General features: G+C 52.4%; 217 protein-coding genes, 2 tRNA genes, 5 pseudogenes and 1 other annotated feature (2 of these 225 running past the window's edge). Of the genes and pseudogenes, 107 read left to right on the forward strand and 117 right to left on the reverse strand.

The window, feature by feature from the left end; genetic code table 11:
• Positions 1-2,334, forward strand: partial view of an ATP-dependent Clp protease ATP-binding subunit gene (locus tag RHP47_RS00550; protein ID WP_149817189.1) — the 3' portion only. 141 nt of this gene lie to the left of the window's left edge; only the last 2,334 of its 2,475 coding nucleotides appear in the window; the start codon falls outside the window, past its left edge; it ends in the stop codon at positions 2,332-2,334.
• Between the two features lie 14 nt (positions 2,335-2,348).
• The gene (locus RHP47_RS00555; protein ID WP_286626131.1) at positions 2,349-4,070 is read left to right on the forward strand and encodes a transglutaminase domain-containing protein; all 1,722 of its coding nucleotides are present in this window, start codon (positions 2,349-2,351) and stop codon (positions 4,068-4,070) included.
• Between the two features lie 6 nt (positions 4,071-4,076).
• Here the strand turns inward: RHP47_RS00555 and RHP47_RS00560 are convergent, their stop codons facing one another.
• Positions 4,077-4,232 carry a hypothetical protein gene (locus RHP47_RS00560; protein ID WP_149817193.1) on the reverse strand — a complete coding sequence of 52 codons (156 nt, stop codon included), beginning with the start codon at positions 4,230-4,232 and terminating at the stop codon, positions 4,077-4,079.
• A 10-nt stretch (positions 4,233-4,242) separates the two neighbouring features.
• Positions 4,243-6,054 (reverse strand): translation elongation factor 4, encoded by a 1,812-nt coding sequence (gene lepA, locus RHP47_RS00565; protein ID WP_310840764.1) that lies wholly within the window; start codon positions 6,052-6,054, stop codon positions 4,243-4,245.
• A gap of 103 nt (positions 6,055-6,157) precedes the next feature.
• Between lepA and RHP47_RS00570 the strand changes: the two genes are divergently transcribed.
• A tRNA-Pro gene (locus RHP47_RS00570) sits at positions 6,158-6,231 on the forward strand.
• Between the two features lie 87 nt (positions 6,232-6,318).
• The gene (locus RHP47_RS00575) at positions 6,319-7,680 is read left to right on the forward strand and encodes a TrkH family potassium uptake protein (protein WP_315863449.1); all 1,362 of its coding nucleotides are present in this window, start codon (positions 6,319-6,321) and stop codon (positions 7,678-7,680) included.
• Here the strand turns inward: RHP47_RS00575 and RHP47_RS00580 are convergent.
• Both RHP47_RS00580 and RHP47_RS00585 read right to left on the reverse strand, forming a co-directional pair.
• On the reverse strand, positions 7,677-8,753 hold the full coding sequence (locus RHP47_RS00580; protein WP_310840767.1) for an isocitrate/isopropylmalate dehydrogenase family protein: 1,077 nt from the start codon (positions 8,751-8,753) through the stop codon (positions 7,677-7,679). The two genes, RHP47_RS00575 and RHP47_RS00580, sit on opposite strands and share 4 nt — an antisense overlap.
• 199 nt (positions 8,754-8,952) lie before the next feature.
• Positions 8,953-9,252 (reverse strand): 30S ribosomal protein PSRP-3, encoded by a 300-nt coding sequence (locus tag RHP47_RS00585; RefSeq protein WP_149817201.1) that lies wholly within the window; start codon positions 9,250-9,252, stop codon positions 8,953-8,955.
• Between the two features lie 91 nt (positions 9,253-9,343).
• Between RHP47_RS00585 and RHP47_RS00590 the strand changes: the two genes are divergently transcribed.
• Entirely contained in the window at positions 9,344-10,141 is a 798-nt protein-coding gene (locus tag RHP47_RS00590; protein WP_310840768.1) for a TIGR01548 family HAD-type hydrolase, read from the forward strand.
• On the opposite strand, the gene rnhA is transcribed toward RHP47_RS00590, so the two are convergent.
• From rnhA to secE, 7 genes are all read right to left on the reverse strand, one after another.
• The gene (gene rnhA / locus RHP47_RS00595) at positions 10,074-10,553 is read right to left on the reverse strand and encodes a ribonuclease HI (RefSeq protein WP_149817203.1); all 480 of its coding nucleotides are present in this window, start codon (positions 10,551-10,553) and stop codon (positions 10,074-10,076) included. The two genes, RHP47_RS00590 and rnhA, sit on opposite strands and share 68 nt — an antisense overlap.
• Before the next feature lie 80 nt (positions 10,554-10,633).
• Positions 10,634-11,032: a 50S ribosomal protein L7/L12 gene (gene rplL / locus RHP47_RS00600; protein ID WP_149817205.1), complete on the reverse strand. Its 399-nt coding sequence runs from the start codon at positions 11,030-11,032 to the stop codon at positions 10,634-10,636.
• Between the two features lie 75 nt (positions 11,033-11,107).
• Positions 11,108-11,635, reverse strand: coding sequence for a 50S ribosomal protein L10 (gene rplJ, locus RHP47_RS00605; protein WP_149817208.1), 528 nt, complete (start codon positions 11,633-11,635; stop codon positions 11,108-11,110).
• A gap of 18 nt (positions 11,636-11,653) precedes the next feature.
• Positions 11,654-11,786 (reverse strand) — a sequence feature (ribosomal protein L10 leader region).
• A gap of 27 nt (positions 11,787-11,813) precedes the next feature.
• Entirely contained in the window at positions 11,814-12,530 is a 717-nt protein-coding gene (gene rplA / locus RHP47_RS00610; protein ID WP_190278287.1) for a 50S ribosomal protein L1, read from the reverse strand.
• Between the two features lie 84 nt (positions 12,531-12,614).
• Positions 12,615-13,040 carry a 50S ribosomal protein L11 gene (gene rplK, locus RHP47_RS00615; protein ID WP_149817213.1) on the reverse strand — a complete coding sequence of 142 codons (426 nt, stop codon included), beginning with the start codon at positions 13,038-13,040 and terminating at the stop codon, positions 12,615-12,617.
• A 14-nt stretch (positions 13,041-13,054) separates the two neighbouring features.
• Positions 13,055-13,738, reverse strand: a complete 684-nt coding sequence (gene nusG / locus RHP47_RS00620) for a transcription termination/antitermination protein NusG (RefSeq protein ID WP_149817215.1) — start codon at positions 13,736-13,738, stop codon at positions 13,055-13,057.
• Positions 13,739-13,768: 30 nt separating this feature from the next.
• Entirely contained in the window at positions 13,769-13,984 is a 216-nt protein-coding gene (gene secE / locus RHP47_RS00625) for a preprotein translocase subunit SecE (protein WP_149817217.1), read from the reverse strand.
• A gap of 95 nt (positions 13,985-14,079) precedes the next feature.
• Here secE and RHP47_RS00630 point away from each other — a divergent pair, with 95 nt between their 5' ends.
• Positions 14,080-14,961 (forward strand): alpha/beta hydrolase, encoded by an 882-nt coding sequence (locus tag RHP47_RS00630; RefSeq protein ID WP_310840769.1) that lies wholly within the window; start codon positions 14,080-14,082, stop codon positions 14,959-14,961.
• A gap of 6 nt (positions 14,962-14,967) precedes the next feature.
• Here the strand turns inward: RHP47_RS00630 and RHP47_RS00635 are convergent, their stop codons facing one another.
• Positions 14,968-15,762 carry a hypothetical protein gene (locus RHP47_RS00635; RefSeq protein ID WP_310840770.1) on the reverse strand — a complete coding sequence of 265 codons (795 nt, stop codon included), beginning with the start codon at positions 15,760-15,762 and terminating at the stop codon, positions 14,968-14,970.
• Between the two features lie 134 nt (positions 15,763-15,896).
• On the opposite strand from RHP47_RS00635, the gene RHP47_RS00640 reads away from it, so the two are divergent.
• Complete coding sequence (locus RHP47_RS00640) at positions 15,897-18,947, forward strand: glycoside hydrolase family 38 C-terminal domain-containing protein (RefSeq protein ID WP_310840771.1); 3,051 nt, start codon at positions 15,897-15,899, stop codon at positions 18,945-18,947.
• A 154-nt stretch (positions 18,948-19,101) separates the two neighbouring features.
• Here the strand turns inward: RHP47_RS00640 and RHP47_RS00645 are convergent.
• From RHP47_RS00645 to RHP47_RS13080, 3 genes and pseudogenes are all read right to left on the reverse strand, one after another.
• Positions 19,102-19,209: pseudogene (locus RHP47_RS00645) on the reverse strand (IS630 family transposase); the annotation flags it as partial.
• Between the two features lie 231 nt (positions 19,210-19,440).
• Positions 19,441-19,578, reverse strand: a complete 138-nt coding sequence (locus RHP47_RS00650) for a hypothetical protein (RefSeq protein ID WP_310840773.1) — start codon at positions 19,576-19,578, stop codon at positions 19,441-19,443.
• Positions 19,579-19,627: 49 nt separating this feature from the next.
• Positions 19,628-19,699, reverse strand: coding sequence for a helix-turn-helix domain-containing protein (locus RHP47_RS13080; protein WP_399381601.1), 72 nt, complete (start codon positions 19,697-19,699; stop codon positions 19,628-19,630).
• 194 nt (positions 19,700-19,893) lie between these two features.
• Between RHP47_RS13080 and RHP47_RS00655 the strand changes: the two genes are divergently transcribed.
• Complete coding sequence (locus RHP47_RS00655; RefSeq protein WP_310840774.1) at positions 19,894-20,343, forward strand: methyltransferase domain-containing protein; 450 nt, start codon at positions 19,894-19,896, stop codon at positions 20,341-20,343.
• 14 nt (positions 20,344-20,357) lie between these two features.
• On the opposite strand, the gene RHP47_RS00660 is transcribed toward RHP47_RS00655, so the two are convergent.
• Genes RHP47_RS00660 through RHP47_RS00705 form a run of 10 tightly spaced genes read right to left on the reverse strand, consistent with a single transcriptional unit; the run spans position 20,358 to position 30,649 of the window.
• Positions 20,358-21,182, reverse strand: a complete 825-nt coding sequence (locus tag RHP47_RS00660; protein WP_310840776.1) for an amidohydrolase family protein — start codon at positions 21,180-21,182, stop codon at positions 20,358-20,360.
• A 31-nt stretch (positions 21,183-21,213) separates the two neighbouring features.
• Complete coding sequence (locus tag RHP47_RS00665) at positions 21,214-21,876, reverse strand: class I SAM-dependent methyltransferase (protein ID WP_310840778.1); 663 nt, start codon at positions 21,874-21,876, stop codon at positions 21,214-21,216.
• Complete coding sequence (locus RHP47_RS00670) at positions 21,863-22,582, reverse strand: RraA family protein (RefSeq protein WP_310840779.1); 720 nt, start codon at positions 22,580-22,582, stop codon at positions 21,863-21,865. The genes RHP47_RS00665 and RHP47_RS00670 overlap by 14 nt, the downstream gene beginning before the upstream one ends.
• Entirely contained in the window at positions 22,575-23,765 is a 1,191-nt protein-coding gene (locus RHP47_RS00675) for an ATP-grasp domain-containing protein (RefSeq protein ID WP_310840780.1), read from the reverse strand. The genes RHP47_RS00670 and RHP47_RS00675 overlap by 8 nt, the downstream gene beginning before the upstream one ends.
• Positions 23,762-24,799, reverse strand: a complete 1,038-nt coding sequence (locus RHP47_RS00680; RefSeq protein ID WP_310840782.1) for an N-acetylneuraminate synthase family protein — start codon at positions 24,797-24,799, stop codon at positions 23,762-23,764. Before RHP47_RS00680 ends, RHP47_RS00675 begins: the two co-directional genes overlap by 4 nt.
• On the reverse strand, positions 24,790-25,521 hold the full coding sequence (locus RHP47_RS00685) for a PIG-L family deacetylase (RefSeq protein ID WP_310840784.1): 732 nt from the start codon (positions 25,519-25,521) through the stop codon (positions 24,790-24,792). The genes RHP47_RS00680 and RHP47_RS00685 overlap by 10 nt, the downstream gene beginning before the upstream one ends.
• Entirely contained in the window at positions 25,518-27,053 is a 1,536-nt protein-coding gene (gene pseG, locus RHP47_RS00690) for a UDP-2,4-diacetamido-2,4,6-trideoxy-beta-L-altropyranose hydrolase (RefSeq protein ID WP_310840785.1), read from the reverse strand. The genes RHP47_RS00685 and pseG overlap by 4 nt, the downstream gene beginning before the upstream one ends.
• Before the next feature lie 16 nt (positions 27,054-27,069).
• Positions 27,070-29,091 carry an aminotransferase class III-fold pyridoxal phosphate-dependent enzyme gene (locus RHP47_RS00695; protein WP_310840786.1) on the reverse strand — a complete coding sequence of 674 codons (2,022 nt, stop codon included), beginning with the start codon at positions 29,089-29,091 and terminating at the stop codon, positions 27,070-27,072.
• Complete coding sequence (locus RHP47_RS00700; protein ID WP_310840787.1) at positions 29,088-29,963, reverse strand: aldo/keto reductase; 876 nt, start codon at positions 29,961-29,963, stop codon at positions 29,088-29,090. Before RHP47_RS00700 ends, RHP47_RS00695 begins: the two co-directional genes overlap by 4 nt.
• Positions 29,960-30,649, reverse strand: coding sequence for a class I SAM-dependent methyltransferase (locus RHP47_RS00705; protein ID WP_310840789.1), 690 nt, complete (start codon positions 30,647-30,649; stop codon positions 29,960-29,962). The genes RHP47_RS00700 and RHP47_RS00705 overlap by 4 nt, the downstream gene beginning before the upstream one ends.
• A gap of 53 nt (positions 30,650-30,702) precedes the next feature.
• On the opposite strand from RHP47_RS00705, the pseudogene RHP47_RS00710 reads away from it, so the two are divergent.
• The 4 genes and pseudogenes from RHP47_RS00710 to RHP47_RS00720 all read left to right on the forward strand — a co-directional run bounded on the left by RHP47_RS00710 (position 30,703) and on the right by RHP47_RS00720 (position 34,228).
• Positions 30,703-31,334 (forward strand): annotated as a pseudogene (locus RHP47_RS00710) (histone deacetylase family protein).
• A 94-nt stretch (positions 31,335-31,428) separates the two neighbouring features.
• Positions 31,429-32,991: a hypothetical protein gene (locus tag RHP47_RS00715; protein ID WP_310840791.1), complete on the forward strand. Its 1,563-nt coding sequence runs from the start codon at positions 31,429-31,431 to the stop codon at positions 32,989-32,991.
• Positions 32,992-33,021: 30 nt separating this feature from the next.
• Positions 33,022-33,258 carry a DUF29 family protein gene (locus tag RHP47_RS13085; RefSeq protein WP_206200631.1) on the forward strand — a complete coding sequence of 79 codons (237 nt, stop codon included), beginning with the start codon at positions 33,022-33,024 and terminating at the stop codon, positions 33,256-33,258.
• A 10-nt stretch (positions 33,259-33,268) separates the two neighbouring features.
• A complete protein-coding gene (locus RHP47_RS00720; protein WP_310840792.1) occupies positions 33,269-34,228 on the forward strand; it encodes a histone deacetylase in 960 nt (319 codons plus the stop codon).
• On the opposite strand, the gene RHP47_RS00725 is transcribed toward RHP47_RS00720, so the two are convergent.
• The 5 genes from RHP47_RS00725 to RHP47_RS00745 form a co-directional block, all read right to left on the reverse strand.
• Positions 34,158-35,429, reverse strand: a complete 1,272-nt coding sequence (locus tag RHP47_RS00725; protein WP_310840794.1) for a glycosyltransferase family 4 protein — start codon at positions 35,427-35,429, stop codon at positions 34,158-34,160. The two genes, RHP47_RS00720 and RHP47_RS00725, sit on opposite strands and share 71 nt — an antisense overlap.
• Complete coding sequence (locus tag RHP47_RS00730) at positions 35,426-36,370, reverse strand: class I SAM-dependent methyltransferase (protein WP_310840795.1); 945 nt, start codon at positions 36,368-36,370, stop codon at positions 35,426-35,428. The genes RHP47_RS00725 and RHP47_RS00730 overlap by 4 nt, the downstream gene beginning before the upstream one ends.
• Positions 36,371-36,509: 139 nt before the next feature.
• A complete protein-coding gene (locus tag RHP47_RS00735) occupies positions 36,510-37,427 on the reverse strand; it encodes a glycosyltransferase family A protein (RefSeq protein WP_310840796.1) in 918 nt (305 codons plus the stop codon).
• Entirely contained in the window at positions 37,417-38,502 is a 1,086-nt protein-coding gene (locus RHP47_RS00740; protein ID WP_310840797.1) for a glycosyltransferase, read from the reverse strand. Before RHP47_RS00740 ends, RHP47_RS00735 begins: the two co-directional genes overlap by 11 nt.
• 7 nt (positions 38,503-38,509) lie before the next feature.
• The gene (locus RHP47_RS00745; RefSeq protein WP_310840798.1) at positions 38,510-39,577 is read right to left on the reverse strand and encodes a hypothetical protein; all 1,068 of its coding nucleotides are present in this window, start codon (positions 39,575-39,577) and stop codon (positions 38,510-38,512) included.
• 146 nt (positions 39,578-39,723) lie between these two features.
• Between RHP47_RS00745 and pseB the strand changes: the two genes are divergently transcribed.
• The 3 genes and pseudogenes from pseB to RHP47_RS00760 all read left to right on the forward strand — a co-directional run bounded on the left by pseB (position 39,724) and on the right by RHP47_RS00760 (position 42,658).
• Entirely contained in the window at positions 39,724-40,752 is a 1,029-nt protein-coding gene (gene pseB, locus RHP47_RS00750) for a UDP-N-acetylglucosamine 4,6-dehydratase (inverting) (protein WP_286668845.1), read from the forward strand.
• On the forward strand, positions 40,753-41,916 hold the full coding sequence (gene pseC / locus RHP47_RS00755) for a UDP-4-amino-4,6-dideoxy-N-acetyl-beta-L-altrosamine transaminase (RefSeq protein WP_302679689.1): 1,164 nt from the start codon (positions 40,753-40,755) through the stop codon (positions 41,914-41,916). It begins immediately after the preceding gene.
• Between the two features lie 59 nt (positions 41,917-41,975).
• Positions 41,976-42,658, forward strand: a pseudogene (locus tag RHP47_RS00760) (PD-(D/E)XK nuclease family protein).
• A gap of 13 nt (positions 42,659-42,671) precedes the next feature.
• On the opposite strand, the gene yidD reads toward RHP47_RS00760, so the two are convergent.
• Together yidD and cobM are read right to left on the reverse strand one after the other, a co-directional pair.
• Positions 42,672-42,932, reverse strand: coding sequence for a membrane protein insertion efficiency factor YidD (yidD, locus tag RHP47_RS00770; RefSeq protein WP_310840799.1), 261 nt, complete (start codon positions 42,930-42,932; stop codon positions 42,672-42,674).
• Positions 42,933-42,968: 36 nt separating this feature from the next.
• A complete protein-coding gene (cobM, locus tag RHP47_RS00775) occupies positions 42,969-43,754 on the reverse strand; it encodes a precorrin-4 C(11)-methyltransferase (RefSeq protein ID WP_310840800.1) in 786 nt (261 codons plus the stop codon).
• 97 nt (positions 43,755-43,851) lie between these two features.
• Between cobM and RHP47_RS00780 the strand changes: the two genes are divergently transcribed.
• Together RHP47_RS00780 and RHP47_RS00785 are read left to right on the forward strand one after the other, a co-directional pair.
• Entirely contained in the window at positions 43,852-44,451 is a 600-nt protein-coding gene (locus RHP47_RS00780) for a DJ-1/PfpI family protein (protein ID WP_286626171.1), read from the forward strand.
• A gap of 12 nt (positions 44,452-44,463) precedes the next feature.
• Positions 44,464-45,042: a hypothetical protein gene (locus tag RHP47_RS00785; RefSeq protein ID WP_286626172.1), complete on the forward strand. Its 579-nt coding sequence runs from the start codon at positions 44,464-44,466 to the stop codon at positions 45,040-45,042.
• Between the two features lie 34 nt (positions 45,043-45,076).
• Here RHP47_RS00785 and RHP47_RS00790 read toward each other — a convergent pair whose 3' ends face one another.
• Positions 45,077-46,678 carry a hypothetical protein gene (locus RHP47_RS00790; RefSeq protein ID WP_310840801.1) on the reverse strand — a complete coding sequence of 534 codons (1,602 nt, stop codon included), beginning with the start codon at positions 46,676-46,678 and terminating at the stop codon, positions 45,077-45,079.
• 413 nt (positions 46,679-47,091) lie between these two features.
• Here RHP47_RS00790 and RHP47_RS00795 point away from each other — a divergent pair, with 413 nt between their 5' ends.
• Positions 47,092-48,918, forward strand: coding sequence for an ABC transporter ATP-binding protein (locus RHP47_RS00795; RefSeq protein ID WP_310840803.1), 1,827 nt, complete (start codon positions 47,092-47,094; stop codon positions 48,916-48,918).
• Here the strand turns inward: RHP47_RS00795 and RHP47_RS00800 are convergent.
• Positions 48,890-50,053, reverse strand: a complete 1,164-nt coding sequence (locus RHP47_RS00800) for an MFS transporter (RefSeq protein ID WP_149817262.1) — start codon at positions 50,051-50,053, stop codon at positions 48,890-48,892. The two genes, RHP47_RS00795 and RHP47_RS00800, sit on opposite strands and share 29 nt — an antisense overlap.
• 66 nt (positions 50,054-50,119) lie before the next feature.
• On the opposite strand from RHP47_RS00800, the gene RHP47_RS00805 reads away from it, so the two are divergent.
• The 4 genes from RHP47_RS00805 (at position 50,120) to RHP47_RS00820 (ending at position 54,116) form a co-directional block, all read left to right on the forward strand.
• On the forward strand, positions 50,120-51,103 hold the full coding sequence (locus tag RHP47_RS00805; RefSeq protein ID WP_286626178.1) for an AEC family transporter: 984 nt from the start codon (positions 50,120-50,122) through the stop codon (positions 51,101-51,103).
• An 83-nt stretch (positions 51,104-51,186) separates the two neighbouring features.
• Positions 51,187-52,551 carry a type IV pilus twitching motility protein PilT gene (locus tag RHP47_RS00810; RefSeq protein ID WP_310840805.1) on the forward strand — a complete coding sequence of 455 codons (1,365 nt, stop codon included), beginning with the start codon at positions 51,187-51,189 and terminating at the stop codon, positions 52,549-52,551.
• Between the two features lie 4 nt (positions 52,552-52,555).
• Positions 52,556-53,284: a circadian clock KaiB family protein gene (locus tag RHP47_RS00815; RefSeq protein WP_190278139.1), complete on the forward strand. Its 729-nt coding sequence runs from the start codon at positions 52,556-52,558 to the stop codon at positions 53,282-53,284.
• A gap of 4 nt (positions 53,285-53,288) precedes the next feature.
• Positions 53,289-54,116 carry an FAD-binding domain-containing protein gene (locus tag RHP47_RS00820; RefSeq protein WP_310840806.1) on the forward strand — a complete coding sequence of 276 codons (828 nt, stop codon included), beginning with the start codon at positions 53,289-53,291 and terminating at the stop codon, positions 54,114-54,116.
• Positions 54,117-54,118: 2 nt separating this feature from the next.
• Here RHP47_RS00820 and RHP47_RS00825 read toward each other — a convergent pair whose 3' ends face one another.
• The 5 genes from RHP47_RS00825 to RHP47_RS00845 form a co-directional block, all read right to left on the reverse strand.
• Positions 54,119-54,556: an ATP-binding protein gene (locus RHP47_RS00825; protein ID WP_149817272.1), complete on the reverse strand. Its 438-nt coding sequence runs from the start codon at positions 54,554-54,556 to the stop codon at positions 54,119-54,121.
• Positions 54,557-54,790: 234 nt separating this feature from the next.
• Positions 54,791-55,735 carry a branched-chain amino acid ABC transporter permease gene (locus RHP47_RS00830; protein ID WP_310840807.1) on the reverse strand — a complete coding sequence of 315 codons (945 nt, stop codon included), beginning with the start codon at positions 55,733-55,735 and terminating at the stop codon, positions 54,791-54,793.
• Between the two features lie 8 nt (positions 55,736-55,743).
• The gene (locus RHP47_RS00835; protein WP_310840809.1) at positions 55,744-56,040 is read right to left on the reverse strand and encodes a hypothetical protein; all 297 of its coding nucleotides are present in this window, start codon (positions 56,038-56,040) and stop codon (positions 55,744-55,746) included.
• A 14-nt stretch (positions 56,041-56,054) separates the two neighbouring features.
• Positions 56,055-57,296, reverse strand: a complete 1,242-nt coding sequence (locus RHP47_RS00840) for a hypothetical protein (RefSeq protein ID WP_149817278.1) — start codon at positions 57,294-57,296, stop codon at positions 56,055-56,057.
• A gap of 48 nt (positions 57,297-57,344) precedes the next feature.
• Positions 57,345-57,953: a hypothetical protein gene (locus tag RHP47_RS00845; RefSeq protein ID WP_149817280.1), complete on the reverse strand. Its 609-nt coding sequence runs from the start codon at positions 57,951-57,953 to the stop codon at positions 57,345-57,347.
• A 174-nt stretch (positions 57,954-58,127) separates the two neighbouring features.
• Between RHP47_RS00845 and RHP47_RS00850 the strand changes: the two genes are divergently transcribed.
• The 6 genes from RHP47_RS00850 to RHP47_RS00875 all read left to right on the forward strand — a co-directional run bounded on the left by RHP47_RS00850 (position 58,128) and on the right by RHP47_RS00875 (position 66,790).
• Positions 58,128-59,138 carry an isochorismatase gene (locus tag RHP47_RS00850; protein WP_286668853.1) on the forward strand — a complete coding sequence of 337 codons (1,011 nt, stop codon included), beginning with the start codon at positions 58,128-58,130 and terminating at the stop codon, positions 59,136-59,138.
• 77 nt (positions 59,139-59,215) lie between these two features.
• Positions 59,216-60,262, forward strand: coding sequence for a class 1 fructose-bisphosphatase (fbp, locus tag RHP47_RS00855; protein WP_310840812.1), 1,047 nt, complete (start codon positions 59,216-59,218; stop codon positions 60,260-60,262).
• Positions 60,263-60,265: 3 nt separating this feature from the next.
• The gene (zwf, locus tag RHP47_RS00860; protein ID WP_149817286.1) at positions 60,266-61,795 is read left to right on the forward strand and encodes a glucose-6-phosphate dehydrogenase; all 1,530 of its coding nucleotides are present in this window, start codon (positions 60,266-60,268) and stop codon (positions 61,793-61,795) included.
• Between the two features lie 66 nt (positions 61,796-61,861).
• Entirely contained in the window at positions 61,862-63,196 is a 1,335-nt protein-coding gene (gene opcA / locus RHP47_RS00865; protein ID WP_149817288.1) for a glucose-6-phosphate dehydrogenase assembly protein OpcA, read from the forward strand.
• A gap of 11 nt (positions 63,197-63,207) precedes the next feature.
• Positions 63,208-65,457, forward strand: coding sequence for a cation:proton antiporter (locus RHP47_RS00870; RefSeq protein WP_310840815.1), 2,250 nt, complete (start codon positions 63,208-63,210; stop codon positions 65,455-65,457).
• A 361-nt stretch (positions 65,458-65,818) separates the two neighbouring features.
• Positions 65,819-66,790: a hypothetical protein gene (locus RHP47_RS00875; RefSeq protein ID WP_310840816.1), complete on the forward strand. Its 972-nt coding sequence runs from the start codon at positions 65,819-65,821 to the stop codon at positions 66,788-66,790.
• A 145-nt stretch (positions 66,791-66,935) separates the two neighbouring features.
• On the opposite strand, the gene RHP47_RS00880 is transcribed toward RHP47_RS00875, so the two are convergent.
• The 4 genes from RHP47_RS00880 to RHP47_RS00895 all read right to left on the reverse strand — a co-directional run bounded on the left by RHP47_RS00880 (position 66,936) and on the right by RHP47_RS00895 (position 70,936).
• Positions 66,936-67,979, reverse strand: a complete 1,044-nt coding sequence (locus tag RHP47_RS00880) for an EcsC family protein (RefSeq protein ID WP_310840817.1) — start codon at positions 67,977-67,979, stop codon at positions 66,936-66,938.
• 17 nt (positions 67,980-67,996) lie between these two features.
• Positions 67,997-68,569, reverse strand: a complete 573-nt coding sequence (locus tag RHP47_RS00885) for a Uma2 family endonuclease (protein WP_149817296.1) — start codon at positions 68,567-68,569, stop codon at positions 67,997-67,999.
• A 134-nt stretch (positions 68,570-68,703) separates the two neighbouring features.
• Positions 68,704-70,617: a tRNA uridine-5-carboxymethylaminomethyl(34) synthesis enzyme MnmG gene (gene mnmG / locus RHP47_RS00890; protein WP_310840818.1), complete on the reverse strand. Its 1,914-nt coding sequence runs from the start codon at positions 70,615-70,617 to the stop codon at positions 68,704-68,706.
• A gap of 28 nt (positions 70,618-70,645) precedes the next feature.
• Positions 70,646-70,936, reverse strand: coding sequence for a YggT family protein (locus RHP47_RS00895; protein ID WP_149817300.1), 291 nt, complete (start codon positions 70,934-70,936; stop codon positions 70,646-70,648).
• A 292-nt stretch (positions 70,937-71,228) separates the two neighbouring features.
• On the opposite strand from RHP47_RS00895, the gene RHP47_RS00900 reads away from it, so the two are divergent.
• Positions 71,229-72,041, forward strand: coding sequence for a hypothetical protein (locus RHP47_RS00900; protein ID WP_310840820.1), 813 nt, complete (start codon positions 71,229-71,231; stop codon positions 72,039-72,041).
• 69 nt (positions 72,042-72,110) lie between these two features.
• Here the strand turns inward: RHP47_RS00900 and RHP47_RS00905 are convergent.
• The 5 genes and pseudogenes from RHP47_RS00905 to RHP47_RS00925 all read right to left on the reverse strand — a co-directional run.
• A pseudogene (locus RHP47_RS00905) lies at positions 72,111-72,449 on the reverse strand (BsaWI family type II restriction enzyme); the annotation flags it as partial.
• Between the two features lie 48 nt (positions 72,450-72,497).
• Positions 72,498-73,460, reverse strand: coding sequence for an IS4 family transposase (locus RHP47_RS00910; protein ID WP_310840823.1), 963 nt, complete (start codon positions 73,458-73,460; stop codon positions 72,498-72,500).
• A 93-nt stretch (positions 73,461-73,553) separates the two neighbouring features.
• A pseudogene (gene dcm, locus RHP47_RS00915) lies at positions 73,554-73,874 on the reverse strand (DNA (cytosine-5-)-methyltransferase); the annotation flags it as partial.
• Positions 73,875-73,915: 41 nt separating this feature from the next.
• On the reverse strand, positions 73,916-74,548 hold the full coding sequence (ruvA, locus tag RHP47_RS00920; protein ID WP_310840826.1) for a Holliday junction branch migration protein RuvA: 633 nt from the start codon (positions 74,546-74,548) through the stop codon (positions 73,916-73,918).
• 40 nt (positions 74,549-74,588) lie between these two features.
• Positions 74,589-74,660: transfer RNA gene (locus RHP47_RS00925), tRNA-Thr, on the reverse strand.
• Between the two features lie 142 nt (positions 74,661-74,802).
• On the opposite strand from RHP47_RS00925, the gene RHP47_RS00930 reads away from it, so the two are divergent.
• The 3 genes from RHP47_RS00930 to RHP47_RS00940 are packed head-to-tail and all read left to right on the forward strand — an operon-like array spanning position 74,803 to position 77,984.
• Entirely contained in the window at positions 74,803-76,146 is a 1,344-nt protein-coding gene (locus RHP47_RS00930; protein WP_149817309.1) for an adenylosuccinate synthase, read from the forward strand.
• A gap of 14 nt (positions 76,147-76,160) precedes the next feature.
• Positions 76,161-76,466: a 50S ribosomal protein L25 gene (gene rplY / locus RHP47_RS00935; RefSeq protein ID WP_310840828.1), complete on the forward strand. Its 306-nt coding sequence runs from the start codon at positions 76,161-76,163 to the stop codon at positions 76,464-76,466.
• 51 nt (positions 76,467-76,517) lie between these two features.
• The gene (locus tag RHP47_RS00940) at positions 76,518-77,984 is read left to right on the forward strand and encodes a TldD/PmbA family protein (RefSeq protein WP_310840830.1); all 1,467 of its coding nucleotides are present in this window, start codon (positions 76,518-76,520) and stop codon (positions 77,982-77,984) included.
• 234 nt (positions 77,985-78,218) lie between these two features.
• On the opposite strand, the gene ftsH4 is transcribed toward RHP47_RS00940, so the two are convergent.
• The gene (ftsH4, locus tag RHP47_RS00945; protein ID WP_149817316.1) at positions 78,219-80,078 is read right to left on the reverse strand and encodes an ATP-dependent zinc metalloprotease FtsH4; all 1,860 of its coding nucleotides are present in this window, start codon (positions 80,076-80,078) and stop codon (positions 78,219-78,221) included.
• 187 nt (positions 80,079-80,265) lie between these two features.
• On the opposite strand from ftsH4, the gene prfB reads away from it, so the two are divergent.
• Positions 80,266-81,379, forward strand: a protein-coding gene (gene prfB, locus RHP47_RS00950) for a peptide chain release factor 2 (protein WP_286668856.1) whose coding sequence is annotated in 2 segments (ribosomal slippage) — positions 80,266-80,340 and positions 80,342-81,379 — 1,113 coding nt in all. Because the reading frame shifts where the segments join, the coding sequence is not laid out codon by codon here.
• A gap of 55 nt (positions 81,380-81,434) precedes the next feature.
• On the opposite strand, the gene atpC is transcribed toward prfB, so the two are convergent.
• The 3 genes from atpC to RHP47_RS00965 form a co-directional block, all read right to left on the reverse strand.
• On the reverse strand, positions 81,435-81,851 hold the full coding sequence (gene atpC / locus RHP47_RS00955) for an ATP synthase F1 subunit epsilon (RefSeq protein ID WP_149817321.1): 417 nt from the start codon (positions 81,849-81,851) through the stop codon (positions 81,435-81,437).
• 67 nt (positions 81,852-81,918) lie between these two features.
• On the reverse strand, positions 81,919-83,367 hold the full coding sequence (gene atpD, locus RHP47_RS00960; protein ID WP_149817323.1) for a F0F1 ATP synthase subunit beta: 1,449 nt from the start codon (positions 83,365-83,367) through the stop codon (positions 81,919-81,921).
• Positions 83,368-83,595: 228 nt separating this feature from the next.
• Entirely contained in the window at positions 83,596-83,790 is a 195-nt protein-coding gene (locus RHP47_RS00965; RefSeq protein ID WP_149817325.1) for a DUF2862 domain-containing protein, read from the reverse strand.
• A gap of 72 nt (positions 83,791-83,862) precedes the next feature.
• Here RHP47_RS00965 and RHP47_RS00970 point away from each other — a divergent pair, with 72 nt between their 5' ends.
• The 6 genes from RHP47_RS00970 to RHP47_RS00995 all read left to right on the forward strand — a co-directional run bounded on the left by RHP47_RS00970 (position 83,863) and on the right by RHP47_RS00995 (position 91,101).
• On the forward strand, positions 83,863-84,894 hold the full coding sequence (locus RHP47_RS00970) for a D-alanine--D-alanine ligase family protein (protein ID WP_286649768.1): 1,032 nt from the start codon (positions 83,863-83,865) through the stop codon (positions 84,892-84,894).
• Between the two features lie 106 nt (positions 84,895-85,000).
• A complete protein-coding gene (locus tag RHP47_RS00975; protein WP_206201259.1) occupies positions 85,001-85,534 on the forward strand; it encodes a 4Fe-4S binding protein in 534 nt (177 codons plus the stop codon).
• A 48-nt stretch (positions 85,535-85,582) separates the two neighbouring features.
• Positions 85,583-86,077 (forward strand): isoprenylcysteine carboxylmethyltransferase family protein, encoded by a 495-nt coding sequence (locus RHP47_RS00980; protein WP_149817331.1) that lies wholly within the window; start codon positions 85,583-85,585, stop codon positions 86,075-86,077.
• Between the two features lie 89 nt (positions 86,078-86,166).
• Positions 86,167-88,890 carry a CBS domain-containing protein gene (locus RHP47_RS00985; RefSeq protein WP_310840831.1) on the forward strand — a complete coding sequence of 908 codons (2,724 nt, stop codon included), beginning with the start codon at positions 86,167-86,169 and terminating at the stop codon, positions 88,888-88,890.
• On the forward strand, positions 88,887-89,822 hold the full coding sequence (locus RHP47_RS00990) for a DNA polymerase III subunit delta' (protein WP_286668857.1): 936 nt from the start codon (positions 88,887-88,889) through the stop codon (positions 89,820-89,822). The genes RHP47_RS00985 and RHP47_RS00990 overlap by 4 nt, the downstream gene beginning before the upstream one ends.
• A gap of 37 nt (positions 89,823-89,859) precedes the next feature.
• Complete coding sequence (locus tag RHP47_RS00995; protein WP_310840832.1) at positions 89,860-91,101, forward strand: efflux RND transporter periplasmic adaptor subunit; 1,242 nt, start codon at positions 89,860-89,862, stop codon at positions 91,099-91,101.
• 8 nt (positions 91,102-91,109) lie between these two features.
• On the opposite strand, the gene RHP47_RS01000 is transcribed toward RHP47_RS00995, so the two are convergent.
• Entirely contained in the window at positions 91,110-92,618 is a 1,509-nt protein-coding gene (locus tag RHP47_RS01000) for a pyruvate kinase (RefSeq protein ID WP_149817339.1), read from the reverse strand.
• Between the two features lie 376 nt (positions 92,619-92,994).
• On the opposite strand from RHP47_RS01000, the gene RHP47_RS01005 reads away from it, so the two are divergent.
• The 6 genes from RHP47_RS01005 (at position 92,995) to RHP47_RS01030 (ending at position 98,619) form a co-directional block, all read left to right on the forward strand.
• Positions 92,995-93,327: a hypothetical protein gene (locus RHP47_RS01005; protein ID WP_149817341.1), complete on the forward strand. Its 333-nt coding sequence runs from the start codon at positions 92,995-92,997 to the stop codon at positions 93,325-93,327.
• Between the two features lie 53 nt (positions 93,328-93,380).
• Positions 93,381-93,728: a hypothetical protein gene (locus tag RHP47_RS01010; protein WP_149821575.1), complete on the forward strand. Its 348-nt coding sequence runs from the start codon at positions 93,381-93,383 to the stop codon at positions 93,726-93,728.
• A gap of 65 nt (positions 93,729-93,793) precedes the next feature.
• The gene (locus RHP47_RS01015) at positions 93,794-94,864 is read left to right on the forward strand and encodes a Fe(3+) ABC transporter substrate-binding protein (protein WP_286626213.1); all 1,071 of its coding nucleotides are present in this window, start codon (positions 93,794-93,796) and stop codon (positions 94,862-94,864) included.
• 38 nt (positions 94,865-94,902) lie between these two features.
• Positions 94,903-95,898 (forward strand): adenosylcobinamide-phosphate synthase CbiB, encoded by a 996-nt coding sequence (cbiB, locus tag RHP47_RS01020; RefSeq protein ID WP_310840833.1) that lies wholly within the window; start codon positions 94,903-94,905, stop codon positions 95,896-95,898.
• A 524-nt stretch (positions 95,899-96,422) separates the two neighbouring features.
• Positions 96,423-97,268, forward strand: a complete 846-nt coding sequence (locus tag RHP47_RS01025) for an EAL domain-containing protein (RefSeq protein ID WP_310840834.1) — start codon at positions 96,423-96,425, stop codon at positions 97,266-97,268.
• Positions 97,269-97,434: 166 nt separating this feature from the next.
• Positions 97,435-98,619: a hypothetical protein gene (locus RHP47_RS01030; protein ID WP_149817350.1), complete on the forward strand. Its 1,185-nt coding sequence runs from the start codon at positions 97,435-97,437 to the stop codon at positions 98,617-98,619.
• A 13-nt stretch (positions 98,620-98,632) separates the two neighbouring features.
• On the opposite strand, the gene RHP47_RS01035 is transcribed toward RHP47_RS01030, so the two are convergent.
• Positions 98,633-99,370 carry a 7-carboxy-7-deazaguanine synthase QueE gene (locus tag RHP47_RS01035; protein ID WP_190278288.1) on the reverse strand — a complete coding sequence of 246 codons (738 nt, stop codon included), beginning with the start codon at positions 99,368-99,370 and terminating at the stop codon, positions 98,633-98,635.
• A 156-nt stretch (positions 99,371-99,526) separates the two neighbouring features.
• On the opposite strand from RHP47_RS01035, the gene RHP47_RS01040 reads away from it, so the two are divergent.
• The 3 genes from RHP47_RS01040 to coaE all read left to right on the forward strand — a co-directional run bounded on the left by RHP47_RS01040 (position 99,527) and on the right by coaE (position 101,717).
• On the forward strand, positions 99,527-100,450 hold the full coding sequence (locus tag RHP47_RS01040) for a DUF928 domain-containing protein (protein WP_149817355.1): 924 nt from the start codon (positions 99,527-99,529) through the stop codon (positions 100,448-100,450).
• A 99-nt stretch (positions 100,451-100,549) separates the two neighbouring features.
• A complete protein-coding gene (locus RHP47_RS01045) occupies positions 100,550-101,113 on the forward strand; it encodes an FxLYD domain-containing protein (protein ID WP_286626217.1) in 564 nt (187 codons plus the stop codon).
• Positions 101,106-101,717, forward strand: a complete 612-nt coding sequence (gene coaE / locus RHP47_RS01050; RefSeq protein WP_286668861.1) for a dephospho-CoA kinase — start codon at positions 101,106-101,108, stop codon at positions 101,715-101,717. The genes RHP47_RS01045 and coaE overlap by 8 nt, the downstream gene beginning before the upstream one ends.
• Here the strand turns inward: coaE and RHP47_RS01055 are convergent.
• Positions 101,688-103,880, reverse strand: coding sequence for an ATP-binding protein (locus tag RHP47_RS01055; RefSeq protein ID WP_286668862.1), 2,193 nt, complete (start codon positions 103,878-103,880; stop codon positions 101,688-101,690). The genes coaE and RHP47_RS01055 overlap by 30 nt on opposite strands.
• A gap of 158 nt (positions 103,881-104,038) precedes the next feature.
• Between RHP47_RS01055 and cobN the strand changes: the two genes are divergently transcribed.
• Positions 104,039-107,716 (forward strand): cobaltochelatase subunit CobN, encoded by a 3,678-nt coding sequence (cobN, locus tag RHP47_RS01060; protein ID WP_310840836.1) that lies wholly within the window; start codon positions 104,039-104,041, stop codon positions 107,714-107,716.
• A 10-nt stretch (positions 107,717-107,726) separates the two neighbouring features.
• Here the strand turns inward: cobN and RHP47_RS01065 are convergent, their stop codons facing one another.
• A complete protein-coding gene (locus RHP47_RS01065; protein WP_149821576.1) occupies positions 107,727-108,269 on the reverse strand; it encodes a biotin transporter BioY in 543 nt (180 codons plus the stop codon).
• A 74-nt stretch (positions 108,270-108,343) separates the two neighbouring features.
• Positions 108,344-108,718, reverse strand: a complete 375-nt coding sequence (locus tag RHP47_RS01070; protein ID WP_149817367.1) for an FHA domain-containing protein — start codon at positions 108,716-108,718, stop codon at positions 108,344-108,346.
• A 355-nt stretch (positions 108,719-109,073) separates the two neighbouring features.
• On the opposite strand from RHP47_RS01070, the gene RHP47_RS01075 reads away from it, so the two are divergent.
• The 11 genes from RHP47_RS01075 to RHP47_RS01125 all read left to right on the forward strand — a co-directional run bounded on the left by RHP47_RS01075 (position 109,074) and on the right by RHP47_RS01125 (position 120,400).
• Complete coding sequence (locus RHP47_RS01075) at positions 109,074-110,402, forward strand: HlyD family secretion protein (protein ID WP_286626223.1); 1,329 nt, start codon at positions 109,074-109,076, stop codon at positions 110,400-110,402.
• A 163-nt stretch (positions 110,403-110,565) separates the two neighbouring features.
• Positions 110,566-112,401 carry an NAD(P)H-quinone oxidoreductase subunit F gene (locus RHP47_RS01080; protein ID WP_310840837.1) on the forward strand — a complete coding sequence of 612 codons (1,836 nt, stop codon included), beginning with the start codon at positions 110,566-110,568 and terminating at the stop codon, positions 112,399-112,401.
• A 26-nt stretch (positions 112,402-112,427) separates the two neighbouring features.
• Positions 112,428-113,903 carry an NADH-quinone oxidoreductase subunit M gene (locus RHP47_RS01085; protein ID WP_149817371.1) on the forward strand — a complete coding sequence of 492 codons (1,476 nt, stop codon included), beginning with the start codon at positions 112,428-112,430 and terminating at the stop codon, positions 113,901-113,903.
• A 15-nt stretch (positions 113,904-113,918) separates the two neighbouring features.
• Complete coding sequence (locus tag RHP47_RS01090) at positions 113,919-115,232, forward strand: CO2 hydration protein (protein ID WP_286626225.1); 1,314 nt, start codon at positions 113,919-113,921, stop codon at positions 115,230-115,232.
• Between the two features lie 96 nt (positions 115,233-115,328).
• Positions 115,329-115,592, forward strand: a complete 264-nt coding sequence (gene grxC, locus RHP47_RS01095) for a glutaredoxin 3 (protein WP_149817375.1) — start codon at positions 115,329-115,331, stop codon at positions 115,590-115,592.
• Between the two features lie 10 nt (positions 115,593-115,602).
• Entirely contained in the window at positions 115,603-116,559 is a 957-nt protein-coding gene (gshB, locus tag RHP47_RS01100; protein ID WP_149817377.1) for a glutathione synthase, read from the forward strand.
• Between the two features lie 67 nt (positions 116,560-116,626).
• Positions 116,627-117,640 (forward strand): DNA methyltransferase, encoded by a 1,014-nt coding sequence (locus RHP47_RS01105; RefSeq protein WP_149817379.1) that lies wholly within the window; start codon positions 116,627-116,629, stop codon positions 117,638-117,640.
• Between the two features lie 6 nt (positions 117,641-117,646).
• Positions 117,647-117,919 carry a hypothetical protein gene (locus RHP47_RS01110; RefSeq protein ID WP_310840838.1) on the forward strand — a complete coding sequence of 91 codons (273 nt, stop codon included), beginning with the start codon at positions 117,647-117,649 and terminating at the stop codon, positions 117,917-117,919.
• Positions 117,865-118,311, forward strand: coding sequence for a hypothetical protein (locus RHP47_RS01115; protein ID WP_286668865.1), 447 nt, complete (start codon positions 117,865-117,867; stop codon positions 118,309-118,311). Before RHP47_RS01110 ends, RHP47_RS01115 begins: the two co-directional genes overlap by 55 nt.
• A gap of 144 nt (positions 118,312-118,455) precedes the next feature.
• Positions 118,456-119,859 carry a 3-isopropylmalate dehydratase large subunit gene (gene leuC / locus RHP47_RS01120; RefSeq protein ID WP_286626228.1) on the forward strand — a complete coding sequence of 468 codons (1,404 nt, stop codon included), beginning with the start codon at positions 118,456-118,458 and terminating at the stop codon, positions 119,857-119,859.
• 139 nt (positions 119,860-119,998) lie between these two features.
• Positions 119,999-120,400 carry a hypothetical protein gene (locus RHP47_RS01125; protein ID WP_149817386.1) on the forward strand — a complete coding sequence of 134 codons (402 nt, stop codon included), beginning with the start codon at positions 119,999-120,001 and terminating at the stop codon, positions 120,398-120,400.
• 5 nt (positions 120,401-120,405) lie between these two features.
• Here RHP47_RS01125 and RHP47_RS01130 read toward each other — a convergent pair whose 3' ends face one another.
• From RHP47_RS01130 to RHP47_RS01145, 4 genes are read right to left on the reverse strand one after another with little or no spacing between them, the layout of a single operon-like run.
• Complete coding sequence (locus tag RHP47_RS01130) at positions 120,406-121,107, reverse strand: MgtC/SapB family protein (protein ID WP_206201285.1); 702 nt, start codon at positions 121,105-121,107, stop codon at positions 120,406-120,408.
• A 3-nt stretch (positions 121,108-121,110) separates the two neighbouring features.
• Entirely contained in the window at positions 121,111-122,487 is a 1,377-nt protein-coding gene (gene mgtE / locus RHP47_RS01135) for a magnesium transporter (protein WP_310840840.1), read from the reverse strand.
• A 13-nt stretch (positions 122,488-122,500) separates the two neighbouring features.
• Positions 122,501-122,761: a hypothetical protein gene (locus tag RHP47_RS01140; protein ID WP_149817392.1), complete on the reverse strand. Its 261-nt coding sequence runs from the start codon at positions 122,759-122,761 to the stop codon at positions 122,501-122,503.
• Between the two features lie 44 nt (positions 122,762-122,805).
• On the reverse strand, positions 122,806-122,961 hold the full coding sequence (locus tag RHP47_RS01145) for a hypothetical protein (protein WP_310840841.1): 156 nt from the start codon (positions 122,959-122,961) through the stop codon (positions 122,806-122,808).
• A gap of 712 nt (positions 122,962-123,673) precedes the next feature.
• On the opposite strand from RHP47_RS01145, the gene RHP47_RS01150 reads away from it, so the two are divergent.
• Positions 123,674-127,396, forward strand: a complete 3,723-nt coding sequence (locus RHP47_RS01150; RefSeq protein ID WP_310840842.1) for an EAL domain-containing protein — start codon at positions 123,674-123,676, stop codon at positions 127,394-127,396.
• On the opposite strand, the gene RHP47_RS01155 is transcribed toward RHP47_RS01150, so the two are convergent.
• From RHP47_RS01155 to RHP47_RS01175, 5 genes are all read right to left on the reverse strand, one after another.
• Positions 127,393-127,842, reverse strand: coding sequence for a hypothetical protein (locus RHP47_RS01155; RefSeq protein ID WP_149817396.1), 450 nt, complete (start codon positions 127,840-127,842; stop codon positions 127,393-127,395). The genes RHP47_RS01150 and RHP47_RS01155 overlap by 4 nt on opposite strands.
• Positions 127,843-127,851: 9 nt before the next feature.
• Positions 127,852-129,021 (reverse strand): cysteine desulfurase family protein, encoded by a 1,170-nt coding sequence (locus RHP47_RS01160; protein WP_310840843.1) that lies wholly within the window; start codon positions 129,019-129,021, stop codon positions 127,852-127,854.
• Between the two features lie 54 nt (positions 129,022-129,075).
• Positions 129,076-129,306 (reverse strand): hypothetical protein, encoded by a 231-nt coding sequence (locus RHP47_RS01165; protein ID WP_149817400.1) that lies wholly within the window; start codon positions 129,304-129,306, stop codon positions 129,076-129,078.
• A 135-nt stretch (positions 129,307-129,441) separates the two neighbouring features.
• Complete coding sequence (locus tag RHP47_RS01170) at positions 129,442-130,647, reverse strand: ribonuclease Z (RefSeq protein WP_310840845.1); 1,206 nt, start codon at positions 130,645-130,647, stop codon at positions 129,442-129,444.
• A 2-nt stretch (positions 130,648-130,649) separates the two neighbouring features.
• A complete protein-coding gene (locus RHP47_RS01175) occupies positions 130,650-131,297 on the reverse strand; it encodes a DUF3386 domain-containing protein (protein ID WP_286649779.1) in 648 nt (215 codons plus the stop codon).
• Between the two features lie 163 nt (positions 131,298-131,460).
• Here RHP47_RS01175 and RHP47_RS01180 point away from each other — a divergent pair, with 163 nt between their 5' ends.
• Positions 131,461-131,994 (forward strand): P-loop NTPase family protein, encoded by a 534-nt coding sequence (locus tag RHP47_RS01180; protein WP_286626237.1) that lies wholly within the window; start codon positions 131,461-131,463, stop codon positions 131,992-131,994.
• Between the two features lie 9 nt (positions 131,995-132,003).
• Here the strand turns inward: RHP47_RS01180 and RHP47_RS01185 are convergent, their stop codons facing one another.
• The 6 genes from RHP47_RS01185 to RHP47_RS01210 form a co-directional block, all read right to left on the reverse strand.
• Entirely contained in the window at positions 132,004-132,870 is an 867-nt protein-coding gene (locus RHP47_RS01185; RefSeq protein WP_310840847.1) for an alpha/beta fold hydrolase, read from the reverse strand.
• Between the two features lie 173 nt (positions 132,871-133,043).
• Positions 133,044-133,241, reverse strand: coding sequence for a hypothetical protein (locus RHP47_RS01190; RefSeq protein ID WP_149817410.1), 198 nt, complete (start codon positions 133,239-133,241; stop codon positions 133,044-133,046).
• A 120-nt stretch (positions 133,242-133,361) separates the two neighbouring features.
• On the reverse strand, positions 133,362-134,174 hold the full coding sequence (locus RHP47_RS01195) for a carbon-nitrogen hydrolase family protein (protein WP_149817412.1): 813 nt from the start codon (positions 134,172-134,174) through the stop codon (positions 133,362-133,364).
• Positions 134,175-134,234: 60 nt separating this feature from the next.
• Complete coding sequence (locus tag RHP47_RS01200) at positions 134,235-134,432, reverse strand: hypothetical protein (RefSeq protein WP_149817414.1); 198 nt, start codon at positions 134,430-134,432, stop codon at positions 134,235-134,237.
• A gap of 444 nt (positions 134,433-134,876) precedes the next feature.
• Positions 134,877-135,941 (reverse strand): tRNA preQ1(34) S-adenosylmethionine ribosyltransferase-isomerase QueA, encoded by a 1,065-nt coding sequence (queA, locus tag RHP47_RS01205; RefSeq protein ID WP_310840848.1) that lies wholly within the window; start codon positions 135,939-135,941, stop codon positions 134,877-134,879.
• Positions 135,941-137,728 carry a serine/threonine-protein phosphatase gene (locus tag RHP47_RS01210; protein ID WP_310840849.1) on the reverse strand — a complete coding sequence of 596 codons (1,788 nt, stop codon included), beginning with the start codon at positions 137,726-137,728 and terminating at the stop codon, positions 135,941-135,943. Before RHP47_RS01210 ends, queA begins: the two co-directional genes overlap by 1 nt.
• 534 nt (positions 137,729-138,262) lie before the next feature.
• Between RHP47_RS01210 and RHP47_RS01215 the strand changes: the two genes are divergently transcribed.
• Positions 138,263-140,581 (forward strand): diguanylate cyclase domain-containing protein, encoded by a 2,319-nt coding sequence (locus RHP47_RS01215; protein ID WP_310840851.1) that lies wholly within the window; start codon positions 138,263-138,265, stop codon positions 140,579-140,581.
• Here the strand turns inward: RHP47_RS01215 and RHP47_RS01220 are convergent.
• The gene (locus RHP47_RS01220; RefSeq protein WP_310840852.1) at positions 140,576-141,838 is read right to left on the reverse strand and encodes a PAS domain-containing sensor histidine kinase; all 1,263 of its coding nucleotides are present in this window, start codon (positions 141,836-141,838) and stop codon (positions 140,576-140,578) included. The two genes, RHP47_RS01215 and RHP47_RS01220, sit on opposite strands and share 6 nt — an antisense overlap.
• Before the next feature lie 57 nt (positions 141,839-141,895).
• Here RHP47_RS01220 and RHP47_RS01225 point away from each other — a divergent pair, with 57 nt between their 5' ends.
• From RHP47_RS01225 to RHP47_RS01240, 4 genes are read left to right on the forward strand one after another with little or no spacing between them, the layout of a single operon-like run.
• Complete coding sequence (locus RHP47_RS01225; protein ID WP_310840853.1) at positions 141,896-143,626, forward strand: ABC transporter ATP-binding protein; 1,731 nt, start codon at positions 141,896-141,898, stop codon at positions 143,624-143,626.
• Positions 143,627-144,487 (forward strand): 3'(2'),5'-bisphosphate nucleotidase CysQ, encoded by an 861-nt coding sequence (locus RHP47_RS01230; RefSeq protein ID WP_286626248.1) that lies wholly within the window; start codon positions 143,627-143,629, stop codon positions 144,485-144,487. It begins immediately after the preceding gene.
• 28 nt (positions 144,488-144,515) lie between these two features.
• A complete protein-coding gene (ftsY, locus tag RHP47_RS01235; RefSeq protein WP_310840854.1) occupies positions 144,516-145,895 on the forward strand; it encodes a signal recognition particle-docking protein FtsY in 1,380 nt (459 codons plus the stop codon).
• Positions 145,892-147,091 carry an LL-diaminopimelate aminotransferase gene (locus tag RHP47_RS01240; protein ID WP_286626252.1) on the forward strand — a complete coding sequence of 400 codons (1,200 nt, stop codon included), beginning with the start codon at positions 145,892-145,894 and terminating at the stop codon, positions 147,089-147,091. The genes ftsY and RHP47_RS01240 overlap by 4 nt, the downstream gene beginning before the upstream one ends.
• On the opposite strand, the gene RHP47_RS01245 is transcribed toward RHP47_RS01240, so the two are convergent.
• Genes RHP47_RS01245 through RHP47_RS01260 form a run of 4 tightly spaced genes read right to left on the reverse strand, consistent with a single transcriptional unit; the run spans position 147,078 to position 150,824 of the window.
• On the reverse strand, positions 147,078-147,239 hold the full coding sequence (locus RHP47_RS01245) for a hypothetical protein (protein ID WP_190278145.1): 162 nt from the start codon (positions 147,237-147,239) through the stop codon (positions 147,078-147,080). The genes RHP47_RS01240 and RHP47_RS01245 overlap by 14 nt on opposite strands.
• Before the next feature lie 11 nt (positions 147,240-147,250).
• Positions 147,251-147,955 (reverse strand): 3-oxoacyl-ACP reductase FabG, encoded by a 705-nt coding sequence (gene fabG, locus RHP47_RS01250; RefSeq protein ID WP_310840856.1) that lies wholly within the window; start codon positions 147,953-147,955, stop codon positions 147,251-147,253.
• Complete coding sequence (locus RHP47_RS01255; RefSeq protein ID WP_310840857.1) at positions 147,952-148,674, reverse strand: D-alanyl-D-alanine carboxypeptidase family protein; 723 nt, start codon at positions 148,672-148,674, stop codon at positions 147,952-147,954. The genes fabG and RHP47_RS01255 overlap by 4 nt, the downstream gene beginning before the upstream one ends.
• A gap of 41 nt (positions 148,675-148,715) precedes the next feature.
• Complete coding sequence (locus RHP47_RS01260; protein ID WP_310840858.1) at positions 148,716-150,824, reverse strand: transglycosylase SLT domain-containing protein; 2,109 nt, start codon at positions 150,822-150,824, stop codon at positions 148,716-148,718.
• Positions 150,825-151,061: 237 nt separating this feature from the next.
• Here RHP47_RS01260 and RHP47_RS01265 point away from each other — a divergent pair, with 237 nt between their 5' ends.
• From RHP47_RS01265 to mreD, 5 genes are all read left to right on the forward strand, one after another.
• Positions 151,062-151,376, forward strand: coding sequence for a hypothetical protein (locus RHP47_RS01265; RefSeq protein WP_286626259.1), 315 nt, complete (start codon positions 151,062-151,064; stop codon positions 151,374-151,376).
• Positions 151,373-151,732 carry a YtxH domain-containing protein gene (locus RHP47_RS01270; RefSeq protein WP_190278147.1) on the forward strand — a complete coding sequence of 120 codons (360 nt, stop codon included), beginning with the start codon at positions 151,373-151,375 and terminating at the stop codon, positions 151,730-151,732. Before RHP47_RS01265 ends, RHP47_RS01270 begins: the two co-directional genes overlap by 4 nt.
• A 188-nt stretch (positions 151,733-151,920) precedes the next feature.
• Positions 151,921-152,961 carry a rod shape-determining protein gene (locus tag RHP47_RS01275; RefSeq protein ID WP_149817440.1) on the forward strand — a complete coding sequence of 347 codons (1,041 nt, stop codon included), beginning with the start codon at positions 151,921-151,923 and terminating at the stop codon, positions 152,959-152,961.
• Positions 152,962-152,973: 12 nt separating this feature from the next.
• Positions 152,974-153,738: a rod shape-determining protein MreC gene (gene mreC / locus RHP47_RS01280; RefSeq protein ID WP_149817442.1), complete on the forward strand. Its 765-nt coding sequence runs from the start codon at positions 152,974-152,976 to the stop codon at positions 153,736-153,738.
• A complete protein-coding gene (gene mreD, locus RHP47_RS01285; protein WP_286626262.1) occupies positions 153,704-154,231 on the forward strand; it encodes a rod shape-determining protein MreD in 528 nt (175 codons plus the stop codon). The genes mreC and mreD overlap by 35 nt, the downstream gene beginning before the upstream one ends.
• A 76-nt stretch (positions 154,232-154,307) precedes the next feature.
• Here the strand turns inward: mreD and RHP47_RS01290 are convergent, their stop codons facing one another.
• Positions 154,308-154,832 carry an alpha/beta hydrolase gene (locus RHP47_RS01290; protein WP_286626263.1) on the reverse strand — a complete coding sequence of 175 codons (525 nt, stop codon included), beginning with the start codon at positions 154,830-154,832 and terminating at the stop codon, positions 154,308-154,310.
• Between the two features lie 129 nt (positions 154,833-154,961).
• Between RHP47_RS01290 and rlmD the strand changes: the two genes are divergently transcribed.
• Positions 154,962-156,311 carry a 23S rRNA (uracil(1939)-C(5))-methyltransferase RlmD gene (rlmD, locus tag RHP47_RS01295; RefSeq protein ID WP_310840859.1) on the forward strand — a complete coding sequence of 450 codons (1,350 nt, stop codon included), beginning with the start codon at positions 154,962-154,964 and terminating at the stop codon, positions 156,309-156,311.
• Here the strand turns inward: rlmD and RHP47_RS01300 are convergent.
• From RHP47_RS01300 to RHP47_RS01325, 6 genes are all read right to left on the reverse strand, one after another.
• Positions 156,294-156,956, reverse strand: a complete 663-nt coding sequence (locus RHP47_RS01300) for a hypothetical protein (protein WP_310840861.1) — start codon at positions 156,954-156,956, stop codon at positions 156,294-156,296. The two genes, rlmD and RHP47_RS01300, sit on opposite strands and share 18 nt — an antisense overlap.
• Positions 156,957-156,977: 21 nt before the next feature.
• Complete coding sequence (locus RHP47_RS01305; RefSeq protein WP_149817453.1) at positions 156,978-158,936, reverse strand: ribulose bisphosphate carboxylase small subunit; 1,959 nt, start codon at positions 158,934-158,936, stop codon at positions 156,978-156,980.
• 18 nt (positions 158,937-158,954) lie between these two features.
• Positions 158,955-159,254 carry a EutN/CcmL family microcompartment protein gene (locus RHP47_RS01310; protein WP_149817455.1) on the reverse strand — a complete coding sequence of 100 codons (300 nt, stop codon included), beginning with the start codon at positions 159,252-159,254 and terminating at the stop codon, positions 158,955-158,957.
• Positions 159,254-159,595: a carbon dioxide-concentrating mechanism protein CcmK gene (locus RHP47_RS01315; RefSeq protein WP_011056790.1), complete on the reverse strand. Its 342-nt coding sequence runs from the start codon at positions 159,593-159,595 to the stop codon at positions 159,254-159,256. Before RHP47_RS01315 ends, RHP47_RS01310 begins: the two co-directional genes overlap by 1 nt.
• A 96-nt stretch (positions 159,596-159,691) precedes the next feature.
• Positions 159,692-160,000: a carbon dioxide-concentrating mechanism protein CcmK gene (locus tag RHP47_RS01320; RefSeq protein ID WP_011056791.1), complete on the reverse strand. Its 309-nt coding sequence runs from the start codon at positions 159,998-160,000 to the stop codon at positions 159,692-159,694.
• Positions 160,001-160,409: 409 nt separating this feature from the next.
• Positions 160,410-162,608 (reverse strand): argonaute PAZ domain-containing protein, encoded by a 2,199-nt coding sequence (locus tag RHP47_RS01325; protein ID WP_310840862.1) that lies wholly within the window; start codon positions 162,606-162,608, stop codon positions 160,410-160,412.
• Between the two features lie 101 nt (positions 162,609-162,709).
• Between RHP47_RS01325 and RHP47_RS01330 the strand changes: the two genes are divergently transcribed.
• Positions 162,710-163,840: a hypothetical protein gene (locus RHP47_RS01330; protein ID WP_310840864.1), complete on the forward strand. Its 1,131-nt coding sequence runs from the start codon at positions 162,710-162,712 to the stop codon at positions 163,838-163,840.
• On the opposite strand, the gene RHP47_RS01335 is transcribed toward RHP47_RS01330, so the two are convergent.
• Entirely contained in the window at positions 163,776-165,710 is a 1,935-nt protein-coding gene (locus tag RHP47_RS01335) for an AarF/ABC1/UbiB kinase family protein (RefSeq protein ID WP_286626271.1), read from the reverse strand. The two genes, RHP47_RS01330 and RHP47_RS01335, sit on opposite strands and share 65 nt — an antisense overlap.
• Before the next feature lie 62 nt (positions 165,711-165,772).
• Here RHP47_RS01335 and rfbD point away from each other — a divergent pair, with 62 nt between their 5' ends.
• Entirely contained in the window at positions 165,773-166,666 is an 894-nt protein-coding gene (gene rfbD, locus RHP47_RS01340; protein WP_302679719.1) for a dTDP-4-dehydrorhamnose reductase, read from the forward strand.
• Here rfbD and mfd read toward each other — a convergent pair.
• Positions 166,663-170,091 (reverse strand): transcription-repair coupling factor, encoded by a 3,429-nt coding sequence (gene mfd / locus RHP47_RS01345; protein WP_286649787.1) that lies wholly within the window; start codon positions 170,089-170,091, stop codon positions 166,663-166,665. The genes rfbD and mfd overlap by 4 nt on opposite strands.
• Positions 170,092-170,403: 312 nt before the next feature.
• Between mfd and tatC the strand changes: the two genes are divergently transcribed.
• Positions 170,404-171,222: a twin-arginine translocase subunit TatC gene (tatC, locus tag RHP47_RS01350; protein WP_149817467.1), complete on the forward strand. Its 819-nt coding sequence runs from the start codon at positions 170,404-170,406 to the stop codon at positions 171,220-171,222.
• A 195-nt stretch (positions 171,223-171,417) separates the two neighbouring features.
• Positions 171,418-171,753: a carbon dioxide-concentrating mechanism protein CcmK gene (locus tag RHP47_RS01355; RefSeq protein ID WP_024125880.1), complete on the forward strand. Its 336-nt coding sequence runs from the start codon at positions 171,418-171,420 to the stop codon at positions 171,751-171,753.
• A 143-nt stretch (positions 171,754-171,896) separates the two neighbouring features.
• Here the strand turns inward: RHP47_RS01355 and RHP47_RS01360 are convergent, their stop codons facing one another.
• From RHP47_RS01360 to RHP47_RS01375, 4 genes are all read right to left on the reverse strand, one after another.
• Positions 171,897-172,100, reverse strand: coding sequence for a phycobilisome linker polypeptide (locus tag RHP47_RS01360; RefSeq protein ID WP_011056799.1), 204 nt, complete (start codon positions 172,098-172,100; stop codon positions 171,897-171,899).
• A 142-nt stretch (positions 172,101-172,242) separates the two neighbouring features.
• Positions 172,243-172,728, reverse strand: a complete 486-nt coding sequence (gene apcB / locus RHP47_RS01365; protein WP_149817471.1) for an allophycocyanin subunit beta — start codon at positions 172,726-172,728, stop codon at positions 172,243-172,245.
• Between the two features lie 59 nt (positions 172,729-172,787).
• Positions 172,788-173,273 carry an allophycocyanin subunit alpha gene (gene apcA, locus RHP47_RS01370; RefSeq protein ID WP_149817474.1) on the reverse strand — a complete coding sequence of 162 codons (486 nt, stop codon included), beginning with the start codon at positions 173,271-173,273 and terminating at the stop codon, positions 172,788-172,790.
• Positions 173,274-173,502: 229 nt separating this feature from the next.
• Entirely contained in the window at positions 173,503-173,823 is a 321-nt protein-coding gene (locus tag RHP47_RS01375; RefSeq protein WP_149817476.1) for a DUF3067 family protein, read from the reverse strand.
• Between the two features lie 114 nt (positions 173,824-173,937).
• Between RHP47_RS01375 and petC the strand changes: the two genes are divergently transcribed.
• From petC to RHP47_RS01425, 10 genes are all read left to right on the forward strand, one after another.
• Complete coding sequence (gene petC, locus RHP47_RS01380) at positions 173,938-174,480, forward strand: cytochrome b6-f complex iron-sulfur subunit (RefSeq protein WP_149817478.1); 543 nt, start codon at positions 173,938-173,940, stop codon at positions 174,478-174,480.
• Between the two features lie 19 nt (positions 174,481-174,499).
• Positions 174,500-175,435, forward strand: coding sequence for a cytochrome f (gene petA, locus RHP47_RS01385; RefSeq protein WP_149817480.1), 936 nt, complete (start codon positions 174,500-174,502; stop codon positions 175,433-175,435).
• Between the two features lie 22 nt (positions 175,436-175,457).
• The gene (mnmE, locus tag RHP47_RS01390) at positions 175,458-176,867 is read left to right on the forward strand and encodes a tRNA uridine-5-carboxymethylaminomethyl(34) synthesis GTPase MnmE (RefSeq protein ID WP_302679720.1); all 1,410 of its coding nucleotides are present in this window, start codon (positions 175,458-175,460) and stop codon (positions 176,865-176,867) included.
• Positions 176,868-176,870: 3 nt separating this feature from the next.
• Positions 176,871-178,607, forward strand: a complete 1,737-nt coding sequence (locus tag RHP47_RS01395; protein WP_286626276.1) for an ABC transporter ATP-binding protein — start codon at positions 176,871-176,873, stop codon at positions 178,605-178,607.
• A 118-nt stretch (positions 178,608-178,725) separates the two neighbouring features.
• Positions 178,726-179,490, forward strand: coding sequence for a MinD/ParA family protein (locus RHP47_RS01400; RefSeq protein ID WP_149817487.1), 765 nt, complete (start codon positions 178,726-178,728; stop codon positions 179,488-179,490).
• 93 nt (positions 179,491-179,583) lie between these two features.
• On the forward strand, positions 179,584-179,901 hold the full coding sequence (locus RHP47_RS01405; RefSeq protein WP_286626277.1) for a hypothetical protein: 318 nt from the start codon (positions 179,584-179,586) through the stop codon (positions 179,899-179,901).
• A 129-nt stretch (positions 179,902-180,030) separates the two neighbouring features.
• Positions 180,031-180,729, forward strand: coding sequence for a triose-phosphate isomerase (gene tpiA, locus RHP47_RS01410; protein ID WP_399375232.1), 699 nt, complete (start codon positions 180,031-180,033; stop codon positions 180,727-180,729).
• Between the two features lie 270 nt (positions 180,730-180,999).
• Positions 181,000-181,596: a tetratricopeptide repeat protein gene (locus tag RHP47_RS01415; RefSeq protein WP_310840866.1), complete on the forward strand. Its 597-nt coding sequence runs from the start codon at positions 181,000-181,002 to the stop codon at positions 181,594-181,596.
• A gap of 69 nt (positions 181,597-181,665) precedes the next feature.
• Complete coding sequence (locus tag RHP47_RS01420; RefSeq protein WP_149817491.1) at positions 181,666-181,920, forward strand: hypothetical protein; 255 nt, start codon at positions 181,666-181,668, stop codon at positions 181,918-181,920.
• Between the two features lie 5 nt (positions 181,921-181,925).
• Positions 181,926-183,098 carry a murein transglycosylase A gene (locus RHP47_RS01425; protein WP_149817493.1) on the forward strand — a complete coding sequence of 391 codons (1,173 nt, stop codon included), beginning with the start codon at positions 181,926-181,928 and terminating at the stop codon, positions 183,096-183,098.
• Here RHP47_RS01425 and RHP47_RS01430 read toward each other — a convergent pair whose 3' ends face one another.
• From RHP47_RS01430 to RHP47_RS01440, 3 genes are read right to left on the reverse strand one after another with little or no spacing between them, the layout of a single operon-like run.
• Positions 183,099-184,148 carry a zinc-binding dehydrogenase gene (locus RHP47_RS01430; protein ID WP_190278151.1) on the reverse strand — a complete coding sequence of 350 codons (1,050 nt, stop codon included), beginning with the start codon at positions 184,146-184,148 and terminating at the stop codon, positions 183,099-183,101.
• A 13-nt stretch (positions 184,149-184,161) separates the two neighbouring features.
• The gene (gene mraY, locus RHP47_RS01435; protein ID WP_310840867.1) at positions 184,162-185,280 is read right to left on the reverse strand and encodes a phospho-N-acetylmuramoyl-pentapeptide-transferase; all 1,119 of its coding nucleotides are present in this window, start codon (positions 185,278-185,280) and stop codon (positions 184,162-184,164) included.
• Positions 185,281-185,326: 46 nt separating this feature from the next.
• The gene (locus RHP47_RS01440; protein WP_149817500.1) at positions 185,327-185,572 is read right to left on the reverse strand and encodes a DUF3134 domain-containing protein; all 246 of its coding nucleotides are present in this window, start codon (positions 185,570-185,572) and stop codon (positions 185,327-185,329) included.
• A gap of 178 nt (positions 185,573-185,750) precedes the next feature.
• Here RHP47_RS01440 and RHP47_RS01445 point away from each other — a divergent pair, with 178 nt between their 5' ends.
• Positions 185,751-186,074 (forward strand): hypothetical protein, encoded by a 324-nt coding sequence (locus RHP47_RS01445; protein WP_149817502.1) that lies wholly within the window; start codon positions 185,751-185,753, stop codon positions 186,072-186,074.
• 34 nt (positions 186,075-186,108) lie between these two features.
• On the opposite strand, the gene metK is transcribed toward RHP47_RS01445, so the two are convergent.
• Positions 186,109-187,359 carry a methionine adenosyltransferase gene (metK, locus tag RHP47_RS01450; protein ID WP_149817504.1) on the reverse strand — a complete coding sequence of 417 codons (1,251 nt, stop codon included), beginning with the start codon at positions 187,357-187,359 and terminating at the stop codon, positions 186,109-186,111.
• Positions 187,360-187,543: 184 nt separating this feature from the next.
• On the opposite strand from metK, the gene RHP47_RS01455 reads away from it, so the two are divergent.
• Entirely contained in the window at positions 187,544-188,443 is a 900-nt protein-coding gene (locus tag RHP47_RS01455) for a CoB--CoM heterodisulfide reductase iron-sulfur subunit B family protein (protein ID WP_310840868.1), read from the forward strand.
• On the opposite strand, the gene RHP47_RS01460 is transcribed toward RHP47_RS01455, so the two are convergent.
• Entirely contained in the window at positions 188,440-188,997 is a 558-nt protein-coding gene (locus RHP47_RS01460; protein WP_286626284.1) for a 5-formyltetrahydrofolate cyclo-ligase, read from the reverse strand. The genes RHP47_RS01455 and RHP47_RS01460 overlap by 4 nt on opposite strands.
• A 69-nt stretch (positions 188,998-189,066) precedes the next feature.
• On the opposite strand from RHP47_RS01460, the gene ureA reads away from it, so the two are divergent.
• The 4 genes from ureA (at position 189,067) to RHP47_RS01480 (ending at position 193,629) form a co-directional block, all read left to right on the forward strand.
• Positions 189,067-189,369 carry an urease subunit gamma gene (ureA, locus tag RHP47_RS01465; RefSeq protein ID WP_149817510.1) on the forward strand — a complete coding sequence of 101 codons (303 nt, stop codon included), beginning with the start codon at positions 189,067-189,069 and terminating at the stop codon, positions 189,367-189,369.
• Positions 189,370-189,542: 173 nt separating this feature from the next.
• Complete coding sequence (thrC, locus tag RHP47_RS01470) at positions 189,543-190,841, forward strand: threonine synthase (protein WP_310840869.1); 1,299 nt, start codon at positions 189,543-189,545, stop codon at positions 190,839-190,841.
• A gap of 50 nt (positions 190,842-190,891) precedes the next feature.
• Positions 190,892-191,167 (forward strand): MoaD/ThiS family protein, encoded by a 276-nt coding sequence (locus RHP47_RS01475; protein ID WP_149817514.1) that lies wholly within the window; start codon positions 190,892-190,894, stop codon positions 191,165-191,167.
• Between the two features lie 221 nt (positions 191,168-191,388).
• Complete coding sequence (locus tag RHP47_RS01480) at positions 191,389-193,629, forward strand: DUF3488 and DUF4129 domain-containing transglutaminase family protein (RefSeq protein WP_310840870.1); 2,241 nt, start codon at positions 191,389-191,391, stop codon at positions 193,627-193,629.
• Here the strand turns inward: RHP47_RS01480 and RHP47_RS01485 are convergent.
• Complete coding sequence (locus RHP47_RS01485; RefSeq protein ID WP_149817518.1) at positions 193,626-194,966, reverse strand: hemolysin family protein; 1,341 nt, start codon at positions 194,964-194,966, stop codon at positions 193,626-193,628. The genes RHP47_RS01480 and RHP47_RS01485 overlap by 4 nt on opposite strands.
• A gap of 306 nt (positions 194,967-195,272) precedes the next feature.
• Here RHP47_RS01485 and RHP47_RS01490 point away from each other — a divergent pair, with 306 nt between their 5' ends.
• On the forward strand, positions 195,273-196,325 hold the full coding sequence (locus RHP47_RS01490; RefSeq protein WP_302679727.1) for a TrkA family potassium uptake protein: 1,053 nt from the start codon (positions 195,273-195,275) through the stop codon (positions 196,323-196,325).
• On the opposite strand, the gene RHP47_RS01495 is transcribed toward RHP47_RS01490, so the two are convergent.
• From RHP47_RS01495 to RHP47_RS01550, 12 genes are all read right to left on the reverse strand, one after another.
• A complete protein-coding gene (locus RHP47_RS01495) occupies positions 196,307-197,485 on the reverse strand; it encodes a glycosyltransferase (protein ID WP_310840871.1) in 1,179 nt (392 codons plus the stop codon). The genes RHP47_RS01490 and RHP47_RS01495 overlap by 19 nt on opposite strands.
• Positions 197,485-198,531 carry a small ribosomal subunit biogenesis GTPase RsgA gene (gene rsgA / locus RHP47_RS01500; protein ID WP_310840872.1) on the reverse strand — a complete coding sequence of 349 codons (1,047 nt, stop codon included), beginning with the start codon at positions 198,529-198,531 and terminating at the stop codon, positions 197,485-197,487. Before rsgA ends, RHP47_RS01495 begins: the two co-directional genes overlap by 1 nt.
• Positions 198,528-198,749, reverse strand: a complete 222-nt coding sequence (locus RHP47_RS01505) for a sulfurtransferase TusA family protein (RefSeq protein WP_149817527.1) — start codon at positions 198,747-198,749, stop codon at positions 198,528-198,530. The genes rsgA and RHP47_RS01505 overlap by 4 nt, the downstream gene beginning before the upstream one ends.
• A gap of 24 nt (positions 198,750-198,773) precedes the next feature.
• Entirely contained in the window at positions 198,774-199,625 is an 852-nt protein-coding gene (locus tag RHP47_RS01510) for an alpha/beta fold hydrolase (protein ID WP_310840874.1), read from the reverse strand.
• A 37-nt stretch (positions 199,626-199,662) separates the two neighbouring features.
• Positions 199,663-201,918 carry a formate C-acetyltransferase gene (gene pflB / locus RHP47_RS01515; RefSeq protein ID WP_310840876.1) on the reverse strand — a complete coding sequence of 752 codons (2,256 nt, stop codon included), beginning with the start codon at positions 201,916-201,918 and terminating at the stop codon, positions 199,663-199,665.
• Positions 201,919-202,191: 273 nt separating this feature from the next.
• Positions 202,192-203,229 (reverse strand): tRNA dihydrouridine synthase DusB, encoded by a 1,038-nt coding sequence (dusB, locus tag RHP47_RS01520; protein WP_286668877.1) that lies wholly within the window; start codon positions 203,227-203,229, stop codon positions 202,192-202,194.
• 15 nt (positions 203,230-203,244) lie between these two features.
• Positions 203,245-204,207 carry a glycosyltransferase family 2 protein gene (locus RHP47_RS01525; protein WP_310840878.1) on the reverse strand — a complete coding sequence of 321 codons (963 nt, stop codon included), beginning with the start codon at positions 204,205-204,207 and terminating at the stop codon, positions 203,245-203,247.
• 34 nt (positions 204,208-204,241) lie between these two features.
• The gene (locus RHP47_RS01530) at positions 204,242-205,132 is read right to left on the reverse strand and encodes a glycosyltransferase (protein WP_310841383.1); all 891 of its coding nucleotides are present in this window, start codon (positions 205,130-205,132) and stop codon (positions 204,242-204,244) included.
• Positions 205,133-205,151: 19 nt separating this feature from the next.
• Positions 205,152-206,033, reverse strand: a complete 882-nt coding sequence (locus RHP47_RS01535; RefSeq protein ID WP_310840879.1) for an alpha-1,2-fucosyltransferase — start codon at positions 206,031-206,033, stop codon at positions 205,152-205,154.
• Positions 206,033-207,112 carry a glycosyltransferase family 10 domain-containing protein gene (locus tag RHP47_RS01540; protein ID WP_149817541.1) on the reverse strand — a complete coding sequence of 360 codons (1,080 nt, stop codon included), beginning with the start codon at positions 207,110-207,112 and terminating at the stop codon, positions 206,033-206,035. The genes RHP47_RS01535 and RHP47_RS01540 overlap by 1 nt, the downstream gene beginning before the upstream one ends.
• Complete coding sequence (locus tag RHP47_RS01545; RefSeq protein WP_286649797.1) at positions 207,082-207,738, reverse strand: FkbM family methyltransferase; 657 nt, start codon at positions 207,736-207,738, stop codon at positions 207,082-207,084. The genes RHP47_RS01540 and RHP47_RS01545 overlap by 31 nt, the downstream gene beginning before the upstream one ends.
• Before the next feature lie 75 nt (positions 207,739-207,813).
• Positions 207,814-208,557 (reverse strand): TIGR00297 family protein, encoded by a 744-nt coding sequence (locus RHP47_RS01550; RefSeq protein WP_226971982.1) that lies wholly within the window; start codon positions 208,555-208,557, stop codon positions 207,814-207,816.
• A 69-nt stretch (positions 208,558-208,626) separates the two neighbouring features.
• Here RHP47_RS01550 and RHP47_RS01555 point away from each other — a divergent pair, with 69 nt between their 5' ends.
• Positions 208,627-209,469: a metal ABC transporter permease gene (locus RHP47_RS01555; RefSeq protein ID WP_286626304.1), complete on the forward strand. Its 843-nt coding sequence runs from the start codon at positions 208,627-208,629 to the stop codon at positions 209,467-209,469.
• A 94-nt stretch (positions 209,470-209,563) separates the two neighbouring features.
• Complete coding sequence (ftsZ, locus tag RHP47_RS01560; protein WP_310438397.1) at positions 209,564-210,805, forward strand: cell division protein FtsZ; 1,242 nt, start codon at positions 209,564-209,566, stop codon at positions 210,803-210,805.
• A gap of 42 nt (positions 210,806-210,847) precedes the next feature.
• On the opposite strand, the gene RHP47_RS01565 is transcribed toward ftsZ, so the two are convergent.
• Both RHP47_RS01565 and RHP47_RS01570 read right to left on the reverse strand, forming a co-directional pair.
• The gene (locus tag RHP47_RS01565) at positions 210,848-211,714 is read right to left on the reverse strand and encodes an SDR family oxidoreductase (RefSeq protein WP_149817549.1); all 867 of its coding nucleotides are present in this window, start codon (positions 211,712-211,714) and stop codon (positions 210,848-210,850) included.
• A gap of 6 nt (positions 211,715-211,720) precedes the next feature.
• Positions 211,721-212,554 (reverse strand): fatty acid desaturase, encoded by an 834-nt coding sequence (locus RHP47_RS01570; protein ID WP_190278153.1) that lies wholly within the window; start codon positions 212,552-212,554, stop codon positions 211,721-211,723.
• A gap of 319 nt (positions 212,555-212,873) precedes the next feature.
• On the opposite strand from RHP47_RS01570, the gene RHP47_RS01575 reads away from it, so the two are divergent.
• Complete coding sequence (locus tag RHP47_RS01575) at positions 212,874-213,071, forward strand: DUF2949 domain-containing protein (protein ID WP_190278154.1); 198 nt, start codon at positions 212,874-212,876, stop codon at positions 213,069-213,071.
• 29 nt (positions 213,072-213,100) lie between these two features.
• Here RHP47_RS01575 and RHP47_RS01580 read toward each other — a convergent pair whose 3' ends face one another.
• Positions 213,101-213,556: a hypothetical protein gene (locus RHP47_RS01580; RefSeq protein WP_149817555.1), complete on the reverse strand. Its 456-nt coding sequence runs from the start codon at positions 213,554-213,556 to the stop codon at positions 213,101-213,103.
• A 328-nt stretch (positions 213,557-213,884) separates the two neighbouring features.
• On the opposite strand from RHP47_RS01580, the gene RHP47_RS01585 reads away from it, so the two are divergent.
• The gene (locus tag RHP47_RS01585; RefSeq protein ID WP_149817557.1) at positions 213,885-214,229 is read left to right on the forward strand and encodes a carboxymuconolactone decarboxylase family protein; all 345 of its coding nucleotides are present in this window, start codon (positions 213,885-213,887) and stop codon (positions 214,227-214,229) included.
• 10 nt (positions 214,230-214,239) lie between these two features.
• Here RHP47_RS01585 and RHP47_RS01590 read toward each other — a convergent pair whose 3' ends face one another.
• On the reverse strand, positions 214,240-215,592 hold the full coding sequence (locus RHP47_RS01590) for an AAA-associated domain-containing protein (RefSeq protein ID WP_149817559.1): 1,353 nt from the start codon (positions 215,590-215,592) through the stop codon (positions 214,240-214,242).
• Between the two features lie 187 nt (positions 215,593-215,779).
• Between RHP47_RS01590 and RHP47_RS01595 the strand changes: the two genes are divergently transcribed.
• The 5 genes from RHP47_RS01595 to msrA all read left to right on the forward strand — a co-directional run bounded on the left by RHP47_RS01595 (position 215,780) and on the right by msrA (position 220,094).
• Positions 215,780-216,133 (forward strand): hypothetical protein, encoded by a 354-nt coding sequence (locus RHP47_RS01595; RefSeq protein ID WP_310840882.1) that lies wholly within the window; start codon positions 215,780-215,782, stop codon positions 216,131-216,133.
• A gap of 106 nt (positions 216,134-216,239) precedes the next feature.
• Positions 216,240-216,716 (forward strand): DUF2214 family protein, encoded by a 477-nt coding sequence (locus tag RHP47_RS01600; protein WP_190278294.1) that lies wholly within the window; start codon positions 216,240-216,242, stop codon positions 216,714-216,716.
• A gap of 60 nt (positions 216,717-216,776) precedes the next feature.
• Positions 216,777-218,747 carry an acetate--CoA ligase gene (acs, locus tag RHP47_RS01605; protein ID WP_310840884.1) on the forward strand — a complete coding sequence of 657 codons (1,971 nt, stop codon included), beginning with the start codon at positions 216,777-216,779 and terminating at the stop codon, positions 218,745-218,747.
• Between the two features lie 37 nt (positions 218,748-218,784).
• On the forward strand, positions 218,785-219,354 hold the full coding sequence (locus tag RHP47_RS01610) for a DUF4340 domain-containing protein (protein ID WP_310840885.1): 570 nt from the start codon (positions 218,785-218,787) through the stop codon (positions 219,352-219,354).
• Positions 219,355-219,434: 80 nt separating this feature from the next.
• Positions 219,435-220,094 carry a peptide-methionine (S)-S-oxide reductase MsrA gene (gene msrA, locus RHP47_RS01615; RefSeq protein ID WP_149817567.1) on the forward strand — a complete coding sequence of 220 codons (660 nt, stop codon included), beginning with the start codon at positions 219,435-219,437 and terminating at the stop codon, positions 220,092-220,094.
• Here msrA and RHP47_RS01620 read toward each other — a convergent pair.
• Genes RHP47_RS01620 through RHP47_RS01630 form a run of 3 tightly spaced genes read right to left on the reverse strand, consistent with a single transcriptional unit; the run spans position 220,091 to position 221,788 of the window.
• Positions 220,091-220,639 carry a pentapeptide repeat-containing protein gene (locus RHP47_RS01620; protein WP_286649799.1) on the reverse strand — a complete coding sequence of 183 codons (549 nt, stop codon included), beginning with the start codon at positions 220,637-220,639 and terminating at the stop codon, positions 220,091-220,093. The genes msrA and RHP47_RS01620 overlap by 4 nt on opposite strands.
• A gap of 43 nt (positions 220,640-220,682) precedes the next feature.
• Positions 220,683-221,240, reverse strand: a complete 558-nt coding sequence (locus RHP47_RS01625; protein WP_149817571.1) for a DUF4126 domain-containing protein — start codon at positions 221,238-221,240, stop codon at positions 220,683-220,685.
• The gene (locus RHP47_RS01630) at positions 221,234-221,788 is read right to left on the reverse strand and encodes a shikimate kinase (RefSeq protein ID WP_149817573.1); all 555 of its coding nucleotides are present in this window, start codon (positions 221,786-221,788) and stop codon (positions 221,234-221,236) included. The genes RHP47_RS01625 and RHP47_RS01630 overlap by 7 nt, the downstream gene beginning before the upstream one ends.
• A gap of 69 nt (positions 221,789-221,857) precedes the next feature.
• Here RHP47_RS01630 and RHP47_RS01635 point away from each other — a divergent pair, with 69 nt between their 5' ends.
• From RHP47_RS01635 to RHP47_RS01645, 3 genes are read left to right on the forward strand one after another with little or no spacing between them, the layout of a single operon-like run.
• A complete protein-coding gene (locus RHP47_RS01635) occupies positions 221,858-222,502 on the forward strand; it encodes a DnaJ domain-containing protein (RefSeq protein ID WP_310840886.1) in 645 nt (214 codons plus the stop codon).
• Between the two features lie 49 nt (positions 222,503-222,551).
• Entirely contained in the window at positions 222,552-223,070 is a 519-nt protein-coding gene (gene ilvN, locus RHP47_RS01640; RefSeq protein WP_149817577.1) for an acetolactate synthase small subunit, read from the forward strand.
• Positions 223,071-224,276, forward strand: coding sequence for an ABC transporter substrate-binding protein (locus RHP47_RS01645; protein ID WP_149817580.1), 1,206 nt, complete (start codon positions 223,071-223,073; stop codon positions 224,274-224,276).
• On the opposite strand, the gene der is transcribed toward RHP47_RS01645, so the two are convergent.
• The gene (gene der, locus RHP47_RS01650) at positions 224,273-225,622 is read right to left on the reverse strand and encodes a ribosome biogenesis GTPase Der (protein ID WP_310840887.1); all 1,350 of its coding nucleotides are present in this window, start codon (positions 225,620-225,622) and stop codon (positions 224,273-224,275) included. The two genes, RHP47_RS01645 and der, sit on opposite strands and share 4 nt — an antisense overlap.
• A 43-nt stretch (positions 225,623-225,665) precedes the next feature.
• On the reverse strand, positions 225,666-225,779 hold the full coding sequence (petG, locus tag RHP47_RS01655) for a cytochrome b6-f complex subunit V (protein ID WP_149817584.1): 114 nt from the start codon (positions 225,777-225,779) through the stop codon (positions 225,666-225,668).
• Between the two features lie 119 nt (positions 225,780-225,898).
• On the opposite strand from petG, the gene RHP47_RS01660 reads away from it, so the two are divergent.
• On the forward strand, positions 225,899-227,808 hold the 5' portion of the coding sequence (locus RHP47_RS01660; protein WP_302679738.1) for a response regulator. 1,186 nt of this gene lie beyond the right edge of the window; 1,910 of the gene's 3,096 nt are visible here — the first part of the coding sequence; its start codon is at positions 225,899-225,901; the stop codon falls past the right edge of the window.

Genomic DNA, 227,808 nt, shown 5'->3' on the forward strand with positions numbered 1-227,808 from the left:
GTGCTACGTTCCATGGGCGTGAACCTCAAGGATGCCCGCATCGAAGTGGAAAAAATTATTGGCCGTGGGTCTGGTTTTGTGGCGGTGGAGATTCCCTTTACCCCCCGTGCCAAGCGAGTGTTGGAACTCTCCCTCGAAGAAGCCCGCCAACTGGGACACAACTATATTGGTACTGAGCACCTTCTTTTGGGTCTGATTCGCGAAGGGGAAGGGGTAGCAGCACGGGTTCTTGAAAATCTCGGCGTTGATCTGTCGAAAGTGCGCACTCAAGTGATTCGTATGCTGGGTGAAACCGCAGAAGTGGCTGCCGGTGCCAGCCAAGGGCGCACCAAAACACCGACACTGGACGAATTTGGTGCCAACCTCACCCAGATGGCCATTGATGGCAAGCTAGATCCCGTGGTGGGTCGGCAAAAAGAAATTGAGCGGGTGATTCAAATCCTCGGCCGCCGCACCAAAAATAACCCTGTGCTGATCGGTGAACCGGGGGTAGGTAAAACCGCTATTGCTGAAGGCCTTGCCCAACGCATTGCCAATAAAGATGTCCCCGATATTCTAGAAGACAAGCGGGTGGTCACCCTCGATATTGGCCTGTTGGTGGCGGGCACGAAGTACCGAGGTGAGTTTGAAGAGCGGCTGAAGAAGATCATGGATGAGATCCGCCAAGCCGGTAACGTGATCTTGGTGATTGACGAGGTACACACGTTGATTGGGGCTGGGGCTGCTGAGGGTGCCATTGATGCGGCGAATATCCTCAAACCCGCCTTGGCTCGTGGTGAGTTGCAGTGCATTGGTGCCACCACGTTGGATGAGTACCGCAAACACATTGAGCGAGATGCCGCCTTGGAGCGCCGCTTCCAACCGGTGATGGTGGGTGAACCCTCCGTTGAGGAAACCATTGAGATCCTCTACGGCCTGCGGGAACGCTACGAGAAGCACCACAAGCTGAAAATTTCCGATGAAGCCCTTGAGGCGGCAGCGAAGCTGTCTGATCGCTACATTAGCGATCGCTATCTGCCCGACAAAGCCATTGACCTCATTGACGAAGCCGGCTCACGGGTGCGCCTGATTAACTCGCAACTACCGCCTGCGGCCAAGGAACTGGATCGCGAATTGCGGCAAGTGCTCAAAGAAAAAGACGATGCCGTGCGTGCCCAAAACTTTGACAAAGCGGGTGAGTTGCGCGATCGCGAGATGGAACTGAAAGCGCAAATCCGTGCCATTGCCCAGCAGAAAAAATCCGAAAGCGCCAATGGTGAAGAGGAAACCCCCGTCGTTACCGAAGAGGACATTGCCCACATTGTTGCCTCTTGGACGGGTGTGCCTGTCAGCAAGCTCACCGAAAGCGAATCGGAAAAACTGCTGCACATGGAGGAGACCCTGCACCAGCGGGTCATTGGCCAAGATGAAGCGGTGAAAGCCATCTCCCGTGCCATTCGCCGTGCCCGTGTCGGTCTAAAAAATCCCAACCGTCCCATTGCTAGCTTTATCTTCTCTGGGCCAACCGGTGTGGGTAAAACCGAGCTAACGAAAGCCTTGGCCGCCTACTTCTTTGGTTCTGAAGAGGCGATGATCCGCCTGGATATGTCCGAGTACATGGAGCGGCATACCGTCTCCAAGCTCATTGGTTCGCCCCCCGGCTATGTCGGCTACAACGAGGGCGGTCAACTGACCGAAGCCGTGCGGCGGCGTCCCTACACGGTGGTGCTCTTTGACGAAATCGAGAAAGCCCATCCCGATGTCTTTAACCTGCTGCTGCAAATCCTTGAGGATGGTCGCCTCACTGACTCTAAGGGGCGTACCGTTGACTTCAAGAACACCCTCTTGATCATGACCTCGAACATTGGCTCGAAGGTGATTGAGAAAGGCGCTGGCGGTCTTGGCTTTGAGTTTGGCACTGAGGATGCTGCTGAATCGCAATACAATCGCATTCGCTCCTTGGTGAATGAGGAACTGAAGCAGTACTTCCGTCCAGAGTTCCTCAACCGCGTGGATGAGATTATTGTCTTCCGCCAGCTGACCAAAGACGAGGTCAAGCAAATTGCCGACATCCTCTTGAAGGAGGTCTTCTCACGCCTGACCGAGAAAGGAATCACCCTAGAAGTGACGGATCGCTTCAAGGAGCGACTCATTGAAGAAGGCTACAATCCCAGCTACGGTGCGCGACCCCTGCGGCGAGCCATTATGCGCCTCCTAGAGGATACCTTGGCTGAGGAAATGCTCTCTGGCCGCATTCGTGAAGGGGATACTGCCCTCATTGATGTGGATGAATCGGGTCAAGTGAAGATCCAAGCTCAACCTCGGCGTGAGCTACTGCCCCAAGCGGTTGAGTAGGGTATTGACTTCCTATGCCAGACACACCGCAAGAGGTTTATGGGGACTCCCTCAGCTCCCGAGCGCTGGATCACGACTGGCGCACCATTTATCCCTTGGGTGCTTACCAAATCCACGGTCTGGCATGGGTCGATCCCCAAGCCCTGTGGCTACGTCAATTGCCCCGTTTGCCCTTTTGCCAAGCAACCCTTGGCGCCAGTTTTTTGGCCTTGGATCGGGTGCGGGGCTTTATTTTGCTCATCAATGGCGAAAATGACCACAGTGAGATTCTCAATCCCTACGATCTAGAGGCATTTCTCGATGCCGATGGCCTCTGTCTCCATCGCGAAACCCTCTGGTTTTGCCGGGACACATGGCTCTATCGCTGTCATCTGCCTGACTGGCATGTAGAAAAGGTGCTGGAGTGCCGCTATCCCATTTACGGTGTGGCGGTGGATGACACAGGCATCTATGTGGCCTGTCAAAAATCGGGTTACATCCACTGTTTTGATGAAACAGGTCGAGAGCAGTATCGCCTCAGCGCGCCGGGCATTGGCTGTGAAAATTTAGCCCTCAAGGATGGCTATCTGTGGGTGAGCGATCGCCTAGAGCAATCTATCTATTGTCTCGATCGCCAGAGTGGCCGTGTTGAATGGGTGGCCTTGACGCCCTTTGCCCAGCCAACGGCGTTTACCTTTGATGCAACGGGGCGACTGTGGGTGGCCTATGGCGGTGAAGAACCCTATTTGCGGGATAACCCCAACAACCGCGAAGCCCCCCTCGAAATTGATCATCGCGATATTTGCCTGATTCATCCTCTGCTCTATCAGACCCACAAAGAGCAGTATTACACGGTCTCCAATGGCTATCTGATTGAGATGGCCTACGTGGAGGAAATGTCTCCCCTCGATGCGCTGCACCTAGATAACCTAGAGTGGCGAATTGCTCTGCCCGCCAATTCCCTGCGCCAAAAATTGCTGCGGGTTGAACCCGTCGGTACCCCCTTTCGCTTGGAAACCGTGGGTGATCAGCAGGTGGCGGTGTTTGATTTTCCTGAAGTGCGTCCCTACGAAGCCCGTCTTTTTGGTTGGCGTGCTTGGCTAGAAGTGAGAGGTATCAAGTACCATCTCAGCTTTGACGACATTGATGAGACGCTACCGCTGCCGCCAGAATTTGCAGCACAGTATCTAGTGGATAACGATGAGTTGGCGATGGATCAACCCATTGTCCAGGAGGTGGCACGGCAAGCTGTGGGCACAGAGACCAATATCCTGCGCAAGATGCTCAAGATTCGTAACTATGTGTACGATCGCCTGAGCTATGCCATGCGACCCACGATTGAAACGCCCGATTTGGTTTTGAAACGGGGAACGGGGTCCTGTGGTGAGTACGTGGGGGTGCTCCTTGCCTTGGCGCGATTAAATGGCATTGCCTGCCGTACGGTGGGTCGCTACAAATGTCCCCCCCATCCCCAAAAGCGGGGCATTCCCCTTCAACCCACCTATAACCACGTTTGGTTGGAGTTTTATGTGCCGGGGGTTGGCTGGTTGCCCATGGAGTCCAATCCCGATGATGTCGTAGAGCGCGGCCCTTATCCAACGCGGTTCTTTATGGCACTGCCTTGGTACCACGTGGAAGCGGGTAAAGGGATTCGCTTTGAGAGCACGAATTATCGCGATCGCGGGCTACGCCTTGGAGATTTAGCCCTCAATCATGTGCGCTTTACCATTCATGGTGAGCTGCCCCCAATTGCCTAAATAGTTCTAAAACAGGAGCACTCGCAGTAATCCCAAAGGAGCCGGCTGCCAATCGCCGCGCCAATCCAAAAGCTGTACTAACACCAAGTAGCCAATTCCCAATAACAGGGAAATGACACCGGTGACGATCGCCACCCATTTGCCCGATGACCGTTGAGACACCCTGAGCCTCCTATTCATTCTTGAGTCGCAATACCGCCATAAAGGCCTCTTGGGGGACATCCACCCGCCCGATCGCCTTCATCCGTTTTTTACCCGCTTTTTGTTTTTCGAGGAGCTTGCGTTTACGGGTCACATCGCCGCCGTAGCACTTGGCCAAGACATCTTTGCGTAAGGCGGGAATACTTTCACTGGCAATCACCCGTGAGCCAATGGCCGCTTGAATGGGAATTTTGAACTGGTGGCGTGGGATCAAATCCTTGAGTTTGCTGACAAGGGCACGTCCCACATAGTAGGCCTTATCGCGGTGAACAATCGCTGCCAAGGAATCCACCGGGTCGTTATTGATCAGGATATCCAGTTTCACCAGATCATTAGGACGGTAGCCAATCAGGTGGTATTCCATACTGGCATAGCCGCGGGATCGCGACTTCATTTCATCGAAAAAGTCCGTCACAACTTCCGCCAAGGGCATTTCATAGACCAATGTGGTGCGCCCTTGGGTGAGGTAGCGCATATCCTTAAAGATACCCCGCCGCGACTGCGCCAATTCCATCAGCGTTCCCACATAGGTTTCGGGGGTAATCATTTCCAGTTGAACGTAGGGTTCCTCAATTTTTTCGCGGTATTGGGGTTCCGGTAGCAGGCTGGGGTTATCAATCGTCAGCACTTCCCCTTTGATGGTGGTGACGCGATAGACCACCGAAGGGGCGGTAATGATTAAGTCCAGATTGTATTCCCGCTCTAGCCGCTCTTGGATAATTTCCATGTGCAGCAGCCCCAAAAAACCACAGCGGAACCCAAAGCCCATGGCACTGGAGGTTTCCGGCTCGTAGTGGAGCGAAGCATCGTTGAGCTTCAATTTTTCAAGGGCTTCCCGCAGATCCTCAAACTGATCGGCATCCGTGGGAAAAAGACCACAAAAGACCATCGGTTTGGCCTCAGTGTAACCCGGAAGAGGTTCCTTGGCTGGGTTTTGTGCCAATGTAATCGTGTCGCCGACACGGGCATCGCCAACGGCTTTAATGGCGGCTGCGAGGTAGCCCACTTCCCCAGCATGGAGACTGTCCACGGGTTTTTGGTTGGGCGCGAGAACGCCGAGTTCATCAATTTCGTACTCTTTGCCAGAGGCCATCAAGCGAATGCGATCGCCCTTGCGCACCACACCATCCATGACCCGAAAATAGACAATCACCCCTCGGTAGGCATCGTAGTAGCTATCAAAAATCAATGCCCGTAGGGGTTGATCTACCGTATCGCGGGGGGGTGGCACCAAATGCACAATGGATTCCAGAATTTCCTCAATGCCAATTCCCTCCTTGGCAGACGCTAGAACCGCTTGGGAGCAGTCGAGGCCAATAATCTCTTCAATTTCTGCCTTCACGCGATCGGGCTCAGCGCCGGGTAGATCAATTTTGTTGAGAACCGGAATAATCTCTAAATTATGCTCCAATGCCAGATAGACATTGGCCAGCGTTTGCGCTTCTACCCCTTGGGAGGCATCCACAACGAGGAGTGCCCCTTCACAGGCAGCCAGCGATCGCGACACCTCATAGGAAAAATCCACGTGGCCGGGGGTGTCAATCAAATTCAAAATATACGTTTCGCCATCGCGACTGGTGTAGGTCATGCGGGCCGCTTGCAGCTTAATCGTAATTCCCCGCTCCCGCTCCAGCTCCATATTGTCAAGAAACTGTTCCTTCATTTCACGGGGATCCACCGTGCCTGTAAATTGCAGCAGGCGATCGGCAAGGGTCGATTTGCCGTGATCAATGTGGGCAATGATCGAGAAATTGCGAATGTGGGAAACGGGGACGTCGGTCATACCAGCGAGGGCAACCTTAACAAAATGAAAAACTCCTTTCTTGATTCTAAGCGTCCCTGTCCGATTGTGCTGAGAATTCGGTGGTAGGATAGAAATTAACTGCCGGGATGTAGCGCAGCTTGGTAGCGCATCTGCTTTGGGAGCAGAGGGTCGCAGGTTCAAATCCTGTCATCCCGATTCGGAACCGTAAACCTAGAACGATTGTTGCCCATACAATCCTGCGGTAGATTAGCCTCAGGCCTTTTGGATACGTATTCATTGATGCTGACGGTTCCACGGACAATTTGCCTTGGATTTTTGGCGGTGATTACGCTGGGGACGCTGCTGTTGTGGCTGCCTTGGTCCACTAGTAATGGGGAATGGAACCCCTTTATCGTTGCGCTATTTACCGCAACATCGGCCGTTTGTGTGACCGGCCACATTATTGTCGATACGGGAACCCACTTTTCTCCCTTTGGTCAACTGGTGATTCTGCTGTTGATCCAGGTGGGTGGTCTGGGGTACATGACGGCGACCACCTTTTTGATTATTTTGCTGGGACGCAAGTTTAACCTGCGGCAGAAGATAGCGGTACAGCAAGCCTTGGATCGGCGGGGCATACAGGGGGCACGGCAATTGGTGCGCTCGATTTTGGGTCTCACGTTTCTCTTTGAACTGACGGGTGCCTTGTTGCTGTGGCTGATTTTTCGCCAAGACTTTAGTGATCCACGGGCACTGTGGCTGGCGGTGTTTCACAGTATCAGTGCTTGGAATAATGCCGGGTTTAGTCTGTTTAGTGACAGCTTGATGGGGTATCAAACCTCTGTGCCCCTGAATTTCGTGATTTCACTGCTGATTATTTTTGGCGGCATTGGCTATGAGGTGATCTTTGAGTTTTATCTTTGGCTGCGGGAGCATCTGCGTCACTGGGGTAAACCCGCCTATCTAATCCGCAAGGCGAGCCAGATGACGTTTAGCCTCAATTTCAAAATTGTGACGAGTACAACGGCGATTCTCCTCATCTTGGGAACGGCGATGCTGTTTGCGACGGAGATGCGATCGCCAGAACGATTTGGTCTTTTTTCCTTTGATCAGAAGCTCCTCTTGGCCTGGTTTCAGTCGGTGACAGCGCGGACGGCGGGCTTTAATACCGTCAACATTGGTGAATTCAATAATGGCGGGCTATTTATTATGATTGCCCTGATGTTTATTGGCGGTAGCCCCGGTGGGACGGCAGGGGGTATTAAAACAACGACGTTGCGGATTTTAGCAGGGATTACCAAGTCAGCTCTGCAAGGGAAAGAGGTGGTGCTGCTCTACCGCCGTCAGGTGCCCCCCTCGCTGATCATGAAAGCGGTCGCTGTCGCCTTTGGCTCAATGTTTACAGTGCTGGTTTCCACTACCCTCATCGCGATCGCTGACCCCGAAGAGAATTTCATTAATATTCTCTTTGAAACTGTTTCTGCCTTTGCCACCGTTGGTCTCTCCACCGGCATTACCAGTGGGCTAACCGTCTTTTCCAAGCTGGTCTTGATTGTAACGATGTATGCTGGACGGGTGGGTATCCTGCTGCTGATGGCGGCAATTATCGGTGACCCCCAGCCTTCTAGCGTCCAATATCCTGAGGAAAACCTGCTGGTGGGTTAGGGGGCGGCGTACTCGGCAATGGCGGCAGCCATCTCTTGGGTACCCACGGGTTCTTTGCCCGGCGCAGCCAAATCATAGGTGACAAACCGCCCCTCAGCAATGACTTTTTCCACAGCCGCTTGCAGACGCCGTGCCGCTTCCATTTCACCCAAGTGTTGCAACATCAACACACCAGAGAGAATCAATGCCGTAGGATTGGCTTTATTTTGGCCAGCATATTTAGGTGCTGAACCATGAATCGCCTCAAAAACGGCATATTCATCGCCAATGTTTGCCCCCGGTGCCACTCCTAGACCCCCAATCATCCCGGCACAAAGGTCGGAAAGAATATCACCGTAGAGGTTGGGCATCACCATCACATCATAGAGTTCAGGCTTCTGCATCAACTGCATGCACATGTTATCGACGATGCGATCTTCAAAGGCAATGTCGGGGTAACGGGTAGCAATTTCGCGGGCACGTTCAAGGAAGAGGCCATCGGTAAATTTCATGATGTTGGCTTTGTGAACGGCAGTCACTTTCTGGCGATGGTTGGCCTTGGCATATTTGAAGGCAAACTCAACAATGCGATCGCTCCCCAGCACAGAAATCGGCTTGACACCAATGGCAGCATCCTCACGGATCGGCTTACCCGCTAGATCACTCAAAAAGGCACGGGCTTTGGCCGCCTCGGGACTGGTGTATTCAAACTCAATCCCGGCATAGAGGTCTTCGGTATTCTCGCGAACAATGACAAGGTCAATGTTTTGAAAATAGCTTTTCACCCCAACAATGGATTTAGCCGGCCGTAGGTTCGCATAGAGATTGAGCCGCTTGCGGATCTCGACATTCACAGAACGAAAGCCCGTACCTACGGGGGTGGTAATCGGCCCTTTGATGGCAGTTTTCGTGCTTTTGATCGCATCGAGAACGTGTTCGGGCAAGGGGGTACCGTAGCGTTCCATCATGTCCACACCGGCATCCACCACCACCCAATCAATTTTGACGCCCGTAGCATCAATGGCAGTGCGAGTGGCAGCGGCAACCTCAGGACCAATACCGTCGCCGCGAATTAAGGTAACAGCGTGGGACACGAGTTCTCTCTCCCTATGCAGAACTGAAAGACAAAGGTATTAGGAGGGTAGGATGCCGCTAAATGAGCTTCACCGTACGTAGCGTGTGAAACAAAATTGTCGCCAAGGCGATCGCGCCCGCAACAATGACAAAGTACAAAACAATTCCCATCATGTTTCTCCTCAACAGGTAGTGATTTACCTCGGGATTCAGAATACCCTAGGCTGTGCCTACAAAACTAACATCACTAAAGCGCTTTTGTGCCTCGCTGACGGGACGATTTTTGCCTTCCTCTTGCCAGTAGTTAATGATTTCGGTGGCACGGTTGAGGAGTTCAATCCGCTCGGCTTCCGTAATCCAAGATTTCTTCTCTAACTCCGCCTTCAGGAGTTCCCAAGCATCGGTGCGCGGCCAAAAGAAGTAGGAGGTGAGGGGGCTTGTCCCTTTGCCAACAATTTGATCGACAGCGATCGCCACGTCTTTTTCTAACCAAAGTACTCTCAGGGTAAAGCGGGACAATTCTAACCTCCTAAAACTCGTTTTTCACAAAAAGCCATCCTTTATAATAACCAATCAGGCCAACTGCATACAAGTTTCTGGAGAGCTACGGTTGAGTACCCCCTGCGCCTGTGTCTTTTTTGATATTGATGGGGTGATTCGCGATGTCAGTCGTTCCTATCGCCGTGCCCTAGCGGATACCGTCGAGCATTTTACGGGGGGTGCCTATCGTCCCAGTCAAAAGGAAATTGACAACCTCAAGGCGGAAGGCTGCTGGAATAACGACTGGGAAGGGTCGCGTGAACTCATTTATCGCTACTTTGAACGCCAAGGGAAACCCCGCTGCCAAGTGCCCTTGGACTATGAACGCCTAGTGATCTTTTTTGAGGAGCGCTATAGTGGCGAAAATTGGTGCGGCTATATTCAAGATGAGCCACTGCTGGTGGATGTTGCCTATTTTCAGGCTCTTGATCAGGCACAAATCCGCTGGGGGTTTGTCAGTGGTGCGACGCGGGACTCGGCAGAATATGTTCTGAAACACCGCTTGGGTCTCGATCAGCCCCTTTTGATCGCCATGGAAGATGCCCCCGGCAAACCCGACCCCACAGGACTCCGCATGGCCTACCGTCAGGCCGCGGCTCAGGAAAACATTCCTGCCTTTTATGTGGGGGATACAGTGGCGGATATGCAGACCGTTGTCAATGCCCGCAAAGAACAAGCAACAACGCCGTGGATTGCCTTAGGGGTGATTCCTCCCCATGTCCAGCCCGAAGATCGGCAACGCTATGGCGATCGCTTGCGCTCAGCGGGAGCCAGTGCAGTTTTTGAACACACGCGCGACATTACCCCAGCGATGGTGGCAGCGTTCTTAGGGCAATTGGCTGCCCACGACTCAAACTGCGGGCAATAAGATCACAGCGTTCATTGCCGACATCGCCACTATGGCCACGCACATGGTGCCACTGGACTAAGGGATCATTGAGGGCATCTAGCTCCTGCCACAGGTCTTGGTTGAGAACAGGCTTTTTGGCGGCTGTTTTCCAGCCCCGCCGTTTCCAGTTGTGGATCCACTCCGTAATTCCCTTGAGGACATATTCGCTGTCGGTGTAAAGGGCGATCGCGCTCCCCGGAGCCAGTTGGCGCCATGCCTTGAGGGCTGCAATGGCCGCCTGCAATTCCATGCGATTATTTGTGGTCGCGGGGTGATGTCCCCCCAGTTCCTGCACAGAGCCGTCGGTAAAGTAAATGACCACGCCCCAGCCCCCCGGTCCCGGATTGCCTTCGCAGGCACCATCGGTATAAATGGCACGAATCTCGGTCATGAGTCTCTATGCCCTCCAAAGGTTGCAAATAAAAAAGGGGGGGCCACAAGACCACCCCCGAAACAAATGGATACCAAAGACTACTTGATGCTGACTTTGGCGCCGGCTTCCTCGAGTTCTTTCTTAGCGGCTTCGGCGTCTTCTTTGGTGGCACCTTCTTTCACGGGTTTGGGCGTGGATTCCACCACTTCCTTGGCTTCCTTGAGACCCAAGCCGGTCAAAGAGCGCACCACTTTGAGCACGGCAATCTTCTTGTCGGCGGGGACTTCTTCGAGAATGACATCGAAGGCGGTTTTCTCTTCGACTTCTTCTGCGGGAGCAGCAGCACCACCACCCACAGGAGCGGCGACCATCATGCCACCGACCGGCGCAGCGGCACTGACACCAAAGGCCTCTTCAATTTGCTTGACCAGCTCAGCGGCTTCCAGCAGGGTCAAGGATTTCAACTTTTCGAGAATTTCATCGGTTGCAGCAGACATTGTCAACTCCTATCGTTTCAAGGTTAGAAAACAAGAACAGGTGGCTTCCCAAGGGAAACCGAAAACAGGATCGATCTATGCCGCACCTTTGTCGGCGATCGCCTGGGTTGCCCGCGCCAAGGAAGCAGGAACCTCCTTGATGCCAATGGCAATCTTCGCTGTGACGGCATTGAGGGCACCAGCAATCTGCGCCATGAGTTGTTCTTTTGAGGGCAGATCACCAATGGCCTTCACTTGCGCTTCATCAAGGGCCCGTCCCTCCATGACCCCACCGCGTAGGGTGGTTTTTTTCGTGGCCTTTTGGAATTCTTGGTAGGCCTTGATCGTGCCGCCAATGTCATCCTTGACCAAGAGGAACGCCGAAGGTCCTTTGAGGAATTGGGTCATGGGTTGCCAAGTGTCACTTTCTTTAACCGCCAATTCCATCAGCGTATTTTTAGTGACCTTGCAACTGGCATTACACTTGCGCAAGCGTTGCCGCAAATCCTTCATCTCAGCATCGGTGAGACCTTGGTAGTCAATCACCAGTGCCATTTGTGACTCGCTCAGGCGTTCCTTTAGCTCCGCCACAATTTCTTTTTTGTTTGCTAGCGTGCGTCCCACGCGCATCACCTCCTGTAGTCAGTGCAAGAAAAACCCCAGCAGTGGTGCCGGGGCGATCGCCCAATCCCAACGGATGGACTTCGCAAACCTCGGCAGGAAGATTATGTCTGAGCCAGACCCCTGCGGTCTTCGGTTTCAGTCTTGAGTTGTCCAGTATTGGGCAATAGGCAAGTCCTCCTTAGGCGGCTTCGGCCAGTTTTAGCTCCCGCAGGGCGTTGATGTCCACTTGAATGCTCGGCCCCATCGTTGCGGCCACATAGACACTGCGCCAGTAGCGACCCTTGGCACCACTCGGGCGGTTGCGGTCAATACTCTCTTGTAGTGCCTTGAGGTTGACGAGCAAGTCTTCGGCGCTGAAGCTAGCTTTGCCAAAGAGCACATGGACAATCCCGGTGCGATCGGCGCGGAATTCCACCTTCCCCGCTTTGAACTCCTGAATGGCTTGGGGCAAGTCAAAGGTCACTGTACCGGCTTTGGGCGACGGCATTAGCCCCCGCGGACCCAAAATCCGACCCACTTTGGCTACTTGGGGCATCATATCGGGGGTGGCAATGAGGAGATCAAAGTCCATCCGCCCCTTTTGAATTTCGTCAATGAGTTCCTCTGAACCCACAACATCGGCACCGGCGGCACTGGCTTCAGTCACTTTTTCACCCCGGGCAATGACCGCCACGCGAATCGTTTGACCGGTGCCTTTGGGGAGCGCCACAGTGGTTCGCAATTGTTGGTCGGTATATTTGGGATCAATGCCCAAGCGGATGTGGGCTTCTGCCGATTCAGGAAATTTGGCTGTGGCCGTTTCCTTCAGCAGTTGCAAGGCCTCAAGGGGAGCGTAGGGACGATCCTCCACCTTGGCATAGAGTTCACGCAGTCGTCGCGAGAGTTTACGCATCAGAATTTACCTCCACGGGGTACTAACGAAACGCAGTTTCTCCCCCAACACAACAACGGACTCAACAGGAACACACGAAGGAAAGCTTTAGTCAGCAATGGTCACGCCCATATTGCGAGCAGTACCTTCGATAATCCGCATGGCCGCTTCAATATCGTTGGCATTGAGATCCGGCATTTTCTTCTCAGCAATTTCCCGCAGTTGGGCACGGGTGATGCTGCCCACTTTTTTCTTGTTGGGTTCGCCGGAGCCTTTTTCAATGCCCGCAGCTTTTTGAATCAGCACGGAAGCGGGCGGCGTTTTCAGAACAAAGGTGAAACTGCGATCTTCATAGACCGAAATTTCAACGGGAACCACCATCCCCACTTGATCGGCGGTGCGAGCATTGTACTCTTTGCAGAACATCATGATGTTCACACCGTGCTGACCAAGGGCCGGACCAATGGGGGGAGCAGGGTTGGCTTTACCCGCTTGAATGGCAAGTTTGATAACTGCGACGACCTTTTTCGCCATAGTGAGTTAGCGTCCTAATCTACTTTTTCCACTTGAGTCACTTCGAGTTCGACCGGCGTTTCGCGGCCAAAAATCGAGAGTAATGCTTTCAGTTTGCTGCGCTCAGCACTGACTTCAATCACCTCTCCCTCAAAGTCCTTAAAGGGACCATTGAGAACTTTGATCTTATCACCACTATTGAGATCAATGCGGTGAACCGGTTCTTGTTCTTGGGCTTTGCGGAAGATGCGATCCACTTCGGCCGGACTCAGGGGCATGGGCTTGACGTGACCGCGGCCGCGGCCTGTACTGCGGCGTTGCTCGGCACCCACAAAGTTAATCACATTGGGGGTGTTTTTAATCACCTGCCAAGCTTCATCATCAATTTGCCATTCACCTGTTTCGGGGGACTGCTGTGCCCGCACTTGGACAAGAACGTAACCCGGAAAAACTTTTTCCTCAATGGTTTGCCGCGAGCCATCTTTTTTAATTTTGATGACGGGGGTTTGGGGAATTTCAATGCGAAAGATGCGATCGGCCACATCCAGCGTATGGAGCCGCTGCTCGATGGTGCTTTTCACTTTTTTTTCGCAGCCAGAGGCCACCTGCACGGCATACCAAAACCGTTTGACCTTACCCGCTTGATCCCCTTCGGCCACTTCAACGGTGTCGTCAAGAGGATCGTTCAGATCAGAATGATCAGTAAATTCACTCACCATAGGCGCGTACTCGTAGGAATCTTTGGCTGTCTAGAAAATCAGTGTGGCCAGCCAACGAAAGAGTTCATCCACTAGGTAGATGACCGCAGCGGAAAGGGAAACGATGAGAATGACTGCCGCAGATTCGCCAATCAGACGCTGGCGATCAGGCCACACCACTTTGCTGAGTTCTTCCTTGGTTTCGCGGAAAAACTCGGTTAGATTAAAGCCACTAGTGGGCTTTTCGCCTTCGGTACTCTTGGTCACGGCGGCACTCCTTAGGGCGGGGGCAGCCCGTTGCTACCCGTTTAATTCAGCGCGATTTATTATCATAGCAGGTTTCTTCTTTTTAGGAAATCCCGATGTTTGATTGCTTGCAATCGCGCACCCTCACGACCGCCATGGGGGAGGTGGCCTACGTTACAAATGAGTTCAGCACTACGCCCTATGCCCGCCCGCCCCTGTTTTTTTGGCATGGCTTTGGGGGCGGCTCTAGTCGCTATGAATGGTCAGCGGTTTACCCAGCCTTTGCGGCGGCGTATCCCCTTTTTGCGTTGGATTTGCCCGGTTGGGGAGTCTCTGAGCATCGCGATCAATCCTATACGGTGGCGGCTTATGTGGATCACTTGCTGGAGTGCCTTGGCCAATTGACGGCAGAACCAGCAGTGGTAATCACGTCGTCACTGACGGCAGCCTTTGCTATTCAAGGGGCGATCGCCCATCCCCAACGCTTCCGTGGCCTGATTCTCACCTGCCCAACAGGGTTGAGTGATTTTGGTCAAGATTACCGCCAGACCCCCCTTGCCCAGATTGCCCGCCAGCCCTATGTGGATATCGCCTTTTATCGCCTCGGCGTGGCCAATGTCCTGAGTGTGCAGTCCTTTATGGCCAATCAACAGTTTGCTCGACCTAGCCGCATCAGCCCGGAAATGATTGCCACCTATACCGAAGTAGCGCAGTCGGCGGGGGCAGAATTTGCCGCGTTGGCCTTTGTGCGGGGTGATCTCTGCTGCGATCTCAGTCGCTTTTTACCCCATTTGACGGTGCCGACCTATATCGTTTGGGGAGAGCAGGCAAAACTCCCTCCTGTGGCCGTGGGTCAACGCTTGGCACAGTTAAACCCCGAGGCGATTCGTGCTTTTGATGTGATGCCAGGGGTGGGACTAACGCCGCAGTTGGAGTGCCCTGCGGTGATGATTGGCTGGATTGATCGCTACCTTGGCCAGTTGCTGGCCTCCCCCTGAGGTGATCTAACGCTGGGCATTGGCAGTGGCGGGTAGGGTTGTGCCATAGACACGGGGGCGATCGCCCTGGGCCAATTGGGTGCTGCCTTGAGTATCCACTGCCCAAATTGTGGCTTTGGGGTTCCCCATGGTTTGGGTTTGAAAGAGCACCCGCTGCGGATCCGTTGTGCTCCAGCCCAAAAGGGTGGCAAAGTCGTATTCATCAGCGGTGGGATAAACCGTGGCCACATGACCCACCCCCGCCTGCCAAATCCACGCGCCATCGCTAATTAAATCAGTGGCAAACAAGCCGCTAAGCTGGCGCACCAAGAGACGATTGCCCGTTTCTGACCAGCCAACTGGAACCAGTACTGCAATCAGACCTTGACCTTGGGGCACCTCTGCCAAAAATTCAGGCGGCATTTCCTTGAGGCTTTCAATGCGCTGCTGACTGCCGCTCTGGCGATCGCGAATTTCCAAAACACTCACCAGTTGTTGCCGATGGGCTTCTGGATGGGCCGTGAAGTAGAGGGTGGCCTGTGCCACATAGCGGCCATCGGGAGAGAGATATTGGGGCGTCTGCTGAGTCAAGCGGAGAGATTTCTTAGCCTTTAGAGCAGCGGCGTGGCCGTCGTCAATCCATTTCCAAGGGAGGGGGAAAGGACTCTGAAGCGGATCCGTGACTACTGTTTCTACGGGTTGATCGGGGGCTGAGGGTCGCTGGGCTTGGGCAGGCGTTACTGGGGCGATCGCAAGGGCTGTCAATATCCCACAGACTGAGGAGATCAAAAAGCCCCGCCACGGCGCAAATCGGGTTACCATGAGGTCACTCCTCTGAAATAAAGTTTGCTTATTTTATTGACAGTTTGGTTAAACGAATGATGACGGCTCCTCACACCTCCAGCATAGCAATTGGCCTAGGCCGATCGCAGGAAAATTAACGAAGTTTTATGCTCTTGACAAAATTAGTTAAAAAATCTCGTGACTATTTGCAGTCATTGGCAGTCATTGAGATTCATTCCCAGTGGTTTCCCCTCAGTTCCCCCTCGCTCAAAGATGCGGCGACGACCCCCTATGCAGTGAATGCTAAAGGGCATTTGGCGTGGCCCAAGGGTCGGCACTCCCTCTGGTTGGGGCAGCGAATCACGGTACCCGCGACGGTTCAAGGCTATAGTGTGGCGGGTTTAACTCTACACCTTGATCTCACGTGGTGGGCGGATCAGGCAACGGTGTATGTCAATGGTCAGGCGGTGCATCAGGGGGATTTATTTGATCATTCGGTGAGTCTGTGCCTAGGGGAGGCAGTGACCCCCGGCCAAGCATGGGAGGTGGTGTTGCATCTTGTGAGTCCCGGCCACGATGACGGTGCTTTGGTGAGATCAGGCCTGCGGTTTGAATTGCCAACGGGAGTGAATCCGGACTTTGTTGCCACTGAGTTGGACATTTTGGCGATCTTTGGTGAAACCCTCAACCTGCAACCCCTTGAACCCCTGCTGAAGGACGTTTTAGAAAGTCATGGACAGCGCCCCATCTTAGATCCGTTGCTGGCGGAGATCCACGAGAAAATGCAGGCGATCGCCACCCCCTTGCGGGACTTCACCATGCACCTGTGTGGCCATGCCCATCTGGACTTGGCGTGGCTTTGGCCGATCGCCGAAACCTGGCAAGTGGCACAGTCCACTTTTCGATCCGTCTTGCAGCTAAAGGAACGCTATCCCGAACTCACCTTTACCCACTCCACTCCCGCCCTCTATGCCTATTTGCAGACCCATGCCCCAGAACTTTTTGGGCGGATTCAGGAAGCCGTGGCAGCGGGTTGGTGGGATGTGGCGGCAGGTCTTTGGGTAGAACCGGAACTCAATCTCATTCATGCTGAGTCCATTGCCCGTCAGATTCTCTATGGGCAGCAGTACGTGCAGCAGGCCTTTGGTGGCATTAGCCCCATTGCTTGGTTGCCCGATACCTTTGGCTTTCCAGAACGGCTCCCCAGTTTCTTGGCTCAGGGGGGCATTCGCTACTTTGTCACCCAAAAATTGCGCTGGAATGACACCACACGCTTTCCCCACGGTTGGTTTGTCTGGCGGGATGTGGCGGGGGCGGCGGTGAATGCCCTGATGTCAGCACCCATTGGCGAGGGGATTGCTCCCGTGAAAATGGCTGCCTATGCCCAAGAGTGGTGGCAACAAACGGGAGCGCGGCGCAGTCTCTGGCTCCCTGGTGTCGGCGATCATGGCGGTGGACCAACGGCAGACATGTTAGAACGGGTGCGACGCTGGCAACAACTGGGGGGCATTGGTCCGCAGTGGCGGTGGACAACGGTGCGGCAGTATCTGGAACAATTAACCCAAGAAACACCCCCCACAACCGTCTGGCAAGGGGAACTCTACTTGGAATTCCATCGCGGCTGCTACACCAGCCATGGCGATCAAAAGGCCGCCCACGATCGCGCCCAACGCCAACTGCAAGAGGCGGAACGCTGGTGTGCCCTCGCGGCAATCACAACTTCTTTTTCCTACCCCAGAGAAGAACTCAAAGCCTGTTGGCAACAACTTCTCTTTAATCAGTTTCATGATATTCTCCCCGGCTCCTCGATTCCAGAGGTTTATGCGGAGGTGAACCCAACATGGCAGCAACTCCTGACAACAACAGAAACGTTACTGGGTGCGGCGCAAACGGCTCTGTGTGCGTCTATAGACTACGGCGACCCCCCCGTGGCAGGGGCAATGCCTGTGGTTATTTTCAATAGTGGGGTGGGCGATCGCGCCGGGGTTGTCCACATTGACTTGGCACAGCTCCCTGAGGAGGTTTCCTCTTGGCGGGTTTATTGTCCACGGGGCGACTACGATTTACCAGCGCAGTTGAATGCTCCCCAAGGTTGCTTGACGTTTCGTACCCCTGAGGTGCCGGGAATTGGCTACACACTGCTGTGGCTCTGCCCGCGATCGCGCCCTGATACGCTACCAACCCCACCCTTGGGCTATGTCTTAGAAAATAACTATCTCCACGTTGAAATTGATCCGGCAACAGGGGAAATCACCAATCTGTATGACAAGTTGAATCATCGTCCCTGCTTGGGCGATCGCGGTAATCAACTGCAATTTTTCCGTGATCAGGGGCAATACTGGGATGCTTGGAACATTGACCCCAACTATGGGCAGCAGCGACTGCCGGGGGCGACCCTAGAGGCCATTGAATGGGTGACGTGGCATCAACTGGAGCAGCGACTACGGGTCAGATGGCGCTTTCAGTCCTCGCGGATGCAGCAGGAGTATGTGTTGCAGTATCAAACCCCGTGGCTGCGCATTGATACGGTGATTGACTGGCAGGAGGAACATATTCTCCTCAAGGCGGCTTTTCCCTTGGCAATCAGGGCTGAGCAGATCACCTGTGAAACTCCCGGCGGCGTTACGCTGCGCCCGACCCTTCCCAATCCCCACCTCAGCGCCCATGAGCAAACAAAATGGGAGGTGCCCTTTTTAACGTGGGTGGATCTGAGTACCCCAGAGTATGGGGTGAGTCTTTTCAGCGACTGCAAGCATGGCCTTGATGCCCAAGCGAATCAACTGCGATTAACCCTGTTGCGATCGCCCACTTGGCCAGATCCGACGAGCGATCGCCGCCACCACCGCTTTAGTTATGGCGTGTTTCCCCACAGTGGCTCATGGCAAGCGGCTGCTGTCTCCCAATGGGCGGCTCAGTTTAATCATCCCCTCCGCAGCGCGATCGCCCCTGTCAACTTGTCAGGCACCTTACCCCCCCACGCTCACCTGCTCCATTGGTCGGATGCCCACATTCAATGTTTGGCCCTGAAACAAGCGGAGGATGGACAGGGTTGGCAATTGCGAGTCGCTGAAGTGGTTGGTGAAGGGGGCACCTTGGAGCTGCACTCAACGTTTATTCCATGGCAAGTCAAAGAGCAGCAAACGCTCCTAGAGACGCCCGCAGGGGACACAGACTCAGTAACCCTCAGCCCGTGGCAAATTCAAGCCTTTCGGCTGCACCCTTGACCTGCAATTGCGCCTTGAGGATTCTTGGCGATTCTGAGACAAATCTCGCTTAGCCAAGCAAATTGATCCCTCACTGCATGGCAGTTCACTACCCATACTCTATTGATGAGTGCTCATTTTTTGCCTTATAGCTATTCCAATAAAGAATGAGACATTATCCAGCACAATAATTGCGAATCACCTCATCAATAGAACTGTTTGACCCTGCATACATCCGCGCTCGCTTCAGCGCACTAAAGTCGTGCTCAATCACATTCAAATCACAAACCCTACCGCATTCAAATATCTGCAAAACAGCATTGGGGCGATGAAGTCTTTCTGGTGTCTATACCGTCCTGCTACTAATACCAATTCAATTTGAAGATAGGGTTAATAAAGGCTGTGTAATGAATGACCAGCCCGTCAAAGAACGAATCACCCCCGCCGTCAGTTGTGACAATACAGCTTGCAGCTTTTGACGCAGGGCTTCCAGCGTCTCGAAGGACTGCCATGCTCATGCTGCTCGCAGATGTTGCCACAACCGCTCAATGGGATTGACCTCGGGGGCAAACACAGGCACGACATTGCCCACAATGCGATGCACCGTCGGGTAGGCGACCTCAAGCTGATGCTCCTGTCGCAGCCACTGCACAATGGCCTTGTAACTGTGGGGTCTTGTAGGCGTTCCTGCAACTGTGCCATCACTGCTGGAGTCCTCCTTGGCGATAGGCGTTCAGCCAGCGAGTAATGGTGGACTCGTTGCAATGGAGCAATTGGGCAATTTGTGGACGGCTAATGTTACAAAGAGCTGGTATAATCTACAGCATACAGCAATCTTTCTGTCATCTATCATCTAAAGAACCATATTATTTGCTTATTATGGCCAATACTACAACAGATAGTACAAACTCAGCCAATATGCTCCCATGAAACAGCCGTACCCCGCTCAATAGCCTGATTCACTCGCTTGCCTAGCAGTACCTCTGACGCTATTACTTGTTGGACGGTTATAGAACACCTTTTTGATGCGGAAAACTTCTTGAGGCGTTGCCATGAATCACTAACAAGCAATGGTATTTTATTGCTTGAATTTCCCACAGTTGACTCTCTGGCTTGTGAGTTACTGGGCTCTAACTTTTTTTGGGTAATGCCTCCATATCATTTAGTACTCTATAGTCTTGAAGGTGGAAGATATCTGCTAGAAAGATGTGGCTTCACTATACTATTCACCCACCACATGCCTAAGAATTGGTACTTCTCTGCTTCTGTTGCACGTAAGCTTGGAATAAGTCTAGAAGCCATAAGCGAAAGCATAGAATTGCAAAGTTTACTTAAAGAAATTGATGCTATATTTGACTTTATTGCTCTTAAACAGAAAAAATCATCATCGGTTCAAATCATAGCTCGTAAAGTATAACAATGTAATATCACCTATTTAAGCAGATTAACAATTCTTGTAGCATTGTTGTAGTAAACATTTTCCTTCTCTAGCTTACTAAAACCCGCCTTATTCATAACTATTTCAAGCATTGATGTAGCATCTTCTATACTTACATAAGGAAAATCACTTGCAAAAATAATACGCTCCGAACCAACTTTTTTGTACATAAAAGCAAAAAAATCTTCCCAAGGAGAACCCGCAAGATAGTTCAAAGAAAAAGAAGTCTCTAGGTAAATATTTGGACAGTAATCAGCAAGTACTAATACTTCTCTAAGTCTTACTCCGCCACTATGAAGTAAAATTATAGGTACATTTTTAACATAGTCACAAATACGCGCAGCTAACTTCAGGTTATCGAAATCAAAAAGCTTAGTTGTGCCATAGCTAGTATCAATACAGATGTAAAATCCCATTTCAGATGCTCGTTTTGCAATCGCAACCACATCAGTAAATAAAGCTTCTGAAATTTTTTGGGTATAGCAATGAAACTTAATTCCTTTGACGCCAAATTGCTTAAGACTATCAAGATAACAAAAAGCTAGCGCCTTACTTATTGGAGTTGTTGCCGTAATAGAAGCTAGGTTAGGACATACATTGTATAAACTTTTAAGGAATTCTTGAATTCCATTTGTCATGAAGAAGTAATCGTTTAGGATCATCAAGTTAATTGAAGTTGCACTTGCTAGACTTGGCTTGTAGCTGTCAAGAGTGGCTAAAACTGACTCTGGAGTTACCTCCGTTTCTGAAAAATGAATCGAATGTAGATTATGCTGTAAGGAGACAGCGTGAACATTAAAATCAAAAATTTTACTCATACTTATTTATCGTAAGGGTGTATAGCAATTGCTATTTTAGTAAAGCAACCATAAACTCTTTTTGAGGTATACAAGGATAGTCATGCGCTAAAATAAAATTTTGCATATATGTGGATACTAACTGAATTACTTCAGAAGGATCGTGATAAAAAACGTTGGCTTCAGGAGGATAAGAAGGATCAAGATTCGAAGAAAGAAAGTCAACAATACACATATGTCTACATAGAAGAAAAGCTTTGCTTATCATGAATTTAGTAAATTGAATGTTTTTTTCTTTACTACCTAAATTCCAGTTTAACAACCCTAACATAATGGAAACATCAGCTATTGGTTGAGAATTTATCGGTAAAGTGATGATATCGCATACTTCAAATTTACTTTTGCTGTTACTGTGTCTAGACTGAGCTTCTGCAATAAAGTAATCAACAGTATCCCATCCTATGTAATAGCTATAACTGATTAGACGGTTATCCAAAAAGTCGAGAAAGTCACCAAAGCCACATCCAATATCTAATACTTGTTTTCCATTGAGATTAGCTATTTTAGTAACCTTTTCAAATCTAGTAATTTGATGATCTGTGGAATCCCAGCCCAAAGTAAGAGGTGAGTAGCCGTGCGTTTTGTACCTAGTAGAATACCGCTCTCGAACATCCTTCGATATTTGTTCTAAGTTTAATAAACTATTCTGATTCATCGGGCATAACCTCCTTTAGTTTTGCTTGCAAGTTTGCAGGGAGGACGAGTGGGTTATTCATATATGATTTTCTACAAATCGTTTCATAAGTTGACCATTTTAGAGTATCTATACAGTAAAACCATATGTCTTCTTGCAGTTCAACGAATTGAAGCCTCTGTTTTAGACTTTCATTGATCTTCTCCTTTTCTATCAAAACAACGCCTGAATCATCTGCCACAATAATAGCATTTTCAAACCTAGCTCTTGATTGATTTACTTGCTCATTGACATAGTCATTTGGCTCTGGTAGGCTGTTTGAGCAACCGATTGGAGTAGTACCAAAAGACCAAATTGGATATCTTTCCTTTAACAAGGAATGAACATCGCGAACTAAGCCACCCACTATGATAGCTTTACACCGTTTGTAGAGAAGCAAGTATTTAGCAACTAATTCTCCGAAGAGAGCCTTGCCTTCACAGTTAAAGCCTTCGATATATACAATCGATCCTTCTGGTACATTTTCTATTTGTTGATGTAAATGATAGTTTGAGTTTGAATGGGTATATACATAGCTAACTAAGCCCACTTTATGATAGCCATATACTAGAGGGCGAAAATTATTAAGAACTCCTGCCTTATTCAGAGCATCAGAAACTTGGCTGGTCGATATTCTGTTTCTTTCAATAATGTTTATTACTTCTAGTACGACAGAAGAATCATTCATAGTCTATACTTATACCTCTATGTAGTGTTTCGATGAAGATGTTTTCGTTTTCTGATTCATCAAGTTGGATTATAGCAAAGCCATGCCTATGAGCATCGCTTTTGACAGGGGAAACTACTTGTGATGGTTTTACAAACAACTTTAACTTGACTAATCTAGGATCATTAACCACCTTAGGATCGATTCTAATATCCTTTATCACTCCTAAGGGAAAAGAAAAAAAATAAAGTATAACCTTTTTTGCACCATGAGGATAATAATCAACTAGGTTACTATTTTGTGTTTGTCCCAAACAATCATTAATGTAAACACTGGGTAAATCAATTCCAGTTAATAAAGGTACAATCAATGAAGATGTATAAACTCCTCCACCTCGGTTAGCCATTTCTATAAGATAGATATTATCATATTTGTCAATAATATACTCAGCATGAGTCATTCCAAAATCGAATCCTAATGTCTGGGCAACCAGCGAGTTATATCTAGAAATTTCTTTACAAACGTTAATTTTTGAAGAGTACTTTATAATATTTGCTACGCACTGATTCTCTTTGTAATGAGATTTTACAGCTACTGCTAATGATGTAGGATGACCGTTAAAGCAGTAACCATCAACAGTGTATTCTTGCCCTTCAATATATTGCTCAATCAAAACAAGTCTCGAGTGAGACATCATAAGTGATTTATAGAATAGCTCTTTCATCTGACTTTCATTTTCAACCTTGAATACACCAAAAGATCCTCTATTATCTATAGGCTTTAGTACTAGAGGATAAAGGATTTCTTTTGATGCATAAAGTGCTTCCTCATATGTAGAAGCGAGACGAAACTGCGGTACTTTTAGTCCGCTGTCTTGGGCTTTACGTCTTTGGTAGTATTTATTTGTTGCAACTTGAGCTTGATGTAGTTTAGGTCCGGGAATCGAAAGAAGTTCAGATAAAAAAGCTTGTGCAAAATAAGAGTAATCACATGCATCTGATACAACAGCATTTATAGCATTCTTCGTTGCAAACTCGCTTATTCTGTATAAATCTCTTATGTCACCGATACAGACATCTTCGTAAGCAAAGTCAGCTTCGTAATCATTACTGAAGTGATAACCGTATATCTTATGACCCTGATTTGCAAGTCTTGCCAAGAGAGGCTTTTGTTCCCAGCCTAAATTGATAAATAGAATATTCATTCTCTAAAACCTCCTTCTAAACTTTGTAGCATTGGGAATTCAAGAAGGCTCTCAGATTCTATATCGCACCGTGCAACAAAATTCTCTATAATTATCGGCTCTAGAGAACAATCTATACCTCCTGTAGCCCTCTTATAACTGAAATCGGAATGTAAAAAAATGTCTCCCTTTTTCTTTGGTTTATTAAGTACTAACTTATACCTGACTTTATCTAAGAAATCTATTTCTTCATTCTCAAGATATGTTCTTGGATTGCTTTGGGATGCAATTTCTATATCTCTTATTGATTTTGTCATATTTAAAAATTCATTTGGAGTCAGTGAAACGCAAGCATCAGGTGTGCTGATTTTCTTATCTAAAATAAAATGCTTCTCAATAGCTTTGGCTCCCATAGCTACTGCTGCAAGTGATATGTGTATTCCTTGAGTATGATCAGAAAACCCAACAAATGCATTAAACATTTTTTCATAAATCTTTATTCTTCCTAAATTAACTAACTTTGCAGGGGTAGGATAAATAGTATTGCAGTGCAATATGATATACCTGTTGTGAAACTGAGTTATTATATTAACAGCTCTTTGCACTTCAGAATAAGTAGCAAGTCCAGTCGAAAAAAGTATTGGCTTTCCTGTTTGAGCGACCTTTTTAATCAATTGAGGAAAGCAAGCAACTTGAGGTGATGCTATTTTGTATAAATTTACGTTTTTCTTTTCAAGAAAGTCAACAGCACTCAAGTAAGTAGGAGCCGTAAATATGTCTATCCCTAGAGTATCACTAAATTTCTTAATTTCTTCAAAAAAGTTGTTAGATATGTCTATAAGCTTGTGTAGAGCAATTATTTCCTGACTCGGACAATGATAAACATGTTCTAAACTTAAGGTCTGAAACTTTACAGCATCTGCACCACTTTCTTTGGCGGCATGAATAGTTTCCTTGGCAATATCAATACTCTGACAATGATTAGAGCCAATTTCAGCTACAATGAATACCTTACTCTGACTTTCCTTGTTATCATTAAATAGGTTTAAAGCCATTTAACCATCCTCCCAATCTGAAATGCTTCTGCACTAAAAAGACCCACAGATGAGCCACGAATATAGGCTAGGTACTTTACCACATCTATAGAGCGATAGTGAGGATATTGACGCATCTCTTTAGAATACACATCCAATGCTCTCACTTTAAGGTCAAGTGCATTTTCAGTATCATTCACTTTCTCGGATAAATTCACAAAGTACTGCGGAATAAAAGTATTAAAAGCCGTTGGTGTATTCCATCCAGTGGCAGAGGGTACCTCAAAAAACAGAATCTGCTTTACTGAACTACTAGGCAAGGGGCGTACTGCTGTCATAACTGCTTCATGGGTAATACGGTGATCAATATTGAGATCGCCGTAGTGATGAGTATAGATTATTTCTGGGCGAATGTCATCTATTACTCCCTCAATCACTTTCACAACATCCAGCAAGTCTACGCTGTCCATCCGATTGTCAGGAAAGCCACCAAAGCGCACATCCCTACACCCGACCACTTCCCCAGCCCTTCGTGCTGTTTCCTTCAGTTGCCCCAGTTCCTCCTCCCATTCTTGAATATCTCGCTTGACACTTCGACTAGTTAGGCCTTCGGCCAAGATTAGAGTAGTTACTTTATCCCCGTGGGCAGCATGTAAAGCTATCGTGCCACCACAGCCAAGAATTTCATCATCAGGATGGGCAGCGACGACTAATACCGATCTGTCTCTAAAATAACTAGTCATTTTTCAGTGTTTGTAATTATTTTTTCAAAAGAGAAGTAGCTAGATTGCTCGATCACATTTTGCTTTATAGCATAGCCACTCTTTTGGAAACAAACTAGCGAAGCAGTGTTCTTTTCCTTTACCTCAGCTGAAATTCTTAAAGGACAACCAAGTTCTTTCAACAAATACTGTTCACCTAGTTCTAAGAGTTTCGAACCGATACCGAAACCTCTGAGTGCACTGGTAATGCTGTAATCTATCAACCATTTTTCATTAAAGAAGTCATATCTTATTTGTCCAATAGGTATATCGTTATACATCAGGATGTATATCTTGACCTTGCCACTGTTTAATTTGTTGTTAAACCATTTGTTATGTTGATTTAGAGTAATAAACCCTTGGTTCCACGAATTTTGACGAACAGTAATATCATTTGCCCAGTAGAACAAATTAATCAAATCATTTTGACTGGCAGGTCTTAACCATAACTGCTTCTGATCAATCAACTGAGTCATCTTCAATACGGCTTTTTTGCTACCTTTGCCATCGGTAATTAAGACATTTGTGACCACTGGCTTAGTATCTAAATCACTGGAATTCAAATGTTTCTTAATCAACTCTCCTAATTTAGAGATATCAAAAATCACAACATCGAAACCATCAGCATGCAAAGCCTCACAGAACTCTACTTGATTATCAGAGGTCACTACAACAATTCCCGTCAAACCAAGACACATTCGCTCCCATGTAATAGAACCTCCAGACCCCAAGTACCATGAGCATCTTAACATGATCTCCGGCATCTCATCGGTTTGAATATGCAACTGTCCTTCAGGGAAATACTGCATTTGCGATTCCACTTCCGCACGGTGAGGATTGGCTCCACCAATCACCACTTCAGGGGCAAAGTCGCCTATTTCCCGCAGGATGCGCAGAGCTTGGGTTGTGTAGTTCTGGGGATCCATCCCGCCAAAAAAGACCATTACCTTACGCGGATCAAACGGTGGGCGTCCTTGACGCTCCAATTTTTCGCGGGCAGCGATGAACTCTGGTCTGAGGAGAGCGTACTCAGGCCCTAGCAGCTGGCAACAGTGCGGAGGAACTAAGCCGACGTAGCGATCCCAGCGGTGCGTATAGTTTTGATCCAGCAAGACATCACAATCATGGGAACGGTTGGCAAGGTCATCAATGACAAAAATCTGCTTGACGACTGGACGCAACTGCTGCTCCCACGCCTTGTCAATGCCGTAGTGATCGACCACCAGCCAGTCAGGGGTTGCCTCTAGACTTTCGATAATTTGCTTGGTTTGGACTGCATCCACTTCTTGAGGGACGCCTAGGTCAGCGGCTGTTGTGGGTTCAGCTCCCCTTGGCAGCTCATAGACCCTAAAGCCCTTTTTCTGCACAAGGGCGATGATATTGTTTGGATGGTTGCGACAAATGAAAATACAGGTTGCCCCTTGCTCATGCAGCGCTGTTGCCAGTGTCATACACCGCATGATGTGCCCAGTGCCAATGTGGGTTGCCGAGTCGGCGCGGAAAACAATGAGCATTTCCTAGCCATCCTCCCTAGTTGAGTCTCCGCATCTCTGCATGGCAGATTGATCCTTTTAGCAGGGTCTTGACATCTCGACCCTCTTCACACGCTTTGATCAGACCAAAGACTTCATCTAGAGCTTGACCATAGCCCTGAACAATCTCTGGTGTATGTTCTGTGCAAACATATACGGCGTTGGTTGCCAAATAGCCTCGTGCCAGCATCTCTTGAGTAATGAGGGTTTTATACGCTAGGTTGTTGGTTGTGTTCTCAAACTGAAAGCGAATCAAAGCAGGAATTCCAGAGAGTCTCAGAGCCAGTTGATGCTTGACAGCCAGTTGTTGCCAAAGCTCAGCGATATTCCGACCGGTCTGGGTGATTTGTTCCCAAGAATGGGTTTTCTCCATCACTTCAAGGGTTTTTAGGCCAGCTGTCGGTCCAATGCGTTCCGTCCAAAAGGTGCTGCTGATAAACGTCGACTGAGCGGCAGCCATGACTTCCCTACGGCCAATGACTGCGGTAATCGCGTAACCGTTGCCCAGGGCTTTGCCAAAAATGGCCATATCTGGCTCAACACCATAAATTTTGTGCAAGCCGCCAAATGCCTGCCGAAAACCGGAGGTACACTCGTCAAAAATTAAAACGATTCCTCTATCAGTTGCTAGTTTTCTGACTTTTGCCAAAAAACCATCTTTGGGGGGCTCGTTGCGCTGCACCTCCATTTTGATAACGCCAATGTCATACTGATTCACCAAGGCTTCCAGTTCATCAAACTGGTTATAGTGAAAAGGAAAGACAGTTCCCTTTAATCCTGAGGGAATGCCCTTTGGCTCTAGCCCTGGGAGTAAATGCATGGCTAAGGTTTCCTTATCGCCAAGATTGGCGGCTAAGTACCAGTCGTGCCAGCCATGGTACCCACAGATGGCCACCGAATCCTTGCCTGTGGCTGCCCTAGCAATACGAATGGCGATCGCGTTCGCTTCACCCCCCGTTCGGGCAAACCGCACCATATCAGCCCAGGGATGTAGCTCAATGAGTTTTTCAGCAAGATAGACTTCTTCTGGACAGTTGAGGGTCGATAGATTGCCGTTGGCAATAACTTGCTGAACCGCTTCATCCACTTCTGGGTGACCGTAGCCTAGGGTATTGGTGCCAATTCCCATCATTGACATATCAATATATTCATGGCCATCTAAATCCCAGATGCGGCACCCCTTAGCTTTACTAAAATAGCTGGGCCAATACTCTGGCAGAAACATTTCAGCGCGCTTGGAAAGGAGCATACTGCCCCCAGGGATGACGCGTTTGGCTCGTTTCCACAACTTTTGGCCGGTTCCTAAGATGGCTCCCTCGTTTCTGCCAATATCCTGATTCAGACTAAAAACTGCGGGGTGCTCCTGCTGCATTTGCCAAATTTCCCGCCAAGAGAAGTCAATTCGAGGGGCAAAGTGTTCAATCGCCTGCCGAACAACTTGGTAGTCTTCCGGTTCATCAACCGTCCAGCGACAAGTGGACAAGTCAATGGGTGGTTCTAAAAACCTGAGCTGAAATTTACCACTGTTCCTAATGTAAGGAGAGACATGCTCACGATCGAAGGGTGAGCAAGCTTCTTGCCACGCTGTTTCTAAGGCCTGAAACGTAAATACTTCTACATCTAGACCATCGGCAAAGCGAGTGCTAGTTGCACAATAGTCGGCACCAGAGCTTTGAAATAATTCGATAACTTGGTCAACAATTTCGGGATCAATCAATGGGCAGTCAGCTGTTATGCGGATAACAGTTTTAGCACCATACTTTTTAGCGACTTGATAATATCTATCTAAAACATCCTTTTCACTGCCCTGTTCACAACAGAACCCTAGCCCCTGCACATAATCTACAATTTTCTGATTTTCTGGTTGAGAACCAGTGGCCACAACAATTTGGTCTACTAACCTAGCATTTCGCAGTCGCTGAAGCAAAAAATAAATCAGGGGCTTACCGTCTGCTTTGAGCACCACCTTGTTGGGTAAGCGGGTTGACCCCATGCGTGCCTGCACAATTGCAATTTTCATAGCTGCTCCCAGCGACTAGGATGGATCAAGTCTAGATCATCACTACATAGATAACTAGGCCAAGGGGGAAGATCGGTGGTCATTGCTTCTAAGATAGCTTGCAGTTGGCTGCAATTTTCAACACCGACGAGGATCCGGTCTAGTCCCTCGTGATGGAAGGCAGCACCTAGGCAGGCTTGCAAGGGTGTGACCTTTACGGTAGCCAGCCATGTTGCTAAGTTCTGCCATAGCTCAGACCAACGGGAGAACTTCTGGGGACGCTTTTCAGCGGGCATGAGGAGCAATCCCTGTAGAAAAACAGAGCGCGCATGCACTTCAACACCATTGCTTTTTAGACGAGCCAGCCAACCCGATTTCACCAGCCGCTGGTCTAGACCATTAAAGGGAGCTTGAACAAGATCAGGTCTAAAGTTGGGATACAGTTGCTCTAATTCTTGCGGTGAATAAATGGAAAAACCAATCTTGTCAACCCAGCCAGCTGTTTTCAATTCTAGGAGTGCATTGTACAACTCCTTTCCCTCTGGCCTAAGGAGATCCAAGGGGTGATGCAATAATAGCCCGTAGAGCTTGTCTAGCTTAAGACGCTGCAATGATTTCCTGCAGTTGTCCTGAACCCATTGCTGAACATTAAGTAAGTGAGAGGGTAATCTGGGAAGTTTAGTGACAACATTCCAGCTCTGGACACCAATGTCCCCTAGCCTTGCTTCACTGTCACCGTAGGCTATGGCCGTATCAAGGGTATCTATGCCCACCCTTTGAGCCTGTTGCAAAATGGCTTTTGCTTCTTCAAGGGTGACTTGACCTTGCTGGTTGGCAATTCCATAGGCAAGACCAAATTGAACGGTCCCAAGGGCAAGTCGTTGAGTATTCATTCAGATTTGCGAAAATAGCGACCCTGCAGATCTTTTCTTAGAATACTTGTTACCCACTGACGATCATAGGGGTCGGCTAGATCACTACTGCTGTGGTCAACAAGTGTTTCCGAAAAGCGATAAATCAAGTGATAAATGCCAAGTTGGCGAAAAATTTCAGCATAGTCCTGCTTGTAGGTGTATAAGCCAGACCGATGTTTGTAGGCATTTGCTCGTAAAAAGGGAGAATCAAAATCTGAGATCACTAAGTAGCCACCATCCTTGAGGGCTAAATCCACATTAGCAACCGCACGGCTGAGAAGGGAGCGATCGACCAAGCAGAATACCCCTCCAATAACTACAATCGTTGCTTCTTGCCAAGGTAATCCTTGGGCTTGGGTGATACTGCCCTGAGTAAACTCTAAGTGGGGAAAAGCTTTTTTGCCTGCGGCAATGGCTTTGCCTGAAGGTTCCACAACTCGGCAGTGCCACTGTGGGTATTGTCTTCTAAATCCTTCAGCAACCCTGCCTGAACTGCCACCAACATCAATGAGTATTCCCTGCGCTGGCAATGTCAGGTGTGATAGAGCCCTTAAAATCCTGTCGTTGGGAGGGGCAGGTTCAGTGGCACCTGCTGCATTGCGCTCATACCATGCGTCGGCTTCTTGATTGACAAAAATCGTATCTTGTTGATTGAGAGAGGTCATATGAGATTAAGGATGATGAATAACCCTACGCTTTAGGATACTGATTTTTATGCATGGACACAACAGCAGTGCCAACTCCTGTCTTTATCTATAGCGATCGCTTCCTCGAACACCGCTGCCGCCAGTTTCACTTTGAGCGACCCGAACGGTTAGTGGCCATCCGTCAGCACTTACAGGCAGCATTTCCAGCAGCAGAATGGCGTGAACCTACACCTGTCGGAGAAGGATTAACTCCTTGGTTGGAAAAGGTACATAGTCGGGTGTATTTAGACCAATTAACGCGGATTGCAGCAGCAGGGGGCGGCTGGCTAGATCCCGATACCTACCTCAATGACCAGAGCGATCGCGTGGCACGATTAGCAGTACAGGCGTGGCTCGATAGTGTAGATTTGGCGGTGCAGCGGCAGCAACCGATTTTTGTTTTGGCACGCCCCCCCGGCCACCATGCGTTGCGGGAGCGGGGAATCGCACCCAAGCATTAGTTCAGAACAATCCCCAGATTGCCTACTGTTCGCTCCATGAGTTTCCTGCCTATCCCTATACAGGAGAGGGGAGCGATCGGGGGCACCACAACAACGTCCTTAATCTGCCTCTGCCCAGTGGCTCAACCGGGGCAACCTACCGAAGAGCTTTCCAAGCGGACAACAATGAGTATTTCCGGGTATTTCCTAACCATCCTCCCTAGTTGAGTCTTCGCGTTTTCCTATGGCAAACTGGTCTTGACTCCTTAGTCTTTTCATTATAGAATTAAGAAATTTAGTAAATATTGGGAAACTGAAATGGCAACTCCATACAGGGCGATCGTTTTACAGCAACCCTACTTTGCCAAGATGCTATCAACTGCTATTGACCTAGAATTTTGCTTGTGTATTTACCAATTTAGTTCATTTAAGTATCACAGAAAGAATAAAGAATTTTCAAATGTAAACTTTACTATAGAAATCATGGATCATGATGATCTTCGGGACTGTATTTACAATCAAAAATTGCTTGCTAGTATACCTCCAGTAGATAGATACATTTTAAATTCAATGGAAATGTACACGTCAGAGATAGTATCTATTATTCATAGAGCTACTCACTTGCCATATACACAAGCTAGAGACCAATACTATCAACACTTAAAATTTTGGTTATGGTACTTAAGGGATAGAAAAATTAATCTCTTTTTTGGAGCTGTACCCCATATGGTTTACGACTCATTTATTTATTACCTTTGCAAGCTAATGTCTATAAAAACTATCCTTATTCACCCCCTAGGAATCTCGGGGTCGTACACCCTAATGAGTGACTGGAGAATTCCAGATCCTAGGGTAGATACCTTGTGCCAAAAGTACATCAATGATCCTGATTCTGTGGACATAAGTCACTGGTCGCCACAGTTTGCTGAGTTTATAAGTAACCAGAAATTACAAGTGCATCCTCCTTACATAAAGCAGACTTTTGATCAGCTAGGTAAAAATAAAATATTGGCATACTTAATGGCTATTAATACCAAGTCTATCAATCCTAATTCAATTAGAAGTAAAATGTTAAAATACTTGATGACTATTAGTATTAAATTGATTAGAATTTTAAGAAAAATAGCTAAGATTTTAAAAATAGCTAGAGCTTTAAAATTGCTTCATAAACCAGTACATAGATTTGGCAACCTATACTTTGATCTTTATTACGAAAGTTTGTGTACAATCACAAATAACAGCTGCTTAGATAACGAGCCGTATATTTATGTTCCTCTACATTATCAACCCGAATGTTCCACACTTCCAATGGGCGAGTTTTTTGAGAACCAAAAAATCATGATAGAATGGCTGTCTCACTCAAGACCAGAGGATGTATGGTTATATGTGAGGGAGCACCCAGCTCAGACATACGACCTAAACACCAGTAGATATAGGGAGCCAAGTTTCTACAGCGATATCTTGAGAATCCCTAGAGTAAGGTTAGTTTCTCGTCGCTGTTCTTCTTTTGATTTAATCAAGAATAGTCTTTGTGTTGCGACTATTACTGGAACCGTTACTTTGGAGTCGTTATATCAAGAGAAACCAGTTTTATTTTTTGGCTATCATGTTTATCAGTATGCTCCTGGAGTCTTTCCAATACGTGATTTGAGTGATTGCTCTAACGCTTTGAAAAAAATATGCAACCAAGAATTCGATCTAACAAGAGAAAAGTTTCTTCTTTACTTAAAAGCTTTAGAGAAAAACTGCATAATGAATATAAGCGAAAATAATTGGCATGAGCTAGATAATTGGTATGAGCTAGGAAGAGCAAACGATGAGACTGAAAAGAAATTCTTGGATTCTTTTTTAGAGTTTCTAAATTTTCTAGATTGCTCTTGAGTTTAGTCCTCTTCGACAGCTAGGGTGTTAGTGGCTTCTGGAGACACTACCAATATTCAGCGGCATTTGCGCTGGAGCCCTAGTCTGCAGAGCTTGGGAGCTGAAGCCTTAAGTGATGGCCTCGAAAGGGTGGTGGTAGATTTAACTTTGCGAGAAACGTTGCTGTCTCTGCGAGTCTTTCCCGACGTCTATCCCTACACGTTGGAGCAGGTACTCAATCCAACGTTTCTTTGTGATACAAGTGGCGATTGCAACAACCTAGCCTGACCAAGCGCCTATGTTTTCCCCTGTCTTTATCTATAGCGATCGCTTCCTCGAACACCGCTGCCGCCAGTTTCACTTTGAGCGACCCGAACGGTTAGTGGCCATCCGTCAGCACTTACAGGCAGCATTTCCAGCAGCAGAATGGCGTGAACCTACACCTGTCGGAGAAGGATTAACTCCTTGGTTGGAAAAGGTACATAGTCGGGTGTATTTAGACCAATTAACGCGGATTGCAGCAGCAGGGGGCGGCTGGCTAGATCCCGATACCTACCTCAATGACCAGAGCGATCGCGTGGCACGATTAGCAGTACAGGCGTGGCTCGATAGTGTAGATTTGGCGGTGCAGCGGCAGCAACCGATTTTTGTTTTGGCACGCCCCCCCGGCCACCATGCGTTGCGGGAGCGGGGAATGGGCTTTTGCCTACTAGCGAATGCAGCCATTGCTGCCCACTATGCCCTCAGTCTGCCAAGGATAAGACGAGTCGCAATTCTCGATTGGGATGTCCACCACGGCAATGGTACCCAAGCACTGGTTCAAGACCATCCTCAGATTGCCTATTGTTCGCTCCATGAGTTTCCTGCCTATCCCTATACGGGGGATGGGGGCGATCGCGGCCCCTACAATAACGTCCTCAACTTACCCATGCCCACAGGCTCCACTGGAGCGGCCTATCGCACTGCTTTTCAAGATCAAGTCATGCCCTTTTTGCAGCAATTTGGCCCAGATGTGCTTATCATCAGTGCGGGCTACGATGCCCACCGCGAGGATCCCCTTTCCAGCATTGAACTAGAAGAGACCGATTATGGCTGGATGATGCATCAGTGCTTGCAGATCACTCACTGTATTGTCATTGGCTTGGAGGGAGGGTACAACCTTAATGCCTTGGGGCGATCGCTGGTTGCTACTGTACAGGCGACGGTTGTTGACGATGCCGCTCGAGAACTTCCTCATAAACCGCAAGGTATTGCTTAGCCACCACAGGATAGGCAAATTTCCTCACTGCGTCCGCACGAGCTTGGTCACATAATTCAGCATGACGCTGAGAATCCGCTAACACCCATTGAATACCATCAGCAAGATCAGTTGCATCAAAGGGCTGAGCCAAGTACCCTGTTTGTTGATGAGTAATAATATCGGGTAGTCCGCCAATACGAAAGGCAACTACTGGTGTTCCACAGGCCTGCGCTTCAATAGCAGTATTGGGAAGATTATCCTGCCGAGAGGGCACAATCATCACATCCGCTGCGCTGTACAGCCTACAAAGATACTCTTCGTTATCAATATGACCCGCGTATTGAACTGGAAATTTCAAATCTAGTTTCTTACGAGGCTCAGATTCACCAAAAACAACTATTTGAAACTGTTGACCTCTATTTTTGAGATAATCCAAGGCTTCTTTGAGTAAGTCAAACCCTTTGCGCACATTTCGGCCACCCCCCATTGCACCAAACAGAACAATTGGCACTTCTGTTGGTAGGCCTAGGTTTTGGCGTGTTTGTTTTTTATGATAGGGGTACCACTTCTCAGTATTAATTGGATTAGGAATCACGCTAACAGGCCAATTATGCATCAGTGCACTTTGTCGAACACAGTCTGCTAACCAGTGACTTGGTGCAACGATATGTATGGGCTTTTGCCAATATTTTCGCTTACGCTCCCAAGTCCAGCGATTAAGATCAAACCCCCTTTCATAGGCAGGTCGATTGTGGGAATAGTAGCCCTCTTTCCAGCGTAAATCTTCCGTGTAGTGTTCTGCACCGCAGAATGCCCACATATCATGCAGTGTCCAAACAAGTGGCTGCGTTAACTTGGCAACTTCCTCAATACTTAACAGATTTGCTGCGATCCAGTGAAAATGGATAATATCAGGTAGCAGTGATTCGAGAAATGCCGTGGAATAGCAGGAAAATAGATTAGGGCTATGAAGAATTTTATTCTCTGTTCTAAAACCAGATAGCTTAATAAAAATTTTGGACAAATCATTAAGGAAACTATATTTAATCGAGCCAAGTGGATTCTTATCAGAGAAAATGTAAGTCTCTTTCATTTGAGAGGAAGCAACAACCACCGAGGCATTACAATCAATACCTCGCAGAGATTGACAAATTCTTAAAGCAGCTTTTGCAGCGCCACCTGTATCCGCGTACGTATTTAAGTGAAGCGCTTTCATCATGCCTTTTTAGTTAAGACAGCTAGTAAAGTATGCCCTGGAAGCATTTTACTTATTCCTAACTTCAAGAGAAGACTAATTGGACTTAGAGTAACATAGTTTGCAAGTAATCGGCATCCTAGATTGGGTAGTCTCAGTTTAGTTTTAAGAAAATTTCGACAATAGCCAACAACAAATCCTTCCACATGATAACTTTGTAGAGGCTCTTCTAATAGGTTAGTAACCTCTAGGGGCAGAATGTTAGGTAAGTAATTAAAAACACTTTTACACCAGTGAGACATATGATGAGGAGGCTGATCAAGGAGGTTTTCATAGCTTGGATCAATTTTACGTAAGACTTCAGAATTAGGTACAGAGAGAATTAATTTGCCGTTTGGCCGCAAAATATTGATTAATTTAGTTAGAAATGAGATAGGGTCGGGGATATGTTCAACTACCTGAAAAGCACAAATAGCGTCATACTTTTGATCTGGATATTGGTTTAGAAATTCATCGATTGAGACTGGGTAAATTATAAAACCTAGTTTCTGGGCATTTTGAATTGCTTCAGGATTAATTTCCATTCCTTCAATATCAACACCCTTTCGGCGTGCTAGTTGTAAAAAGCCTGCACCACCAATACCTACTTCAAGAACTTTTGATGATGGTTGAATATAGTCTAGAGCAGCATGAAACTCCCACTTATCAGACATATAGTACCATGGAAATTTTTGTAGTTGCTGATAAAGAGAACCATCACCAGCGCCTTCAGCAGGAGTGTACCATTCAAAACCAGTATCCAAACATTTCCAATGCATAATCTCTTTTATAGAAAGAAATTTATCAAACAACTTGATACCAAAAATATCGTACCATCTCTGGTAAATTTTCTCCGTAGAAATTGACCTGAGACATACTGTATTTTCTTGATTTGTCAAAGGTGACTTAGGGTGTACTAAGCTCATTTTAGTGTCTCCTTGTTAACAAAAAAACCTTTGCTAGTCACTTGGATTCAGAAGTGTTGAAAGATAGTTTGAGAGGCTAGAAAAAAGGAAGAAATGTCATATTCTTCCCTTAAAAGAAGAAAAAAACAATCAATTGGCTTTACTGAGGAACTAGTTTCGATACTATGCTTCTAATTAGTGAAGAAGGAAAACGCATACGCTTGCCACCAAAGTGCTCATTGAAGGTATACTTATCTGCTTCTACATCAACAGCCACTTCACTTGGATGTTGAATTTCTCCTATTGGAAAAACGGGCAAGTTTGCATGAATATGACCTGCAGTCTTTGTATGAGTTGCATCAGAACCAAAACCAATATTGCTTACAAGATTAACGTTGGGTGTCGCCGTCAAGGCTCCATGATACCAGACACAGGCCGTCCATTGATAGTCCCATGTATTAATCTCACTTGAATACACTCGATTAAAAATCTTACGCCAGTATCCCTCCTCAACAGAGTTAAAGTGAAGATTTTGCCAAGTTGATGATTTGCTCCACTCCGGCCAAAATGAGATGTCTACGTCATATTTAGACCATGCGCGCCTCCACGTAGCCCAACCCCAGCAGTGATTATATTTAGAGAAATAATAGCTAGCTTTTCCACGCCACTGCCCATCCTGAAAGTTGTTTCCCGTGATAACCCAAACCCGTTCGTCTTGTTCGTAGTATTCAAGCAATTCATCACAAAACCTAAAAAAGTCAGGATGGGGCAAACAGTCATCTTCTAGAATAATCCCCTTTTCTTCGTGCTCAAAAAACCAAGTAATGGCACTACTGACGGCTACCTTACATCCTAGGTTCTTCTCTCTAAAAAGAGTTTTAACTTCACAAGGCCAATCTACTTGCGTAACAATCTCCCTGACTTGTCTAACTTTCTCTGCTTCGCCCTCATAGTCAGGTCTAGGACCATCTGCAGCTATATAGAACCTTCTGGGTTTGACTTGACAAATCGCTTCAAGCACTTTTGCAGTAGTTTTGGGGCGATTAAACACTAGAAATAATACCGGGCTACTTACCATAGGTCAAGATTCGTAAATTCCAAATAAATTTTAAGATAAATCGAAATAAAATCAAATCAATGTAGCTTATCACGACTGCTAAACGAAATGTCAGCCTTTGCTTTGTAAGGTCATTGACACCCTTTATATCTACTAGAGATAGACCAGAACGGATAACACTCTTAATTTGGTTTCGGTAATTCTTAGTTTCTTCTATAAGGATAAAGATTTTCTTAAGGTAATGAATATAAGTACTTGTAGTTCTTTTGTCATAATCAATAGATATATTAGTGCAAATAGTAATAGCCTTCATGTAGTCAGTGTACAGCCGGATTTTCCTTTGGTAATCTGTTGTTCCCCACGCTTCCCAGTGACACCTATTAAGAACTGTATGAACAAACCAGTTTCTATTAATGAAGAAGCAATCATATTTTAATAGTAAATCAAAAAAATAAATAAGTGGGAAAAAAGCATTTTCAATATTTTCATTCCACAAACTAAAGTTTATCAGTTTGGGCTTGAAGAAAAGCCCAGTTAATATAAATCCGTTATGTAAATAGCGAATTGAGTTTATGGTTCCACGCGGTATTAAGGTATCTTGCTCAAATGGCTTACACACTACACAATGAAGAGAACCATCTTCTAAGTATGAATATCTTGGCACAAAAAATGAACCTATTTGTACATTTGTGTTATTTTCGTAGCTAGTTAAGTTATCTATGAAATTAATTATATCAATTAAGATGTTCGGCTGTAAGTAGTCATCATCAGTTAAGATGCAGGCGAAGTCAGCAGAAGATTCAAAAACCATATCACGAATATTTAGGCTCATACCTTTGTTATAAGTATTAGTCCTTATATCAACTATTTCTGGTAATATATTGATTTGCTTTCTTATGTCATCACAGCTAAAGTTTGGAGTACAGTCATCAACAACTACAATACTTACTTTGTCAGCTAATTCAAATTGTTTGACTTGAGTTGTTATAGACTGTATCGCTCTTACTAGTGTTTGTGGTCTTTTATATGATGGAATAAGAAACTCAAGTTTTTTCATTGGATACATGGCTACTATAGATAAACTTACAGTTAACATTTAAGAATCAAAATAGGGATTTTATCCTAAAAAATAACTTAGATTTCAGCCTGAGTAGGATATTTAGATATGCTATCGGTAAAAGCCTGATCATCTCAACAACAAATATTGTCCTTAGTGTTTTAGCGATTGCTGGCAAGTCCAATTCTAACCCTAATACATCACTTACAAATTGCTTTTTCTCGTAACTGTTTTCTGGAGGTAAGCTAGAGAATAATTCTTTCTTGATTTGATGCGATATCATTGCCACTTCATCTCTTGGCTTAAGCACACCAAATGGATTTTGATGATGAGAAAAATTGTAGTAGACTGGCTCTTTACCAAGTATAAAGTATTTAATTCCTATTTCTTCACAATAAAACAACTCACTACCACCTGTTGGTGATGTTGCATAAAGAAAATTGCAGACTAAGTCATAAAACCTATCTACAAACAGCGGACTTAGTGTTTCGCCTGCGCTGACTATTGGTATATTGTACTTTCTAAGCTTCTTATGGTAACCCTTTTTCACATCATGCATATGCATACATATAACAAATGGTTTATAGCGATCTTCTAATGATTCCAGATTGTGGAAGTACTCATCCCAATCATAATCTATGATCTCAATTCCATCATTGGAATGTGGATAAAAAATCAAAGTGCCTTTTGCTTTTTCCTTTAGATTATAACCAGCTATTTTTCTATAGATCACCCATGGATGTGTTATATGAACCACCTTCTTAATTTGGTATCTTTCAATACTAATAACTCTCTGTTTATACCAAGATAGGTAGTAAGCAGCTTTATTATTTATCTCATGTTCCTGAAGCTCCCCTGAAAGTGCTACACCATGATCTCCGTAGACCGGTATTGGTAATATATCAGGCCACTTTAACCATAAACGATAGCAACGACCAAAACTATAAAGCTCTGTAGGCCAAAATAAAGCAGGAAGTCTTGCAAAATTACTCTTAATTCCAGTATCTACTTTTTCCGAACAGATATATTCGAGATATGCATCATCAAAACCCTCGAAAGGATTTATATCCTCATAGTTTGGCCAAATTTTTTGAGGTTTGATAGGCTTCTTCATGCTTTATTTACGTTATGATAATTAAGATACCTCGATTTAACCGATTTTCAAGGCAGTTGTCAAGAGCAAGCTCGCCGTGGTCGCTCGATGGGATTTTTTGCGATTGATGGATTGAAGCATAGAAGTAGTGGAGAGGATCTACAAGAATGCCTCAAGGATTAACGAAAGAGAGCGGCGTACTTGTGACGGGGGGTACAGGGTCGTTTGGCCGTGCCTTTGTCAAGGAGGTGTTGCGGCAGTTCCCTGATATTCGACGTCTCGTCATTTTTAGCCGTGACGAGCTAAAGCAGTTCGAGATGGCTCAGGAGTTCCCCTACCAAAAGTATCCAGGTATCCGCTACTTCATTGGCGATGTTAGGGATCGCGATCGCCTACGCCGGGCTCTGAACAAGGTCGATATTGTGGTTCATGCGGCTGCCCTGAAGCAAGTGCCTGCGGCGGAATACAACCCCATTGAGTTTATTCGCACCAATGTCATGGGGGCCGAAAACGTCATTCAAGCCTGCCTCGACACCGGTGTGAAGCAAGTCATTGCCCTCTCCACCGACAAGGCGGCTGCCCCCATCAACCTCTACGGAGCAACAAAGCTCTGTAGTGACAAACTCTTCATTGCTGCCAATAACTTTGCGGGTCGTGATCTGCGGTTCAGTGTGGTTCGCTACGGCAACGTCATGGGGTCGCGAGGCTCCGTGATTCCTTTTTTCTTGAAAAAGCGCTGTGAGGGCTGCCTACCAATTACGGATCCAGCCATGACTCGCTTCAATATCTCCCTCCAAGAGGGGGTAGAAATGGTACTGTGGGCACTGCAGCACAGTTGGGGGGGCGAAATCTTTGTGCCGAAAATTCCCTCCTACCGCATTCTCGATGTTGCAGAGGCGATTTGCCCGGAATGTGAGCAACAGTTTGTGGGTATCCGTCCAGGGGAAAAGATCCACGAAGAGATGATTACCACTTCCGATTCTTATACCACGGTTGATTTGGGTCAATACTATGCCATTTTGCCAACTCAGGGACGCTTCACGCTAGAAGAGTACTGTGCCCAAACAGGGGCAACACGGGTTAAACCGGGCTTCAGCTATAATTCTGGCACCAACGATCGCTTCCTTAGTGTCGAGGAGCTACGCGCCCTGATTCGCCAACACGTTGACCCGAACTTTGTTCCAGGCAGGGGCTAAATGGGCACAATTCCCTACGGTCGCCAAGACATTACGCCAGAGGATATTGCGGCTGTCGTTGACGTCCTGCAATCAGACTGGTTGACCCAAGGCCCAAAGGTTCCCGAGTTTGAAGCAGCACTGGCCAGTTATTGTGGTGCACGGTATGCCGTTGTGGTTAGTAGTGCTACAGCGGCACTTCACCTCGCCTGTATTGCAGCGGGGCTACAGGGGGGCGATCGCCTGTGGACATCGCCGATTACTTTTGTGGCCTCCGCCAATTGTGGCCTTTACTGTGGTGCCACGGTGGATTTTGTTGATATTGACCCCCACACCTATAACCTGAGTGTTTCTGCCCTTGCCGACAAGCTAGCAATGGCCAAAAAGCAAGGGACGCTTCCCAAGGTCGTCATTCCTGTTCATTTGGCAGGGCAATCCTGTGAGATGGCTGCCCTTGCTGAATTGGCGCAGACCTATGGCTTTATGCTTATTGAAGATGCCTCCCATGCCCTTGGGGGTCAGTACCGTGGCCGACCCATTGGCTGCTGTGAATTCTCGACGATGGCGGTTTTTAGCTTTCATCCCGTCAAGATTATCACCACGGGTGAAGGCGGTGCCGTTCTCACCAATGATCCAGACCTCTACCAGTGCCTTATCCGTCTGCGCAGCCACGGCATTACCCGCGATCCCCAACAAATGGTGAGCGACTCCCACGGCCCTTGGTACTACCAACAACTGGAACTGGGCTTTAACTACCGCATGACCGACCTCCAAGCCGCCCTCGGCCTACGGCAACTGCAACGCCTCGATCTATTTGTCGAGCGGCGGCGTTTTTTAGCCCAACGCTACCATCAATACCTTGCTGATTTGCCCCTCACGCTCCCCTTTCAGCATCCTGACACCCGCTCCAGTTGGCATCTGTACATCATTCGCCTGAAGCGAGACCAGATTCAAACTTCCCATCGCGAAGTCTTTGAAGCCCTGCGCGCCCTTGGGATTGGGGTGAATCTGCACTATATTCCTGTACATACCCAACCCTACTATCAGCAATTGGGCTTTCAATGGGGAGACTTTCCCAACGCCGAAGCCTACTACCAAGAAGCGATTAGCTTGCCACTGTATTATGGACTGACCCTTGCTCAACAGGATCAAGTGATTCAGGCACTCAAGCAAGTCTTGGCTTAAGGCCGTGACGCCAACAGTCCCTCCCCTAGAATTGAAAATAGCTCAGGTAAAAGCATGTCATGGAGCAGGCAGAGATTATTGCCCTCATTCAACAGGAGCTACCTCGGCTCGTGGCTCAAGATCCCAGCCTGAGGGACTTTGTCCTGCGCACAGTCTCAGAATTATCCCTTCCCCGTCGTGAGGCAGATATTAAGTTCGATCGCATCCTAGAGGAACTGCGGCGCGATCGCGAGGAACAAGCCCGTCGTTGGGAGGAAGAAAATCGTAAATGGGAAGCACAAGTCCGCAGATGGGAGGAACAGGATCGCCGCTGGCATGAGCAACTTGCAGAAATTCGGCGTCTGGATAAACGGTTTGAGAGTACGATAGGTGCCCTAGGTGCTCGCTGGGGCATTGCCTCTAAAACAAGTTTTCGGAAGGCACTTGCTGGGATCTTGACGGAATCCTTTGGGGTTGAAGCCTCTGGGACCATGAGCGCGAGGTCTTTGGTCGTCCGGATCAGGTGGAACTAGACTTGATCATCAAGAATGGTCTCACGATCGCCTGTGAAATTAAATCTTCAATTGACAAGGCAGGGATGTATATCTTTGATCGCAAGGTGAATTTTTATGCACGGCACCACCAACGCCAAATTGACCGTAAAATCGTGATTTTGCCAATGGTAGATGATCGAGCACGACCGGTTGCCGCAGCATTGGGAATAGAAATTTATCGCTATGCCGATGCTGTAGAGGGTCTATAGGCTCTCCCGGACACTAACAAGGGGAAGAGGGGGGCACAGAGTCATCGTGGGGATCGGGTACAGGGTCATAGCCGCCGGCAGCAAAGGGGTGGCAGCGCAAAATACGACGAATGGCTAAATAGGTTCCCTTGACTGCTCCAAATCGGGCGATCGCCTCAACCGCATAGACAGAACAAGTGGGCGTATAGCGACAGGTGGGCAAAAATAACGGCGAAATCCAATGCTGATAAGCGCGAATCAAAAAGATCAGTGCTTTGCTTAGCCAGTTGTCCACAGCCTTTGCCTACAAGGTATCCCAATTATACCCAGGTTAATGGGGGCGAAATAGATGGTGATGTTCTGGACTATAGAGGCAGGAGCGCAATGAGCCATGGCCTTGATGTTGTACTGCCAGTGCTGGACTGATCAGGTAAAGGGTGGTGCGCGTCAAGCGCTGCTGCTGACTGAATGATGCCATTTCAGCCAAGGGAACGAGCCACAACTGCTCATCGGGCCATCCCAAGCGGTAGCCCACAGCAACTGGGGTTTCGGGCGGATAGTGCTGAAGCAAATCTCGCTGAGCACGGTGGACACAATTCGCACTCAGGTAGAGGCAAAGGCTGGCTTTGTGGGCGGCTAGACTGGCCAATTCTTCTGTTGGTGGGACGCGTGTACGGCCACTGGCACGGGTGAGGATAATTGTCTGTACCAATTCGGGTAGGGTGAGTTCGGCATTAAGGCGGGCGGCAGCCAATTGATAGGCACTGATGCCGGGGACAACTTCAACGGTAATGCCTGCTTCGGCGAGGCGGGCAATCTGCTCGTGAATGGCACTGTAGAGGCTAGGGTCTCCCGATTGCAACCGTACCACTTTTTTACCCGCTTGGACTGCTTCAACCATCAGCGGAATCATTTCTTCAAGAGTCATTGCGGCTGTGGGAATACAGGTGGCACTCGGCGGTGCAAACTGCAAAATCCCCGTCGGCACAAGAGAATCGGCATAGAAAATCACATCGGCCTCTTGGATCAGCCGTTGTCCCTTGAGGGTGAGTAATTCTGGATCACCGGGGCCAGCACCGACAAAATAAACCCCAGCCGAGGTCTGTCTTTTTAGCACTACACTGCACCTGATTATTCCCCTTACTAAGATTAACTTTTGCCGGTAACACAGTTATGTCAGGATCAAGACAGGTCAGTTTAAGAGGCAGCGGATCATGAGCGGCAAACGGATTCTCATGCTTGTGGGTGACTATGTGGAAGATTACGAAGTGATGGTGCCCTTCCAAGCCCTCCAAATGGTGGGTCATACCGTGCATGCTGTCTGCCCTGATAAAGTCGCTGGGGACATTGTTCGCACGGCAGTTCACGATTTTGAGGGGGATCAAACCTATAGTGAAAAGCGGGGACATAACTTTACCCTCAATGCCACCTTTGCAGAGATTGACCCCGTTACCTACGATGCACTAGTGGTGCCGGGGGGGCGCGCCCCAGAGTATTTGCGCCTCAATCCACGGGTACTGGAAATCACCAAGCACTTCGGCGAGAGCCAAAAACCGATTGCAGCCATTTGTCACGGCCTCCAACTGTTGGCGGCAGCAGGCGTTCTTGCGGGCAAAACCTGTACGGCCTATCCGGCCTGTGGTCCTGAGGTCGTGAGTGCTGGGGGTAACTTTACCAGTGTGGCAGTGGATGCAGTCGTAGTGGATGGCAATCTGGTCACGGCGCCCGCTTGGCCTGCCCATCCCCAGTGGTTGGCGGCATTTTTAGAGATTTTGGGAACAACGATTAGCCACCGACCCTTGGCAGCAGTGTAGGATCACCGTGGCATGGCGATCGCCCTCAGCCAAATTGCCCAATATCTCCAACGGCACCAACTGAACTATCGGTTGAATGCGGCCAACCACCAAATTATTACGGGCGTCAACGGTGATCACCTTGAGCGATTTATCGTCGTCATTGAGCTAGATGAGGGAGGTGAGTTTTTTAAGCTCTATGCCCCCAATCTTTTGCCGGGGATTAAAACCCACCAGTTTCGTGATGCCATTTTGCAAACGCTACTGTGCATTTCGTGGCAGACAAAAATGTTGCAGTGGGAGTACGACCCCAACACCGGTGAAGTGCGTGCCATGATTGAATTCCCCATTGAGGATAGCACCCTCACCGAGCGGCAATTTTTTCGCTGCTTGGGGGCACTCGTGGAAATCGTTGACAATACAGTGCCTCGGCTGCGGCAGTTGGTTCAAAAAGAACCGCCCGCTCCAGATACAGATTTGGCCATGGGGGAACGTCTCCTGCTGACGATTCAGGAAGAAGCACCGGGGCTATTGGATCTCATTGCCCAAGCTCTTGAAGCCCGCCGCCAACGGGGTCGGGTCAGTTTGAATTTAGAGAATTTAGACACCTAAGTTTAGACATCTAGAGTTCTGTTTAGATTCAGATTCAAGACGAGGGGGGTGCAGGGGGCGTTTGCCGCGCGTAGAAGCGGCCATTCTTCATTTCAATCAACCCTTGACACTTTTCACAACTAAAGCGCCACAGCTTACCGACCGGAACTTTCAGTGGGTGATGACAATGGGGACACTCGCCACTCCATACCTCCTCATCCCCAAGCATCCACATACTGCCCACGACCATCGGCAGACCGATGATGGTGCCTAGCCCCGTGGCACAAAAGCCCAGACCCATGACTATGCCGGCAAGACCTGCCACCTTTGATTGATGATCGCGGGGGACTTTTTCAATCGTTGGAATGGTGTAAATCTCGGATTCAGAGGGGGGTAGTGGGGGTTCTGTGGCGGTTTCAGGGGGAGGCGTCTCATCTGCCTTCACTTGCGGCACAGGCTCGGCCTCTAACCAAGGATCCCGTAGGGGAGGATAGTTGGCGGCTTCTTGGTCTTGGGGAAGGGCAGAAGATTCTGAAGGGACTGGGGGTGCAGTGGGCAACGTGTCTGAGACTGCCCAAGGATCCTCAACAACAGGGGCAGCGTCTGGGGCGATCGCCCCCTCAGGCGAGGATTCAGCTTCAGCAGTCATCTCAGGGGTTATCGCGGTGGGTGGGCTAACCTCAGCTTCTAGGGCGGCAATGTCCTCAGTCGTCGGTTCAGGGAAGTCGTATGCCTCAAGGGTCGGTTGGTCTAGGGCAGCTTCAGAGAATTCGGCTGCTGGTTCAGGGATCTCAGCAATACTGTCTTGGGCTTCTGGTGTTGCAATGCTCTCTTCTATGGACTCAGAAGCTTCTGGAGGTGGTTCAGCAGCGACCTCGAAGACTGGCAATTCTCCTGAGAACCCAGCAAGGGTGTCGGATTCAATACGCTCTTCTTGAAGGGGGGGCGACTCAAATGGAGATTCTCCACGGTCAGTATTGGGTTCTGGTGAGGGTGGGTTGGGGTCAAAGGCGGCAGCTAAATCTGCCAAACTAATGTCCTCATCAGGATCGATTTCTGGAATTTCATCTAGGAAACTCTCTTGCGGCTCACTGATGGGTTCTGCCCCTGTTCCATTCTCAGTGACTTGCTCTAGGGGAGGAGCTACATCCCCATATTCAGGTGTGCTCTCTACTGGAATCGGGTGTTCCTTCTCTTCGGGCGATCGCGCCACAACATCCTGACTTTCAGATATGGCAGGTGCCTCGGAGGTCATAAAAGCAGACATTAAATCCAGCAGCGTGGGTTCAGGGGGGGATGGCTCAGTCGCTGCCGTTTCGGTGCCCCATGGATCCTCGACCACGTCTCGATGGGGTTGGGTGGGTGGCAGGACTTGGAGCTGAAAATGACTTTCCCAGAGGGGGACGCCCAACACCCGTGACTCAATGAAAACCCGTTGAATCGCTGGCAAGTGCAATTTTTCTAAGGCAGTGCGGATCAGGGTTACGGCTGCCCCTTGATTGAGCATTTTTTCTGAATGCAGCGTGATCATTAACTCCTCGGCCTGACGTACCACAGTGGCCTTTACCCGCTTTGGCAGGAGGACAGCATTCAGCAGCGTACCAATGGCACGGGGGTCGCCCTGCCGCGCAATATCGAGCAAACGGGAATCACTCATAAACCGATGAATGGAACGGGGTGCCGCTAGTTCTAGCCTACTGCAATTTCCAGAGAGGGGTGAGGGACTGGGGGCGATCGCTTGACTATCCTACGTATCAACGACCGAGCTAATCTACACCCTAAATTTAGAGCGGTTGAGAAGCTTGGAAAAAATCCCTTCGGCATCAAGGACATCCATACCATTTTCTGAAGCGGCGGCTATAGGATCCTTGATTTGTGCGTTACCCTTTCGGCGTAACTTACCCTTTCGGGGATTTCAGTGGGGCTATGCGGGGGATTAATAGCCCGAACTACCTTTAGTTTAGCTAAGGGATGGCCAGATGACAACTGCCTAAAGCGTGTAAATTGTTACAAACAATTACAAGCACCCACTAGACTGGGAAAAAGGATGTTCACAAGTTTCAGCAGGGCATGACAGCGGCAACACGTTCCACGGATTGGCAACTTTTGCAACGACTGATTCCTTACCTCAAGCCCTATCGCTGGGGACTGGTGGGAAGTGGCTTGCTCTTGATTCCCTTGGCGGCAGCAGCAGCATTACAACCAATCATCATTGGTCAGGCGATCGCCTTCCTCAAGGGGGAAGAGAGTACCTATAGCTTTTTGAAACCTTTGACCCTGACCCAAGGGATTGATCTACTGAGCATTGCACTGCTGATTACCGTGGTGCTGCGTTTTGGGGTGCAGGCGGTGCAGGGGTACTGGATTCAAAAAATTGGCCAAAACATTACTGCCGATATTCGCCATGACTTATTTGACCACGTGCTCCGGTTATCGTCGCGCTTTTTTGAGCGCACCCCCGTCGGTAAGCTCATTACCCGCTTGACCAGTGATGTGGATGCTCTGGGGGATGTGTTTGCCACTGGCGCCGTCGGGGTTCTCAGCGATGTCTTCTCAATGCTGGTGGTCATCCTGACGATGTTTTTCATTGACCGCCTCCTAGCAACGCTGCTGCTGGCCTTGGTACTGCCCATCACCGCCCTGATTATCTATTTTCAACATCGCTACCGCGTGGCCAACTACAAATCCCGCGAGGAGCTGTCGCTACTGAATGCCGATCTTCAGGAAAACATCGTTGGCATTACCGTGGTGCAACTGTTTCGCCGTGAGGCCTTTAATAGCCAACTGTTTCGGCGGCGCAATCAACGCTACATCAAAGAGGTGGATCGGACGATTTTCTACGATTCGGCAGTATCAGCAACGTTGGAGTGGATTGCCTTTGTGGCGATCGCGGGGGTTCTCTGGCTGGGCGGTGCCTTGGTGGAGCAGCGCACGATTGACTTTGGCACTTTGGCCACGTTTATTCTCTTTTCCCAGCGCGTTTTTGATCCGTTGCGGCAGTTGGCGGAGAAATTTACCACGGTGCAAGCGGGCTTAACGGCCATTGAGCGCATCCATGATCTGCTCTTAGAACCGATTGAAATTCAGGATCCCGATCGCACCTTTTTGCGTTTGCCCAAGCCAGAAAATACAGCCGCTGCCGTTGAGTTTCGCGATGTCTGGCTGGCCTACAAAGACGATGACTATGTCCTCAAGCAACTTTCCTTTCAGATCCATGCTGGCGAAAAGGTGGCGATTGTTGGCCCTACGGGTGCAGGCAAAAGTTCAATTATTCGCTTGCTCTGTCGCCTCTATGATCCAACGCGCGGTGAAGTCCTTGTTAGTGGTCGCAATGTTCGCGACTTTACCCAAGCAGAACTGCGGCAGCACATTGGCGTGATTTTGCAGGATAGCTTTCTCTTTTCCGGCGATGTCAAAAGCAACATTGCCCTTGGCGACAACTACACCCTTGCCGAAATTCAGCGGGTGGCCGCCGAAATGAACATTGCCGACTTCATTGAGCAGTTGCCCCAAGGCTATGACACTCCCCTGCGGCAGCGGGGCACGAATCTATCAGCGGGACAGCGACAACTTTTGGCCTTTGCGCGGGTGGCGATTCGCAATCCAGAAATCCTTATCCTTGATGAGGCAACCGCCAATTTGGATGTGGGCACGGAGGCAATGATTCAGGAGGCCTTGAACCGCCTGTTGGTGAATCGAACCGCCATTATTATTGCCCACCGCCTCGCCACGATTCGCCATGTGGATCGCATTTTTGTGCTCAAACGGGGACAACTAGTGGAGCAGGGCACCCACAGTGAACTCTTGGCTCGCAATGGGGTGTATGCCCATCTCTACCGATTGCAAGCACTCGCCGAAGAAGCAGCCCCTAAGCAGGATGCCTCGCCCCTTGCCTAATCCACAATAACAGCGGCAGCCCCAGTAGTTGCAGCACCACTGACACCAGTACCAACAACCCCAAGGAGCGATCGTAGAGCACTCCCATGAGCAAACTGCCGAGAAACCACGCTAAGCCATAACCAGTGCTGAAGATGCCATAGGCTGACCCCCGCCGCTCTGGGGGGACGAGGTTGGCGACGATCGCCCGCACAATGGATTCTTGGGCACCCATGCCAATGCCCCACAGCACCATGCCCCAAATCACCGCAGAACTGAGGAAGACCAAGGGAGCAAAGCCTACCGACAGCACAACCGCAAGGATCAAGGCCATGATGCCAATGCGATCCAGTAAGTACCCAAAGAGCAGGGCAGCCACGGCATCAACCCCCATCGCCAAGGCGTAGAGCAGCGGAATTTGACTCGTTTGCAGACTATCCCCCTGCTGTAAATGAAAGGCAATCAAGGGAAAATCCACATAACCGGCGCCCAGAAAGGCCACGGCCAATAGATAAATCCAAAACAGTGTTGGTAGTCTTTTGGTATCCAGATCCTGCACCACCGTTTCAAAGTCCCGTGGCTCTGGGTACCGCCACTGCGTCACCAATAAAACGACCAGCCCCATCAGGGCAGGGATGGCGAGGACGGCAAAACTCCATTGATAGTGCTGGGTGAGGGCAAAGACGCCGGCCACCATCAGCGGCCCAACAACGGCACCAATTTGATCCATCGCCTCATGGAGACCAAAGCCAAAGCCGCGACCCACTTGACGAGCACCGTAGGAAAGCAACACATCGCGGGGGGGTGTACGAATCGCTTTACCGGTGCGCTCAGCAATCATCAATCCCGCTAGGACTTCCCAACGATGGGCCAAGGCCATGAGGGGCACAGCCAAGGTATTGATGGCATAACCAAGGGTGGTAATGCGCCAATAGGCACGGGTGCGATCGCTGAGATAGCCAATCCCAAGGCGTAGACCATAGCCGATGAATTCCCCCAAACCCGCTACGAGGCCGACAACGGTACCACTGGCACCCAATACTCCTAAATAGACCCCCGTAAGGCTGCGGGCGCCTTCATAGGTGGCATCGGCACAGAGGGAAACCACCCCTAGGAGCACGACAAACCTGAGGGCGGAGCCTTTTTGGCAAACCATGACTCAACTCCTGTATTTAGGAATGTCCACAGTATATTGAGTGGAGAATCGTTAAGGGCGATCGCGATGGTGGGTGCACTCAGCGCAGCTAGTCCCTTAGTCATTTGGACAAGTCTGGGGTTCATCTGTGGCCGTTGGTTGCCAGCAGTGATTCCCCAATGGTTGGGGCGCAGCCTCTATTGGGTCGGAGTGCCCATTCAAATTTTTGCTTTGGTGCGGCAAACCAACTTCGCGGGGTTAATTTGGTTGGCACCGCTGCTGGCCTTTGTGGCGCTCATTGTCGGCTATACCCTTGCCCAAGGACTTTACTATTGGCAGCAACGCTACTTTCAACCCCAGTGGCTGCAATACACCCCCCCCTTCCTGACAAGTACAGTTCCCGAAGGAGAAAGTCGCCGCTTTCAGGGGAGCTATCTGATTGCCAGCATTCTCGGCAATACGGGCTTTGTCGGTTTGGGGGTCACGATTCCTCTCCTGAGTGCCACGGCATTGCCCTGGGCGGCCTTCTATGCCATTACCCAAAATGCCCTCGGCACCTATGGATTGGGTTCATTTCTCGGTCAGTACTACGGTAAGGGCAATGATCAACCTTGGTGGCGCGCCCTCGGGGTGATTCCAACGGTACCGACGCTTTGGGCCTCCATGGCCGGCTTTGCTACCCATGATCTTTCCTTGCCAGATGCAATCGAAAGGTTGTGTGAGATAGATATTCACTTGGTGATTCCCTTTGCCTTTGTTCTCACTGGAATTCGTTTGAGTCGGCTCCCCGGCTGGCAAAGTTTTCGTATGGGGTTGCTGCCTATGTTAGTGAAGACGTTGTTGCTGCCATTGACGATGATGGCGATCGCCTATGGTTTGGGCTTGCGGGGCGATACGTTGCTGGCGATCGCGATTATGACTGGTACGCCCACCGCCTTTGCCGCGCTAATTTTGGCAGAGGAATACGAACTCAATACCGAACTGCCACCGGCGGTGATTGCCCTGAGTACCCTGAGCTTTGTGGTGGTGTTACCGCTGTGGGTGTTCCTGTGCCGCCAAGTTTTAACATAACGCTAACGACTGCTCTCCTTTTCCAAGAACAGTGGCACACTGAAAATACCTGATCCATTGCTAGCCCTTTCACGAGTCTCCCTATGACGAATCCCCAAAGTCCTCCGCCGCCACCGCCGCGTGTTCCCAATTCACCCCCGATGCCGCCGCCTCGGCCGCCAATGGGGGCGGGTGTTCCGCCGCTGCCTCCCCAACCGGGAATGGCGCCTCCCCGTCCTGCTGCCCCCCCACCGCCTCCCCAAGGGATGCCCCCACAGCCCGGCATGCCGCCTCGACCCATGCCACCACAACCGGGGATGCCGCCACGACCAATGCCGCCGCAGCCGGGAATGCCCCAACAGGGGGTACCGACCCAACCGATGCCGACACCAGCCGCGCGGATCTCTGGCCCGACAATGGAACAACTGGTGCGGGAGGCTTTTGAGCACGGCTATTCTGATATTCATGTTGGGGTTGGCGAAGCGCCCCGTTTTCGCGATCGCGGACGTTTAGAAATTACCAACTATCCCGTTACTGATGAGGAAACCTTTAACTACTGGCTGAATGAACTGCTGACCCCCCAACAAATTGAGCAGTTTCGCACCCACCTTGAATACGATGGTGCCTATCAGTACGAGGGTCTGTGCCGTGTGCGGATCAACATCTTTGTCGCCCTCAAAGGCCCCGCCATGGTGCTGCGCTTGATTCCGGTGAAGATTCTGACCCTAGAGCAGTTGAATTTGCCGCCGGTCTTCAAGGATCTCTGCCACTACCACAAGGGTCTGATTCTGGTGACAGGGCCAACGGGTTCCGGGAAATCCACCACCCTTGCGGCAATGGTGGACTATATCAATACCGAAATGCCGAAGCACATTATCTCCATTGAAGACCCGATTGAGTTTGTGCACCAAAGTCGCCGTGCCCTGATCCGCCAGCGGGAGGTGGGTATCCATACACTGAAGTTTGACAATGCTCTGAAGGCGTCATTGCGGGAAGACCCCGATATTATTCTGATTGGGGAGATGCGCGATCGCGAGACAGTGAATACAGCCCTAAAAGCAGCGCAAACGGGTCACTTGGTCTTTGGTACATTGCACACCAACAGTGCCGTGAAAACGATTGAGCGGATCCTCAACCTTTACAACCCCGATGAACAGGGACCGATGCGGATGCAGGTGGCGGAGTCGCTGGTGGCGGTCATTGCCCAAGCCCTTGTGCGCACGACGGATGGTAAGCGGGCGGCAATTCACGAGATCATGATCAACACCGATGCCATCAAGGACTACATTTTGCGGGGTGAAGTGGAGGAAATTGAGGCAATTATTCCGCAGTGTACCTACGACGGTATGTGCACGATGAACCAGTGCCTCTACGAACTCTATGAGGCGGGGCGCATTGACGAGGAAACCGCCATCGAAAACTCCCCCAAACCCAACGAAATGGCGCAAATTCTACGGGGTCGTGTCTAGGGCAATGGTTGGCCTCAAGCCTGTCTTATACAAGGGGTTGGCCCTCTTTACACCGGGGGAGGATGTGGTCTTTTGCCGTGACCCATCAAAACAGGGGCATTGGCATCAGTCGCTTTGTCAAGCCCTGCAACAACTGTTGGATTTGGAGGAGCCGCCCCTTTTCCTATCCCCCTGCTACACAGCGGCGGTAGATTACTGGTTTGATGAGGAGCAGCAATGCCTGCGAGTGGCGGCGGAGGTCTATCCCTTGGCATGGCCCCATCGTCCCCTATTGAATGCCCTCTTTGCCCCTGCTCATCAGCCCACATTGCCGTGGCAGTTGGTACAGGATCCGCAGCATCCCTGCGATGTCCAAGCCCTAGAGGCCTACCGCAGCAGCTTTCCCCAACTGTGGGAGCCTCACCAACTGATCTATGATTTGCAGGAAGCCACCCCCCTGAGCAGTTTTGCACCGCGTCCTTCGGAACCCGATCGCTATGTCTTTCGCCTCTATGTGCGTGGAGAAACCCATGCCACGGAAGTTGCCCTCAAAAACCTCCATGACTTGCTGAGTCGCTCCCTCAAGGTGCCCTATACGCTCAAAGTGGTGGATGTCACCAAGCAACCCGATCTGGCGGAGGAGGATCAAGTGCAGGCCACGCCAACATTGGTGCGGGTCTATCCCCAGCCGGTGCGCCGCCTTGTGGGACACTTGGATAATCGCGATCGCCTGCAACGTTTATTAAGCCCTTAGACCGATGACAAATTCTGCTAAAGATCTGCTCGCGGCTGCTGCTGTGGAGCGAATGGCGGGAACTCGTGATGCCTATGTGCCCTATCTGCGCCAAGTCTTTGCCGATGTGGTGGGGGCGGATGACGCGGTCAGTGAAACCCGTGGTGGCTTAGGAGCAGCCCAAGAGCGTTTGGCCAAGATACAGCCTCTACGGTATGGCAAGAGTCGCAACTTTTTGGCGGGGGCAGTAACGGGGCTTTCGGCCTATTTGCGCCATGGGGTGATTAGTTTGGCAACTGTGCGCGATCGCCTGCGGGAAGTGGTAGCTCATCCCCATCAAGCGGAAGCCTTACTCCAACAACTGGCGTGGCGAGACTATTGGCAGCGCCTCTATGCCCGCTGGGGCGATCGTCTGTGGCAGGACATCGAACCCTATAAAACGGGTTGGCAAGCAGCCGATTATCAAACCGACTTACCTCCTGCACTCATCGCAGCGGAAACGGGACTGGCCTGTATGGATGCCTTTAGTGACGACCTACAGCGAATGGGCTACTTGCATAACCATGCGCGGTTATGGTTGGCGGCCTATGTGGTGCATTGGTGTCGGGTGCGCTGGCAGGCGGGAGCCACTTGGTTTTTGCAGCATCTCCTCGATGGCGATCCGGCAAGTAATAACCTCTCGTGGCAGTGGGTGGCCAGTACCTTTAGCCACAAGCCCTACTTTTTTAACCGCCAAAACCTCGAGCGCTATAGCGATGGCAAATACTGTCGCCAGTGTGCGATGGGCGATCGCTGTCCCTTTGATGCCACCTACGAGGAATTGGCAGCCCGCCTTTTCCCCCACAAGGAATAGGGTTATTGGGGAGTGGGCTTCACGGTTTTGCGCAGAATCAAACAGTTACCCGTATTGCCCACGCGCTGATAGTCCAATTCATCCATGATGGTTGCCAAGAGGCGTAGGCCGCGTCCCCCTTCGGCATCGAGGGCAATTTGGCTGGGGAGTGTTGCCAGTTTGGCCATCAAATCAAAGGGATCCCCTTGATCCCAAATGCGCAATTCAATCACAGTGTCTGCAAGGGAGAGATCAATGCGAATGGGGGTATCGCTGGCGCGATCGCGATGGGCATGGCGCACAGCATTGGTAAACCCCTCGGCAAGGGCGAGTTCCAATTTCAACCACTCTTCGATGGGCAGCGTCGTGGGGCGATATTGATTGAACCATGCCAAGAGAGCCTCCAGTTGGGTCAGGTCACTGGTCAGGGTTAGGGAAACCGTGGTGAAGGGAGGCGTCATAGGCTGAGTTGTCCTTGCTGGGGTGGAATCAGTTGCAGAGCCTTAGGATCGGATACCAAGAGGTCAAAAACAGCTCCGCAGCTCGCCCTGCCCACTGAATGTAAAGGATGCAAATGGAGCCATGACGAATAGACGTTTCGCCGCTGGAGGGCTGCTGAGATGGGCTGCAGGAGAAAGAGAGTTCAATGGCGCAACGCAGATGGGACATGAAGCAGCCAAATGCAGGAGGACTGATTACATTTTCCTCGTTTTGTTGCCCAATAGGGTGCACCAGAGCGATCGCCAGTTGGGAGACTGGCACAACCCCTGGGGAAAGAACCGTGTGCCGAGGATAATCAGCAACCCATAGAGCATCAGACGCCCATCGCGGAAAAAAGTGGCCACTGCCACTGGCAAATAGGATTGATCGGCGAGTCCCCGCAGGAGTTCGGGCAGAGCCGTAAAGAGCATACCGCCAGCGATCGCCCCCACAAACGTCCGATTGCCCCCCACCAGCACTGCTGTCAGTGCCAGCACCCCCATATCAAACGTGCCCTGACGCGGATTCCAAGTATTCAAAAGATGGGCCGCCAAAACTCCCGCCACCCCCGCTAGAATCGCCCCCAAGACAAACCCCAAAACCTTGTAGCGAGTGGTATCAATACCGAGGGTCTGTGCCACCAGTTCATCGGCACGAATGGCCTGCATCGCCTTGCCCGCACGGGTCTGTTCCAAGCGACCGATGGCGATCGCCACCATGATCAGCAAGGGCAGCGTCAGCCACAAATAGCCCAAGGGTGTACTAAAGGGTTGGGGAATGCCAAAGATGCCGATCGCCCCCCCAGTCACCTCCAGATTGAGTGCCAACACCCGCAGCACCTCAGAGAAAGCAATCGTCGCAATGGCAAAATAAATGCCCCGCAACCGCAGCACCGGCACCCCCAAGCCCCAGCCCACCAGACCACAGACAATAGCCGCCAACACCATTTCCCCCAGCACCAAAGGCACCGGATAGGGGTTCAGTCCTGCAAAAACACGGGTGGAGAGCAGTGCAGCAATATAGCCACCCATGGCATAAAAGGCTGGACTGGCAAGGGAGAGTTGACCACTCATCAGAGGCAAATAGAGCGACAAGGCCAACATTGCCCCTAAGGTCATTGAAACAATCAAGAAATCGTAGGTGCCAAGCCAACCCGCCATAGCTAGCGCTAGAGATCCACTGTACAGGCCGGCACGCTTCCCTCCACAAGCTGCTGCAACTCGGTAATCATCGCCGCTTCGAGGGTCTTATCCCCCAAGCGAATCGTCAGACGCGACAGCCGCAGTGAAGCCGTAATCCGACCGCTAGGAAGATCTAACCACACCAACTGTTGAAACTGGCGACAGCGACCGCCATAGCGTTGGGCAAGGGTAGTGAGTTCCTCGTTGGTGGGCGATCGCCCCAGATCCACATCAACCACCCATGTGCCCCCACATTCCCGCCGTTTAGAGAGTTGAATTGGCATTCTCAGAACTTAACTTATAGGCGTTGAGCATAAAATTCACACCAAGGATCGCCCTTTTCCCGCGCCTTCACCTCTGCCCCTTGAAACACACCGCCCCGTTGAAAGAGACGATTGTAAAACGCCTCATCTAAGACAGGCTTCTGTTGAATGCGCCCGTTATAGACAATGTTCATCATTGCCGGTACCGCCCCTTGGGCAAAATAGCAGGCCGGTTGGGCAGCATGGGGATAAGAGGCTAAGAAGTAGTTGGTTTCGTAGTTGCCATCAATGGCCACCCGACAGGATTCATTCCTGACCACCTCTAGGGCTTGCCAACGCCCCCACCCCAAACTACTGGCAACGGCATACCCCCCGTGAATCCAATCGGTATCGGTTTTCAACATCGGGCCAACGACCGTTTCCCACTCCAAGGATTCCATGATATTGCCAAAGGTATAAAAGACACAAACATGGCCCGATTCACGAATCAACGCCTGTCCCACCTCTAAAAGCTGTGGATCCACCTTTTGCAGCTCATCAAGGAAACGGTACTGAATGCGGTTGTAGTAGTTGGCAGGCATCCGCGTCAGCAGCACATTAAAGGCACGAATTTGACCATTCGCATCCCCTTCCAGGGGCAGTCCCCACAGAGCTTCGTTCACCGCATCGTAGTCCACACTGGTTTCTGCTTTTGGCAACGGGACGGGTTGATCAATGAGCTTGCCCATTTGCGGACTCGGTGTTAGGGAGCGGCGCACCGGTGCTTTGGTCACATGGATCATGCAGTGATCCTGCCGCGTCACCGCCATACAACTGGTTTCTTCAGCCACATAGGTACCCAACGCCGCAAAGGTGGCATCTAGGGCTGCCGCCACATAACCCACCGCCAAGTGATCAATGGGTTTCGTGCGGCTCACCTGCTCACCGTATTTTCCAAGCCAGCCCTCTGCATAGTGGGAGTGGGTTAATTCCACCTCACCCCCCTCTTCTGTCACCTCAAAGTTGAGGCGGCCAAAGCCCAAAAAGCTAAAAATCTGGGCGGCGGTGGCAAGGCGTTCCGCTGGCGTTTGCACTCCCAACGTATTAAAGGCATTGGCGAGCAAGCTATAGAAAATCTCTTGGGCTGAGGTCTGTAGGATACTGACGCCATCAATCCAGTCGGGGTCTTCAATGGTTTGCTGGAGAAATAGGTTGTAGTGGTGGCAGTGGAAAATCACTGGTTCGTCAAAAAAAGCCACCAGCTTGCGGGGGCGATCGATGCGGAGATGCTCAAACATGGGTACAAATCTTTTCTTAAGTTTCTAATTAGGGGCAGTTCAACAACACTAGGGAAGCGCAACGGGGAGACGTTCCACGCCCAAAATATCGGCCACACCCTTATAGAGAATCCGCACTTCCCGCTCATCCAATTGGCCTTGTTCCAGCCGCTCGCGGTGCAAGCCCGTTTTCAACGAGAGCCGCAGCGTCACAAAGTTGGGATCCGGGGCATAGCGACGGGCATAACTAAGCAGCAGTTGAGCGACGGAGGTCGTGTTATCCTGCACGGGGGGCAGCAGTGGCTTGCCATCCGCCAAGATCGCCTTAATGCGCTCAAAGACCAGCTTCAGGTTCGTGCTACCCTTGGTCAGAAACAGGACAAAGTAGGGAGTTTTGCTGAAGGCTTTGATGACCAGTCGTACCTCTGCCGAACCCGCTAGCAGATAGTCTGCCTCCGAGGCCGGATCCACCACTTGGCACACGCGATTGTTGGCTCGCAGCAGATCGCTGGCATAGGCACCCAAAGAACTCAAGGACTCATTTTCAAGGCTGTTGCCACTGTAGTTAATTTCGGCAATGGTTGCTCCATCCGTCATGCGGCCAATCAACACGGCCAAAACGCCCGGCACCCCAGCAATGTGTTGTTCTAAAACACTCTTGAGTGTACGCACCAGCATTGCGAGTTTCCTAATCAAGATTAAGCTTTGACTAACTCTACTTTATAGAGGGAATCAATTGTTGCGCATCCGTAGAATTTCTGATATTCTAGATTTTTATTAAAAATTAACAATTGTATCCGCAAATACTTTATTACACTATTTTGCAGCGGGTCTGCAGCGGAGCCCTTGCCTATGGCGCCGATCACAGAACTGCCCATCCCTGAATTTTTTGATGCCACTAAGGTTGCTCAAGTGTGGCGCGTTCCCTACCAAGAGCGGGCAGCGCAGGCGCGGCAATGGGCACAGCGGTATCAAATTCCCCCTGCCGCTGAGGATCAGCAGCGTACGATCCTTTTGCTCATTGATGTCCAAAACACGTTTTGCTTACCCGACTTTGAGCTATTTGTCCACGGTGCCGTTGCGGATAATCAACGCCTCTGCCGCTTTATCTATACCCACCTTACTCACATTAGCGAGATTATCGTTACCCTCGATACCCATACCGCCAGTCAAATTTTTCATCCCCTCTTTTGGAGAGATGCTACCGGGGAACCGCCGCCACCCCTAACCACGATTACCGTTGACGATGTTGAGCGCGGGCGCTGGCAACCCAATCCCCATTTGCTGACCTCCCTCGGCATGACTGATCAAGAAAGTTTGCAGGCCTATGCCCGGCACTATGTTGCCCAGTTAGCCGCCAAAGGCAAATTTCCGTTGACGATTTGGCCTTACCACTCGATGCTGGGGGGAATTGGTCATGCACTGGTGTCTGCTGTGGAGGAGGCCTGTTTCTTTCACACCGTGGCGCGACAGCAGCAAACCCGCATCGAACTCAAGGGGAGCCATCCCCTGACCGAAAATTATTCGGTGCTGCGGCCAGAGGTGAGCCATGACCCCCAAGGGCGTCCCTTAGTGGCGGTGAATCGGGCTTTGATTGAGCATCTACTGGCGGGCGATCGCCTGATCATTGCCGGTCAAGCCAAAAGTCACTGTGTTGCTTGGACGGTGGCTGACCTGCTCGGTGAAATTCAGCAGCGAGATCCCCAACTCGCCCAGCGGGTCTATCTCCTTGAGGATTGTATGTCCCCTGTGGTGGTGCCGGGGGTCGTGGACTTTAGTGAAACTGCCAATGCAACCTTTGCCGAGTTTGCTGCTGCCGGCATGCACCGGATCACCACTAGCAGTGCTCCTTGGAATCTTTAGTTGATCTAAAGACTTACCACTTCTGAAAAGAGACAGTTTAGGATCGGGGCTAGATGCATCCTCACTAGGGAGGGGCAATGACTGACCACGCAGCCCATGAACAGGCTCTCGATCGCGATTGTTTGACCCTATCTCGGCACGTTCTCCAGCAACTCCAAAGCTTTGACGCCGCTGCCCAAGACCTCAGTGCCCTAATGAATCGCATTGCCCTTGCTGGCAAGCTCATTGCCCGCCGTTTGAGTCGAGCGGGTCTCATGGAGGGGGTGTTGGGCTTTACGGGGGCAGTGAACATCCAAGGGGAAGACGTCAAAAAAATGGATGTCTATGCCAATGAAGTCTTTATTGCGGCCTTCAAGCAAAGTGGCCTAGTGTGTCGCCTCGCCTCCGAGGAAATGGAGAAGCCCTACTACATTCCAGAAAATTGCCCCATTGGTCGCTATACCCTCCTCTACGACCCCCTCGATGGTTCCTCCAATGTGGACATTAACCTGAACGTGGGATCAATTTTTGCGATTCGCCAGCAGGAGGGCACTGACCTAGACGGCACCGCTGCTGATCTTCTACAAGATGGCCACAAGCAAATTGCCGCTGGCTACATTCTCTATGGCCCTAGTACGATGCTGGTCTATTCCCTGGGCAGGGGCACCCATGTTTTTGTCCTTGACCCTAGCCTCGGAGAATTTATTCTGGCGATCGAGAACCTGCAAATTCCCGCTAGTGGCCCGATCTACAGTGTCAACGAAGGCAACTTCTGGGCATGGGAAGAATCCATTCGTAACTATGTCCGCCATGTCCATCGCCAGCCCGGCTACAGTGCCCGCTACAGTGGTGCCCTTGTCGGCGATATTCACCGCATCCTCATGCAGGGGGGGGTCTTTCTCTATCCGGGCACCCAAAAAAATCCGGCGGGGAAGTTGCGTCTACTCTACGAAGCGGCACCGATCGCCTTCCTCGTGGAACAGGCCGGTGGCAAAGCCAGTACCGGCACCCAACCCCTCCTCGATGTCGTGCCTGATCATCTGCACATGCGCACACCACTCATTATTGGCAGCCCTGAGAACGTTGCCCTTGTGGAATCCTTTATTCAGCCTACCCCTGCCAACGCAACTGTGACACAGGTGTAACCCATGGTAACCCTATTTGAAAATCCCCTGCGGGTCGGATTACGCCAAGAGCGCACCCCAGAACCACTGATTCTAGTGATCTTTGGTGCCAGTGGAGATCTCACCCAGCGCAAGCTCATTCCCTCCATTTATCAACTGAAACTGGAACGCCGTCTGCCCCCAGAACTCACGATTGTTGGTGTGGCGCGTCGCGACTGGAGTGATGACTATTTTCGCGAGCATCTGCGCCAAGGGGTCGAGGAATTTGGCGGCGGCATTCAGGCGGAACCCCTGTGGCAGGAATTTGCCCAAGGCCTGTTTTACTGCTCTGGCAATATGGATGATCCCGCCGCCTACACCAAACTGAAAACCCTCTTGGCCGAGCTGGATGAAAAACGCCAAACTCGCGGCAATCGCGTCTTTTACCTTGCGGTCTCACCGAGCTTTTTCGTTGAAGCGATTCAACAACTAGGGGCAGCCGGTCTATTGAGTGATCCCCAAAAGCATCGCCTCGTCATTGAAAAGCCCTTTGGCCGCGATCTCACCTCTGCCCAAGCCCTCAATGAAGTGGTGCAGTCGGTGTGCAAAGAGGAGCAGGTTTACCGTATTGACCACTACCTCGGCAAAGAAACCGTTCAAAACCTGATGGTGTTTCGCTTTGCTAATGCTATTTTTGAACCCCTCTGGAACCGCCAGTACGTAGATCATGTGCAGATTACCGTTGCCGAAACCGTGGGGGTTGAAGACCGCGCGGGCTACTATGAAACTTCGGGTGCTCTGCGGGACATGGTGCAAAACCACATCCTTCAGTTATTGGCCTTGACCGCCATGGAACCCCCCAATGCCCTCGATGCCGATAGTCTGCGCAACGAAAAGGTGAAGGTGCTCCAAGCCACCCGTTTAGCAGATTTGGATAATCTCGATGCCTGTGCTGTCCGCGGCCAATACCGAGCCGGCTGGATGAAGGGCAAACCTGTGGTGGGTTACCGCGAAGAACCGGGGGTGAGTCCCACCTCCACCACCCCCACCTATGTGGCACTCAAACTGGTGATTGATAACTGGCGCTGGCAGGGGGTGCCCTTTTATTTGCGCACGGGTAAACGCTTGGCAAAAAAAGTGACGGAAATCTCGATTCAGTTTCGCGATGTGCCCCTGCTGATTTTCCAGTCGGCCGCCCGCCAAACTAACCCCAATATTCTAACAATGCGTATCCAGCCGAATGAGGGGATTGCCCTGCGCTTTGAGGCAAAGATGCCCGGTGCAGATCTGCGCACGCGCACGGTGGAAATGGACTTTAGCTACGGCTCCTCCTTTGGAATGGCAACGGCAGATGCCTATGCGCGGCTCTTACTGGACTGCATGCTCGGGGATCAAACCCTGTTTACCCGGGCAGATGAGGTGGAAGCGGCTTGGCGGGTGGTGATGCCAGTGCTCAGTGCTTGGGATGCCCCTACAGATCCAGACACGATTCCCACTTATGAAGCGGGGACATGGGATCCCGATGCCGCAGAAGCGATGATTAATGCCGATGGTCGGCGGTGGCGGCGACTGTGATCTTTATCCATCATGGGAAGAGATGGGAATCAAGGCCGAACTTCATTCACAGATAGGTACCTAGGTATGGCAACTGAATCAACTCCCCTCGTAGCGCTCCAAGATCCCGTGGATGTCTCGTTAGATGATATTGAGCAAAGTTTGCGGCAAATTTGGCTCAGCCATGGCGGAGATGGTACGGCGCCAGCAGCAGTGCGGGCAACCACCTTTACCCTAGTTGTCTATGAGGCGGATGATACCCAACAATTGCTAGCGGCCTTGGGCTACTACACAGGCCCCATTGATGGTATCCTTGGCCCCCGCATGCAGTCGGCGATTCGTGCTGCTGAAAAGAATCACAACTTGCCCTTGACGGGTCGAGTCACGCCCCAACTGCGGCAGGCCTTGCAGGCAGAATATGCTCAGGGAACCCCTCGGGGCGATCGCTATGCGGTAGATATGCGCGGTAGTGGCATTGCTGACGCGATCGCCAGCCAAAATCCCTGTCGGGTGATTGCCCTGTGTCCTACCCTTGGCGAAGATACGGGAATTACTGCTCAGGTGGCGGCCTACTGCCCGATTAACAAAAAGATGCGCAGTTCCCTCGTTTGCTGTGAATACATTACCCTCAAGGGCACCCATAGCGCCTTCCAGCGGGTGGAACCCCTGTTGCAGTCTTTAATCATTCGCGAACTCCCCCGCTTTTTGTGGTGGAAGGGGGACTTGTTCAATAACTTTGAGTTGTTTCAAACCCTTGCGCCCCAATTTAGCCGCGTGATTGTGGATTCCAGTGAATTTCTCGATCCGCTGCGGGGCTTGCGGGCGATCGCGCCTTTGCTGGAGCAGAACCTTCCCCTCGCAGATTTGAACTGGCGCCGTCTGGGGGCATGGCAAGAACTGGCCGCTGAAGCCTTTGATCCCCCCGAACGCCGTTTGGCCATTCAGGAAATTGATCAGGTGGTCATTGACTACGAAAAGGGCAATCCTGCCCAAGCTTTAATGTACCTTGGCTGGTTAGCTTCCCGGCTTCAGTGGCAGCCGCGCCAGATCCGCCACGAGTGCGGTGACTATGATGTCTATCACGTGGAATTGGTGGCCTCCGATCAACGGTTGATTAAGGCAGAATTAGCAGGTATTCCCACGGGTGATGCTGGCCTCGTGCTGGGGGATTTAATTGACCTCAAACTCACCTCCTCCAATCTCCAAGCCGATTGCTGTACAATCATTTGCTCAGAAACCCGTGGCTGTATGCGCATGGAGGCCGGGGGCAGTGCTCAAATGTGCCGTACTTATCATGTGTCTCCCCTGAGTGATCTCACGGCTGAGGTGCTCTTGAGTCAGGAACTTCAGCGCTGGGGACAAGACTTCCTCTACAGTGAGAGTTTTGCCGTTGTGGCTCAGATGCTAGCCTTGATGCCCTAGCATGAGATCCCATGACTGAAGATTTTCGCCTTGTCATTGACCTCAGTGTGGTACTGGGGGCAGCGGCAGTGGGGGGTGTGTTGGCGGCTTTGCTGCGACAACCGATCCTGCTGGGCTACCTTTTGGCCGGTATGTTGGTCGGGCCAACGGGCTTGGGACTCCTCAAGGAAGTACCCCAGGTGGAAGGTCTGGCACAACTGGGGGTGGCCTTTTTGCTCTTTGCCCTAGGGGTGAGCTTCTCCCTCGGTGAAATTCGCAAAGTTCAAGGGGTTAGCTTGGGGGGCAGTGCCCTGCAAATTCTCCTGACCATTGCAGTTACAACGCTCATTTCCGTTGGGGTTGGCTGGGTAAGTTCCCCCAATCAGGGGATTTTCCTCGGTGCTGTCCTCTCCCTCTCGTCAACAGCAGTGGTGCTGCGCAGCCTCATGGATCGCAATGAGCTGGAGTCGATCCAAGGGCAAATTATGCTGGGCATCTTGGTGGTGCAGGATCTGGCGGTGGGCTTGATGATTGCCGTCTTACCCGCCCTGAACAAACCCCCAGAGGAGTTGGGACTTGCCCTCGGCCAAGCAGTCTTGACCATTGCTTTGATTGCCGTGGGGGCGATCGCCGCTGGGATGTGGTTGCTGCCGCCTCTGCTACGGCTACTGGCCAAAACAGAAAGTCGTGAGCTTTTCCTTTTAGGCGTCGTTGCCCTCTGTTTGGGAATTGCCCTGCTGACCCAGTATTTGGGGCTTTCGATTGAGATTGGTGCCTTTATTGCCGGTCTGATGATCTCCGAGGTGGAGTATGCCGATCAAACCCTCGATTACGTGGAATCGATCCGCGATGTCTTTACCACGCTCTTTTTTGCTTCCATTGGTATGCTCATTGATCCAGTGTTTCTCTGGCAGCACTTGGATCGCATTATTGAACTGGTGAGCCTAGTGATTCTGGGTAAATTCCTGATCACCACCCCCATTGTCAAGCTCTTTGGCTATTCGTGGAAAACGTCGTTACTGGCGGGGATTGGGCTGGCTCAGATTGGGGAATTTTCCTTTGTACTGCTGACAGCAGGGCGGGGCTTGGGGTTGGTGTCCCAACAAGTTTATCTGCTCACCCTCGGCACGACAGCAGTGACGTTGCTGGTGACGCCCTTTTTGTTAAAGCTGGTGCCTGTGCTGTTGGAACTGCCCCTACTGCGCCGTATTCTCAAGGAAGATGAAATCCTCGACATGGATTTAACGGGGTTGCCGCAGCGGAATCATGTGATTGTCTGTGGCTATGGTCGCGTCGGCAAGAGTGTGGTGAAACTCCTCCAAAAACAAAATTATCCCGTGTTGGTCATTGAGCAAAGTGAAACGGTGATTAACGAAGTGCGCGATGCCCAACTGCCCTACATTTACGGCAATGCTGCTAGTACCACCATTCTGGCCAAAGCAGGCGTCGATCAAGCCCTTGGTATGGCGATCGCCCTCTCGGATAGTATGAGTACCCGCCTCTGTCTCAAGCGTGCCCTAGAGTTTGCCCCGGAACTGGATGTTATTGTGCGCGCCAATAGCGATCGCGACATTGAGTTGCTTTATCAACTGGGGGCACGGGAGGTGGTGCAGCCCGAGTTTGAAGCCAGTCTGGAGTTGGCCGCTCATCTATTCTTTACGCTAGGCATGGGTGAACGCCACATTCAGCAGCAGGTACAACAGGTGCGCGACAGCCACTACGCCAATTTGCGCGGCGATACTCCCCCTGAGGGAACCGCCCGTCTCCTGCGGCAAGCGGCTCAGGATATGAATAGTCGCTGGCTGACCGTCCCTGAGGATTCCCCCATTCGGGGCATGAGTCTTGCGGAAATTCAACTGCGCCAGTTGACGGGGGTGACTCTGTTGGCCATTGTCCGTGCCGATGGTACTGAGGTGGATTATCCCAGTGGTGAAACCTGTCTGCAGGGGGGCGATCGCCTCCTGATTGTTGGTCAGCTAGGGGAGTTTGCAGCTTGTGAAGCCCTGATCAATGGCCGTGTCAGTGTGCCCCAAGGGGAAACCTTGTTTCTTTGGATCATGTTGCCCAAAGAGATTGGCGAACAACATCGCACCATTACCGATCTCCATCTGCCTGAGACCGTCACCATCCGTGCCCTGCGGCGAGAGGGAACGCTGCTCTTGGAACCCAAGGAGGACTGTCCCTTAATGGCGGGCGATCGCCTCCTTCTCACTGGCTCTATGAATGCCCTACAGCGCATTGGTGATCAACTGCAAGCGCGATCCACTCCGCTGCCACCGTGAGCACGCAATAGCGAGCACCGTGGGGATACTGATGTTCCTTGACTATAGCTAGAAAACTCACCCCAACGTGCCCCAAATGATCTTCTATTCAAGCCCAACAGCACCGCCAATCTCATTTAGCCAGACTTAAGAAACTCTATTATTATTACTAGCCAAATTAGCTTTGGCTTCTGTTAACAAGAGTCAACCCCTAGTATAATCTTATAAGAAAAATCATTCCTTCTCCAAAAAAGCAGATACAAGAAGTCATGTTACTAAATCAATTTTTTTAAGAGGAATTAGGAAAACGATCAGGGCTATTAGACTGTTTCTGATTGCACCGGCAAGAAACCCAATTACAAAACTTGAGTCTTACCTATACTTGCCCTACATAGAAAAGAATGCAAACATACTTCAGTTTGATCGGGATATTAATAATATAGTAGATATCCCTATGAGAGCTTGCTATCACTTAGTTCCAGAAGAATTTTCACAAAATTCACTCTACGGTATATCCAAAACAATCAAGCAGTACGCTGGCATTCAGCCTAAAAAAAAGCTTCTGGCGCCTATCGAACATGGTTGTTATCTAGATGATTCCGGAGCACCTGACGATGATCCCTTTGCAAGGGCAATTATTACATTCAGCGAGTTTAGAAAAGAAGTTATTTCAAAGTATACAGAGAGGAAAGTATTACCTATAGGGCCATGTATACATTACGCAGAGTTAATCGATATTGAAACACTAAAGGATTACAAGAAAAAACTTGGAAAAACGCTACTATTTTTCCCTGCACACTCAACTCATCTAATTAAAACTTCATTCAATCATTTACAGGCTATCGAATGGCTTAGAAGAGTATCAAAGGATCATCAGTTTGAATCAGTACTTATTTGTTTTTACTGGAAAGATTGCCGTCCTGAAATTGTAGAACTCTACCTGAATGCAGGGTTTCACTGCACAACAGCAGGTCACATTTATGATTGGAATTTTCTGAATCGTCTTAAATCAATCATTTGGCTGTCAGATGTCACTGCTTCTAACGCTATTGGTACTCACATTGGGTACTGTATTTACATGAATAAACCCCATTGGCTATTTGAACAACAGATAATCTGTACAGCAGATGTTCTGATCAACATTCCCTTGAAAATCAGGGTAGAGAATGGTATAAAATCTTATCAAGAAAGAAAAACATATCAATCAATTTCATCACATTTAACGAATTTATTTCGCGATATCTCACTGAGTGTTACACATGATCAGTATGAAGCCTGTAACTATTTTTGGGGATTTAACTGTATCAAGACAGCAGAAGAAATGAAAAGAGAATTGACTCCATTAATTGAATAAAATTGAGTAACCCCGATAGTGACAAACGACTGTTTCTTTTCTTGAGGTAGCCATTCCAAAACAGCGTCATCGGCAAGATAGTAGTGGATTGTTTCTTCTACAGAGATTTTGGCACGACCATGGACTTTGGCGGCGGTAGCCGTTGTCAACCATCCACTCCACTGCCACCGTGAGCACGCAGTAGCCAACGCAACTGATAAACATATCGCGCGGTCGTTGCCACTTCTCGGGCAAATTGTTCGCTTTCCAGAACCCCCAAAGCAGTGCCAATCACGGGGATCAACTCGCCACTCAATTCTTCGCTCAACATCACTAATGCGCGACTCAACACCGCCTCCACCGTGTTGTCGGTAAAAACTTCAAAGGCACTGTCTTCCAAGAGGCTGGCGATCGCCCCCCGTTCACTGTCCTCAGAAGGATGCAGCAAACTCAACAATAGATGCTGACGTTCCTTGGCAGTGCCGGCAAAACTGATCCCCAATGTGCCCCAGATGATGTGCTGTTCAACTGTGGTCTCACTGCCAAAGCCATAGCACAAGCCCACCGCTTGAATCGTTTTGAGACCCAACAGCAGAGTTAACCCCACATCCACCAGTTCGCCCAGAAAGTCAAAGGGAGCAGTGATCAGGGCTTCCAAGGCAGCGTTGGTCAAGGCCGCACCGGCAACCCTAGCTTGCAGGCGATCGCACACCTCTAGGGGTTGATCCTTGAGATCCTGCCAGTGATCGACTGGCATCCGAGTGTTCCCCAATCGCTGTTTCAGGTGTTGCCAAGCCTGATCACTATTGGCCAGTAGGCGATCGCCCGCCTTACGCAGAATCGCTAGATGTTCAGGGGACAACATCCGACTGACATGACACTCGACTGTGGCATTGACCGATTGCACCACCTGTTGCAGAGGGTTCGTTTCTTCCCGCAGCCAAGCACTGATTTTTTGAATTTGTTGCCGCTCATAATCCGTAAGAGCAAGCTTGCGGGTCATCGTGGCCACACTCGGGGATAACAAACCGTAAGATGAGAACCTTGCTCCTGCCGCAGCAACTGCCAAGCCGCCACAAACCAGTGCCGTAATCCCGCCATGGAGTGACCGCGATAGCGACAAACCACTCCACGAATCAGGGCACTGACCTAGGGCGCGCCAAGCCTCGGCATTCATGCTGCGGAAGGGCAGTACGAACGGCAGAGGCACCCTATAATAGGGAATCCCTAATCCCAAATCAAGGTGAAATCCATTACAAAGTTAGGCAACAGGGGCTCTCCTGAAAGACAAGGGGGATGCTCCAAAACCTGCACAGCTTGCCCAGATCGATAACAGTAAACCTGTCGCATTTCGGGATCAACTAACCAACCCAGTTGGGCACCATTGTCCACATACTCCTGCATCTTGGCTTGGAGGGCAGCCAAATCATCCGTTGGTGACTTGAGTTCCAACACAAAATCAGGACAGATGGGGGCAAAGCGGCGCCGTTGCTCAGGCGTGAGGCGTTGCCAGCGACTTTTTTCAATCCAAGCGGCATCAGGGGAGCGAATGGCGCCATTGGGCAAACGGAAGCCAGCGGAGGAGTCAAAGGCTACACCCAGCTTTGTTTGTTGGTTCCAGTGCCATAACTGGGAACTGAGACTGAGGTTTTGACGGCTACTTTCACTGCCGGCAGGCGCCATGGCAATCAATTCTCCTTGGGCGCTACGCTCTAGCCGTAGCTCAGGGTTACTACGGCAAAGTTGCTCGAAGGCTTCATCAGTTAATTCAATCGTGGGACGCAGGTTCAGAGCAATCATGGGTTTGTTTTGCAAAAAAGGGAGCTTTTGGACAAGGGAGATGCTTGCTCGCTTCCCCAACTGGGTTGCCAGAAGTATACAGGGGAGCTTGATGTCTGACATAGGACAACTCTAGTTCAGACGGCCACACGGTTCTAGCCCTCCACCGCCGCTAAGGATTGCCGCTGCTGTTGCACCTGGAGATAGACCAAAAGGGCATTAATATCTGCCGGGTTGACCCCACCAATACGGCTGGCTTGACCAATGGTAAGGGGGCGGATGGCACTGAGCTTTTCCCGTGCTTCCATCGAAAGGGTGGGGATGGCAAAGTAATCCAAATCCGCAGGGAGCGGACGCTGGTCTTGACGGGCAATCTGCTCAATTTCCCGTTGCTGCCGTTCAATGTAGCCTGCGTACTTAATGGCAATTTCAACCGCCTCTTTCTCTTGGGGGGTCAGATCAGGATTGCCAAGGCCATGGCGATCTAATAGGTCGTAATGTACCCCCGATCGCCGCAGCAACTCATCAAGGGCAATGGCACTCTTAATCGCTTGACCTGTCGCAGCCACAATCGCTTCGCCCACGGGTTCATGGGCTTTAATGCGCGTCATTTGCAGGCGTTGGGTCTCCGCCGCAAGGCGCTGTTGCTTTGCTTGAAACACTTGCCACTGGGCTTCACTCACCAAGCCAATCTCATACCCCAAGGGGGTGAGCCGCTGGTCAGCATTGTCCGATCGCAACACCAAGCGATATTCCGAGCGGCTGGTGAGCATGCGGTAGGGTTCCCGCAGTTCCTTCGTGCACAGATCATCAATCAGGGTGCCGATGTAGCTCTCTTGGCGTGGGAAGGTGATCATCGGTTTCCTCTGAACAAAGCGAGCCGCATTGATCCCGGCCACAATCCCTTGGGCGGCGGCCTCCTCATAGCCGGTGGTACCGTTGATTTGCCCGGCACAAAACAGCCCCTGAATCTTTTTCGTCATCAGGGTGGGAAAGCACTGGGTTGCCGGCAAGTAGTCGTATTCCACTGCATAGGCCGGACGCAGCATGATGCAGTTTTCTAGCCCCGGCAGGGTGCGCAACAGTTGCAATTGCAGCGGTTCCGGTAGCCCCGTGGAAAAGCCTTGGATATAGAGTTCTGGTGTATCGCGGCCTTCGGGTTCAATGAAAATTTGATGGCTTTCTTTGTCAGCAAAGCGGACAATTTTATCCTCAATGCTGGGGCAGTAGCGGGGGCCTTTGGCATCCACCCAACCGCCATAGACGGGCGTCAGGTGCAAATTCTCGCGAATGAGTTGGTGGGTAGCAGCGGTGGTGCGAGTCAAGTAGCAGTTCATTTGGGGTCTTTCCACCCATGCGGTGGGGTCAAAGCTAAACCAGCGTACCTGCTCATCTGGGGGTTGCGGTTCCATCTTGCTGTAGTCCACCGATCGCCGATCTACCCGTGCGGGCGTTCCTGTTTTCAGGCGATCCACCTCAAAACCGAGCCGTGCTAAAGTTTGGGAGAGTCCCTCAGCAGCAAATTCGCCAGCCCGACCAGCGGCCATGGATTTATTTCCCACCCAAATGCGGCCACCGAGGAAGGTTCCCGTTGTCAGGATCACTGCTTGACAGCGAAAGGCGACGCCAAAGTAGGTTTCAACCCCAATCACCGTGTCATTGGCATCAAGGACTAAATCCGTGACCATGCCTTCGCGCACCAGCAAGTTGGGCTGATTTTCCACCACCTGCTTCATGACGGCGCTGTATTCGCGCTTATCGGTTTGCGCCCGCAATGCCCAGACCGCTGGCCCCCGTGAGGCATTCAGGAGCCGCTTTTGCAGATAAGTGCGATCGGTCACACGCCCAATTTCGCCTCCGAGGGCATCCACCTCGTGCACCAGTTGCGATTTGGCCGGCCCACCCACGGCAGGATTACAGGGCTGCCAAGCAATTTTATCGAGGTTGAGGGTCAGCAAGAGGGTACGACAACCCAACCGTGCCGTTGCCAAGGCCGCTTCACAGCCGGCGTGACCGGCACCAACAACAATGACATCAAATTCATCCTGAAACGCAGGCAGCGTTGACATAGCGATTGCACCCTAGGCTAGCGATGGTTTAGAAGAATGTGGCGCTACTGGAGAACCCCGATAAGAGTTGGACAATAAATTGCAAGAGGAAGAAGGCAATAATCGGCGAAAAGTCAAGGCCGCCGATGGGGGGAATCAGACCACGAAAGATATTCAGGTAGGGATCCGTTAACTGACTGAGAATCGAAAAGGGCGGATTGTACCAGTTGATATTGGGAAACCACGACAGCAGAACCCGAATCAGCAGCACAATTAAGTAGATCTGCAAAAAGTTCGCAATCCCCATCAATAGAATGGGCAATACAGGTGCCTCGGTCATTGGTCTTCCCCTTGCAAATTCAAGTGCATCCCTTATTGTACCAATGCTGGCAAGAAGCTAGCCCCAGCGGTTATTCTCCCTCGCTAGACTAGGAAATAGAAGTTTCTGCATGCATTCCCATAAAGTTATCGCTGTGCCCCTGCATAGGGGAGCGATCGCCAAAGGATAAAGAGATAGAGGCCTGTCCGACAGCGGCTTTGACTGTTTTGGGCGGGTTCCATCCTTGGGAAAAGGGCTGTATTCTGGATGGCGGCGTTTTCATTGACATTCAACTGAAGTTCAGGGGTTCAATATGTTACAGATGTCGGCCACGGGTCATACACTGGTGGGCACCTATGCCCTGATTGGATTTACCATCTCTGGCCTATCGTTTTTGCGGGCTTGGGTACAGCGGCAGTACAAGGGTTCTGTGCAACGTTTGAAGGAAGAGTGCGATCGCCTGCATAGGATTGTCAGCGAACAAGCCCAGCGCATTGAAGGGCTAAAGGAACTGGTCAGCCGTAGTGAACAGGAGCGCGATCGCCAGCGCCAAGAAATTGAGCAATTGCGCTCAGAGGTGGAACGGTTGCAAAACCGCTGTCAAGAGCTAGAAGACCAACAACAGCAACTACACACTCAAGTTAGTGACTATCGCCAACAGGTGGTGGAATTGACGCATGCCCTCAACACTAGCCAAGCGGAAAACGAAGCCCTACGAGACAATTGCGATCGCTATCGCCAAGAGCTAGAAACCGCCTACCAGCGCAGTAGCAGCCTCGAAGAAGAATACGCCAGTCAAACAGCCACATTGACTGCTTCTCTGACCACAATTGAAGCCACCTGTCGCGAAAAAGAGGCAGAACTGGCGGCCTGTCATGCCACAGTCAGCGATCGCGATCGTGAAATTGACGAGCTACACCATGAAATTGCAGATCTCAACCAAGAAGTCGAGCAGCTTCAGCAAACCATTGACCACCTGCAAACGCAAAAACAAGGAGCAAATATCTACGCTCAGTGGCTGACATGGCTCAGCAGCACCGTGGCGATCGCAACTCTAGTACTCAACCTTGGGCCTTGGAGTCCCCTGTGGACAGCCATCTATTCTCACCTGCCCATGTTTTCCTAGAGATTCAAATTATTCGCTATAGTTTGCTAATACTAGGGGGCATAAAACTGCCCCTTTTTTCTTTGCGGGTTAAAACAAACTAAGCTGAACATAGGGATTTGACAGCTTTTCTATGGCAAATGGAATTAAGTTAAAAAGAGGATAAATAAACGCGTCTTCTGTAAAATCTATTTCCTTAGCGATAAAAGACCGATCAAAGAATTTCAACATTCCGCGTTGCTGAGGGTTATTAATTTCGTTATAAAAGTTTGTTGTTGCAAAGCAAATAATCGGAACTACTGACGATCGATAGGAGATATTATATTTTTCACGTAATTCAGGGCTGTGTAGAGCAACTTCCATTAAAAGTTTCCACTTATAAGTTTGAGCCGCTCTTTCTCTTAAGGATGTTTTAAGAGACAAAATGATATAGCTTTCAGGTCAGAAGTGTTGAATCCTGCAACAAAACTTAACATTTTAAGTGACCAGTAGCTCTGGCTGCCAATCAAAGCTCCAATGCACTATCGAGCAGCGACGACTGAGTTCCAGTTGCAAATATCGCAATTTGTCTAATAGCTTCTTCCCAAAGTATTCAGGTATCTCCACCAGCTCTAAAATTAAATAGGCAATTAAAACCATATAAATCTGGTTTATCACCCCGTTCAAACTCTTCGTAATCAACTTGTCTAATGATAAATGCATCTTCAGAAATTTCCATAGGTTCTCAATCGCCCACCGATGCCGATATAACTCACTCACTTCCTCATCACTTAGCTCCTTTAGATTTGTCGCTATACGAAACTCCCTTTGATTCTCGTCAAAAAATTGAACCACGCGATATCTCTCATGATTGAGCTTCATTCTCATGTTATTCCTGATACGTACAACAAATGGGCACTTCCTCTCACTTAGTCGCTCTAAAAATTGCCAGCTCGCAAACCCTCTATCCATGATTACAACAGCATTCTCAGGGATCATTTCTAGAATCTCCTCTTGAAAGCTCAAGTCATGTCTCTCCCCAAAAGAAATCACCGCTTTACCCATGATGTTCTCTGTTAAATCAAATCCCATAAGTAAATTCACTTGATGATATTTATAGAACCAAAAGAGTTTACTGGTCAGGGTAATGATGGTTGAATCGATAGGAAACAGCGTCATGCTTGAAGTACGATGTCTCTTTTGAGCTTGAGACATCAGTTGAGTGTAAATCCCCTCAAATAAGCTGGTTGTCCGAGTTTTGTTGGCTTTGGAAAACGTGGACATATCCACTGTAATCCCTGCATGATTCAAGCGATAAAATAAGGCTCTCATACTGGTTAACCCTTGGTCGAGAACGTAGGTCAACCAGATTTTGAAGAACAATTGAGAGTTCAGCACGGGGTAGTCACAGGGGCTGAGCCGATTGAGAATGGACTTGACAAGAGTTGCAAAAGATGCCATAGTAAAGCCAATTGATTGTTTTTTCTTCTTTTAAGGGAAGAATATGACATTTCTTCCCTTTTTTCTAGCCTCTGAAACTATCTTTCAACACTTCTGCGCAATTTCAAAAAATAGATTGCCTTGAGTTGGGTGCTGAAAACCATGATTAATTCCTAGGGCATTGTGCTTGCTGACACCCGCAATGCTAAAGGGCTGACAGGGAAAACCCGCTAATAATATGTCATGGTCAGGAATCCTCTCCGAGGGGATTTGAGTAATGTCTCCTGCTGGCACTTCGCCAAAGTTTGCTTCGTAGGTTATTTGGGCAAACTTATTCCACTCTGAGCTAAAAACACAGCAACCACCTGCTTGGCTAAAACCGAGCCGCATGCCACCGATGCCAGCAAATAGATCAATGAAGGTTGGCTGCCCCATAGCAGTCTAGAGTTAGGTGTCGTCTTTATTTATCCTAAGGCCTAGGTATTGGCACTTAACCATGTGATGGCTTCCCGTAGCCATGCCTCTGGATCGCTATTCTTGGCGAGGGTGCTCGTTTGGCCGATGGCAGTGAGGGCGGCTTCAATCTCGCGATCGCTATAACCCAAGGCTAAAAGAGTCAACTCCAGTTCTTCACGGATCGCTTCCGTGGGCAGGCCAGCGGGAGCCGTTGTTAACCCCGTTTCCTGTCGCCAAGCACTCAGGGCGGCTTTCAGTTCCAAGGCAATGCGCTCAGCGGTTTTATTGCCTACTCCGGGCGCGCGGCTGAGACGACGGGTATTGCCACTCACAATTGCCTGTACGAGTTCTGGCAAAGGTAGGGTATCCAGCAACGATAGCGCCATCTGTGGCCCAACCCCATTGACACGGATCAAACGCAAAAAGAGATCCCGCTCCGCTGCCGAGGCAAAGCCATAGAGGAGCATCTGATCCTCACGGACACTGAGATGGGTAAAAATCTGCACCACCTCAGCACTCGGCGGGTATTGCCGCAACAGATGGGATGTGACGAGTAAGCGATAGCCGACCCCATTCACCTCTAGGATGAGGGCAGAGCGATGGCCACCCTCCGATTGATGGGCAACAACGGTTCCTCTGAGGTAGGCAAACACAGTCTGTTCCTGCTCGCAGACGGTTGAAATGGGTGAGCCAAGCCGATGATGAGATTCGAACTCACGACCGCTCGATTACGAATCGAGTGCTCTACCACTGAGCTACATCGGCATTCAAAGCATTTCTTATGGTAGCACGATCGCCCCTAGGACGGGCAGGGCAATGGCAAAATTTTTGCGATCGCGCGCTTGTGTGCATTTGCCCCAAGGGTTACAATAGACGATTGTGTTAATTAACGAGTTAAGAAAATCACTTGGCAAACGTCGTCGTTGTTGGTGCCCAGTGGGGCGATGAAGGCAAGGGTAAAATCACCGATCTCCTGAGCAAGTCTGCCGATGTGGTAGTCCGCTATCAGGGCGGTGTCAATGCAGGTCACACGATTGTCGTCAAAGACCAGACCCTAAAATTGCACCTGATTCCGTCAGGGATTCTCTACCCTGATACCCAGTGCATCATTGGCGCGGGAACAGTGGTGGATCCGAAGGTGCTCCTTGAGGAACTCGAACAACTGGAACAGTTGGGGGTGAGCACTGAGAATCTGCTGATTGCAGAAACAGCCCATGTGACGATGCCCTACCATCGCCAGTTGGATATTGCTGCTGAGGAACGGCGTGGCTCGCGGCGCATTGGTACCACAGGACGCGGCATTGGCCCCACCTATGCCGATAAATCGGAGCGCACGGGGATTCGCATGCTGGATCTGCTGGATGCTGATCAGTTGGCCGCCAAGCTGGAGTGGGCGATCGCCCAAAAGAATTTGATCCTCGAAAAGCTCTACGGACTGGCTCCCCTCGAACCGCAGCCGATCATTGAAGAGTACTGTGCCTACGGTGAGCGCCTGCGATCGCACATTGTCGATGGTTCCCTCGTGCTGGATGATGCCATCCGCCGGCGGCGCAACATTCTCTTTGAAGGTGCCCAAGGTACTCTTTTAGACCTTGACCATGGCACCTATCCCTACGTCACCTCCTCAAACCCTGTGGCCGGGGGTGCTTGTGTTGGGGCGGGGATTGGTCCAACGATGATTGACCGCGTCATTGGTGTGGCCAAAGCCTATACCACGCGGGTCGGCGAAGGGCCTTTTCCGACGGAACTGCTGGATGAGGTGGGAGAACTCTTGGGCGATCGCGGTGCTGAATTTGGTACCACAACTGGACGGCGCCGCCGCTGTGGCTGGTTTGATGCCGTGATTGGCCGTTATGCGGTGCGCATCAATGGTCTCGACTGCTTGGCAATTACGAAGCTCGATGTTCTCGATGAGCTGCCAGAGATCAAAGTCTGTGTTGCCTACGATATTGACGGTGAGCGCTGCGAACACTTCCCCAGCAATGCCCTCAAATTTGCCCGCTGTCGTCCCATCTATGAAACCCTGCCGGGGTGGCAGCAATCCACCCGTCATTGCCGCTCCCTTGACGATCTGCCCAAGGCGGCATTGAACTATCTCAAGTTTTTGGCTGAAATTATGTCTGTGCCCATCGCCATTGTCTCGTTGGGGGCAGAGCGCAGCCAAACCATCATTGTTGAGGATCCGATCCATGGTCCGAAACGGGCACTCCTCAAGGATGATGGCACCCAAGTCCATCCCGTTTTATCTTAATTGGAGTTGCAGCAATGTCTCGTTCCTTAGCTATTGAGGGGCACCTACGCCCTGCCGATGCTAAACCCAATGCCCTACGCCGTGAGGGCAAAACCCCTGCCGTCCTCTACGGCCCGACGATTGAGTCTTCGATTTCCTTGGTGGTGGATACCCATGCCGCCGAATTTTTGGTGCGGGATGCCCGTCCCCAGAAAACCCCGATCCAGCTTTCGATCCCCGATTTGCCGTGGCAGGGAACGGTGGTGCTCCAAGAGGTGCAAGCCCACCCCGCCAAGGATACCCTCTATCACCTCTCCTTTTTAGCCAAAGCTGAAAACTAGGCTGCGAGGGGGAATTTGCTATAGTGGGGATATGTTAAGTGATTGTTAACAATGCCAGCCACGCTACTTCGTTCTGCGGATCTTGCCCACCTTAGCTATTCCCCCGAAGGCGATCGCTTTGACGGCTCTTGGGAATCTCCCCTCGCTACGCTCCTTGGCCTTGGGCGGGCGGCTGGCGCTGATTTTGTCGAGATTTTCCTTGAGCGCAACCATTACCTCAGTACCCTTGTCGAGGACGATCGCCTGACGAGTGTCTCCCCTCGCTTGAGTTTAGGGGCGGGTATTCGCGTTTTTCGCGGTACCAGTGATTGCTACGTGAGCACCAATGACCTCAGCTTCAAGGGGTTGCGGGCGGCTCTAGAGAAGGCTTTGGGCTTAATGGGGTTGCTCTTACCCAGTCCGCAAGCTTACGTGCCTGAAATCCACCTTGAATTGCTGCGGGACTATGCCCAAGGCCGCAAGGAAGGCTGGCTGGCTAGCTGTAGTTCTATTGCTGAAGTGGCCGATATTCTGCTGGCGGGGAGCGATCGCCTATGCCAGAAAACCCAGCATCTGCAATCCCGCCGCCTCAGTTATTTTCGCGATTGGCAAGAGGTAATGGTGGCCGCTAGTGATGGCACCTTTGGTCGCGATATTCGCCTCACCCAGTCAGCAGTGGCCTCTGTTCTCTGTGCGGATGGCGAGCACCGCGCCTCCATTGGTGAGCGCAATGGCGATACCAGTAATCCAGACTTTTTGCGTCAGTGGGACTACACCACCTTGGCCGATACCGTTGCCGAAGCGGCGGGCAAAATGCTCTATGCTGACTATGTGGAATCGGGTACTTACCCGGTGATCATGGCCAACCAATTTGGGGGGGTGATCTTCCATGAAGCCTGTGGTCACCTCTTGGAAACCACTCAAATTGAACGCGGTACGACCCCCTTTGCTGATAAAAAAGGCGAAAAAATTGCCCATGAAAACTTGACCGCTTGGGATGAGGGAATCACCAGCGGTGCCTTTGGCAGTATTGATATGGACGATGAGGGGATGCCGACGCAGCGCACGTTGCTGATTGAAAATGGCATCCTTAAGAATTTCCTGAGCGATCGCGCGGGTTCGATGCGCACAGGGCACCCTCGCACGGGCAGTGGCCGCCGCCAAAGTTATACCTATGCCGCCGCTTCGCGGATGCGCAATACCTACATTGCCCCCGGTGAATACCGTGTTGAGGACTTAATTACCTCCATTGATCGCGGCATTTACTGCAAACGCATGGGGGGCGGTAGTGTTGGTGCCACGGGGCAATTTAACTTTGCCGTTGAGGAAGCCTACTGGATTGAACATGGCCAAATCAAACAGCCCCTCAAGGGAGCCACACTGATTGGCGAAGCCAAGGAAATCATGCAGCGAATTTCAATGTCTGCCAACGATCTCGCCCTTGCCCCCGGTTTTTGTGGTTCCATCAGTGGCAGCATCTACGTCACCGTTGGTCAACCCCACATTAAAGTCGATGCCATTACCGTCGGTGGCCGCTAAACTGATTACCTGCGGTTATGGATTTGAGTAGAAATACCTAAAGATTTTATATGTGAACTTTTGTGACTCTGGCTACATTATCATGGAAGAAGAAGGGGAGCTCAGGCAGTGCAGCTTTTTGATCGCCCTCACCGCTTTGTGTGCGCCTTGACTTCTCTTCTGAGACAAAAACATTGGACTGAATGACCAGTAATCCGCTGGTCTTTTTTTTTGGCGGTTTTGCGGCTCCGTTGGTTAGGCAGCGGTTGGGGTTTTTACTTGGCTCAGTAGTTCGTGGAGTTCTTCGCCCTCAATCACTTCTTTTTCTAAGAGTTTTTGGGCGATCGCTTCGAGAAGGTCACGGTTCTCCTTAAGAATACTGAGCGCCTGCTGGTGAGCTGACTCGACAATTTCTTTGACTTCGCGATCAATGGCTTGAGCGGTTTCCTCACTGACTGCCCGTAGCATCATGCCATTGTTCGTCAAAAAGCTCGCCTGCTGTTGCTCAAAGGCAAGAGGACCAAGGACTTTGCTCATGCCGTAGCTGCGCACCATCCGCTCTGCCAAATCTGTGGCCCGTTGTAGATCGTTCGCAGCTCCAGTTGTGATCGTGCCAAAGACAATCTCCTCTGCCGATCGCCCCCCTAGCAAGGTGGCAATTTGGGCGCGCAATTCTTGCTCATCAAGGAGGAAGCGATCCTCCGTCGGCAATTGCAATGTGTAACCAAGAGCCGCCATGCCACGGGGCACAATCGAGATTTTCTCTACCCGACCACTGCCCGGCAGCGCACAGCCGACAAGGGCATGACCGACTTCGTGGTAGGCGACAATTTTCTTCTCCTTGTCGTTGAGGACACGGCTTTTTTTCTCAAGGCCAGCCACGATGCGTTCAATTGCTTCGGCAAAGTCCTGCTGCGTCACCACTTCCCGTTGATTGCGCGCCGCCAGTAGGGCTGCTTCATTGACTAGGTTGGCCAAGTCTGCGCCAGCAAACCCCGGTGTACGGGCAGCGATCGCGTGCAGATCTACTTCAGGAGCCAGTTTTACCTTTTTGGCATGAATTTTCAAAATTGCCTCCCGACCACTCAAATCGGGGCGATCGACTAAGACTTGGCGGTCAAAGCGTCCAGGGCGTAGCAATGCCGGATCAAGGGTTTCTGGGCGGTTCGTTGCCGCAAGGACAATCACCGTTGCCCCCGTAGCATCAAAGCCATCCATTTCTGTGAGCAGTTGGTTTAGGGTTTGCTCCCGCTCATCATTGCCACCATAGAAACCCGCACTGGAGCGGGATTTGCCAATGGCATCCAACTCATCAATAAAGACAATACAGGGGGCTTGCTTTTTCGCCTGCTCAAAGAGATCCCGCACGCGGGCCGACCCGACGCCCACAAATAGCTCCACAAATTCAGAACCTGAAATGGAGAAGAAGGGGACATTGGCTTCGCCGGCAACGGCTTTGGCCAGCAGGGTTTTCCCTGTCCCCGGCGGCCCCACCAGCAGCACCCCCTTGGGAATGCGGGCTCCAATTTGAATGTAGCGCTGGGGATTTTTTAGGAAATCCACAATCTCCACCAGTTCCGCCTTGGCTTCTTCCACCCCGGCCACATCATCAAAGCGAATCCCCGTGTTCGCACCTTCGACATAGACCTTGGCTCGACTTTTGCTGATGGAGAGAACCCCTTGGGGACCTCCCCCTGCTTGGCGACTGGCAAAGAATTGGAAAACGAGCACAAAAACAATCGGCGGAATCACCCAGCCCAAGACATTCAATAGCCAACTGTTGCGGGGGGGTGGCGCGGCAGCAAATTCAACCCCCTGTTCCTCCAAGCGTTTAGGTAACTCTAAATCAAAGATGGGCGTGGTCGCCAACACTTGGGCAGGCTTATCCCCCTGGGGTTTGAGTTGATAAAGAATCTCATTTTGACCCACATAGGCGCGAGCCACTTCTCCCTCTTGCACCTGATGGATAAACATACTGTAGGGAACCTGAGGCGGGCGCGGTGCAAAGAGCTGCGGAAAGAAGAGGTTCAGCAGCAGAAATCCCAAACCCAGAAAGAGTAAGGCATTGCCAATCCAGCGATTGCGGGGTACTTCGGGCGAGTTTTTGATGGCCATGGGTTCCATTCCCCAGAGTTCACCTAGGGATCATGGTGACACTTGGGAGGGACTAAGGGCAAGGGTGAAAAACTTAACATTTCTTGCCTTGACCCCTCAGCTGCCTCAGAAATAGCCCACAGTAGCGTTGGGCGGCGGTCTGCCTTTGATAGAATATCAACAGAATTCATTTCCTTTGCATTGTAGAATGATCGATTTAAGTACGCTCAAACGCGATTTTTCCCTGTTGCGCGATCGCCTGGGTCATACCCAGGACTATCTTTGACCCAGCAGCATTAAGCGCTAAGATTCACGACCTTGAGCACACTGCCGCTCAGCCCGACTTCTGGAATGATCAAGCGATCGCCCAAGTCACGCTCCAACAGTTGACCGAAGCCAAAGACGCCCTCAACCAACTTCAGCAGTGGCAAAAAACAATTGAACACGTGGAAACGGCACTGGAACTGCTGGAGCTAGAGCCGGATGAAGGGTTGGTGACAGAGGCGACTACGCTGCTCAAGGATTTAGACGCCCAGTTGAGTCGCTGGGAACTGGAACAACTCCTCAGTGGCCCCTACGACAAAAACAACGCCATTCTCACGATCAATGCTGGTGCTGGCGGGACTGATGCTCAGGATTGGGCAGAAATGTTGCTGCGAATGTACACCCACTGGGCGGAGCGCCACGGTTACCAAACCCATCTGGCCGAGCTATCGGAGGGGGAGGAGGCGGGCATTAAGTCAGCCACCCTAGAAATTCGGGGGCGCTATGCCTACGGTTATCTGCGCTCTGAAAAGGGCACCCATCGCCTTGTGCGCATTTCTCCCTTTAATGCCAATGGTAAACGGCAAACCAGCTTTGCCGGCGTGGATGTGATGCCCGAACTGGATCAATCCGTTACGGTTGAAATCCCGGAAAGCGATTTGGAGATTACCACTTCCCGCAGTGGTGGCAAGGGGGGGCAAAACGTGAACAAGGTGGAAACGGCAGTGCGTATTGTCCATAAACCAACGGGCTTGGCCGTCCGCTGTACGCAGGAGCGATCGCAACTGCAAAACAAGGAAAAAGCCCTTGCCATTCTCAAGGCCAAGCTATTAGTCATTGCCCAAGAACAAAAGGCCAAAGAAATTGCGGATATTCGCGGTGATGCCGTTGAAGCGGCTTGGGGCAACCAAATTCGCAACTATGTCTTCCATCCCTATCAACTGGTCAAAGACCTGCGCACGGCGGTGGAAACAACAGCCATTCAAGAGGTAATGGATGGTGACCTCGATCCCTTTATCCAAGCCTACCTGCGGCAGCAAACGGAGGAAGCCAGTTAAACACAAAACTCCCCCTAGGGGGAGCAATTGCAGTTCAGCAAATCAGGGAAAGAACCTAAATCTCGACCACACCCCCTGCGGCCTGCAAGCGAGCACGGGCACGACGAAAGGCTTGGGTGGCTTGAATTTTGGCCTGTTTAGATTCCCCCTGTTCGGCTTTAGCGAGGGCAGCCTGTGCTTCAGCAAATTCGGCCTTGGCTTTTTCGAGGTCAATTGTGTCCCCGCGCTCAGCACCGTTGACAAGAATGGTCACTTCGTTGTTTTCAACTTCGGCAAAGCCCCCCATGAGGGCGATCGCCACCCACTCGCGGTCTTGGCGCACCCGCATCACGCCCGTTTCCAAGGCGGTTAAGAGGGGGGCATGATTTGAGAGAATACCCAATTGCCCCGTTGTGCTGGGCAAAATCACTTCCTCAGCGGGGGCATCCCAAACGGTTTTATCGGGTGCAATTACCCGGACGGTCATCACCATAACGCTTCCCTTGCCACTCAATGATCAAAGGGCGGGTTGCCCCACCCTGTATCGACACCTGTGAAACCTAGGCTTTGAGTTTTTCAGCCTTAGCTTTGGCTTCTTCGATATTGCCCACCATGTAGAAGGCTTGTTCGGGCAGATCATCCAGCTCACCGCTGAGGATCATCTGGAAGCCTTTGATGGTTTCTTCGAGGGTGACGTATTTGCCGGGGGCACCGGTGAACACTTCCGCCACAAAGAAGGGCTGAGACAGGAAGCGCTCAATTTTGCGTGCCCGCGCCACGGTTAGGCGGTCTTCCTCAGAGAGTTCATCGAGACCCAAAATGGCAATAATGTCCTGCAACTCTTTGTAGCGCTGCAGGGTGGCTTGCACCGCCCGTGCCGTTTGATAGTGCTCCTGACCCACAATGTCCGGCTGCAACATGTTGGAGGTGGAGCCAAGGGGATCCACAGCGGGGTAAATCCCTTTTGCGGCTAGACCACGGGAGAGCACCGTTGTCCCATCCAAGTGGGCAAAGGTCGTGGCCGGAGCAGGGTCAGTCAGGTCGTCCGCAGGCACATAGACCGCTTGAATCGAAGTAATCGAACCTTCCGTGGTCGAGGTAATCCGCTCTTGCAGGGCACCCACATCGGTACCGAGGGTGGGCTGGTATCCCACCGCAGAGGGCATCCGACCGAGTAGCGCCGACACCTCAGAACCGGCTTGCACAAAGCGGAAGATGTTATCAATAAACAGCAGCACATCCTGCTTGTTGACATCGCGGAAGTATTCGGCCATCGTCAGCCCCGACAGACCCACACGCATCCGTGCGCCGGGGGGTTCGTTCATTTGACCGTACACAAGGGCGATTTTAGATTTGCTGGGATCGTTTTTGTCGATCACGCCCGATTCAATCATTTCGTTGTAGAGGTCATTGCCTTCGCGGGTACGTTCGCCCACGCCAGCAAACACCGACACCCCACCGTGTTGGGTCGCAATGTTGTTGATGAGTTCCATCATGATCACGGTCTTGCCGACGCCCGCACCGCCAAAGAGGCCAATTTTACCGCCACGGCGATAGGGGGTGAGCAGGTCAATCACCTTGATGCCGGTTTCAAAGACCGAGGGCTTGGTTTCCAGTTGCGTAAAGCTGGGAGCAGGACGGTGAATGGGCAGGGTTTCAGTGGCACTGACAGCGCCTTTTTCGTCCACGGGTTCACCCAGCACGTTGAAGATGCGACCAAGGGTGGCTGTCCCTACGGGCACGCTGATGGGGGCACCGGTATCTACGGCTTCCATCCCCCGCACTAAGCCATCGGTGCTACTCATGGCAACGGCACGGACGCGGTTATCGCCAAGGAGTTGTTGCACTTCACAGGTTACAGCCACGTCTAAGCCGGCCTCGTTTTTGCCTTGAATCCGCAGGGCGTTGTAAATGGCGGGCATTTTGCCGCTGGGAAATTCAATGTCAACGACAGGGCCAATGACCTGAGTAATAAAGCCTACATTGGTTCGTTCTGCTGATATGACCATGGACGTTTGCCTACTGTCTAGGTAAATTCATTTGCGTTTTTTCAGAGGGCGATCGCTCCCTAAGGGGCACAACGATCGAGACTGAAAGTGGAATGCAGCTTTTGGTGCAAGCGCACCACAATACAACGTACCACTAATGCAGCCTTTTTCTATCGGATTCAGTGGGATGCAAATCTGAGATCTTATTGACCCCGCTCAGTTGCTGTGAAAAAGGCGGCAGGGCAGGAATTAGCCGACGACTTCAATTTCGTCCTCAAAAAACCAAGTGCTGGAGCGATCGTCAAAGGTGACAATGACGCCAACCCCACTGCCATCGGTCATCTTAAAACCAGTAATTTGACCCACTTGGCCGAGTTTTTGAATGATGTCTTGGGCGACGCGATCGCGAATTCGACAGACGCGCACTTTTTGCCCCACGTCCATAGCAACTCCCAAACTTTGTATAATCCTTGAAAATCGTACCAAGAAACCGTCACATTCACACGGGTTTGTCCTATGGGTCGTCTGCGGGTCGGGCTATTGTTTGGAGGTCGCTCACGGGAGCATGAAGTTTCGGTGGTCTCGGCGGCAGCGATCGCCCAAGCCTTTACCGAGGGCGACAATCGCGATCGCTATCAAGTGATTCCGATCTACATCCAAAAAGATGGCCGCTGGCGCTCCACAGACCATGTTGGCATCCCCGAGGGCGCAGCACCAGAGGACTCCCTGTGGCAGTTTCCTGCGGTTGCCGAAACCATTGATGTTTGGTTCCCGATTCTCCACGGCCCCAATGGTGAAGATGGTACGATGCAAGGCCTGCTGCAATTGATGCAACGCCCCTACGTGGGTTCGGGGGTGGCTGCCTCGGCCATTGGTATGGACAAAATCTTGATGAAAACGGTCTTTGGAGCTGTGGGCTTACCCCAAGTGCGCTACGTAGCCCTGCAGCGCAGTGACCTGTGGTCGGATCCCTGTCGTTACAACCATTTGTGCGATCGCATTGAAACCGAATTGGGCTATCCCTGCTTTGTCAAACCTGCCAACCTTGGCTCCTCCGTGGGCATCTCCAAGGCCAAAAATCGCCAACAACTGACAACTGCCCTTGAGGCCGCTGCCGAACTGGATCGCCGCATCATTGTGGAAGCGGGTGTGGTTGCCCGTGAGCTAGAGTGCGCGGTGCTCGGCAATGATAAACCCCAAGCTTCGGTGGTGGGGGAGATTACCTACAGCAGTGAGTTCTACGACTACGAAACCAAATACACCGATGGCCGCGCTCAACTCCATATTCCTGCGGAGATTTCCCCAGCGGTGAGTGAGCAGATCCGCAGGATGTCCCTACAGGCCTTTCAAGCCCTTGATGCCGCTGGCCTTGCCCGCTTTGATTTTTTCTATGTACCCAGCACTGGCGAAATCCTGATCAATGAAGTGAATACCCTACCGGGGTTTACCGCCCTGAGTATGTACCCCCAACTGTGGGCGGCGAGTGGTGTGCCCTTTCCGGAATTAGTCCATCGCTTGGTGCAATTGGCTCTAGAGCGGCACGGCTAGCTATTGCCTTGACCACGTAAAGAGTCGTGAAGGCACTGGAGCTAAGCCTTGACTTTTTCTACTAAATAACTTTATAGTCATATAAGACTATAAGACTAGGCAGGTTATGAAGCGATCGTTGAGGGGCAAGCCCAGTCAGTGGGCAATGATTTGGCTATTTTTTCTAATTGCGATCGGTGGCCTCTGGTATCCTTGGCTGGGGTACCTGATGCTGGCCATGATGCTGGGTATTCCTGTGCTGGCCTATTTTCGCAGCCGCTACTGGTGTGGCAACCTCTGCCCGCGTGGCGCGTTCCTAGACATTGTGCTTTATCACTTTAGTCCCCACCGTCCCTATCCCAAACTCTTCAAAAAACAAAGTTTTCGCTGGGCGGTGTTTAGCTTCATCATGACGGTTTTTGCCCTTCGCATGACATTGGCATGGGGCAACTGGGTCGCGGTAGGTGGCCTCTTTGTCAATATGTGCGTCGTCACGTCCATTGTTGCGATTCTTTTAGGGGTGATCTTTAATCAGCGGGCATGGTGTGCGATTTGCCCGATGGGCACACTCCAAGAATCCTTGGGTAAACTGGGAAGTGGCCAGACGAAGGCGAAAAAAGCCAGTGCGAAAGCCACAAAATTGTTGCCCCCTGTGGAATGAGCGCGCGATCGCTAGAATTGAAGATATGCAGCAACAGCGGCAACCAAGGTGAATAAACTGCAAGAGTGGGGCTTCAGCAAAGACTGGTGGCGCAATCAACGGGGAGAATTTTGGGTCATTGGCCAAACGGTACTCAGTATCGGCTTTATTCTCTTGCCAGTGGTACGAGTGGTTAGCCTACCCTTGGTGGTGCGCCTAGGATTGACCCTTGGCTTGGGGCTGATTGGCCTTGGTCTAGGCATTGCTGGCTTGTTTCACCTAGGGAACAACTTGACACCCCTACCCCATCCCAAGGAGGACAGTCAGTTAGTAACCACGGGGGTTTATGCTTGGGTGCGCCATCCGATCTATAGCAGTGTGATCTTTTTGGCCTTGGCCTATGGTGTATGGCAAATGAGTCTTTCCCACGGGCTGGGGGCGATCGCCCTCTTCATTTTCTTTGACCGCAAGGCCGCTCAAGAAGAACAGTGGCTATCGGCCAAGTTTAAGGACTACCCAACCTATCGGCAAACGGTGAAGAAACTGATTCCTCTTCTCTACTAATTTTTGTCCTTTTGCTGGAACACAACTTGCCGCAGACTGGATACAGGGGAGTTGAAAACTCTCGCCACCGCCCCCTTGCGGAAGTTCTGATGAATGTTGTCCTTTGTCATCAAATTGCTGATTTTGACACCCTTGGGGCAGCCGTCGGTGTCACACGCCTTTATCCGGGAACCAAAATTGTCTTGACTGGGGGAACCCATCCCAAGGTGGGGGAATTTTTGGCCTACCATCGCGATGAATATCCCCTCATTGAAGCAAGAGCCGTTGACCCCCGTCAATTGCGCCAGATTTGGGTGGTGGATACACAGTGGCGCCGCCAATTGGGGCAAGCCGCAGGATGGCTGGATCAACCCCAAGTCCAAATTGGCCTGTACGATCACCATTTAGAGATGACGGGGGATATTGTCCCCCAGCAGCAATGGTTAGAACCCGTGGGGGCAACCAGCACCATTATTTGCGAACAGTTGCAGACCGCAGAGATTCGCCTGACACCCACAGAAGCAACGGTTCTCGCCCTAGGGATTCATGCGGATACGGGTTCCTTGACCTTTGAGCAAACCACGGTGCGGGATGTGCAGGCCTTGGCGTGGCTGTTGAGCCAAGGGGCCAATCAGCGGGCGATCGCCACCTATTCCGAGGCTGGCTTGAGTGCAGATCTGCAACCCTATTTGCAGCAGGCGTGGGCAAATCTCCAGCAAGTGGTTTATCAGGGCTATCGGCTGGGCTGGGTACTGCTGCACACAGCGGAGTATCTCCCCGGCCTCTCGCGGTTAATCACCCAATTGGCGGATCTCAGTGAATGCGATGCCATTCTCCTTGGCCACTGCTATCGCCAACATCATCTCGCCATTATTGCCCGCAGCCAAATTCCCAATGTCAATGTTGCCCATTTGCTGGCTCCCCTTGGCGGGGGTGGCCATGCCCAAGCCGCCGCAGTGACGATGACCACAGACCAGCCAGAGGCGGTGCTCAAAGAGATATTTACAGCGCTTCAAGCACAGATTCCCCATCCGCCAACAGCGGCAGAACTCATGTCCTCACCCGTACGAACAGTACGTCCAGAAACCCCCATTGCCGATGCCCACCGCGTCTTGCTGCGCTATGGCCACTCTGGTCTGTCGGTGGTGAGTGCCGCAGGGGAACTGCTGGGGATTATTTCACGGCGAGATTTGGATGTAGCGCTGCACCACGGCTTTGCCCATGCCCCGGTCAAAGGATACATGAAAGCACCGGTGCGCACGGTTTCCCCGACAACGCCACTGCCAGAGATTCAAGCCCTAATGGTGCAGTACGATATTGGGCGGCTACCGGTGGTGAATGAGCAAGGTGATCTTGTGGGAATTGTCACCCGTACCGATGTGCTGCGCCACCTCTATGCCCTCAGCCGCGAAACGGAAACGGTCTGCCCCTTGCCAACCCTAAATCTTTACGAGGCACTGCAACAACGGCTGCCGGAGCAACTGTGGGCGCTACTGCAACGGGCGGCAGCGATCGCCAAGGAACGCGGCTGGCAACTATACCTTGTGGGTGGCGCCGTGCGGGATCTGCTGTTGGCCATTGCCCAAGGGAATCACCATTTACCGACACGGGAGTTTGATTTGGTGGTGGATGGGGTGCAACAGGAGGAAGCTGCTGGCGTGCATTTGGCACAAGCGCTCCATGACCTTTACCCAGAGACGGATTTACAAATCTATGGCCAGTTTCAAACCGCGGCGCTCCACTGGCCGAAGGCCTTGCCCTTAGCCGGGTTTGCTGTGGATATTGCCACCGCCCGCAGTGAGTTTTATCCCTATCCGGCGGCGCATCCGGAAGTGGCCGCCAGTTCGATTCGCCAAGATCTCTACCGCCGCGACTTTACCATCAATGCCCTTGCTATGCGCCTGACGCCACCGCGCCACGGGGAGGTTCTGGACTTCTTTGGCGGACGGGAGGATTTGCAGCGGCGACTGATTCGGGTGCTCCACCCCAATAGCTTTATTGAAGACCCGACGCGGATTTTTCGAGCCGTGCGTTTTGCTGTGCGTCTGGGATTTGAACTGGAGCTGCAAACCCGCCAATATATTGAATATGCCCTCACCAGCGGTGTCTTTGCCACCCGCGATCGCCCCACCTCAAAACGGCCTTCCCTGCAAAGTCGGCTGCGCAATGAACTGCGCCACATCCTTGAACTCCCCCTTGCGCCAACGGAATACTTTGGCGGTGAGCGTGCCTTGACGTTACTCGCGGAATTGGGTGCCCTTGAGTGTTTAGATCGCCAAGTGAAGTTTGATCAGGCGGCCAAGGTGCGCCTCAGACTAGTGTGGGAGTGGTGGCCAGAGATTCCTGAGCGGCGAGAGTGGCAAACCTTCCCCCTGTGGGAGCTAGAACTCTTGGCCTTGATTGTGACTGTCCCCACGGCGGAGGCGATCGCCCGTCAACTGCAACTGGGGGAGCATATCTGTGAGTGGCTGGACACTTTTCCTCAATGCCAACAGGAGTGGCAGAGATTGCGGCAGAGCCAGCAACAGCGCAGTCGCTACTGTGAATTTTTAGAGCGTCAGCCCCTACCCATCATTGTGCTTTTGGCCGCAGTACAGCAGGCAAAAGGTAGCGAAGCTGATTTAGGGGATGTCGCCCTATTGCGGGAGTATCTCTGGCATTGGCGATTGCAAAAGCCGCCCCTAAATGGCCATGATCTGCAACAGTTGGGCTATCCTCGCGGACCGCAGTTACGGCAAATTCTCCTTGCCCTGCGATCGGCAATGCTTGATGGCCTTGTCAGCGATCGCCCCAGTGCCATTGCCTATGTTAAAGCCCATTTCCCCAAACCATGAATTGGTTTCGCTCCGTCATTGGTCAGCCAACCGCTGTTCAACTCTTGACCCATGCCCTCGATCGCCAGCGACTCGCCCCCGCCTATCTCTTTGTTGGACCTGAAGGGGTAGGCCGTGCCCTCACTGCCCGCTGTTTTCTGCAAGCGATTCTCAACGAGGCCAAGGATCTCAGCAACCACCCGGATGTCCTCTGGATTGAACCCACCTACAGTATCCAAGGGACGCTCTACACCCGTCGCCAACTCGTCGCCGCTGAGAAGGAGATTCCCCGCAGTGCCCCCCAGATTCGTCTAGAGCAAATTCGCCAACTCAGCCGTCACCTCAGCCAACCGCCGATGCGTGCGTCGCGATCGCTAGTGGTCTTGACCCAAGCTGAAACCATGAACGAAGCCGCCGCCAATGCCCTGCTAAAAACCCTCGAAGAACCGGGGCATGCCACGTTGATTCTCATTGCTCCCAGTCCGTCAGCGCTCTTGAATACGATAGTTTCCCGTTGTCAGAAAATTCCCTTCTATCCCCTGAATCGTTCGGATCTGGAGCAGGTTCTGCGACAGGTCGCCCCCCCTGAATTTTGGCAGGAGGTTAGCCCCGCCCTCTTTGACCTAGGAGCTGGCTCCCCAGGAGCAGTTCTGCAAGCGTGGCAAACATGGCGAGAGATTCCTGAGCCGTTCCGCCACCTCGGCAAACAATTGACCACACCCCTCCCTTTACAAACTGCTTTGGAATTGGCACGAGATATTAGCCAATCCCTTGATGTGGAACGACAGCTCTGGCTCCTCGGTCTAATGCAGCAGCAAATTTGGCAAGGGGGATCGTTCCCGCAGAAGGTGTCTATGCTTCAGCAATTGGAGCGTGCCCGTCAGTATTTGCAGCAGTACGTTCAGCCTCGCCTTGTCTGGGAGGTGTTACTGATGCAGTTGGGGACGGTGTGATAGGCTATCGGCAGCAGTTGGGAAGATAAATAGACAGATGATGGCGAAACAACAATGGCTGGGGGCGATCGCGATCGCGGTGCTCTTGGGGGGGTGCCAGTCGGCAATAAATCGCTTAGAATCACCGGCAGTCGCGCGACCAGAAAGGGAAGGGGTCGCTGCTGATGTGGCGGTGGCACGCTTGGAACGGCTGGAAACAGGCTCAACCCTGACAGGTACCACTCGCCCCTACCGTGAAGTGATGGTGCGATCGCAGGTGGAAGGTCAAGTGATTCGCCTTGGCGTGGATGTGGGCGATCGCGTTCAAGCGGGGCAACTCCTTGCAGAGGTGGATCCCATTGTGCTGAAAAATGCCGTCTTTGCAGCAGAGGCAGAACTGGCTGCCCGTCGCAACGAGGTGATCCAAGCCCAAGCCGCCGTCAATCGCGCCCGTACAGCCGTCGAAGAAGCCCGTCTTACCCTCCAACAGGCGGAAAGTGACGCCCGCCGCCTTGAAACCCTGCTGCGGGATGGTGCCGTCTCAGCGCAAGCAGCGGAACAGGCACGCACAACGGCGCAAACAGCACGGCAGGTACTGCGGTCTCGTGAAGCAGAGGTGGTGACCGCCCAACAGGGGGTGGCCGTTGCCCAAGGACGAGTCCAAGCCCAAACCGCCTTTGTCCAACAGGCACGGGCACGGTTGAATCAAGCCCTCCTGCGATCGCCCCTCAATGGCGTGGTGCTAGAGCGACTGACAGAAGTGGGCAACCTACTGCAACCGGGGGGAGAAGTTCTTCGCCTTGGCGATATTCGTCAACTCAAAGTTGTTGTGGAAGTCTCGGAACGGGAATTAGCGAGATTAGCTCCCGGCCAAGGGGCAACAGTGACGTTTGATGCCGTGCCCAACCGCACCTATGAAGGACGGATTACGCGAATTTCACCTGCCGCCGCCGCTGCCCGTCTGATTCCTGTGGAAGTCGTGATTGACAATGCCGATGAACGCCTGGGCAGTGGTTTACTGGCACGGGTGGCCTTCCAAGGAGCGAATGCGCCGCGCTTGATGATTCCGCAATCCGCCCTCAGTGGTTTTGAGGCGGGGCAACTATCCTCACGGCAAGGCAGCGTTTTTGTGGTGGTTGGCGATCGCGTGCAGGAGCGGCAGGTCACCCTAGGCCAACGGCGGGAGGGCAAAGTAGAAATCCTCAGTGGTTTGAATGCCGGCGATCGCTATGTCGTCCGTTCGGGTCGACCCCTGCGGGACGGGGATAAAATTCGCCCCAGCATTCTCTCTGAGGGCTAACTAGAGGTTTATTGGCGCACAATTGTCTCGTAGGGGTGCCACGAGTGCAGTGCCCGCAGTTGCGGTGTTTTCTTCTGCTGGTGGGCTTCCATGCGGGCAAGGACATCATCGAGGATATCTACTGCCAGTCCCACATAGGGGCCTTTGTTGAGCATGACACACTCCGCTCGCTCCGCCATCGCTGCATCCGTGATTTCTGCACGGGAGGGCACGCCTTTTTTCACCAAGTTTTCAAGGACTTGGGTCGCCCAAACCACGGGCACATGGGCGGCTTCACAGAGCCAGAGGATTTCCTCCTGCATTTCTGCCAAGCGTTGGTAGCCAATTTCAACTGCGAGATCACCCCGGGCAATCATGACGCCAAAGGGTTGCCGACCCGCCGCTTGGATGATCAGTTCTGGCAGTGCTCGAATTGCTTTCGGGGTCTCAATTTTGGCAATGATGCCCATCTGGTCGGCGCGATCGCCACAACAATGCTCCAGTTCCCGTTGCAGTAGGGCAATATCCTCGGCGGACTGGACGTAGGAGTAGCCAATGATGTCGGCATGGCGGCAAGCAAAGGCCAGATGCTCGCGATCGCTTGCGGTCAGAGGACACAGGCGCAAATCACTATCGGGGAAGTTTAAGCCTTTGGCCACTTTCAACCGCTGTCCTTCTTTGCAGTGGGTGATAGTCAGTTCCACCCCTTGCTCATCTTTGCTGACAATGCGACCGCCAATGTGACCATCGTCAATCCAAATCCGCTGCCCCACCTCCAATTGCGGCAAAATTTCTGGCAAGGAGCAGGTGAATTGCGGTATTTCTCCGCCATCAGGGCAAATTGCTGTAGTCAAGCGCAGGCGATCGCCGCCGTGGAGGCGCACCACCTCAGGAAAAATGTCGGCAATGCGGGGTTTTGGCCCCCCCAAGTCCATGAGAATTTTGCAGGGTTGACCCGTAATGTGGCTTGCCGCTTGCAGGTGCTCAATCATCGCTTCCCAAGTGGCGGGGTCATCGTGGGCACAGTTGATCCGAGCACAGTTCATCCCCTTGCGCAGGAGCGTAATACTCCATTGGGGGTCAGTCGCCGCCTCAGGGGGCAGGGTCACCATGATGCGCCCATGGCGTTTGCCCCGAATCGGACCAAAGAGTTCTTCCGTCTGGCGGCGCAGTTGGCGATCGCCCGCAAAAAAGGCATCTAAGGGTGGGCGGGGGGGCAGTGACTCATGGGTATGGCACAGGGCGCCCAAAGTATTGATCACCGCATCCAAATTGGGGAGCACCCGCGACTCAATCCGCCCTAAGGACGATAACCCCCAAGGCATCAAGGCCATTTGAATTGCCCGTAGATCCCGCCAGCGCAAGGCCAAATAGTAGGCAAGATTGCGGGCACTAGGTATAAATTCGGATCGCTTAATTTTTGATTGCCACTGTTGAAAACGGGCTTCCCCTTCTTTGGTAATTTCCTGCCGCAGTTCTAACAGGCTATGGAGCAAGGCAATGGGGGAAACTGGTACAGTCGGTGCCTCCAGCAACATGACCGCCTCCTAGATGGTTTTAAGGGATTTCATGATTGGTTTGGATTCATGGCAAAGCAAGACTTAATAAGGGTTTGAGGAAATTTTAATGATTGTTGAAAACCATTTATTGATGGCTTAACAATACCCCTGACTGCAAAACATAAATAAACACTTCTTTACATCACTCGGCTGCAACGAACAGTTGTGTAGGAACCGTTGTGCTTTCTGGCACAACTCTATCTATCTTTCAGTATATCTGCTGACCTCTTTCGGGAATCTTAATTTTCTCCTAAGCAAAAGGATTAAGAGTTACTACAAGGGTTCCAAACCGATTTCCCAGTTCTGTTATGTTCTCAATAGAGATGTTCATTGTCTTGCCCTGACCAGTGCCCCTATGGATCGTCATCCTTCGTTGCAATTACTCAAATACTCTTATCAGTCCGCAGTGGCCTGGTGCCAAGAACATGGCTGGACAGATCTCTTTATTGAGCAGTACCAGTATTGGGCATTTCCCCCTGGCGGCGTGATGCCCCTGCCCTTGCCCACTGAGGGACTGCAACTCGTTGAACTGCCAACGGCTCCATCGCCGCAGCAACGCCGCCTCCAGATGTTGGCACTGGCGATCGCCCTAGTCACCACGGGCTTGAGTGGCTGGCTGCAGTCCTTGTTCCCCCTTGTGGTCGGATTTAGCTGCTGTGCCCTTTTGATTGCCGCCCAAGAACCTTAGGGGGGATTCCTGATACACTGAGAAGCTGGCCTGCACGCTAGCGCATCCCCTTGATTGGCTTAGATTCAACCATAGAACAACCACCGGTCTTAGGGAGTGGGACTCAGTTCTACAGTCCCGGCTATTCCTTTAGCTATGAAGTGGTCGGTGCCTGTTGTCGCCTTTTTGACCGCGAGCAGTTACCGTGGCCCTGTTGCCGCATCGCTTGGCGCAGCAAAGAACCCAGTTGGCGGCGCATTGGTCGGCGGCTTGTCCTCGACAGTGCCACAAAACGGCATCCCAGCTATTGGGTGCGCCACCTCGAAACGGGGGCAATGATGGTGATTACGCTCTATTGGGTGGAGCTATCCCCTAGCGATCGCCAGTGGTGGTACAGCAAAGACTTAACTTATTGCAACTAAATTGCAAAAACGAAGCCATCGTCCTAGAATATTTTTCAGATTGGATTTAGGAGAAATTCTCAATTATGCAGAAAGTCGGTCGCCGTGTACTCCTAGGCATGGGCGCTGGGGCAACGGCCTATGTCGCCCACCACCTCTGGAACCAAAAAGCAGAATCGAGCAATGCTCAACAGCGGCAGGCAGGGGGTGTGATCAATGTCTATTCAGCACGGCACTACGATACCGACAAAGCCCTCTACAACGGTTTCACCGAGCAAACTGGCATTCGGGTCAATCTCATTGAAGCTGAGGCTGATGCCCTAATTGAACGGATTCGCAGTGAGGGCAGTCGGAGTCCTGCCGATGTGTTGATTACGGTGGATGCCGGTCGCTTGTGGCGAGCCCAGCAGGCCGGTCTTTTGCAGCCGATTCAGTCAAGGGTACTCAATAGCGTTGTGCCAGCCAACCTACGGGAGCCTCAAGGACACTGGTTTGGTCTCTCGCGGCGGGTGCGTGTCCTGATTTACGATAAATCCAAAGTGAATCCCAACCAACTCTCCACCTACGAAGACTTGGCCAATCCTAGGTGGCGGCGGCAGATCCTCACACGCAGCTCCAGCCATGTCTATAACCAATCCTTGGTAGGCTCACTGCTGGCGATTCATGGTCCTCAAAGAACAGAAGAGTGGGTGCGGGGATTGGTTGCCAACTTTGCCCGACCCCCAGAGGGAAATGACACCGCACAAATTCGCGCTTGTGCAGCGGGTGTTGGAAGTATTGCAATTACAAATCATTACTACCTCGCTCGATTAATGGCCTCAGATAAAGCAGAAGACCGCGCAGTTGCTGAGAAGGTCGGTTTGTTCTTCCCAAATCAGCGCGATCGCGGTGCCCATGTCAATATCTGTGGTGGCGGCGTGGTGGCGGGTGCCCCCAACCGGCAAGCGGCCATTCGTTTTCTCGAATACTTAGTGAGTCCTAGGGCGCAGGAAATGTTTGCCATGGCCAACTTTGAATATCCCGTGCGCGCCGGGGTACCCCTGCATCCGGTTGTGCGCCAGTTTGGCAACTTCCGTGGCCAAAATGTCAATGCTGCAGTGTTTGGCCGCAACAATGCCGAGGCTCTGCGGCTCATGGATCGGGCGGGGTGGCGCTAAGGTTCTAAAATGAGCGATCGCCCCCGTTGATCGTTCCTGTGTCTTGCCCCTTCATTGCCTACACGATTCTTCTGGCTGCTGCCCTCCTTGACTTTGGCCTTGGGGATCCTTGGGGCTGGCCGCATCCCGTGCGCTGGATGGGAGCGTATATTCAATCCCTTAGCAACAGGTTCAACTATGGCCAAGGCTGGCCAGTTTGGGGACAGCGGTTGGGGGGGGCGCTGCTGACACTGAGCTTAATCCTAGGTTCTGCCCTCATCAGTTGGGGGGTGGTGGCACTGGGGATGAGGATTTCGCCCCTCCTCGGTTGGGGGATTGCAGTCGTGGGCACGGCCAGTGGCTTTGCGGGTCGTAGTCTGCGGGATGCAGCGGCAGAGGTATTGGTACCTTTGGCGGCTAGCAATCTTGAGGGGGCACGCCAGTCCTTGGCCAAGTATGTGGGTCGCGAGACTGCCCATCTAGAGGCACCTGAGATTCTGCGGGCGGTTCTGGAAACCGTCAGTGAAAATACCACCGATGGCATGATGGCGCCACTCTTTTATGGGGCGATCGCCACCCTGTGGGTGCCTCAACTGACGCCCCTGCCCTTCGTGATGGCCTACAAAGCTGCCAGTACCTTGGACTCAATGATTGGCTATCGCGAGCCACCCTACACCCACTGGGGATGGTTTGCTGCCAAAACCGATGATGTGCTCACGTGGTTGCCCTGTCGGTGGTTCGTCTTTCTGGTTGCCCTTTGCTCCGGGCAGTGGCAGCGAGTGTGGCAGTGGTGTTGCCGGGATGCGCCCAAGGATCCCAGTCCCAATTCCGGTTGGAGTGAGTGTGCCTATGCAGCTGCTTTTGGCGTACGGCTGGGGGGTACGAATACCTATCGCGGCACGGTGAAAGTGAAACCCTTTTTAGGAGAACCGCTGCACCCCATTGATCAAGGCACGATTATTGCGGCTCTGCGGCTCAGCCGTTCCCTCTACCTGATCACCCTTACAGCCACAGGCGGCATCGTTTTGGTGTGGCATAAAGTGTTTTCCATTTAGCAATTCATCTTGGCCAGAGTCGTTTAGAGTAGATGGATTAAGAAATAAAATTTAGAAACAGTGGCCGTGGTTCAGCCCTCTCCTCTGCAAGGCCAGACACTGGCCGCTTCCTCCCTCTCCATGACCGATCGCCTGTTGGAGATTCTTTTTAGTTATAGTGCCCAAGGGCTACTACTGATTGGTGTTTCTGCCACCCGCCCACCCCAATATCAAGTCATTAGCGCCAACAGCATTGGCCAGCAGCTTTTGGGGAATCACCTCTCCGTAGCTTCACTGCTTCAGGATGGAGCACTGCTAACCTTTTTGGACCAGTGTTGGCACCAGCAAATGCCCCTGCAAGGTTGCCACCGCGAACTCTGCTTCACCATGGTTCCCCTCAGGGAGACAGCATCGGCATCCGGATTCATTGTTGTCTTTCTGCAGCATGAGCCAAGCCATAGTCCCCTCGCCGAAAATCCGCAGCGCCTCACCCAATTGATGGATCAACTCTTGGGGTTTCTCTTTTCCTGTGAGAGTACACCACCGTGGCGAAGGAAACAGGCTGCAACACGTATCAGTTCTACACCAATAGTCTCAATGCCCTTGCCCCGGAACTCCTGCGCCTTGAAAACGATCTCCATGGGGCCCTTGAACGCGGCGAACTCTCAATTTACTATCAGCCCCAACTGGATCTCACAAGAGGCAAAATTCACGCCATTGAAGCATTACTGCGCTGGCACCATCCTCGGCAGGGCTTGCTCTATCCCAAACACTTTATTGATATTGCTGAAGAAAATGGTCTGATCCTTGCTATTGGCCGCTGGGTTCTCCAACAGGCCTGTCGCGACTACCAAGCATGGCAACAACAGGGATTAGCTGGCGTAGGAGTAGCGGTAAACCTGTCGGCACGGCAGTTTTTGCACATGAATCTTGTCGAAGAAGTCAGCCAGTGCCTGCGGAACGCCCACCTTCCTCCCGAATTACTCACCTTGGAAATTACAGAAACCACGGCCATCCATCACGTCCAACGAACGCAGTTAATCCTTCAAGAGTTGCGTGCCCTTGGGGTGGGGATCACGCTGGATGATTTTGGCACTGGTTACGCCTCACTGAACTATCTGAAACAATTCCCGATCACTGGGCTAAAAATTGATCGCTCGTTTATTACTGAGATTGCAGGCAATCGCCAAGACCAAGCAATTGTCAAAGCCATTATTGACTTAGCCAACGGTTTAGAGATTCCCACTGTCGCCGAAGGTGTAGAAACTTGGGGGCAAGGGCAACTCCTCCACCACCTTGGCTGTAAGGCCACTCAAGGCTACCTGCTCACAGAGCCACTTCCCTATTCCCAAGTGATCCACTGGTCAATTCCTCAAATGCGGTTGAGATGACGACACTTCCCATAGGTGTGAGAGCAGCATCCCTTGTGTAGTTTTCCACATAAGGTTAGGATGATGAATCGATTGGCCACTCCGCTTCCCTACATTGCCGCGCCTTAACCCCCATCTGCGATGCGAGGATTAGGGAGTGCAGGCTAAGCATGTTCAAGGTCTACTTATGCGTTTCTATTGGCTGAGTGCGGCAAGTCGTCTGAGTCTGATGTTTTTGGCAGTGGGCTGTCAAGCGGTAACGGTTCCCTCAGCACCAGTAGAAGCATCTGCAACAGTTACAACGTCCCCTGTGGCTGTATCTCCTCTGTACACCGCGCTGGATGAGTTTGGCCAGCCCCAGTTTCAAGTGGATGGGCGGAACCTGTTTCGCGATCGCCCCCTGCCCGCCCACCGCATTAGCACCGCCCCGATGAAGCTGCTGCAAGTGTTGCGTAGCACTCGCCAGTATTTTCAAGACTTTAGTGACACAGACCCCATTACCCAGCGGGAGGGCATTCTGGCGATTCAGGGGGTGACGTTGCCCCAAGTCCTCGACACCCTAGATTTCATGATTGCAACGCTCACGGAGGATATTAGCCGCAAGCGCCCAATTCGTTTGCAAGATCCCGCATTTATTAATCAGCACTTTCGCGTCATTCAATGGCTGCCCCACAATCCCCGCAATCCAAATCAAACTGAGGAATTGCGCCTCACCAACTACGCGGTATTTACCCATCGCGGATCACGCACCCGCACAGAGACGTACAATACGGCGCTTTATGCTCTGCCGCCCCATGTTCCCGATCAACGCGAGGACTTATTTTATAAGCAACTGACAAAGCAACAGGTACTGAAAGGGATTTTTGAACCGGGTGGCTCCCTCTATGGACGGGTGAAGCCTTTGGCCTACTTGACGAGGAGAGGGCTTGAGGATGCCCTGATGCAGGGGACGATTCTGGTGCAATTTACCGATGGCACTGAAGCCTTTTTCAATGTGGATCGCAATAATGATATTCCCTTCGTCAAGGGGCTTTCCCCCTACGAGCAGCAACGCTATTGGTACTTTCGCCAAGTGGCCGCCATCAAGGGCTACGGCAGCACCATTGAGAACAAAATTAACATTGAACCTGAAGTCACCTTTGCGGGGGATGTCTGGAATATCGGTCTTGGGCGAGTCATTGTGGTTGAAGATACCCAAGGCGGTCAGCCTAAACTGCGCCTCGGTGTGATTGCCGATACAGGAGGAGCCTTTATGCCCAATCTCTATCAGTTGGACTTTCTAGCGGGAATTTTTCCAGACCGTGCTACCTACCAAGCGGCTGCCCGTCGCATCCCCAATTATGTCCGTGCCTACATTTTGATCAAAAAGTGATTAAAAAATACCCCTAGCGCTGGCCGAGATATTTATGGGTTTGGGGGACGACGCGCACTTGGGTCAGCTGTGCCTTCAATTGCGCTTGCCACCTGAGGAGTTGTTCCGGGGTGGGTGGGGGGGTACAGCGACCGGTACCTACGGGCGTTACAGGTTGGAGAAAGACCGGGATATGGGGATTGACGCTGGCCACAAGGGCACTGAGACAATCGAGATCGGCAGGGTCGGTGGTTTGGGAAATAATTACTTTGCAAAAGACCTCGACAGGGGCGCGATCGCACAGGCGCAAAAAGGCTTCATGGGCTGACCAATGGCACTCACCACTGACGCTGGGGAGCTTAATGTCCATGCCGACACTATCGAGATAGGGAAGAATTTGCTCCAGTGCTTCTGGATGGTGTCCGCCAGTTTCAAGGTAGAGGGGCAGGGAGCTATGGGCTTTGAGGAGGGGCAAAAATGGTGCCAGTGTTGCAGCATGGAGCAGCGGTTCGCCGCCGGTGAGGCTAATACTGTCGTGGATGGGGGGAGTATTGAGCTGCTGTACGGCTTCGAGAATATGGGCGGCAGTGACGGGATTGGGTACGGTTTGAAAGTGGCGATCGCCCGCTTGTGCTTCAATTAGGGCATGGGCGGGAACAAACCATGTGTGGGCACTGTCACAATAGGTGCAGCGGAGATCACAACCCGCCAAGCGAATAAAAATTTGCCGACACCCCACATTAGCGCCTTCCCCTTGAATCGCTGAGAACATCTCCACCAAGGGAAGCGTGATCGGTGCAAGGGAGAACTGATCGTTAGTTTGCTGCTCTTTTACAGAAATCACAGGGGATGTGCAAGCCTGATCACAATCGGGCGTTCTTTCCGATAGTACCTTAAAGATAGTTAGCGTGTTCAGTAGGTAAGTGCTATGTCTGCCCACCGTTTTGGCCTTTCGTGGCTGCTTGTCGGTACCTTGGCAATGGGGATGGGTGCCCTGCCAGTTATTTTGCCATCGTTACCTGCTGTTGGCCAAACTTCCCCTAGGGAAGCCAGTGAGTTCGATCGCTACATGCAGCGGGGGTATCAACTCACCGCCAAACGCGACTATCAATCCGCCTTGGTGAATTTCCGCCGTGCCCTCAGTCTGCGCCCCGGTAACCGCTATGCCCTCACAGCGATGAGTAATGTCGAGGCCTATATTGCTCGCGATCGCTACGCTGCCCAATCGAGTAACCGTCTCACCTTTGTACCCCCAAATCGCGGCATGCCAGGGCAACGGATCGCAGGCGCCACCCGCTTTGGTGAATGTACCCAAGGCTCTCTGACAAAAATTGTCGCTCTTGTGCCCGATAACAACTTGGGGATGACCGCTGCGGCCAATCCCAGTCTCTTTTTCTTTGTTCCCCAAAGCACGGCCAAATCGGCGGAACTGATGCTGCTCTCAGAAGCTGGCGATCTGCTCCTCACCCAACAAGTGCCCCTGAATGGTAAGGCCGGCATTTTACCTGTGACAGTGGATGCCAGTAAGGCGAAGCTACAACCGGGGCAAAAATACCAGTGGATCTTCTCCCTCACCTGTAAGCCCAATGAACCCGATGCCAATCCCTTTGTGACGGGCTGGATTGAGCGGGCTGAGCTAGACAGCAACCTTGCCCAGGTGATTACCACCATGCCGCCAGCCGATCGCCTGCCCCTTTTGGCCACCAGTCAACTCTGGAATGATACCTTGGCAACCCTTGTGGAGTTGCAGCAAAGCAATCCCAATGATGCTGCCATCAAACAGCAGTGGCAAGATGTGCTCAAGAGTGCCGGTATTGATCCCCAAATTGTTAATATGCCGCTGTTGCGATAGCTGCCCCTGTGCCGATATTGAGGGCGGTTGGCTGACCCCAAACCCCACATCAAGTTGCAGTAGGATGGAGAGTAGGCTGCATTGACAGGAGCGTGCGCCATGCTAAAGATAACTCGATCGCCATTTCCCCTTTGGCTAACCAGTATTGTGCTTCTTGGAGCGATCGCCCCCCTCCCTGCCTTGGCACAACGGGCTGCGGGCGACATTGTGATTATTGGCAACTCTCCCTATGACTGGGGGCGCCATCAACGCTATTGGAATCATTTGCTCAACCTTTCTGGAGCAACGGCAGCCGCTTCTACGCCAACACCATCAGAGACGCCCCAAGAAGTCGATCCCAAAGTGCTGGAACAACAGCTCCTACGCAATATCCGCGTGGGGCAGCCGCAGCTTCAACCTGTACTGAAGTTACCAGGCTCTTCAGTGGTGACCGGTACCGTGACGAACAATAACCGCCAACCGGTAACGATTCAATCCGTTAACTATGAAGTCGTGGGGCCTAATGGCCAAATTCTACAAACGGGTGCAGCGACGCCAGAACCGGCAACTGTTGGTCCCGGTCAGACAGTGACCTATCAACAAATGCTCCCCACTGTGCCAGCGGATATTGGGGCACGGGTGCGCTTAATGCAGCCAGCGGTGCAGCTCCAAGGGGGTGTCTAGACCGCTTCGCCTCGGTATCACGGGGGGAATTGCCTGCGGTAAATCGGTGGTGGCTGTCTATTTGCAGCAGCAGTATGGTGTGCCTATTGTCGATGCTGATGTCTTAGCGCGGCAGGCGGTTGCCGTGGGCACACCCATTTATCAAGCCATTGTTGATCGCTATGGCCATGGCATCTGTCGGAGCGATGGCACCCTCGATCGCCCGCGGTTGGGCGAGATTGTCTTTGCTCAGCCCCAGGAACGCCACTGGCTAGAAGCGCAAATTCACCCTTGGGTGATTGCCCAGATGCAGCAAGCCATTCAAGCATGTGATCAGCCCCTGATTACCCTCGTGATTCCCCTATTGTTCGAAGCCCACCTCGAAGGGTTAGTGGATCAGATTTGGGTCGTTGCCACCACACCTGCACAGCAGTTAGCTCGCCTTCAGCAGCGCGATCGCCTCTCTGGAAAGGCAGCCGCCCAACGCCTCGCTAGTCAATTGCCCCTAGAGGAAAAAATTCGGCGGGCAGATACAGTGCTCTGGAATACTGGTTCTCTTGAGGAACTTTACCGTCAGGTGGATCAGGCCTTTTCCCTACTGGGCAGAAATGGCAAGGGAGGTTAGCCCCATTGTCACCTGTTGCAGGAAACTTTCTGGATTGATCGGCAAAGGAATGTAGCGATCGACCCCTTGGTAATTACCCTTTGACCCCAAAATGAAAATCTTGAGTTGCTCAGGGGTGCAGCGTTGTCGCAACTGATCCACTAGCTCCTGCACATCCCCAGAGCTAAAGGGTTCCGCCAAAAGAACGGCAATGGGAGTCAGTGCCAGCAACCGTTCCACTTCACCATCCACCAGCCAAATCACTTGATAGCCTGCGGTCGTCAAAATAGAACAGATCAGTGTGGCAGTGGCCTCATCCTCACTCACAAGCACAATTCGCCCCTCCGGTTCGACCAGTACATCCGTTGTGGCCAGAGGCGGGACATCTAGCTTGAGTTTCGGGGGTTCTGGTAGGGAGTCTGAAGGGATTGCCGGCAGCCCCACCGTGAACGTACTGCCTTTGCCTTCAGTGGAGTCCACATCAATCCAGCCATGGTGCAGATCCACCCACTGCTTAGTGAGGGCTAACCCCAACCCTGCTCCAGTATAAGCACGACCAAAGGAGCTATCCAACTGCTGAAACTTTTGAAAGAGTAAGGGTTGCAGGTGCGCTGGGATACCGATACCCGTGTCCTGAACTTGGAAAATGAGTTCATCCTCTTTCCACCATGCCCGTAGGATCACTTCCCCCATGGCAGGGGTAAACTTAATTGCATTGCTGAGCAGGTTAATGAGAATTTGCTGGAGGCGGCGATAGTCTCCCCAAAAGCGATCGCGACTAGGGGGAATCATCAGTTGGTGGTGCAGGTTGACCTGATGGCGATGGGCTTGGGGTTTGACGACTTCAATGCAGTCGGTACACAGTTGCCGAATCGAAAAGGCACTACGATGCAGGTGCGATCGCCCCAATTCCGCCTGCGAAAGATCAAGAATGCTGTTAATTAACTCCAGCAGGTGCGTGCCACTCTCATGGATAATTTCCAAATACTCCCGCTGTTTTTCCGTTAGCGGACCGAGGGGCCAGCGCAAGAGGGTGGCCGAAACCCCAATCACACAGGTCAGAGGCGTGCGTAGTTCATGACTCATGGTGGCCAAAAAGTCATTCTTAATCCGATGGGCGGCTTCCATGGCACTCAGGGCTTCCCGCAGCGCTTGGGTGCGTTCATTCACCCGCTGTTCAAGGGTGGCCTTTTGCTGTTGCAGCTCGCTGTAGAGTTGCGCTTGGTAAATGGCAATACTCAGGTGTTGACTGAGGTGGGTAAGAAACTCAATTTCTTGGGGTTGCCACTGGCGGGGGCGATCGCACTGGTGGGCAATGAGCACTCCCCAAAGTTTTTCTTGAACAATGATTGGCACAATTAGCCAAGCCTTGATCTGCCAGCGGGCGGCAAAGGCCTGTAGGCAGGGAACCTCTTGATAAAATTCCTCAATGTCACTGACTGCGATGGTTTGGCCACGACTGAGACGCTGATAGCTACTGCTGGGTAGGGCAGACCACTGCCAGCAGTCATCCCAGAGCCCAAGAACCGACGGAATTCCCCCATAGCGGCAAGATTCGTAGGCAATTTGCCCCTGCAATTGACCAGTAGAATTGTAAAACTGTCCCACCAGTAGCCGATCGGCACCTAAAAATTCGCGAATCCGATCCACGGCTGTTTTCAAGAGTTCAGGCAGCTCCAGACTTTGGCGAATTTGGGTGGTGACCTGATGTAGCAGGCGCTCTTTGGCCTGTCGTTCGCTCAAGGCAGCAGTGACAAGGGGGGCACAATTTTGACACTGCTGAGCCATGTCTTCGCTGAGCACATTCATCAGCGAAAGGGCCAAGTCGGCGGGCAACGTTTGGTCTTTGGAGGTCAAGGGAGTCAACTGCTGCAAAACTGAGCGGATCAGGGAACGCTGGCCTAGGGGTGTCTGGCTGCGAATTTTGCGCAGAAAGCGAGCGATCGCCACCGGCTCAGTGAGGATTTTCACCCGATAGGCACTCATCTGCGGTACGGGTTCTGTCTGCAACAGCAGCGCAAAGGTCTCTGCCACAACAACGAGAAAAGGGGCATCGGCAGACACTATAACATCTTCACGGGTAAGAACAGTTGCGCCGCGATGGCTAGCTTCTGCGAGCAGGACTGTGGCGATTCGCTCGTAGAAAAATGCTGGTAAAATTCGATTAAAGACGGGCTGGCGCATAGTTTTTGAAGTTTAATCCTTGATCGATCCATCGCAGGCAGTGGCATTGCCATGCGGGTTGCGATCGCTAAAGGCGTTTCCCATTAATTTCTGTTGTAGCGGCTCAAGGGGGACAGGGGGGAAAGCCCACTAGTTTCTTTAATGATTGTTGTCAACGTATGCATCGAATTCTTACATTAAATGATCTGACTGTTGCCACAGATAACAGCGATGTTGCATTTCTACAGCAAAGCAGTGCTCCCATTGTTATTCTAACGGCAGCGGATACGGATATTGCCCTGCTGGCTCAAGCGTACAACCAACTACCCAAGGACTTTCCCCCTCTGCGCCTCGCGAACTTACTTCATTTACAAGCGGCAGCGGCCATTGATGACTATGGCGATCGCGTCTTGGCCGAGGCCGACGTGGTCGTGATTCGCCTTTTGGGGGGACGGGGCTATTGGAGCTATGGCCTAGAGGTGGCGCAGCAAATGGTCAGCGATCGCGGTGGACAGTTGATCTTACTGCCGGGGGACGATCACCCCGACTTAGAACTCATGAGCCTCTCCAGTTGGCCGCTGGACCAAGTTGATCGCCTCTGGCAATACTTCCGCGAGGGCGGACAGGAAAATATTCAGCGTGCCCTAGAGTTCATTGGCCACTACGGTTGCGGTTGGGGTCAGCCCCCCCCACCCCCCCAAAGGATTCCCCGCTGGGGCAGCTATCCGATTGCGGGGCAGATAGCCAGCGACTGGCCGCAGGTGGGGATTCTCTTTTACCGTGCCCATTACTTAGCGGGCAATACGGCGGTGATTGATGCCCTCGCTCAGGCCTTGCTGCAGCGGCAATTGGCACCTGTCCCCCTGTTTGTCTCCTCGCTGCAAGATCCAGAAATTCAACGGGAACTGCTGGCGGCATGGCAGGGCAAGGTGGAACTGGTTCTCAATACGACGGGGTTCGCGATCGCCAAGCCCAACGAGGTCAACTTTTGGCAGCAATTGGATATCCCCGTGCTACAGGTGATTCTCAGCAGCAGCACCCACGAGACTTGGCAACACCATCCCCAAGGACTGACGCCCCGCGACCTTGCTATGCACGTCGTCCTGCCGGAGGTGGATGGCCGCATCATTACCCGTGCGGTGTCCTTTAAGGCGGTGTCGCAAATTCAAGCAGATGTGGAAACCACCGTGACCACCTATGCCCCAGCGGGCGATCGCCTGCACTGGGTCAGTGATCTGGCAGCCAACTGGCTCAAGCTCCGCCGCAAAGCCCCTGCTGAACGCCGCATTGCCCTGATTTTAGCCAACTACCCCTGCCGCGATGGTCGTCTTGCCAATGGCGTTGGTCTCGACACCCCCAATAGTACGGTGGAACTGCTCAAGGCACTTCAGGCGGCTGGCTATGATCTGGGGACTGACCCTTTGCCCAAGGATGGCGATGCCCTGATCCAACACCTCAGCCGCTACCGCACCAACGATCCCGAAGGCAATCACTGGCGGCAGCCCCGCTACACCCTTCCCCTTGAGGCCTACCAGCACTATTTTCAGAACCTACCAAGAGCAGTACAGGCGGCCATTAACGAACGCTGGCCGTCGCCCACCACAGACCTCCCCATTGCTGGTGACTGTTGGGGCAACATTTTTGTCGGTGTCCAACCCAGTCGGGGCTACGATCGCGACCCCAGTTTGAATTACCATGCCCCCGATTTAGAACCCACCCCAGCATATCTCGGCTTTTACTTTTGGCTGCGCCATGTTTTTGGGGCGGATGCGATTGTCCATGTGGGCAAACATGGCAATCTAGAATGGCTTCCTGGTAAAGGCATTGCCCTCAGTGACACCTGTTTTCCCGAAATTGCCCTTGGCCCTGTGCCCCACTTTTACCCCTTTATTGTCAATGATCCGGGCGAAGGTGCCCAAGCCAAACGCCGTGCCCAAGCGGTGATCTTGGATCACCTGACGCCGCCCCTGACCCGTGCCGAGTTGTACGGTGGTCTAGAGACCCTCAGCCACTACATTGAGGAATACTACGCCGCTGAGCAGTTCGATCGCCCCCGTTTGAGTGTGCTGCGGCAGCAGATTGAAGCCCTCGTCAAAGAACTCGATCTCGATCAAGAAATTGGTGCCCCCAATCCTGAGGAAACCTGGACGGCGTGGCTAGCGCGCACCGATGGCTACCTCTGTGATCTGCGGGATGCCCAGATTCGCGATGGCCTGCATATTCTTGGCCAATGCCCCCAGGGACAGCAGTTGCGAGATCTGATGGTGGCGATCGCCCGCAGTCCCAGTGGCCAGCACATGGGTCTCACTCGTGCCTTAGCAAAGGATCAAGGGGTTGATTTAGATCCCCTGACCGCTAACCCAACCGATCCAAGTCCTGTACTTGGATACCGTTCCGTTGGTGAGTGGCAGCATGCCCTCGAGGAAACCGCGGCAAAACTGGTGGAGGACTTACTGAAGGGCACCCCTGATCTCCCCTGTGGCCGTGCAACTCAGCAGGTACTGGATTGGATTCGTACGGTGCTCTACCCTGCCCTGCAACAGACCCGCCAAGAAATTGACCACTTTCTCCATGGCCTCAATGGCGGCTATGTTCCCAGTGGCGCTGCCGGTGCCCCCAGTCGTGGTCGTCCGGATGTCCTACCCACCGGACGGAATTTTTATGCGGTGGATCTGCGGGCAGTCCCAACAGAGGCCGCTTGGGCATTGGCGGAGCGATCGGCGGCGGCACTCATCGAACGCTATTGTCAAGAGCAGGGAGAATTTCCCCGTACCCTAGGTCTTTCGGTATGGGGAACCGCAACGATGCGCACTGGAGGCGATGATATTGCCCAAGCCCTTGCCCTCTTGGGGGTTCGTCCTGTCTGGGAGGGTGCCTCGCGACGGGTGGTGGATTTGGAGGTGATTCCCCTATCGCTGTTGGGACGACCGCGTGTGGATGTCATGCTGCGCATTTCTGGCTTTTTCCGCGATGCTTTTCCTAACCTAATTGCCCTCTTTGATGAGGCCGTGCAGCGGGTCAGCCAGTTGGATGAACCCCCGGATCAAAATCCCTTGGCAGCGCAAGTGGCCAAAGAAACGGCCTATTGGCAACAGCAGGGTCTCTCTTTGGAACAAGCTCAAGAACGGGCACGCTTTCGCATCTTTGGTTCCAAACCCGGTGCCTATGGTGCAGGGCTGCAAGGACTGATCGAAGCCCAAAACTGGCAAGGGGATGAAGATCTCGCCCGCGCCTATATTCACTGGAGTAGCTACGCCTACACGGGGGAAGCCCACAGCCACAATGCAGCGGAAGCCCTAGAGCAGCGGCTGAGTCAATTGCAAGTGGTGCTGCAAAACCAAGACAACCGCGAGCATGATCTATTGGACTCCGATGATTATTACCAGTTTCAGGGGGGCTTGACCGTTGCCGTGCGATCGCGATCGGGGCAGCAGCCCACGGTTTACTTTGGCGATCACTCCCGGCCAGAGCAGCCGAAAATTCGCACCCTCCAAGAGGAACTGCTGCGGGTCTATCGCTCCCGCGTCATTAATCCCAAATGGCTCGCCGGCATCAAGCGTCATGGCTACAAAGGTGCCTTTGAAATGGCAGCCACAGTGGATTATCTCTTTGGCTATGCCGCTACGGCTCGCTGTGTGCCCGATTATGTGTTTACAGGCATTACTCAGACCTATGTGCTTGATAGCGAAATGCAAGCCTTTGTGGCGCAGCATAATCCTTGGGCACTGCGGGACATGGCGGAGCGACTCCTCGAAGCTGCCCAGCGTCAACTGTGGCAAGCACCGGATCCGCAGATCCTAGACCGCCTGCGAGCGATCGCCCTAGAGGCCGAAGGTTTAATTGAGGGCAAATTTTAATGGTTTAGCTTTAATACAGCAAAATCAAGCGCAACACCCGCGCTACCGCTGCCACCAAGCAGACAATCACCAACTGCCCTGGCAAGGCAAAAAGCGAATACTGCTCTAGTAGCTCCACCAAGGGTTGACTCAACTGCCCTGCAAGAGCCAGACCACTGAGGTAGAGCGCACCGCAGACATGAATGAGCACCAGTCCCGCTAGGCCACTCAAAGCAAGCCATTCTAAACTCACTCGCTTTTGGGGGCGAAAAGCCAGCCAACCACAGACCCAAGCCCCCGGCACAAAACCCAACAGGTAACCAAATGTCGGTTCACGCCAATAGTCCAGACCGCCCCCTTGGGAAAAAACCTGAAAGCCACTCAGCCCCAGAATCAAATAGGCCACCTGGGAGAGGGCGGCGGCTTGCCGTCCCCCCATACACCCGACCAAGAGAACCGCCGCTACTTGGTAGGATACGGGTAACCCATACACGGGAACGGCGGCCCATGAACTGGGCAAAACAAATTGCCCTTCCTCATTGAGGAGGTTGGGGAGGGCGATCGCCGCCTCCATGAAGGTTCCAGCCACTGTCAGCAGGAGGCCTAAAATGGCCCACAAAAATTCATCGAGGGGTGACAGGTTGGTTCTCAAGAGCACTGCAACACATTAGGCGGGACAGACGGGGTCGGACTTGTATAGCGAAACGTGAGATCCGTATCCCCCATCATAATAAGGTCTCCATGGTATAAGACTCGCTCCTCCGACAGGGGTGTACCGTTAATTAATGTGCCATTGCGACTATTGTTGTCACGGATCAGGTACACTAGAGCATTGCCCCGCGGGCGTAGTTCAATGGTTGCTTGGTGCCGTGAAATAAACGGGTCATGGATAATAATGTCACAGTCACTGGCACGGCCAATCTTCCAAAAGGCTTTGCCTGCGAGGTGATATTTACCGACCACCGTGCCTTGAGAACGGACAATGAGCCATGCTTGCTTGCTCGTGTCTGAGAACCGCGTCATTAGAAAGATATGGCCAATGATTTAGATAATTGATTCATCGGGTCAGGAAATTACAATCCTGTCCATCTCTATCTTAATGAAGTTAAAAAACTTTTCATGGTGATGAGCCAACGCAATCCAAAATTTCAGGGTATCTACGGATAACTTCCCCCACTGTTTATGGTTTGATTAGGCTATAGATAGTTTTCAATCAAACCTTGCCTGTATTGATCAGGATAAGCAACGAATCAAAACCCTGTCGTCAGGGTAGCAAATCCCTAGTGTTTTGTTTGAGTTCCCTGTTTTCAAAAATTGATTTACCACTGATGATCACTAATATTTGATACTGTTAGTTATTTGTGTTCTAGGACTGGCCGTGAAAAGCAATCTGCAGCATCCCCAAAATATCATAGTAATTCATGAGCACACCAGTAACCCAATACCCACTTTTACCCAGCAACTCAAGCTGCGGCGATCGCTCCTTGCCAATCTGTTAGTGTTTGCAGCCGGGTGTGGCATCCTTGCCTTTGCAGGCTTGTTTCTCTACCGCCATTTAACAACCGTGCGCAGTCGTGATGCGGTCATTAATGGCGTCATTGTGAATGTGCGGGCTCCGGAGGAAGGAACCCTCCAGCAACTGAGGGCAAAGGTGGGGCAATTTATCAAGCCAGCGGAGGAGACGCCCCTAGCCGTGCTAGAAAATGACTACCTTAGCCAAGGCGACCTCAAGGAAGTTGAAAAATGGCTCGAACGGCGGCAGGGTGAACTAGAAGCCGCTCAGGCAAAACTGGCTCAATTGCAGGGACTCCTCACCTCTGCCCAAGGGGATGAACGCCATCAACAGCTGCTTGAGGTGAAACAAACCAATCGCCAAGTGGCGGCTGCCCAAGCGGAACTAGGGGCTGCTAGAGCGAATCTGGCCGATGCCAAGGCACGCTATCAACTCGCAAAAATTAACTACCAGCGCTTTAGCCAGTTGGCGCAGCAGGGAGCGGTACCCCAAGCCCAAGCAGATGCGGCTCTAACGGAATTGCAGCAAAGCCAAGCGCAAGTGGCTGCTCGCCAACGGGAAGTGGAGGCTGCCGCTGATAGGGTAGAGGCGCTCAAGGCCGATGCCCGTGCCGCTGAATTGGGACTGACCCTGCGCAATACCCGCAGCAACTATGACCCCCGTCTGCGGCTTCAGGAGCTAAAAATTCAGATTGGCGAACAGCAGGCGATCGTCCAAGGGCTGAAACGGGAAATTGCGGCTCAACAGCGACAGGTTGCCCAAGCCCGGCGGGAGGTTGCTCAGCGCAAAATAGTGAAGGTAGCGGCTCCCATTGCCGCCTATGTCTGGCGGGTGGATGCCCGTCCGGGGATGTTTCTTGGCAAAGGGGATCGAATTTTGCAGTTATTGGATTGTCAACGGCGCTGGATTGATGTGTTTGTAGAGGAACAGTCCCTGCGGCTAATCCACCCCGGTACCAAGGCCAAAATTGAACTCTATGGCAGCAAAGGCAAGGTGCTTTGGGGCACAGTCACCAACATTCGCTCTGGCTTGGGTCGCCTCAACCCCGGCGACGATCAGGTCATTCCCATTCCCGAAAACTATCCGCGTCAAAGCCAAGTGCGCGTTGAATTAGACGCTGATCAAGACTGGGGCGAAGGCAATTTCTGTTATGTGGGCTACACCGCACGGGTGACCTTTCAAATTTCCCCCTAAGCTTTTATAGCTATCCTAAACAATGCTCAATCCTTCATAGTTGCCTTTTATCTGGGCGATAAGAGATATTGATGCAACTTTGCACTTAGCCCTAGGAGGTCTGGTGCCATTCATAGATAAGATTAAATCTAATTAGTTTTGTCCATAGGCACAAGCAGGGTTTATGTTGCAATCGTTTGCAGACACGGTGTGGCTCATTCCCTTTTACTCGCTGGCGGGAATGGTGCTGTCCTTGATTTGGTCACCGGGGATGACTCGGAAAACGGGACCTCGGCCAGCGGGCTATTTGAATCTCTTGCTCACGTTTTTCTCCTTTGTTCATGCACTGTTGGCCACGGTGGCGATCGCCAACCAGCCGCCGCAGTCTTTGCACTGGACGTGGCTTGATGTCGCAGGTCTGCACTTTGACGTTCCCGTTGAAATTTCGATTTTGACGACCACTGCCCTGATGCTGATCACGGGCTTGAACCTCATGGCTCAGGTCTTTGCGATCGGCTACATGGAGATGGATTGGGGCTGGGCGCGCTTTTTTGCCCTATTGGCTCTGTTTGAAGGGGGGATGGGGGCGCTGGTGCTGCTGGATTCTCTGTTTTTTAACTATGTCATGCTCGAAATTCTGACCCTAGCGACCTATTTGCTCATTGGCTTCTGGTTTAACCAACCGCTGGTGGTGACCGGTGCCCGCGATGCCTTCCTCACCAAGCGGGTGGGAGACTTGGTGCTGCTGATGGGGGTGTTGGCGATTTATCCCCTTGCTGGCTCTTGGAACTACGACGATTTAGCGGCTTGGGCAGCTACGGCTCAGGTGGATCCCACCCTCATTACCCTAATTTGTTTGGCGCTGATTGCTGGGCCAATGGGGAAATGTGCCCAATTCCCATTGCATCTGTGGTTGGATGAGGCCATGGAAGGCCCTGTGCCTGCCTCTATTCTGCGGAATGCCATTGTTGTGGGCACGGGGGCATGGGTGCTGGTGAAGCTGACGCCGGTGCTGAGCCTTTCCTCTGTCGCTCTAACAGGTTTGCTGGTCATTGGTAGCGTCACTGCCTTGGGAGGAACCCTGATTGCCATTGCCCAAGTGGACATTAAACGCGCCCTCTCCTATTTGGTGAGTGCCTACATGGGCTGGGTGTTTATTGCCGTTGGTCTCAAGGAGCCGGGCTTAGCCTTTGTCTTTATCCTCACCTACGGCGTGGCCATGGCACTGCTGATGATGAGCATTGGCAGCATTATTTGGAATAGCATTACCCAAGATCTGCGCCTGCTGGGTGGGCTGTGGTCGCGGCGCCCCATTTCCGGTATTTCGTTTCTCGTTGGTTCTGCAGGGTTGCTGGCGGTTCCCCCCTTGGCCAGCTTTTTCCCACAGGCAGAATTGCTGGATACGGCCTTTGCCCAACTGCCTTGGGTGGGGGTGGTGCTTCTATTGATGAATGCGTTTGCTGCCTTTAGTCTTGGTCGCACGTTCTGCCTGATTTGGGGCGGTGAGGTCAAACCAATGACGGCGCGATCGCCCGAGGTCTTTTGGCCGATGATTTTGCCGATGACCGTTGACCTAGGACTGGTGCTGCACCTACCGATTCTCATGGGGCGCTTCGATTGGGTGATTTGGACAGATCCTTCCTTAACCACAGCAGCTGCCCTGACGGTAACCGCTATCTTGGGCTGGGGTGCAGCCGCATGGGTCTATCTCGGCAAAGCCATTCCCAAGCCGGTGCAGTTTCCCCTACCGTCGGTACAGGATCTGCTGGCCTACGATTTCTATACGCCCAAGCTCTACAAAGCCACCGTGGTGGGAGCAGTGGATATGATTTCCCGCATGACTGCTTGGTTTGATCGCACGTTGGTGGATGGCACTGGCAATGCCTTTGGCGGGGCAACCCTGTTGGGGGGCGATCGCCTGAAGTACAGTACAACCGGTCAATCCCAAGCCTATATCCTCACCATCTTGATGGGGGTGGCCCTTCTGGTGATTGCCATTTGTTGGCCACTACTGGCTTAATGCTCGACTATTGAGGTTCTTGGCCTATGCTGACGCTGTTAATTGTTTTGCCTGTCATCGGTGCGCTGCTGATGCCGCTGCTGCCAGAGCGATCCCTGCGTTCGGTTGCTTTGGTGAGCGCCGGTGTCACCTTTGCCCTGTCTCTCTGGATGCTGACGCAGTTTGATGTCCAGCAGACTGCACTACAATTTACGGAATTTGTGCCGTGGCTGTCGCCCTTGGGATTAAACTATTCCCTTGGCGTGGATGGTCTATCGCTGCCCCTGATTGTTTTGGGAACCTTCTTGACCCTTGTGGTCGTGTTCACGGGTGAAAAAAGTGCCCATCGGCTCTTCTATGCCCTTGTTCTTTTGGCCAATGCGGGAATTACCGGGGCGTTAGCAGCACAAAATCTGCTGCTGTTTATTCTCTTTTACGAAGTTGAGTTGGTGCCCTTTTACCTGTTGATTTTGATCTGGGGCGGGCAGCGTCGCGAGCAGGCAGCGATCAAGTTTCTTATCTATACGGCAGTCTCAGGAATTCTCGTGCTAGCTGCCTTTTTGGGGATGGGCTGGCTCACCCATGCTCCTAGCTTTGACTATCAAGATATTCGCGTTGCCGGCTTAGCACCCACGACCCAAGGGATTCTGCTGCTGCTGTTGATCCTAGGTTTTGGCATCAAAATGCCCTTGGTGCCCCTCCACAGTTGGTTGCCCGATGCCTATGTGGAAGCCTCAATGCCAACCGCCATTCTCCTTGGGGGAATCCTAGCTAAGCTGGGTGCCTATGGCCTAGTGCGGTTTGCCTTAGGCTGTTTTCCAGAGACTTGGGGGCAGTTTTCTGGCCTGCTGGCCCTTGTGGCGGCTCTTGGCATTAGCTATGGGGCACTGGCTGCGATCGCCCAAAAGGACATTAAACGCATGGTGGCCTATAGCTCCATTGGTCACATGAGCTACGTATTGTTGGCGGCAGCAGCCCATACCCACCTCAGCATCGTCGGCGCCATTGCCCAAATGATTAGCCATGGCCTGATTTTGGCATTGCTGTTCTATTTGGTCGGCGTCATTGAAACGAAAGTTGGCACCCGCGAACTCAATGTGCTCAATGGCTTGCTCAATCCTCTGCGGGGGTTACCGACCACCAGTGCTCTCCTCATTTTGGGGGGGATGGCCAGTGCCGGTATTCCAGGATTAGTGGGGTTTGTGGCGGAATTTCTCATCTTCCAAGGCAGCTATGGTACCTTCCCGATGCCAACTCTAATTGCGGTGGTGGGCACCGGCCTCACGGCTGTTTATTTTGTGATTTTGATTAACCGCACCTGCTTTGGCCGTCTTGACAATGCCACTGCCTACTACCCACAGGTGGTTTGGTCAGAGAAGTTCCCCGCTATGGTACTGACACTGCTGATTCTGGTTTTGGGCATCCAACCAACATGGCTGGTGCGTTGGAGTGAGACCACCAGTGCGCAGCTGGTTGCCGCTATCCCTACTGCCACCGAAACCATTGCCAGTTTACCCCAATAGCTCAGAGAGGAAACCATGGTTGAAACAATTGAGCGTCCCAGTTCTGCCAAACTTCCCCCCTTGGATCATCCCCTAGCCGACATTATTTACCGCCTCGAGGCGGGGGGTGCCCTCATTCCCGACACGCCAGTGAACCTGATGAAGATCATCGGTATGTACAAGGCCTACGCCATTCCGATGGACTTTTACTGGCGGAATTTGCTCTACCTCGGCGAGCGGGTGTTTATCCATCCCTTTCCCTTCTTCAAGTATTTTCCAACCAAGGACTACTTTGAGTTGGCCAATCACTATGCAGGGGAGACTGCTGATCTGCGGATTTGGCGTGGCCCTGCCCATGCCCACCCCGAACTGATGGAATTTATTGCAAAGGGGGAAACAGGGAAAATGCCGCGTCTGCTCCACCACCTTTGGCACGACCGCATCAACATGGAGTTTTCCGAAAGCTTGGCGCGCTCAATGATGTGGCATCGCATGGGGGGGCAGCTGGATATCTACCTTGACTCTGAAGAGTACAAAGCTGCCGCCGATAGGGCAATCCGCGCCTACTTCAAAGGCAACCCGCTGATGCTCGGGCTGTACAAGCTCTTTCCCGACCTCTTCTTGGAGCAGGCTCGCCAAGCCACCTACATGAACGTGCTGGGGCTATTTTGGGAAGTGATGGCACCCGTCTTCTTCGAGATGAGCGATCGCTATGACGAGGGCAGCATTACCAGCGTCAAGGATGCCATGAACTTCTTGGTCAATGGAATTTTTGCCATGGCCGGTCGCCCGATTTACCACCATGTCTATATTGATGGCGAGGTGCATGTCCTTGTGCCCAAGGAAAAGGGCTTTATGTGGCTCTATGAAGCGGCCTTCCCCTATGTGGAAGCGGTCTTTTACCGCACGGCGCCCTTCCGGGGAACCAAGTCCTACAATGCCCAAGCCAATCAGGTACCCACTGATCAGGTGGACTTCCACTATGGCATTCTCTTTGCCGATAAATTCCCTGTGGGGACGGCGGGGATTCCACCTACGTTGCTCCACCAAGACATGTATCACTTCCTCCCCCAATACCTGAAGGATTACTTCCACCAGCACTGTCGCGGTGAGGATGATATTTTGGTGCAGTTGGGAATTGCCTTCCAGCACGCCATGTACACGGTGACCTCCGCTGTTTTGCAAGCAACCCGTGCCGCCTTCTACTACCCCTTGGATGATCCCAAGCCGGAGCATCTCATGGCCAACCGGCGTTTCTTTGTGGCTCAGATGGATCGCTTTTTGCGACCGCAGTACGGCATTGCTGAAGCCTGCAAAATCCGCAATGTCCAAGATCCCAATTATTTGTAGGGAGTTGTAGGACAGGACATTAGGGAGAGGGGGTGTGTCTCTTCTCCCTTTTTGCTAGGCTGGAATCAAAGTGAATTTTTGTAACGAGGTAAAGCCGTGGCCAACGTCGAAATCTATACGTGGTCTCGTTGTCCTTTTTGTATTCGAGCAAAGCAATTGCTGACACGCAAAGGGGTGAAATTTACCGAGTACGTCATTGATGGCGATGAAGCGGCTCGTGCTGCAATGGCCCAACGTGCCCATGGTCGGCGATCGCTCCCGCAAATTTTCATTAACAACGAGCACATTGGCGGCTGCGATGATCTCTATGCCCTAGAGGCGCAAGGCATCTTGGATAGGCTCCTGCAAGCGGCAGCCTAGCGGAATGGCCGTGGATATTGCCTTTATTATTGACCCGATCGCCAGCCTTGACCCCGGCCACGATACCAGTGTGGCCTTGATGGAAGCGGCTCAAGCCGCAGGGGTTCAGGTGTGGATCACGGAAATTTCCCAACTGCTGATCCGCGAAGGTCAGGTATGGGCGGCGCTCACCCCGATCCAGTTATCGCCCGTGCAACTAGTGGCCAGCCAGTGGCAGATTCCCCAACCTTGGTTTCAGACGGGGGCAGTGGAATGGCGACCCCTCAACACCTTTCGAGCGGTGTGGATGCGCAAAGATCCCCCAGTCAATACCGCCTACCTCTATGCCACCTACTGTCTGGATTTAGTGGATCCTCAAACCACCCTTGTTCTCAACTCGCCCGCAGGGTTGCGCCATGCCAATGAAAAGATGTATGCCCTGCAATTTCCCAGTGTGATTCCCAAGACCATTGTGACTGGAGACAAGCAGCGTATTCGGGAATTTGTGCAGCAGCAGGGCATGGCCGTTCTCAAGCCCTTGGGGGGCAAAGCCGGAGAAGGCATTCTCTTTTTACAGGCGGGCGATCGCAACCTCAATTCCATGATTGAAATCAGTACCCAACGCGGACAACTGCCCGTGATGGTGCAAGAGTATCTACCCGCGGCCAAGGAAGGCGATAAACGAATCATTCTCCTCAATGGGGAACCCATTGGTGCTGTGAATCGGATTCCCACAGGGGATGAATTTCGGGGCAATATGGCCACCGGCGGACGGGTGGCAGCAGTGGAAATTACCGAGCGCGATCGCCAGATTTGTCAAACCTTGGCTCCTGCCCTCCAGCGCGATGGCCTCTATTTTGTGGGGATTGATGTCATTGGTGGCTATTTGACAGAAGTGAATGTCACTAGCCCCACCGGTGTTCGCGAGATCGATCGCCTCAATGGGACTTGCCTTGGTCAACAGGTGATGGCTTGGCTATTAGGTTAACATTGAGTCATGCTTAGCCACTCAGGGGATGTGATTCAAACCAGTAATCAAGTTTTGATAAAGCGATATGGTTCACAGCAAAGAACGCGCCCCCAGAAATAGAACAATTACGTTGACCGAGCAAGAACAAGCGAAGTATCGGCAGCGACTCCTACGGTTGAGTCATCCTGTGAGCCTATCAGAAATCATTAACCGCACCATCCATCAAGATATCTTTGAGGTCATCAAGTTTCTCCCAAGTCAATTTGTTGATTTGCTGTTTATTGATCCACCTTACAACCTGAATAAAGTATTTAACTCAATTAGCTTCAAGAAAAAAAGTTTAGAGGATTACATCAACTGGCTAGAGTCTTGCTTGTCGAGTCTTGAAAAAATTCTAAAACCAACTGCATCTATTTACATTTGCTCTGATTGGGAATCCTCAACTGCTGTATTTGAAGTCATTAAAGACCGTTTTCAAATCCGCAACCGAATTACATGGGAGCGCGAGAAAGGACGAGGAGCAAGCAAGAATTGGAAAAATGCCTCTGAGGATATATGGTTCTGCACTGTTTCTAATGAGTACACCTTTAATGTTGAGGCTGTTAAGCTCAAGCGTAAAGTCATCGCTCCCTATAGAGTCAATGGACATCCCAAAGATTGGGAACCTACCGAAGAAGGTAATTACCGCCTAACGCATCCTTCTAACCTGTGGACAGACTTAACTGTGCCCTTTTGGTCAATGCCAGAAAATACAGATCATCCCACCCAAAAGCCCGAGAAACTACTGGCTAAGGTCATTTTAGCTAGCTCCAATCCAGATGACATTATTTTTGATCCGTTCCTCGGCTCGGGAACAACCTCTGTCGTTGCCAAGAAGCTCGGTAGACGTTTTTTGGGGGTTGAACTGGATGAGACTTATGCTTGCCTAGCGGAGAAACGCCTTGAAATGGCTGAAGTAGATGCTTCGATTCAGGGCTATGCTGATGGCGTGTTTTGGGAAAGAAACACATTAAGTGAGCAAGGACGTTTTACGCAAAAGCAGTATCAGTGCGAAAAACTATTTCACCAACCAGAGCTTTTTTCCCTAGGAGAAACATAAGAATCAATGGAAAAAAGACATATTTTCTATGGTGATCAGATTGGTCAGATCGAAGAAAACATCAAAGAACTTTTAAACTCACAGGAAGATTTCTTGTCTGCTGTGACAATCAATAGTCCAAGAGCTGTTGGCGATGCTGTTCAGCAAATCTTGCCAATCATCTACAGGCGGTTCTTGGTGAAGAGATTTGTAAAAACTATTCAGCACATTTTGCCCGTAGAGCCATGGCTGATCTCGCTTTCAAGGATGATCAAGGATTTTACTATGTCATTGACGTGAAAACCCACAGATTGAGTACACAGTTTAATATGCCCAATTTAATTTCTGTAGAACGCCTCACTCGTTTCTATCAATCAGATGAAAATGTTTTTGCAATTTTGCTGATTGCCTATGAGGCTCAAAAAACTCGTATCGGTATTGAAAATGTTCAATTTTTGCCAATCGAGTTTTTGGGGTGGGACTGCTTAACAATTGGCGCTTTGGGTTGGGGGCAAATTCAGATTGCGAACTCTAATGTTTTAACGATTAACCGTGGCTACTCCCGTAAGCAGTGGATGCTTGAGTTGTGTGATGCATTAGCTGAATTCTATCCCCGTGAAATTAGCAAAATTGAAGAGCGGTTGAAATACTTTACAAAGGTTCGCGAGTTTTGGCTTAATCATAGCAATTAAAGCTTTTTCATAAAGTTAAACATCATAAACCAAGCTGCAACATGGCTGTGATGCGACTGAAAACGGATATTTGCCTTGTATAATCACTGTACTGAATCTCTTCCTTTTGCCTATAATTGATAAACTGGATTTTTTCACGAGTCTATGAGTCGCGGCACACTCTTCGATAAGGTTTGGGAACAGCACACGGTGGCTACACTGCCCTCAGGGCAAACGCAGCTCTTTATTGGCCTGCACCTGATTCACGAAGTCACGAGTCCCCAAGCCTTCGCCATGCTGCGGGAGCGAGGATTGCCGGTGTTGTATCCGCAGCGAACTGTGGCGACGGTGGATCATATTGTGCCGACAGATACGGTGGCGCGTCCTCTCCAAGATGCCCTCGCTGAAGAGATGCTGCAAGCCCTTGAGGCGAATTGCCGTGCTCACCATATTCCTTTCTTTGGGATTGGCTCCGGTCGTCAGGGCATTGTCCATGTGATTGCCCCTGAGCAGGGGTTAACGCAACCGGGGATGACGATCGCCTGCGGGGATAGCCACACCTCTACCCACGGTGCCTTTGGGGCGATCGCCTTTGGGATTGGCACCAGTCAAGTGCGGGATGTGTTGGCCACGCAGACCCTCGCCCTCAATAAGCTCAAGGTTCGCAAAGTAGAAGTGAATGGCTCCCTTGGCTCTGGGGTCTATGCTAAGGATCTCATCCTCCACATTATTCGCCACCTTGGTGTTAAAGGCGGTGTTGGCTATGCCTATGAGTTTGCTGGCAGTACCTTTGCCCAGCTCTCAATGGAAGAGCGGATGACCGTCTGCAATATGGCCATTGAAGGGGGAGCCCGCTGCGGTTATGTCAACCCCGATGAAACCACCTTTGCCTATTTACGAGGCCGCCCCTTTGCTCCCCAGGGCAAGGCTTGGGATGAGGCGCTGGTGTGGTGGCGATCGCTCGTCAGTGATGCCGATGCTGAATACGATGATGTTGTCACATTTGCGGCTGCAGATATTGCACCGACGGTCACTTGGGGTATTACCCCCGGCCAAAGCGTTGCGGTGGATGAGACCTTGCCCACCCTAGAGAGTTTGCCCGAGGCAGAACGGGCGATCGCCGCTGAAGCCTATGCCTACATGGATCTGCAACCGGGGCAGCCCATTCAAGGCACCAAGATTGATGTCTGCTTTATTGGCAGTTGCACCAATGGTCGCATCAGTGATCTGCGGCAGGCTGCCAAAGTTGTCGAAGGGCGCAAAGTCAAACCCGGTGTCAAAGCCTTCGTTGTCCCCGGTTCAGAACGGGTGAAAGCGCAAGCCGAAGCGGAGGGTCTCGATGTCATTTTCCAAGCCGCAGGGTTTGAATGGCGCAATCCCGGCTGTTCGATGTGCCTCGCCATGAATCCCGACAAGCTGCAAGGGCGTCAGATCAGTGCCTCCTCTTCCAATCGCAACTTCAAAGGACGCCAAGGATCAGCAGCGGGACGGACACTCCTCATGAGTCCAGCGATGGTGGCCGCCGCAGCGATTACGGGTGAAGTTACAGATGTGCGGGCATTTCTTTGATGTCCTGCTTAATAGATATCAAGTTCTTTATCAGCCCTGTCACATTCCCTAAAGTATGAAATTATCCTCCTAGACAATGACAATAGAGACAAGGGGAGGAGCGGTTTATGTTTCCAATCTTTCCAAAAGGAGGCTGTCTATGAAAATGTTACAGGGCTTGCTAGGCGCAGTGGTTCTGGGTATGGCCTCTATTTTGCCTGCTGCTGCTGAGACGCTAGTTTCTGATAGCGGGCTGACTGAAATTTACGGCTACCAGCTTAGCCCCTTGCCGGGAGATATCTTGCCCTACACGACCAAAGTCAATGGACGAGTTTATGAGGGCACCATTAACGTCACGGCAAGCGGCAATGGCTTCGTGCGCGGCTTTTTTAGCGATCGCGATCTGGGGGGTAATTTTGGCTGTAGTGGCGAAGTAACGATTCAATGGGTACGGGATAATCGCTATATTTCCGTGTGGCGAGTTGGCGGTACTTATACGCCGCGTCTGCAATGTCCCCAAGCAGGCAGCACCGCTCGGCTGAATATGCGCCTCTATCCCTAGAGAAATCAACCATACTCCTGCTCTGTAATGCGCCAGCGCGCCGAAAGAACACTTGGCTCTAAACTCAAGCGGCTGACCAAGCCTTCAACAAAATCATCATTGCGCTCTTGACTGAGGAGTTCTGCTTCAATATGGACGCGATCGGGGGTGTCTTCAATATCCTCACTGAGGAGCGATCGCAACTTCAGCCGACTGCCCGCTAATGACTGCAACAGCAGTGCCCGCAAATGAGCCTCTGCCTCAGCACGGCAGACAATATCACAGCGATAGCACAACTCCACTTCGGTGCCCTTGAGGGGCTGCTGATTGATGCGATAGCCGAGGGGACGCAAGAGCAGATTGGCCATGAGCACTGCCACTGCTCCTAAGGTTGCCTGATAGAGTAATCCCGAACCACACAGTGCCCCCACCGCCGCTGCACACCAGAGAGTAGCGGCCGTATTCAAACCCCGTACTGAGAGGCCTTCCCGCAGGATCACGCCCCCGCCGAGAAACCCAATACCAGAGACAATTTGGGCGGCAATCCGCGTTGGACTCGCTTCCCCCGGGGTGAGAGCCGAAAGCATGACAAACAGGGCTGCCCCCGTTGCCACGAGGGTATTTGTGCGCAGACCGGCCATGCGTTGCCGCCATTGTCGCTCCAAGCCGAGGGCTGCCCCAAGACAAAAGGCTGCTACCAAACGGACAATAAAATCACTCGTTGACATCGGTTAAAACGACAGCCCTAGGAAGGCACTCACCAGATAGAAGTAGAGCAACAGCCCTGTGAAGTCTTTAATGGTTGTGATAAAGGGATCCGCCGCTGGCCCGTGGTCAAAGCCCAACTTCAGCAACACCCAAGGAATTAATGCCCCTAAGACCGCCGCGAAGGTAATCACAATAAAAAGTGAAAGCCCGACAGCCAGTCCCAGTTGGGGAATTCCGTTGGGTAACCCTTGCCAGAGGAAGGCAATCAAGCCGCCAGCAGTTGCCAAGATAAGACCCATGATCGCACCAATGCGAAACTCGCGAAAGAGATAACCGCCATAGCGACGAATATCAATGTGCTGCCAAGCAAGACCACGGGCAAAGACAGTGGTGGATTGGGTACCGACATTGCCTCCCATGTCCATGACCACAGGAATAAAAATGGCTACGGCAACGACGGCTTCCAGAACTTCCTCAAAGTACTGAATCACGCCGCCAACAATCATACCGCCAATGAGGGTAATGATCAGGCAGATAATCCGCAGTTGCACTGCATAGCGAATGGGACCGCGCACCAGTCGTTCACTCCAAGCTTGATCGCGGTTGAGCAAGTTGCCCACACCTGCTTGCGCCAAAATGGTGCTCGTTGCCTCCTCCTCAATCAGGTCAATCACATCATCAAAGGTGATATCGCCCACCAGTCGCCCCTCTTGATCCACCACAGGAATAGCAGGGACATCGTATTCCTTGAGGAGTTTGGCTGCGGATAGTTCCGGCGCGGTCACAGCGATCGCCAGTTCCTGTCCTTGCACCAAATCTTGAAGCGGCTGGTGGGGATTTGCTTTCATCAACTGGATCGGCTGCACAAAGCCACGATAAAAGCGCTGTTCATCAATGACAAAAATAATGCTCAGGTCATTAATATCCAAGGAACTCTCACGGATAGCGGCGATCGCCTGCTCCACGGTCAAGTCTTGCCGCAGCGCCAAGTAGCGCAGATTCATGCGCCGACCAATTGTGCCCTCAGGATAGCCCAACAGCAGGTTCACGGCGTCGCGGGATTCTGAGCTTAACTGGCTGAGCAACCGTTTGGTGACCTTGGCAGGTAATTCCTCAAAGAGCCGCACCCGTTGATCGGCCTCAAGGGCTTCTAGAAAATGCAGAATCTCAGGATCCGTCATCCCTTCAATGAGGGTTGCCTGCTCATCGGGAGTCAGGGCTTCAAAGACTGCGATCGCCTTGTCTTTTTCGAGGAGGCGAAAGGCCAATACCCGCTTGTGGGGGTCAATTTGGCGCAGGGCACGCACTAGCTCAGGAATCGTCAGTTGGTTGGCTGTCCGCTTGGCAGCACCAAGACCCTGCGGATAGGTCAGCAGATCATCGAGGGGATTGATTACCATCGCATTGCTCCTTCTATGGTTGACAATTTAGGGTGGGTGAGACAGGGGCATAGGCTTCGCTCAATTGATGCCAGAGATCAGCCAACTGGTTGTAGGCTTCGGATGTAGAAAGTTGCCCACTCGTATGGAGAGCAGCGATAAACCCTGCCCGTTGAGCAAATTTCTGTAGGTAGGCATCAAAGGTCAGCGCGTCTAGGGTGACGTGCCCACGGTAAAGGGTATAGGGGCACAGAAATGCCTGCTTTAATGCCTGCTTTGCATCGTGGGTCATCATGGTTCTAAGCTCCATTGAGAAACGACAATAGGATGTTTTAGGGTTTAACGAGACAACTCAAAGGGTGAGAACTCTCTCAAGTGGGCGATCGCTTGGCTCATGACCGTAATCATCAGGTGGCCAAGGGCAACACCCAGCACTTCCGAAAGGGTAATTCCCAGCATTTCGGCCAGCATGCTGAACAAACAAACTTCAAACATAGAAACTCTCCGTTGCTAATGGTTTTGCCACGCAACAACTTGAGCGATGAAAAGTAGTCGTTCAATAAAAACGCTTGACTACGGGCGATCGCTCTCAACAACAAACAGGTTTGAACCAGCCAACTTTAGGCAGACTCAGGTAGATACCAGACTGAGACCTATTGAACAATTTGCTTCGTGATCCATCTCCATTTGCAGATCAACTGCCTTGGAACGCGCGGAGATGAACCAGAAGTTCAAGCCATTAGGCAGCAGACAAGTCTGAATTCACCTCGGCGATCCTTAGGGGAGAGAGGCTCCACCTATGGCAGGGATCTTCATTAGCGGAGATGGGGTCAGCAGAAGCAACATTACAGTGACTCCTACTAGACTCCATTAAGAAAATCTCCAAAAATAGACAAATGCCAGCAGCCTAGGAAATCTTTCAACTGCCACTTGGCATTTTAGGGGGTGAGCAAGTCTTTGTCAAGGATCATATGAACAGCTAGGGCGTTGCAGTGGGGCATTTCTGGTCGTATCGCCCTTTTCACAGCGATCGAACACCCTCAACCCGCTAAAAGCCCCGATGGCAGAGCACCGCACTCCCGTTATGTCGCTGATATTTCAGGAAAGGGCTGTCATTCGCTAAAATTGTTAATCATTACTTAAAGTTTCATAGTGTAAAACGTCCAGAAGTATCTTAATGCGTGATAAAAATTGTGGATTCTAGCGAATGATTATAGATGAATTTGAGCATTTTACTGAATTATTGGTCAACTACACCGATGATCTCATTTGCCTGCACGAACCGGATGGCAACTATCTATATGTGACTCCCTCCAGCAAAACCCTTTTAGGCTATTCTCCTGAAGAACTGATTGGTAAGAGTCCCTACACATTATTTCATCCTGAAGATGCAGAGCGCATTCGCAGTGGTGCCCATGCCCTCACCCTGCAAGGCAGTGTGAATGTGATAGAAACCTATCGCATCCGCAAAAAGCATGGCGGATATGTTTGGTTGGAAACCCTCACGCACCCCATTTGTGATGCAGGGGGAAATGTTTTATTTTTAGTCTCCACATCGCGGGATATTACCCGTCGCCGTCAACTCGAGCTAGAGCTACAAGCCAAGCAAGAACTACTGGAAGCCTTTTTTCAACAATCCCTTGAGGCCTGCTTCTTCATGATGTTGGATCAGCCCATCCGCTGGGATGACACAGTCAACAAAGAGGAAATCTTGGAGTATGTCCTTGATCATCAGCGGATTACGCGTGTCAACAGTGCCTTTGCCCAGCAGTATCAATTACCGCCGCAGGAGCTGATTGGCCTGACGCCGCGCATTTGCTTTAAGGATGATCTGGAACTCGCCAAACGGCTGTGGCGAGCACTCTTTGATCTGGGCTATTTTCACATTGAAATTGAACTCCACCGCCGCGATGGTAGCTCCTTTTGGGTGGAGGGGAACTATGTGTGCCTCTACAACCAAAATAAGGAAATCATTGGCCACTTTGGTGTGCAGCGGGACATTAGCGATCGCATGCGTCTGCAAGCAGAAATTGCCCAAAAAACCGCTGAATTAGAGTATTTCTTTGGCTCTTCCCTAGAGCTATTTATGATTGCCGATAGTGAGGGACGGCTGCGGCGGGTGAATCAACACTGGCATACCTGCCTGGGCTATGACCTGAATCGGTTGGCAGGGGCAAAGTTTGAGGAATTTCTCCACCCCGGCGATCGCCCCCGCCATCGGGAGATGCAGCAACGTCTCCTTGCTGGGGAGCAAATCAGTAACCACACAATTCGCCTGCGCACCCAAGGGGGAGACTATCGCTGGTACGAATGGCAAGGCCTGCTCAGTCAAGGGCGCATCTATGGTGTTGCACGGGATGTCACGGAACAGCGCCAATTTAGCGATCGCCTGCAAGCGGCCTACAACCAAGTGACTGATATTTTGGAGAGCATGTCGGATCACTTTTTTGAAGTGGATCGCGACTTCACAGTTATCTATGTCAACGGGAATTTTTGCCGTCTAGTGGGGAAATCTGCCTCAGAGATGCTGGGGAAAAACCTCTGGGATCTCTTTCCCGATGAGCGCAACTCAATTTTTGAAAGCCAAAGTCGGCAGGCAATGGCGGAGGAAACCCCTGTCCAATTTGAAACCTTCTATGAGGGGCTGAACCAATGGTTTGCGGTACGGGCTTTTCCCACTGGCCGAGGCCTTGCGGTTTTCTTCCAGAATATTACGCTTCAGGTGGACTCCACTACTTCGTTACAGCGACGGCAAACCCAAGCGGAACTCCTGCATCGGCTAACCTTGAAAATTCGCCGTTCCCTTGATCTGGAAACGGTTCTTAAAACCGCCCTTGAGGAAGTGCGTCAACTGCTGGGGGTCGATCGCACGCTGATTTTCCAGTTCTATGCCGATGGCCGGGGTGAGGTGGTGGCTGAATCGGTAGCGGCACCGCAGTTTTCTCTCATGCACCGCACCTTCTATGACCCCTGTTTCCACCGTGAGTCTGCCGAAGCCTATCTTCAGGGGCGGGTACTGGCGGTTGCTGATATTAACACCGCTGAAATGACCCAGTGTCATCGCGACTTTCTCAACCAATTGCAGGTGCGGGCCTCCTTAGTTGTCCCGATTATTGAAGAGGAACGTCTCTGGGGATTACTCCTGTGCCACCACTGCTCTTCTCCTCGACCTTGGGCGATTGACGAGGTGGAGCTGATCCGCCAACTGGGGGAACAACTGGGCTTTGGCATCAACCGTGCCGAATTGGTCAGTGCCCTCCATCAGGAAAAGGAACGCTATCGGCGGGTTCTTGAGGCACAGACAGAATTGCTCTATCGCTGTACCCCTGAGGGACATCTCACCTTTGGCAATCCCGCCTTCTTTCGCTATCTGGCTGAAGCAGGGATGAGTTGCGATTTTGGCGATGTGATCCAGCATCCCTTTGATCCGCTGACGCAGCAACGCTTCCAACAACACCTGCAAGCCCTCACCCCCACGCAGTCCATCAGCACGATTGAATGTGGCGTGACTTTTGGTGAAGGACGTTTTGCTTGGTTTGAATGGACAACCCGCGCTTTTTTTGATCACCAAGGTCGCTGTGTGGAGTATCAATGTGTGGGACGCGACATTACCCGCCGCAAGGAAATGGAGGATCGCTTAATTCACGATGCCCTCCACGATGCCCTGACAGGACTCCCCAACCGTACGCTGCTCCAAGATCGCTTAAAACACTGCTGGCGCCAGTATCAACGCCATCGCGATCGCCCCTTTGCCGTTGTTTTTATTGATATTGATCGCTTTAAGCGGGTTAACGATAGCTTGGGACACCAAGCAGGAGATCAGGTGCTGATTACCCTTGCCCAGCGGATGCAAAGTGTGGTGCCAGAGGGGGATACCTTGGCTCACCTGAGTGGCGATGAGTTTGTGGTGCTGTGTGAAGATCTGGATCCTGAGCAAATGGTGGCTCAGGTAGAAGCACGGGTTGCCGATCTAGAGCGGGTGATTCAGGAGCCCTTGGTCATTGATGGCCATCTGTTAAGTCTCAGTGCCAGCATTGGCGTCACCTTTAGCGATCGCGACGCTGCCTCTGCCGCTACCCTCCTGCGGGATGCTGACATTGCCATGTACCAAGCAAAAAAACAGGGATTAGGGCAGTATCGGATTTTTGACCCCCAAATGCACACCCAAGCCCAGAGTTGCTTTACGCTGGAGAGTCAACTGCATCAGGCGATCGCCAACAGTGAGCTACAGGTCTATTTTCAGCCCATTATTGAGCTGGAGAGCGGGGCGCTCGTGGGTCTTGAGGCCCTGAGCCGTTGGTTTGATCCTGAAAAGGGTGAAATTCCTGCCGCTGAATTTATTGCCCTTGCGGAGCAAGCAGGTCTCATTGTCAGCCTTGGCCGACAGGTCTTTGAACGGGCGATCCAGGAATTCAGCCAGTGGCGGCAACAGGACAGCCGTCGCCAGACCATGACCTTGGGCATTAATATCTCGCCTCAACAACTGGTGGATGCCAACTTTGTTAGTGATATTTTGGCGGCGCTGCGCAGTGCCCAATTGCCCCCTCATCTGTTGCATCTGGAGATCACGGAAACGACCATGATCCGCAACCTTGAAGCCACATTGCAGGTGGCCGAGGAACTGCAACAACTGGGGGTTGCCCTCAACATTGATGACTTTGGCACGGGCTATTCCTCCCTGAGTCGGTTGCATCAGTTGCCGATCCACGCCCTGAAAATCGATCGCTCCTTTGTCCAGAGCTTAGAGCAGAGCCAAGCGGCTCAGGAAATTATTGGTGCCGTGATTGCCCTCGGTAAAAGCCTGCGCTTAGATGTGGTGGCAGAGGGGGTGGAAACAGCGACCCAAGCCGCCCAATTGATTGATCTCGGTTGTCGCTACGGCCAAGGCTACCTCTTTTATCCGCCATTGCCGATTGATTGCTTGCCCTAGGATTTGCTGCTGGTATCCTCATGGGGAAGAAAGGGCAGGCTTTCCCACCAACTTTGATAGTTTTTCGTCATTTCCTGCCACCAGTCGGCGGGCTGTTGCAGTGCCTGTTGCAGGCGATCGCGCTCCTGTTCGAGACGTTGAAGGTTCATCTCCAGTTGGTGATAGGTGGTTTCTAGGGTGGTGAGTTGAGCATTGAGGGCTTGGTGTTGCTGTTGCCAGTAATCGCTGTCTGCTCGTAATTGTTGATTTTCGGCGGCTATTGCCTGCAGTTGGTGCTGGAGTTGATTGCAGTGATCTTGCAGTCGCACGACTTCGGCTTCGAGGGCGGCTTTTTGCGAGGGGTGTTGTAGCGATCGCAGAATTGTCCACAGCAGAATCAGGGTGGCAACCACGCCATAGCTGGCCAGTGCCCAAGTCCCCTGTGCAGATAATGCCGCCCACACCATGGATACACCCTAGGAAAGAGATACTGCTAAGGGGGGAGCGATCGCCTCGGCAAGATATTGCCGCAGCACCATGGCCAACCAATCGACATCGGCAGCGGTGGTCTCTCGCCCCAAGGTAATGCGTATCCCTGCTTTGGCGGTTTCAGGATCGTAGCCCATGGCCAAGAGGGTGGGACTGGGTTGGGTTTGACCACTTTGACAGGCGGATCCCGCACTAATGCCAATGCCCGCAAGGTTGAGTTGCCGTACAAAGGTTTTGCCATTCAAGGGTTGGCCGTGGCGATCGCGCACAATCAAACTCAAGTGATGGGGCAATCGCTGCCATGGATGCCCTGTTCGTTCCACTTGGGGATGATCCTGCAACTGCTGCCACAGGCGATCGCGCAGTTGAGCAAGGCGCATCGGTTCTGTCGCTAGTTCAGTGGCGACCCATTCCGCTGCCACCCCAAAGCCCACCAAGGTCGGCACTGCTTGGGTTCCCGCCCTGAGGCCCAGTTCTTGTTCCCCGCCACGCAAGAGCGGCTCTAGGGGTACCCCCGATCGCACATAGAGCGCCCCCGCTCCCTGAGGGCCATAAATTTTATGACTGGACAGCGAGAGTAAATCCACCCCTAGCCGTTGCACATCCAAGGGAACTCGTCCGGCCACTTGAACCGCATCCGTATGGAAAAGCACCCCCGCCTCTTGGCAAATGGCTGCGAGTTCAGCAATGGGTTGCAGCGTGCCCACCTCACTTTGGCCGTAGATGATCGAGACCAAGACCGTGTTCGGCTGCAAAGCCTGCCGTAGTTGGGCGGGTTCCACCTGTCCCCAGTGATTCACCGCTAAGCGGGTCACTTGCCAGCCTTGAGCTTCAAGGGCCGCCGCGGGTTGAGCCACCGCCGAATGCTCGACCGCCGAAATAATCAGATGCTGAGGTTGGCGATAGCGTTGGCAAATTCCCCACAGGGCAAGATTATCCGCTTCTGTGCCCCCAGAGGTAAAAATGATTTCATCCGCTTGGGCATGAATCAGCCCTGCCACCTGCAGCCGTGCCTGTTCAAGGGCGATCGCTGCACGTTGCCCCCACTCGTGAATACTCGATGGATTGCCCCACTGCTGTTCATAGGCCGCCACCATCGCTGCAATAGCCTCTGCTCGACAGGGGGTCGTTGCACCATAGTCGAAATACAGTTGCATGGGCAGGAGCAGCTCCCAAAAACCAATGGCGGAACTGTCATAAAACCCAGTCCCTTAAGCCAATTGTAACCGATTATTCCCTAGCTCCTTTTTGCTGCCAAACCGCTGAATCTGAGAGATGACTTGAATTTCCCCCGCAATAATCCCTGTAACCAGCTCCTGCATTGCTTGATATTCTGTGGCGCTCAGGGAACGCTGCCACAACAATTCATTGATCTGCCGCTCTTGAGCAGGGGTTACGATCCGAGTCGCCTGAATACGGCGGATTAGCTCCAGCAGCGTCATACATCAATCCCCTTGCAATTTGCGTGTATGGTCTCAACTATGTCAATGATTCACACAGATGAACGGTGATCAACAGCACACAAAGACGTTGATCTCAATCACAAGTTCCTATTTGAGACTGAAAATAGTTGCTCTTTAGAACTCCACGTTGAGGGTGTCCCATGCCACCTGCGGATACAGGCATTCGAGTTCCTCTAGGCAGGTAAACTTTTGCTGCCGCCGCCGCTCCAAAATCGCATTGGCTGTAGCAGCGTCAATTCCCAGTTTCTGCTGCATTTGTTGGCGGGTGGCACGGTTGATGGCGATCGCTGGCGCAATTTTCTGAGCAACAGCAACCGTTTTCTCCTCACCCCGATTGATCAGGATATCCCCTTTCTCTGGCGCAGTAGCTACAGCTGGATTGTCTTGGGGCGCGTCCCGGGAAATTTCGTAATGGAGAAAATCCCGCGCCAAGCGAGTATTGGGGAAAATGGCTTGTGCTTCCGCAAGCAGATCCTCCACCTGCACGGGATTGCCGGGGGCGTAGCGGGCACTAAAGTGGGTGAGGAAGAGCAATTTCACTTGGGCAAAGGCCGCCACCTGAGCCGCCATCGTGGATGTAGAATGCAGCCGTGCAAAAGCCAGATCCGCCTCCTGATGGGAAAATGTCGCCTCGTGGATGAGGACATCCGCCTGTTGGGCTAATTCAACCGCGCTTTCACAAAAGACTGTATCGGTGCAATAAACCATACTGCGCCCCCGCTGCGGTGGATCACAGAAGTCGCGGCCATCAAAGGTGCGGCCATCTGCGAGGGCGATTGTTTTTCCCTGCTTGAGTTGACCATACAGTGGTCCAAAGGGAATTCCCAAGGCTTGGGCTTTTTCCACATGAAAGCGACCGGGGCGATCGCTCTCGGTGACGCGGTAGCCAAAGGCGGGAACACGATGATGCAGCAGCCGACAGGTCACGGTAAACTCGCCATCACTAAAGACTTCCCCCGGCTCCACCGTATGCACCTGCAACTTGTAGGGAAGCCGCATCACAGACCAGCGCAAACAACTGGCAATGTAGCGATCCAATGTCGGCGGGCCATAGACATCAATTTGACTCACGGTTCCCGCAAGGCCGCAACTGGCAAGCAAGCCCATCAGGCCAAAGATGTGATCGCCGTGCATGTGGGTAATGAAAATGCGGCGGATCTGACTGGTTCGCAGGTCACTGCGCAGCAATTGGTGCTGGGTGGCTTCACCGCAGTCAAAGAGCCAAATTTCCTTGCGCTGGGGCAGCCGCAGAGCCACACTGGAAACATTGCGTGTGCGGGTGGGCACCCCAGAACTGGTGCCTAGAAATGTAATTTCCACGCTTAGTCGTCTAGGAGTTGCAGGTCATCAAAACGAATTTCAAAGGTGCTGGTCTGACCATTTTCATGGGTGCGCACCACCTGCCGGCTCATCAGGTAGTAATTGCCGACGGGCACATAGGTATCCTCAAACTCCATTTGCCGCAGCACTTCGTTGGTTTGCGGATTGCGGAAGATAGCCACATAGTTGGTGGAAATGTAGCCTGCACCGGTATCAAGGGCTTCACGGTGGGTAATGGCAAAGGCAACTCGCCCCATGACACGGCTGACATAGACAATTTGATTGTCCCGCACCTTGTAGTTCGACCCCATGGCGTCACCGCTAACGAGGATTTCCACTGCCCCACTGGCGTCGGTTTCCCCAGCTTGGAAGGTGTTTTTGCCGTGGGCCTCTTCAAAACGGTTGCGCTTGCGATGGACAATCACATCCCGCAATTGGTTGTAGAGGGATTCGCGGACTTGTTCGTCTTCTATGCCACTCACTTCAACGGCGTAGTCGCGGCTAACTTTTACCTGCCCTTGGTAGGTGCGATCGCCCTCAATGAGCGTGACCTTGGCCGTAAAGCCGGGAAAATTCTCATCCCATGTGTAACGATTTTCGTAGGCAGCGCGAAAGAGCGCCTCAGCATCAAGAGCCTGTGTCGCTGGCATGGGGGCATCCTCAGTAACAGTCACATTGTTTTAAGATAACTCAATTTTCTGACCCCTTGACGACCACGTATATCTAGTGTTCACTAGGGTTAAATCATTGCGCACTACACTAGATGTATAACCCCTAGGGGGTCGTTCTCCTTTTTAACTGGACAGGAACACGATGGTGGCACAACTCGCGGTTTCCGTTTCTGAGGCAGGCTTGCCCCTAACCTATGGTATTGAGGGAGTGGTGCAGGTGTTTACCTGTCCGCAGCGACACTTTTTCACCACGGTCATGGCGCAGGCGTTGCGGGTTGCTGCCCAGGGCAGTGGTGTCCTGATTGTGCAATTCCTCAAGGGGGGGATTCAAACGGGAATCGCGCATCCGATTCAGTTGGGTCAGCATCTCACGTGGTGGCGACCGGCGCTGCAACGCTGTTTAGGCCAAGGAGATTCGATCACTGCCGAAGAAAAAGCCGCAGTGCGTGAGCTATGGCAGCATCTGCAAACCACGGTGCAAGGGGGACAGCATCGCTTGGTGGTCTTAGATGAGGTGAGTGTGGCCATTCAACTGGAGGTGCTAACTGAAGCAGAGGTACTGGATTTTCTCCAGAATCGCCCACGTACTCTCGATGTCATGCTGACAGGACCTGAAATGCCAGAATCGCTGCTGGCGATCGCTGACCAAATTACGCAGTTGCGGCGTTTAATTTAGGTTTTAGGTCTAATTTAGGGCAGCAGAAACGGTTTCTAACCACTCCAGTAGATACTCATTCACTAAGTCGGGTTGCTCCTGCTGCACAAAGTGACCACAGTAGTCCAAGTATTGAATTTTCAGTTCCTTAACGTAGGCTTCGGTGCCGTAGGTGAGTTCCATACCCAAGGTGGGGTCTTGGCGCCCCCAGAGCATCAAGGTTGGTACGTCTAGCATGCCCCACTCCCGACTCCACAGACTTTGCAACCCCGCACGGTAGTAGTTAAGCATTCCCGAGAGGGCACCGCGGTGGGCGGCGGCATCTTGATAAAGTGCCAAGTCTGCGGGTCGAATGGCCTGCTGGTTCACTGCGGCCCAGCGAAAAATTTGGGCGATCGCTCCATAGCCCCCCCACTCCAAGAGGATCTCTGGTAGCCACGGCAGTTGAAACAGCAGCATATAGCTACTGCGCAACCATTGCTCGAAACTCAACTGTTGAAACTTAGCAGGATGGGGACAGGCTACCACACTCAGGGTTTGAATCCGCTGCGGCACCGCATAGGCCACGCCCCAAGCCACCATCCCTCCCCAATCATGTCCCACCAAATGACAGCGAGGATAGCCAAGGCCGTCAATGACACCGACAATGTCGAGAATTAACTCGTCAAGAACATAGCTAGCGGTATCTTGGGGTTTATCGCTGAGATTATAGCCGCGCAAATCTAGGGCAACGACTTTATGCTTTTCCGCCAAGACAGGAATTTGGTGTCGCCAAGAGTACCAAAACTCGGGAAAGCCGTGGAGCAGCAGCACCAACTCCCCTTCTCCTTGGGTGACATAGTGGAGACGGATACCATTGGAGACAATAAACTTATGGATCCACGGGCCTTCAATCATATGCACCTTGGGGGCTGGCACTTTCCACTATAACCAAGGGAACTCTGCAGGATAGTGTTGCCCCTGCCTCGCAAATAAAACCCCCAGATGGAATGCGCCGTGGGGGTAATATGTGACCTAAGGAGTCAGAATGCTCCTAGTATAGGGGCAAAGCTTACAATTCTTACCAATTTTTAATAGGCAAGGGTTTCGAGAGCCTGACGCAGGTAAGCGGTAACGCAAGCATCCAGATCCGTAGGCTGCTCGACGACAACACTGGCCTGCTTTTCGCTCAGCCAACGCTGAAAACCTGAACTGTGGGCGATCGCCCGCTTCAGGGAGTTCCAAACCTCGGCGGAGGCTTGCGGATTGGGAACCGTAACGCTTTCCATAGATACTCTCCTAGTCGGTTTGGAGTGAGGGCAAGGATTCACCTATAGTTCTACGATAGCGTAGGAAACTCCCCCCGTCTGTATGCCATGTTACGATTTATTTCACAATTGGCTCACAAATCAGAAAAAGACACGGTGTTGCAAGCAGGGCATTTGTTGACGCACTTGCTCAAGGCGGCTAGGTTCAATGGCTGCAATGGCGAGGCCGGGGCGATCGCCGGCATCCGCCAAAATGGTTCCCCAAGGGTCCACAATCATGGCATGGCCATGGGTTTGCCGCCGCGCATAGTGAATTCCCGTCTGAGCCGGTGCAATCACGTAGCAGGTATTTTCAATGGCCCGTGCTTGGAGAAGGACTTGCCAATGATCTTTACCGGTAAAGGCTGTAAAGGCAGCCGGCACAAAAAGCACCGTTGCCCCTGCTTGGGAGAGCGCGCGGTAGAGTTCTGGAAAGCGAACATCGTAGCACACCGACAAGCCGATATTCCCCAAATCCTTACTGGGATAGACAGAGGGTAACTGCCGTCCCGCTAGCACTGTGCCCGATTCGTGGTAGATATTGCCATCGGGCAAATCGACATCAAATAAATGCACCTTTTGGTAACGGCTCAATTCTTCTCCGCTAGGACCAATGAGGACGGCTGTGTTATAGACTTTGCCTGCGGTTGCTGGTACTGGGTAGCCACCCCCCACCAAGGTAATCTGAAATCGCTGCGCCATGCGTTTCAAAAAAGCCTCAGTCCGCTCAGCGATTGTTGCCGCTTGGGCGACTTTCTCCCGGTCATCGCCAAGAAAGGAAAAATTTTCTGGCAACCCTACAAGTTCTGCACCCCGTCTCACCGCCAGTTCAATCAATTCCTCTGCCTGTGCCAGATTTGCCTCAAGATTCGGCTGGCTCGTCATTTGTACTGCGGCAGCGAGATAGGATTTCATGCCCATTGAAAAAAAGACAGCAATCCCTCATTCTATCGTCGCAATCTGCCTAGGGCAAGTCTAGCGAGAACGCAGGTTCCGGAAGATCGGATTGCGTTGGGTCGGGAGCTGATGCTCATGGGCAGTGCGGTATGCCCAAAAGACATAGCCGGCAATAAAGAGGTTCAACAGCACGACTAGCAGTAGCTTGGTACCACTAATGGGATGCAAGCGCGGCGTTTTTTGCCGTGTTTTTTGGGGTAGGAATTGAACGGCCATGGCTGCTCTCAGAACGCAACAGTTCCAGAGTCCACCATCATTAGTCGTTGTTCACTCTCAATTTGTCTTCTCTGGCCAATAATGGCGACGTTCCGGTTGCCCCTACTATAGATCGCTGCCCCATTCGCCACCCAGCATCTGAAATGTTTTTTAATGCCTAGTCACAAAACTACACTATCGCTCAGACGCCCCCAACATACCCCTAAAAAGCCATCCGCCCCCAAGGAAGGCCTTAGGAGCGGTCTGGTGGTTATCGTGGGCATCAACTGCTAGGAGAAGTGGCCTCCTAGGTGTGATTTCAAATCAACAGATGGAGAACAACTCTTCCCTAGAGCTGAGCTACTCCAAAACGACGACCCAAGCGTTTACTACTATCTGCCATGGGCATCACCTCCATCTCCCTGAACGGTAATTTGCAAAACAGCTGGCTTTAAGATAGCACACTCAAACGGTATTGTGGCAAGCGCTGGGCAAAATGAGCATGGCATCGCCAAAGGAATAGAAGCGGTACTGGCGATCGATGGCCTGTTGGTACAACTGAAGCAACCGTTCGCGACCAATAAAAGCACTGACGAGCATCATCAAGCTAGAGCGGGGCAGATGAAAGTTGGTAATGAAGCCCTCGACTATCTTGGGCTGATACCCCGGATAGATATAGAGATCACTCTTGCCACAAAAGGGCTGAAGGGTGCCGGATTGGGCTGCCGTTTCTAGGGAGCGAATAACGGTGGTGCCGACGGCAATAATCCGTCCTCCGGCAGCTTTGGCGGCCTGAATCCGCTCGACGGTAGCAGCCGGTACCTCAATCCATTCTTCGTGGAGATGGTGATGGCGAATATCGCTGGCCTCCACAGGACGAAAGGTGCCAATGCCCACGTGGAGCGTCAAAAAACAATGATCAATGCCGTGATAGGCCAACTTACTCAAGAGTTCGGGGGTAAAGTGCAAGCCAGCGGTTGGCGCAGCCACAGCACCGGGACGGCGAGCATAGACGGTTTGGTATTGTTCAGTATCTTCAATGGGGTTGTCAATGTAGGGAGGTAAGGGCACTTCCCCTAGGTGATCAAGATAGGACCACAGGCGATCGCCCGGCGGCAGGTCGAATTCAATCACCCGGCCTCGGGTCTCCTCATCAATGGCCTGTACCGTTGCTTGCAGTGTGCCGATTTGAATCACCGCCCCAAGGCGCAATTTTCGACCGGGCTTGACCAAGGCCAACCACTGGCGATCGCTCAATTCTTCGAGAAGAAACACCTCAACGGTACGGCCAGAGCCGCCCACTTTTTGACCCCTCAGCCGTGCCGGAATCACCCGTGTATCATTGAGTACTAGCAAATCCCCCGGTTGCAACAGTTGCGGTAGCTCATAGAAGTGGTGATCGGTAGCAGTCTCCTGTGCCACCACCATCAGGCGGGAATGATCGCGGGGAGAAACGGGCTGTTGGGCAATCCGTTCCGGAGGCAGGTGATAATCGTAGCCGTCGAGGGAAAAATCGTCAGAACTCGGCATTATTGGGGTGGGGTCAACGGTGAGGGGGATGGCTCTACCACAGAGCGATTCATAGAAGTCATCACAGCCAGAAAGCCAAGGGCAGCGGTGGCAACGCCCACAGCCACCAGCAGTAGCAGCCACGCTTGGGAACGAGACCTTTGGGCTGGCGGCGGTTTAGGTTGGGGTTGAGGGGGTTCCACAATCTGGGAAACCGTCAGGTCGAGATCCGCTGGATCGGGTGGGGGGACGTAGCCCATTGTAATGTCTGTCACCTCTGGCAACTCCCCTTGACAAACAATATCGCTGTAGTCCAAGTCAATGACACCCGCTGCATTCTTCACCCGACAGTGAATGAGCACCACCGTCACATTGTCATGGCCATTGAGGCGATTGGCAAGATCAATGAGTTGTTCAGCCGCAGCAGTGAGGGCAAGCTGACCTTGGAGCACAGGCAGGAGGTACTGTGGCCAGTAGGTTTCGACACGATTAAAATCACTGAGGCCGTCGGAACACAGCAAAAGAATTCCCTCTTCATCCAGCAAAAAGCGTTCTACTGTGGGGTGCAGATGCTGGGAGGGTGCCATACCCAACGCTTGCACCAAGGAACCACCGTAGGGCAGCTCAAGGGCTTGATGGTAGGTACTCATCCCCAAGCGCACATCACGGCTGGCCACATCGTCATCGAGGGTGAGCTGGTAGCAGCCCCAGCGGTTGATCCAGTAGGCGCGGCTATCACCAATGTGGGCAAGGTAAAGATGGGCGTGTTCCATCAGGGCACCGACAACTGTGGTTCCCATGCGCTGGCGTTCGTGGCGCTGCTCCGTATCATTGCGTTGATTGATTGCATCATTGGTGCGGCGAATAGCGGTTTGAATCGCCTGTTCAACTGTAGCAGGGGACATCTCCAGCAGCTTGAGGGGGGTTAGCGTCTCCTCCAGAATGTCAATGGCCAAACCCGAAGCGACATCGCCCCCTTCATGCCCCCCGACGCCATCACACACGAGGGCGAGCACCTGTGATTGGCTCGTGAGATCGCGCTCTGGAAAGCATTTGTCCTCATTGCGAGTCCGACTAGGCCCTTGGTCGGAGCGGCTGGCAATATCGTAGTGGTACTCATAACCAAGGTGATCGAGGGCCTGTTGAAAGAGGGTCTCTAGGGTGTCACGAATAAATTCAGGGGTGGTTTCCTGAGGATCCTGCATGTGTTGACACAGAATCGTGAAGGCCTGCTGAAAGTTTTCCCCTTGGTCGCTAAAACTGAAATGGGTTTGCCAGAATTTGCCAAGGTCAGTCAAGGTGGGATTATGGCCTGCTTGCAGTTGCAGCAGCCGCACAAGGGATCCCTCGGCTCGCAAAAGCTGGGGATTGAGCAGTGTGAGAGCCACATTTTCTGCCACCAAGGCTGGCCAAAGGGAGATGATTTGCCATAACCAGTTGAGGCGGCGTACTAAATTGGCTTTCTCCCAGATGGTGGTGAGGGGAGCGGCATGGGTGAGACCGGGGGCAACTTTGGCATCGGCAATGTCAATGCAACTGACGGGGGCATGCTCAAGGAGCAACAGTTCTCCTTCAGGGAGGGAAAGGGCGCCAAATAATTCCGGGACATGGGGACGCTTGGGAAAGAGGCGCAGATAGGGACGGTAGAGCTGGGAGGTGTTGTCCACACTGGGCGCTGGCTCCCCCGGCAATAGGTCTAAGAGCAAGTGTTTGCCTTGCACTAGATAGCGATCGCCCACTAGCTCACCCACCCTGTAGGGATCCAAACCAGAACCGATCGCCCACAGATAGCGCTTCAGGAGTGGCACCTGACAGTGGCAACACTCAACTTGGTGAATAGAATTTGCAGTGCCACACTCCGGGCAAATGAGATTAGGCGCAGGTGGATTCATCGCTTCAATCCTGAGATGGCTGCCGCAGTCACAATCACCCGCAGCAGGTACGCACAACGTCTCTGATCCAGTAATTCGCTAGTCCATAGCAGCAGCGAATAGAATACATTCAATTCCCTATCCTAGCTTTTCTCCTGTAACAGCGGAATATCCCAGTGACAGCCCTTTGGCGATGGATCGAACACACTCAAAACTGTGAAAGCCCCTACAGAAGAGACTCACATCCCCTATCCCATATTTTAGACAAGGGCTTATTCAACCCTGTCAACATCCCTGATGTTGCCACGAACTATCAAGATAGAATTAGAATAACTAATTCGGGGTAAAAAGGATCACAATTAGTGATACAAACTTTTGTAAGTCTTATTTTTATTTGCCAGAACGATTAAAAACGATAGACGCAACTTTAGACATCATTTTAACAGTATATCTTGGCGAAAGAGGGGCACTATGGAGCAATTGAATTCAGGCTTAAATTTGCAAGCCTTGGTACAGGCTCAGTTAGTGACGATCGCTCCAAGGGGTTCCTTCAATGAGATTCTCCAAGGATTACAAAGCAACCAAGGATTGGGTTTAGTCGTCGAAGAGCAGGGACAGTTTCGGGGCTTGATCACCCAACGGGAAGTGATCCGTGCCCTTGGTAAGGGTTACTCGCCACAGGCGATCACGGCTGCCCAGATCATGCTGCCATCGGATTATTGCCTGCGCCTCAGTGATCTCGATGATCCCCTAGCTGTGTTAGGGCGTTTTCGCTACTTGGGCGTGGATGCCCTTGCCGTGGTCAATGAATCGGGACGGGTGGAAGGACTGCTGACTCGCCAAGCCTTTCGGGAGAGCCTGCGCCCTGTGGATCTCCTGCGAATTAAACGGGTGGCGGAGGTGATGGTACCCGATGTGGCTACCATTGCGGCGGAAGCTTCGCTACAGGAGGCCGCTGTCCTGATGACCGAACGGGGGGTCACCAGTTTAGTGGTTCCTGAGGCATCCGCCTCGGGTGTGCTGCCGCGCGGCATTATTACGGAAAAGGATATTTTTGAGGCACTGCAGGGCCAAGGGGGAGTGCTCACAGGAACCGTTGGCAGTATTATGTCCCAACCCGTGCTGACCGTGAAGCCCGATCAAAGTTTGTGGCAGGTGAATCATTTCCTCAAGGAGCACCAAGTGCGGCGGGTGGTGGTCGTGGATGAGACAGGTCAACTGGTGGGGATTGTGACCCAAAGTAATCTTTTGGCGGCCATTGACATTACGGAAGCTCAAGGGGTGATTCAGGTGCTAACCCAAGAGCTCAATAAGGCCACGGCGGAACTGCGCTGGCAACTGTCACGGCAACAGGCGATTACGGTGGCGATTACGGAGAGCGAACAGCGCTATAACACTCTGATTAGTCATTTGCCCGTTGCGATCTATCGGCGCGATCGCGATCGCCTGTGGCGGTTTAGCTATGTTAGCGATCAGATTTATCACCTCACGGGTTACTTTCCCCAAGATTTACCGGATCTGCGCCAGATTATCCCAGCGCCGGATTTGGCCTTGGCAGAACGGGATATTGAACAGGCGATTCGGCAGCAGCGTGCCTACAGTACCACCTATCGCATTCAACACCGCGATGGTTGTTTCCGCTGGTTGAGCGATCGCGGCCAGCTTGACCCCCACAGTCACATGCTCCATGGCGTTCTTTTGGATGTCTCGGAGCAACAGCGCACAGAAGAGCGGCTAAAAACTGCCCTAGAGCGGGAAATGATTGTCAGCACGATCATTCAGGATATTCGCCAGTCGATTCGCTTAGAGGAGATTTTGCAGCGGGCGGTAACCAGTATTCAACAACTGCTTTTGAGCGATCGCGTGCTGATTTACCGCTTTTTAGCCGATGGCAGTGGCGTTGTGGAAGTGGAAGCCACCACGTTGCCCCAGTACTCCATTTTGGGTCAAGTGATTCACGATCCCTGTTTTAGTAAAGAGACAGCGCAGCGGTTTCTGGAAGGACGCACTGTGACCATTAGCGATGTCAATCAAGCGCAATTACAGGATTGCTATCGTGAGCTCCTAAGTAGCTTGCAAGTTCAGGCCAATCTAGTAGTGCCCCTGCTGCAAGGGCATGACCTGTGGGGACTCCTAATTGCCCACCAGTGTCGTGGCCCTCGCCTCTGGCAGCGGGAGGAGTTGTTCCTACTGCAACGGATTGCTGAACCCCTAACAGTGGCACTGCAGCAGGCGGAGATGTATGCCGCATTGGAAGCTGCCAATGCCAATCTGCAGCAGATGGTGTATATCGACAGTCTGACGGATATTGGCAATCGGCGCTGTTTTGATGAACTGTTTGCGAAGGAGTGGCGGCGCTGTCAGCGGGAGCAACAACCGTTAAGTTTAGTGATGCTGGATATTGATTGCTTCAAAGCCTACAACGATCACTACGGCCATTTGCAGGGCGATCAAATTCTCAAGCGGGTAGCGGAAATTTTAGAAAGCCATCTGCAGCGGGCAGGGGATTTGGCCACGCGCTTTGGTGGGGAAGAGTTTGCCTTGCTGCTGCCCAGTACCGACCAAGGGGGAGCTATCCATATTGTTGAGAAAATTCAGGCAGCGCTGGCGGAGGCTAATATCACCCATGCTAAAAGTACCGTTGGGCCAAGGCTAACGGCCAGCTTTGGGATTGCAACGACGCTGCCCACTCCAGAGCATGAGACAGCCATGTTGTTGCATCTGGCGGATCAGTGTCTCTACGAGGCGAAGACCCTTGGGCGCGATCGCTGGGTGGCCAAGGAGCTATAGCGCAGTTAAGGGCAGGTAAATTCGCAGCCACGCTCCCCCATAGTCAGGATGATTGGCAGCCTGCATGTAGCCGCCATGGCGTTCAACAATTTGGCGGGCAATGGCCAATCCCAAACCGCTACCGCTACCGACGGGGGGCATCCGCCCTTCAGAATCGGTGGGAATGACAAAGCGATGCCGCCGGGCTTGGGCCCGATAAAACCGCTCAAACACATAGGGCAAGTCCTTGGGGGGAAAGCCACTGCCGCTATCAATGACTTCGAGACACAGATAGCCCCCCTCGCGATCGCTCAGCAGCCGCGTCAGCACTTGACCACCCACAGGGCCGTATTTAATGGCGTTGTCGTAAAGATTGACCAGGAGCCGAAACAGTTGCGATTCATTGCCGCAGTAGGAAAATTGCTCTGGGCCTGTGTACTCGTGGTGAATGTTTTTAGCCGCAGCGAGGGGGGCGAGGGATTGCCACGCAGTATCAATGAGTTGGACAAGGTCAACGGGATGCCGCTCAAGGCTATCGGCGGGAGTGTGACTCAGGCGGTTTAACTCTAGGAGTTCTTGAACAAGGAGGCTGAGGCGAATAATTTCCTCAAGGAGGCGATCGACCCAATCCCGTAAGGACTCCGGTACCCGTTGTTGTAGGGTTTCAGTCACCAAGCGCAGGGAGGTCAAGGGGGTTTTCAGTTCATGGGCGACATCCGCTGCCCAGCGATCGCGCTCATCCCGCAGCCGCACCACCTCTTCGCAGTCCTCAATAAATACACCCACATGCCCCTCGCCAAGGCAGAGTCCCCGTGCCCGCAGGGGTTTGCGCTTGGTTTGCCCCGTCGGTGTGAGGTAGGCATAGAGCCATTCTTGCTCCCGCATCGTTTCCTCTTGGCGCACCTCTTCGATGAGACAGTCCAATTCATAGGAGCGCACCAATTCCAAAAAAAGGCGGCCTTCGGCATGCCCTAAACCAAGGAGCAATCGCGCTGCCTCGTTACAGCAGACCACGCAATTGGTCTCATCCACCTCCAAATAGGCAATGGGGGCATATTCAAGGAGCGTTTGACAGCGCAACATTTTCTGACGGCAGCGTTCCTGTTCCTGAAGCTGGTGGCTGAGTAGGGTTCGCAAGCGTTGCCACGGTGAGGATTTGAAGGGGCGAGCCGCGTACTGCTCAAGGAGCGTCTCCAAAGCGTGTCGCACTTGCTGCCACTGCCAGAACCAGACCATTAGCCCCAACAGCAGGCCAACCCCAAAAAAGATCAACTCCATGCCTAAGTGCCAGAATCGCCTCTATTCTAGGATTATTCCGAGTTGGTTTGCCCTGTGATGTCATCACCCCTTTTGCGTGTGGAAGCACTTACCGTTGACTTTCGCCAAACCGATCAAACCCTACGGGCAGTGGATGGCATTTCCTTTCGCTTGGAGCGGGGTCAGACCCTTGGCATTGTTGGCGAGTCGGGATCGGGAAAGTCAGTCACCTGCTTGGCTCTGTTGCAGTTGCTGTTGCCGCCGGGACAGATCAGCCACGGCGAAGCGTGGTTTCAGCCAGAGCCAGAGGGGGAGGCCATTGACTTGCTGCGCTGCACCCCCCGCCAAATGCAACAGATTCGGGGTCGCCAAATCAGTATGGTCTTCCAAGAGCCGATGAGTTCTCTCAATCCGGTCTATTCCATTGGCTTTCAACTGGCAGAGGCCATTGATCCACAGCAACGACTGCCCCAAGGGCAATGTCAACAGCGGGCGATCGCTCTCCTTGAACAGGTGCATCTTCTCAAACCGGCAGACCCCCTTGAGGAGAAAAAGCGGTTTCTCCGTCGCTATCCGCACCAACTTTCCGGGGGACAAATTCAGCGGGTCATGATTGCCATAGCCATGGCCGCTTCGCCAGCGCTTTTAATTGCCGATGAACCCACCACTGCCCTCGATGTCACTGTCCAGGCGGCGATCCTACGGCTGTTGCGGGAGTTGCAGCAGCAGTACCCTCTCTCATTGATTTTTGTCAGCCATGATTTGAATCTGATTGCGGAATTGGCGGATCAGGTCGTTGTCATGTACCAAGGGCAAATTGTTGAATCGGGGACAGTTCAGCAGGTCTTTCGTCACCCCCAACATCCCTATACCAAGGGGCTACTGGCCTGTCGTCCTCGCTTGGATCAGCGTCTGGCGATTCTGCCAACAGTGGCGGATTTTCTAGCGGCCACTCCCCCGCGATTAGAAGTGATTTCCGCAGCGCAGCAGCAGGAACGCTTGGCGCATTTGGCGAGCCAACCCCCCTTGGTGCGGGTTGAACATCTCTGGGTCAAGTATCCCGTGGCGGGCAAGCAGCGCTTTGTCACTGCCGTCAGGGATGTCTCGTTTACGATTCGCGCCGGGGAGACCCTTGGCTTAGTGGGGGAATCGGGCTGTGGCAAAACAACACTGGGACGGACCCTCTTGCGCCTCCTAGAACCCGCACAGGGAAAAATTATCTTTGGCGATCGCGACATCAGCCATTTATCGCCTCGCCAATTGCATCCCCTGCGGCAACGGATGCAACTCATTTTCCAAGACCCCTATAGTTCCCTAGATCCCCGCATGACCATTGGCGAGTTGGTGGCAGAACCCCTGCGGATTCACCGCCGTCATCAGTCGCAACGGCAACACCAAGAGCGGGTGGCCTATCTCCTTGAACGGGTGGGCATTGACCCCCAAGCCCAGAATCGCTATCCCCATGAATTTTCCGGGGGGCAGCGGCAGCGAATTTGTATTGCCCGTGCCTTGGCCTTGAATCCTGAGTTTGTCGTTTGTGATGAGTCAGTGTCGGCCTTGGATGTGTCGGTGCAGGCGCAAGTACTGAATTTGCTCAAAGAACTCCAGCGGGAGTTTCAACTGACCTACCTCTTTATTTCCCACGATCTCAGTGTGGTGAAATTCATGAGCGATCGCCTCATGGTTATGTACAATGGCGAAATTGTGGAAATGGGTGACGCGGAAACCGTTTACCAACAGCCACAGCACGACTATACTCGCACGCTAATTGCCGCGGTTCCCCGTGGTCTTTCCCTTGAGGCAGCCTAGATGTCCCCCGCCCTTGATCTTGAGAATACCCTTGCCACCCTGCGCCCGCTTCTTTGGCAAGCCCTTGAGCAACTGCGCCAGTTTTACCGTCAGGTGCAGGATCTAGCGGTGCAGGACAAAGGCGGTGATCCTGTCACCCTTGCCGATGAAACGGTTGATTGCTTTTTGCGCCACGCCCTCCAAGCTCATTTTCCGCCGACGCAGTTTGGTTATTTAACCGAAGAGACCTACACCCTAGGGCAGCCCTTGCCCCAGCCCTACCAGTGGATCATTGACCCCCTCGATGGCACCTACGACTTTTTGCAGCAAACGGGGGAGTATGCGATTCACGTTGCCCTTGTCCATGAACATCGCCCTTGTTTAGCCGCTGTCGTCTGGCCAGAGCAGGAGGTGATCTACACTGCCATTGCCGGCGCCGGTACCTATCGAGAGACGCGCCAAGGTGCGACGCGACTGCGGGTACAACCCCCTAGGGCGGGGCAGTCGTTGCGGGTGGTGATGAGTCGGAGCCACGGCGGAGAGCGCCTACAGGCCTTTTTAAGAACCCTAGGATGCGTACAGCTAATTCCCATGGGGAGTATGGGCTGTAAAACGGCGAGTATTTGCCAAGGGGATGCAGATCTGTACGTCAATCTCACAGGGCGCAGTGCCCCGAAGGACTGGGATTTAGCGGCACCGGATTTGATCATGCAGGAGGCGGGGGGAGCCTTTACCTATGCCAATGGTGAGTTGCCCCGCTACAATCGCGCCGATGTGCAGCATTGGCCGCCCTTGGTGGTGTGTCATCCAGCTTTGAGTCGCACGGTGGGCGATCGCCTGCAAGCCTTTTTACAGGAAAATCAAGGCTATTCTGGAAAATAGGCAAGTTCAGTCGCACAGAGGATAGGCCATGGTTTTTAATTGGTTTCGACGCAAGTTTGGTGGCAGTGGTGAGGAGCCATCGCCCCCTGCAGAAACCCCAACGGCAGCGCCATCCGCAGAATCCCCGCAATCTACAACTGAATCCACTGCTTCCCCCGGCATCCTCAACTGGGCAAAAACGGCACTCCAGTCGATTCAAGCGCGACAGCAATCGGAGAGTGCCGCGACGATTGAAACCATTGAAACCGCTGAAGAAACTCAAGAAACACCGCCTGCCGATGATGCCCCCGTTCCCGTTTCTATCGAGTCTGAAAAGCCCCCTGTTGCTGAACCTGCCCCTGTCCAGCCCGTTGTGGAAGCTGAGCCCGTAGACTCCTCCCTTGTCCTTGATGAAGGCTTTTTGTGGTCGGCGGAGGTGCTTGCCGCCCAAGGCCGGCGCCCAGAGGAGGTGGATATTGAGGAAATTACTTGGTTGCAACGTCTGCGCCAAGGTCTGGGCAAAACCCGTCGTGGCCTAGTGCATCAACTGCGGGCGATCGTCGGCCAAGGCCCCTTAAGTCGGGATGCCGTCGAAGAAATTGAGATGCTGCTGTTGCAGTCGGATGTGGGGGTCAAGGCCACGGATCAGATTATTGCGGCGCTGCAAACAAAAATTCGCCAAGAAACACTCCCTGCCGATCAGGCGATCGCCTACCTGAAGGAAATTCTGCGGGACATTCTCGATCGCCCCTTTGAAGCCGGCTACCGCCGCGACTTTGCTCCGAAAAAAGGCACGCTGAATATCTGGTTGATTGCCGGTGTCAACGGCGTTGGCAAAACCACCACCATTGGTAAACTGGCCCACATTGCCACCCAGTCAGGCTATCGCTGTCTGATTGCAGCGGCAGATACCTTTCGGGCAGCCGCCACGGAGCAGGTGAAAATTTGGGGACAGCGCTCCGATGTCGAGGTGATTGCCAACCCCGGCAAAAATACCGATCCTGCTGCTGTGGTCTTTGATGCCATTGGCGCTGCCCAAGCCCGAGGCACAGAATTGCTGCTAGTGGATACCGCTGGCCGCTTGCAAAACAAGGCCAACCTGATGGAGGAACTCAAGAAAATCCGTCGCATCATTGATAAAAAAGCGGGTGATGCTCAAATTGAATCGCTACTGGTTCTCGATGCCACCCTCGGCCAAAATGGCTTGCGCCAAGCACAGGTGTTTGCAGAAGCGGCGCAACTCACTGGGGTGATTTTAACCAAGCTGGACGGGACAGCCAAAGGGGGAGTGGCCTTGGCGGTAGTGCAGGAATTGGGACTACCGATTCGCTTCATTGGTGCGGGCGAGGGCATTAAGGATCTGCGCCCCTTTTCCAGTTTTGAATTTGTCGAGGCCTTGCTCTCCAGTGAGGTGGAGGTGGCAGCATGAAGCTGGCCGATCGCCTGCGGTATTTCCAAGGCAATGTCTTTGACGCCATGGATCGGGCGAAGGCGGCGGTGGCGGCCACTGGGCAGCCGATTGTGGATCTCTCCCTCGGCTCTGCGGATTTGCCCGTCGCCGATCACATTCTTGCGGCTATTGAAGCGTCGGTGCGCGATGCAAGTACCTATGGCTATCAACTCTTTGCCAGTACGGCGGCCTTTCGACAGGCAGTGGCCACTTGGTTTGAACGCCGCTTTGGCCTCAGGGTGGATCCCGAGCGGGAAGTGCTGACGCTGATTGGTTCACAGGAGGGGACAGCGCACTTGCCCCTTGCGGTGATGAATCCCCAAGAGTATGCGCTAGTGCTTGATCCGGGGTATCCCTCCCATGCGGGGGGGGTGTATCTTGCAGGGGGACAACTGTATCCCTTGCGCTTGCGGGCAGCAAATCACTTTTTGCCGGATTTAGCGGCCATTCCGCTGCCAGTGCGAGAGCAGGCAAAACTACTGATTCTCAGCTATCCCCACAATCCCACCACGGCGGTTGCGCCCTTGGACTTTTTCAAGGCAGCCGTTGAGTTTTGCGATCGCCACGGGATTTTACTGGTGCATGATTTTCCCTACATTGATCTCGTCTTTGATGCGGAGCGGGCACCCTCGATCTTTGAAGTGGATCGCGATCGCCAAGTGGGCATTGAATTCTATAGCCTGTCTAAGTCCTACAACATGGGTGGGTTTCGCATTGGCTTTGCCATTGGCCGTGCCGACATCATTGCTGCCCTGCGCCAAATTAAATCGGTGATTGATTTCAACCAATACGCTGGCATCCTGCGGGGTGCCATTGCCGCCCTCACGGGAGATCAAACCTGTGTCCAGCAAACGCGGCAGATCTTTCGCCAGCGCCGTGATACCTTTGTCCAAGCCCTCGGCGATCATGGCTGGCCGGTGCCCCTCCCGCCAGCGACGATGTATGTGTGGGCGCAACTGCCGGAACCTTGGCACGGGGATTCCCTTGGCTTTTGTCAAGCTCTTGTCAAGGCAACTGGGATTGCCGCAGCTCCCGGATCGGGTTTTGGGGAAGGGGGAGAGGGTTATGTGCGCTTTGCCCTCGTGCGCGATCGCCCCTGTTTAGAAGTGGCGGCTGCCCAAATTGCCGAATTTAGCCAAACGGTCGTTCAGGTGTCGGGCGCTAATCGCCCATGATCCATGCCAAGAGTAGGATCAGGCCGCCCCAAAGGACAATTGCAGGAATATGAATGGAGCGCAACACCTCTAGGGGAGTTAAAACTAGCACCTCCGTAAAGAGATGGGTGACCGTACAAAGAAGAATGAGCAAAATGATAAAGAACATGGCAACTCGCTCTAGACATTGCCATAGATAGGAATCACGGCACCACTGATGGCAGCCGCTCCCTCAGAAATGAGATAGGCAATCAGGTCACCGATCGCCCGAGGACTCACCCAATTGACCGCTTGCGCTTCACCCATCGCTGCCCGATTGGCAGGAGTATCGATAATGCTGGGGAGAATCACATTGGCAGTGATATTTTTGCCTTTGGTTTCAGCGGCGATCGCCCGCGTGAAGGCCATGACTGCGGCTTTAGCAGCACAATAGGCAGCCAGTTCAGCCGCTGGTTCAACTGCACCCCGTGAGCCAATGGTGACAATGCGCCCATATTGCTGGGCCTGCATACGTTTGAGGGCGTGCTTACAAACCAAGAAGGTGGTCTCGACATTGAGGCGAAAACTCTGCTGCCAATCGCTGAGGGCAAATTGTGCCGTTGCCCCCCTACTAAAGCCCCCCACGAGGTGAACCACGGCATCCAATTGCGGCATGCGCTCCACGAGAGCGGCCACCTCACTTTCATTGTTCAAGTCGGCGGGTACAAACCGCACATTGGCCAATTCAGCCGCAGCCAGTTGTTTCTCTAGGGCTTCACGAGCCGCTGCATCAATATAGGGAATTGTCAGCGTATAGCCTTGACTGAGAAGAACTGGCACTACCCCTTGACCGAGTCCGCCTGTGCCCCCTGTCACTAAAACCGCGCGATGGGCAAATCCCCTCATGGTTCGTTCCTCGGTGTCAGTTGTCGTGCTCTATAGAAGGTTTGCAAACTGTGGCGATCGCCAACGAATCGCCAGTGCCAAGGCTCATAGCTCACCCCCTGCGGGTTATGACGGGGAAAGGACAGTTCAAAACTAAAACGCGCTGCATTTTTTTCCAGCCAGCGAAAGGCGGGGGTGTCCTCAAAAGCCTCACTGAGATGGGTGTCTGGCCGGGCGCCATCGCCAATGTCAATGGCATAGCCCGTATGGTGTTCGCTATAGCCGGGGGGCGCACTCACCAATGCCCGCTCACTTGCCCGTTGTGCCCGCTGCTCCTTGACCTCAAAAAAGAGATAATCCTGATCCTGCTTGGAGCGAAAACCCGATAGGGGCACCAATACCACTCCTTCCTGCTGCGCTGCTGCCACCATGGCACGAAACCGCTCTGCTGCGGCTCGCCGTAACTTAATTTGGCCATCGGCACTCACTGGTTCAAGCTCTGATAGGGGAGCCTCTTCATAGGGCAGATGTCCCAGCAGATTTTCCGTTGGCGTTACCGTTGGCTCCGTTTCCGTAGCCGTTGGTGATTCCGTGGCACGATTGAGGAACCACACAGCTCCCACGCCCATTAGCCCCACAAGGACAAGGGTGCTGGCGATCGCCCACCCCCCTCGCCGAGGTTCTACTTTGCCCTGAGTGATTGGTTGTAGCCGCTCCGCAACAGGAATATCTTGATCCATGACGCAGTCCCGTGCCTTTTTATGAGAATAGACGATTTTTCCTAGGGCTGGGCATAGAGTTGCCAGTAGTTCCAGTAGTTCTCCAAGACACTCTTGACATAGCCATAGGTCTCAGGAAAGGGAATCGATTCCACAAAGCGATCGCTATCGGTCATATCAAAACGCTGCAACCACTGATTGACATTTCCCGGCCCGGCATTGTAACTGGCCAAGGCTAAGAGCGTGTTTTGATTGTACTGATTGTGGGTGTAGTCAACGTACCATGTGCCCAAGCGGATATTGTCCTCTGGATCCACAAGGGAATAGCTCTCTAGGTTCAACTTTTCGGCAATCCAAGCAGCCGTCTCTGGCATCAACTGCATCAACCCCGTTGCCCCCACCACTGAGCGGATCTCCTTTTCAAAGCGAGATTCTTGGCGAATCAAGGCCATCACCAATAGAGGATTTAAGTTGCGTGCCAAAGACCACTTTTCCACTAATTCCCAGTAGGGCAGGGGGTAAAGGGCATACCAGAAGCGGACATCGCGGCGAATAGGCGCAAAGAACGTTGCCACCTCGGGTTCACTGGCGGCCCGCGTAAACAAGTTTTGCAGCATAAAGATGCCATCGAGGTATTCTCCGACGCCAAGGCGAATCAGGCCATCAGTGAGTTGTTCTGCCGCTGTCGGTGTCACCCGATTGTGGAATTCCCACTGCCAGCGCTGCCAAGCCTCTTGAGACTGCCGCAGCAGGTACAGTTCACGTAGGGTGGCACTCCCTGTGGCCAAGGGGAGGAGGGGCTTGCGATCGCTCGCTACCGAGGGTCGCTGTTGTCGCAGCGTTGTAAAGGTGCCCACGGGTTTCTTGAGCAGACTGGCGGCTCGCCAAGCATAGTAGGTGTGGGGATAGCGCTCGATGACCAGTTGCCAAGTTTGGCGTTGCCCTTGGGGTTGTCCTGCTTCCCCTTGCCATTTTCCTTGCCAAAAGGCGGCTCGCGGTGCCAGCTCACTCTCAGGGTTCAATTTGAGAATTTCGCTAACCCACTGTTGTGCCTGAGACCACTGCCGTTTTTGGGCAGCCCCTTGGGCCAGTTGCCAGCGCAGTTCCGCTGCGGCGCTGCTTTGGGGATAGGTCTTGAAGAGTTGTTGTTGGCTCTGTTGTGCCCCCTTGGTATTGCCTAGTTCCTGATAAGCTTGGTACTGTGCCAGAAGGGCATCGGCAGCGATCGCGGGTGCTTGATTTTGCCTCGCTAACTGAAGACACTTGGCCAGCAAAGGGAGACGCTCCGCCGGCATTTTGGCTAAACGGGCAAGGCGCAGTTGGGCAAGGGCTGCTTCGGAACTTTGGGGAAAGCGGTTGATCAGGGCTTGATAGGCGGCGATCGCCCCAGAGGTGTCCTCACTCAATTGACGTCCCCGGCCCACCCGATAGAGATTCAAGGGGGTTGGTGGTGCCTTGGCATAGGCTGCTGCTGCCCGAGCATACTGCATTTTCTCCCAATAGCCAAAGGCGATCGCTTCCCAATCGGCGGGCGTCAGTTGATCGGCGTAGCGCTGCCGCAAAATTTCAAGGTAGGTGCCGTATTCCTTAAGAAAGAGGCCGTGGCGTGCCACCAACTTCAGGTAGGGCACTTGATCGGGATTTTTCTCTAACTGTTGCGCCACATAGTTGACGACGGCAGGATGCTGTGGAAAGCGGGCGATCGCTGGTTGCGGTTGATTGAGGCTCAGGAGTGCCACTGCCGCTTCAGGTTCGTTGCCATAGTCCCGCAGCAACTGTTCCCACGTTTCCTTGGCACTGCGGTTGTCCCCCTGTTGGCGATAGGCCTCCGCCCGCAGTAGGAGAATGGGTGCGGCCATGGGACGGTAAGTCTGCTCAAGATCTTGGAGCCACTGAAGTGCAGCTTGGGGTTGCTGTTGACTCAGGCTTTCTACGGCCAAAAGATAGCGGGCGCGATCGCGCTTGAGGGGATCCGCAGACTCTGCCCATTGCTTTAACTCTTGCGGACTTTGGGGCGGCGCTTCAACAGTCAGCGTGTAAAGGGGCGAAGGCGATCGCCAGTGGTACCAACTGAACAGCCCACCGCCAACAATCAGTGCCGCCAACAACAGCGACACCAGCCAAGGCCGTATGCCTCGCCGATGCTTTCGTTTTGGGAGTGATTTAACCATAATTGGGAATTCCAGCCAGCAATCCCGCTCTCCAATCTCCACAGTAAACTAGGGAGTACAACCCCGTTCTTATTTAAGTAAGTATGTGACAGTCTCGGATTCAGCGGTGGCAACTGGGTGCTACCGAGGGGCGATCGCACTTCAGGAAATCGCATTAACGACCTCACCCCCACATCGCCCTCCGCTATGGCAATCTATGAAAAGATGAACCAATAATTGTGAACACCAATGCCCCCTATGCCACGAATGGTCTGGATTGTGATTAGCTGCAATTGCCTGATTGCGCTGATTGCATTATGGTCGGCGTGGCAGTTGGTCAAGCTGCGCCAGATTCTGCGGGGGGTGTCCCGTGCGCTCCTAGATGCGGAGCGGAGTACCCACGGGGTTTTAGGCGGTGCCCCTGAGGTGATTATCATTGGCCAGCGGGGGGTGGCCGGCTTGCGATCGCAATTGCCTAAATGGCGGCGACAACAGCGCAATCTCCGTCTGTTTTTAACCTTGATAAGCTGGATAGGGCGATATGGTGTCCGCCTGCAAAGGAGAAAGCGATGAGTCAGCAACAGGGTGGCGGTGGTGCTTTTTGGGGGGGGCTGCTCCTAGGGAGCGCGATCGGGACAGTCGTGGGGCTGCTGATGGCTCCCCGCTCTGGCAAGGAAACCCGACAACTCCTGCGCAAATCCGCTGATGCCCTGCCCGAACTGCTCGAAGACATTACTGCGAGTTTTGAGCAACATCGCGATCGCCTCTCAGAAACCACCCAAGAACGCTGGCAAGCCACCTTAGAACGGCTCAAGGAAGCGATCGCCGTCGGTATCGAAGTCACCCAGCAGCAGCGGCAAACCTTTCGGCGCGAAGCCAATGGCATGGCCTTGAGTGACCCTGATGAAGAGGATGCTGTCAATCAATAGCCTGCGGTGGGTCATGAGCCAAGAAATTATGAGCCAAGATAATGAGGAGTTATCCCTTTATCAAACAATCTCGACCGAGGGAGAACCCACCGAGATTTTCCAAACAAAACGTAATACAATCTTGCCATCACGTTTTTTGGTAACAGCACTGTTACAACCAACAGGATTCAAAGAAGGGGTACACCATCGTGGGAGTATTTAGTCGCCTATCACGAGACATCGGCATTGACTTGGGCACAGCCAACACCCTAGTTTACGTGTCTGGGCGGGGTGTGGTTTTAGAGGAACCCTCCGTTGTTGCTATTGACCAAAATACCAAACAACCCCTTGCCGTTGGTGTTGAAGCAAAGCGAATGCTGGGGCGGACACCGGGCAATGTGGTGGCCGTGCGTCCCCTGCGGGATGGTGTGATTGCTGATTTTGAACGTGCCGAACTGATGCTCAAGCACTTTATGCGCCAAGTGCACGGCGGTAAGAATTTGTTTGCCCCCCGTGTGGTGATTGGGATTCCTAGTGGCGTGACCGGTGTCGAACGCCGTGCCATTGAGGATGCTGCGCGGGGTGCTGGGGCACGGGAAGTGTATTTGATTGATGAACCCGTCGCCGCCGCCTTTGGTGCGGGTTTACCCGTGGAAGAACCGACGGGCAACATGATTGTGGACATTGGCGGTGGCACGACCGAAGTGGCGGTTCTCAGTTTGCAGGGCACCGTTTTGAGTGAATCCGTCCGCGTTGCTGGCGATGAAATTTCCGAGGCGATCGTCCAGTATTTGAAAAAAGTACACAACCTGATCATTGGTGAACGCACGGCTGAGGAGATCAAGATTCGCATTGGCTCTGCCTACCCCAACGACAGCTATGACTCCGAATCCATGGAAGTGCGGGGGCTGCACCAACTCTCTGGCCTACCACGCACAGTCGTGGTCAAAGCAGAAGAGATTCGCGAAAGCATGGCTGAACCCCTCTCGGCGATTATTGAAGCCATTAAACGCACCCTTGAGCGGACGCCTCCGGAACTGGCCGCAGACATTGTCGATCGCGGGATTATGCTGGCTGGCGGCGGTGCCCTGCTACGGGGTCTCGATACCCTGATTAGCCATGAAACGGGCATTGTTGTTCACGTGGCAGCGGATCCCCTGCGGTGTGTGGTCATGGGTACCGGTCGGGTACTGGAAAACTTCAAAGACCTCGCCCGTGTCTTTTCCACACAACCAGCAGTGATTGGTTAAGGATGAGCAGCTATGGCTTTTCTGCTGCGCTGGTGGGGACGATATGCCGGCGGCCTAGTCCTTGTTGCTTTGGTACTCACAAGTGCTTGGATTTTGCGCGAGACCAATGGGGCAGCGATTCGCGAGCTGTACCGCCTTCTTAGTTTGCCCTTTCAAGGCGCAGTGGAGGATCAGCAAGCTCTGATTCAAGCCCGCACATGGCAACTGGAGCAGCAACTGGCCGCCGTCCAAGCGGAAAACCGGCGGTTGCGGCAAATGCTGAATGCACCGATGCTGCCTAATTTGAATGGCCGCATTGTTCCGGTGATTGGTCGCAGTTCCGATCAGTGGTGGCGATCGCTCCTCTTGGGGGAAGGCAGTCGTCAGGGTCTCACCATTGGTTCAGTCGTGGTGGGCAACGGGGGCCTTGTGGGGCGCATTACCAGCATTACTCCCAATACCAGTCGGGTAATGTTGCTCACGGATCCCGCCAGTCGAGTGGGGGTTGTGGTGGGTCGGACGCGGCAGATGGGGATTCTGCGGGGACAACTCAACCAGCAGGTGATTGTCGAGTTTTTAGAGAAAGACCCGAAGGTGCAGCCCAGGGATGTCCTCTATACCTCAGCCCTGAGTAGTCTCTATCCGGCAGGCATTCCCATTGGTGAGGTGCAATCGGTGGAACTGAGCGATCCCACCCGCCCCCATGCCACTGTTATTCTGGGCGCACCGATTGATCGCCTTGAGTGGGTCACCGTCATTCCCTATGCTGAACCGACAGACACGTTTACACCGAACTAGCCTCAACGGGCTGATTACCATTGGCTCTGTGGGACTTTGTGCCCTGCTGAGCTTTATTCACTTACCCAACCTGCATCTATTGGTGCCAGACTGGTTTTTAATCTGGGTGGTGGTGTGGAGTGTCAAGCGATCGTGGGGGCAAGGGATACTGGCGGGTATTGCCCTCGGTTGGATTCAAGATGGCTTGGTCAGTGCTCATCCTAGCCACGCAGTCAGCTTAGCTTTGGTGGGGGGGTTGACCGCCCTGATGCAAAAGCAGCGCTTTGTTTCTGAGGATTTTATTTCGGTTGCCCTGATTACTTTTGCAATGGCCATCCTGCAACAAACGGTCATCGCAATCCAAATGAGCCTTGGCAGTGGCTTTCCCCTCGAGGAGATTTGGCAGCACCATCGGCAAGTCGCGCTTAGTTCAGCCATTATGAGTAGTCTTTGGGCACCCTTGCTCTATGCCCCCTTGAATCGCTGGTGGACGTGGTTGCGACAGCAGGAGTAGATTGCCAAAAAATGCAGGAGCCTCTGTGCCCCTGCACTGGAATCGTTAATTTTAACTCTTCGTCAATCGTCTAGCACTATGGGCGCAGTTTCCCGAGCATGCTCATAATGCCATCTTGTTTCTTGAGCATTTGGTTGAGCTTGCGCAAATCAAGGTTGATGGTTTCAGCAGGATAGTTTTTCAAAAACGACATCATGCTCAACCCTTCCGGAGAAGCAGCGGCAGTGAGCATGGCACCACGGAGAGCCACTTCACCGGCTTTATCGCGGCGAATCGTGACCTGAGAAAATTGTTTGAGTAAATCTTTGCCAATGGGGCTACCCAAAATTTTATCGGTTTGCACAACATTGAAGGGCAGCCGCATACCCAAGAATTCAAGGAGCTTGGCTTGGTCTTCTTTGGGAACGAACCGCATCAATGCTCGCAATTCTCCCGTGGCTTCTTGGGTGGACACAAATTCCTCTAGCTCCGACATTGGGAAGGAGCGCTGAAAAGGACCATAGGTGAGGGAGACAAAGTTAGCTGCTTTGGCAGGGGTGGTGAAAAGGGCACCCACGGGTAGTGCCAGAGCCAGTAACCAAGGCGAAAGACGCTTCAGCATAGGGGATCGACTCCAAAATCACTTCAGTACAAACGTCGGATTGCACCGCTAGCAGTATAGCAGCGAAAATAGAGCTTGCTGGCTCTCCTTAACTTATCCCTAACGTTTAGTAGGCTTAGACGTAAATTGATGAGCGTTTGGCAGCAGGGTGCCACCATTGAGCTAACAATTGACTCCTTGAGCCACACGGGGGAGGGGGTAGGACGCTGGCAGGATCGGGTGGTCTTTGTGGCGGATACAGTTCCGGGCGATCGCCTGCGGGTGCGACTGACCCATGTCAAGCGGCAATATGCCCACGGCAAGGTCTTGGAGGTGGTGCAGCCCTCAGAACAGCGGGTGCGGCCAAGCTGTATTGTCGCTGATAAGTGTGGCGGCTGTCAGTGGCAGTGTGTGGCCTATGGGGCGCAATTGGCGGCCAAAGAACAACTGGTGAAGGACGCGATCGCCCGCATTGCTCATCTAGAGCCGCAAACCTTTCTGCCCATTATGGCTGCCCCTAACCCCTTTGGCTACCGCAATAAAGTAACCTATCCCCTCGGTCGCCGCCATGGTACCGTGGTTGCGGGCTATTACCAAAAAGGCTCCCATCACCTAGTGAACCTGAATCAATGTCCCGTGCAAGATCCGCGCCTCAATCCGCTCTTGGCTGCCCTGAAGCAAGCGTTACAACCTTGGCCGATATACAACGAGCAGACCCATGAACCGGGGTTGCGCCACTTGGGCTTGCGCATTGGTCAGCGTACCGGGGAGCAGCTCATTACCCTCGTGCTTGCGGGGGCATTACCCGCTGGCTTGCAGGCAGAGACAGAAGGTTGGTTACAGCAGTTTCAAGGGGTGGTGGGGGTCTGTGTCAACTTCAATCATCAAGTGGGCAATCGCATCTTTGGTGACGAGACGCAGGTATTGGCGGGGCGATCGTACCTTTGGGAAGAGATGGCAGGGGTGAGGTTTCAGATTGCCTCGACCACCTTTTTTCAAGTCAACACGGCGCAAGCGGAGCAACTGGTTAGCACCCTGCGAGAGTGGATTGCCCCAACGGGTCACGAACGACTGCTGGATCTCTACTGTGGAGTCGGGACACTGAGCCTACCCCTTGCCGGCGCTGTCGCTGAAGTGATTGGTGTGGAAGTGCATCCTGCCTCGGTACAACAGGCGATCGCCAACGCCCAGCACAATGGTATTCACAATGCTCACTTTCTCTGCGCCAGAGCAGAAGAGTGGCTACCCCAGTCCGATCAGGCCGTGGATGTGCTAATTCTTGATCCACCGCGCAAAGGGTGCGATCGCCCCCTTCTTGAGGCGATTCTCCGCCACCGTCCGCCGCGCATTCTCTATGTCAGTTGTCACCCTGCCACCTTGGCACGGGATTTGGCTCACCTCTGCGCTACCGGTGCCTATCAACTAACCAAAATTCAGCCCCTCGATATGTTTCCGCAAACAGCCCATGTAGAAACGGTTGCTTTACTGACTACTTCCTAGGGCAGGATTTTCCCCAGTGGGTTGGATGGGCTCTACGCGAAATATTTTGGCAAACATCTTGCTAACGTAGGCTTGGCCATAGACTACGCTGGTCTTAGGTGTTGGCGAAATGCTTGTCTCTGGTGGCGCGGCGGCTGGACTTTCCTGATGGCTAGAGGGAGAGGCTGTAGACTCCTGCTGCTCTGGCGGGGCATTCTCTGCAGTATCGGCAGTTGTTGATGGCTCTTGCCAAGGATCCTCAGAGGAAACGGCACTCTCTTGGGGGGGACTCGTTTCTGCGGGGGGCTGCCAACGGCGACTACTATCACCAAGAAGCGAACCAGCAGCCACCACAGCACCAGCTGGAATCGTTGTTTGCATCACGGTGGTACTGGCGCCAATACAGGCATGGGGTTCAACGGTCACTGCCCCAATCAGCAGCACGCCCGCGCCAATGTTGACCCCTTCGCCAATTTCAATGGTGCCGCCGTGGGCATGAATGACGCTGCCCATACCAATACAGACACCTGCGGCAATGCGAATTGAAGCCCCTGCTTCTGCCCAAAGCAACACCCCGGGTGCCAAAACGGCTTGGGGATCCACCACCACATCACCAACAATGCGAACCGCAGGTGAAGGGGGCAGGGCTAAAGGCGGCAGGGGCATTGGGGCACCTCACAGGGAGGGCTACTTAGCAGCCTGTTGGAGCAGGATTTCGGCCACCCGCTGCTTACCGGCAGGATTAATGCCAATCAGCCGCACGTACTCGCCACTGTATTCTTGGAGGCAAGCCTGAATCGCAGCAAGGGCTTCATTGAGATTTTTGGCCTCAATGCGGGGGCCACTTTGCCAAGAGTTGGTGCGGTAGCGACGGGCATCCACGTGTTCTAGGCCGAGGGTATAGCCCTGTTGTAGCAGTTGCCGTACTTGTTCGACGACCTCTTGACTGAGGTTGTGGCTGCTAGTGCTCCCTTGACTAGAGGCGGTTGGGCGCGGTGCGAACCCTTGACCACGGGTGCTACTGCCATTGCTGGCGGCTTTACTATTGGGGCGGTGAATAATCGTTTCCAGTACCCGCTGTTTGGCTTGGGGATTGACACCTACGAGGCGGACATAGTCCCGCTGGTGCTCGGCAAGGAAGGCACTGAGGTCATTGAGCTGCTGCGCTGAGGTAATTTTGATGCCGCTTTGCCAAGAACTGGTACGGAAGCGACGCTGGTCGGCATACTCGGTGGTGACTTGGCAGCCTTGGCGCAACAGGTCTTGAATTTGGTTCAGGAGATCGGCACTGAGAACGGTTTCATTGCTGGCCGAACTGACGGAGACAGGGCTAGTAGCCGCTGGGGTTGCTGCTTTTGTGGCGATCGCCACCGCGCTATCGGGCCGCTGAATAATTTGCTCAAGGACGCGCCGCTTTTGCTTTTGATCAATACCAATCAAGCGCACATATTCCCCTGCATGTTCTTGGAGGCAGGCTTCAAGGGCGGCGAGCACTTCCCGTTCCTGCTTTGCTTGAATCGGAGCACAACTGGTCCAAGAGCTGGTGCGATAGCGGCGGGCATCGGCGTGCTCTGTGCCAATTTGATAGCCCTGCTGGAGCAACTGCCGCACCTGAGCCACAACGGAAGCATCGAGGGAACCCACTGGGGCTGCACTCACGGTTGCACTGGGACGATAGGGACTGGTACTGGTCACAGGAGCTTGACCGGGGCGTTGAATGATCTCTTCAAAAACGCGGCGCTTGGCTTTGGGATCGACGCCGATCAGGCGCACATACTCGCCCTCGTGTTCCTTGAGGAGTTGGGCGATCGCCGCCATCACTTGAGACTCCTGCCGTCCCGTCAACGTCGGGCAACTCTGCCAAGAGCTAGTGCGATACCGCCGCGCATCGGCATATTCCAAGCTGATTTGGTATCCCTGCTGCAACAATTGGCGGACATGAGTCCCATAATCTGCGGTCATGGTGTTCTTTTCCCCGGTGAGCGTTTCAACGTGTAGGATGAGTGGGTCTTCTTGACGCTGGAGTTCATTCCGAATCGGGGCAATACAGGCAATATTCTCAGCACACTGGTACCCCGATAGCAGTGCTTCATTGATGCCAACCACGTGCTGGGCAAAGTGAATATCCGACTCTTCCACATTCGGCAGGCGATCGGCTTGCTGCTGCGTCGTGATCACCATTCCTGAAGGCACATATTTTCCCGGTGGAATCTCCACATCCTGAATGAGGACATGCATCATCACCACACAGCCTGCGCCAATCCGAGCATTAAAGACCGTCGAACGAAAGCCAATGAAACAGCCATCGCCAATGTAGGCAGGGCCGTGGATCAAGGCCATGTGGGTAATTGAGGCATTATCACCAATCCAGACAGAATACTCTTGGCCATCATCGCCAATCACCCGTCCCTGCTGGAGGCCGTGGATGACAACGCCATCTTGAATGTTGGTGCGGGAGCCAATGTGGAAGGGCGTTCCTTCATCGGCACGAATGGACGTGCCGGGTGCGATGTGAACATAATCTTTGATGCGGACATCGCCGATGAGGTTACTAAAGGAGTGGACGTAAGCCGTGGGGGCAATCTCTGGCTCCGCTAAATCCCTAGACCACGGCGTCGGAGGTGCCGCATAGCTTTGAACCGCCATAGGGAGAAGTCTCCAATGCTAATACTGGGTACGTTTGCTGTAGAGCAAATAATTATCCCGACTTACGGTGTCAATAATGGCGACAACGGCTGCGTCAATGGGTTTGTCGGTGCCATTGATAATACAGCGGGCGGCACTGCCTCGGCTTACCAATACCCACTCATCCTGTCCTGCACCAACCGTATCCGCAGCCACTTCGTAGTCGGGTAAAAATTCGCCGTCCTCACCCAAATATTGCAAGACGAGAAACTTGACTCCCGTTAAGGTGTCTTCTTTTTGAGTACTGGTAACGGTGCCGCACACTCGCGCGATTTTCACTATGGGCGACCCATCGGGCGGATACCGCTAACGCTTTCGCGGAATTGTTCCACCGCTTCGGTGTAGCGAATGGGTAGGACGTATTCGAGGTTTTCGTGGGGACGTGCAATGATGTGGGTGGAGAGCACTTGACCCCCATTCACACGCTTCACGTTTTCGACCCCCGCCGCCACCGAAGCCTGCACTTCAGACACATCACCACGGACAATCACGGTCACCCGACCACTGCCGATTTTCTCGTAGCCCACGAGGGTAACGCGAGCGGCTTTCACCATTGCGTCTGCGGCTTCCACCACTGCGGGGAAACCAAGGGTTTCAATCATACCGACGGCAATTGCCATTGTAATAACTCCTAAACGTCAAACAAGTAAAGAACTAAAAGAACCAGAGGATCGATAAGCGATGCAACTGAAAACTCCACCAAACTGCCCAACCCTTTAGTTTCGGAATTGCTCCACTGCCTCGGTATAGCGAATGGGCAATACGTACTCAAGGTTTTCGTGGGGACGAGCAATGATGTGCGTAGACAGAACCTCGCCGCCATTGACACGTTTGGCAGAATCAACCCCAGCAGCCACTGAGGCTTGTACTTCGGAGACATCACCCCGCACAATCACAGTGACCCGACCACTCCCAATTTTTTCGTAGCCCACAAGGGTGACCCGAGCGGCTTTTACCATTGCGTCTGCTGCTTCGACGACGGCGGGGAATCCGCGCGTTTCAATCATTCCCACAGCAATTGGCATGAGTAAGCTCTCCTAATTAGAATAAGGGTAAGCAGTACAAAAGCTAGAGTTGCAATCAGAGCGATCGCTACAGAAAATAATGACGGGATAGCCGATTGTTATCGTGACGTTAATCACCGTCTTTTTATCTCTAAAACAAGCATAGGGTGAGGGGTTTCTTTTGACAATATAATGATTGATAATCTTTTCTAGTTTCTCATATTATCAAATCTAATTCTAAGCCCTTGACACCCCTTTCAACCCAAGACACGTCAATACGAATTGGTTAATCCATAGAATTTTATCTAAAACCAGTTATCTTCTCATAGACCGATTACTCGATTAAGAGGGATCCGCCTGCGTTTGGGCAGACTGCATAGAGTATTTCAATGCTGCTCCGTATTTTGCTAGACTAAAATCTATTGTTTCATCAAACAGCAATTAACTTTTCTCGATCAATATTCTGTAAAACACTGATCGAACCGATGCGCTGAAACTCTTTGCTGCTTCTATCGGCTAAGTGCAGTACCCAAGGCAGTCGAGAAGAGCAAAATCCGCTAGCAGGATGCAATTGAGTCAAATGATAGGTCTGTAAAGCCAGTAGCTCTAAAGGGGTCTTGCCATGGGTGTGCACAACGCGCAACGGTCTAGCACTGCCTCCATATTTTTTCTTGCTTGCCTCCTCGCTACTTTGTAAAATAAACGATTTCGTTTCCTCGAAAAAGACAACAGTACCCACTGCAGCATCCTGATAGGTTACTTTGCTATCAGTTGAACGAATCTCACGTCCCATTCTGCCTGAGCCGCTTTTACGGACACTGAGAATATCGACAGCAATATCTTTTTTATTTAGTTCTTCGATTGTTTGCTCAAATTCCCCTTTTTGAATAAGGCCGTCGCGCATAATTAATATCTTTTTAGGGTAGCGGTTAAATTTAACTTGAAACTTAAAAACTAAACTAGACACAACTTGCCAAATTACTTGGCCAGAGATAGTTTCTCCCCGTTGCACATCTGGTAACTCCCAACCCAAGCTTTGACCATTGGCCAAGACTGCAAAAGCAGAAGTACCATAGTACAGTCTTCCATTTGTACCTGTGTCAAAACCGATAACCAAGTCAGCAGCTTCAGAATGATCTAATGGTTTTAGGTAGACAGGCTGCCACTTGGCTTTACACAGCAGCCCTAGGCAAACATTGAGAGATTTATAATTATTTACATTAACTGGCACCATAAACTGAGTTGCTATACCTGCTTTTAATGCTTGATTTCGCAATTTTTGTTTTTCTTCATTGGGCGACCAAGGCATCACTACTAAGACAGTTTTAATTCCTTTATTAGCCCATTGCTGCCAGAATGTTTGTTGATCCAGATCATCTTTCGGATATTCGCTTTTTGTAAAATAGGAGTCTATTTGTATCTGCGTGTCACTACTTTTTGCTATTTGCAGTAAGCATTCGCGTACTTTTTCTGGGTATTGAGGTTTATCATCAAAAAGATTAAGGCAACCAAATTTCGTTTCGCCAATTTTTGCACAGCCAAAGAAGCTAATTTTAGCTGTTTTGTCAATTTCTTTATTATCGCAAGCTAATAGTTTTGCGCGAGGCATGACAAACCCGTTAACTTTGATCAGCTCTGGTTGACGACTAAGATTATAGATGTGTTTGAAAATGAGTTCGGCTGTTTTTTGGGATTCCGACAAACGCAGGTTAATGTTTTTCCTAATGCAGTCAAACACACCTTGAATTTCACTTTTTTCTCTGCCTTGTTCAGCAATTTGTGCCAACATTTCCATTGTGAGAACTGGTGATAGTCTTTGAGATAGATGATATACTGTCTTAGGTTTATAGTCACTAGTTTTTTCAACAGTTACAACGCGTGACTCATTGATATCTTGCTCAGATGCACCGTTTTGACGGTGGTAAGCCGCTAAACTGATTCCGAGTTCTTTTATTTCTACATCATTTGGATTTTCATTCGAAAAATTTTTAAGAATCCAAACTTGTTGATTTCCGTTTTTATCTTTGTAGGTATTCCTGACGTACTTGATCTGAATATCGGGATATTCATTGAGCCACCATTCAAGTGTAAATGGAGTATAAAAGCGATGATGAATATCAATTTCCAAGTATAATTTTCCATCTGGCTCAATTCTAACGTTGATTGCTCCACCTCTATGTACTTCCCAGCCATGGCCGCTTTTTTCCAGCCCTTTTTGGTCAAAAATCCACCAAATCAATCCGACTTCGTAATCTTTTTCAAATCTGGTTTTCTTAAATTTTTCTTTTAATTTGCACTCTAGGATTTTGCGTTCAAAGGATTCCAGTGCTTGCCTTTCGTGATCTTTTTGACAACTCAGCTCTCTACATCCTATTTCTTGTAACTGCCAATCCTGAGTTTGCCTCCTACTAGTATCAATACGCTCCCTTGTAATAATGAGGCTCCCTAGTCGAACAGCAGTTACGCCTAGTTTGTAGCAAACGCTGGAAAGGGCTTTTTGCTCGCTCCCTTGTTCTGGCACTTGAGTAAATTGGCATTGGTATTCATAAAATTTGAAATCCTGTTGAGTCAGATTTTTCACAAAAAAACGATTGAGTATAACTTCAACTTCTGGAAATTGGGCGAACATGATTTACAGGGAATGTAAATGTGGATGATTATAGCAAGTCTTGTTACAAATTTAAGCAGCCGAGATACAATTGTCATGAACATCGGTGTGGAGGATCTGGGGTGCTGCGGCTACCAATTCAACCGATTTGGCAAAGGGTTTCCCAGTGGCCCGTGTGGGAACCAACACGGCTGGCGATCGCCAGTTCAATTCTGCTGCACGCTGTGATTCTTTCCCTTGTGCGTGTGCCCGAACCCATACCGCCAGAGTTGGCCAGTGATCAACTGGTGCCCTTGGTCAGCCTTTCTCCCGAACTAGAAGCGGATTTACCCTCTATTGAACCGCTCTTGCCCACGGAACTGCCGCCCCTTGCCACGACCACACCACCGCCTCTACCGTTTACAGGCATTGAGCCACCCCCCCTTTCCTTTGCCCCCTTGGCACCCCTGCCCCCCTTGCCGCCGCTGACGGAACTGCCGCCCCTACCCAATCCAGTACCGCTGCAACCTTTGCCGCCGCTATGGCAATTGCCCCCGCCCGCCCGCCCCTTACCTGTTATCCCGACAACCCCGAATGAGGATGTGGCCATTGCGCCGGAACTCGTCTCACCGACACCTACGCCTGAACCCACCCCTGAAGAACCCTTAGCAACCACAGAGGGGGAAGCAGCGGCAGCGTTATCGCGGTGGTTTAATCAAACGCGGTTGACCCTCAATACGACGAATCTACAAGTGAATTTAGCCCAGCGGATCACGGACTTTTATCCCCAAGAGGCCTGTGGCGATCGCCTGCAGGGGGAAACAACCGTTGCGGTGGTGGTCACTCCCCAAGGGCAATTGCTGCCTGCCAATGCCGCCCCAGAAACTGGCTTGCTCACTCGCAATCCCCAAATTATTCGCAGCAGTGGCTCGGCACTCTTGGATCAAGCGGCTCTAGAACGGGTACGTCAGCAATCCTTTGAGGCCACAGGGCAGTACCAAGCCCTAGCGCTCACCTTTGCTTTTGAGTATCGGCCCGAAGTATGCCGAGGTCAGCAACCTGCTGCCACCCCAAGACCACAGCCTGCCACGCCAGCACCGGCAACACCACTACCAACACCAAAACCAGAGGCTAGACCATCCCCTGCGAGTGAAGCCTCACCAGCACCCACACCCACTGAAGAAGCGCCACCGCCCGTATCCCCAGAACCTAGCGAGACAAACTCGTCGTCTGAAGCGCCGGCTGCGAGTCCGCCAGCAACATCTCCCGAATAAAGCGGGCGATCGCCCGTTGCAGGAGGCCATTGACAATACGCTGACCCATTTGCTGCACCTCTGGCCGCACAATGATCCGCAAGATTGCCGGAATCACCTTGCCCCAGTCAAAGCCGGGGGTATCCTGCAAAATGCTGAAAATGCGGCGCAAATGCTCTAGGGCATTGGCTTCACTGACGATGCTGGAACTTGGCGTTGCCGGTACGGGACGGGTGACGAGGGGTAAAAGTTGCACAAGGTTCCATTGCCCCATTGTTGTCCGTGCCCAAGTATCAAGGCTCTTGACAATTTCATCCGCTAGGCGATCGCGATACTCCGCTCCCCGCTCCGAAAAGAGAAAATCTAAAGCCTGCTCCAGCACCACATTAAAGTCATAGTCACGGCTCTCGCGGGCATTGCGCAGCAGATTTTCTAGGCGCGTCCAGCGAAATTGACCATCCTTGAGGAGCAGGTTCGTGAGACTCGTGCGCAGCTCTGGGGCAGGATCCGTGAGCAGTCGTTTGGCAATGTAAGGATAGGCGGCACTGAGTACCTTAAAGTTGGGGTCAACGCCCATGGCAATCCCTTCCATGGTCAGGAGCGATCGCACAATCAAGGCATAATAGGCGGGCACCTGAAAAGGATACTCATACATCACCTCTGACAGGCGATCGAAAATGCGTTGGATATTTAGTTCCGAGACACTTGCCCCCAAGGCATCCTCAAAGACCAAGGCCAGCGCCGGAATAATTGGTTCCAGATCTGTATCGGGGGTTAGGAACCCTAAATGAACATAGTCGTAGGCAAGGCTTTCGTACTCACGGTTAACAATGTGGACAATGGCATTCAGCAAGCCATAGCGTTGCTCTGGGGCAATCTCACTCATCATGCCAAAGTCGAGATAGGCCAATTTGCCGCTGGGCATGGCCAGCAGATTTCCCGGATGGGGATCAGCATGGAAAAACCCATGTTCGAGCAACTGCCGCAGGGAGCACTGCACCCCCACATACACCATGTAGCGCGGATCAATCCCCAAGGCCTGAATTTGCTGCGGTTGGTTGAGTTTCACCCCCGTCACCCACTCCATGGTGAGCACCCGCCGCCGCGTATAATTCCAGTAAATCTTGGGAATATAGACATCGGTTAAGTGGCCATAGAGACGGGCAAAGCGTTCGGCATTCCGTCCCTCTTGGGTATAATCCATTTCCTCAAAGAGGCGACCAGCAAATTCATCGAGAATGGCCACTAAATCACTGCGAATCTCCTTGATCAGGCGTTTTGCCCAATAGGCCACCCCCCGCAGAATATAAATGTCTAGGGTAATACTTTCCGCCAAGCCGGGGCGCTGCACTTTAATGGCCACCTCTTCGCCACTGTGGAGTTTGCCGCGATACACCTGTCCCAAGGAGGCAGCCGCAATGGGATGATCACTCAGTTCAGCAAAAAGCTCACTGGGGGGGGCGCCCAATTCCTCCTCAATAAACTGAAAGGCCACTTCATTGGGAAAGGGGGGCAACTGATCTTGGAGTTTGGTCAATTCCTCCAGATAGACGGCGGGCAGCAGATCCGGGCGGGTGGAGAGGGCTTGTCCCACTTTGATATAGGCAGGGCCAAGGCGGGTGAGGGTTTCCCGCAGGGCGATCGCTCGCTGGTGTTGATTTTGTTTACTTTGGCCTGTGACCCTGTCCCACCAACGGTTAAAGAGCAACCAAAACACTGGCCAGAGAATCCGCAACCAGCGACTCAAGACGAGTAAAGGCCGCTGCCGATAGTAGGCATCAATGGCCACGGGATCGTAGGGTTGAAAGGTCTCCGGATCATTGGGAAGGGTTTCAGCCGCGATCGCAATCTCTTGGGGCGCGGAATCACTGGGGACAATTGCCGTATTCATGGGCAGTCGCGCAAACTCTTAAAGTATTTTAACAATCAGTTCATCCTCAAGGAGGGCGGAAAATGCGCCTAGTCATTTTGGGGGCAACGGGGCAGGTGGGCTGGCAATTGGTGCAGCAGGCACCCCCCGGCGTTGAAGTCATTCCCATTGCTCGCCAAGGCACTGCCGTAACGCTGGACTTGGAAGATTTAGAGGCCATTCCCAACCTGGTAAAAACCCTTTGCCCCGATGTGGTCATCAATGCGGCGGCCTACACTGCTGTAGATCAGGCGGAACAGGAACCGGAACGGGCACAGCGGATGAATGGCACTGCCGTGGGTCTTTTGGCAGAAACGATGGCCGCCTTGGGTGGGCTGTTGATTCACTACTCGACGGATTATGTGTTTGCTGGTACTCAATCGCGACCCTATCGCGAAACCGATGCCCCTGCCCCCCTCAATGCCTATGGCTATAGTAAGTGGCTAGGAGAGCAGGCGATCGCCACCCATCACCCCGCCCATCTAATCTTGCGCACCAGTTGGGTGTATGACCTGCGGGGCAAGAACTTTTTGCGCACCATGGTTCGCCTTGCCCAAACCCGTCCTCTCGTTCGGGTCGTTGCCGATCAAATCGGCACGCCCACGGCTGCCCCCTTCATTGCCCAAGTCACCTATCAACTGTTGGAACGCTGGCAGGCGGATCCCTCCCTGAGCGGTCTCTATCACCTGACGCCCCGCGGCAGTACCAGTTGGTATGGCTTTGCGGTAAAAATTTTTGATCACCTGCGTGCCAAAGGCTATGGAACTGCCACCCTAGAGGCGATTCCCAGCAGTGAGTATCCGACACCGGCCAAGCGACCCGCCTTTTCTACCCTGAACTGCGAGAAGTTGGAGGCGGTTTTGGGGACTTCCCTCCCCTCATGGGAAGCGGTTCTTCAGCCCCTTTTAGACCAACTAGATCCGCAATCCGTGCTTTAGGGGGGTGTCGCAACGGTTGTTTTCATTTGGCTGAACCAGTCAATGAGTTGCTCCAGTTGTTTCTCCACCGGTTGCGTCCCTAGACCCCGCACGGTAATTTTGCCCTGACTGTAGACAAACCGACTTTGGAGATGCGTGGGCAGTTGCTCTAGGAGCAGTTTCCATGCGGGTTCAGCCATCGGAGTTTCCAAGATCACATGTTGCTTGCCTTCCGGACGAATGCGGCTAATGCCACACTGGCGCGCCAGTTGTTTGAGTTCCACAACCCGCAGCAGTTGCTGAACTGATTTGGGCAATGCCCCATAGCGATCGCTCCACTCTGCTGCCAATTGCCTCAAGTCTTCTTTTGTCGTTGCAGCGGACACCGCGCGGTAGGCGGCCATCTTTTGCTCCAAATCGGGCATATAGTCAGCGGGAATAAAGGCAGTGACATTGAGATCCACTTGGGTATCGTCAACGGCGGGAATCTCTTGGCCACGAATTTCAGCGATCGCCTCCTCGAGCAGTTCCACGTACAAATCAAAGCCAACACTGTCCAGTTGACCGTGCTGCTCCGCCCCTAGGAGATTGCCGACACCGCGAATTTCCATGTCTCGCATTGCCAGTTGGTAGCCCGATCCCAGTTGGGTAAACTCCTGAATAGCCCGCAGCCGTTGGCGTGCCGCCTCAGTCAGCACCTCTTGACGGGGATAAAACAACCACGCATGGGCTTGAATGCCCGCTCGGCCAACCCGACCCCGCAGTTGATAAAGCTGTGCCAAGCCAAACCGCTGCGCATCCTCCACCAAAATCGTATTCACACGGGGAATATCTAAGCCGGACTCAATGATGGTCGTACACACCAGAATATTGGCTTCACCATTGCTAAAGGCAAGCATCGTGGATTCCAGTTCTCCTTCTGCCATCTGGCCGTGAGCAATGAGAATACGGGCACTGGGCACCATCCCTTGCAGCTTTGCCGCCACCTCCTCAATTCCCGCAACCCGCGGCACAACATAGAAAACTTGACCCCCCCGATCCAATTCTTGGCGAATCGCACTGCGCACCGTTTCTGGGTCATAGGGAGCAAGGTGGGTTTGAATCGGGCGCCGCGAGGGGGGTGGTGTGGTGATTAGACTCATTTCTCGAACCCCCGACAGAGCCATATAGAGGGTGCGGGGAATTGGCGTTGCACTGAGGGTGAGCACATCCACTTGGATTTTGAGGGCTTTGATTTTCTCCTTTTGGTTGACGCCAAAGCGTTGTTCCTCATCCACCACCAGTAGCCCTAAGTCCCGAAATTTAACGCTCTTGCTCAGGAGTTGGTGCGTCCCAACGACAACATCCATTTCGCCCGTTTTCAGCTTTTGCAGGATCTCTTGCCGCTCACTCTCGGTGCGGAAACGGTTGAGCAGCCCCACTTGAATCGGATAGGGGGCAAAGCGTTCCTTGAGGGTGTGGTAATGCTGCTGCGTCAGAATCGTTGTGGGTGCGAGAACCACCACCTGTTTGCCTGCCATCACGGCTTTGAAAATAGCGCGAATGGCCACTTCGGTTTTCCCAAAGCCCACATCACCGCAGACCAGCCGATCCATGGGGCGATCGCTCTCCATATCGGCCTTGACCTCTTGGATGGCCTTGAGTTGATCCGGGGTGGGCCGATAGGGAAACGAGTCCTCCATTTCCTGCTGCCACGGTGTATCTGGAGGGAAGGCAAAGCCCCGTTGTTGGGCGCGTTGGGCATAGAGTTGCAGCAGATCCACCGCCACTTTCTTAATGGCCTTGCGCACCCGTGCTTTGGTACGTTCCCAAGTGTTGCCCGTTAACTTATTCAGTTGGGGAACGCCATCGCTTTGCTTACGGTAGCGGGAGAGGCTGTTGAGTTGATCGGCGGCAACGCGGAGAATGCCATCGGCATATTGCAGGGCGAGATACTCGCGGGTTTCGTTGTTAATCGTTAGCGTTTCTAGGCGCAGGAACTGACCAATGCCGTGTTGGCGATGGACGACGTAGTCCCCCGGCTGGAGCTTGTTGAGATCCACCTGTTTGGCAGCAGCGCGGCGGCGTTTGCGCACATAGCCAAGGTTGACCAAGTTGTGCTGACCAAAGAACTCGCGATCGCTCACCAGCACCGTGCGGAACGTAGGCAAAATAAAGCCACTAATTTCCGCTAGACCACTGGCCTTCAAGGCAATGGGCAGTCGCTGCTGTTGCAGCTTATCAATGGCCGGAAAGTCCTTGGGATTGGGCACAAACTGGGCGGGGCAATCATGCTCCTGCAACAGGGCTACAGAGCGACTCGGCTGCGCAGAGACTAACCACACGGTGTACCCCTTGTCCCGTTCCTCCCGCAGGGTTGCCGCCAAGCGACCAAATTGGTGGGGAATGGCTGGAATCGCCCGTGCTGATAAATTGAGACCGAGTCCCTCACTGGCCAGTTCGTAGAGGTGCACCCGTTGAAACCGCTCGAGGGCTTGGACACTGGCTGACCACGGACGATGGATGGGGGGGGGTGGCGTTTCAAGGCTTTGCCAGTAGGCTTGACTGTGCTCATACCAGCGATCGCCATGGGCAGCACAGAGGGGCGGCTCATCCACGGCAATGAGGGTTTGGGCAGGCAAATAATCCAAGAGCGAAGCCGGTTGCGGAAAAGCCACCCCCAGATAGCGCCGCAATCCCTCTTGATCCTCTGAAATGAGATGGGCGTGATCCGCTGCCCGCAGGGCTTGGGCAATCAGGGGAGTAAAACTAATGGGCGTCAGGGTTACCTGCGCAAGGGCATCAAGGCGATCGCCCTCGGTGTGTAGGGAGCGTTGACTGGCCGGATCAAACTCGCGAATGGACTCAATCTCATCGCCAAACCACTGCAAGCGCACCGGTAGCTCCGCCGAGACGGGGAAAATATCCACAATGTCGCCGCGCCGACTCCACTGGCCTTCCGTTTCCACGAGAGAAACCCGCTCATAACCAAGGGCTGCCAAGGCGGTGGCCACTTCCCCTAGGGAGTGCTCTTGACCCACCTCTAAAGTTAGACAGGCGGCACGAAACTGCTCTGGTGGGGGTAAATGGGGTTGCAGTGCCCGTTCCGTGGTGACAATTGCAATATTGGGGCGATCGCTCTCGACTAGAACTTGCAGCTGCCCCCAGACCATCTCCGCTTCCAAGTCAAAGGGGTCATAGGGAGAGGCCTCCGATGTCGGGTAAAAGAGCACTGCCTCCCAACCCATGAGTTCCAATTGCGCCGCCCAGCGTCCCCCCTCCTCTAGAGTGGAAGTAATCACACACAGCGATTGCTGACTCTGCTGCGCCAATGTGGTGGCCACAAAGCCCTTGACAAGGCGGGGCATCCCCGTGAGGACCAGTTCCCGTTGGTGTTGTAATTTGCTGAGCAGTTCAGCTGTCAGCGGCAGCTTACCCCAACTGCGGGGAATGGCCATTAAAGACATAGACGAGTGTCAGTGCAGGTGATCAAGACTTGAGAATTGAATTGCGACCCCTTGGGGCAGCGCTAACGCATTATAATTCTTACGCTCTCCTATCATTGTAAAAAGCAGGACAAGGATTCAGAAAACTCTAGCTAAAGCGCTTTTCGACAATTAGGGGGTAAAGAAGGGGGGATGCTCCTGTTTGGTAGCCACTTTGGCTGTTTTCAGTGTGTGCCATCCCTGTAAAAAGAGCTACATCACTGCTGAAGAGAGGGTGGAACCCCGTGGGCACTTCCTTCATAATTGTGAAAGAGTAGGAATTGCAGAGATTGAATGACGCGATCGCCCGATATTGATAGTCCGGCTCCAGAATCCTCAGCGATTGTTGACAGCACCCTTGAGGCAAGCGACCCCATTGACCCTGAGGATGAACTGCCCAATGAAGTGGAAATGTCCCTCTGGGATCACCTTGAGGAGTTGCGACAGCGGCTCTTTGTTGTCCTCGGCACTGTTGCTGTCACCATTGTTCTCTGCTTTACCCAAGTCCGCTGGATCATTCAGTTCCTTGAAAAACCAGCCCATGGTGCGAAATTCCTGCAACTCAGTCCGGGGGAGTACTTTTTTGTCTCCTGTAAAGCGGCGGCCTACAGTGGCATCCTCCTAGCGACGCCGATGATTCTCTACCAAGCCATCCGTTTTATCCTGCCGGGATTGACACGACGTGAGCAACGCTTGCTGGCACCGGTGGTTTTTGGTTCATCCATTCTCTTTATTGCCGGTTTGGCCTTTGCCTATACCCTCTTGGCACCCGCAGCCCTTGGCTTTTTCATTAACTATGGGGCAGATGTGGTTGAGCAACTGTGGTCGATCGATCGCTATGTGGATTTTATTTTGCTATTGCTCCTTGCCACCGGCCTCGCCTTCCAAGTCCCGATTCTCCAGTTGGTACTCATTGCCCTCGGGATTGTTTCCATCCCGCAAATGCTCAGCCAATGGCGCTACGTGGTGATTATTGCCGTAGCCGTGGCAGCGGTTTTGACCCCCTCCATTGATCCAATTACTCAAGGACTGTTGGCGGGTGCTCTGCTTGCCCTCTACTTTACGGGGATTGGCTTGGCCAAGCTGATGGGGGTGGGGCGTTCTGAGGCTTAAACTTGCAATACCCCCAAAAAAGACTCAATCAGAAAAGATGATTTTGGCGATAAAAATCAATTATGGCGATCGCCCCTCGAACTTATCAAGGCTCTCAATAGAGATGATATGCTGATGTTGCCAAATTAGTGCATCCCTTCGCGATCGCAAAAATGGCATTACTTTAACAAATTTTTGTGTTTAGGAGCGGTCTTCATGCCCATTGCCCTTGGGATGGTAGAAGTACTGGGTCATCCCCCTGCCTTAGCCGTTGCCGATGTGATGGTGAAAGCGGCGCGTGTTACCCTTGTGGGCTATGAAGTAGTTAGTGGTGCTCGCCTGACGATTATTGTGCGCGGCGACGTTTCTGAAGTGCAAATTGCGGTTGCAGCGGGTGTGGAAGCCGCCAAGAAAATTCCAGCTCAAAGTCCTAAGGAAAAAACGCTCTATCTGTCGTCAACGGTGATCCCGCGCCCCCACGAGAATTTAGAGGCCGTTTTCCCGAAAATGCGGTTCCAATATGGCGATGGCTGGGAGCGTTTTCTCGTTTAGCAGCCCTAGGAAAAGTTCTCTAAAGCTTCTCTAATGCGCAAAGCTCCACCGCCCAGATAATTGGCTCAGAAGGGAGAACCCCCCAATCAACTATCTCAACAGTGAAGCCGCAAAATCGCTAGGAAACAGTTTTAGAGGGATACCTAGGCTAGACCGGTGTTGACCCCCGGCTTACCCGTAAACAGTTCCACTTTCACAATTTTGCCACCCATTTTTTGGATGCGTTGTTGCTCGCGGAACCAGTTTTCGTAGGGCACCAGTTTTGTGAAATAGGTGTTTTGCAGTTCGCGCTGGGTGCGAATACGGGTTTGACTCGGCACACAGGCAGTAATTTTGAACATGCGCATGGGATGGGACTCCAAATCTATGTGGGGTGATTACACGTCTGGGAGCTAAAGGCCAGACTCAGACTGTTTAAGCACAATTGCCATGACAGGCTGACACTCTAACCCCTAACTCCCAGACAGATGTGCGACTGGAGAGCTGTACTTAGCTTAAGCCAGAGCAGATGTAGTCAAAGTAGATGCCCATTTCTTTGCCGGCATCGGCACCCACCAAGCTGGCGGTGACTTCTTTCATGGCTTGGATGGCTTGCACAGTGGCAGCGATGGGCACACCCAAGGAGTTGTAGGTTTCTTTCAACCCATTGAGCACCCGCTCATCGAGGATGGAAGGATCCCCAGCCAGCATGGCATAGGTGGCATAGCGCAGGTAGTAGTCGAGGTCACGGATACAGGCCGCATAGCGACGGGTGGTGTACATGTTGCCACCGGGACGGGTGATGTCAGAGTAGAGCAGAGATTTGGCCACTGCTTCCTTGACGATATTGGCGGCATTGGCGCTGATCACGGTCGCAGCACGCACCCGTAGTTCGCCCGTTGCGAAGTAAGCTTTCAGCTTCTCCATGGCGGCGGTGTCGAGGTATTTGCCTTGCACGTCAGAGGCGTTGATGACAGCGGTAATCGCGTCTTGCATAGTTCTTTTTCCTCAAAAACTGATTTGGATGATGGATCAATGAAGGATGCTGAGGCGACCTACTGCATGGCGCCAATCACGAAGTCAAAGTAAGAACCGGCTTCAGCGGCATCTTCTGCAGACAGCAGCGAGGAAGCAACGTTCTTCATGGCGCGGATCCCTTCGGCCACGGCAGGAATGGGGGTGCCGAGGGAGTTGTACATTTCACGCACACCCACCAAACCAATTTCTTCGATGGGGGTGACATCACCCGCAACAATACCGTAGGTCACAAGCCGCAGGTAGTAGTCGAGGTCACGCAGGCAGGTGGCGGTCATTTCTTCACCGTAGGCATTGCCACCGGGGGAGACCACATCAGGCCGTTTTTGGAAGAGTTGATCGCCCGCTTGCTTGACAATCCGCTCGCGGTTTTCGGTCAGGGTTTGGGCAATGCGCAGACGACGCTCGCCGGTGCTGACAAAGCTTTTAATGCGATCCAGTTCACCGGGGCTGAGGTAACGGGCCTCGGCATCTGCATTCACGATCGATTTCGTGACGACGCTCATTGAGTTCCTCCAAAGTTGGAATTGTAAAACAAGGGTCTTGATAATGTGGCATCTGCCATTGGAATGTTACGACTCACCGCACTCCTGTAGGAGAGATAGGTACGGCGATGGACCCGACGGGCTGACGTAACCTTCCGCAAACATTCTCAGGCATAGGGGGGACATCTCCCACATCATCGCAATCCTTTTTAACATTCTTAACATTTTTTCAAAAATCTGCTAAGGGCAGCTATTCCAGCCATTCGATAATGCGGGTGCCAAGGTTGAGGGGAATATTCACGGCTTTGCCGAGGCGGGGTTTCTCACGGGTGGTCTCAATAAAGGTGCAAACTTGCTGGGCACAGCCCCAGTCATTGAGGTGCTGGGCGATCGCCCCAAGGTGGGCGGCATAATCTTCAGGCGTATCGGGGTAAGAGGCCTGCTCGAGGTAGCGCCACATCACCTGCAAAAAGATGCGATCGCCCACGCGGCGAAACTGAAGGTCAAAGGAGCGCCCCCATTTGCGCAGGAGCAAGGCATGGAGTTCATCACCAGTGAGGGGCGTCAGCATTGGCAAGAATTTCAGCCCTTGCGGCTAGGACGGCTCGGACAGTGTGATAATAGTTAACAAACGTAATTATTTTACGGCTGTTCGTTTCGATTCCTTAGTAAATAAGCGTAAACCATGGCTCAAGTTTCTGGAATGTCTGATGTGCCCGATATGGGGCGGCGACAGTTTATGAACCTGCTGACGTTTGGTACCATCACCGGTACAGCGTTGGGCGCTCTGTACCCTGTCGTCAAGTATTTCATTCCGCCCTCCAGTGGCGGCACGGGTGGTGGTGTAGTTGCCAAGGATGCATTAGGCAACGATATTAAGGTTTCCGACTACCTGACGAAGCACCTGCCGGGCGATCGCTCCCTTGCCCAAGGGATTAAAGGGGATCCCACCTACGTGATTGTTACTGAGGATCACCAAATTGCCAATTACGGCTTGAATGCCGTCTGCACTCACCTTGGCTGCGTGGTGCCTTGGAATGTCAGTGAAAACAAGTTCATTTGCCCCTGCCACGGCTCTCAATACGACAGCACGGGTAAAGTGGTGCGTGGCCCTGCTCCCCTCTCCTTGGCACTGGTGAATGCCACGGTTACCGAAGATGACAAACTGGTGTTTACCCCTTGGACGGAAACCGATTTCCGCACGGGCAAAGAACCTTGGTGGACGTAAAAAGAAATTAGGGAGTGGTATGAAACGCTTTTTCAAATCGTTGACGCTGGCGATCGCCCTTGCCGCCAGTGTGCTTCTTTGGTCACCGCAAGCACAGGCCTATCCATTTTATGCCCAGCAGGGCTATGACAGTCCTCGCGAAGCGACCGGGCGAATTGTCTGTGCTAACTGTCACCTCGCCGCCAAACCCACCCAAGTGGAAGTGCCCCAAGCCGTCACCCCTGATTCCGTCTTTGAAGCCGTGGTGAAAATTCCCTACGACACCCGTGTGCAACAGGTGCTGGGGGATGGCTCTAAGGGCGGTCTGAATGTCGGTGCAGTTCTCATGCTGCCCGAGGGTTTCAAAATTGCTCCTCCCGATCGCATTCCCGAGGAGTTACAAGCCAAAACCAGCGGCATTTACTACCAGCCCTACAGTGAGGACAAGCAAAACATTATTCTGGTGGGGCCCTTACCGGGTGAGCAGTATCAGGAAATTGTTTTCCCCGTCCTCGCCCCCAACCCTGCCACGGATAAATCGATCCACTTCGGTAAATACTCCGTTCACGCCGGGGGCAACCGCGGTCGCGGCCAAGTCTATCCCAATGGTGAAAAGAGCAACAATAACGTCTTTACTGCACCGATCGCGGGCACGATTACCAGTATTACCGCTAACCCCGATGGCAGTACTGCGGTGGTGATCACCCCCGAGAGTGGTGAAGCAGTGACAGAGACCATTCCCGCTGGCCCTGACCTCATTGTCAGTGAAGGCCAAACGGTGGCAGCGGGTGAAGCCCTCACCAACAATCCCAATGTGGGTGGTTTTGGGCAAAAGGATACGGAAATTGTCCTGCAGGATCCCAACCGCATTAAGTGGCTGTTGGTCTTCTTTGCCGCCATTACCCTCTCGCAAATTCTGCTGGTTCTGAAGAAGAAACAAGTGGAGAAAGTGCAAGCCGCCGAGATGAGTCTCTAAAGGAGTCCTATCACCCACGGTAGTGCAATCCCTCCATGACACGATTGTGGCGATCGCCACGGCTATTGTGCCCCAGCAAGGGAGTATTGGCATTGTCCGTCTCTCAGGCGCCAAAGCAGTCGCGATCGCCCAGTCTTTATTTGAAGCCCCCGGCAAGCAGCCTTGGGAATCCCATCGCATTCTCTATGGCTATGTCCGCGACCCCCAAACCAGAGAACGGGTCGATGAAGCCCTCCTGCTGTTAATGCTGGCGCCCCGCTCCTACACCCGCGAAGATGTGGTGGAATTCCACTGTCATGGTGGCCTCATCCCTGTCCAGCGCGTGCTGCAACTGTGTGTCGCCGCAGGGGCACGCCTCGCCGAGCCGGGGGAATTTACGCTGCGCGCCTTCCTCAACGGTCGCCTTGATCTCACCCAAGCCGAGAGTGTGGCCGAACTGGTGGCTGCCCAATCCACAACCGCCGCTCAAATTGCTTTGGCGGGTCTGACAGGAAAATTCGCCCGCCCCCTCAAGCAGATTCGTCAGACCTGTTTATCCCTCTTGGCGGAAATTGAAGCGCGACTCGATTTTACGGACGAGCTACCCCCCCTTGACCCCGCAGCCATTGCTGAGGACATTCGTCAGTTGCAACACCAAGTAGCAGCGTTTTTGGCCACGGCAGAACGGGGAGCACTGATCCGCACTGGGCTAAAAGTGGCCATTGTGGGTCGCCCCAATGTCGGTAAGTCGAGTCTGCTCAATGCTTGGAGCCGTAGCGATCGCGCCATTGTTACAGATTTACCCGGCACCACCCGCGATATTGTCGAGTCCCAATTGGTTGTCGGTGGCATTCCAATCCAAGTCCTTGATACGGCCGGCATTCGCGAGACCGATAACTTGGTGGAACAAATTGGCGTCCAGAGATCGCGCCAAGCCGCAGCCAGTGCTGATCTCATCCTCCTTGTCATTGATGCCAGTCAAGGGTGGACAGCCGCCGATCAGGAGATTTACGACCAACTCGAGCTGCAGCAGCGGCGGCAGCAAGCGCCTCAGTCCGTCTTGGTGGTTTTGAATAAAGCTGATCTCCTCAGCGAAACCGTAGAGGTTCAAGGTATTCCATTGCCCATTGCCCCCATTCCCACTGTGCTGCTCTCGGCCCTCAGTCAAAGGGGAATTGAGTCTCTCGAGGACGCCATTTTAGACCTTGTCCAAGGCCAAGGGGTTACCGCCGCCAACCTAGACTTTGCCATCAACCAACGTCAAGCCGCGCTCTTGGAGCAGGTTCACCAATCCCTGAATCATGTGCTTGCGGCCATTGATGCCCAACTCCCCCTTGATTTTTGGACAATTGACCTGCATGCTGCCGCTCGTGCCCTTGGTACCCTAACCGGGGAAGAGGTGACTGAGTCTGTGCTAGAACAAATCTTTAGCCGTTTTTGCATTGGAAAATAGCCCATGCTTTGGAATACCAGCTACCGGCCGTTACTTGCTTATATCCTTCCCTATCGGCGACGGTTGCTGGTCGCTTTTTTGTGTACCCTCGGCTACGTCTCGACCATGCCGGCGATCGCCTACCTGATTGGCCAAGCGGCGAAGCTCATCGGGGCAGGGGATTTGATAGGCCTGATTCAATGGTGTGCAGCCTCCTCGCTGCTGTTTGTCGGTCGTAGTTTTTGCCAATTTGGCCAAGATGTCCTAATGTCCGATATTTCCCTACGGATTGTCTATGACATTCGGGTGCGGCTGTACCGTCATCTGCATCGTTTGGGGGTGGACTATTTTGAAAAGGCAGCGACCGGCGATCTCACCTACCGCCTCACTGAGGATGTGGATCGCATTGGCGTCATGGTCAATAGCAGTTTTCATCGCCTCATCCCCTCAACTTTAACCACAGTTGCGGTCATTGGTTATATGTTCTACCTCAACTGGCAACTGACATTGGGGACGATGATCATTGCGCCGCTGATGACGTTTCTCATCGCTTGGTTTGGCAATCGGTTGTTGCGACAGTCGCGCCTGAGTCAAGCCCGCATTGCCGATTTAGCCTCCCACCTCACGGAGATTTTTTCGGGGATTCGTCTGATTAAGGCGTTTGCGGCTGAGGACTATGCCGTAGAGCAGTTTGAACAGCAGGCTGATATGAACCGTCGTGCTCGCTACCGTGCCGAACGCATTAAGTCAATGCAATACCCGGTGGTGGGGTTTCTTGAGGCCCTGAGCATTATGCTGCTCTTTATCTTGGGGGCGTGGCAAATCAATGCCGGTCATCTCACAGGGCCGCAGTTCCTCAGCTTTGTTGCCGCAGTAGCGCTACTGATGGAACCCATTAATATGATTTCTGCTGATTACAATGAACTCAAAATGGCACAGGCGTCGGTGGAGCGTAGCTTTGGCCTGTTGGCTCTCGAACCCACGATCAAGGAAATGAGCCATGCGCAGCCCCTACCCCCCATTTCTGGCAAAGTGCAATACCTAGATGTGTGCTTTGGCTATGATCCAGAGCGTCCCGTGCTCAAGGACTTTAATCTCTTGGCGGAGCCGGGCGAGGTGATTGCTCTTGTAGGACATTCAGGAGCAGGTAAATCCACCATTGTTAACCTCTTGCCCCGGTTTTATGACCCCCAAGCGGGAAAAGTGTTGATTGACGGCATTGATATTAAAACGGTGACGCTGAAAAGCCTGCGGCGGCAAATCGGTATTGTTCCCCAAGAAACAATTCTTTTTTCAGGGACGATCGCCCACAACATTGCTTTTGGTTATGCTGAACCCGATTGGGAGCGACTGATTGAGGCAGCCAAAATCGCTAATGCCCATGACTTTATTACTCAGTGTCCCGATAGCTATCAGACATGGGTCGGGGAAAGGGGGATTAATCTCTCTGGGGGTCAACGCCAACGACTGGCGATCGCCCGTGCAGTTTATGCCGATCCACGGATCTTAATTTTGGATGAGGCCACCTCTGCTTTGGACTCTGAATCGGAAGCCTTGGTGCAAAGTGCTTTGGAGAAAGCAATGAAGGGGCGCACCGTCTTTATTATTGCCCACCGTTTAGCCACGGTTCGTCGCGCCGATCGCATTCTTGTCTTGGAGCAAGGTCAGATCATTGAAAGTGGCAGCCACGAAGAACTGCTTGCCCGGCCTTCCCGCTATGCCCAGTTCTATGCTCAGCAGTACTTCCAAGAGACAGAGTAACCCCTTCTCTAGTGGGCGAGTTCTTTGGCTCTAGCTGTAACTTGAATGGCTATGGGCTGTTTCCTCAACAGCAGGATGTGAAAATAGACGTTGAATTCTTAAATTAGCGAGGACAGCCATGGGTAGCATTATTTCTGTGCATTCTTTTCGTGGTGGCACAGGCAAGTCAAATACAACGGCAAACCTGGGCTGTACCTTGGCAACCTTGGGCTATCGGGTGGCGATCGTGGACACGGATATTCAATCCCCCGGTATCCATGTGCTCTTTGGCCTTGAGTCGGAAGATACGGAACATGCCCTGAATGACTACCTGTGGGGACGCTGTGAAATTACTGATGTGGCGCGGGATGTCAGCCATCTGATTACGGCTCACGGCCAGCAAGCCAAAGGAGCAATCTATCTCATTCCCTCTAGCCTCAAAACCAGTGAAATTACCCGTGTGCTGCGGGAAGGCTACGATGTCGGCTTGCTCAATGACGGTTTTCAGCAGTTGCTCCAAGGGCTGAATCTCGACTTTTTGCTCATTGATACCCACCCAGGGCTGAACGAGGAAACGCTGCTCTCGATTACAGTCTCCGATGCCTTGGTGCTGATTCTGCGACCCGATCGCCAAGACTTTCAAGGAACAGCGGTCACGGTTGATGTGGCGCGGCAGCTGGATGTGCCAAAAATGGTGATGGTGGTGAACAAAGTCCCCAGCGCCTTTAATAAGGACTCCCTCAAGCAGCAGGTGGAAACGACCTATGGTGTGCCAGTTGCAGGTATCCTACCTGTTTGTGAAGAAATGTTTCAACTGGGGAGCAGCGATATTTTCTGTTTACGCTACCCTGAGCATCCCTACAGTCTCGTTGTCAGGAGTGTTGTGCAGCATCTGTTGGATTAGGGTAGCCTAGGAGTAAGGAGACTGACTGAATTTTGATCCTTTTGATCCTTCTCGAGTGCCACTGCCAGTCACTGCCATTGAGGAACATTGCCAATGATAGACAGTCAAAACGCTAGCAGTGGTTGCGGTGGGGGTCTCAATCCAGCAGATTTGTTGGTTTTGCCCGATCGCCAGCGATCGCTATTGACACTGATGATGCGCCAGCCAACGCCCTTCAGCGTGCCAGAATTGGCTGAGCAGTTGCAGTGGTCTGCGGAAGAGGTCAGTGCCACCCTCGCAGAGGTTCTCCAACTCGGCTATGTGACAGTTGAAAACGACACCTACCAAGTCAAACTCGGACGGCGAACCCCGCGCGTGCAACCCAAGCGTCAATCTCCCCGAATTGCGGCGGTTTGGGACAAGCTGGGTTAAGTCTGATCTACTTTCTCAGTTAAACCTCTAATTATATGAGGCAACTCGTGTGGTACGCTTAATTACGCTAAGTTTCGCAGAGGAAAGTCAGGACGAGTGCGCCCAAAAGTTCTTGCTGGCAACTGGAAAATGCACAAAACCCAACAGGAGGCGGTGGCCTTCCTACAGGAGTTCTTAGGGAAATTGGTGGACACCCCCAGCGATCGCGAGGTGGTGCTCTGTGTTCCCTACACCTGTTTAAGTGTATTGTCCAAGAGTCTGCACGGAACGCGGGTGAAGCTGGGTGCCCAAAATGTCCACTGGGCGGATCAAGGGGCGTTTACAGGGGAAATTTCGCCACCGATGCTGGTGGAGTTGGGCGTGCGCTACGTGATTGTTGGCCACAGTGAGCGGCGGCAGTATTTTGGGGAAACGGATACTACGGTCAACCAACGGCTCAAGGCTGCCCAACACTATGGCCTGACCCCCATTCTCTGTGTCGGTGAAACGAAAGCCCAACGGGATGCTGGCGAAACGGAAAACCACATCTTTCAGCAGTTGGCGCTGGACTTGGTGGATGTCGATCAGAGCAATTTGGTGATTGCCTACGAACCCATTTGGGCGATCGGTACGGGCGATACCTGTGAAGAAGCGGAAGCCAACCGTGTCATTGGCCTGATTCGTAGCAAGTTACAAAATCCCGATGTTCCCATTCAGTACGGTGGCTCGGTGAATGCCAACAACATTGATGCCATCATGGCGCAGCCAGAAGTTGATGGGGTGCTGGTGGGTGGCGCTAGTTTGCAACCGGAGAGTTTTGGGCGCATAGTTAATTATAAGCCCCTTTGAACATCACCGTCAGTTCTGCGTCAGTGCCCCAGATCACACTTATCCAAGAGACAGCGCACTGCCCTCGGCGCAGAAAAACTTAAAGATATCAACATACAGCCCTTTCCCAAGCATGGCATGCACTACCGCTCCAGAGCGCAATGCTGTGTATGCAGCTAAGAAAAGGATCGGAGCGAGCGATTTATTACAACTGTTATCGTTTGCTGGGCGATTTCTTCATTTTCTTTTAGGATCGAAGTAAGGCTGAGCGATGCCGAAAGGAGGCCGACGATGCGCCAACAACTCTTCAGTGCTTTGACAGTTTTAGCTGCTTTTGTTAGTCTCAGCAGTGCTGCTGTGGCACAGCCGATGGCGATCGCTACCCTCACCCCCCCTGAACTTCAGGAACTGCAACGCCTTGTGCCCCGCAGTGCCGAGGACTACTACAACGTGGGATTAATGCACCAAGGTACGGGTGATCTGGCCGCTGCCATTCATGCCTTTAACCAAGCAATCAGACTCAACCCCAGTGCTGACTACTACTTTGCTCGCGGCCTAGCCTACTATGACCAAGGGGATATGCAGCGGGCGATCGCGGACTTTAACACTGCGCTGCGCAACGATCCACAGTTTATTGCCGCCTACTACAACCGGGGCATGGCCTATCTTGCCCTGCAAAACTACACAGCGGCGATTGCAGACTTTGATGCTGCCCTAGCGCGGGATCCTCAATTTGTTGCTGCCTACTATAGTCGGGGCATGGCTCACTTCGATAGTGGCAATGTGGAATTGGCGCAACGGGACTATGAGCGTGCTCGCGCTCTCAACCCAGCGATGACAGCCCAGTACTACGATCGCGCCCCCCGTCCCCTCACTGGCGGTCCCTAGTACCTGAAGCCACCGATTGCGGCGATAATAGGGGGATAATGTGCATGATAAGGATGAGCGATCGCGCCTATGCCCAGAACCCCTTCTGAATTTGCGGTGCATTTATTTCTGGATGGCGGTCACCGTGAGGAGGTGCGCTTCCCCACCATTCAAGACTTCCAGAAGTGGTACAGCAACGAGTTAGTGGCCAAAGCAGATTCCAACGACTTTATTTCCGTTCCCATTAAAAACATTCAAGGGGAATACATGGTGGTGCGCCCCTCGAAAGTCTTTGCAATTCGGGTAGAACCCGTGTTTGCCTCTAGTGTGGATCGCTTTGCCTAACGTCTATGGCGGGTTTATTCGCAGGATGGGTTCAGGGGGTCGTGATCCTCGCAACGAGCGCGATCGCCACAGCACCAACGGTTGCTCCCTTAGCGCGCCAAAGCCAACTGCCCCCAACGGTTGCCCTAGATACGGCCCTCTGGCAATCCCCTAGGGAACGAGCACGACTGCTGCAAGCGATTGATCATAGTTTGCGTTACCTGCGCACCGATAAAGCGCGCCGCGACTACGCTGCCTACACTGCTCCCGGTCAACCCGGCGCCGCCCTTGGCCCCAATCTCCATCAGCGAGTGATCCGCTCCCTCGAACGCTTTCGCCATCTGGTACAAACCCGTCGCTCTGCGGCAGAACTGCAAGCATCTGTCAAGCGAGAATTTGTCTTTTATCAATCCATTGGCACCGATGGCCAAGGGCGAGTGGATTTCACGGGCTATTATGCACCGACGTATCGTGCCAGCTTAGTGCCCACCGCAGAATACCGCTATCCCCTATTTCGTCGCCCCCCCAATTTTGAGCAGTGGCGAGAGCCGCACCCAACCCGCTTGGAACTGGAAGGGGCGGATGGTCAGCAGTGGCGCAATGGGCCTTTGCGGGGTCTGGAACTGGTCTATTTGCGCGATCGCCTAGAGGCCTTTCTGGTTCACGTCCAAGGGTCGGCTGAGCTGCAACTGCCCGATGGTCGCCGCTTTACGGTGGGCTATGCCGGTAAGACCAATCACCCCTACACGAGTATTGGCCAAGAACTCATTCGCGATGGCAAAATTCTCCGTGAGGAACTGACGCTACCGCGCCTGATGGCTTACTTTGAGGCCAACCCCGCTGAGTTAGATCGCTACTTGCCCCGCAATGCCAGCTTTGTCTTTTTTGAACACACCCAAGGGCGTCCCCCCACGGGTAGTCTTTCAACCCCGGTGATTCCAGAGCGTTCGATCGCCACCGATAAGTCCCTGATGCCTCCGGGTGCCTTGGCGCTAATCAACACGAAAATTCCCCTCAAAGCCCAAGGCCAATGGCAGCAAACCCCCGTCAGCCGTTTTGTTTTGGATCAGGATACGGGGAGTGCCATTCGCGGGCCGGGTCGTGTCGATATTTTCATGGGCACGGGGGAGGTGGCCAAAGCGCGGGCGGGTCTGATCAATACACCGGGGCAGTTGTACTATTTGCTCCTGCGGGAATAGCTAGGGGTGCAGCGCTACTTTAATCACTTGGCGCGCCTTCATTGCTTGGAGGACGTTTTCAATCTCCGTGAGGGGGGCTTGGCCACTAATCAGTTTCTCGAAGGGCAGTGTACCACTGGCAATCCATTTCAGGGCTTGGCGGACAAAGGTGGGTGTGTTGTGAAAGACCCCCTTGAGGGTGAGTTCTTCGTAGTGCAGGCGTTCGGTATCAACGCGGATCGAAGTTTCGCGGGGGCAGCCACCAAAGAGGTTAATGGTGGCACCGGGGCGACCACAGGCGATCGCTGTTTCCCAGACTTCAGGAACCCCAGTGGCTTCAATGACAATATCGGCACCGCGTCCTTGGGTCCAGTCTTTAACCACAGCAGGAATATCGCTGCACTGGTGATGATTGATGGTCTGCTCTGCCCCGAATGTGCGGGCGATCGCCAGCCGCTGATCGGAACCGCCAAAGGCGAAGACCCGTGCCCCCTCTTGTGCCAGCACACCGACAAACATCAGGCCAATGGCACCATCCCCCAGCACCACAATTTGCGGTGGACTCGGCCAAGTCGCAACCATTGCGGGGTCAAAGCCAGAGCGAGCCACACCGTGGAGGACACAGGCGAGGGGTTCGGTCAGCGCTGCCAAGGCAAAGGAGAGGGACTCCGGAATAGGCAGCAGATTCTGGCGGACAATGCTGGCGGGAATTTTTAGGTACTCGGCAAACGTGCCATTGTTAAACTCCAGATGGGGGCACAGGGAAAAGGCTTGGCGTTGGCAGTAAAAACACTGGCCACAGGGGGCAGAATTATTCGCTACCACGCGATCGCCCACCCGCCATCCCGTCACACCCGCCCCAAGGGCAACAATTTCCCCGGCCGCTTCATGGCCAAAGAGAATCGGTGGGGTTAGCATCCGTGCATGACCGCCGCGCCGCCATACCTTCAAATCGGTACCACAGGTAGTGGCGGCCTGAACACGAATCACCACTTCCCCCGGCCCCGGTATCGGATCGGCGACGCTTTCAATGCGGACATCTTCTTTGCCGTAGAGCACTGCTGCTTTCATTGCACTTCCCCCATCAAGCCAACCATTGCAGGAGGCCACAGAGCAGTCCCAAAAGGGCAACCAACCCATAAAACGTACTCACCACCCGCAGTTCTGACCAGCCACCCAACTCAAAGTGATGGTGTAGAGGGGCCATGCGCAGCAGCCGCTTGCCCACGCCATCGGGACCTTTGGTTGCCTTGTAGTAGAGCACTTGGGCAATGACTGAGAGAGACTCCACAAAGAAAAGACCACTGACAATCAACAGTTCCCAGAGGTGATGACTGGCCAAGCCAATGCCCGCTAGGAGTGCCCCAAGGGCTAGGGAACCCGTATCCCCCATAAACACCCGTGCCGGATGGTGATTGTGCCAAAGGAAGCCGAGACAGGCACCACTCATGACCACTGCCAGAATTTGCAAATCGGGATGGGCGGTCAGAATAATGCCTAAAGCGAGAAGGGCGATCGCCGCCGTGCCACCAGCAAGACCATCGAGACCATCGGTGAGATTGAGGGCATTCCCTTCCGCCATCGGCACAAAAATCGCCAAGGGGATAAAGGCGATCCCTAAAGGCCAAATCCACCCCCAAGGAGCGGTCACTACCGTTGCCGTTGGATCGCTTCCGACCAGCCAAGCACAAAAAAGAGCTGCCCCAATCCCCTCAAGAAGGAGTCGCAGCCGCGCCGATAACCCTTTGTTGGATTTACGCCGCAGAACTTGCCAGTCATCCCACCAGCCAATGGCGGCATAGCAGAGGACAAGGAGGGCGATCGCCCCCACCGTTGCGGATACTTTCCCCTGCGCAACTCCAGTCCACAGGAGGGCTAGACCTAACCCTGTCGGCACAAAAAAGATTCCCCCCATTGTCGGTGTGCCCGATTTTTGCAGGTGAGATTGCGGGCCATCTTCGCGAATAATCTGCCCCGTTTTCAACCGCCGCAACAGGGGCACCACGGCCCTCCCTAGAACTGCAACGATGGCAAAGCTCACCAACCAAGGCAGTGTCAAGGTTTGCAACGGCTGTTGCCAGTGGTTTGCCCCTGTATCGTAGGCAATGCTAGCCATGAGCAGGCCAATAGCGAGAAGGCCAAAAAGTCGCTGTCCTGTCAGCCAACGGGGTTCAATGGCAGCCGTGGTTTTGGTGGAGGGCATGGGGATAGCTCTAGCACATCACTCCGATAATAGGGGGATCTGTGCCCTACTCCTCAAGCCCTAGGTCATCTTCTTCGTCGTAATCGCCCAAGGAGTCACCAACAAATTCCTCAATTTCACCCATATCATCGAGGGTGCTATCCACGATCGGGTCTGTCTCATTGGCATCACGGGCAATTAATCGACCCGTTTGCTGTAACCATTCCAAAATGGAGCGATCGGAACGACCCGCAGCGGTTAAGTTCTTTTGGGAAATGGGTTCTTCGTACAAAGAGGGGTTGTATAGGGTCATAGGGCTAAGGTGAACGGTGTTGTAGTAGTCCAATCCTCTACTTTAACGTTTGCCCCTAGGAATGTAAATCTGCGTTTTGTGGCGATCGCCCAAAGTGGCACATTCTCTGGAACCTGCCTAGACTGGAGAAGTCCCTAAAGAATGGGCATGAAACTTTGATACACGAGGGATAGAAACAATGTCTTTACTCAAAAAATCATCCATCTCTTTGACGGTTTTAAGTGCGGTGTCCCTCGGCGGGGGGGCGATCGCTGCTCCCTACCCCCCAGAAGTGGTTTCCCGATTTACCAGTGAATGTACCACTGCCCTGCAACAACAGGTGCCACAGATGGCGCAATACGGCAATGCCTACTGTACCTGTGTGATCAATGAACTGCAATCCTCGCTCACCTTGGCAGAATTTCAGGCGATCGGTGAAGATGTACAGACCAATGTCACTCCCGAAGTGCGCCAGATGCTCACCAACACGGCACAAACCTGCCTGCAACGAGTCACCCAATAAGCAAAGGGGGAGAGAAATCCCCCCCAATATGATCCTAGACTGCGCTTAGAAATTGAGCGGCAGCGGCTTGCAGATCGGCGACTTTATCGAGTTTTTCCCAAGGTAGGTCGAGGTCATGACGCCCAAAGTGACCATAGGCAGCCACATCTTGGTAGAAGCGACCACCGCGATCTTGGGGCAAGTGGCGCAGGCCAAAGGTTTGGATAATGGCAGCGGGGCGCAGATCAAAGTGGGTTGTAATTAACTCCAGCAGTTGCTCTGGGGCAAGTTGACCCGTGCCAAAGGTATCCACAAAGAGGCTCATGGGGCGAGCAACGCCAATGGCATAGCTAATCTGTAACTCGCATTTGTCGGCTAGGCCTGCGGCCACAATGTTTTTGGCAATGTAACGAGCCATGTAGGCAGCACTGCGATCGACCTTGGTGGGGTCTTTCCCGGAAAAGGCACCGCCCCCGTGACGGGCATAGCCACCGTAGGTATCAACGACGAGTTTACGTCCTGTGAGTCCCGAATCCCCCTGAGGACCACCAATGACAAATTTGCCCGTGGGGTTGACGAGAAAGCGGGTCTTGTCATCGGGTTTAATTGCCAGATCCGCAAAGACAGGGTTGACGACGGCTTCCCATAGATCGGCTTTAATCTTTTCTTGAACGGCCGCTTCGTCGCTGATGTCACCAATGGTGGCCGTGTGTTGGGTGGAAATCAGGATGGTATCAATGCCCACCGGCTGGCCATCTTCATAGATGACGGTGACTTGGGTTTTGCCATCGGGACGCAGATAAGGAAGTTGACCCGTTTTGCGGACAGCGGCCAAGCGACGCGCCATGCGGTGAGCCAAGCTAATGGGCAGGGGCATATACTCAGGGGTTTCATTGCAGGCATAGCCAAACATAATGCCCTGATCACCGGCGCCAACGCGATCTAATTCGGCATCACTGAGGCGTTCCCGTGCTTCTTGAGCCGTGTCCACCCCTCGGGCAATATCGGGGGATTGCTCATCAAGGGCAACGATAACGGCACAGCTATTGGCGGCAAAGCCATTTTCAGCATCGGTGTAGCCAATTTCATGGATTTTCTGCCGCGCTAGGTTGACGTAGTTGACCTGTGCCTTGGTGGTAATTTCCCCCGTAATCAGGACTAAACCGGTATTAACCACCACCTCAGCAGCAACGCGACTCTGGGGGTCTTGGGTGAGGAGGGCATCGAGAATGGCATCGGCAATTTGGTCGCAAATCTTATCGGGGTGGCCTTCGGTGACGGACTCCGAACTAAATAAGTAACGCAAGATAGCACTCCTATGGCATGGGTTGTTGAAAGAACTGCAAGAAATTGGTTTATGGTAACACGGACTTTTGACTAAAAAACAAGGATTGGTTTCTAAATCCTAGGATTATACCTGAGCAGTAGGACACACGAGTGATTGTGATGATTGGCTAGACTAGGAGCAGATTTTAGGCGTTTCAAGTTGTATGTCTGCTTTACGCTATGCCTACTATCCTGGTTGTGTGGCTCAAGGCGCCTGTCGGGAATTAGACCTCTCAACGCGGGCGATCGCCCCCCTGTTGAATATCGAGCTGGTGGAACTGCAGGAAGCCAGTTGTTGTGGCTCAGGCACGTTTAAGGAAAATTCGTGGCTGCTAGAAGATACCGTCAATGCCCGCAACATTGCCCTTGCCGAACAGTTGGCTTTGCCCCTGTTGACCCATTGCAGCACCTGTCAGGGGGTGATTGGCCATGTGGATGAACGCTTGAAAACTTTTCAGCGCGATCGCCCGGCGTACGTGGCAGAAATTAACCAAGTGTTGACGCAACAGGGCTGCGCTCCTTACCAAGGCACCACAGAAGTGAAGCATTTACTCTGGGCGATTGTCGGCGATGTGGGCATTGACGAGTTGCGCGATCGCGTGAGCCGCCCCCTCAAGGGACTGCGCTGTGCGGCCTTTTATGGCTGCTATCTCCTGCGCGCCCAAGAGAGGCTGCCCTTTGATCACCCGATTCGTCCCACCTCAATGGAACAGGTCTTTGAGGCAGTTGGGGCTACCCCCATCGAGTATGAGGGACGCACTCAGTGCTGTGGTTGGCCCATTTCCAGCTATGCGACGGCGGCCAGTTTTGCCATGGCAGCACAACGACTCCAGAGCGCGATCGCCCATGGCGCGGATTGCATTGTCACCCCCTGTCCCCTCTGTCATTTGAATCTGGATGCTCGCCAACCAGAAATTGCCCAGCAGGTGGGAGTTGCCTTCAATTTGCCGATTCTCCATTTGCCGCAACTGGTGGGTCTAGCCCTTGGCCTGCGTCCTGAGGAACTGGGTTTGAGAAAACATGTGGTTTCAACGCAACCGGTGTTGGCAAAACTAGGGCTTTAGCTGATTTCCAAGAGGCCTGATTCAGTGCAGATAGCTTGCAGTGGCTGATCCCACGGATCACGGGGCAATTCTGCTAGAAGGGCTGACTCAAAGACAATTCCCCAGCGACACACGTGCTGCCAATCGGGGTGGGCAAAGAGGCGATCAAAAAAACCGGCGCCATAGCCGAGACGGTACCCTTGGCGATCGCAGGCAACAGCAGGCACTAGGCAGAGATCAACACACGCTGGATCAATCGGGGGCGCTTCGGGGGGCGGTTGCCAAAGGCCATAGCGTCCTTGCTGGAGAGTGTCTTGGTTGCCATTAAAACAATGCCACCGCAAATCCTGACCCACGACACGGGGCAAGCCCCACTGTTTCGGGAGTGACCAGAGGAAGCGCAAGTCGGGTTCGCGGCGATGGGGCACATAGGTCAACACTGTGGTTGCCTGTTGAAACTGGGGATGATCAAGCAAGTGCTGACAAATGCGCTGACTGCGATCTTGCCACTCGCGATCGCTCAAGTGCTGCCGCCATTCAAGATAGTGTTGTCGCAGTTTGACTTTATCGCTCATTGATTTTCTGGGCACCAAAGCCACAAGTTAAGAGATAGAGGCCAAAGTGAGTGTTTAGCCTGAGGAACGATGCAACTGTCCCCCCAAGAAAAAGACAAGCGCCTGATTTTTACCGCCGCTCTTGTGGCCGAACGTCGTAAAGCACGGGGTCTCAAGCTCAATTATCCCGAAGCAGTGGCCTATATTTCTGCTGCCATTTTGGAAGGGGCGCGGGAGGGGCGCACAGTTGCTGATTTGATGAACTATGGCACAACACTGCTCAGCCGTGACGATGTCATGGAGGGGGTGCCAGAAATGCTCACAGAAGTACAAGTCGAAGCAACATTTCCCGATAGCACGAAGCTGGTGACAGGGCATACCCCCATTCGCTGACGTCTGAAAACGCTTCAAGTTAGCGCCAACCAATGACTAGCAACGCATTCCCAAGGGGTGCGGAAAGAATTTTGCAGTCATTCAAATCCCGATAAAAATAGTCGGATATGTTTGACAGGGCGATCGCCCCCTGCTAGGATGGTCAACAACTTGTCTGAGGCAGTCTGACACCCATGACCGCAACCCTTAGCTCCACCACCGCCACCGCCTACTTTACCCACCTCAAATGCAAAGAGTGTGGCGCAGAGTACGAACCCCAAGCCATTCATGTCTGCGAATACTGTTTTGGCCCCCTAGAGGTGAAGTACGATCTGAGCCAATTGGCGGCAGCCGTAACGCGCAGCACGATTGAGGCGGGGCCAAAGTCCATTTGGCGTTACCGTCCCTTTTTGCCTGTGACATCGGCCAACCCCATTGATGTGGGCACAGGGATGACTCCCCTCGTCAAAGCCCAGCGGCTGGCTCGGCGGCTCGGACTCAAGCATCTGTACATCAAAAACGATGCTGTGAATATGCCCACCCTGAGCTTCAAGGATCGGGTAGTATCGGTGGCGTTGACGCGGGCGCGGGAATTGGGTTTTACGACAGTCTCCTGTGCCAGTACCGGCAATTTGGCGAATTCAACGGCAGCGATCGCAGCTCATGCGGGGCTAGATTGCTGTGTGTTTATTCCAGCGGATTTGGAAGCGGGTAAGGTCTTGGGGACGCTCATCTATGGGCCAACGGTGATGGCCGTTGAGGGCAACTACGACCAAGTGAATCGCCTGTGTTCGGAAGTGGCGAATACCCACGGGTGGGGGTTTGTCAATATCAATTTGCGCCCCTACTATTCGGAAGGGTCAAAGACGCTCGGTTATGAGGTGATTGAACAGTTGGGCTGGCAGCTTCCTGACCACATTGTGGCTCCCTTGGCTTCTGGCTCTTTGTTCACGAAAATTTACAAGGGCTTCCGCGAATTTGTGGAAGTGGGTCTGGTGGCGGATAAACCCGTGCGCTGTAGTGGTGCCCAAGCGATGGGCTGCTCCCCCATTGCTCAAGCCTATGCCGAGGGGCGGGATTTTGTGGCACCCGTGAAGCCCAACACCATTGCTAAGTCCATTGCCATTGGTAACCCCGCCGATGGGGTCTATGCCCTAGAGATTGCCCGCAAAACCAATGGGGCGATCGCTGCGGCCACCGATGAAGAAATTGTGGCAGGCATTAAGCTGCTGGCGGAAACGGAAGGTATTTTCACGGAAACCGCTGGCGGTACCACAATTGCCGTTCTCAAAAAATTGGTGGAATCGGGCAAAATTGACCCTGAGGAGGTGACGGTGGTCTATATCACGGGCAATGGCCTGAAAACCCAAGAGGCGGTGCAAAACGACATTGGTCAACCCCTGACGATCGAACCCAAGTTGGCTAGCTTTGAGCGCGCCTTGGAGCGATCGCGCACCCTCGAACGGTTGGATTGGCAACCGGTATTGGTCTAGTCGGTTTTCCCGACGCTGTGTTGAAATTTATGGATGGTTTGTAGAGGTCTATGGCTGTTACTGTTTTGATTCCCACTCCCTTGCAAAAGCTCACCCGCGATCAAGCAACGGTGGAGTGCCAAGCCCAATCGATCGCCGAGCTTCTGGAAAAGCTAGAGCAGGACTGCCCCGGCATTAAAGGGCGCCTCTGTGATGAAAGTGGCCAACTGCGGCGATTCGTCAATTTCTACGTCAACAATGAGGATATTCGCTTCCTCAATGGCATTGAAACGCCCCTCAAGGATGGCGACGAAGTCAGCATCATTCCCGCGATCGCTGGCGGCTAAGCAAGAGGAATTTGCTCCTGTTGAGATGATTGAACGCTGATTTTAGCTCTGGGGGAAGGAAGCGATCTGAGTTCCTCTTCGGTGTAAATTTGCGCCGTCAGGGGCTGATTTTTAAGCCATGCTGCAAGCCGCTGATAGAGGACGCGATCGCCGCCAAGGTATCCACCGCTTCTTGGGAAGAGATTTGTTAGGATCAGGGCACTGTTTGCCGCTGCTGTCCGATGTTTCAGTCTTGGTTGCAACCCATTGCCAATTCTCCAATGTTGGCTCCCGCCAAAGATGTTGAGGATTCCCTCCTGCTGCGCCTAGGGGTCTTGGGCATGGTGATTGTTGGCTTGGTGGCAACCGATGTGGCGGCGGATACTGCCAATAGTCTCTGGGCGGTTCCCCTCTCCATTGCCGGCTTTAGTTGGAGTTGGTGGGCACGGCGACAAAAAAATGTGGTGGCAAAGCTGGCGATCGCCGTTGGGATGTTGACGGCATTAGCGGTCTTTTTGGGGCGGTTGGCAGCACTGAACCAAGATTCACGGATTTTGCTGACGGAACTCTTGATTCAACTGCAAGTGCTCCATAGCTTTGACTTGCCCCGCCGCAAAGATTTGGGCTACTCGATGGTGATTGCCCTGATTTTAATTAGTGTGGCGGCCACCCTCAGTCAAACCATGACCTTTGGGCTGTTTCTTGTGATCTTTCTGGCGATCGCCCTACCTGTACTCGTCCTTGACTACCGCTCGCGCCTTGGCTTACTCTCCACCACCCTGAAAGCCTTGGCCTTGCCTTGGCGGCAATGGGTCGGCCTCTTTGCCCTGATTCTTGGCTTGGGGATGGTGGTCTTTGTGCTGCTGCCGCGCTTCCCTGGCTATCAGATTCGCACCTTGCCTGTCAGTGCTGAAATTCAAGTGGCAGGGGAGTTTGACCAAACCCGGGTGATCAATCCGGGCTATGTCAGTGGCCGTGGTGGTGGCGGTGTCGGCGAGGAACTGGCCAATCAAACCTTTGACCCGAACTTTTACTATGGCTTTGGCTCCGAGATTGATCAGACCTTTGGCGGGAGCATGACGCCTAGGGAGTTAATGCGGGTGCGATCGCAAGCCCCCGGCTTTTGGCGCGTCCTTGCCTTTGACAAATATACGGGGCGGGGTTGGCGCATTAGTCGCAACGATGAGACAGAAGTGCTGCGGCGTTCCCCTTGGAGTTTTCGCTATCTGCTGCCACAACAACTCTCCCAAATGCCGACGCGGGAGGTGATTCAGACCTATACCATTGTCTCTGAGTTTAGTAACCTGATTCCCCATCTCTACGAACCCCGCGAACTCTATTTTCCCACCCGTGAAATTGCCCGTGACCCCGATGGTGGCCTGCGTGCGCCAGTGCCCTTGCCCGAAGGGCTGACCTATTCTGTGATTTCCCAAGTGCCCGTGCGCGATCGCTCTCTGTTGCGCAGAGCGCCAAAATTAAATCACACCGTAGGCTATCAGTCCTACCTTGAAGTGCCCCCTGACCTGAAACCACGCCTGCAAGCACTGGCCAAAGACCTCCTTGCCAAGGCCGATCGCTCGATTCCCGAACCCTACGAGCAAGCTCTCTACCTCACCCAAGCCCTGAAGCAATCCTATGCCCTGAAAACCGACATTCCCGAACTAGGCAAAGATCAAGACTTGGTCGCAGCCTTTCTGTTTGAGTGGCGCGGCGGCTATCCCGATCACTTTTCCACGGCGTTGACACTGCTACTGCGCAGTATTGACATTCCCACGCGCTTGGTCACCGGTTTAGGAACGGGGGAATTTAACCCCTTCACGGGCTTGTATGTGGTTCGCAATACCGATGCCTATGCCCTGACGGAAGCCTACTTTCCCAATTTGGGCTGGTTTCTCTTTGATCCAATTCCGGGGCACGATCTCTATCCAGCCACCCTAGAGGTAGATCAGACCTTTAGCGTCCTCCAGCAGTTTTGGCAGTGGGTCACGGGATGGTTGCCGACCCCGGTGACGGGATTTTTTGGCATTATCTTTGCTACCCTCGAAACTGCTTTGCAAAAATTCTTTGATCTGTTTAGCCAAGGGCTGGGGGGGATTGTCCAAGGGATTTTGATGCTCTTTGGTGGCGTCATTGTGGTCTGGGGTTTGTGGTACGCTCTCCAGACGTGGCGATATCGTCAACGCCTGCAAAAACTGCCGCCGATCGCCCGCCTCTATGTACAAATGCTCGATGGTCTCGCCCAGCAGGGATTACCGAAGCGACCCAATCAAACGCCGTGGGAATACGCGCGATCGCTGCAAACCGCTGGCCGTCTTGATGCCGTCAGTCAGCGAGCCATTGAAACCCTGACGCAGGCCTATGGGGCTTGGCGCTATGGTGGTGATCAGCCCCCCTTGCCACCCCTGAAACGCGCCCTGAATCAACTGCGACAACAACGCTGGCGATCGCTGCAACGCACGGTAGCGGATCTGCGCCGTCGTTAATCCTTGTCCTTGGGGTTGCTGTCATCGGCGAGGGCATCATCGCTCACTAGTTCGGTCACCACCACCTTATCCACGCGGTTGCCATCCATATCCACCACTTCAAAGCGCAGGCCATCGGTTTCAATGTAATCTCCCGACTGGGGAATACGCCCAAATAGCGTAATGATTAGCCCGCCAAGGGTGTGGTAGTTGGCCGTGTCCTCCTCAGGTAAACTTTCCCGCCGCAGCAATTCCTTGAGTTCATAGGTGGAGAGCAACCCATCCAACAGCCAAGAGCCATCCTCCCGCTGAATAATTTGCGGTTCTTCCCCCTCGTCGTGGCGCAGTGTGCCAATAATCGCCTCCGTGAGATCATTGAGCGTCACCAGCCCTTCGATGCCCCCGTATTCATCAGTAATCAGGGCAATGTGTTGACTCGATTGGCGAAAGAGTTCAAGGACATCAAGTGCCGGTAGGCCTTCGGGAACAAAGAGCGCTGGTTGCAAAAGCTGGCGCAGGTCAATCTCTTGCTGGGTGAGACGAGCGGCCAAAAAGTCCTTGGCTGAAATAATTCCCAAGCAGTGATCAATGGTTTCTTCAGCCACGGGAAACCGCGAATGGGAACTGGCTAGGATTTCCGCCTCCATTTCTTCAAGGGAAGATTCAATATCCAGCCACACAATATCGGTGCGGGGGGTCATGATCGACTGAATCGGGCGATCGCCCAAGTTGAAAATCCGCGCCACCATGTCCTGCTCCGCCACCTCAAAGAGACCCGCCTGTGCCCCCTGCTCAATCAGGACTTTGATTTCATCCTCTGTAACCGTTTGGTCGGCAATGGTGGCAATGCCCAATACTTGCAGAATGGTATCTGTGGAGACGCTGAGTAAATGCACAATCGGAGCCGCTAATTTCGTCAGCCATGTCATGGGTTTGGCAATGTTGCAGGCGATCGCCTCGGGGTACGTCATGGCAATGCGCTTGGGCACCAGTTCGCCAATCACCAAGGAAAGGTATGTAATCCCCGTCACCACAAGGGCAATACTCAAAGGCTGGCTGTATTGACCCAACCATGGCACGGGACTGAGGACAGCCTGTAACCGCTGGGCAAGGGTGACACCGCCCACGGCACCACTGAGAATCCCAATCAGGGTAATCCCAATTTGTACAGCCGAGAGAAAATTATTCGGGGAGTTGGCGAGTTTTAGGGCTGCCTTCGCCTTGCGTTGACCCCGTTTTGCCAGTTGCTCAAGGCGGACTTTGCGTGCAGAGACCACTGCGATTTCAGCACCAGCAAAAATGCCATTGGCGATAATGAGCAGCAGCACAAGTAAAATTTCTAAGGCAGCGGCAGACATTGCAGCTATTCTTCTAGGGGGAACCCCAGATATACAGTCTGAGTCGGCATTGTGGGTCGTCAGGCTTATTCAAGAGACTGCTCCTTTACTGCCGATGTTGTTTCTATCATGCTGAATAAATCGCCCCTCTGCCAGTGATATCGACCTGTTGAGGGGATGTGATTGGGTCATTAAGCAGTTTTGGCTGTTTCGAGGGGGTTCCATCCTTAGGGAAAAGGGTTGTATAGCAGTCAGGATACTGGAATCTGGGAGACTCTACAAGGGGGCGGAATCTTAGAATAGACGTGATGTTTCCCTCGCCAACCAATGCACGAGCGACTTCAACGCTTCCTTACCCTAGGGGCGATCGCGATTCTGGTGCTGTTAATTGTGGCTTTCCTCTGGAGTGAAGAGGCACTCCAGTCGCCGAGCCGCACTTGGGAGACCCTCAGTAATGCAGTGATTACCTTGGTGGGGGAGTATCCCGATCGCCCGCGCACCCTGCTGGGGCAAGTTCTGCAGCTGCTGCTACTGCTCTTTGGCACCTTTGCCTTTGGTGCCCTGATTGGCAAGTTTTCCGCCTACTTTGTCACCCAAGCTCTTAGCCAAACCCTACCCATGAAACCCTTTAGCAACCACATTATTATCTGCAACTGGAATGCCAAGGCGCCCCTTGTGCTCCGCCAATTGATTGCCGCCAACGTCTACCATCCCCGCGACATTGTGCTTTTATGTGCTGAACCGATTGCACTGGATCCTGAATTCCAAGGGCGCCCGGATGTCTTTGTAGTACAAGGGGATCCTACCCACCATGGCACCCTAGAGCGCCTCAATGCCCCCCAAGCCAAAGCCATTATTCTGCTTGCGGATGCCGACATGGAAGCTCCCGATGAAAAAAATGCCCTCATTGCCCTTGCGGTAAAGCACCTAGAGAAAACCCCTGGCCAAGAGCAGGATATTCATGTGGTGGCCGAATTGGTGAATAGCGATCGCCAGCGCCACCTCAAGGAAGCGGGGGTGGATGAAGTGATTTTGAGTCAGGACTATAGTTCTGGGATTCTGGCCCAAAGTGCCCTCTTTCGTCAAATGTCCGAGGTCTATCGCCAACTCCTGACCTATTCTGATCACACCAATGAGTTCTACTTTATTGAGCCGGGGTACTATCCCACGACCCTCTGTGGCCTCTCCTTTGCTGCCCTCAGTGCTTGGATGAGTGAGTACAGTAGCCGCCATCCAGAGAACCCGCTGCTCCTGATCGGGATTCGCCGCCAAAATCAACAGGTGTTGCTCAACCCTCGTCCCTCAGACTTTCAGAGTCTTGACCCCACTGACACGCTGATTGTCATGGCCTATCGCCCCATCTATGACTTGCGGGGATAAACCCGTCCTTTCCAAGCACCACCCCGACCTTGCCAGTGGCGCCGCGCCGAATCCAGTGTCATCAGCGTATAGAGGAAGGCAATCAGCGGCAGTGTCAGCGCCCAAGCGCCATTGAGGCCATAGAAACGCACCGTTGGCCCGTAGGCGATCGCCATGCTCCCCCAAGTGAGTCCCGCCATGACGGCTAAGGGCAGCGACTGACTGATCAGACCGATAGCAAGGGCAAGGGGCGCCCACAAATACACCAGTGTCATGCCAATCACGGTTCCCACCAGCAAGAGCGGTGAATAGGACAACTGCGTATAGGCGGTGCGAGCCACCATCTGCCAAATACTGCCGAGCGTATTGTAGGCACGCAGACTCACGGTGGTCGGTGTCAGCCCCAACCAAATGCGGTAGCCGGCTTGTTTGACAGCGGCAGCTAAGGAACAATCATCAATCAGGGCATGGCGAATACAGGCAATGCCACCAATCTTGTCCAGCGCCACAGGATCAATCAGAATACAGCCCCCCGCTGCAGCCGCCGTTGATCGCTGTGGATCGTTGACCCAAGGGAAGGGATAGAGCTTAGCAAAGAAAAAGACAAAGGCGGGAATCAGCAATTTTTCCCAAATACTTTGGCAGCGCAGTTTCACCATCAGCGAGACAAGGGCACAGTTTTGCTGACGGGCGTGGGCGACCAATTGGCGCAAATTTTGGCGATCGTGGGCAATATCGGCATCTGTAAGCAGCAAGTAATCGGGATCAAACGCACGGGCGGCCTCAATGCCTTGGGACAGTGCCCAGAGCTTACCGGACCAGCCGGAAGGAAGCGGTGCGCCCTCGATGACCGTCAGGCGATCGCCCTTGCCCAGTTCCAAAGCCGTTTGGCGAGCAATGTCCCCTGTGCCATCGTCACTTTGATCGTCCACCAAGATCAGGTGTAGGGTTCCCTCGTAGTCCTGTTCGAGGAGCGATCGCACACTGGTGCCAATCACCGCCGCCTCATTGCGAGCTGGAATGACAACCACCACCCTTGGCCAAGCCCTGAGGTCTCCCCCCTGTAGCCGCTGATCCGGGCGCCAAAACTGTCCCCAAAACAGCAGCAAAACCAGCCAGATCACAAGGGAAAGGGCCGTTACACTCAACAGGATGAGGGTTAACACAGGGGATATGGTCATCACAGTTCACTATCGAGGACTTCTTCAGCCATAGGATTGAGGTGCTGATGTTGCTGCCGTCGCGATCGGCGGCGATATTTTTTCGGATCCAAGAGGGGTTCAAGGCGCTGCTGCCCTTGGCGGTCACTCTTGGCCTTCACTGGGGGTGCCTTCCCTAAGGATGGCTCTGAACTGGCCATTGTTTCTAGCTCATGCAAATACTCAATGTAGAGGGGGTAGCGCTCCCAATCACCGCGTACACAGCAGCCCGGTTCCTGATCGTGGCGACAGTTATCAAAGAGACACCGATCCTTGCTCAGCCGTTGGCGAATCTCCGGAAAAGCCGCCGCCAATTGCTGGGGGTCTTGGGGCAGTTCGGGTTGATTAAAGCCCGGTGTATCGGCAATCCAGCCCCCCGCTGGCAGGGGAAAGAGTTCCACATGGCGAGTGGTGTGCCGCCCCCGGTGCCAGTGATCCGAGACCGCACCGACGCGAATATCTTCCCGAGGTGTCAGATGGCGGATCAAGCTACTTTTGCCTACCCCCGACGGGCCACAGACAACTGTAATCTTATCGGCGAGGTGGGGATGCAGATGTTGCCAGTCGCTTCCTTGGGTGAGACTGAGGACATGGCAGTGATAGCCCCATTGATGCAGGCGATCGCGCCACTGCTGTTGCTCTTGCGCAGAAACTAAATCCGCTTTGGTGAAAAGCACCTGAATCTCGACATTCAATCCCTCGGCGGTCAAGAGAAAGCGGCTAATTTGATGGACATCAGCAGGAGGGTCAGCCAAGGCAAAAAGGAGCAACACTTGATCGACATTGGCGATCGCTGGGCGTGACAATTGATTGCGGCGGGGCAAAATCTCAGCGATCGCTCCGCGGTGTCCTTGCCAGTCGGGATGGCTCACCACTACCCAATCCCCCACACACACCTGTTGCCCCATCTTCTTGAGGCGGGCGCGGCGTACACACAGTAACTCCTCAATACCATTGGTGGCTTCCTGCAGGCGGACACGGTAGTAATTGGCCTGAACAGCCCGCACCAAGCCCACCAGATCACTCATGCCGGACGCTGCACCTGAAGGGCAAAATAGTCCTGCCGTGGCTCAATCCCAAGGACATCGTAGCCCGCCATGCGCAAACTATCGGGCACCTGCTCAATGGGTTCTCCTGCATCCAACCAGACCTCAAGGGGCTGCTGGGGGGGCAACTGTTGCAGTCGCAGTTTTGTGCGCACAAAGTTCAAAGGACAGGGCGTTCCCCGTAGATCCAATGTTTCCATGGCAGGGCAAGTAACCAACTGCAACTATCTTCCCAAAAAGGCGACCACCTTGGCGAATACCTGCTCTCGCTCGACATCAAGGGGGAGCAAGTGATCCGACTCCTTGAGCCAGTGCAATTCCTTGTGGGCACTGCCCAGCTGTTCATAAATCCTCTGCGCCCCTTGGGGGTCAACGACCGTGTCAGCAAGGCTTTGCAGAATCAGGGTTTCAGCTGTGATGGTTGGCAGTTTCCGCTCCACTTGGGCAATCAGGTCGAGGGCACTGCGCACCGCTTGGAGATTAAAACTTTTGAAAAAGCAGGCGGCTTCTGCTGCTTGGCGTAGGGGGCGATCGCGGATTGGTAGGCTGCGCCGAGGCACAAAGGGAATCCACTGGCCAAGGGACTGCACAAGCCTCTCTGGAGCGACGGGGCAAAACCAAGGCCGATAGATGCGCAAAAAGGGGGCAAGGAGTACAAGAGAATCAACGGCATACTCATAGGCAAGATGAAGGGCTAGCGTTCCCCCAGTGGAAAAGCCCACCACGGCAACCGTGCGATGGCTGTCTCGTAAGGTCTTAAAGGCTGTCACTACTGCCTCATACCACTGCGGCCATGTCGAGGCGGGCATTTGGGGAGTGGGGCGATCGTGCCCCGGATAGAGGATGCCCTGAACCGTCCAGCCTGCTTTGTAGAGAACCTCTCCCAAAAGTTGCAGTTCATAAACCCCACCCCCCAAGCCATGGAGTAACAAGCAGGCGCGATCGCCCTCAGGGTGTCTGTGGAAAAAGGGACGATTGACGAGATGAATCAATGCAGTTGCATGCCACACGTTACCAACATAGAAAAAATCTACCCCGATCGCTAGAGCAACCGAGGTAGAGGACGCGACGTTCATCTAGGCGGCAGTTTGCCTAAAGAGCCTAAAGATGAGCCTAAAAGCGTTCATGGAAGGTGCGGTTAATCACATCCAACTGTTGTTCGCGGGTGAGTTTGATAAAGTTCACCGCATAGCCCGACACCCGGATGGTGAGTTGGGGGTACAGTTCAGGGTGATCCATGGCATCCAACAACATTTCGCGGTTAAGCACGTTGACGTTGATGTGGAAGCCTTGGTCGTGGATGTAGCCATCCAGCAGATTCACCAAGTTGCTGATTTGATCCTCCCGTGTCTTGCCAAGGGCACTGGGCACGATGGAGAACGTGTTGGAGATGCCATCTTGGGCATGGACATAGGGCAACTTGGCCACGGATGCCAGTGAGGCAATCGCCCCTTTCGTATCGCGACCGTGCATGGGGTTAGCGCCCGGTGCAAAGGGTTCACCGGCTTTGCGGCCATCGGGAGTATTGCCGGTTTTCTTGCCATAGACGACGTTGGAGGTAATCGTCAGGATTGACTGCGTAGGCACGGCATTGCGGTAGGTTTTGTGTTTGCGGATTTCATTCATGAAGGTTTCCACGACCCACACCGCGAGACTATCCACGCGATCGTCGTTGTTGCCGTACTTCGGAAAATCACCCTTAATCTCGTAGTCCACCGCTAAGCCCTCGGCATTGCGGATCACTTTCACCTCGGCGTACTTAATGGCCGAGAGGGCATCCGCCACCACCGATAGACCCGCCACACCACAGGCCATGGTGCGAAAGACATCGCGATCGTGGAGCGCCATCTCCAGCCGCTCGTAGCAGTACTTATCGTGCATGTAGTGGATGACGTTGAGGGTATTGACATACACCTTTGCCAACCAAGCCATCATCTGCTCAAAACGGGGTAGGACTTCTTCCCACTTCAGGGTGTCGCCCGTAATCGGCGCAAACATCGGTGCCACTTGCTGGCCAGAGACTTCATCCCGACCGCCATTGATTGCGTAGAGCAGGGCTTTGGCTAAATTCACCCGTGCCCCAAAGAATTGCATTTGTTTGCCGACCCGCATCGCCGAGACACAGCAGGCGATCGCGTAGTCATCGCCCCAGTAGGGACGCATCAAGTCATCGTTTTCATATTGGATCGAACTGGTGTCAATGGAAACTTGGGCGCAGAAGCGTTTGAAGGCCTCTGGCAAGTTTTCCGACCACAGCACCGTCAAGTTGGGTTCGGGGGCAGGCCCAAGGGTATAGAGCGTATTCAGAATACGGAAGCTGGTTTTCGTCACCAATGGGCGACCATCAAGACCCATGCCACCAATGGATTCCGTGACCCATGTGGGATCGCCAGAGAAGAGTTCATTGTATTCCGGCGTCCGCAGGAAGCGCACCATCCGCAGTTTCATCACAAAGTGGTCAATCCATTCTTGGATTTCAGCTTCTGTGGCTGTGCCGTGGCGCAAATCCCGTTCAAAGTAAATGTCGAGGAAGGTGGAGACCCGCCCAAGGGACATGGCGGCGCCGTTTTGTTCTTTGACAGCCGCAAGGTAGCCAAAATAAAGCCACTGAATCGCCTCTTTGCCATTGGCCGCTGGCCGCGAAATATCAAAGCCATAGCTGGCGGCCATTTCCTTGAGTTCATTGAGGGCTTTGATTTGCTCTGAGAGTTCTTCCCGTAGGCGGATGGTTTCGTCGTCCATGACATCCAGTTCTAGGGAAGCCTGCTGTGCCTGTTTGTCGGCAATCAAGCGATCTACCCCATAGAGAGCCACGCGGCGATAGTCACCAATAATCCGACCGCGGCCATAGGCATCCGGCAGTCCCGTAATGATCCCCGATTTACGACAGCGGCGCATTTCGGGTGTGTAGGCATCAAAGACGCCATCGTTATGGGTTTTGCGATATTTGGTGAAGATTTCCTTCGTGCGCGGATCCAATTCGTAGCCGTAGGCCTTGAGGGAGGTTTCAACAACGCGAATGCCACCAAAGGGCATAATCGCCCGTTTCAGGGGCTTATCGGTTTGCAGGCCAACGATTTGCTCCAACTCGCGATCAATGTAGCCCGGTGCGTGGGCTGTAATCGAAGAGGGGACACTGGTATCGGCATCAAGGACGCCTTTTTCGCGCTCTAGTGCCATCAGGTCGCGCACTTTTGCCCATAGTTGTTGGGTGCGATCGCTAGCGCCTGTGAGGAAGGAGGCATCCCCAGCGTAGGGGGTATAGTTGCGTTGAATAAAGTCGCGCACATCAATGCGATCGACCCAATCACCACCCGTAAATTCTCGCCATGCCGCTTCGGGCAATTCTGTGTAGCGTGTACAGTTCATAATCAATGTTCCTCATCAAGTGTGCAGCAATTTCTCGCGATCGCCCTTCACCAATAGCGATCGCCCCTTCAAACCAGCAAGAACCTGCTAACTGCAAATGCTAGAAAATACGCAAGAGATTAAGCGATTGCGATCAAACGAGAAATGCAAATGAACTTTTTGTAGGCCAAGCCTCATCACTCTTTTTCGGCCTGCTCACGCCTACACTTTCATTATACTCCCTATAATCTAGGGGCTGATTTTTGCAAAAAGTAAAGCATTCTGTTCATTGCTTTAGGCCGCGATCGCCCTCATTTCTTGGGCATTTTGCAACCGCTCAATTGCTACATCCAGCAGGGCTAAACCAGCCTCTAGGGTTTCAATGCGACACAATTCACTGCGCAGTTCTGCGGCATCAGCAAAGCCCTTGGCGTACCACGTCAAATGTTTACGCGCTTGGCGAATCCCCCGTTCCCCCTTGTATTCCCAGAGGGCAATGAGATGATCCCGCGCACAGTGCAGACGTTCAACCACCGTTGGCGCAGGCCGCAATTCCCCGGTTTTCAAAAAGTGATCAATTTCCCCCACCAAGAAGGGATAACCCATCGTTCCCCGCGAGCACATCACACCATCTGCGCCGGTTTGCTCCAAGCAGCGCACTGCCGCTTCTACCGAGAAAATATCGCCATTGGCAATCACGGGAATACTGACGCGCTCCTTCACCCGCGCAATCCACTCCCAGCGGGCTGGGCCATTAAAGCCTTGGGCACGGGTTCGCCCATGAACCGTAATCATTGCCGCGCCAGCATCTTCCATCGCCTTGGCAAAGTCAAGGATATTAATCTCCTGATCGCTCCAACCAATGCGGGTTTTGACCGTAACCGGCACAGGCACCGCCTTGGAGACCGTCCGCACAATTGTTGTTGCCGTTTGCACATCCCGCAGCAGCGAAGAACCACCGCCATTCTTCGTAATTTTATTCACGGGGCAGCCCATATTGATATCTACCGTATCCGCCCCTTCAGCCACTGCCTTTATCGCTGCTTCTGCTAGAAAATCAGGGCGACAGTCAAAAAGCTGAATACTAATGGGGTGCTCATTGGCATCCACTTCCATGATCCGGGGCAATGTTTTCAGATAGTGCAACCCCGAAGCACTGACCATCTCCGTGTACATCATTGAGTCGGGGGCATAACGGCGCACCAATCGCCGAAACACCAAATCAGTTACCCCGGCCAACGGGGACTGCAAGACCCGACTATTGACCGTAACAGAGCCAATCTGCAATGGCGTTGCCAAACGGGCTTTTAGCTCTGGAGACAGGGTTGACATAGCTCCCACGAAAGCTCAATGCTGCTGCTGCGGTGTTTGCTCTTGATAGGCTGAATAGACTGCCCGCACATTATACCAGTTCAAAAAGATGCGAGCCACTTCCAAGGCATCTTGAGGGCGACCGATGTTAATCAGCCATTGCAACAGGGGCGCCAGTGTTTTTTCATTGAGAATGCCGCCGAGGGATAGGATGGCCCAAAGGAAATAGTGAAAGGGCGTCATTTGAATCATGAGCTTCACTTCCCAAATGGGATGCTTTTTATAGAACAAGACCCCCATTCGTCCCCTTTCAATCTCTTTCTGAATCAGGGTGGGCACTTGACTGAGGGAAAAGGGGGGATGCCAGTGGTAGCCAACGGCTTCGGGGCACTTCAGTAATCGCAAACCCAATTTCTTGAGGCGCACCCCTAGTTCTAAATCTTCCCAGCCGTAGAGCTGAAACTGGGTATCAAAGAGGCCTGCTTTTTCCAACCAATGGCGGGCGATCGCCACATTCCCCGTTGCAAAATAGGCGGCTGAAAAATCAATGATTTTGTAGGGTTCTGAGGTGGGGTCTTCAAAGTTACAGGTATTAATCACACGGCCATAGGAAAAAGCAGGAACCTGAGTAATATCCTCAATGCCAAGACGTTCTTTTTCTTGGGTTAAGCACTTCCCATGGGCTTCTAAAAACGTTTCCGTCACTACCAAATCACTATCGATAAAAATAATCCAGTCCCCCTGAGCCACCTGAAGCCCCAAGTTACGGGCAGCCGCAGGGCCAAGATGTTCCTGTTGAAGCCAGCGGACACAGGGAAACGCTTCACGATGTGCCTCAAGCCACTCAATGGTGTTGTCTGTTGAGCCATCGTCAACAATAATGACCTCATAGCCCTCAATGCCTAAGTCTGGATTCCACGTTTGATGGGCGATCGCGCGAATACACTTTTCTAGAATGGGCAAGCGATTATAGGTAGGAATTACGACACTAAAAAACATGATCACTCCAGAAATGTGGTCTTGAGCTACTCAACTAGCTTGTTCTATCTAAAACCCAACTATGAAAACGGTGGGAACAAAGGCGCGGGAATGCATGGTGGAGAATTTTTTCTGCTTCTGTTCCTTTATAACATTGCTTTAACTGCCGCAGGAGTTGAAATGTTTTCCACAAGTCTTTCTCTGCTTCTTGAGCCTCAGTTGGTAAAATCCCTAGCTTTGCCGTCAGCAGTTGTTGCCAGTGGCGCGAACGAATCCGTTGACTATTTTGAGCTTGCTGCCGACGATAAAGGCTGGAGGTTTGTTTGCGATGTACTCGATATTGGAGAAGTACCTCTGGGACATTTCCCATCTTGAACCCTGCCGCCCATGCCCGCTGCCAGAGATCATAATCTTCCACCAGTGACCACTCAGAGGAGTACCTCAGTTCTTTGAAAACACTGGAGTGACCCATTACAGATGGATGGGCAAAAGGTACACCAAATAACAATTCAATTTCGCAACCTTCATGGGAAGGAGGATAGTGCCAAGAACCAATCGCTGCCCCAATGAGCTGAACAGATGAGCCACAAAGATGTAATTTATTTTTTTCTAGAAATTCAAGTTGACTTTCTAACCTGTTAGGTAAAGTCAAATCATCTGCATCCATTCTAGCGATATATTGACCCTTAGCAAGTTCAATTGCTTGATTCAGTGTATAAATCAAACCTTGATTATCCCGACGAATTAAATGAATACGAGCATCAAGTTTTGCATAATTTGATAAAATTTCAAAGGAATTATCTGAAGAACCATCATCAATAACAATGAGTTCAAAATCATTAAAGGATTGATTAAGAATAGAATTTATAGCTAATTCAATATATTGGTCAGAATTAAAAACTGGTAAAATAACTGAAATAGTCGGACTGTTGTGTATATTCATCATTAACAATAACTAAATCATCTCAAATTCTAATCCAAGTCTTTGGAATTAAATCCGAATCATCTTTATCAGATGTGGCGAACCATTTTTGAGGAGCAATTACAATTTTTTCAGGGCTATTATTTAGCCAAGCTCCCCACCAACTAAACGTACTGTTGGCAATAATATGATGACGACATAGACTCATGAGGCGCATATCATTGTAGCTCTCTTGAGCAGTATTATTTTCTACATAAAAAATTGGATAAGAAGTTTTCAAGTTTGATTTTGCCCATTCAGCTTCGTCTGAAAAAACAAAGAATACAGGATCATCTATAAGTGACGTGATATATTCAATGGCTCGATAGTAATAGTCAAGCTGACAGACGCCATGAACTTTATGGGTCATAGGATTTGAAACATAGTCTCCACGACGAATATGGAGACTAATTGAATGACACTGGGTAATTTTATCTGCCCATTGAGCATTTATTTCTGACAAGGGTTGCCTAAACTTGAAATCTTCCCGTAGAATGTCAGCAATTTCGCTAAAGTATTTTTCTGATTGCCAGTAACCCTGAAGGTAGGCAGTGCTGGGGATAGAGTGAATTTGTTCCCAATAGTGATAGTGAGGTTCAAGAATCAGTCGCCCCTTACATAGCGCTGAAAGTTGCAGGTTGGCGATCGCTCTTCTGATTGTTGGCACCCCCCACCACCCCAAAACAGACTTCAAATCCTCAAGAGAAGCAATCGGAGCCTCACAGCAAAATACACGATGTAGTTCAAACCCTTGATGAAGCTGGTAGCTTTCAAAATCCGAAATATCCAAGCGCAAGGGCACTCCCCTAGTCATAGACAAAGCCCTTCCTAAAGCATACTGGAACATCTGATTGCCAAGGCCACCGATAAGATTGACAAAGATCATTATTCCGAGTGTTTATGACTAGCGTTGACTTGATCCAAAATGCCGTGAACGATGGTCTGCACAAAGTGAGCAATAGAAAACCGCTGTGCTTGGGAAGAGTGCAGAAAATTCCAAATCGCTTGCTGGTAGCCTTTATAGATCTCTTCTGGCATCGTCTTGAGAAAATCGTACAAAGAGTCGTAGGAAGAAAACTCTCTACGGTCAATAAAACAAGCCTTAGGAATGTAGTCGGTAATGTCTGGTGCCCCCCAGTAGATCGGCACGTTCCCGGCGCAAAAGGCATCAAAAATTTTCTCTGTGATGTAACCACGAAAAATCGCGTTCTCATAGACAATTGAGAAGCGGGACTGTCGTAACACTTCACTCTTTGTGGGCGCAATGCCCCGCCAAGACGGAAACGGGGGCAATGGTCTGTGAATCCACCTTTTTTCTAAGGCGTGAATGATCTCTCCCACCACGGGCTGTCGGGCTGAATGATTCCAACCGTGACCATAAAGGGCAAAGTCCTGTGGTGCATGACGTTCAAACCAGCGAATAGCTCTGACCCGCTCGCGGTAGAGATCTTGATACGGAGCCCACCAAGCCAAAGCCTTATTACTGTTGATTAAAACAACCAACTGAGGACGTTGCCCATAGCCATCTACACCACCTGTTACCTTGAAGGGGTGAGGCAGTTGAATTTGCTGAGCCTGCTTGATAGCTAGGTCAGGGTTCCAAGTAAACACACTTTGATAGCGACGCAATAAGAACCGCTGCCCATTGGCTGGATAGATCAAGGGATGTTCAGTGAGAATTACAAACTTTGGAGACTTAGAGCGGGGAGCTTGAACATTAAGATGGAGTTCAAAATCGGGGTCATTACAGCATTGATCGAGGCCGACAAGTTCAACGCCTTGGGCACAAAACCCCTCCCGCAGGGCAACCCAAGGCTGTGTTAGCCCGTCTGGAGATCCATTCGGATCAAAAAATACGGTTGTGGGAATATCAGGATAGACAAAAAGACCAGTTAATCCTTGCTTTGTCATTGCATGATTTTCTAGGTTAAAACTCAAATGCTCTTTAGGCGCCAGCTTTCCCAAACAAATTCATAATTCCACATTTCAATATGAGTTCTTGTTAACTTAAAGCGCAAATTCTGACGCTTTTGTTCTGAGTTCTCAACAAAATTATGAAACTGAATCTGAAGATATTTTATCTTTTCTATTAAATCAGAATCGATGAGCTTTTTCACTAAATTATACTCTCCTCCTTCAATGTTAATTTTCATCAAATCTACTTTTTCGATACCAAGCTCCTTGAAAACAGTAGCACAGTTTCGTAGTTGAGCTATTTCCTCTGATGTTTTTGAATTTCTTTTATAAAAACTTGACGATTCCTCAGCTATGTGAATTTGGGAAATTTCATCGACGTTGGACAGTCCATAATTCAGGACAATAATCTTTGCATTACCAGCAAACCGTTTCTTACAAATATGATAGAAGACTGAAACCGGTTCAAAAACAAATACTCGACAATTGAATTTCTCATGAATGAGAGCAGTAAAGTCTCCTTTATATCCCCCCACATCTAGGACAATGCTCTCTGCATCAAGTGGATAATCAAGCCGCAAGGTACTATCGCCTTTATCTCGAAACCAGCGACGAACCTCTCTTTGAAATGAGTTTTGAATTAGCAATGAGTCAAGCCAGTCTAAAACTTTGTTCATACCTGAAAAATTTGATAAATGTCAATAAATCAAATGAGGTAAATCCCTAGGTCACTAACAGCCCGCTTACAACGCTTACGAAGCGATAAAAACGGCTACCATTGCCACGAAAGCTCCCACCGTTGTGTTGATGCCGTTAACGATTTCATTACTCAGCCAAGTGTAGCGTTCCTGAAGGGTAGCTCCCACCAGACTCTCCACAAGGTTGGCTAGGAAAGCAGCAAGAATACAAATGGGGATGGCGATCGCCCCCATCAAGTCCACACTCCAGCCTAGCACAGCAATCACGGTGGCACCAATTAGACCGGCCAGTGTTCCCTCTAAACTCACCGCTCCCTCTGTCCCGCGGGGCACCGGTTGTAATGTGGTGATGAGAAAGGTGCGCTGGCCATAGGCTTTGCCCACTTCACTGGCACAGGTATCTGAGAGCTTGGTGCTAAAACTGGCCACAAACCCCACCAAAAATAACTCCCGCCATTGGGGCAGCAGGAGAGCAAGGAGTGCACAGAGGGTGCCTGTAAAGGCTGATCCCCAGACATTCTCTGGCCCGCGCGCCCCGGAGCGTTTTTCAGCAATGCCTGCGGCCTCTTTTTCGGCCATGCCGATGCGGGTGACGGCTGAACCGACAAGGAAATAAACCATGACAATCAGATAGCCCTGCCAGCCTAAGGTGCCCCAAATCAGTACGCCGAGGAGCCACGCATGGAAAAGTCCCGCCGCGGTCAGTAACTTCTGCCGCGCAAGGAGGGCGATCGCTCCAAGGAAGGTGTTGAGCAAAATACCTATCCACCAAGGGTTCAGTAAAAGACTGCCATCCACAAGAACTGCACTCCGACTGTACTGGCAGCACCTTATCATAATCATACTTTTCAAGATAGAGGACAGAGGATGAGCACTTGGCTACTAGAGCCGCTGCAACACACATTTATGGTCAAGGCACTAGGGGTGAGCACCCTTGTGGGCTGCGTTTGTGCGGTATTGTCCTGTTTTTTAACCCTAAAGGGCTGGGCCTTGATGGGGGATGCGGTGTCCCATGCAGTGCTACCCGGTGTGATCTTGGCCTATTGGCTGGGGCTGCCCTTTGCCTTAGGTGCCTTTGTTTTTGGTTTGATGGCCGTGACCCTCATTGGCTTTATTCAACGGCAGACACGGGTGAAGGAGGATACGGTCATTGGCTTGGTGTTTACGGGCTTTTTTGCCTTGGGGTTGGTGCTGCTCTCGAAGACTGCCAGCAGTGTTGACCTGATGCATATCCTCTTTGGAAATGTCTTGGGGATTAGCGATCGCGACCTCTGGCAAACAGTGATTGTGAGCCTCATGACACTGATCACGATCGCCCTATTGCATCGGGATTTGATCCTCTTTTGCTTTGACCCGACCCATGCCCGCACCATTGGCCTAAATACAACGCTGCTGTACTATCTCCTGCTGGCGTTGCTATCCCTCACCACTGTCGCTGCCCTGCAAACCGTGGGCATTATTCTCGTCGTGGCGATGCTAATTACACCGGGGGCAACGGCCTATTTGCTGAGCGATCGCTTTGGCATCATGGTACTCATTGCCTTGGCGGTGGGTGGCCTTGGCAGTTTATTGGGAACCTACATCAGTTACTATCTCGATGCGTCAACGGGGGGTTGTATTGTTGTTCTGCAAACAGTGATTTTTTTGCTGGCGATGATTTTTGCCCCCAAGCACGGTCTGTTGGCCAAAGCCCGCTCTCCCCTGAGTTAGGTTTAAGGATTATTTTGTGGGGTGTTGCCGATGCCTTTGCTAGAGTTCATGATATAGTTGCCCCATATTTATCATGGGTGAAGACAGTTGCGTTATGGAGTCAGATCAACAGTGGCCTACGGAACCTGTTCCCTCTGAAGTCCCCGCCTCCTTTGTTTCGGGAGAGGTAGGCATTGCATCTGGCGACAATGGCCATGGCGCACCAACCGATGTGTTAAGGAGTTATGACAGCTTGGTGGAAACTTCAGCAGCGCGCATCAAAGTAATTGGTGTCGGTGGGGGCGGTGGCAACGCAGTCAACCGCATGATTGCCAGTAATGTGGCGGGTGTTGAATTTTGGTGCGTCAATACTGATGCGCAGGCGATCGCCCAATCCCAGGCTCACCGCTGCCTGCAAATTGGCCAGAAACTCACCCGTGGTCTCGGCGCCGGTGGCAACCCCGCCATTGGTCAAAAAGCGGCTGAAGAATCCCGCGAAGACCTTGCTGCGGCACTCAAGGATGCCGATTTGATTTTCATTACCTGCGGCATGGGTGGCGGTACCGGCACTGGCGCTGCCCCAATTGTGGCTGAAGTAGCCAAGGAACAGGGCGCCCTAACTGTTGCAGTGGTAACCCGCCCCTTTACCTTTGAGGGTCGCCGTCGCGCTAGCCAAGCGGATGAAGGAATCGAAGCCCTACAAAGTCGTGTTGACACTCTCATCGTGATCCCGAATGACAAGATTCTCTCAGTGATTTCGGAGCAAACATCGGTTCAGGATGCGTTTCGAGTGGCCGATGATGTCCTGCGCCAAGGGGTTCAGGGGATTTCCGACATTATTAACCTGCCGGGGCTGATTAACGTTGATTTCGCCGATATTCGTTCGGTGATGGCTGATGCCGGTTCTGCCATGATGGGTATTGGTATTGCCTCTGGCAAGTCACGAGCTACGGAAGCTGCCGTCAGTGCAATTTCTTCGCCCCTACTGGAGGGGTCGATTGAGGGTGCCAAGGGCGTTGTCTTCAATATTACGGGGGGCACAGATCTCACCCTCCATGAGGTCAATGCCGCTGCCGAGGTGATCTACAATGTGGCCGATGCTAACGCCAATATCATTTTCGGTGCGGTGATTGATCCCCAAATGCAAGGGGAAGTTCAAGTCACCGTTATTGCCACTGGCTTTAGTGGTGAACCCATTAGCCGCACTCGTGCCACAACCAAAACGACACCCCTAACGAACCGCCCCCTAACGACGGCATCGCCTCCCCCGGAAGCCCCCGCACCACAACCAGAGGTTGAAGCCAAGCCGAAGTTAGACATTCCTGAGTTTCTCCAGCGACGGCGACCGAATCCTTAGGTATTAAAGGTGCCTATTTCTAACAGGGGATGGCAGGCCGTCTCAAAGACCTAATTCGCGGGCGATCGCTAGTAACCCCTCGCGGTAGGAAGGATAGCGGAGCTGAACGCCTAAAACCCGCTTGATTTTGTCATTGCGGACTCGGCGGGATTCGCGCCAAAAGGACTGGGCCATTGGACTCAGATTGGCTGCCTCTAAAGGGATGGCTGGTGGGGCTGGGCGACCCAAAAGACGATAGGCCTCGAGTAGAACAGGGAGCGACTCTGAGGGTTGATCATCACTGAGGTTATAGATTTCCTGCGGCGTGGGTTGTGCCAGCGATCGCTCAAGGGTTTGGACAATATCCACCACATGAATACGGCAGAAGTAGTGTCCCGGTTTATCAATGAGTTGCACATCCCCCTTGAGAATACGAGCAATGGGATTGCGTCCTTCTCCGGGGCCATAGATGCCGGGGAGTCGAAAGATATGGGTGGGCAGATTGGAGTTGAGAAAGGTTTGCTCAATGCTGACGCGGTGTTGTGAACGCAAATTTTGGGGATTGACGGGTGTGGTTTCATCTACCCAGCCCCCTTGGCGATCGCCATAGACCCCCGTTGTCGAAAGGTAGCCAAACCAGTGCAGATTCAGTTTCTCTAACTGCGGCAACAGTGCCAGCGCAACCGCATCCTCCCCTTGGCGATCAGGAGGAATACTATTGAGGATGTGGGTTACCCCCTCAAGGGCGGCTGGTGCTAAGGGGACTGGCTCCCCCTGCTGCTCCCATGTAAAGGGAAAACAGGGAACAGTGCTGAGTTCTGGCGGCGGCTCTCCCCGACGGTTGGTAATGACCACATCAATGCCTTGGGCTTGGAGCGATCGCGCCAACCACGTTCCCGTATAACCGCAACCGAGAATGAGAACCCGCATTGCGCTCTAGTCTTGGGAAGAGGCTGCTGGTGCTTCTACCAAACGCACCTTCGTAGCCAAACCCAGCAATTGCAAGAAGCGAATGGTGAGCCACGTCAGATCCAGTTCCCACCACTGCAACCCATGGCGTGCCGAGTATTGATAAGCATGGTGATTGTTATGCCAACCCTCGCCAAAGGTTAACAGGGCGACCCACCAGCAATTCGTTGAGTGATCTGTGGTTTCAAACGTGCGATAGCCAAAGGCATGGGTGGCACTATTCACCAGCCAAGTGGTGTGATAGACCGTTACAAGGCGCACAAAAATTCCCCAAACCACAAACGGCCAACCGCCCCAGAGGTAAAGAACAATGGCCAAGACCACCTGAATTGGTAGAAAGGACTTGTCAAGAAACTGATACACCGGATCATCCGCAATATCTTTGGTGAAACGGGGAATCTCTGCCTCCGCTGGCACCTCACGAAACATCCATTCAATATGGCTCCACCAAAAGCCCTTACGGGAATCGTGGTGATCATTGGGTTGATCGGAGTACAGATGGTGATGGCGGTGCAGCCCAACCCACCAAATCGGCCCCCCTTGCATTGAGAGTGTGCCGCAAAAGACCAAGAAATACTCTAACCACTTGGGCACTTGGAAGCTGCGATGGGTAACGAGGCGGTGCCAACCAAGGGTAATACCAATGCCAGCAGTCAACCAGTGAAGTGCAAGCGCCAGCAGGACTGCCTTCCAACTAAACATGCCGGGTAAAAACGCAAGAAGAGCACCGAGGTGCACAAAAATAATAAAGGTCGCCGTAGGCCAGGCAATGGGGGGTTTGGCAACGGTGGCTTGGGTCATGAACACATCCGTAAAACAACTGATTCGGCTGCTGTTCTCTCTAGGCTGAGCTTGAACAACACCCATCAGACTTTAGTATAACGAGCTACGGTTGAGTATCTTTACTTAGGGTGTTTTTCCCAAGACCAATGATTCGGCAATCCCCCCTATAAATTCCCTCTGGTGGGGGAAGTCTCTGGGGAGAGTGTCCCCGAAAATAGCAGGCATCATACCAAATAGCAGGCTGATTATTTCACTTTCTGTGGTTTTGTAACGAAATGTTGCATTTTCTCAGATTAATCCCTAGGATAGAGGGTAAGGTGTGGTAGTTATAGGAATCATGAAAACGCCACGTTGGACACGACTCATTGACTTCCTACAGCGGGAGATGGCACTGCCCACCGCTGCCATTGACTTCGGCCTCAAGCACTGCGATGAGCAGGTGAATCTGTTGCCCGTTGTTCTCTGGCAGTATGGCTTGGTGAGCCTTGAGCAGCTTGACCGCATCTTTGACTGGCTAGAAACCAGTCACTCCTAGTGGCGCTCTCAGAATTCCTTTATTTAGGCTTAATGAATCACGGTTTCCTTAGCAACAAAGTCATAGCTCTGGGAAATCCCTAATTGCTGAGGCAGAGAGATGGGACTTTGCCAGCCCACGGGTTGAATTGACAACAGGGGTGAGGGACTCTTGAACGTTCCCCAGAGATGAACCTTCTGACCGAGTAGCTCGGGCGGAACGGTAATTTTGTAACTGCAACCATGACTACCAGCAGGGGACAAAGTAGCGGTGGCACCCCCCACTGGAAAGCCGCCGGGAGGATGCAGTGTGGCATTAATCACAATCTCATTGCAGGAGATAGAAGGAGATTTATTGATCTTGCCGATAATCGTAGGGCGCACCCGTACATTACTTGGGGGTTGCAATTGCACGGTCTGGGTAGCAGCTAGAGGTACAGCACGGCTCACAGCGGGGCTGAGGGCAACGGCGAGGCAGGCGAGGAGTAAACCTTTTTGATTCAGCATTTGGGTGTCCTTTGTGTGAATGGAGAGAACAGTTTTGTCTAGCCCCTATGGGGTGAATACTCTTACTCTTATCCTAGGTGGGCTGACTAAGAACATCCGTGGCGTTTCTCACCCGCAACCGATGATGCTCATCACCAAGGGCGGTGACCGTCGAACATGTTTAGCCTGCACTCCCCCATCCTCGCGTCACAGGTGGGGGTTAGGGCGCGGTAATGTAGCGAAGCGGAGTTGCCAATAGACTAATGAAGAAGAAAAAACGTTGAAGTTTCGGGCGGGTAGCCTCCTTCAGCGGCGATGATAGGCGTAACACGATTGTTTGAGAACAGCGATGTACACCGAGCAAATTAACCACATCAAATCCTACACGGCAAAGCTAACGGCAGCGATGCCCGATGCCATGAAGGCCTTTTATAGCTTGAGTCGGGCCTCGTCAACCCCCGGTGCTCTTGATACCAAAACCAAAGAGTTGATTGCCCTAGCCATTGGGGTTGCCAAACACTGTGACGGCTGCATTGCCTTCCACACCCGTGCTGCTTTGCATGCAGGCGCAACCCCTGAAGAAATCATGGAAACCCTCATGGTGACTGTAGCCATGGATGGCGGCCCTGCCTTGATGTATGCCACCCATGTGATGGAGGCGCTAGAGGAGTTTACCCAAGCGCAGACCCATTAGGAAATTCCCCTCAGACTGCTGTCGTTTCAAGGGGCAATGGCTCCTCGGGTTCACTGACTTCAAGGAAAATTTCTTTGGCCGGTTCGTCGTAGCTAAAGAGTTCGGCGTAGCGTCCCCAGTCAATGGCGGTATTGAGCTGGCGATCGGCCTCCTGCGGCGTAAAGTGCCGCTCTAAAATATCCAGCACCAAACTTTCGGGAATGCGGTGGTTTTGCTTGGCCATTAGGAAAGTGTGGATTTGCTGCACAAGGCGAATATGCTTGAGGAGTTGTTGGCGAATAATCAGCTTGCGCTGGTCAATGTCCCCCTGAATAAAGGCATTGCCAATCGGGGTCACGCTGATGTCTCCCTCCTTGAGTTCCACCAGTTCCATCATCTGGGCGGCTTCGACAATGGGCAGAATATCATCTAGCTCCAGTTGCAGCTCTTGAGCAATGCGGTAGAGGTCTTCTTTGCGGTGTTCTAAGAGTTCCAATAGACCGGCGATCGAGCCAATGCGCACATGGGGTAGCAGCGGATAACGCGGTTCTTGACTCGTGGGCAGGGTAGCTGGCTTGGGTTCCAGTTGCTCCAATTCATCCACATGGGGATTGGTGAGAATTTTATAGATGCGATCCACGGTAGCTTGAAACTCGGGGTTCTTGCGATCGCGATAGTGGGGCAATGTCACTGGAAAGTCAGCGCGGACGCGACCGGGGTTGCTCCCCAAAACAATAATGCGATCGGCGAGAATGACCGCTTCTTCAATGTGGTGGGTGACAATCAAAATACTCTGGGTAGGAATTTTATGCTCTAGCCACAGATCGAGAAGTTCAAAACGCAGGTTCTCTGCTGTCAGTACGTCCAAGGCGGAAAATGGCTCATCCATACACAGGAGTTCGGGTTCTACCGCCAAGGCACGGGCAAATCCCACCCGCTGCCGCATCCCCCCCGACAGTTCCTTGGGGTAGGCGTTTTCAAAACCATCCAAGCCAATAATGTCAATCATCCGCAGTGCCTTGCGGCGGCGCGATCGCGGGCCTTCTCCTAGAGCCTTTAGCCCCAATTCCACATTTTCTAAAACCGTTAGCCACGGATAGAGCGCCGAACTTTGAAAGACAATCGCCGCCCCCGGATTCAGGCCCTGCATTGGCTGCTCGCGGTACAAGACCTGCCCAGAGGTAGGCGCAACCAAACCCGTAATAATGCGCATCAGGGTTGACTTACCGGATCCCGATGGCCCTAGGAGCGCAACAATTTCCCCCGTGCGCAATTCAAGGTTAATATTTTCCATAATGCTAATGACCTGACCGTTGGGCTGACGGTAGGCCTTACCCACATCCAGTAAGCGGACGAGCGATTCCCCTTTGGTTTTGGCGTGCATGGTCCTGCATCCTGTGGCATTTCCACCGTTAACCTACCATGAGGATTCAGGTCTTGGAAAACCTAGGGGACAAAAATTGCTACTAGGGTTGGCAATCGCCCCTCATTTGCGGAATTTTGGATAGCCCCCCTTAGGGTTTTATTGTAAACTGATCAGCGGTTTCTTCACAAAAGGTAACAATTCCGCTATGGGACTCTTTGATGGCCTTTTCCGTCGGGGCAAGCAAGCTGACGCCCAACCCAGCAAAGACTTTTTTCTCGATCCCGATGCAGCCAAGACCTACGGCAACATTGAGTACATGCGTACCGCCAAGGTCGTGAAAAAAACGTTCCCTGCGACCGGCGGTGCCAAAGAAGAGGTAGAAGTGGTGGAGTTGGTCTCCGCCATCGAAAAGGTAAATCCAGAGGCAGAAAACAAAGGTAAACCCGAACCCAGTGTCAGTGATGTAGTGACGCCCCCAGTAAAAGAACAGGAACGGCGTCGCCGTGATCCCAGCTTAGATCGCTTTCGCTCCATGGCCAAAGATCTACGCCGTGGCTAAAGCCTAAAAACCTGTGGGGGTTGGCACTTGCGCATCCCAAGGCTGCCCCCTAGGATCAATACAGCCCTTTTTGCAAAGTCTCCCTCTCGCCAAGGAACGCTATCGGATGAACACCCTTTGGAGCAGTGCCGCGATCGCCTATCTGCACTACCTCAGCTTTATGGTGGCTTTTGCTGCCCTTGTGGTGGAGCACCTCACCCTGCGCAAGGATATAGACCTTAAACAGGCTTGGCGATTAGTGATTACGGATGCCCTCTATGGCATTGCTGCGGTGACTGTTCTTGTCACGGGCATTTTGCGGGTTCTCTATTTTGGCAAAGGCACTGAATATTATTTGGCCAACCCCATCTTTCACCTCAAGGTAGGCTTATTTATTTTGGTGGGGCTATTGTCGCTGTATCCAACAATCTCTTTTCTACTGTGGATTAAACCGCTGCGGGAAGAGAAGGCTCCCACCCTCGAGTTACCGACTGTGCAGCGTTTGACTTGGGTGATTCGGGCTGAATTGGCCTTTCTCAGTGCCATTCCCTTTTTGGCAGCGATGATGGCGCGGGGGATTGGCTTGGATTGGATTCAACGGTAATACTCTTCAGCAGGGGAGCGATCGCCCCTATGATAGATCTTGCTGCCACGGATAAAACGGATGAGTCATCCCACAATTGAATCCATTCTTCAGGAAAACCGCCTTTTTTATCCCCCCGCTGATTTTGTGGCCAAGGCGCGGATCAATTCCCTTGAGGCCTACAATACCCTCTACGAAAAGGCCAAAGCCGATCCCGCTGCCTTTTGGGGCGAATTGGCACAACAGGAATTAGAGTGGTTTCAACCTTGGGATCAGGTGCTGGATTGGCAGCCCCCCAATGCCAAGTGGTTTGTCAATGGCAAAATCAACATCACCTACAACTGCTTGGATCGCCACCTCAAGACTTGGCGCAAGAATAAAGCAGCCTTGATCTGGGAAGGAGAACCCGGCGATAGCCGCACCCTCACCTATGCCCAACTGCACCGCGAAGTCTGCCAATTTGCCAATGTCCTCAAGCAACTGGGGGTGAAAAAGGGCGATCGCGTCGGTATCTATATGCCGATGATTCCAGAGGCAGCCATTGCCATGTTGGCCTGTGCACGGATTGGCGCCCCCCACTCAGTGGTCTTTGGGGGGTTTAGTGCCGAAGCCTTGCGCGATCGCCTCATTGATGCCCAAGCCAAGCTGGTGGTTACGGCGGATGGTGGCTGGCGCAAAGATGCCATTGTGCCCCTCAAGGATCAAGTGGATAAAGCCCTAGCCAATCAGGCGGTTCCCAGCGTTGAAAATATCTTGGTGGTGCAGCGCACGCAGCAGCCAGTGACCATGGTGCCCGGTCGCGATCACTGGTGGCATGATCTGCAAAAGGGGGTCAGCGCTGACTGTCCTGCCGAACCCATGGACAGCGAAGATTTACTCTTTATTCTCTACACCTCTGGCTCCACCGGCAAACCCAAAGGCGTTGTCCACACCACAGCGGGTTACAACCTCTACACCCACATCACCACTCAATGGGTCTTTGACCTCCAAGAGAGCGATGTCTATTGGTGTACCGCTGATGTTGGCTGGATTACGGGTCACAGCTACATTGTCTATGGGCCGCTGTCCAATGGGGCAACCACCCTCATGTATGAAGGGGCACCCCGCGCCTCCAATCCCGGTTGCTTCTGGGATGTGATTGAGAAGTATGGGGTGACTATTTTCTACACAGCTCCCACGGCTATTCGTGCCTTTATTAAAATGGGCGAACACTTGCCCCGCGCACGGAACCTCTCTTCTTTGCGCCTCTTGGGAACCGTGGGTGAACCTATTAACCCCGAAGCATGGATGTGGTACTACCGGGTCATTGGCGGTGAGCGCTGTCCCATTGTGGATACGTGGTGGCAAACAGAAACAGGGGGGCACATGATCACCTCACTGCCGGGGGCGATTCCGATGAAACCCGGCTCTGCCACCAAGCCTTTTCCGGGGATCCTGGCTGATGTCGTGGATCTCGAGGGTAACCCTGTCGGCGTCAACGAGGGCGGCTATCTGGTGATTCGTCACCCTTGGCCGGGGATGATGCGCACAGTGTATGGCGATCCCGATCGCTTCCGCCGCACCTATTGGGAACACATTCCGCCTCGCGATGGCCAGTACGTTTACTTTACCGGTGATGGTGCCCGCAAGGATGAAGATGGCTACTTTTGGGTGATGGGACGGGTTGACGATGTGATCAATGTCTCCGGTCACCGCTTGGGCACCATGGAAATTGAATCGGCATTGGTGTCCCATCCTGCTGTTGCTGAAGCAGCCGTTGTCGGTAAACCCGACGAGGTCAAAGGGGAAGAAATCGTTGCCTTTGTGATTCTTGAAGGGTCGGCTACCCCCAGCGATGCTCTCCAACAGGAATTAAAGCAGCACGTTGTCAATGAAATTGGTGCCTTGGCACGGCCGGCGGAGATTCGCTTTACCGATGCCCTGCCCAAAACGCGATCGGGCAAAATCATGCGGCGGCTCCTGCGTTCTCTTGCGGCTGGCCAAGAGGTGGCTGGGGATACTTCAACATTGGAAGATCGCTCAGTGCTGGATAAGTTGCGCCAAGGGGTTTGAGGGTCTTCCCTATCAATGAGTCTATAATTGATAGGTTATGGCAACTGGCATCCGCACACAAACGCTAGTTCTTTTAGCAACGGCAGCCATTTTGGGTGGTGGCCTCTATCTTTTTGAACAACAACTGCCTACTCCCAATAGCACTGATACAGCGGCAAAAAAACCTCTGTTTGGCTTTCAAGAAGGGGATGTGGTGGCACTGAAAATTATTACCCCTGATTACAGCCTAAACCTGAGAAAGTTGGTTACAGGTCACTGGGTGATTGATCGGGAAAAGCAAACCCCCGCAGAGGAAGGGACGGTTGTGTTCCTATTAAACCTGTTAACCACTGGTCAGCGCGATCGCTCTCTCGATGTACCTACTGAACGTGCCGGGGATTATGGCCTAGCACCCCCTATGGCCACTGTGGATATCACCCTTAAAGATGGCCAGCAGCACCGTTTACACTTGGGGGACACCACCTTTGACGGCCTCAAGCTCTACGCGGAAATTGACCCGCCAGCGGAACCGCGCGAAAAAATGACGGTGACCCTCGTGCCCCTTGATCTTAAAAATGCCCTCCAGCGCCCCCTACAGGAATGGGAGCGTCAGCAAGCAGCAAACTAGAACGCTGTGACTTCTGGCACGACTCCCCAAAAGCTCGTCAGAATATAAAAGCGTAGTGAACTATCGAGTGGACATCAGCCATGGGATTCTTCGGATTCAAAAAGTTGACAATGCCTAGCCCCAGTGCCGCTCTACCCGGCCGAGCAGAACCCATGCCCGTGCCAGAGGCTCATCTTGTGAATGGTCATCCCCTCACCCCTCCCTATCCCGAAGGCATGGAGTTAGCCATGTTTGGTATGGGCTGTTTTTGGGGAGCTGAGCGCAAGTTTTGGCAGGTGCCGGGGGTCTATGTCACCGCTGTGGGCTATGCTGGCGGCTATACCCCCAATCCCACCTATGAGGAGGTGTGCACGGGCATGACAGGTCACAACGAGGTGGTGCGCGTGGTCTTTGACCCCCAGAAGGTGACCTATGAAGAATTGCTGAAGGTCTTTTGGGAAAACCATGACCCCACCCAAGGCATGCGCCAAGGCAATGATGTGGGGACGCAGTATCGCTCCGGTATTTACTACTATTCCCCTGAGCAAAAAGCCCTTGCCGAGGCCAGTCGCGATCGCTACCAAGCAGCCCTAAAAGCCGCCGGTTATGGCACGATCACCACTGAAATTCTACCAGCGCCTGAATTTTACTTTGCCGAACCCTACCACCAGCAATATCTCCATCGCAATGTCAATGGCTACTGCGGCCTTGGAGGCACAAAGGTTCCCTACGAACTGATGAGCGCCACCCCTAGCGCCTAGTGGAGATTGAGGCGATAGGGCATACGGGGACGGTAAGCATCGCTAAAGTTGGTCTGACTGACAGTGGCATTGTTTAACCGTGCCCACTGCATATTGGCTTGCTCAAAAGTGGCACCGTTGAGATTGGCGCGGCGAAAATCCCCATAGCGGACATCGGCTCCCGTTAAGTTGCTGTTGTTGAAATTGGCACGGCGGGCACGACTATGGCGCAAAATCGCACGGCTCAGGTTAGCACCACTGAGATTGGCCTGTTCTAGGTTAGTTCGTTCTAAATAAGCGGCGGTGAGGTTGGCATTACTCAGATTCGTCCCGACCAAATTGGCCACCATGAGGTTAGTATCTTGGAGGTTGGCGCCCTGAAGATTGGCGCCGCGCAAATTTGCCCCTGCTAAGTTATAGCCCCGTAAATCGACATTCCGCAGATCACAGCCGGGACAAGCATTGGTTTGCACCAGTTGCTGCATGGGGGAGGGCATGGCAAAAGCAGCACCGCTGGTAAGCGCCGCACTAATCATTGCTGTTGCGATCAATGCTTGCTGGTTCACATTCACATCCTCCTGCCACGCTAGAGAGACTTTAGCACAAGTCCTAGGAATTTAGCCGTTGGCGGCGGGAGCGCTGATGTCGTTGTTGCCAATCCTTAGCACTGCGAACGGCCAACCACAACAGGAGTAAGGCAATTAACCCGCCCTGCTTGGGTGCCCTGAGGGCAAATAAAATTAACAGCATACACAGGATATCCTGCCCGACAATCACCCAGCGGGGTAACTTCCCCAGCCGATAAAACCAACCCACCTGCACCAATTGCAACACAAAGGCAAAAAGACCACTCAGGGTACCAATGAGCCACTGCGGTGTCTCTGTTGCTGTTGCCACGGTCATGCCAAGGAGGGCACCCACAAGGGGGCTAAAGCACAGTTGTACAAGGATAATCAGGCGGTAGCCCCAGACATTGCGGGACAGGAAGATCTCCAGAAACGACCAAGCGGCTAACACACCAACCACGCCATAGGGGGAAAAATGGCGCAGTAAAGGCACCTGTGACCACAGTTGTTCCCCCTGCAATAGACCAATCAACAGGAGGGGCAGTGCCAGTCGTAGCCCGCCGGCCGCTGCTGCTGAAAGAATCGCTAGAACTTCTAGCATGATGGCTCTATGGGTTTCAAGATATTGGGGAGGGTTTCCCACAGGCGATCGCACACCGTTTGCGGGGTATCCTCAGCCGTAATCGCCAGTTCTAAATCCGCCTGCGCATAGAGGTATTGACGCGCTTGCAGCAGTTCACTCAAGCGTTCCTCAAGGGGCTGATCCTGCAACAGGGGACGTTCCTGATCTTGGCGCAGGCGCTGACAGAGCACCGCAAGGGGGACATGAAGCCAGACGACAATGCCATGGCGCAAATAACTCCAGTTCATCGGGTTGAGGACAATGCCGCCACCGGTGGCCACGACCAAATGATGGTAACTAGAGACTTGTGCTAAGACCTGTTGTTCCAACTCCCGAAAAGCAGCCTCCCCCTCTTGGGCAAAGATCTCGCGAATCGGTCGTTGGCGAAACTCCGTAATCACTGCATCTGTATCCACAAACCCGTAGCCCAAACGTTGGGCCAGTATCCGACCCGTAGTGGTTTTACCGGCACCCATCATGCCCACAAGATAGATATTGACTCCCCCAAGGCGTTCTTGCAGTTCCATAGATAACCATTTCTCGACACCGCCAAATCAGCACTTTAACCTAAATATGGAGGTCTTCTCACCATTTCGATGTCCCAGCCCAATCCCTACGTGACACTACAGGTGGCAGTAACGGCGACCCAAGCCGAGATTAAGGCCGCTTATCGCCGCTTAGTCAAGCAGTATCACCCCGACTACCATCCTAGCGATCGCTCCAGCCATGAGCGGATGGCCGCCATTAACGCCGCCTATGAAATCTTGGGGGATGAGCAGTGTCGGCAGGCCTATGATGCCCAGCACCGTGTCCAGCAAACAACCGCTAAGCCTGATGTGCAGCGTTCCCAAGCGGCCGATCGCGAGCTAGAGCAATGGCTGACCCTCACCTACAACCCCGTGAGTCGGATTATTGAAGCGGTCTTGCGATCGCTCCCCCGCCAGATTGATGCCCTTGCGGCTGATCCCTTTGATGATGACCTCATGGATCACTTCCTTACCTACTTGCAGGACTGTCGTCGCGCCCTCACCCGCGCCCGCTATACGTTCCAAGCCCAACCCAACCCCGCTGCTGTGGCCAAGGTGGCAGCCCACCTCTATTACTGTTTGAATCAACTGGTGGATGGTCTTGATGAGCTAGAGCAATTTAGCCACAGTTACGACGATCGCTATTTGCACACTGGGCAGGAACTCTTTCGCATTGCCCAGCGCCTCTTCGCAGAGTGTCAGCTTGTCCGCTAAACTAGAGAGAATCAGCATCCCAGCATGGCAGCAAGATTCAATCCCAGTTATGAAACATACCCTATCGGTTTTAGTGGAAGATGAGGCGGGTGTGCTCACTCGCATTGCCGGTTTATTTGCGCGGCGTGGCTTTAACATTGAGAGCTTAGCGGTAGGCCCTGCGGAGCAAATTGGCATCTCCCGCATTACGATGGTCGTGCCCGGCGACGATGCCATCATTGAGCAATTGACCAAGCAACTCTACAAGCTGATCAATGTCCTCAAGGTGCAGGATATTACCACGATTCCCTGTGTGGAACGGGAACTGATGCTCTTGAAGGTGAATGCCACCGCCAGCACCCGCTCTGAAATTCTTGAGCTGGTACAAATTTTCCGTGCCAAGGTGGTAGATGTATCGGATGATTCCCTGACTATTGAGGTGTCGGGTGACCCCGGCAAGATGGTGGCCATTGTCCAAATGCTCAATAAATTTGGGATTCGCGAAATTGCCCGCACCGGGAAGATTGCCCTTGTGCGCGAGTCCGGGGTGAATACGGAATACCTGAAGTCCTTGGAGGCACGGGTCTAATTGGCGGGGAAGTATCGCTGGTTATTACTTGCACTAGGGGCGATCGCCCTCAGTAGCTGTACCGCAACGGAGTCTCCCTCAGTAAGCAACAATTCATTACCCCTTGGGGTTGCCCTCGCTCAAACCGGTAATGCTGCTCTCTACGGCCAAGAGGCTCTACAGGGGGTGCAAGTCGCCGGGGAGTTTTTCAACCAAGCCGGCCAGATCAAGGGGCAGACCCTACGGCTGGTGATTCAGGATACCGGCAGTGATGAAGCGGGGGCAGTGAATGTTTTTCAAACCTTAATCAATCGCGATCGCGTGATTGGCATTGTTGGCCCCACCCTCTCGCAGCAGGCTTTTAGTGCCGATCCTATTGCCGAGCAGGCTGGTGTCCCCGTGGTGGCTCCTTCCAACACCGCCCGTGGCATTCCCGAAATCGGTGCCTTCATTAGTCGCGTCTCCGCAGGGGTGGATGTGGTGGCGCCCACGGCAATTCAAGCAGCCCTTGAGATTAATCCCAACATTCGCCGAGTGGCGGTCTTTTTTGCCCAAGACGATGCCTTTAGTCGCTCAGAAACTGAGATTTTTCAAAAGGCCATTCGCGAGAACCCCAAGCTTGAATTGGTGACTGTCCAGCAGACCCAAACCACGGATACCAACTTCCAAGCCCAAATCAATGCCACCCTAAATCTCAAACCTGATCTAATTGTCATTTCTGGTTTGGCAGCAGACGGCGGTAATCTCATTCGTCAACTACGGGAATTGGGCTACCAAGGTCTAATTTTGGGCGGGAATGGCGTCAACACAGTCAACCTCTTCCCCGTTTGTCGTCGCCTCTGCAATGGCGTTCTGGTGGCGCAGGCCTATAATCCCGAAAACCCCGATCCCATGAATGTCAAGTTTCGCGACGCCTTTGCAGCCAAATATCGTCAAGCCCCCTCTCAATTCAGTGCTCAAGCCTTTACGGCAGTTCAAGTCTTTGCGGACTCCTTGGCACGACTGTCTCAAGAAAAGAACCTGTCGGAATTGCCCCTTGCTGATTTGCGTCAGGCCTTGAATCAAGAGATTCTCAAGGGAGTCTATGAAACCCCCCTTGGGGAAATTCGCTTTACCCCTGAAGGCGAAGTGCTGCAACGCTTCTTTTACGTTGGCCAGATTGAGATGAGTGAGGATGGCCAGAGTGGGAAGTTTAGTTTGGTGAAAAAAGTTGAACGCCAACCCTAACGGGCAACTAACTCAGCAGCTTCACGAGGTTTCTTACTGCGCCAAAGGAGACGAATGGGGGTGCCTCGAAATCCCAGTTGTTGGCGAATTTGCCCTTCAATGTAGCGGCGATAGTTGTCCTTGAAGAGTTTGGCATCGTTGACAAAAATCGCAAATGTTGGCGGCTGGGTGGCCACTTGGGTGGCGTAGTAGATTTTCCCCTGGCGGCCTTGGCGAGTCGCGGGGGGCGTATGCCAGCGTAGGGCTTCTTGAATCACTTCATTGACCACGGCTGTACTGACCCGGCGACGATGTTGTTCAACTGCCGCATCCACAGCGGCAAAAATTTTCTCGAGGCGTTGACCTGTCTTTGCGCTCACAAAGAGAGCCTCTGCCCACTCCAGAAAATGCAGCCGCTGATACAGGCGATCGCGATAGGTGTGAATTGTATAGGTATCCTTTTCGGGAACGGCATCCCACTTGTTCACAATTAGGACACAGGCACGCCCCTGATCGGCAATATGCCCCGCCAAGCGCTGATCCTGTTCCGTAATTTCTTCGAGGGCATCCAACACCAACAGCACGACATCGGAGCGGTGAATCGCCTTAAAGGCGCGATGCACACTAAACATCTCAGGCCCGTAGGCCACATGACTCCGCTTACGAATGCCGGCGGTATCAATGAAGCGGTACTGGGTGCCATTGTGTTCAATCACGGTATCAATGGCGTCACGGGTGGTACCTGAAATCGGACTGACAATAGCGCGATCGCTCCCAATCAAGGCATTGAGCAAACTGGATTTGCCCACATTGGGACGCCCAGCAATGGCCACCTGAATTTCCGGCGCCTCGGGGAGCGTTGCCGCTGCGGGTAAGTGGGTCATCAACTGATCCAGCAATTCCCCCGTACCGCTGCCATGAATACTGGAAATGGGGTAGGGTTCCCCTAGACCCAGCGCCCAAAATTCTGCCGCCTGCGCCTGACCCATTTGAGGAGATTCGCATTTGTTGACCGCCAGTAAAACAGGAACAGGATGCTGTCGCAACCAAGCCGCAATCTCATAGTCCAGGGCAGTGGGTCCTGCTTGGCCATCTACCACTAAAATTGCAGCTGTTGCCTCCTGCAGAGCCAGTTCCGCCTGTTGGCGAATCAGGGGGAGAAACTCACTGTCATCGTCAAAGACGAGTCCGCCGGTATCCACCACCAAGAACTCCCGATCGCGCCAAAAGGCTGGGCGGTAGGTGCGATCGCGGGTTACACCGGGCTGATCGTGGACAATGGCATCCCGTTCCCCGGCCAAGCGATTGACAAAGGTGGACTTGCCCACATTGGGGCGTCCTACAACGGCAACAACGGGCAAAGCCATAGGCGTGTTGTTTGCAGAATCAGGCTTTAGTTTACCCCTCAACCTAGGTCTCAAATTGACTGCCGCGCTTGTACTGCTGGTAGGCAGCAAAGAACAAGCCCGCTAATGTGACTGGAATTAGCCCCAGCACAATGCCACACAGTAAAGGTTCAATCATGGCCTTACACCCCTTTTAACCATGAACTCCATTCCCCACGATACACTAATGAATGGGCGCTGTACCGGCATCTCCCTGTTGATCAGGAAAAATCATCCTCACCGCCAGCGAGAACGTCCATGTTTCGCTTTCCTCTTTTCTCTTTCATTAAGTTATTTTTGCCCACAACAGCAGTCATTGCCGCTCTGTTAACACCCCTCTATTTTAGCCAACGCCACGCCCTTCTTAAGGACTTACAACTGCAAGAGGAGTATAAACTAGAGCGCAGCCGGCTGCTCCTAAGAATGATCTTGGATGACGCGGTTGAAGAGTTGAGAGCTTTGATGGCACTGCAGGTGTTGTCTAATTTAATGGAGGCTTCTGCTGGGGAAGAGGCTCACGAAAAGGCAAAGGCAGGACTGGCAGCATGGCAACGCCTCAAAAAACACTATGATCAATTTTATTTTTTTGATCCAGAGGGCAGGGTGCGTTTTCAGTGGCATGCAACACCCAAAGCGACGGATGCCGCTGCGACCAAGACAATTGACCGCTACTGGCCTATCCTACAGCGATTGACCCCCAACCAGATTTTTATTTCCCCCTTGGATATAATAGAGGGCACTGGTATCAGCTTGGCTCAACCTGTTTTGTATATTGGGGTACCCCTGTACCAAAAAGCAGCACCAAGGGGGGTTTTGCTGGTTCGTTACCGCGCCAGCCACCTTCTCAATCAGTTGATCAACAATTGCAATCTAGGGAACAGCAGCTGTCTCCTAGCAGATGACCAAGGCTATTGGTTCATTGCAGAAAATAATCACCAAGAATGGGGATTCCATTATCCTGAGCGACAGCAGTTTACGATCCGCAATCAATATCCGCTGCTGTGGCAACAAATGCAACGACGGCCTCGAGGCAGCCTATTGAGCCCCCAGGGGCTATTTGTCTATCAAGCCTTTTTTCCCCTAAAGGCCAACTACCTCTCTGCTGATCGAGCAACCAATTCGGCTAGGGACTCGAGCAGCACCCGTTGGTGGCTGGTTTCGCGGCTTTCTGACACCCTGTTGGCGCAATACAGCCGCCGCCTCCACCAGGAGTTCCTTGTCCTCTTTGCTGCCCTATCCGTTTTGGCGGCTGGTGCTCTCTTGATCATTGCCCGCGATCGCCAGCGCAAAGAGCAATTGCGAGAACTCCTAAGGTCAAGTGAAGCGCGCTTTCGTAGTGTCAGCAAAATGGCGCCGGTGGGCATTTTTACTCTAGATGCCGAGGGACGACCCACCTTTTTGAATCAGGCACTTCTAGACCTGTTGGGCGTCAACAGTCTGGAGGAAGCCGAACAACAGTGGATAGAACGCCTGCACCCTGAGGATCGCGATCGCGTCTTGAAGGCATGGGCCGGCTGCCAGCGAAAGAGGGTACCCCTCAACGAGCGCTTCCGGGTGGTTCAAGAAGACGGCAGTAGTCGCTGGATTAGGGCGCGGATTATTCCTCTGCAGCAAAGCCGTGGCAAAGATCGCTTTGTTGGCACCTGGGAAGACATCTCCCAAATGATCCAGCAGCAGGAATTCCTAGAGCAAGCGCGTAGGGCTGCCGAGGAAGCCAGCCGGGCCAAGAGTGAATTTTTGGCCACCATGAGCCATGAAATTCGCACCCCAATGAATGCCATCATTGGCCTCACTGGATTACTGCTGGATACCCCCCTCAATCCCCAACAGCGGGAATTTGTCAACACCATTCGCCTCAGTGGTGATGCCCTACTTGCCATCATCAATGATATTCTCGATTTCTCTAAGATTGAGTCGGGCAAGCTGCAGTTAGAGAGCTATCCCTTTAACCTGTGTAACTGCGTCGAAGAAGTCCTCGACCTTTTGGCCAGTCGAGCCAGCGATCGCCAGGTGGAACTAGCTGCCCATATTGAGCCAGGGATTCCCTATGAGGTCATTGGTGATATGGGGCGACTGCGGCAGGTCTTGGTGAATCTCATGGGCAATGCCATCAAATTTACCCAAGGTGGCAATGTGACCCTCTACCTTAAGGGCATGCCTGCACCAAT

This window comes from Thermosynechococcus sp. QKsg1, assembly GCF_031586415.1.
Lineage (GTDB): Bacteria > Cyanobacteriota > Cyanobacteriia > Thermosynechococcales > Thermosynechococcaceae > Thermosynechococcus.

What these genes read in the sequence shown, in the direction of transcription:
- RHP47_RS00555 (WP_286626131.1), top strand. Translation starts at nt 2,349, where the DNA reads ATGCCAGACACACCGCAAGAGGTTTATGGGGACTCCCTCAGCTCCCGA.
- lepA (WP_310840764.1), bottom strand. Translation starts at nt 6,054, where the DNA reads ATGACCGACGTCCCCGTTTCCCACATTCGCAATTTCTCGATCATTGCC.
- rnhA (WP_149817203.1), bottom strand. Translation starts at nt 10,553, where the DNA reads ATGACCGAGATTCGTGCCATTTATACCGATGGTGCCTGCGAAGGCAAT.
- rplL (WP_149817205.1), bottom strand. Translation starts at nt 11,032, where the DNA reads ATGTCTGCTGCAACCGATGAAATTCTCGAAAAGTTGAAATCCTTGACC.
- rplK (WP_149817213.1), bottom strand. Translation starts at nt 13,040, where the DNA reads ATGGCGAAAAAGGTCGTCGCAGTTATCAAACTTGCCATTCAAGCGGGT.
- nusG (WP_149817215.1), bottom strand. Translation starts at nt 13,738, where the DNA reads ATGGTGAGTGAATTTACTGATCATTCTGATCTGAACGATCCTCTTGAC.
- RHP47_RS00630 (WP_310840769.1), top strand. Translation starts at nt 14,080, where the DNA reads ATGTTTGATTGCTTGCAATCGCGCACCCTCACGACCGCCATGGGGGAG.
- RHP47_RS00635 (WP_310840770.1), bottom strand. Translation starts at nt 15,762, where the DNA reads ATGGTAACCCGATTTGCGCCGTGGCGGGGCTTTTTGATCTCCTCAGTC.
- RHP47_RS00660 (WP_310840776.1), bottom strand. Translation starts at nt 21,182, where the DNA reads ATGAGTAAAATTTTTGATTTTAATGTTCACGCTGTCTCCTTACAGCAT.
- RHP47_RS00665 (WP_310840778.1), bottom strand. Translation starts at nt 21,876, where the DNA reads ATGAATCAGAATAGTTTATTAAACTTAGAACAAATATCGAAGGATGTT.
- RHP47_RS00670 (WP_310840779.1), bottom strand. Translation starts at nt 22,582, where the DNA reads ATGAATGATTCTTCTGTCGTACTAGAAGTAATAAACATTATTGAAAGA.
- RHP47_RS00675 (WP_310840780.1), bottom strand. Translation starts at nt 23,765, where the DNA reads ATGAATATTCTATTTATCAATTTAGGCTGGGAACAAAAGCCTCTCTTG.
- RHP47_RS00680 (WP_310840782.1), bottom strand. Translation starts at nt 24,799, where the DNA reads ATGGCTTTAAACCTATTTAATGATAACAAGGAAAGTCAGAGTAAGGTA.
- RHP47_RS00685 (WP_310840784.1), bottom strand. Translation starts at nt 25,521, where the DNA reads ATGACTAGTTATTTTAGAGACAGATCGGTATTAGTCGTCGCTGCCCAT.
- pseG (WP_310840785.1), bottom strand. Translation starts at nt 27,053, where the DNA reads ATGCTCATTGTTTTCCGCGCCGACTCGGCAACCCACATTGGCACTGGG.
- RHP47_RS00695 (WP_310840786.1), bottom strand. Translation starts at nt 29,091, where the DNA reads ATGAAAATTGCAATTGTGCAGGCACGCATGGGGTCAACCCGCTTACCC.
- RHP47_RS00700 (WP_310840787.1), bottom strand. Translation starts at nt 29,963, where the DNA reads ATGAATACTCAACGACTTGCCCTTGGGACCGTTCAATTTGGTCTTGCC.
- RHP47_RS00705 (WP_310840789.1), bottom strand. Translation starts at nt 30,649, where the DNA reads ATGACCTCTCTCAATCAACAAGATACGATTTTTGTCAATCAAGAAGCC.
- RHP47_RS00715 (WP_310840791.1), top strand. Translation starts at nt 31,429, where the DNA reads ATGGCAACTCCATACAGGGCGATCGTTTTACAGCAACCCTACTTTGCC.
- RHP47_RS00720 (WP_310840792.1), top strand. Translation starts at nt 33,269, where the DNA reads ATGTTTTCCCCTGTCTTTATCTATAGCGATCGCTTCCTCGAACACCGC.
- RHP47_RS00725 (WP_310840794.1), bottom strand. Translation starts at nt 35,429, where the DNA reads ATGATGAAAGCGCTTCACTTAAATACGTACGCGGATACAGGTGGCGCT.
- RHP47_RS00730 (WP_310840795.1), bottom strand. Translation starts at nt 36,370, where the DNA reads ATGAGCTTAGTACACCCTAAGTCACCTTTGACAAATCAAGAAAATACA.
- RHP47_RS00735 (WP_310840796.1), bottom strand. Translation starts at nt 37,427, where the DNA reads ATGGTAAGTAGCCCGGTATTATTTCTAGTGTTTAATCGCCCCAAAACT.
- RHP47_RS00740 (WP_310840797.1), bottom strand. Translation starts at nt 38,502, where the DNA reads ATGTTAACTGTAAGTTTATCTATAGTAGCCATGTATCCAATGAAAAAA.
- RHP47_RS00745 (WP_310840798.1), bottom strand. Translation starts at nt 39,577, where the DNA reads ATGAAGAAGCCTATCAAACCTCAAAAAATTTGGCCAAACTATGAGGAT.
- pseB (WP_286668845.1), top strand. Translation starts at nt 39,724, where the DNA reads ATGCCTCAAGGATTAACGAAAGAGAGCGGCGTACTTGTGACGGGGGGT.
- pseC (WP_302679689.1), top strand. Translation starts at nt 40,753, where the DNA reads ATGGGCACAATTCCCTACGGTCGCCAAGACATTACGCCAGAGGATATT.
- RHP47_RS00780 (WP_286626171.1), top strand. Translation starts at nt 43,852, where the DNA reads ATGAGCGGCAAACGGATTCTCATGCTTGTGGGTGACTATGTGGAAGAT.
- RHP47_RS00785 (WP_286626172.1), top strand. Translation starts at nt 44,464, where the DNA reads ATGGCGATCGCCCTCAGCCAAATTGCCCAATATCTCCAACGGCACCAA.
- RHP47_RS00790 (WP_310840801.1), bottom strand. Translation starts at nt 46,678, where the DNA reads ATGAGTGATTCCCGTTTGCTCGATATTGCGCGGCAGGGCGACCCCCGT.
- RHP47_RS00795 (WP_310840803.1), top strand. Translation starts at nt 47,092, where the DNA reads ATGACAGCGGCAACACGTTCCACGGATTGGCAACTTTTGCAACGACTG.
- RHP47_RS00800 (WP_149817262.1), bottom strand. Translation starts at nt 50,053, where the DNA reads ATGGTTTGCCAAAAAGGCTCCGCCCTCAGGTTTGTCGTGCTCCTAGGG.
- RHP47_RS00805 (WP_286626178.1), top strand. Translation starts at nt 50,120, where the DNA reads ATGGTGGGTGCACTCAGCGCAGCTAGTCCCTTAGTCATTTGGACAAGT.
- RHP47_RS00810 (WP_310840805.1), top strand. Translation starts at nt 51,187, where the DNA reads ATGACGAATCCCCAAAGTCCTCCGCCGCCACCGCCGCGTGTTCCCAAT.
- RHP47_RS00815 (WP_190278139.1), top strand. Translation starts at nt 52,556, where the DNA reads ATGGTTGGCCTCAAGCCTGTCTTATACAAGGGGTTGGCCCTCTTTACA.
- RHP47_RS00820 (WP_310840806.1), top strand. Translation starts at nt 53,289, where the DNA reads ATGACAAATTCTGCTAAAGATCTGCTCGCGGCTGCTGCTGTGGAGCGA.
- RHP47_RS00825 (WP_149817272.1), bottom strand. Translation starts at nt 54,556, where the DNA reads ATGACGCCTCCCTTCACCACGGTTTCCCTAACCCTGACCAGTGACCTG.
- RHP47_RS00830 (WP_310840807.1), bottom strand. Translation starts at nt 55,735, where the DNA reads ATGGCGGGTTGGCTTGGCACCTACGATTTCTTGATTGTTTCAATGACC.
- RHP47_RS00835 (WP_310840809.1), bottom strand. Translation starts at nt 56,040, where the DNA reads ATGCCAATTCAACTCTCTAAACGGCGGGAATGTGGGGGCACATGGGTG.
- RHP47_RS00840 (WP_149817278.1), bottom strand. Translation starts at nt 57,296, where the DNA reads ATGTTTGAGCATCTCCGCATCGATCGCCCCCGCAAGCTGGTGGCTTTT.
- RHP47_RS00845 (WP_149817280.1), bottom strand. Translation starts at nt 57,953, where the DNA reads ATGCTGGTGCGTACACTCAAGAGTGTTTTAGAACAACACATTGCTGGG.
- RHP47_RS00850 (WP_286668853.1), top strand. Translation starts at nt 58,128, where the DNA reads ATGGCGCCGATCACAGAACTGCCCATCCCTGAATTTTTTGATGCCACT.
- fbp (WP_310840812.1), top strand. Translation starts at nt 59,216, where the DNA reads ATGACTGACCACGCAGCCCATGAACAGGCTCTCGATCGCGATTGTTTG.
- zwf (WP_149817286.1), top strand. Translation starts at nt 60,266, where the DNA reads ATGGTAACCCTATTTGAAAATCCCCTGCGGGTCGGATTACGCCAAGAG.
- opcA (WP_149817288.1), top strand. Translation starts at nt 61,862, where the DNA reads ATGGCAACTGAATCAACTCCCCTCGTAGCGCTCCAAGATCCCGTGGAT.
- RHP47_RS00870 (WP_310840815.1), top strand. Translation starts at nt 63,208, where the DNA reads ATGACTGAAGATTTTCGCCTTGTCATTGACCTCAGTGTGGTACTGGGG.
- RHP47_RS00885 (WP_149817296.1), bottom strand. Translation starts at nt 68,569, where the DNA reads ATGATTGCTCTGAACCTGCGTCCCACGATTGAATTAACTGATGAAGCC.
- mnmG (WP_310840818.1), bottom strand. Translation starts at nt 70,617, where the DNA reads ATGTCAACGCTGCCTGCGTTTCAGGATGAATTTGATGTCATTGTTGTT.
- RHP47_RS00895 (WP_149817300.1), bottom strand. Translation starts at nt 70,936, where the DNA reads ATGACCGAGGCACCTGTATTGCCCATTCTATTGATGGGGATTGCGAAC.
- RHP47_RS00900 (WP_310840820.1), top strand. Translation starts at nt 71,229, where the DNA reads ATGTTACAGATGTCGGCCACGGGTCATACACTGGTGGGCACCTATGCC.
- RHP47_RS00910 (WP_310840823.1), bottom strand. Translation starts at nt 73,460, where the DNA reads ATGGCATCTTTTGCAACTCTTGTCAAGTCCATTCTCAATCGGCTCAGC.
- rplY (WP_310840828.1), top strand. Translation starts at nt 76,161, where the DNA reads ATGTCTCGTTCCTTAGCTATTGAGGGGCACCTACGCCCTGCCGATGCT.
- RHP47_RS00940 (WP_310840830.1), top strand. Translation starts at nt 76,518, where the DNA reads ATGCCAGCCACGCTACTTCGTTCTGCGGATCTTGCCCACCTTAGCTAT.
- ftsH4 (WP_149817316.1), bottom strand. Translation starts at nt 80,078, where the DNA reads ATGGCCATCAAAAACTCGCCCGAAGTACCCCGCAATCGCTGGATTGGC.
- atpC (WP_149817321.1), bottom strand. Translation starts at nt 81,851, where the DNA reads ATGGTGATGACCGTCCGGGTAATTGCACCCGATAAAACCGTTTGGGAT.
- atpD (WP_149817323.1), bottom strand. Translation starts at nt 83,367, where the DNA reads ATGGTCATATCAGCAGAACGAACCAATGTAGGCTTTATTACTCAGGTC.
- RHP47_RS00965 (WP_149817325.1), bottom strand. Translation starts at nt 83,790, where the DNA reads ATGGACGTGGGGCAAAAAGTGCGCGTCTGTCGAATTCGCGATCGCGTC.
- RHP47_RS00970 (WP_286649768.1), top strand. Translation starts at nt 83,863, where the DNA reads ATGGGTCGTCTGCGGGTCGGGCTATTGTTTGGAGGTCGCTCACGGGAG.
- RHP47_RS00975 (WP_206201259.1), top strand. Translation starts at nt 85,001, where the DNA reads ATGAAGCGATCGTTGAGGGGCAAGCCCAGTCAGTGGGCAATGATTTGG.
- RHP47_RS00985 (WP_310840831.1), top strand. Translation starts at nt 86,167, where the DNA reads ATGAATGTTGTCCTTTGTCATCAAATTGCTGATTTTGACACCCTTGGG.
- RHP47_RS00990 (WP_286668857.1), top strand. Translation starts at nt 88,887, where the DNA reads ATGAATTGGTTTCGCTCCGTCATTGGTCAGCCAACCGCTGTTCAACTC.
- RHP47_RS00995 (WP_310840832.1), top strand. Translation starts at nt 89,860, where the DNA reads ATGATGGCGAAACAACAATGGCTGGGGGCGATCGCGATCGCGGTGCTC.
- RHP47_RS01000 (WP_149817339.1), bottom strand. Translation starts at nt 92,618, where the DNA reads ATGTTGCTGGAGGCACCGACTGTACCAGTTTCCCCCATTGCCTTGCTC.
- RHP47_RS01005 (WP_149817341.1), top strand. Translation starts at nt 92,995, where the DNA reads ATGGATCGTCATCCTTCGTTGCAATTACTCAAATACTCTTATCAGTCC.
- RHP47_RS01015 (WP_286626213.1), top strand. Translation starts at nt 93,794, where the DNA reads ATGCAGAAAGTCGGTCGCCGTGTACTCCTAGGCATGGGCGCTGGGGCA.
- RHP47_RS01030 (WP_149817350.1), top strand. Translation starts at nt 97,435, where the DNA reads ATGCGTTTCTATTGGCTGAGTGCGGCAAGTCGTCTGAGTCTGATGTTT.
- RHP47_RS01035 (WP_190278288.1), bottom strand. Translation starts at nt 99,370, where the DNA reads ATGTTCTCAGCGATTCAAGGGGAAGGCGCTAATGTGGGGTGTCGGCAA.
- RHP47_RS01040 (WP_149817355.1), top strand. Translation starts at nt 99,527, where the DNA reads ATGTCTGCCCACCGTTTTGGCCTTTCGTGGCTGCTTGTCGGTACCTTG.
- RHP47_RS01045 (WP_286626217.1), top strand. Translation starts at nt 100,550, where the DNA reads ATGCTAAAGATAACTCGATCGCCATTTCCCCTTTGGCTAACCAGTATT.
- RHP47_RS01055 (WP_286668862.1), bottom strand. Translation starts at nt 103,880, where the DNA reads ATGCGCCAGCCCGTCTTTAATCGAATTTTACCAGCATTTTTCTACGAG.
- cobN (WP_310840836.1), top strand. Translation starts at nt 104,039, where the DNA reads ATGCATCGAATTCTTACATTAAATGATCTGACTGTTGCCACAGATAAC.
- RHP47_RS01065 (WP_149821576.1), bottom strand. Translation starts at nt 108,269, where the DNA reads ATGGAGGCGGCGATCGCCCTCCCCAACCTCCTCAATGAGGAAGGGCAA.
- RHP47_RS01070 (WP_149817367.1), bottom strand. Translation starts at nt 108,718, where the DNA reads ATGACGCGGTTCTCAGACACGAGCAAGCAAGCATGGCTCATTGTCCGT.
- RHP47_RS01080 (WP_310840837.1), top strand. Translation starts at nt 110,566, where the DNA reads ATGTTGCAATCGTTTGCAGACACGGTGTGGCTCATTCCCTTTTACTCG.
- RHP47_RS01085 (WP_149817371.1), top strand. Translation starts at nt 112,428, where the DNA reads ATGCTGACGCTGTTAATTGTTTTGCCTGTCATCGGTGCGCTGCTGATG.
- RHP47_RS01090 (WP_286626225.1), top strand. Translation starts at nt 113,919, where the DNA reads ATGGTTGAAACAATTGAGCGTCCCAGTTCTGCCAAACTTCCCCCCTTG.
- RHP47_RS01105 (WP_149817379.1), top strand. Translation starts at nt 116,627, where the DNA reads ATGGTTCACAGCAAAGAACGCGCCCCCAGAAATAGAACAATTACGTTG.
- RHP47_RS01110 (WP_310840838.1), top strand. Translation starts at nt 117,647, where the DNA reads ATGGAAAAAAGACATATTTTCTATGGTGATCAGATTGGTCAGATCGAA.
- RHP47_RS01115 (WP_286668865.1), top strand. Translation starts at nt 117,865, where the DNA reads ATGGCTGATCTCGCTTTCAAGGATGATCAAGGATTTTACTATGTCATT.
- leuC (WP_286626228.1), top strand. Translation starts at nt 118,456, where the DNA reads ATGAGTCGCGGCACACTCTTCGATAAGGTTTGGGAACAGCACACGGTG.
- RHP47_RS01125 (WP_149817386.1), top strand. Translation starts at nt 119,999, where the DNA reads ATGAAAATGTTACAGGGCTTGCTAGGCGCAGTGGTTCTGGGTATGGCC.
- RHP47_RS01130 (WP_206201285.1), bottom strand. Translation starts at nt 121,107, where the DNA reads ATGTCAACGAGTGATTTTATTGTCCGTTTGGTAGCAGCCTTTTGTCTT.
- mgtE (WP_310840840.1), bottom strand. Translation starts at nt 122,487, where the DNA reads ATGGTAATCAATCCCCTCGATGATCTGCTGACCTATCCGCAGGGTCTT.
- RHP47_RS01140 (WP_149817392.1), bottom strand. Translation starts at nt 122,761, where the DNA reads ATGATGACCCACGATGCAAAGCAGGCATTAAAGCAGGCATTTCTGTGC.
- RHP47_RS01145 (WP_310840841.1), bottom strand. Translation starts at nt 122,961, where the DNA reads ATGTTTGAAGTTTGTTTGTTCAGCATGCTGGCCGAAATGCTGGGAATT.
- RHP47_RS01150 (WP_310840842.1), top strand. Translation starts at nt 123,674, where the DNA reads ATGATTATAGATGAATTTGAGCATTTTACTGAATTATTGGTCAACTAC.
- RHP47_RS01155 (WP_149817396.1), bottom strand. Translation starts at nt 127,842, where the DNA reads ATGGTGTGGGCGGCATTATCTGCACAGGGGACTTGGGCACTGGCCAGC.
- RHP47_RS01160 (WP_310840843.1), bottom strand. Translation starts at nt 129,021, where the DNA reads ATGCAACTGTATTTCGACTATGGTGCAACGACCCCCTGTCGAGCAGAG.
- RHP47_RS01165 (WP_149817400.1), bottom strand. Translation starts at nt 129,306, where the DNA reads ATGACGCTGCTGGAGCTAATCCGCCGTATTCAGGCGACTCGGATCGTA.
- RHP47_RS01175 (WP_286649779.1), bottom strand. Translation starts at nt 131,297, where the DNA reads ATGCCAGCGACACAGGCTCTTGATGCTGAGGCGCTCTTTCGCGCTGCC.
- RHP47_RS01180 (WP_286626237.1), top strand. Translation starts at nt 131,461, where the DNA reads ATGGTGGCACAACTCGCGGTTTCCGTTTCTGAGGCAGGCTTGCCCCTA.
- RHP47_RS01185 (WP_310840847.1), bottom strand. Translation starts at nt 132,870, where the DNA reads ATGATTGAAGGCCCGTGGATCCATAAGTTTATTGTCTCCAATGGTATC.
- RHP47_RS01190 (WP_149817410.1), bottom strand. Translation starts at nt 133,241, where the DNA reads ATGGAAAGCGTTACGGTTCCCAATCCGCAAGCCTCCGCCGAGGTTTGG.
- RHP47_RS01195 (WP_149817412.1), bottom strand. Translation starts at nt 134,174, where the DNA reads ATGAAATCCTATCTCGCTGCCGCAGTACAAATGACGAGCCAGCCGAAT.
- RHP47_RS01200 (WP_149817414.1), bottom strand. Translation starts at nt 134,432, where the DNA reads ATGGCCGTTCAATTCCTACCCCAAAAAACACGGCAAAAAACGCCGCGC.
- queA (WP_310840848.1), bottom strand. Translation starts at nt 135,941, where the DNA reads ATGCCGAGTTCTGACGATTTTTCCCTCGACGGCTACGATTATCACCTG.
- RHP47_RS01215 (WP_310840851.1), top strand. Translation starts at nt 138,263, where the DNA reads ATGGAGCAATTGAATTCAGGCTTAAATTTGCAAGCCTTGGTACAGGCT.
- RHP47_RS01220 (WP_310840852.1), bottom strand. Translation starts at nt 141,838, where the DNA reads ATGGAGTTGATCTTTTTTGGGGTTGGCCTGCTGTTGGGGCTAATGGTC.
- RHP47_RS01225 (WP_310840853.1), top strand. Translation starts at nt 141,896, where the DNA reads ATGTCATCACCCCTTTTGCGTGTGGAAGCACTTACCGTTGACTTTCGC.
- RHP47_RS01230 (WP_286626248.1), top strand. Translation starts at nt 143,627, where the DNA reads ATGTCCCCCGCCCTTGATCTTGAGAATACCCTTGCCACCCTGCGCCCG.
- ftsY (WP_310840854.1), top strand. Translation starts at nt 144,516, where the DNA reads ATGGTTTTTAATTGGTTTCGACGCAAGTTTGGTGGCAGTGGTGAGGAG.
- RHP47_RS01240 (WP_286626252.1), top strand. Translation starts at nt 145,892, where the DNA reads ATGAAGCTGGCCGATCGCCTGCGGTATTTCCAAGGCAATGTCTTTGAC.
- RHP47_RS01245 (WP_190278145.1), bottom strand. Translation starts at nt 147,239, where the DNA reads ATGTTCTTTATCATTTTGCTCATTCTTCTTTGTACGGTCACCCATCTC.
- fabG (WP_310840856.1), bottom strand. Translation starts at nt 147,955, where the DNA reads ATGAGGGGATTTGCCCATCGCGCGGTTTTAGTGACAGGGGGCACAGGC.
- RHP47_RS01255 (WP_310840857.1), bottom strand. Translation starts at nt 148,674, where the DNA reads ATGGATCAAGATATTCCTGTTGCGGAGCGGCTACAACCAATCACTCAG.
- RHP47_RS01260 (WP_310840858.1), bottom strand. Translation starts at nt 150,824, where the DNA reads ATGGTTAAATCACTCCCAAAACGAAAGCATCGGCGAGGCATACGGCCT.
- RHP47_RS01265 (WP_286626259.1), top strand. Translation starts at nt 151,062, where the DNA reads ATGCCACGAATGGTCTGGATTGTGATTAGCTGCAATTGCCTGATTGCG.
- RHP47_RS01270 (WP_190278147.1), top strand. Translation starts at nt 151,373, where the DNA reads ATGAGTCAGCAACAGGGTGGCGGTGGTGCTTTTTGGGGGGGGCTGCTC.
- mreC (WP_149817442.1), top strand. Translation starts at nt 152,974, where the DNA reads ATGGCTTTTCTGCTGCGCTGGTGGGGACGATATGCCGGCGGCCTAGTC.
- mreD (WP_286626262.1), top strand. Translation starts at nt 153,704, where the DNA reads ATGCTGAACCGACAGACACGTTTACACCGAACTAGCCTCAACGGGCTG.
- RHP47_RS01290 (WP_286626263.1), bottom strand. Translation starts at nt 154,832, where the DNA reads ATGCTGAAGCGTCTTTCGCCTTGGTTACTGGCTCTGGCACTACCCGTG.
- rlmD (WP_310840859.1), top strand. Translation starts at nt 154,962, where the DNA reads ATGAGCGTTTGGCAGCAGGGTGCCACCATTGAGCTAACAATTGACTCC.
- RHP47_RS01300 (WP_310840861.1), bottom strand. Translation starts at nt 156,956, where the DNA reads ATGCCCCTGCCGCCTTTAGCCCTGCCCCCTTCACCTGCGGTTCGCATT.
- RHP47_RS01305 (WP_149817453.1), bottom strand. Translation starts at nt 158,936, where the DNA reads ATGGCGGTTCAAAGCTATGCGGCACCTCCGACGCCGTGGTCTAGGGAT.
- RHP47_RS01315 (WP_011056790.1), bottom strand. Translation starts at nt 159,595, where the DNA reads ATGGCAATTGCCGTCGGTATGATTGAAACCCTTGGTTTCCCCGCAGTG.
- RHP47_RS01320 (WP_011056791.1), bottom strand. Translation starts at nt 160,000, where the DNA reads ATGCCAATTGCTGTGGGAATGATTGAAACGCGCGGATTCCCCGCCGTC.
- RHP47_RS01325 (WP_310840862.1), bottom strand. Translation starts at nt 162,608, where the DNA reads ATGTTCGCCCAATTTCCAGAAGTTGAAGTTATACTCAATCGTTTTTTT.
- RHP47_RS01335 (WP_286626271.1), bottom strand. Translation starts at nt 165,710, where the DNA reads ATGAATACGGCAATTGTCCCCAGTGATTCCGCGCCCCAAGAGATTGCG.
- rfbD (WP_302679719.1), top strand. Translation starts at nt 165,773, where the DNA reads ATGCGCCTAGTCATTTTGGGGGCAACGGGGCAGGTGGGCTGGCAATTG.
- mfd (WP_286649787.1), bottom strand. Translation starts at nt 170,091, where the DNA reads ATGTCTTTAATGGCCATTCCCCGCAGTTGGGGTAAGCTGCCGCTGACA.
- tatC (WP_149817467.1), top strand. Translation starts at nt 170,404, where the DNA reads ATGACGCGATCGCCCGATATTGATAGTCCGGCTCCAGAATCCTCAGCG.
- RHP47_RS01355 (WP_024125880.1), top strand. Translation starts at nt 171,418, where the DNA reads ATGCCCATTGCCCTTGGGATGGTAGAAGTACTGGGTCATCCCCCTGCC.
- RHP47_RS01360 (WP_011056799.1), bottom strand. Translation starts at nt 172,100, where the DNA reads ATGCGCATGTTCAAAATTACTGCCTGTGTGCCGAGTCAAACCCGTATT.
- apcB (WP_149817471.1), bottom strand. Translation starts at nt 172,728, where the DNA reads ATGCAAGACGCGATTACCGCTGTCATCAACGCCTCTGACGTGCAAGGC.
- apcA (WP_149817474.1), bottom strand. Translation starts at nt 173,273, where the DNA reads ATGAGCGTCGTCACGAAATCGATCGTGAATGCAGATGCCGAGGCCCGT.
- RHP47_RS01375 (WP_149817476.1), bottom strand. Translation starts at nt 173,823, where the DNA reads ATGCTGACGCCCCTCACTGGTGATGAACTCCATGCCTTGCTCCTGCGC.
- petC (WP_149817478.1), top strand. Translation starts at nt 173,938, where the DNA reads ATGGCTCAAGTTTCTGGAATGTCTGATGTGCCCGATATGGGGCGGCGA.
- petA (WP_149817480.1), top strand. Translation starts at nt 174,500, where the DNA reads ATGAAACGCTTTTTCAAATCGTTGACGCTGGCGATCGCCCTTGCCGCC.
- RHP47_RS01395 (WP_286626276.1), top strand. Translation starts at nt 176,871, where the DNA reads ATGCTTTGGAATACCAGCTACCGGCCGTTACTTGCTTATATCCTTCCC.
- RHP47_RS01400 (WP_149817487.1), top strand. Translation starts at nt 178,726, where the DNA reads ATGGGTAGCATTATTTCTGTGCATTCTTTTCGTGGTGGCACAGGCAAG.
- RHP47_RS01405 (WP_286626277.1), top strand. Translation starts at nt 179,584, where the DNA reads ATGATAGACAGTCAAAACGCTAGCAGTGGTTGCGGTGGGGGTCTCAAT.
- tpiA (WP_399375232.1), top strand. Translation starts at nt 180,031, where the DNA reads ATGCACAAAACCCAACAGGAGGCGGTGGCCTTCCTACAGGAGTTCTTA.
- RHP47_RS01415 (WP_310840866.1), top strand. Translation starts at nt 181,000, where the DNA reads ATGCGCCAACAACTCTTCAGTGCTTTGACAGTTTTAGCTGCTTTTGTT.
- RHP47_RS01420 (WP_149817491.1), top strand. Translation starts at nt 181,666, where the DNA reads ATGCCCAGAACCCCTTCTGAATTTGCGGTGCATTTATTTCTGGATGGC.
- RHP47_RS01425 (WP_149817493.1), top strand. Translation starts at nt 181,926, where the DNA reads ATGGCGGGTTTATTCGCAGGATGGGTTCAGGGGGTCGTGATCCTCGCA.
- RHP47_RS01430 (WP_190278151.1), bottom strand. Translation starts at nt 184,148, where the DNA reads ATGAAAGCAGCAGTGCTCTACGGCAAAGAAGATGTCCGCATTGAAAGC.
- mraY (WP_310840867.1), bottom strand. Translation starts at nt 185,280, where the DNA reads ATGCCCTCCACCAAAACCACGGCTGCCATTGAACCCCGTTGGCTGACA.
- RHP47_RS01440 (WP_149817500.1), bottom strand. Translation starts at nt 185,572, where the DNA reads ATGACCCTATACAACCCCTCTTTGTACGAAGAACCCATTTCCCAAAAG.
- RHP47_RS01445 (WP_149817502.1), top strand. Translation starts at nt 185,751, where the DNA reads ATGTCTTTACTCAAAAAATCATCCATCTCTTTGACGGTTTTAAGTGCG.
- RHP47_RS01455 (WP_310840868.1), top strand. Translation starts at nt 187,544, where the DNA reads ATGTCTGCTTTACGCTATGCCTACTATCCTGGTTGTGTGGCTCAAGGC.
- RHP47_RS01460 (WP_286626284.1), bottom strand. Translation starts at nt 188,997, where the DNA reads ATGAGCGATAAAGTCAAACTGCGACAACACTATCTTGAATGGCGGCAG.
- ureA (WP_149817510.1), top strand. Translation starts at nt 189,067, where the DNA reads ATGCAACTGTCCCCCCAAGAAAAAGACAAGCGCCTGATTTTTACCGCC.
- thrC (WP_310840869.1), top strand. Translation starts at nt 189,543, where the DNA reads ATGACCGCAACCCTTAGCTCCACCACCGCCACCGCCTACTTTACCCAC.
- RHP47_RS01475 (WP_149817514.1), top strand. Translation starts at nt 190,892, where the DNA reads ATGGCTGTTACTGTTTTGATTCCCACTCCCTTGCAAAAGCTCACCCGC.
- RHP47_RS01480 (WP_310840870.1), top strand. Translation starts at nt 191,389, where the DNA reads ATGTTTCAGTCTTGGTTGCAACCCATTGCCAATTCTCCAATGTTGGCT.
- RHP47_RS01485 (WP_149817518.1), bottom strand. Translation starts at nt 194,966, where the DNA reads ATGTCTGCCGCTGCCTTAGAAATTTTACTTGTGCTGCTGCTCATTATC.
- RHP47_RS01490 (WP_302679727.1), top strand. Translation starts at nt 195,273, where the DNA reads ATGCACGAGCGACTTCAACGCTTCCTTACCCTAGGGGCGATCGCGATT.
- RHP47_RS01495 (WP_310840871.1), bottom strand. Translation starts at nt 197,485, where the DNA reads ATGACCATATCCCCTGTGTTAACCCTCATCCTGTTGAGTGTAACGGCC.
- rsgA (WP_310840872.1), bottom strand. Translation starts at nt 198,531, where the DNA reads ATGAGTGATCTGGTGGGCTTGGTGCGGGCTGTTCAGGCCAATTACTAC.
- RHP47_RS01505 (WP_149817527.1), bottom strand. Translation starts at nt 198,749, where the DNA reads ATGGAAACATTGGATCTACGGGGAACGCCCTGTCCTTTGAACTTTGTG.
- RHP47_RS01510 (WP_310840874.1), bottom strand. Translation starts at nt 199,625, where the DNA reads ATGAACGTCGCGTCCTCTACCTCGGTTGCTCTAGCGATCGGGGTAGAT.
- pflB (WP_310840876.1), bottom strand. Translation starts at nt 201,918, where the DNA reads ATGAACTGTACACGCTACACAGAATTGCCCGAAGCGGCATGGCGAGAA.
- dusB (WP_286668877.1), bottom strand. Translation starts at nt 203,229, where the DNA reads ATGTCAACCCTGTCTCCAGAGCTAAAAGCCCGTTTGGCAACGCCATTG.
- RHP47_RS01525 (WP_310840878.1), bottom strand. Translation starts at nt 204,207, where the DNA reads ATGTTTTTTAGTGTCGTAATTCCTACCTATAATCGCTTGCCCATTCTA.
- RHP47_RS01530 (WP_310841383.1), bottom strand. Translation starts at nt 205,132, where the DNA reads ATGATGAATATACACAACAGTCCGACTATTTCAGTTATTTTACCAGTT.
- RHP47_RS01535 (WP_310840879.1), bottom strand. Translation starts at nt 206,033, where the DNA reads ATGATCTTTGTCAATCTTATCGGTGGCCTTGGCAATCAGATGTTCCAG.
- RHP47_RS01545 (WP_286649797.1), bottom strand. Translation starts at nt 207,738, where the DNA reads ATGAACAAAGTTTTAGACTGGCTTGACTCATTGCTAATTCAAAACTCA.
- RHP47_RS01555 (WP_286626304.1), top strand. Translation starts at nt 208,627, where the DNA reads ATGAGCACTTGGCTACTAGAGCCGCTGCAACACACATTTATGGTCAAG.
- ftsZ (WP_310438397.1), top strand. Translation starts at nt 209,564, where the DNA reads ATGGAGTCAGATCAACAGTGGCCTACGGAACCTGTTCCCTCTGAAGTC.
- RHP47_RS01565 (WP_149817549.1), bottom strand. Translation starts at nt 211,714, where the DNA reads ATGCGGGTTCTCATTCTCGGTTGCGGTTATACGGGAACGTGGTTGGCG.
- RHP47_RS01570 (WP_190278153.1), bottom strand. Translation starts at nt 212,554, where the DNA reads ATGACCCAAGCCACCGTTGCCAAACCCCCCATTGCCTGGCCTACGGCG.
- RHP47_RS01575 (WP_190278154.1), top strand. Translation starts at nt 212,874, where the DNA reads ATGAAAACGCCACGTTGGACACGACTCATTGACTTCCTACAGCGGGAG.
- RHP47_RS01580 (WP_149817555.1), bottom strand. Translation starts at nt 213,556, where the DNA reads ATGCTGAATCAAAAAGGTTTACTCCTCGCCTGCCTCGCCGTTGCCCTC.
- RHP47_RS01585 (WP_149817557.1), top strand. Translation starts at nt 213,885, where the DNA reads ATGTACACCGAGCAAATTAACCACATCAAATCCTACACGGCAAAGCTA.
- RHP47_RS01590 (WP_149817559.1), bottom strand. Translation starts at nt 215,592, where the DNA reads ATGCACGCCAAAACCAAAGGGGAATCGCTCGTCCGCTTACTGGATGTG.
- RHP47_RS01595 (WP_310840882.1), top strand. Translation starts at nt 215,780, where the DNA reads ATGGGACTCTTTGATGGCCTTTTCCGTCGGGGCAAGCAAGCTGACGCC.
- RHP47_RS01600 (WP_190278294.1), top strand. Translation starts at nt 216,240, where the DNA reads ATGAACACCCTTTGGAGCAGTGCCGCGATCGCCTATCTGCACTACCTC.
- acs (WP_310840884.1), top strand. Translation starts at nt 216,777, where the DNA reads ATGAGTCATCCCACAATTGAATCCATTCTTCAGGAAAACCGCCTTTTT.
- RHP47_RS01610 (WP_310840885.1), top strand. Translation starts at nt 218,785, where the DNA reads ATGGCAACTGGCATCCGCACACAAACGCTAGTTCTTTTAGCAACGGCA.
- msrA (WP_149817567.1), top strand. Translation starts at nt 219,435, where the DNA reads ATGGGATTCTTCGGATTCAAAAAGTTGACAATGCCTAGCCCCAGTGCC.
- RHP47_RS01625 (WP_149817571.1), bottom strand. Translation starts at nt 221,240, where the DNA reads ATGCTAGAAGTTCTAGCGATTCTTTCAGCAGCAGCGGCCGGCGGGCTA.
- RHP47_RS01630 (WP_149817573.1), bottom strand. Translation starts at nt 221,788, where the DNA reads ATGGAACTGCAAGAACGCCTTGGGGGAGTCAATATCTATCTTGTGGGC.
- RHP47_RS01635 (WP_310840886.1), top strand. Translation starts at nt 221,858, where the DNA reads ATGTCCCAGCCCAATCCCTACGTGACACTACAGGTGGCAGTAACGGCG.
- ilvN (WP_149817577.1), top strand. Translation starts at nt 222,552, where the DNA reads ATGAAACATACCCTATCGGTTTTAGTGGAAGATGAGGCGGGTGTGCTC.
- der (WP_310840887.1), bottom strand. Translation starts at nt 225,622, where the DNA reads ATGGCTTTGCCCGTTGTTGCCGTTGTAGGACGCCCCAATGTGGGCAAG.
- petG (WP_149817584.1), bottom strand. Translation starts at nt 225,779, where the DNA reads ATGATTGAACCTTTACTGTGTGGCATTGTGCTGGGGCTAATTCCAGTC.